The sequence below is a fragment of the Pseudoalteromonas luteoviolacea genome (assembly GCF_001696455.1).
Classification (GTDB): Bacteria; Pseudomonadota; Gammaproteobacteria; order Enterobacterales; family Alteromonadaceae; genus Pseudoalteromonas; species Pseudoalteromonas luteoviolacea_C.
In genome coordinates, this window is sequence record NZ_MAUJ01000001.1 from 403,701 (window position 1) to 634,386 (window position 230,686).

A 230,686-nucleotide genomic window follows, 5' to 3' on the forward strand; every position below is an offset into this window, starting at 1 on the left:
TTCTCAAAGATGGGGCGTCAGCTGTGTACGGCACCGATGCTGTAGCTGGGGTTGTGAACATTATTTTAAAAGATGATTTTGAGGGTGCAGAGTTAAACGCGCAAACGGGTGTATCCGGTGAAGGTGATGCCGAACAACACAACGTAGACTTAACCGTGGGCACTAGCTTTGACCGCGGTAATATGGTGTTTGGTATTCAGTATATGGAAAGGGGATCGGCCAGCCAAGCTGACAGAGACTTCTCTAAGTGTCCAATCACCGAGACAGATGAAGGGAGTGCGTTGACCTGTGGTGGCTCGACTATCACGCCTAATGGTCATTTGTATCTAGAAAATGGTAAAGAGTTACAAGGGGATAAAGACGGCAATTATGCAGAATATAATCCTGCAACAGACCCTTATAATTATGCTGCTGAAAGTTACTTGTACACACCGATGCAGCGGTTGAATATCACTGGTAATCTGAATTATGAGATCAATGGGAGTACCACATTATTTACTGAAGCAATGTATTCAAAGCGCTGGTCTGAACAACAAATGGCCGCTCAGCCAGTGTGGTTTGACTTCACGTATACAGAGGCCATGGGCGATGAATTGTTAAAACATGGTGCAGAATATGGTGACTCAATTCACTATCGCCGTCGAATGACCGACACGGGGACTCGCGATTTTGCGCAGGTCGTCGATACGGTGAGAACAGTGGTTGGCGTTGAAGGCCTGTTATCAAACGATTGGAGTTGGGATGTTGCGGTTAATTTCGGCCGGAATGATTCTATAGATAAACTTTCAAATCTGCATAACATTGGCAGCCTTACAGAAGACATCGAGCTTGGCAATTTCAACCCGCTCGATCAAAATTCTTGGTCGGCTGACAACATGACTGATTATATCTACACGGAGCAAAATACTGGCGGCAGCCAGATGCTTAATCTGAGTGCTTCACTTGCAGGTGAACTATTTGAATTACCTGCGGGCTACCTTGGCTTTGCGACGGGGATCGAAAAGCGCACAGAAAAAGCTTGGTACACACCAGACTCGTTGACTTCACAGGGGCTGGCGAACGACCCGAAAGTAGAGCCGACTAGCGGTTCGTATGATGTGAATGAAGCATTTGTCGAATTTGCGATTCCTGTACTGGCAGATGTCCCTTTCGCACAGAATTTAGACTTAAGTGCAGCAGTACGCGCATTTGACTATTCAAGTTTTGGCAGTGACTCGACGTGGAAGTTGGGTTTTACATGGAAGCTTAATGACGAGCTCATGTTTAGAGGGGTGAAATCAACTGCATTTAGAGCGCCAACGGTTGATGAGCTCTATGGGGGTAAGTCGCCGTCATTTGAACAGATTTCTCATCCACTATTGGATAACCAAGCGGAAGTCATCGTCGGTGGTAACGCAAGCCTGACGCCTGAAGAAGCGGACACGCTGACCTTTGGCTTGGTTTATGAGCCCAGTTTTATAGAAGGGCTTTCTCTGACGGTAGATTACTATGATATTGCGATTACCAACGCAATCAGTGAAGTGAATAACCAGTACATCGTTGATAATTGTGTCGACAGTTCAGGTAACCTAATAAACCAAGGCTCAGCCGTGTGTCAGTCGGCAAATATTCAAATTGCGAATGGTAAAGCGACATTTAACAATCAATTACAGAATATCGGTGATGAAACAACACAGGGCTATGACATAAATATTGCTTATCACTTTGAAGCGATGGGACTGAATTGGCATGCCGGCCTCGATACTTCTATTCTGAATGAGCGCACGATAACAATGGCAGGAGAAACCATTGACTATACCGGGCTAATCACCTCGGGGCTTGGTAGTTATGCGGATATTAAGTCGAGCTTTAATCTGGCGGTGAAGTCAGACGTTTGGAGTGCAAACTATAAAGTTCGATACTTGTCATCCATGGATAGCTTTGCATGCATAGATAATCCAAGTAGCTGCTACGCACCAAGCGTACCTAGTATTGTATATCACGATTTATCAGGCAGTTATTTCGTTAACGATAGTATGAAGTTCACGGCGGGTATCAATAACTTATTTGATAAGCAACCTCCATACTATACAGGTAATAATGACTCTAATACTGATCCATACACATATGACACTTTAGGGCGATATGTATATGCGGGTATGAATATTAAGTTTTAATGCTTAAGCAAAAAAGCAATAAACACACATTTTAATTGTTCACAATCTCTTTAGAGAACCCAAAGGGCGCACATTTTTGTGGCCCTTTTTTACTTTATGTTGTGCTGAAACAAAATTTATCAGAATCATAGCTGATAAGTTAGGCAGTTATGTTAGTCGCTGCTAGCTTTATAAGTGGAAGCGAAGTACAACAAGGTGGATGATTTGTGAAAGCAGCCAAGTTACCCGATGACGAAAGTGAAAGACTAAAGTCACTAAAAGAATATGACATATTAGATACTGATGCCGAGCATTGTTTCGATGAAATAACTCAGTTGGCGTCGCAACTGTGCGGCACGCCCATTGCCTTGGTGAGTTTGATTGATAGTCAAAGGCAGTGGTTTAAATCTAAAGTTGGACTCGATGCATCTGAGACCCCCAGAGAATTCGCCTTTTGTGCTCATGCAATTTTGCAAGATGAGGTTTTTGAGGTCTGTGATGCTTCGGCTGATGTTAGATTTTTTGACAACCCTTTGGTCACTGGCGGACCAAAAATACGCTACTATGCAGGCACGCCTTTACGATCATTTTCTGGTCAAGCTATTGGCACTTTGTGTGTGATAAACCCAAAACCAATGCAATTAGATCAAGCACAACGTAACGCGCTGACAATTTTAGGTAGACAGGTTATTGCGCAGCTGGAGCTGAGGAAAAGAATCAAAGAAATTTCTCAGGCCAATCAAGCTAAAGACGAGTTCTTGTCTAACATCAGTCATGAACTAAGAACACCACTCAATGCAATTTCTGGGTTCAGTGAATTGCTAATGCAATCTTCAGAACAAGAAAATTTGAGCACATCACAAATCAACTATATTAAAAACATCGATTTTGGTTCTCAGCAGTTATTAAGTATCGTAAATTCTGTACTTGAGCTGGAAAAAATTGATGCCGGAAAAATGGATTTGCAACCTGAACCCATAGAAGTATCAGGGCTGATTAAAAATGTGATCGGGATGATGGCTGTAAGTGCAGAAAAAGCGCAAGTAAACCTCGAGCAGTCAATATCCACTGATCTGAACGGGACAGTCTTAAACATCGACAAAACCAAGGTAACGCAAGTTTTAACCAACCTGCTTAACAACGCGATTAAATATACCCAAACAGATCGTAAAGTAAGGCTGAGTGCTAAAACAGCCGATAATCAGCTTGTCATTGAAATTGAAGATCAAGGAAGTGGTATCAGTGACTCAGATCAACGCAAGCTATTCGACAAATACCGCCAAGTCGGGAGTGTACGAAAAGAGGGCACAGGTCTAGGGTTATGTATTTGTAAAGGGTTAGTTGCATTGATGGGGGGCCGTATTCATCTAACCAGTGAGCTTGGTAAAGGCACAACGGTGCGGGTTGTATTGCCAGTAGAAATTGTCACGGAACAACGGATTAAAAACGATGCTGAGGCACATGGAACCTGCCACCGATATGTTTGTGTTGTCGAAGATAACCCTTTGAATCAAGTGTTGATGCAAACAATATTACAACAGGTTCAATGCCGTTTTGAGATCTTCGACTCTGCTGAGAGCATGCTGAGTAGTCCGGATTTAGCAGATTTTGACGTCTTTTTAATGGATATTAATCTCCCAGGCATGTCGGGGTTGGAGGCGCAACAGGAGCTGAAAATAGTGTGTCCATCAAAGCCCGTCTTTGCTGTCACTGCCGATATTTTTCGAGAGCGGGAACTGAGGAAAGCATTTGATGGAGTGATCGCAAAACCCTATCGAAAAGTACAGATCATAAATGTGTTAAACAACAAAACAGAACCATAGAGGAATAAAAGGCAGGCTTGCATCCATGCTTTGTAAATTTCCGTCTATATTGTGATTAGGCTACTTAATGAAAAGGACCTAAAATGACAATTCGTGTTTTAGTAATTGATGACGACAAGACATATCGAGCGCTATTGCAGCAAACTTTCTGTGAATATGATGTGTCAGTTGCTTGTAGTGGTGAAGAAGGGATCAAGGTTGCGACGCAACTTAAACCACATGTTATTCTACTCGATATTATCATGGAAGGTATTGACGGGTATGCAACCTGCTCTGAACTAAGGAAAATTGAGCATTTAAGCCATACCCCCATCGTTTTTATATCAAACTTGTCTTCTTCAGATTGTCGTTTGAAAGCCTTTGAAATTGGTGCCAATGACTATGTTTGTAAAACCACTCATCCTGATCAGCTCAAATCAAAAGTTGTTAACATTCTAGAAGCAGATCACGACTACTTTGAAGCACATGCGGATATTGCTGAGAAAGAGTCGTTATTACTAGATTTGCAAAGACAAAATGCGTGTATGAAATCCATTAGCCTGTTTATGCAAGCAACGCATTTTTGCAGTGACTTTGACGCATTACAAAGGGTATTTATCAACACAATGTCGAATTTAGACATGCGCGCAGTGGTGCACTTTAAAGGGCGTGAACAATTTGGCAGTACATCAGGCGTCGTTGCAAAACTAGAGAGAGAACTATTGTTACATCACGAGGATTTTGAACGCATCCACCAGTTTGCGCATGGTCCTATGGTGTTTAATTGGAGCGGTAGCATCTTATTGGTAAAAAATGTTGGGGAACTCACTGATATTTGTTCGCATGTGATGGACGCACTTGAGCTGGCCATTAGCAACCTGAGCCGACGCGCTGAAATGGTTGCTCAAATTCTTTCAATCGAAAAAACCAATAAAGAAATATTGGCAAATTTGAAAGACGCAAAATCTAAATCAAGCAGTAAATTAAAAACGCAATTATTTGATTCAGGACTTATATCTCAATTTGACCTGCAAGATGAAAATGACCTAGACGAGCTTATTGCCAGTTCTAGTGATAGCTTGGTAGGAATGATTGAAGAGTTTGGTGACAATGCAGAAAAGATCAGCGCCATATTAGGGAGCTTAAAAAAGCCGCCTCAAGAGTTGAGGTTTTTGTTTAAAGAACATGCCTCTAAAGCTGATACAACCTTATTCTAGGTTTGTAAGGCTTGTTTGCCACTCAAAGATAAGCTACTGGTAATCGACTTGCTAGTAGCGGCAAATTTAAATTTTTAATTTATTTAATCTTTTTAAATCATAGGTTTAAAAATAATCCAAATATTTTTACTAAAAATTCCTTGAAAAGAAAGCTGCGCGTCCATAGATATGTTTATGAGGTCGCCGATAGGGGCCTAAATTAAATTAACCATATGTTTTTAAAGCTATTTATCGCTCACTTTTAGAGGTTGAATAGCATGTTATCGCTTAACGAGGATATTATTATGCGTACAGTAGATTTATCACCACTATATCGTTCATTCATTGGCCTAGACCACCTTGCTTCGTTGATGGACTCTGCACAGAGAAGTTCTGAAAAGCAATCTGGCTTTCCTCCTTACAACATTGAAGCCTTGGATGAAGACAAATACCAAATTACCATGGCTGTGGCGGGCTTTTCAGAGCAAGAGTTGTCGTTGCAGTCAGAAAATAATACGCTCATTGTCACCGGTGAGAAAAGCAATAAAGATGCACAACAAGAAAGAAAGTTCATTCATCAAGGCATTGCAGAGCGTAACTTCGAGCGTAAGTTCCAACTTGGTGACCATATTAAAGTGTTAGGTGCAGAGCTAGAAAATGGCTTGCTAGTCATAGACCTAGAAAGAGAAGTGCCTGAAGCAATGAAGCCAAGAAAAATCGAGATTGGCTCAAGCAAATTAATTGAACAGTAATTAAAAATTCTCCTTGTGACTTGTTGTTAAGTTTCCAACCAGCCGCCTTTGGGCGGCTTTTTTGCATTGATATTTAGTCAGTCGACTTTTTTCTGTGCCATGCCGCAAACGCCTCACTGACTCTATCATCACTACGAAAGCTCGATATGGTTCTGGCATTGAAGGCATGCGGGTTTTGATTCACTTGTTTTGCTAAGTCATCCAATATTGCTTCGCCGTAGGTTTCGTATAATTGAATTTCTCTAGTGATTAGAGTAATTTCTCGGCTCGTCATTGCACGACCACCTTGAACAGTTGAGAAGATATACTCACTTCCATCTCGAAGAAGTGTCCAGCAATAGGGCTTTTGCGCTACGACTTCCATTTGTGTTCACCATTTGTATTAGAAACGAATATTTGTGCTTAAATTATCATAAATATTGTTGAAGTGTCATTAATTAGGTTTAATTATAGGTACGAAAGGGACGCTACTTGCGTCCCTTAAGTTATTGGTAATACGCGCTCATTTCGGATTTCGAGGCGCTTAGCAGATTGGCTATTTCACTTCGAGTCTCAGCTGGTTTATTTTGGCTCAGCTTAAATTGGCCAGTGATATGTGTCACTTTGAGTTCAAAGAACAGTAAGCTCTTGCACATCGCAATGAGCTGTTTTTCCGGTACTGCACTCAGTTGCCATGGCTGTGAATCTGTTTCAAAAGCAGTGAGCATATGGTGTAAAGCTTCGATTTGTTTATCAAATTCTTCAATTTCATGCAGCCTAGCTTGAATGTGGACAGTTGCATAATCCCAAGTTGGCAGCTTAATCCCTTTGATCTGTGCAGGTGAAAGGTATGTATCAGGACCATGAAAAACGCCATGTATTTGCTTACCTTTAAACTTTTTTAATGGGTTTGTTGGATTGGCGTGGCCGTATAGGGTGAGAGACTCACGGCATAGACTCAACGGCATATGACAGCTATGGATGTCTATTTTATGGTCCATAACATGGTCTATGACATCGTCCACGGCATCGTCCATATCATGAGCTTGGCAAAACAGTGTTGCCAATGGGTACCTTTCGATAATTTCAAACAGCTCTACGTTGTTTGACTCCACATAATCAGTTGGTGGATAACTCACAGCCAGCCCTCCAAACGCGATTTAATCTCTGGCCACATCTCATCAGTGATGCTAAAACGCGCGGTGTTACGAAAGCTTCCATCTGGTAGCTTTCTATTTTTAAGGTGTACGCCTTCAAAGTGAGCCCCCAGTCTGGCAATGGCACTGCGAGATTTATGATTTTGCTCGTGAGTTTGAAACTCAATTCTCACTAGACCTAATTGGTCGAAAGCATGTTTTAGTAGCAAATATTTTGCATGGGTATTGATATGGCTGCGCTGCCACTCTAGCCCAATAAATGTGTGGCCAATTTCGGCTTGAAGATTGACTTCATCAAGGCGAAAAATGCGGGTATTGCCTGTCACGGATCCTGTGGCGACGTCAATAATGGCAAAAACAAGCTGCTCTTTTGCATCAAATTGCGCCGTTTGTTCAAACCAATCTTTTAAAATCTCTGGTGTTGCACAGTATCTACTTGGGACCCACCGCCATATTGCTTCCGCTTGTCCGACTTTTTGCAACTGTTCTAAATGTTTTTCTGACAGAGGTTCTAAGCGCACTTTATCTGTGGTCAAGACCGTTGTTTCAAACATAAAAACTCCTCTCGCATGAGCAATTAACAAATAGTGTGAGGTAAAACTCACGAGGTATGGTTATTAGCATATCCACTTCTGGTTCGGTTAAAACAACCAGATTTAAAAATGTAGCTATACCAGCTTGTGTCTATAAACAGAGTTTTGTAATTTAGAAGGCGTTTTTTCTTTCATGGCAGGTATTATGTTTTCAGGCAAACCTTTAGACCGTAGCATCCAACAGCCTAAATATATTCAACTAGCTAGCCAAATTCGCGAAGCAATACAAGCTGGCCGATTAAAGCCCGGAGATGCATTACCATCAGCACGTCAATTGGGGTTACTTTTCGAGGTAAATCGACACACAGTGATGACCGCGATGCAAAATCTGGTGGCTGAAGGTTGGCTGCTGTCTATCGTAAGGAAAGGGTACCAAGTAAATACACAGCTCCCAATCGTTGATAGTGTGAAAACATCGCAGAATTCAGCAGTGATTGGTCCGGTTATTCCTCAGTTTGCTTATGCAGTAGAGCACATAGATAATTTGCCACCAACAAAGTTCCGATATAACTTTGCAGGTGGCCTGCCGGATGTAGCGCATTTTCCTTTTGATGAGTTTCGTCGCAGTATGAATCGAGTCTGTAGAGACGTCAGTGCAGCATCATTACACTATCAAAGTGTTGCTGGAGAAGGGGCTTTAAGGACTCAACTAAAACACTATTTACGCACTGCGCGAGGCTTAACATGCGATGATATTTTAGTGTGTAATGGTTCCCAAGAAGCGCTGTTTCTGATTGGACAAGCGTTTATTGAAGCTGGGCAGGGAGTCGCGATGGAAGCTCTGGGATATCCGCCAGCAAGAAAAGCATTCCAAGCAGCTGGTGCACAAATCTATGATCTCACACAAGATCAGCATGGGCTCTGCGCGGATTCCTTAGCCCGATGCTTATCAAAAAATAAAGTGAAATTACTCTATGTGACTCCATTACATCAGTACCCCACAACTGTGACTATGCCAGTATCTCGACGGATGGAAATTTATCGCCTGTGTGTTGAACATGGAGTTTTTATTATTGAAGACGATTACGACCACGAGTTTCATTACAGTTGTCCGCCATTGCAGCCTATGGCAGCCAATGATCCTGCGCAAATTGTCATTTATCTGGCTACATTTTCCAAAATTATGTTTGCTGGTGCTCGTATGGGATATGTCACCGCATCAAATGCTGTGCTCAAACACCTTAGCGCATTGAAGCAGATTGTAAATCATAAAAATGAGGCGTTAATGCAGTTGGCCATCGCTGATTGGATGGCGGCTGGTCATTTTGAAAGGCACTTAAGACGAATGACGAAATTATATCGTCAACGCTGTGACGTGATGGATACGTCTTTACAACATTTTCAAAAGCAAGGGTTGGATATTGATTACCTTAAACCGCAAGGTGGCATGGCCTATTGGGTTGATTTGAAGCGAGACGTCTCGAATCTGCCAAAAAAGCTCTTTCAGGCAGGTATTAACGCCCATCCAGAGCAGAATTTTTGTCACAGCCCACGCGCGCGTTACACGCATATTCGCTTGGGGTTTGCAGGCCAAGCAGAACACGATATTGAAAATGGCTTATATGCTTTATTTGATTTGCTCTAAACATATAGGAGGAAAAAAGGCCCATGCCTAGGCCCATTATCGACGTATTGATTGCATGTTTTAAAAGGGAATTACTTTGAGTCAGGGCGCCATGTGAGTTTGCCATCAAGGTTTGCGATGTCATATTTCAATTTGCTTTCTACCCAGGTGCCATCCTCTTTTTGGCAAAGTGCAATAATATAGCACTCCGTTTCGCCAGGTATGCCCTCAAAATGTATATTACGGCAACTCGATTTATAAGAACCTGGTGGGGTAATAAATGACATGTAATCTGCACTCCAGTTGTTATTATGTAATGAGGCAATAACCTAACTACGATTGATTTGATGGAGTCCACTATAAAATCAAAAAGGGTGTGTGAGTATTACACTTTATTACACCAATAAAGTGTAATGTCTTATCCGTGAGCCGTTATTTATCGGAGCTTTTTATCTCAAGTTTGGGCTCACCATCTACAAAGGTTACAACAAATATTTTGTCAAACTCGTCTTCTTCAATTCTAACATCTCTGTTGGTGAGTAACTTCACTAATACTGGCGTTGTATTACTATGACCCGCGACGACGACAGTGCCCGTTTTCTGCTTTAATTCTCTGGCAAACCCATCTAGGTTACGCGCGTCATAAACAGCAACATGCGTGTCTATTAAATCCGCCAAAGGCGCTAAGGTCGCTTTAGTACGATTATAATTAGTTGAATAGAGTTTAGTTGGCTCCAAAGGCAGCATCATTTGCGCAATACGCCTTGCACGTTTTACTCCGTCTGCGGTTAAAGAAGGATCTACTCCCTTTTGCTTTTCTGCATGGCGCAATAAAACAATGTTTTCAGGCATCGCGAATACCGAGAATGTCAGCAAACTAAGCGCGGTAAATAATAGGGTACGCATAAACTATCTTCCATTGAAATTTTTGTCACTATAGCGTTTTGCGCCCCATCACGCACTTAAAATTATACGCGTGTTCAATCTCCCACCAATGTGTCCGCAGCGGACACATTTTCTGTCCGCGGACATAAAGCACACATATTAAAAATAAAAAATAATTATAAAACAATGACTTAAAATTGGCACGGTATTGGTATCCCTTTCTTATAAGACACCCAATTACAGGAAATACCATGATAAAGGATACCCGCGGACAAGACGTTGTTGTAGATACCCCACAGACTATTTGGCAGCGTAAAACAATATTTGGTTTAGGCATAGGCGTTTTAATTGCCGGGCTTGCGTATGGCGCGATGACGCAGGCAAAAACCCAGCTGTCGGTGGCCAAGCAGGATTTGGATATTGCGCGAGTCGAGCTGGGTGCGCTGACTCGAGAAGTGAGTGCCAATGGTAAAATAGTTGCCGCTCACGCGCCAACGGTTTATAGCCCTGAAGTGGGCGTTGCAACTTTACATGTAAAAGCCGGTGACCAAGTGAAAGTGGGTCAACTCATTGTTGCTCTAAGCAGTCCAGAGCTTAGTAATGAACTCAAACAACAACAATCTGAGCTGAATCGGCTAGAGGGAGAGTGGCAGCGGCAAAAATTGGAGTCTCGCCGTCAAGAGTTGGGGTTAACAAAATCCTTGGACTTAGCGAGCGTCGCACTGCAAGCCGCTGAAAGAGAAAACCGCCGAGCTCAAATCTCTATTAAAGCTAGTCTAATCAGCCAGATAGACCTAGAGCAAGCCGAGGATGAGTATGCCCGTGCAAAATTAAACTATGCCCATGCTCAGCAAGAAGCCGATCTCGGAAGAGATACTTTAAAATTCGAATTGTCCTCAGCTAAAAATCGCTATGAAAGACAAAAGTTAGTGGTTGACGAAATTCAACGCCGTGTAAGCAACCTTGAGATCCGCGCGTCGGTCGAAGGGATTGTCGGCAACTTGTTAGTACAAAATAAAGCCGCGGTCTCCCAAAACGAAGCTTTGATGCGATTAGTCGATTTGTCGGCGTATGAAGTCGAGTTACAAGTTCCAGAAAGCTATGCCAATGAGCTAGGGATAGCGATGCGCGTGGTGATGCGAGTAGGTGCACAGGAGTTATTCGGTGAGCTAAGTGCAATATCTCCGGAAGTAAACAATCGTGAAGTCACAACTCGCGTGAAGTTTAAGAGTCAAGACATCACGGGGATCCGTCAAAATCAACGTGTACTTGCACGCATTCAATTAGAGAACAAAGAGAACGTATTAAAGGTGAAGCGCGGCCCATTTTTAAATGTGGGTGGACACTTCGTTTACTTGCTTCGAGATGACATCGCGCAGCGGGTGTCGATCGAAGTGGGATCTAGCAGTTTAAAAGACATTGAAATAAAAGCTGGGTTACAAGAGGGTGACGAAATCATCGTCTCTGGATATGATGCGTTTACCCAAGCGGATTCAGTGCTCATAAGACAATAAAAAAGGACAGTAATAATGTTAAACATGCAAAATATTGGCAAATTGTACCAAACAGAAATGGTGCAAACCCAGGCACTGAGAGAGTTTAATCTAACCGTTAATGAAGGTGAGTTCATTGCCGTGACCGGGCCTTCAGGCTCTGGTAAAACAACATTTTTGAACATTGCAGGGCTGTTGGAGCCATATTCGTCAGGCCAGTACATGCTAGATGGAATTGATGTTGGCAAACTGAATGATAATCAACGTTCAGATCTTAGAAATCAAAAAATTGGATTTATATTTCAGGGCTTCAACTTAATACCAGATCTCAATTTATTTGAAAATATAGAAGTGCCATTGCGATATCGAGGCATAAAAGCCAAAGAGCGTAAACGACGTGTTGAGCACTGTCTTGAGCAAGTGGGATTAGCTGGACGTGCGAGACATTTACCTCAGCAGTTGTCTGGTGGTCAGCAACAGCGTGTTGCAATTGCCCGTGCCTTGGCAGGAGAACCTAGGTTTTTGCTCGCGGATGAGCCAACCGGTAATCTAGACAGCTTAATGGCGAGACAGGTTATGACATTGCTCGAAGAGCTAAACCAAGCTGGCACCACCATTGTTATGGTTACCCATGACCCTGAGCTAGCAAGACGGACGCCGCGCAATATTCAAATTGTTGATGGCCAAGTTGCGGATTTTACTTTGTATCAAGGGGGGCAATCCCCCCGTGTTAACCCACAAAAACCTGTGGAGGCCTAACATGTTGATGCACTATTTTGATCTGGCGTGGCGCAATATAAAGCTGACGCCTTTAATCAGTCTACTGATGGTTGTTGCAATCGGAATTGGTATTGGGGTCACGATGACGTCGTTGTCTGTCTATCACATGATGAGTGCAGATCCGATCCCGCAAAAAAGTGAGCAATTATATGCGGTGCAATTACAGACCATGGATGACGGGCAAACTTGGAATACATCTGACGATGTGCCTACTCAGCTGACCTATATCGATGCTCAATATTTGATGGAAAATTCCCCCGTGGCCAAGCGGGCAGCCATGATGAAATCAGGCGCAGCTGTTCATTTAGATAAGGCCGACAGCGCGCCATTTATTGAAGATGTACGTATCACAGGTCGAGATTTTTTCTCCTTGTTTGGTTTGTCGTTTTTACACGGAGAAGCTTGGACTCAAGCACAAAGTGATCAGGCCGCGCCAGTTGCAGTTATAAGCGAAGATTTAGCCGAGCGGTTATTCCAACGCTCAGACGTTCTTGGCGAGTCAATTTACTTAGATGAGCGCAGTTATGAAGTTATTGGCGTAACTCAATCCTGGCAGCCGACGATAAAGTTCTATGATGTGAACAACGGCCCTTTTCAACAAGCAGAACACATATTCATTCCGTTTAGTCACATAGAAGCGTATCAACTTCATAGTTGGGGGAACACCAATGCGTGGAAAAATGAAGAAACGCGCTCGTATGCGCAATTTCTTAATTCTGAAATGATTTGGTTGCAGTTTTGGGTAGAGATTAATTCCCAATCGCAACTAAAAAGCTACCAACAATTTTTAATGGACCACATGCTTGAACAGCAAAAGTTAGGTCGCTTTAATCGTAAGGAACTTGATTACAACCTTAAAACGGTTAACGAGTGGCTTGGCTACAATCAAGTCATTGATCCGGACAACAAAATATTGGTCGGTTTGAGCTTTATGTTTCTAGCCGTATGTTTAGCGAACATACTAGGCATGTTATTAGCTAAGTTTTTAAAACGCGCCCCAGATGCGGGAGTACGACGCGCATTAGGGGCAAGTAAAAGACAGATTTTTTATCAACACTTAGTTGAAGTTGCACTACTTGGTTTTTTGGGCAGCTTAGTGGGTATTTTGCTTGCGCAATTGGGCCTCATTGGGATCCGAGAGACCATGTCGATTTATGTAGGCATTGCAAAAATGGATTGGGTGATGCTGCTTATTTCTCCGGTAATTGCAATTTTGGCGTGCTTATTAGCGGGGCTGTTTCCTGCATGGGTGGTATGCAAAACGTCGCCTGCAACCCATTTAAAAGTTCAATAAGGGAGTGCTGAAAATGTCAGAAATTAAACCTATTCTCAATACCTTGATGCGCTCTAAAGCGGGTGCTTTACTGCTGATTTTACAAATTGCCATTACGTTGGCCATTGTGAGTAATGCGATATCTATTGTGTCGGACAGAGTTGATAAGCTGAGTGAAGATACCGGCTATGATGAACAAGGTATCATTGCTTTTACAGTACTGACTTACAACAGAAATATTGACCGAGCGAAGCAATTTAAAGAAGACATGGCCAAACTAAAAGAAATTGATGGGGTCATCGAAGCCATGACGGTTAGTTCGATCCCCCTCTCAAGCAGTGGCGGGTCTTGGATTGTGAGCGACAACCCAGATGAAATGCTAGGAAAGCGCGTGGACAGTGGCTACATCCAAGCAAATTACAAAGTATTGAGTGCATTTGGATTATCTCTTAGTGAAGGCAGAGACTTTGAAGCACAAGATGAAAGCGAAGGCGGGGATGGTCAATTTCCCTCGGTGACTATTGTAAGCCGCGCCGTTGCAAACAAGCTCTTTGGAGAGGGAAAAGGGCTCAATGAGTTTATTTATAGCGGTGATAACATGATGAAGATTGTCGGTATTGTTGAAACCATGAAAAGCCAGTGGCCTGACTCGAAAATGGGTGACAATGTTATGCTTATTCCAAGAGAAAGAAGCAGCATGTATCAGCGTGTCATTGTAAAAACTGAACCCAGCAAACGATCAAAAATCATGAAGTTGATTGAGCCTTTACTCTTAGAAAATGAGCGTCAGAGAGTCATTATTGGTATCAAAGGACTTGATGAAGCAAAAGCACAAACCTACCAACGCGACACGCTCATGATAAGAATGTTGGTGGCACTGATTGTATTTTTGGCGATCATAACTGCGTTGGGTATATTTGGCTTAACTCACTTCAACATCAGTAAACGCACTAAACAAATCGGCACACGCCGTGCTCTGGGCGCAAGAAAATCGGCGATTTTCAGCTACTTCTTAATCGAAAATGCGCTCGTCACTGTGTTCGGTTTAGTGGTCGGTGCGTTAGCAGCACTGTATTTGGGGGGTCAGTTGATGGCTTTATACAATATCCCAGCATTGGATTGGTCAATGGTGTTTTATACCGCGCTCACAATGTTGGCTATGAGTCTACTTTCGGTATATCAACCAGCTAAGCGAGCTGCGAATATTTCCCCAAGCATAGCTACCCGCAGTATTTAATCAGAGGTGCAAGATTATGTTACACTCGAAAGGGTGTAACATAATGAATAATAAACACATGGACAAAATACTTATCGTCGATGACAATCAGGCGGTGCTGCAATCTCTATCACTACTCTTTGAATTACATGACTACGATGTTGTCGTAGCAAGTAGCCCTTTTGAGGCTGAGCAGGTGGTGCGGTATCAACGAATTGATCTCGTTATTCAAGATATGAACTTTACGGCAGACACAACCTCTGGTGAAGAAGGTAAAGTGCTGTTTCGAAAGTTGCGTGAATTGTCACCAAACTTACCAATCATTTTACTAACAGCATGGACAGAGCTTGAAATGGCCATTTCCTTGGTAAAAGCGGGGGCCGCAGATTATCTCGCGAAACCATGGAATGATGACAAACTGCTCGTGTCGGTTGCCAATTTAATCGCCCTTGGGAAAGCCAGTTCAGACAGCCAGCAGTTACAAAGGCAGCAATTTGAGCGCGAAAATTACAGTGCTGATGCCGAACTAGCGGGTCTTATCTATGAGAGTGTGGCCATGCAAAGAGCGGTGGAAATGGCATTGCAAGTTGCTAAGTCGGATGTATCTGTTTTGGTCACGGGGGCAAATGGCAGTGGCAAAGAAAAAATAGCGCAGATCATTCAAGCAAACTCAAGGCTTGCGGACAAGCCCTTCATTAAAGTCAATGCGGGAGCGCTGCCTGATAATCTGATTGAAGCTGAACTATTTGGTGCAGAAGCAGGTGCCTACACAGGCGCAAATAAAAAACGAGTCGGGCGGTTTGAAGCTGCAGATGGCGGCACTTTGTTTTTAGACGAAATTGGTAATCTACCTTTATCGGGACAAATGAAGCTGCTTAGAGTGTTGCAAACGGGTGAGTTTGAACGCCTTGGCTCTGTTGAAACGCAAAAAGTAAATGTCAGAGTGATTTCTGCGACTAATGCAAACCTCTTGAATGATGTCGCAGCTGGGAAGTTCAGAGAAGATTTGTTTTATCGGCTTAATGTTATAGAGATAAACTTACCAAGTTTGGCCCAACGCATGGATGATATTTTGCCGTTAGTCAGACATTTTTTACCTAACCGCGCAATCAGTATAGAAGCTGAAAGGGCATTATGTGCCCACAGTTGGCCAGGCAATGTACGTGAACTCGAAAATGCATGTAAACGGGCTGGCGTATTGAAACCTGAAGGAGAGCTGTTAGCGCAAGACTTTGGTCTGTTAGGCAACATAGCGCCACAACCGAGCAAACAGCACGTGGCAGAGCCCTCCAAACTCGAGTTACAACAGGCGATGCATCAATGCCAAGGTGTTATCGCGAAAGTTGCTCGTCAATTCGGAATGAGTCGCCAAGCGCTTTATCGTCGGCTGCAAAAACATGGAATCGATTACTGATGTCGGGTGCTTTGGGTAAGTTAAAATACAAAATCATCGCGTTGATCTTTATCAGTATTTTTATATCTTGTTTGCCAGTAATTTGGTTTTCAACTTGGCAAAATTGGCTTGCATTGAGTACTTTTGCAAGTTTAAGTTGTTGCCTATTACTGAAGCTATTCTTTCAAAAACTGATGAAGTCGGTCGAGGCGTTAAACGTTGGGCTGTTGAATTTTAAAGACGGTGATTTTTCAAATCAATTGGCTTATCAAAAAGACGACGAGTTTGGCGAGTTGTGCCGACTCTATAATGAGACGGCTCAACAACTTAGAAAAGAAAAGCAATGGCTGTATCAAAGGGAAATGATGCTAGACAAAATGTTGCAAAGTGCACCACAGGCTTTGCTGTTAATTAATGACAGTGGTGTAGTGGTGTTTGCTAACCAAAGTGCTCAAAACTTGGTAGGTAGTATGCAAGCGCTCGAAGGTTTATCTATCTCGAAGCTGCAAGAAACAGCGCCGCAAGAAATAGCGACCGCCATAAATTGTGCGCAAGATGGCTTAATCAGTATTTGCCAAGGCGATGCAGAAGAAGAGATTTGGCATGCGTCTGTGGGTGAAATATTATTGAATAATCAACACCACAACCTTTATATATTCAAGCAACTCACCCGGGAATTAAACCGTCAAGAAGTGGCCGTTTGGAAAAAGGTTATCCGTATTATCAGTCATGAATTGAATAATTCACTTGGGCCGATTTCGTCAATGTCGCATAGCGGAAAAATCATTGCGACTAAATTGGATGACACAAGATTACATCGGGTATTCAGTACAATTGATGAACGCATTACGCACCTTACGGAGTTTGTGCAAGGTTATGGAACCTTTGCCAAGTTGCCGATGCCAAGTTTGGCAACCATAGAGATTCGTCCACTACTTGAATCGATTCAGCTGCAATGGCCAAGCCAAATTAAATGTGAGGTAGAGACAGTGCAAGCTGATAAAGGACAGCTGGAACAGCTGATCATTAACCTATTAAAAAATGCGCATGAGTCAGGCTCTGAAGTTGACGCTATTTCGTTGACCGTGGTGGCCACAAAGGGCATCACAAAACTACTTTTCGAAGATGGTGGCCAAGGCATGTCGGAGACGGTATTAACGAGCGCACTCGTCCCATTCTATTCTACTAAAAATAGTGGAACGGGCTTAGGTTTAGCACTGTGTAGAGAAATTGTAGAGGCACACAACGGGTATATTAATTTGAGCAATCGACCTTCGGGCGGCTTATGTGTTGAAGTTGGGCTACCGAGTTAGTGATTTGTTTTGCGTTGTGTCTAAGGCTTGGGGTTTTAAGATGGTTCGCAGTCACCACGTTGCTCAAGCCAAGTTAAGGTGTTGTGAGTCAGAACTATCGTGCCTGAGACAACCAAACTCGCAGCTGACACGAGGCCAGCGCCAGCCATCAAGGCGGCACAAGCTTTATCTGAACACCCCCCCAAATAGCCCATTTCTTCTTGTGATAAAACGTGCTTTCGTTTTGTGGTTTGGCATTGCTCATCAAAGTAATGCACCTCTTTGGGCACAAAAATACAGCCTGAAAGGACGCACAATATTGAGGCTGTCAGTATAAATATTCGCATGATGATTCCCTATCTTTTTCGCTACATTATCGGCTTAGGGTGCAGATTAAAAGTAAAAATATGTAATTGAGCACAGCTCGCTCCACATCAACATGGAGCGAATGGAACGTGAGCGGGTTTAGCGTGGAGGATCTATATGGCCTGCGGTGCTTGCGTTAATTCTAAACCAGCCTGCGATGGAGTATCTGGATTTTCGTGCAGGCAGTACTTCATGTGGAAACTCATCACTCAAAAACGTGACCAATGTTCCTTGTTTTGGTAGCACGCGGCACAATTCTTTTTCATGATCATTTGGGTCATAAATTACAAGCTCTCCGCCATGCTCTGCTTGCCATTGGTCATTGAGGTAAAATACCGTTGTGAGTACGCGGTTAGCTCTGCCTTTAAACGCATCTAGGTGTTTTTTATAAAATGCGCCTTCTTGGTAGTGTGCAAAGTGGCTTTCGTAACTGAACAGACCCATAAACAAGCGCCGATTTAAAAAATCTTTCAGCTCGTCCATCGCTTGAATATAGCCTAATTCCAATTCATTATTTTGCTCTAACCATAAGATCTTGTCGCGGCGGATCTTGGCGTTTTTTTCATGATCACTCTGTCTACCTATCCCAGCCGTTTGGAACTTGTCTTCCTCTAACGTTGCAATTCGTTTATTGAGGTTTTGTATGATTTGGGGGTCCACGGCATTTTCGATAATGCTGAGACCGGTTGCACGCAAATCATCGGCAATTTGCGCGTAGACGTTTTGAGAATCAAAGTGGGACAAGGTACACCTCCAAGTATTGTGGAGGCTTTTTACCTAATCAATGATGAAAAGGCAAGCGATACTTCTAGACTTGCCTCTGCAACGCTATAAACCTTGATTTTGCACACATGCATTAACAAATGCTTGGATCAGAGGCGAACGTCTTTCGCTCAGCACCGCGCGCTCTGGTTGAAATAACGTGGCAATATAAAAAGGATGCACCGTGAGCTCCACAGCTCTGACTTCTTTAGTTTCATCATCTGCTGAAGCAACTAGCGGCCCTTGCAATAAGGTGTGACGAAACTCGTCGTTTAGGCCATACCTACAACGGTAGCCTTCCTGAATTGCTGTGGTGCCATATATTGCTGCCAATTGTGAGTGAGCAAAGATGTTTACTGTTTCAGTGGTCTCAACCAATGCGCAAGCAAGCTCCGAAATGACAGGCCTTTGGCCCTGCGGGCTTGACTCTGCATGTGTTGCATCGTTCCAGCCGATTACATTTTGAGCGTATTCCAATATGGCGTGTTGAAAGCCACCACAAGTGCCCAAAAATGGTATTAGATTTTCTCGCGCGTATCTAATAGCACTTAACGCGCCATCAGCATTTACATAAGGGGTTTTTGGTACGCACCAAATACCATCAAATACGCTTAAATCGGTATCTTTGACATTTTCAGTTGCTAGCCAAGAAGCCTTAATTTCAAGCCTTAAATCATCAGCAGCGACATCCAAAGAAAGAGGGATACCTTGATGCGCAGGGACCGATGGGTCATAGTCTCCAACTAAGGCAATTGATATACTTTTCATCTCTTTTCCTTAAGTACTGAGTTACAATTAGTATGTTTTCATTATGGGTAAAAACATACTGTTAGTCTATCGAGTTGAGAATGGAATTGTGAAGAATTGTTCCAATTATTGGTTCGATGGGTTAGTTCAGTGCCTTTATAATGTTTTCAGAGGCTGTTTCTACTAGGTCTAAAACTAATTCAAATCCGTCACCATCTCCATAATATGGGTCAGGCACTTCGACGACGTCCATGCCTGCATAAGTTAAAAATAAATGGAGTTTATGCAAAAAGGCTGGTGGACAGTTCGCCTTTAAATCAGCAAGGTTGTTTTTATCCGCGCACAATATTAAATCGAACTCTTCAAAGTCGCTTTTAACAACTTGGCGAGAGGTAATGCCTGAGAAGCTATACCCACGCTTTTGACCTGCTTTAGCACTGCGCTTGTCTGGTGAACTACCTTCGTGGTAATTAATGGTACCAGCTGAGTCTATAATGAGCGTGAGTCCTTGCGCTCGCGCTTTGGCTTTCATTACCGCTTCCATAGTCGGAGAGCGACAAATATTCCCCATACAAACAACCAGTATTTTTTTGACCGATGTATTCGCTGCCATGTTTTGACCTATTGATAATAGTTTATTTTTAGTGTTAAAAATTAACACTCTCTATTATGCAAGAAAAGCGATTAGCGGGCTTTTTTGCAATTTATAAGCTTTTTCATACGTGGATACATGAGAGTAAGCAAACATGTTGCGTGTCGCGCAAAATAGCGCACGCGACGTGTATTTTTTATTTTCTTAAATTTGTCTCAGTTTGCTGAGTCTAGTAGCCAGTTTATTAGAGGATTTATCATTGATTTATTGTTTACATAGTCCAACAAACAGCGTTAGTTCAGAGCAAGACAAAGTTGTCCCGTGGTGGAGCTTCACAAAAACCGCCATTGCCACACTCATTTTGAAGCTTACCGAACAAGGCTATTTTAAACTTGATGCTCAATTGACGGGTAAGCCTTTTACTTATCGGCAATTGTTGCAGCATACATCAGGGCTAACTGATTATGGTATGCAACGAGACTACCATCAGGCGGTACAAAATAGCGAAGATGCTTGGTCTACAGAGGACATGTTAGCGCGTATTCAAGTTGACTCATTGCTGTTTTCACCCGGTCAAGGATGGCGTTATTCAAATGTGGGTTACTTACTCCTAAAACAAGAGATTGAGCGCTGCTTCGAAGTGCCATTTGGTTTAGCGGTTCAAAAACACTTGTTTACGCCGCTTGAGATAACGAGTACACGGGCAATTGAATCAAGGTTTGAGTTTGACCAACTCAAAGTGGCGGATACTAGCTATGACCCAAAGTGGTGTTACCATGGTTTACTTGCAGGAAAGACGCAAGATGCAGTGACATTCTTGCATGCACTTATGAGCGGTCACATTATATCTAAACCCTCACTGAGAGAGATGATGACGCCCTATAACCTCAACTTTGATGTGGGAGACAGGCCATGGCAAAACCCTGCGGTTGGGTTAGGTGTGATGTTAAACAATAGTGAGACAATGAATACCATGGGTCATACTGGTCAGGGTCCACAAAGTTGTTTCGCAGCATACTATTTTAACCAGAAAGAGCCTGTGACTGTGGCTGTTTTTGAGCAAACTGGATTGCAGGCAATCGTGGAACATAAAGCCGTAGAGTTGGCGAAAACCTATACGTGAAGATGAACAATTGGATTCGACAATATATAAAAGTAAGGAATTAGCGCATTTTGTGCTTTTTTGTATATTGAATGGGTACGGTGCTTTTGAGATACCAAAAAAGAGTTATTTACACAGTGGTAAATAACTCTCGCAAATACATGTGGTTATCAAGAGTTCTTGTAGTCCCGTAGGTTGTCTCAGTGTGTAGATGGGCAGTACGTTTTCAAGGCGGTGCCCTACATTAAACACAATTATTAGAACAAAAAGAACAGAGCATTGAAGTGATTAATTCGTTTTTAAAGTGCATTACAGACGTCGGTAAGCAAATACACAACAAGTATTTTGAGCAGTCTTATAATCCCAAAGCATTTACAACAGGCCCTGCCCATGGTGAAAAGTCTTGGTCTGCTATTCGCATGCGCATTGAGGAATTGAAGCAACTAGACCGCTATTACACGGTACTGGGGTCGAGTGGGCATGAGTATAAGTTTGGAGAGCAGATAAGTGCTTATTCGCTCAGACAGTACGAAGAAAAAATGGGTTTTGAATTGCCTGAGCAAGTGTTCACGCTTTATCAAGAACTTGGTAATGGGGGGGCAGGGCCTGATTTCGGTTTTTTCAAACTGCAAACACTTGCACTTTATCACCCCCAGTTACCTTGGCCCGGTAGTGACTGTTTTAAACACCCAACGCGGCCTTTTACAGATATTCAAGCAGGTATGATAGGCGTGCTTGAATTATATTACGCCCACATGGGGTGCGTAATAACGACAGGTACACACGTTGGACAATTAGTTGAGTATTGTGACGAGCAAGAATTTTTGTTTGAGTCTCAAGGGGATCTGATTGATTTTTATCACCGTTGGTTAGATAAGCATTTGAGTTATTTTAATAAGATAAAACGTTTACTAGTAGAAACAAGAGACGTTGCAAAAACGCTTGAGATACTGGAAGGTAAGCTGTCTGTGAACAGCGATGATCGACTGCTAACAATATTAGGCTTATTTGATTTTCCTGAAGGTAAAGAGCTATATCCAAGCGCTTATTTTAGCCATAAAGTTACGCCTGATGGCGATTGTATAACAAGCTTGGAACCACAATACAGACGTTTTTTAAATCGCAAATTGGCGACTTATTTAGAGCAAGATAGTAGCTATGTGTTGTCTTTTATTAAAGAGGAATTGAGTGGTTAATGAATTGTAATTTATTTGTTTATTTTTGGTTTTGTGTGTGCGATATTGAGTTTCTGTTAAAGGTAAAATTAAGGATGAAAGATGAAATATCAGGTAGCGTTTTGCACACTTTTAGTATCGTGGGCAGCCAGTGCACAGGTAAAAGTCACGGTAGATCCTAGCGAATGCAAGCAAGTAAGTTTGTATGGCGAAGTGGCATATGAAGAAGCGGGGGTTACGAATATATCTACAACTCACGAACTGACGCTTAGATGCCCCATTCCAAACCCCAATGGTAAGCAATTTAGTAGCCTAGAGATTTGGAAAAACCCTCATCGCACCGTTTATTGCAGCCTTGTTCGCAGACATTGGGAACACTATGTGAACAAGCCGACGCTTAATGTAAAAAACTTCACGCTTTCAAGCTATCCGGGGTTTTTGTTACAGTCGGTTTCAGCAAGTGGTATTGGTGGTAGCGACAGAGACATTGGTACAGCTTACCATTTTGAATGTCGCATTCCTGCTAAAACAGGCAATAACCAAACCTACCTAGGTGCATATACTTACATTTTTAATTAATGGATAAGGTCGTCTAGGGCGCCCGCTTATTTTAAACATCAATTTGCCAAAAATTTTGAGTGTGTCATTTCTATTTGCACATATTGATCGATTAGCAACTGGCAACGCATGCTTTGATTAAAGCGAACGAGTTCACAGGCGAGACAAGCGACGGATTTGTATGCTTGTAACGCCGCTTTTCTTGTTGCTAAATCTCTATCTGCGCGCACGAGATCTTCTAGTGCGTTAGCGGCTACCTCTAAGTAAAACTCTTCTTCTGAATCGTCAAAAACGGGACAGTGGTCAAATCGATAACTGCTCACTTCGGCAACACGCCTGACTGATACGGTATTTGCATTCGGCGAGCAAAGTAGCTGAATGCTCAAATCAAATGCTTGTTTGTAAGTGTTGCTGGCCTTTTCTTGTAAGCCAAAAAAGTATGCTTTTTCTGCGCGTGCAATCAGTTGATTATATTTAACAACTAATGATTCAGAGTCATCGGAAGAGACTAAAGTGAGTTTTCGAGCGACCATATACTTTCCCTAATTAATTTAGAGTATTTACCTGTGCTGATGATTAAATTTCGCTATTTGCAAATGATAATGAAAATAAATATCATTTGCAAAGGTTGCGCGTAAATGAATGTCTAATGACTTAGATTGTGTGCAAGCCTTATTCATTTAGATCGAGCCATGCAAAACGAAGCTCGACTGGGTGAGAATCATCTAACAGCGAAAAACAGGAGTTATAAGTATGAGCGCGAATGTCGATTTGGCAAATCGCCCGGATTACGATCAGGAAATTCAGGACATAGCCGATTACGTTATTAATTATAAGGTTGAGTCACAAGCGGCATTAGACACCGCAAGAAACTGTTTGATGGACAGTTTAGGGTGCGGCTTTTTGGCGCTCAGGTTTCCGGAGTGTACAAAACATTTAGGCCCACTTGTTAAAGGAACTATCGTGCCCAATGGGGCGCGTGTACCAGGCACGCAATTTGTTTTAGATCCGGTAAAAGCTGCGTGGGATATTGGTTGCATTATACGCTGGCTCGATTTCAATGATACTTGGCTTGCGGCGGAGTGGGGCCACCCGTCAGACAATTTAGGCGGTATTTTGGCTGTCGCTGACTACATATCTGCACAGAATATTGCAGTAGGGCGTTTACCATTGACGATGCAAGATGTATTAGAAGCTATGGTCAAAGCTCATGAAATACAGGGCGTTATGGCTTTGGATAACAGCTTTAATCGAGTTGGATTATGCCATGTTTTATTGGTGAGGCTCGCAACAACGGCTGTAGTAACGCTGATGATGGGCGGCACTCGCGGACAGATTATGGCTGCGATTTCTCAAGCTTGGGTCGATGGATCGGCGCTGAGAACATATCGCCACGCGCCAAATGCGGGGTCGCGTAAATCATGGGCAGCAGGCGATGCAACGTCGCGAGGCGTAAGGTTGGCAGATATTTCACTGCGGGGAGAAATGGGGATCCCAGGTGTATTAAGTGCGCCCCAATGGGGCTTTTATGATGTTTCTTTTAGCCAGACAAATAAAGATTTAGCCTTAAAACCACAAGCCCAGCGCACGTTTAGCTTCCAACGAGAATACGGCAGTTACGTAATGGAAAATATTTTGTTTAAGCTGAGCTTCCCCGCTGAATTTCACGCACAAACAGCTTGTGAAGCTGCGGTGATACTACACCCGCAAATAAAGCACCGATTAGACGATATTAAACGCATTGAAATTACCACACATGAATCAGCTATCCGGATCATCTCCAAGGTAGGTGAATTGGCAAATCCGGCAGACAGAGATCATTGCTTGCAATACATGACGGCTGTCCCGCTATTATTCGGTAAGTTAGTGGCTGAACATTATGAAGATGCATTTCATCATGCCCATCCGGAAATAGACGTTTTGCGTAATAAAATGGTGGTAATTGAAGATAAACGTTACAGCGCGGACTATCTTGACCCTGAAAAACGCGCCATTGCAAATGCGATTCAAGTCTTCTTCAATGACGGTAGTTGCACAGATAAAGTCGAGATTGAATACCCAATAGGTCACAGAAGACGCCGTAAAGAGGGCATACCTGTGCTAGAAGAAAAATTTAAACACAGCCTTTCAACTAGATTTCCAGAACCTCAATGCGAGCATATTTATAAGTTGTGCACAGACGCAGGTGAGCTTGCTTCAACCCCAGTTAATCGTTTTATGGATTTGCTCGTAATCTAGTCGTTTTCCAACGCAGAGGCAGCCCATTAGTGAGCTGCCTTACTTATTCATAATATATTTTATGAATTGCACCATGTAGAATCAGTATCTGTATTTCAGTATTTTGACGATTGCTAGTCAGACGTAAAGCTGAGTATTACCACCTGAATTATAAAGAAAAGGAGCAATCATGGACAACAACGTTAGAGTGGGTGTAGGCGTTATTTTGGTGCGAGACAACAAAATACTATTAGGAGAGCGTATAGGCGCACATGGCGAAAACACTTGGGCAACACCAGGAGGACACTTAGAGCTTGGTGAAAGTGTTGAAGAGTGCGCGATAAGAGAAGTATTAGAAGAAACTGGCTTGCAAATTGTAGAACCCAAAAAGGTCGCCTTTACCAATGATATTTTCGAACAAGAAGGCAAGCACTATATTACTTTGTTCGTTCAAGCCGCCTGTCCAAGAGGGGAGGCAAGCATAATGGAACCGGAAAAATGCAAGTCATGGCAGTGGTTTGCGTTAGATAACCTCCCTAAACCTTTGTTTCTGTCTATGCAAAACCTATTGAAAGAAAACGGTGAATTAAACCTTACCTGATTGAATCTCATCATTTTTATTTTTCAAATAGACAATAACTTTAAATAAATTAGTCTGCTGCACAGTATTTGCACAATCAACTCCTATAGTTAATAAAACTGCAAGAATAGTTCTAAAAACCTGATCGCTGTTTTTGAATGCTTTAGGAGTGAAACAAATGAAATGTGACAATTTTAATCTTAACCAAATTAACCTGACCCAAATTATGGCAATGGCGTTGAGTGCGTCTATTTTGGTGACCACTGGGTGCGGTTCGAGTTCAAGTGATAGTAGCAGCAATCAAGTTAACACTAACGCCCAAGCAGATAACAGCTCCAATACAACAAGCAATAACACGACCAATTCAGATAATGCCTCGTCTACAGACAATTCAGATACCAATACAGATTCTAACAGCGGGGACAACAGTGGCACTGACAGTGGGGACGACAGCGGCACTGATTCTGGAGATGACAGTTCTAATGGCACTGCACAAACAGAGGGGTCTACGGATGGCGTGCTGTGTGATTATACATACAGCGAATTTAATAATTCGGCATCTGTGCAGGCAACCAGTAATGCAGATTGGAGCTGCAGCGGGACAGCACGTCAACTAGTCGCAAATGGCATACCCGATCATGCAACTGGCACATTTCCTAACCAAGCAAACCCTAATACCATCAGTGAAGTGAATGTTTCGATAGCTTACACCTTAACACCCACAAAAACCGATACAGCCAGCACCTTAGGGGGCCCGAGGGGCGCGACGGGTTATGTATTAAACGGGGTTAAGATTGATGCAAATACAGCGGGATCGTGTGATGATTCTGGTAACAGCTGCAGCCTTGTTGGCAATACTGGGAATTGGAGCATTGAGGCGCTTGGACAAACCAGTTTCGATTTTGGCACAGATGATAACAACGCACATGTCCAGCCGGACGGTTCTTACCATTACCATGGCATGCCAGAAGGGTTTATTGCGCTAAGAAGTGATTCTCAAGTTGTAATGACTTTGATTGGTTGGGCAGCGGATGGGTTTCCAATTTATGCCAGATATGGTTACAGCGATGCAGAAAATGCGCAATCTGAATTAAAGGCGATGCAAGGCAGTTACCAATTGGTCGAGAATGTCAGTAGTAATCGCCCCTCTACCTCGGTTTATGCGCTGGGCACATTTGCACAAGATTGGGAATACGTGGCCGGAAGTGGTGATCTGGATGAATGTAACGGGCGCTTTGGAGTGACGCCTGAATTTCCAGAAGGTATTTACCATTATTACGCAACTGATAGCTACCCATACTTTCAACGCTGCGTAAAAGGCCAACTTTAATAATTACCGTGTGGAGTAGGTTGAAATGAGACATTTATTTAGCGCAATTGTTGCCGTGAGTCTGGTCTTTTGTGCCACATCGAACGCTCATTTAATGGTTTCAGAGCACGGCACATTAAACTTTGACGACTCTGGCGTGTATATGGTGGTGTCATTAAGTGCTTCCAGCTTTGGAGAAGCTGATAGAGATAAAAATGGAAAGCTGTCGCTCACTGAGTTTTCAGCCGCGAAAGACAGCATTATTTTGACTATTCAGGACGAAATCTATATGAGTCAAAATGAAGTCAAAAAGCAACTGCAAGGGACTATGATTTCGCCTCAGGTTGCTCACCATGGTAATGGCACCGATATAGATCAAATCGTGGTAATGGGTAAGTTTACAGCCGTAAACCATAAACATAAGCTACTATTTCATAATGGTTTGTATGGTCATGGAGCTGAGCAAAAGCTGACGATGACAGCAAAATATAAGCGCCTTGGCTTAAAGCAAAGGTTTGTCCTGACACCAAAACAGCTCAGTGCCAAAGTATTTTAAGAGAGCAAACTTTTGAGAGGACAAAAGAGTGTTGCAAATCAGTTATAGCAACACTCTCTTAATGTAACTAACATTGGTTTTGGATATTAGTGACATAGCTAGCTGGATAGTGAAGAATCCAGTTTCTCAGGTTTTTGATGACAACATACTCACAAGACTGCTCAATTACGCTAGCTCTTAAGAACTGCTTTGTGTTCTTCTTTTTAATGTGCAGTGTTTGTTGCTGTGGTGTTTGACTGTAAGTCCCTGACAAGTCTTTCTTTAAACTTTCTACAGCGCGAACAAAAAGCGCTTCATAATGATCCGCAATATCCGCTTGTCCATCCATTAGCGCAGTCGCTGTTTCTTCACTCCAAGTTGAACCATGAACCTCGATGATGTTCTGATACATTAAATTACTGAGCTTTTTACGGCTTTTAGTTTTACTTGATTTAGGCTTTTCGATCCAAGCAATGAGTTTTAAAGACAGCTTATTCATGTCCTGATTAGAAAAGAAGATCGGCTTAACATTTACTGTTTTGTCGCCAGCAACAGGAAGCTGTTTCACCACATAATCGCTCATATCTTCCGTTAAAGTTACGTGAGTAACTTGTTTTGAAGCTTCAATAAGCGGTCCAATATAGCGGTTTGCTTCTTCTTGTTGTTCTTTTAACCTTTGTTCTTTTAATGAACTGTTTATCGCTGCGTGAGAAAAAACCTGTACTAACGCGGCGCCAGGTGTGCCGTAATACATGACTTGGGCACTGTCGATAGAACGATCATGAGAATACTCGCCTCGGATCTCGACTGGGGCATTCAAATCTAGATAAAACTTGAATTCGCTTTGTTCGATAACGTCGTCTTTATTAAGTGACTTAGCTACGACATAGTCATCTCTTTTAGGAGATTTGCAGCCCGCTAAGGCTGCAATCGTTACTAAAGAGACTAAAAGTTTCTTTATTCTTATCATAAGAAAATCTTATTGATTGTCTCTTTAACTTGTTCAACAGCTTGATAGTAAGCGTTTGTTACACCAGGGAATTTCTGCTTTGGCTCATCCCACTCACCTTCAACAACTACTTTTTTGTCTAGCTCTAGATATTGAAGATATTGGTTTGTTTCCAAATCTACTGAATACACTAAGCCTCGAACATAACCTTGAGGATCTGTATTTGGAACGTAGTTTGTGTATCCTCTGTATGCGCCGTGAGTTGCAATGTCTAATACAACAAGTACATCAATATTCTTTGACTCTTTTAGAGAGCGGAAATCTTTTTTCGCGTAGCCCAATTCACCTTTGAACTTTTTAAGCTTTTTAAATTCTTGCTCTGTTAGTTCAATAAACTCTACAGAACCAGCCTTCGCTTTATAGCCTTCAAGTAGGATTTGCTTGCTTGACTCAATATCGCTAGTTGGTAGAGATTCAAGGTGTTTAGATAAAGACGAGTTTGCTGCTACGGCAACACCGTAACAAAGCAAACAACCTGCACCGTAGATATTTGTTGTTGGTTCTTCGATTACGTCAACATATATCCCTACGCGCTTTTCTGCATTTAGAAGTTGTTTTTGTAATTGAACAGGAGGCTGTGGAGTTGAACCACAAGCTGCCAAAAACACAGTCAGTGCCGCTGCAAAAATTAATTTTATCGCTTTCATTGTTTCACCTTTTAAAATAAAGGCGAAATTCTAGGCACATCGGCAGTTCAATGCAATCATAGATGTAATATTTTGTAAAGTTTTGTAAAAGTCGAAGAGTAATGCATTTTTTTAAGTGTTTTTACTAATTTTTCCTCAGGTTTTTCATTCATAAAAGTTTAATAATAAATTCATTTTTTGAGTGTTTTTTTATCAAGATGTCGCCGAATAATTGGACTAGACCAACAACAAGGACATCATGTGAAAATGTTTAAAGTAAACAACTCAAGAAAGAAACGGCAGACCATTTATTGTTCTGCATTGCTAGCCTCATTAAGCTTGTCATTTGCCAGTGCGGCCGATGCAAGCAACCACTCTTTACTGATTGCTGTCGATGGTTTGCGCGGCGATGGTATTGAAAATGCGAAAACGCCAAACTTTGATAAGTTAATCCAAGGTACTTGGGCTGAGGGTTATCAAGGTGCGTTTGCATTCTACGCGCAGACAATGAAAGACGCGGCACCAAATAGCGGGCCGAATCATGTCGGGATCATGACCGGAGTCACCTCTACCAAAAGCGGTGTAACCGGTAATTCAGACGTACATACGGGAAGGTATGATCAATACCCTCATTATCAAACTCTGTTAGAGCGACACAACAGTAAACTCAATACTGCTTACTTAGTAACGTGGTCAACCGATATGCAGATTGACAACGACGCGGATATCAAAATTGACTCTAATGATGCAGGTAATGTTGCAAATACACTGGCCATCATTAACGGGACGTATCAAGCCGCAAAATGGCCTCGTGGCACAACGCCTGATTCAATCTTTTTGTTTTTAGACGACGTGGATGCAGCGGGTCACAGCTGCTGCTTTACAGCATCTGACACCGGTTATGTTGATGAAATTGCCGATGTCGACAGACAAATTGGCAGTATTATGGACGCGATAAAGGCGCGCCCCAACTTTGCTAATGAAAATTGGCAAATTGTGGTGACCTCTGATCATGGTGGTCGGGGTTCATCGCATGGTATTCACTCAGCCGACAACTATACCATTCCATTTTTAGTGGCATCTAAGTCCGCGAAGCAGGGTTATTTAACGGGCATTCCAAAAAATTATGATGCAGCACCGACTGTGCTTGCACATCACGGCGTAGCTGTGCCTAGCAATATGGATGGCATCGCCAGAGGTGGGAGCGTGCAGCAAAAGGCACCCGATGCCATTGAAACCGATCTGATTACTTACTTGCCGTTTGAAGGCGACTTTCAAGATAAATCTGGCAATCATCTTCACGCAGAGGTTGGCGGGGGAAATCCAGAAGTGAATTCTGGGGGGAAATTTGGTCGTTTTGTTGCCATAAATGGTGACAAAGAGTTTTTGACCCTAGGCAACCCTGCTGAGCTGGACTTTGCCCATGCAAGAGATTTTACCTTAATGACTTGGTATCGCGTCAGTGGTGATCAACATGGCGACCCGGTCATTGTCGGCAATAAAAACTGGGACAGTGGTAGCAACCGTGGCACATTGCTTTTAGCTAACGAAGGCAATGGTGATGATGTCGGCATCAATATCGCTTCTACATCTGCAGATCGAAAAGACATCGATCCAATTGATTATACGTTTAATGGCTGGTGGCTTTTGGTCGCGACATTTGATCGTGACGGCAGCGCGACATTATATGCTGGTAGCCCTACAGGGGAGTTAAACATCATCTCAGGGAGTATCGCAGATGTTGGAGACATTACTTCTTCACTTGATTGGAATATCGGACAGGATGGAACCGGCCGATACAAATACAATTTGAAAGCCGATTTGGATGATTTTGCTGTATGGGGCCGCGCGTTAACCTTGGATGAAGTTCGCACGCTATATAATGGCGGAACAGGCAAAGAAATCAACAGCATATTAGGTAATGCATCGACGCAATATTTAACAGCTGAGTCAAACATTGTTGCAGGGCAAAATTACCCCGTCATTATTACTACCAGAGTAAATGGCCAAACTTGCGGTCTTGAGTGGGACGCTACTTTACGAAATAGAGAGCGTAACGCTAAATGGGACTGTGCAGGACGTGCCGATCCGTTAACACTTCAAGTCAACAAAGTTGAGTCGTCCAACGGCACTAAACGAGTTTCAGGTTACCTAGTCGCAAAAGATGGAAAGGGGGCATTGGAGTGGGACGCGGATCTTATCTTGAATGAGCGTAACGCCAAATTCGATGAAGGCACCGGTGGGGACTACTTGACGTTTACCTTACTGAATGACGCACATGCTAGCAAAGTGAGCGCCATAGCGTATGGTCAGGAGTGTGGGTTAGAGTGGGACGCCGATTTGATAGGCGGTGAGCGCAATGCGAAATTCGATTGCCGACCACGTACAGATAGCGTCACGATCCAGCTCATTGAGCAGTAATAGGCGTTTCATTGCAAATAGAGAATGATGTAGGCGAGTTCAGGTTGCTGAACTCGTCTGATTAAGATTGAATTTATAGACTTTCGTGCGGGCCGAATACTTCGTACATAATACGCGCTTCGTCTACGCCAAGTTCGATTAATTGAGCCTTGATAAATGCCATAAAGCCACTCGGCCCACAAAGATAGAACTCACCGTCGAACAGCGGCAGCAGCTCTTTTAGTGCTGCAAGGTGCATAAGGCCGCTGTATGCCCCTTCTGCCCCTGATTCTACCCAAGTATGTGTTTGCAATTGAGGAAGCTGTGATTTAAAGCTTTCTACACTGCTCGAAAACGCGCGCTCTTCAATGTTGCGACATGCATGTAAGAACATACATGGTCCTTGAGTCTTCTGCTCAGCTAAGGTTTCTAACATTGCCATCATAGGCGTAATACCAACACCAGCACTGATCAGTACTTTTGGCGCTTGGTTTATTTGAAGCACAAAGTCGCCAGCTGGTGGGTAAGCATCAATTTCATCACCTTCAGTTAATGTGTGCAGGTGACCAGAGACAAGCCCGTCCGTTTTAACCGAAATGCGATAATGATCTGATTTAGCGCTTTGAGAAAGCGAGTACTGTCTGATTTGGCGATATGCTTGGTCCTCAGCTTGACATTCAACAGCGAGATACTGTCCCGCTTGGTATTGGGCAACCGGGCGACAATCAACAGGCTTTAGATAAAAGCTTTTTATTACATCAGACTCCTGCACAATTTTCGAAATCGTAAAGCGTCGCTTGCCTCGCCATCCCCCAGCTCTGGTTTCATTTTGTTGATAAATCCCTTCTTCTTGAGTAATAAATAAGTCTGCCAAAAAGCCATACGCTTCTGCCCATGCCGCGATGATTTCAGGCGTGCATTCATTTGGGAACATCTCTTCCAAAGTTGCGAGTAAATGGGTGCCAACAATCGGGTAATGTTCAGGCAAAATGTTTAAGCTCGCATGCTTGTGGTTAATACGGTTAATGGCTTCTGAAAGTACCGAAGGGTTGTCAATGTGTGTAGCATAAGCTGCCAAAGCGCTAAACAATGCAAACTGTTGCTTGCCTGATTTTTGGTTGCTGACATTGAAGACATGAAGCAACTCAGGGTTGTGACTAAACATGCGTTTGTAAAAGTGGTCGGTCACTTGTGTTCCGGCGTTTGCAAGCAGAGGAATGGTGTCCTTAACCAGTTTTATTGTTTGTGTTGATAGCATATAAATTCTCCAAGTTAACCACGACGCCCATCAAGGCGTTTTTTCATTAAAATAGGGGTGTACACAGCGACAAAGATGACAAATGCGCCAATCCAAAGTAGGGCACTTGCAAGCCAACTGTGATGAGGGTTGATAAAAATCGGTAAAATACTGCGCGTGATAGCAGCAAATACGCATAGCGCAAAAGCAAGGCTCATTAGCGGGTGAGGCTGCAATGGTCTTGCGGTGTGACCGAGGGAGACTCTTGCCATAATCGACAATATCATCAGGCCCATGGCGCCAATCGTAATCAGGTGTAGTGCATCTTTGCTATACCAAGGAAAACCAAGGTACCCACCACCAAAACCTAAAAGGCCCAAAGCCATACATAGGTAAGCCAAATATAAAGACCAAAGCAGTGGACGAGTAAAAATGCGAGTGTTAAACCAACACATGCAGCGCAATACATGCAAAAAGGCTGTAAAGACTAAGATAAAACCCGGATTGAGGGGGCTAGACAAAATATGGTGGGAGAAAAACCCAATGATCCCAATAATGGCTGACCAAAACAGGAGTTTATCTAATCTCGGTGTCTTCATCTGTTCATTCAGGCCAAGCCCTCTTGCGATAAAAAAGGGCATAACGCGCCCTGCAATCACGCTTATCAACAGGGTAAAGCCTAAAATTGCTAAATGAGAAAAAATTTGGGCCAGCGCGAGGTCGTCATTTTCGAGTAGCCAAATAAACAATACATTGAAGCTTGCCATCACACATAAGATGGCCACAAATTGATAGTTTTTACGGCTTTTTGCTTGCACTAATGTTTGTGCGAGATGACAAATCGCGATCAACCAAAATGCCGCTTGTAGCCCTGCTAGAAAAATAAATGCATCGTCTGCAAATAGAAATACAATGCGAGCAGCTAGCCAAACGCATGAGAGCAAAAGCAAGCCAACCCCGTTGAGGGTTGGAATGCCCGTCCAATTTTGTGAAGCCGTAAACAAAAAGCCAATGGCCACTGCGCTGGCAAATCCAAATAGCATTTCATGGGCATGCCAAAGTGTTGGAGAGACCGATAAGTGCCAAGGAATTGTTCCAGAAAGCACTAATGTCCAAACGAGCATGCTGATTACGGCCCAAATACCAGCGAGCAAAAACAGAGGTCTAAAGCCGAGCATAAGGCAGGGCCAAGTAGAAGGCTTTAGTAGCTTAACGTCAGGTAATGGTTGTTCCAATTGGATAAGTGACATTTAGCGCACCTCCATGCCTAAGTTGTATTGGCACAGACAACGCACGACGTAACTTATCTTGAGTAACGTCGCAAACAGCAGGCTGCTGATATGTGCCGTAATTTGTGCGGGCAGTGAGAGTGCTGTTGCAAGTGGATAGCTTGCAAGAATGGCAAAACCAAAACCTATCACGCTAATCACGAGACTATAATTGGCAATGGTGAGAAACTTGCGCAGCATGGGTGAATAATCTAAGCGGTGCACAGATATCATAATTAAACTCACTGTCGATATAAGGTAGCTTATTAATCGCATGAGTCATGCCAACTTTTTAGTTCTTGTAAAACAACTAGTTATATTTTTACACTTGATTTTTTGAGTCAAAAAGACCTATTCTTATATGGGTTTATAATACATATATAGGTCAAAATGACATGGAGCAAAGGCGCTTATCACAATTGCTTGCTTGAATCATGAGTGGCAATGGCATTGCCAAAATCTAACCAAGTAGAATTAGGTACTTACAGTCAGTCTGTCGTGAGTGCGTTGCAAGCATGCATCAGTGCAGATGCCATAGTGGTATTGCAAGCGCAAGGTGATGTTTTAATACCTCAGGCTTTTACGGGGCTTGCACCCGAAGTGATGGGGAGGCGCTTTAAACTGACGGAGCACCCTAGACTTGCCAATATTGCCAAAACACCTGAGCAGCCTGTTGTTTTTTCTTCAGATTGCGCCTTGAGCGATCCCTATGACGGCATGCTACTCGCCGAAGATGGAGAATTACCCGTGCATGCCTGTATGGGATTTTCGTTGTATGAACAAGGGCAACTACTAGGAGCAGTTACCTTCGATAGCCTGACCCCAAATGCTTTTGATGCATATAGCCGCTCCTTATTAACCATGATCCAGTCAACAGTGAGCGCGCATTACAGCGCTGTATTAAATACGCATAAATTGGCAAAGCGGGCGCAGTCGGGGCTTGCGATGTTGCATGAGCTCAGCCATCAAGCGCAAACCATGATCGGTGAATCACCCCCCATGGAGCGATTAAAATCAGATATTAACTTGGTTGCTAATTCCGACTTGAGTGTTCTGATCCAAGGTGAAACGGGTACCGGTAAGGAGCTCGTAGCAAGGCAAGTACATAGTAACTCTAGTCGCTGTAATGCGCCATTTGTGCAAGTAAACTGTGCGTCTTTACCTGAGAATCTCGCGGAGAGTGAGTTTTTCGGCCATCGCAAAGGTGCATTTACCGGTGCTGATAGTCATCGTGAAGGTAAATTTTTGGTGGCCGATCAGGGGACTTTGTTTTTAGATGAAATTGGTGAACTGCCGCTGCATATACAAAGTAAGCTATTGCGGGCTCTGCAAAGTGGAGAAATTCAACCTGTTGGCAGTGATAAGCCGCATCACGTTAATGTACGAATTGTGGCTGCAACCAATCGAGACCTGCAAAAGGAAGTGGAAGAAGGGCGCTTTAGGGCCGACTTATACCATAGGTTGCGCGTGTTTCCATTACAAGTGCCACCGCTTAGAGAGCGGGTGACGGATATCGTGCCATTAGCAGGGTACTTTGTTGAACAGTTGCGTAAAAAGTTAGGTGTATCACAGCTTGTGATTGATCAGTCTTTACTTGAGCTGCTAAAAGCTCACGATTGGCCTGGCAACGTGAGGGAGTTGGAACATGTCCTTAGCCGTGCAGCGCTAAAAGCAAAACATGCAGATTGGCAAAAAGACATTATAAAAATTACACCTCTGCACTGTGAATTAACATATGTTGAGGCTGCGGCCGCTGAGCAAAAAAGTGAAATTACGATGGCGGAAAGTGCCGCCTTGAACTCGTTAAAAGCTGCGACCGAGCAATTTCAAAAGCAACTTATTTTACAAAAACTCAATAATGAAGACTTAAATTGGTCTGCAACTGCCCGCGCACTTGACGTCGACCGCGCGAATTTAGTGCGTTTAGCAAAACGCTTAGGGATCGAAACTATCAAGAAAGTTAAGTAGTCAAGATGGGTAATCAAAAGTGGCAATTTAGAGTGGTAATAGAGACCGAAATTTAACTGTTATTGGCAATGAAAATTGTTCTTAATTCTTTTATAAGTTATTTATTTTAAAAGAATATATAAACTTGTTTGTTATTTTTATTTATTCTTGCGAAGCCCTGTGTTTGAACTACTGTTATATGGCGTCTAACTGAATTTGCCACTTAGGGGGCCCTATGAAGGGTAGCAAGCAAGTAATCGTCACATTGAATAAAATTTTGACACTCGAACTCACATCGATCAATCAGTACTTTTTACATGCACGCATGTATAAAAACTGGGGATTAGAAGAGTTAAACGAAAAAGCCTACAAGAAATCGATTAAAGATATGAAGCAAGCCGATGACTTAATCGAACGCATTTTATTTCTTGAAGGCCTACCTAATTTACAACATCTTGAAAAACTGCGAATTGGTGAACACACCGAAGAAATGCTGAGTTGTGATCTCGCGTTTGAACATGAGCAGTTACCTGCACTTCGAGAAGCAATAGACTTGTGTGAAAAAGAACAAGACTATGTCAGTAGAGAGCTGCTTGAAGACATTTTAGAGTACGAAGAAGAGTATGTGGATTGGTTAGAAACACAAGACTTCTTGATTAAAAACACTGGCATTGAAAACTATCTTCAATCGCAGATGGAGGACTAAATTATGCAAGGTGTACAAAAGGTTATCGATCTACTTAACAAGCAACTTACGCTTGAGCTCAGTTCAATGGACCAATATCTCGCACATTCTAAAATGTATGAAGATTGGGGTATGGACCGACTACATGACAAGCTTTCGCATGAATATGAAGAAGAGCTGGATCATGCAAAGCGTATCACGGAGCGCATTCTCTTTTTAGAAGGCACGCCAGATACAGCGTCGCGTGCCCCCATCAATGTGGGCAGCAACGTCAAAGAAATGCTTGAAAATGACCTAGCCGCTGAAGTTGTGGTAAAAGATCATTTGAAAAAAGTGATTGCGGTGTGTGAAGAAGAGCAAGACTACGTGACAAGAGAAATGCTCGAAACGTTGCTTGATGACACAGAGATGGATCACATCTACTGGCTAGAGCAACACTTAGGCTTAATCGATTTGATTGGCATACAGAATTATATTCAGAGCCAAATGAATGGTGGCTCAGGATCTGGCAGCTAACGGAAGTTAGCGTGTTAAGCAAGGTAAAAGAGCGCATAGTGCGCTCTTTTTTTGTGTACTAATTTTATTGAACTAACAAGTTTAAACGATTGTACTTAATTCAATAAATCTAAAACGTAAGCCGCGCCAGACGAGTTACCATTGTCATCACGGTGAGGCGATGCAACGATTGCTTTCTGATTACTGATGGCGATATTCCAACCAAACCTGTCTTCAGGTAGCGCGTCCTTGGCCATCAATTTTGATGTAAAACGCCATTGCCCAAGATGTTTTTTGAACACATACAAAGCACCAGCATTGTTGCCTTTGGCATCGTGATGCATCGCCGTTACCAAAGCCGTGTCTTCGCTAAGCGCAACACCACGCGCAAACCTGTCATCGGCTTGGCCATCAGGTGCAACTAATTTTTGCACTTGAGTCCATTTCCCGTTTTTTCGCTCAAATATATAGGCAGATCCGGCATCGGTGCCAACACCCTCGATGTCATCACGCCTCGCAGAGATCAAAGCAGTATCACCCGATAACGCCACACGCACGCCAAAAATATCGGTATCTGCACCATCATTGGCCATGAGTTTAGCTTGTTGTTGCCATTGTTTACCATCAAACTCAAAAGCATAAACTGCACCGGCTTCTTTTGCTTTTTCATCATGCAAGTCAGCGCCTATGAGTATTGTATTTCCTTCAATAGCGGCACTGATCCCGAATAAGTCATCCTTAGCACCATCACTTGCTGTGAGCTTAGTTTGAAATTGCCAAGTATTATTCTCACGTACAAAGACATAGGCAGAACCCGAATCTTCATAGGGTGCATCGCTGTGGGGTGCACCTATGACTAAAAATCGCTCTGTTAGTGCAATACTTTGCCCAAAAGCATCGCCCGCTTTGGCATCTTTCGCGGTTAAAATTTGCTTTTGTGACCATACGTTTGCGCTTTTTTCGAAAGCAAACACAGCGCCTGCGTTGTCACCTTTGTCATCTCGTTTGATGACACCTAACATGGCGATATTATTTTTAAGTGCCACATTGCCACCCAGCGTGTCACCAGAAAAAGCGGGCGAAGCGATAAGCTTTGCCTGTTGTTGCCAACCATTTGAACCTAGAGAATATACATAAGCAGCGCCAGCGTCTTGAGTGTTTTTGATATCCGCTTTATGCGCACCTACCAATGCGGTTGTGCCATCAATTGCGACACTAAAGCTAAATTGGTCTTCGGCTTTTCCATCATTGGGTAACAATTTGTGCTGCATGGCGTAACTTTGGCTAGAGCCGATGAATGTGAGACAAGATAAGAAGGTTAAAATTGAACCAAACTTCATAAATATCTTCCTTGTACTAAATATTGGTAAAGCTCAAGTTAATCCATTATTGATCACTTAACAAGAAATAATTGATAAAGTGACTGGTAGAAAAATCAAAAACATAGCTCATTGTCTGAGCAATTTTTAGTTGAAGCATCGCTGATGGTCTGGGGGTTAAATTAGACCATCAGATTTAGGTCATTAAGCAGGATTAGCTTTGTCGTTCGTACTTATGTCAAAAGCGCCCGGTTAATAGTTAACTCTCCTTTAAATTTTTGTCTGTTGAAAGTAGGTGATAGTCCTTAACACGGTTATCAATCACCTATGACCAGAGCGCTTGTTGGGCGAAACCGCATTTGAGCCAATCCCAAAAAGCGACACTAAGCAGACCTAATGGATAGCTTTGTTATGCCTCATTAAGGCGACGAGAGAATCGGCAGTAACCCAAAAGCCAATAAAGCGCAGGTGATTAGTGAAAGTAGTGACCCTGTACGTACCATCACGGTAACCGAAATTTCGCTAATGGCGCTTGCTGAAAATCCAGCGCCAGCGATTGGCAGCGCTTTACTTGCACCTGTTACAGACGCAATCGTTATGCCCAGCCAAATCAATATGAATCCCAATGCACAGCCATAGGCGACAAAAACTTCTAAAGATAAGGGCAGCTCAACCAGCGACCAAATAACACCAAAGATAGCAAGGGCCATTGCGCACTGAACCGCAGTCAAGTGTCCGGAAAGTGCCATCCGCGCGTTTTTTACAATTGGGATCAAAGCGCCTTGTACTAAACCAACAAGGAAAAAGACAACACCAATAACGATGAGTTGCGCACCTATTTGGGTAAGCTCTATCATGACTTGCCCCCAGTGTGCATAGCGCTGAGCTCAGCAACGTTACTTAAATTCCACGCGATATCAAAATACAGCGGGGCGTTTTGTGCTTTTAGGTGTTTAAATTTTTGAAAGGTATTCATTGTTAGCCTCCATCGAAAAAAGCACATGGTAGATAACGGAATACGTAAATTCATTCACCTAGATTCATTTTTTAACTTACTCAGGGTTTGGGGAGCGACGCCAAGGTAAGAGGCAATATGATATGACTTAACTTGTTTAAATATTAGAGGATATTCATCAAGTAAACGCGCATATCTTTGAGCTGCAGTTTCTGACATGAGAGAAAGAACACGTTTGTATGTGGCTGAATAATATGTGTTATGTATCCATTTACTCGCTAAAAGCGCCCATTTTTTATCACGCGATATAAATTTATCAAGCGCGTCCAAAGAGGTGACATAAAAAGTGGAATCTTCAAGTGTTTCAAAGTGCAGCATTGACCCTGATTTTTCGTAGAAGCTGACACTATCGTCCATAAAGTGGTTTAAACCATGTTTACTTTTGCCGCGAAAATAGAGCTGCCAAGTATGTTCTTTGCCATTCAGATCACTAAAGTATGAACGGGCTAAGCCACTTTTGATAAACCATATTTCATTGAACATTTCACCAGCGCGATGTACCGTTGTTCCTTTTTTGATATGTTTAATGTCAAATATTTCGCAAGCTCTTGTCCATTCATCGTCATCGACAGATATATGGTGCTCAATCATTTTTCTAAAATATTTCATAAAACCACAGTTGTTGGTTATTGGTGTAATGCCGAGTTAGGCGTGAGTGACTGTTTTTTAAAACGTGAACCGAAGCGCAACTGAGCCAAACACTGGCAACCCCATATTGATTACTTTTTTAGGTATTTCCTATCTCGAACTTTAACTTTATAAATTTAATTGACTCTAAAAGTAAAACAAATAGCGCGACATAAAAAGACCAAGATGCAAACCAGCGAAAAGCATAGCCACAGTTTCCAAGACCAAAACGATTGATTTCTATGAAAGCAATTGAAGAAGCAAGCCAAGTTAACAATGGAGTATAGAGTCGATTACTTTTATTAAAAGTGCTACCTAAATGTGCTTTTGTATGAAAGGTCATGAGGTTAGGGTGGAGAGGTTAGGGTGAAGAGGTTAGGGTGAAGAGGTTAGGGTGAAGAGGTTAGGGTGAAGAGGTTAGGGTGAAGAGGTCTGCGATTTTTAAAATGGCTTATTTCACCTTGCGCAAAAGTCACGCCCTTCGGCCATGATTTCGCACTTAATTCACCTTGCGCAAAAGTCACGCCCTTCGGCCATGATTTCGCACTTAATTCACCTTGCGCCAAAGTTACGTCCTTCGACCATGATTTTGCACCTTATACTTGACCGCAAAGTGTATTGCGCTATTATAAACCGAACGTTCGTTCTTTTTTGAGGCGGTATGGGTAAAGGTAAACAAACAAAGCAGCAGATTTTAGCGAAGGGCCTTGAGCTCGCGTCTGAAACTGGCTTGAATGATTTAACAATCGGCGTGCTCGCCACGGCCACGGGCATGTCAAAGTCTGGGCTGTTTGGGCATTTCAACTCAAAAGAAACCTTGCAATTAGAGGTGCTTGAGTATGCAGCAGAACGATTTCGCGAGCATGTAGTACTTGCTTGTGACAAAGATATTCGCGGTATCACCAAGTTGAATCAGCTTACCCAAAACTGGCTGAACTGGTATCAACCAGATGCCGTTACTTGCATATTTATGAATGCGTCGATTGAGTTTGATGATCAACCAGGCGCGATTAGAGATCATATTGAGTCAACACTCACTAATTGGCTGAGCTATTTGCAGCATATTGTTTCTCAAGCAATTGCAGATGGTGAACTACAGCCAGACACCAGCCCGCAGCAATTTGTATTTGAGCTCTACTCACTCTACTTAGGGAGTCAGAGTTTACGTTGGCTAAGCCTTGAAGACGACAGCCGCAGTCGCTTTAAATCTGGTTTTAATTCACTTTTAGCAAAGTATGGAGTTAGCAACTAATGAGTAGCAAAATCTATTTTTCAGACAGTAATAGCAAGAAGTCTATGAGCTACCTGCTAACACGCGGTGTTTCGTCTTTAATGGCAAAAGTCGCACCTAACACCAGTATGAAAGCGACGCGAAAGCTGCTTTTGACTCCTCAAGCTAATCGTAAAGCCGTGCCATTACCTGAATCTATGCGAGTGACTCAGGTCGATTCACAATATGGTGCACTGAATGTCGTTGAAGCTGGAGAAGGGCCGACCGTCATTTTTACCCATGGTTGGTCTGGGAGTGTCACTCAGTTTTATCCACTGATGCAAAAAGTGGTGGAACGAGGGTTTTCAGTTGTGGGTTTTGATCATTATGGGCATGGCAAAAGTGCAGGGCGTTTTGCTAACCTTCCTTTGTTTATCAAAGGCCTTAAAACAGTACTCGCAGCTTATGAACACCGTGATGTTAAAGGCATAGTAAGTCACTCTATGGGCACTATTGGTGCGCTAAATGCAACTCAAGGTGCACGTCATGTTCTAATCGCCCCGACGTTTGATTTTTATAATTCATTTCAGCATCGAATTTTATCTACGGGGCTCACCAACAAGCTGTTTGAAAAATTGTTGAATGAAGTAGAAACCGAACATGAAATGGTATTCAAAGATTTACAACCTGAATTGCATATGGAAAAACAAGGGCAGCTGTTGGTTGTTCACGATCAAGATGATAAGTATGCGCCATATAGCCACACTCAAAAGCAGGTAGAATTACACGAACATGCAAGCCTATCCACGACTTTAGGGCAGGGCCATGGCCGGATCATTAACAGTGCGCAAACTTGGCAGGCCGTAGAGCAACTAGTAGGCATTTAATACTTTGATTGAATTGCAATTACCGAGCAATGTTTGGCAAGATAGGCTAAATTTAAGTAAATCTGAATTTAACGATTAGTACTTATGGCTAAATACTGCTTGGTTGTGCTTTGGTTGTGTTTTTCGGCGTACGCGCTCGGTGAGAGTAAAAATTTACCCACGATTCATGTGTATCATGACTCTGATTACAGCACGCACAAAGCGTCTGCAGTCGCGATTAAAATGGGCTTTTTAACGGCACTGAGCGAAGTTGATAAGCAAGTTCAAGGATTCGAAATAAAATTACTGTCGAAGGATCATCGTGGCAATAGTAATCGCAGCTTTTTGCATTTCAAACGGTTTTTAAAAGACCCTTCAGCTTTATTTGTGTTAGGCGGTTTACATTCACCTCCTTACATTAAATATCGAGCGTTTATTAATAAAAATGAGATACCCTTATTGGTGCCTTGGGCAGCTGGCGGCCCGATCACTCGGTATGACCAAGGTGAAAACTGGGTATATCGACTGTCTGTTGATGACACGAAAGCTGGCCCAAAGCTGGTTGAGTTTGCAACAGCCCGATCATGTAAAAAACCGCACCTATTTTTGGAGCGCACCCCATGGGGTAAATCAAATTATAAGTCCATTGGTAAGGCGATGAATAACGAACAGCCTGACGTGATTTGGTTTGATTGGGGTATGAAAGCGAGCAGCGCTAAAATACACATTCGAGAAATGTTGGCAAAAGACAGTGACTGCCTGTTATTTGTCGGTAACTCCATAGAAGGCAAGCAGCTAATCAGCGCAATGGCAGACTACCCAAATGATCAGCGACTGCCCATAATTAGCCACTGGGGGATCACCGGTGGGGACTTCTTCTCAAAAGCAAAAGTAGATCTTGCATCGGGTATCGACTTACATTTTATCCAAAGCTGCTTTTCGTTTCAGCATCGGCCAATGTCTGATTACGCTAAAAAAGTGTGGCAACGAGCTAAAACACTGTTTCCTGATGAGTTTGCGGAGCGAGACTTTTTGTTTGCCCCAACAGGGTTCATTCATGGTTACGACTTAGGCAAAGTGTCTTTGGCTGCGATGGCACAGATTAAATTAACCGGCGATATGGAAAGAGATCGCATCGCTTTTAAAGAGTCTCTCGAAAACTTAACTACACCAGTCTCTGGTTTGATTAAAACGTATAAAAAGCCATTTTCTAAATGGAGCTCAAACGATCCTGATGCACATGAAGCTCTGGGGTTAAAAGATCTTTGTATGGCTTATTTTCAGTCAAATGGAAGCACTAAAGTGCTGGTGGATAATTCATGAGAGGTTGGCTAAAAAAGGTCTTTAGCATGTCGTCAGACAAAGCTTTTTATGCCTTTTTGCTGTGCAGTTTAGTATTGTCGATCGTTATCAGTTTGGCACTGGTTGGTACGCGTGCAAATAGCTCTGTAAAAGAGCTGCAAGTCCAAGCTCGACAAACTGAGGCCAAGCTCGCAGTCAGTAACCTAGGGCAGTTTATTTCAACACGCCTTATTCTTCTTAAAGACTTAGCAAAAATCCCTATGCTCTCCAATGCCGTCATGGGCAGTGACATTTCCAGGGCTTCGTTATCTGACTTTTTAAAAGAGTATAAAGTGCTGGGCTCTCATGCCCCATTGCATCTATACAATATCCTTTCAGAGCAGGTATTTACTAATTCACCATTAGAAAATCAAAACTTTAATAACGAACCTTGGTTGGATCAATTGCTTTTGGGGGAACTTGGGCAAGCGGTAGCGCTGAAATATGACGGCGAGCAGTTTGTGTTTGTGATAGCGGTGCCCATTGAGTACAACGGCTTTACCGAAGGAGTCTTAATCTCAGAGTTTAAAACGGATTTGACGTCTTTAATTGCCATCGACATGGGGCAAACAGAACTCGTCGTTGATTTGTCTGGTCAGTGGGTTAAATACAGTAATGCCGATGAAAACCTGACCTATTTTGAGCTTTACAAAAGCACCTTAGTTGACACAGACATTGCCATCAAGTTTTATATCGATCAGCAAATCATTGAAACCAGCGTTAACACCTTTATATTGGCGATTGCCAAAGCGGTGGTAATAAGCCTGCTGTTATCTTTTTTACTGCTTTTCTTTTTTGGTCGACAGTTACTGCTTAACCCATTTAAACAACTACAGCTTTCGCAAAGAGCCATCGAAAAAAGTGAAGAGCGTTTTAAGTTGGCCATCAAAGGCAGTAACGATGGGATCTGGGATTGGGACATTGAACGCGGTGGTATGTTTTATTCTCCTAGGTTCAGAGAACTGCTGGGCTACAAGGGAGACGATTTAGATGGGTTTCCAGATGTGTTCGAGAGTCTCGAAAAGCACGTCCACCCAGAAGATAAATCCAATACTTTTGGTGCTTTAAATGCGCATTTGGATACGGGAGCTGGGTTTGATGTTGAGTTTAGAATGAGAAATGAAAGTGGCGACTTTCGATTTTATCGCTCTAAGGGCTTGGCTCTTCGAAATAGTGACAACAAAGCAATTCGTATGTCGGGATCGTTAACTGACATCACAGATCAAAAAATGTATCACGAAGCGCTGAAACAAGCGAAAGAGCACAATGATCTGCTGGCCTATGCCATAGAGTCTTGCGATGTGGGTATTGTGATAACCGATGCCCATAAAAAAGATATGCCACTTAGCTTTATTAACTCTGCGTTTAAGCGCATTACAGGTTATGACGACAGTGTACTTGGTCGAAATTGTCGATTCTTGCAAGGTGAGCAGACATCGAGCGCAGCGCTTGAATCGATAAGAGATGCGATACAAAATCAAAAACCGCACCGCGAGAAAATCCTAAATTATCGCAAAAATGGCGAGACGTTTTGGAACAATATGCATATCGGCCCAGTGCTTGATGAACACAAGCGGTTGATAGCCTATGTGGGGATTCTTCAGGACATCACCGAGCAGATCCGCCAACAAAAAGCGTTGGCAGATGCAAAAGTTGAAGCAGAGCAGGCAAGTGAAGCAAAAAGCGCATTTTTAGCGTCTATGAGCCATGAAATCAGGACGCCAATGAATGGGGTGTTAGGGATGCTCAACCTAATGCTAAACAGCCCGCTTGATGATGAACAAAAGCACAGAGCACAGTTGGCTATGAACAGTGCCAACTCATTGCTTAATCTTATTAATGACATTCTAGACTTTTCTAAAGTTGACGCTGGCAAAATGGAGCTGGAACTACTCGATTTTGATTTAAGAGAACTGTTTGGTGATTTCTCTGAGTCTGCGGCGCTTCAAGCTCAGCGTAAAGGCATCGAGTTAGTTCTGGATATCGTAAAAGTCGAAAGTTCCGTAGTAAAAGGCGATCCAAGTCGGTTGCGGCAGGTATTGTCTAATCTAGTCGGTAATGCGATTAAATTTACCGAAGAAGGTGAGATCATTATCCGGGCGGAGCTGACCAAGTACGACGATAAACTCAGGCTTGATTGCTCGGTAATAGACTCAGGTATTGGTATTCCGCTGTCTAAACAACACAAACTATTTGAAACATTTTCTCAGGTTGACTCATCTACAACAAGAAAATACGGCGGTACAGGCCTTGGGTTGTCTATCGTTAAAAAGCTCTGCGAGCTGATGGGGGGAAGCATTGGAGTAAGGAGCGACGAGGGGAGGGGCAGCGAGTTTTACTTCAATATTGCGCTCGATGTAGGTGAACAAAATAACCAGCACTTGCCTAATTTCGATATCAGCAAACTCGAGCTGTTGATTGTCGATGATAACCAAACAAACCGCACAGTGTTGCGTGAGCAACTGCAGTTATGGGGCGCCAAAGTTACAGAGGCTGCCTCGGCCATCGAGGCACTTTCACAGTGTGAAGCGCGCCTCAAACACCCCACTAAAAAACTGTTTGATATTGCTTTGCTCGACATGCAAATGCCAGTGATGGATGGCGCGAAACTTGGCAGCGAGATGCAAAAGGATGCGAGATTAAAGAGCATCAAACTCATCATGATGACATCGATGGGGCACCAAGGTGATGCCGCATTTTTTGCCAAACGCGGGTTTTCGGGTTATTTTCCAAAGCCAGCCACAACCTCTGACTTACACAATGCGTTGTCTGTTGTCGGTGAGGGTGGAGAAGCACTCGCAAATGCTAAGCCGATTGTTACGTCACATTACTTAAAATCATTCAAAGAGTCAGAGACTGCTGACGACATAGTGTGGGATCCACAGCCACGCATTTTGCTCGCGGAAGATAATCATGTAAACCAGATTGTCACCACCAGTATGCTGAAAAAGCTCGGTATCGATTTTGTTGATGTGGTTGCCAATGGCCGTGAAGCACTCACAACACTCAGACATTGCCAGCACTCTTCTCCATATTGTTTAGTTTTAATGGATTGCCAAATGCCAGAAATGGATGGGTATATCGCAACACAGTCCATTAGAAATGGTCAAGCAGGTGAAGAAAACAAGCACATTACCGTGATTGCGTTGACGGCCAATGCCATGAGTGGCGACGAGAAAAAGTGCCGAGATGCGGGGATGGATGACTATCTAACCAAACCGATACAGCCAGCAACGTTGCTTAATTGCTTAAAAGACTATTTAGCACACAAAGTTGTTAAATCAGACGTCACTCAAGAGTAAGTAAAAAATAAATGGCTAATTGACGGCGAATTTGGCATATTAGTACTGTTCAAATATACAGGTTTTTGCCGTGAAAACATTGCCAGAAAAATACTATCTTACTCATTTCTTTGAGCTGTTACGCTATATTGAGCAAACGAGTCTTCATTTACTCAATCACGAACAAAGAGCAAAGTTAGATGCATTTAGGGCACTTGATGAGCAGTCCCAATGTTTATTGGTGCGCGTTATTAACCGCAAACGTTTGTTTGTATGCCATGCCGACTTAGAATACAGTGAAATTACAGACTATAACGCTGCTTTTAAGGCGCTGTATGACGCGGGTTGGCTCACTTTTGCAAAGCATTTTCAGCTGCCCACGTTATTACTTCATGAGCTAAGTAAGCCGCAATTGCAGGCACTTGTCGCTGAACAAGATTTACCTTCTCCCCCTGTAAAGTCCGCAAAAAAAGCCAATTGGCTTGAGTTTGTCACGGCGCATTTTGATAGTTTTGACATATCTCAAAGTGAGTTATTTGGCAGGTATTTCACGTCAGAATTCAACAACGATTTTGAGTACCTGTTGTTTTTGTTTTTTGGTAAGGCCACGGGCGTATTCGCCCAGTTTTCAATGCGTGACCTCGGGGTGATGGATACCCGTGGCGATCGAGCCCAAACCAACGCTCACTTTGACGACCTACAAGAGGCGCAAAGTGCTTTTTACTACAGCCGCTTGTACAGTGATTTGAAAACAATGACCGAGCAGGCTGCAATGGAGACGGCAAATACATTAATAAGCGAGCTTGCTGTTCCGGTAGTCGGTCAGCTCGCTCAGACTAAATTTGACCATCTATGCTATAAACTTGCCAACTTGGTGGCTGATAAAAACATGCGTTTAAGTGAGTCATTGTTGGTGTTAAGTGGGCACCCAAGCGCGCAGGAAAAATATATTCGGTTACTCTACAGCCAAGGTGAGCACGAACGCTGCGTACAACAAATAGAAAAAGTGATCGCATCGCCCAGTGATGAAAAGCTGCTGTTTTTTGCAGAAGACTTTTATCGGCTTAAGTTTACTAAAAAGCGTACTTCAGCTTTGACTGATATGTTGCGTGAAAGCGGCCCTCAATTGTTTTTAGATGAAGCGTATAAAGGCGATGTGGAACAGGGGCTAGTCAATCAGTATGCAAGGCAGGGGGTGAACGCATTTCATTGCGAAAATATGCTTTGGCGTGCGCTATTTTGTTTAAGTTTTTGGCATGAGCTATTTGAAGACAGTCGAAATGCGTTCTCAAATGAATTTGAAAGCACGCCTAAGTGCATCAAAGATAACACGTTTTATCGTGTATTTGAGGCAGAAATTGAACAGCGTTTGAGTACGTTTAATAGCAATGAAGCGTTACTTAATTGGTTAGTTAAACAAGCATCTGAGCGCTTTGGCACACATTGTCGGATGATGCCGTGGCAACCAGATATACTCACTTATTTGTTTGAGTTTGCTAAACACGCCCCAATAAACGCAGTGTGTACCCACCTAAGAGCAATGAGTAAAGATTTTAATAATCTCAAAGATGGTTACCCAGACTTAATGGTGTTTGAAAAGGAGGTTAAGTTTGTCGAGGTGAAAGCACCGGGCGATAGCCTAAGGCGCAACCAGCTGATCACGATTCAAAAGTTGATACACAGCGGTTTTAACGTGGACGTGCAGTCTGTAGAGTGGCGCGTTTCGCCAGAGCAGCCCTATGTGGTTGTCGACATAGAAACCACGGGCGGTAAAAAAGAGCACGACAAAATTACCGAAATTGCGATGATTAAGATACAAAATGGGCAAGTCATCGATCAATGGCAAAGTCTGATAAACCCTCAGCGTCGGGTTCCCAAATACATAACTGAGTTAACCGGTATCGACAACGACATGGTTGCAGACGCGCCCATTTTTAGCGAAGTGATTGACGACATAGATACCTTTACTCGAGATGCCATTTTCGTTGCGCACAATGTAAATTTTGATTTTGGCTTTATAAAAGCCGAGTTTGGGCGTTTAGAGCGTCCATTTCGCCGCGCCAAACTTTGTACTGTGCAACTTGGTAGAAAGTGGCTACCAGGACATGCTTCTTATTCACTGGGTAAGATTTGCCATGATTTATCTATTCCACTGACAGGCCATCACAGAGCGTACAATGACGCTGCGGCCACTGTGGCGCTATTTAATTTAATCAACCAAAAGCGCATAGAGAACAATTGATGAGTTACCAAGCGTATTTAACGGCACTGCTTAAAGGAGAGAGTCGATTTGATAGTTAAGTCTTTTATCATGTTTTTGGCCAAATGCGGCGTGATTGTGTCTTTATGCACACTTGGGGTGCTCATTTTACCCTTGATAGCGCAAGACATCAGTGTGCTTGGTGCAGTACTTGGCGGGCTGATATTTTCTAATCTATTGATGCTAATTGTTTTTTATAAAGACAAAGCCTACGCTAAACAAAATAAAGAGCGGGTTTCAGAAAGAACACTCGTGTTACTTTCAGCACTGGCGCTACATTGTTCAACACATTTGGTGATGCATTTCACTCACCATAAAACCAATAAGGTGTCGTTTCAATTGAAACTACTACTGGCTATCATTATACAGGTGCTGTTGAGTACAGCTTGGTTTGTTCAGGTGTATATTTAAGAGAACAGCTCCGACACAAGTCGGAGCCCAATAGACTTAAAAAATTATGAGGTTAATTGGCTGCTTGCTCAGAGAGCTCGTCAAGCAAAGACCAGCGATGTTCTTTAGTTTGTGTGCCATTGCCCAAGATCCAATAATTATATGACTGCTCAATGGTGCCTTTGCTCTGTTGAATGGCAAGCCAAGTGTTTAAATAGCTGAGAATATCCACATTACGCTTTGCTACAGCAAAACCAACTGGGTACTTAAGCTCGGCGCCTTTTGGTACCACCACACCATATTCTGGGTAAAACATACTCCATGCGAACCCCGCTTCGGCACTTATCACCAAAGCGTCGAAATCACTTTGTTTTTCAAAAAATTGCTGATGGTTGTTGAGCTGACTCACTTTTATCTGTTGATGTTTGCTCGCGACATCGCGCATCAGAGGTTGATATTCAACATGCGCTAAATTCAGCTCAGGCTTAGAAAGCACCAGGTCACGTGTTGCAAACTCTTTGAGTCGGTGATCTTTGGCAACCAGCGCCAATTGCAGCTCTAAAACGGGGTTACTAAAGCGCACCGAGCGCAGATCGCCAACACTCATTTCAAGGCCTGACATAGCGATATCAAAGTAGCCTTTATTTAAATACTCCGCCAATTGATGCTTTTTAAATGGAATAAACTCAACTTTGACTTGTAAATCGGCTGCTAACTTATGCGCTAGACCAATATCAAAACCGACTAGCTCACCTATTTGGTTGAAGTAGCTAAAAGGGACATTGTCGACCAAGTAACCAATTCTTAGCAGGTTTCTCTTTTTGATGATTTCAATATTAGTAAGGGATAGCTCGCCACTTTGATAGGCCTTGGGTACATGATTAAGCACGTCGCTTGGTACCTGATCAGACACCACCATATTGGCAATGACATCATCCGCGCCTTTGGTGCTTTGCGCCAAGTGATTATTCGTGACAAAGCTGATCACCATAAACGCTGGCAGCAATACAGACAATAAAGTCAGATAGTAAACAGAGCGAATACGCTTTAAATGTAGCTGTTGCTTGTTATAGAAAATACACAGCAGTGTAACTGCAAAAATATACACGACGGTTGTTGGTGACACGACTTTTGCGGTGAGCACCGACATTGACAAGTAAAGCTGATAGCTATCTGCGGGTATTTTTAAGCTATCTAGCATATATGGAATGGCAATATGCACATTGGCAAAGTAACTTAACATCGCCGAAAGCGTGACATTTGGAATTTGCTCAAGCGTGATTGGGTTACCTGTAAGCCAAGCTGCAAAAGTGACAAACATTAAGGTGGTCAATTTACCTAAGCTTGGAAAGGTGTACGCAATAGGCACCAGCACCTCGGCAATGTGATCTGACTCTTCATCACTGCGTTTTATTTTTGCCAAGTGTGCTTTAATTCCTTCGGTGATGACGGGCAATACAATAAACACATTACCTGTACTAAAGGCGGTGATCCAAGCATTGCGCATAACTTTGATTAAATCGCGATATTTTACTGGCGTCAGGGCAGCTACCAGCATGGGGAGCAGTGCAAACATTAAATAAAAGCCAAGACAAATCACCAGTACAAGGTAGATTTGCAAGTTACTCAGCTCTTCACTACCAATTGTGCCAGCGGTGCTCGCCGTCATCGAAAAAATACCAATCGGAAAGAACTTAATGACCTTTTTTGACATGACGGTAAGGCCTTGCCCAACGACTTCTAGTACGTCTAGTAGCTGGTTTTTTCGGCCATTAGAAATAAGCGCAAGGCCAAGCGCAATACAAAATATAACCAGTGCAGGTACATTACCTTCTGCCATGGACGCAAACGGATTAGCGGGGATGTATTGTTTTACAAAGTCCACATCTGGGGCTTGAGCCACTAACGCTGGCGAGAAGAATGTGCCCGCATCGTGTGAAGGTAAAGTCAATGTAAAACACCAAATAGCCGCTAAGCCAATGATCCATAAAGCCAGCATAGTAATGGCGGCTTTGGCGAGCACGGTTTTTACTTGGTCAGGGCTAAACTTACCTAAACCCACCACCAGACTGACAACAATGTAAGGGAAAATAGTAATTTGCATTAAACTGACAAACCCTTCGCCAATCGGTTTCAAAAAGGCAACGCGTTCGCCAAAAATGAGCCCAGTTGCAATGCCGAGGATTAAAGCCCACAGCATCCAATTCATATTTTTTAACCAATCGAATACTTTATTCATATATGCCAGTCACAAGTGAAATGTCGCGCGATTATATTGAGGTTAGCTGAAATTAATCTGAATGCATGAAATGTAAAATGATGAGAGAAAAGAATGCTTTGAAAATTTATAGCTTTAACGCGAGTAAGTATTCACATTTGGCCACGAAACAACGTGTGGCCAAAATATTCATTCATGTTCACAGGCGGGCATGAATTTTTGAAAATATTTTAAACTTCGTAATCCTCACCGTTTTTGCTGCGATAGCATTTGCAACGCGATTCCTCTACTAGCGTATGTTGTACGCCGTCAATAAAGCTCATCCAAAGTTTGGTGTGTTTGCTGTTTTGCGTATCGATTGCACTAAATGGTGTTTCGTACTGCACATCATTGATATGGGCTTTGTCATACTTACCGGTCTCGCCCGCTACATTAAAGCTTAACTCAATATGTAAGCCGTCATCTTTTTGCAGCAAGATAGTAGAGGGTGCTTCTTTATGACCGCATAATGCGACGAACTGTTTTGTGTTTTTAAGTCCGCAATGCTGACCGTCGGCAAAAAACACCATTAAATGGTTATAGTACACAACGTACGCACTGACTTGCGTGTGCGAGCCAAACTCGAGTGGGCAGTGCTGATCTAAAAACTGTTTAGCGATGATAAGTTTTTGGCATTCTTCGCTAAGCGGCTGCGATGATTCGTTTGTTTGAAGTTGTGCTTTCATTGATGTATCCCCAGTTACCGAAATTTTAAGTTGAGCTACGTTATGGTTGTCTGAATAACGTGTTCGCTGATTAATGACTACAATTTCAGTGTATGAAAAATTATCAATAAATTTCACAAAAAGAATTTTACAGTGTAAATTTTACAAAATCTGGTCTGACCTCTTGTTGCGAATAGTATGAGGCTGTGGTTTTTAAATTCTTATAAGACGCTTGATAGTTACTGACATATTTGGGGGCACAATGAAAACGAGTTCAGAGTTAATGCGTAAGTCACATTTTCTCGGTACCAAGATACGAAACTTGCGTAAGCGCAATCACCTTACTTTAGAGGACCTCTCTGCGAGGTGTATTCGGGTAGATCCCCAGTCTGCGCCTTCAGTGTCGTATTTATCCATGATTGAACGAGGCAAGCGCACCCCAAGTAGTGGCATGCTAGAAAACTTTGCAGAAGTGTTTCAAAAGCCATTGTCGTGGTTTTTAGATACCGAACCAGAGGCGGACGCAATTACGCCCCAAAAAGGCCGCTCAGGTGGTATTGAAGGTATGGCACTTGAGCCAAACTTTTTGTTCTCAAATGACATTTTGCAAATAGCCATTCCCGAAATGCTGTCTCAAACCGGTATTAGTGGCCGCCAATTTGCCCATCTGTTAATTCGTGCACACCAAGAACACCATCAAAATCATTTTCCGGATCTAGAGCGCGCCGCCGATGAAATAGGTGGCAAAAACCTCTACTTAAATGTCGATGACTTAACTCAACTATTGAAAAAGCAAGGTTTGACTATTCGCTGGTATGACGAAACACCGAGCGAAGTGATGGACGATAGCGGGCATGTGTTTAATCACCTCATTACCTCATACTTTGCCGAGCCAAATGTCGTGCACATTAATAAGCGGTTAAAGCAAAACCCAGCGCGGCTGAAATATGATTTAGCCGTACACATTGGTCACAGTGTGCTGCATGAGTTAAAGGGCCTGCGTTGTGTGCTTAGAACTGGCGGCTTTAATAGCGCGGTGTTGCCAACCACAGACACAACGCCCAATGCACAAGATATATTAACCGCATGGCACGATTTCGAGTCTAGTTTTTTTGCCGGCGCTTTACTTTGCCCCAAAGTCGCTTATCGTCAACTGCTCGACTCATACGGCTATGAAGTCGACATACATCAACACTTGAATATTTCCCCCTCAGTTGCCATGCGCAGAATGACCGTGGTATCACCGTACCCTAATTGGCATTACTTTGACGCCTATTTACCCGGTAAGCTCAAAGCAGTTTATCGCGGTAATGGTATACCGCTCCCGTGGGGCAATATGCGTAGTGTGGAAGATCCATGTCAACATTGGGCTGTATTTAGGAAGTTTTTGGCACAAAGCAACAGCTCAAGCGCGCAATTGTCTATACTCAACGTCAACGGTAAACCGCATTTGTACTGCTGTGAGTCATTAAAAGTTAACGATTTAGTTGAAAACGCACATGTGCTGTGCGCAGGCATAGATTTGAATCCCGCGATAGATGCGCAAGGTAATAGTGCGCAAGACTTAGTGCAAGAATTGCAAGATTTATGCATTAAGCAGGGCGGTGCAAGTGTGGTACCTTGGCATCTTAAAAAGCAGCTGATGAGCGTTGCCAAAATACTGAATATTAATTGGATTGAACGCGGCATTAACAATGATGTTAGGGTAATATGTACACGGGGTACCGCATGCCCTCGGCAACCGAGCTGTTATGACAATTAGCAAAGAGGTGCCTTAATTCGTTTTTATTTCCCCCATTTTATTAGGCCTGAGGTGAGAGAGCATTGAATAAAATTGTTGCAAAAAAGCAAGGTAATCATGTCTTTTATTGTGTTTTTTTAATGATGATTTCAGCGGTTTTTTGCACCTCAGTATTTGCTTGTGATAGGGCTCTTAAAGTGAGCGTGAGTAGCGATTGGCCGCCATACTCTTCAAAACATGGTAACAACTACTTTGGGCTTGAAATACAGCTTATAGAGTTAGTGCTTAAAGATGCGGGGTTTTGTTGGCAGTATGTGGTGCTGCCTTCATCAAGTCGCACATTTAAGCAGCTCCAAGAGGGCAAAGTCGACATTGTTCCGGCTGCAAGTTTTACACAACAGAGAAGAAAATACGCCGAGTTTAGCCTGCCATACCGTCAAGAAGTGATGTTGCTTTTTACTCATACAAAAAACACATTGCCGTTTCTAGAAGACTCTCAGTTAAGAGGCTCGCTGCTCTATGCTAACTTGCGTAGCAACATTGTTGCGGTGAGCCGTGGGAGTGTATATGGGCAATACTTTGCAAATTACCGTAACAACTGCCCGGATTGTGTTATCGAAACAAACTTGGCTCGAGAGCGATTTAACTTGGTCAAGCGAGGGCGAGTCGAATACGCGGTAGAAGACAACCTAACAGGCGCATACCTAATTCAACACGAAAACTTTGCTCAGCATATCAAGCCGACATCCGTCAGTGTGTATGAAAATCCTGTTCACTATATGGTAAGACCGGGGAGCTTAACCGAAAAACAACTCCAGAAGTTTAATCTCGCTATTATCAAAAATAGTGACACCATTAAGCAAATAATTGCTGACTATCACCAGCTTTATCACCTTAAATAGTCAAAATAAGCACCTTACTCGCATCAAATAAATAAAAAAATATAAAGCCTCTTACTTTTATCTGACTTTTTACTAAAACACCCAGCAACCCATTGATTAATTTGCGTATGTAGTGTGTTATAGAAACTGTCACACAGGTGACAAATACCAATAAAATTTAAAGGAATTAAAAAATGAAAACACTTAATAAAGTTTTAAGCCGAGAGTTATGTGAAAAGGTAAGCGGTGCTAGCGGTGTTTATAAGCCGACAGATCCAAGACCGTAATCTACGAAAATAATCAAACACTCCTCAAGTTTGAGGAGTGTTATAGCTGGCATGCTTCATTAATTAATGGAGTATTGTCAAATGCTTATCTATCCTTCCTGTCTGGAAGCTGAGCATCGCCCTATGCTGGGTCATAATCATAAATAGAGTTTAATTATTCAATGTTTATTTGATTATTAGTAGTGTTAGCGTCTTTTGATTTATTTTTTAGGCTCTTCTGGCAGCGGGCCTCCGGGAGTGCTATGCAAGCCGCCAACAATGAACTTTAATAACTCTTTATCAATAACCATCTTAATTTTCCTTAATTATAATGTAGTGAGGATTAAGTTTCGCACAGAGTGATTTGTAAACTCAAGGTGTGAAGATAAGTTTCTATCAGATTACCTATCTTTTTTCTCAGACATGTTCGTGAGTCTTTTTCTCTCAAATTTTCTCCGGCGTTTTAATGCCAAAACATGCTCGTCAATTGGTACAGTACGAGATGCGAGCTTTAAAATAACCAGTGATTCAATTAATTGTAGTATCGTCATGGTAGGGCTATAAATATTATTTCTAAAAGGAAATGAATCAATGATCCAGTATTGATAAAGCTTTGCTTCTGCAAAAGCAATAATGTTTACTACGCTTAATATAAAGTAGGTAAATATTAAAGCTGCTTCTTGTTTGCTAAAGTAGTAGTTATAAAAAACATCATGGCATAGTTTAATGTGACTCTTAAACAACTTGGCTATTAATCGTCTGAAAATTACTGCGCTTAAAAATAGAAGATTGAAGAGAGCGACGTATAAACCATAATTGTTTCTTAAGCTAAAAGCGAAGTCATATAGGGCAATATCTAAGCATTCTAATAATAGTAAAAGGAATACAAGCATTCGGGTATTTATGCTTTTCCAACCTACTAGTAGTGCAATAAGATAGACTGGGATAACAGAAAGGCCTACACCATCATAAAAAAATTGGAATTTTTCGTAGCTGAACATCTACACACCTTAGGTAATTAAAGTAGGTAGGAACTTAATGTGTACTAAAAGGGATGTTCTCTGATGATTTATATGAAGTTGATATCGTATAAATCATCAGTTTTACGTCAAAATTATACGAGTTCTATTTTTATTAGAATACATGAACTCATATTAAGAAGCGAAGTTTTCGACAACAAGTTTCTAAACTAACCCGACTTCTCTTCAGGATTAGGCCCATCAATAATTCCGGGACCTGAACCATAAATTTTTTTCAATAGGCTATAATCTATAACTTTCATTTTTTCTCCTTTAACTTGTTTCACTGATTGTCAAACTATGACCTCTAAACCTAGAAGCAATCGACATTACAAGGAAACACTCAACAAAAAATATCATTATTAAAATTGGGCTAAATAAGTATTTCTTAAAGAAGTAATCACCAATAATTGCCCCTTCAAACAATACAAACTCAACAAATGTAAGAAAAAACACAAAGCCTGTTAAGACATAGAGAAATAGTAACCCGCCTTCCTGTTTTGAAAAGTGGTAATCTTTCAAAACACTTTGAAAAAAAGAGAACCTAGTTTGCAAAGATTGAGCTAGCAATCTCCGTCCTAAAATTGGCACTATAAATAAAAGGCACATACCAATTCCCCAAAGATAAAAATATCTTCCCCAGTTAAATGCCATTTTTAATGTTAAGGTATCGACTGTTTCAACAAAAATTAATATTAAAAATAAATATCTACAGTTTGTGTTTTTCCAACAAATAATTAATGAAATAAAATACAGTGGAAAAGGGATAACCCCAATTATAGAATATAGTGCGCTCAAGTTTTCAGTGCTAAACATCAGATACTTCCTTAATTCCGTTTGTTTTCTGGTTGCTGACTTTCAAGCAGTTGCTTGGTTTTTTCTTCTGGGCTAAAGCCGCAAATAAAGCAAATTAAAAAATAACTGGTGAGTGGTACAGGGGTTTTCCCTGTTTCCCAGTTTGAAATCGTTGCTTGATCTACGACGGGTATTAACTTTTTTCCCAGTTGACTTTGTGTCAGTCCAGCATCCTTACGCATCGAACGTATCGACTTGGCTGCTTCTCCCCATAAGCCATTAAACAATCCTAGTTGTCGAATTCTCAGTTTCATAACTTTCCAACATTACCTTCTGATAACAAAATTTAACAAAAGTTATCACTAAACCTGCATTTTAGGCAAGGAAATAGCGTTAATATTCGGGAATATTAATATAATAATGTTGTTGAGGAGGTGTTTTATCTAATTTCTATATACTATACCTAGTTTTTATTAAATATTTCATTATCTGAATGCGATATTAACAACTAAGATTCAACATTGAAACCTTTAAAAGCGGAATTTTTTCAAATTTATAGTAAAAGAATGTGTCAAGGTAATTTAATACTATAGTATTGGTGCGTTTTTTATAAATAAAAATAACTTTTCACGCGTTGTTACGTGCAGTTATCCGATTGATAGTTAAGTTTATTGCTTTATTTATATGGTTTTAGTTTTATTTAATTATTTAAAATAACGCAACTTTTAATTTTTTTGCTAAATCTGCTAATTTTTACAGGTCTTGAATTTCGGGACTTTCGTCAAGCTGGTTACTTTTAGAACGCACTGTAACCTTTATTACTCATGTGTTTTATTTAATAGTGATATATTGGCGACAAAATATGGCAATCTCAAAAGTCAAAGAGTAAAGACTCAAAAATAAATGCTCGTTTACATGTTTTACTAGTAGATTGCGTATTAAGCACCTTTAAAAAAATACAGCCGCAAGTATGAGTTTACTTGCGGCTGTATTGTGTGGGATTTTTTGTAATTTTTGGAACCGTTGAGGCTAATTACACTCTGTTGTCCAATTTTCACCGTCTGTACTGCACTCTAATACGTAGGTGCCGTCAGATTTGTATGATTGCTTTGTCCATCTACCATCATGGAAGCGAGATGTGATAACTCGGTTTTCACCTGTATCATCAGTTTTACGCTTGTGCCACCAAGCATAAGGAATGGTCACATCATCGTGTAGTTCGTAGCCTGACTGGTCTAGGTAATAGACAATTACCGCTAATTCTAACAAGCTAAATTTGCTTTTCATATTATACCAATCGGTTAGACCTTCTTTCGTATTACTGTCTTTGTCTTGGCCCACTTCTGCTAGGTAATGAACGCCATTTTTATTATAACTGACTGAAAGGCCACGATTAGGCGCGTCATTAAAGTCGACGTCAAAGTCACAGGTTTGGTCTTTCGATTCTCTTTGTACTAACTTCCAGTTATCGATTTCGTATTGAATATCATTAATATTCAGCGTTAACTTTTCGTGGTGCGCACACGCGCCAATATCTTCTGGGTCATTAATGACCACGTCAACAGTTTGTGTGTATGAATGGCCACCGCTGAGTTGAATGCTTTTTGTTTTACGGTCGTAATGTATAAATAAGACGTTTTTCAGCGAGTCATCAACACGTGCAGTCTCATCGACGAGCGTGTCACCTTCATTTGAATAAATATAAATTTTGCGATACCAGACCCTTTCATCGCTTTCGGGCTGATTTGGTGGTGTACCTTTGTAATGAAGTACGCGAATTTCCCGCGCATTTAGATATTTTTTGGCAAGTTCTATGTATTTTTCAACGCTAGCTTGTAAGCCTTTAACAATATCTTCAGCGAGCTTTTGTAGTGCCTCATCGCCGTTTTCAATATAGTCGCTAAATAGCTGCTCTTCAGAAATGTTGTAGTGCTCGATAACTTGTTTGGTCGTCTCTTCTAAAACTATTAATAGCGCTTCTCTTTGTTCATTGCTTTGAATAAGTTGCTCACACGTGGCGTCTTTAAATTCTGGTGTCTCGACTAAAGATTGCCAAAGCACGGTCGTCAGTGGTGTGATGTGTTGTAGTGCTTCGTCGTTGAGTGACTCAAGCGTGGGTGGCAACACCATTTGATAAGGTTTGGTGACTTCACCTAAGTCCTCGTCAATCGCACCGACTGGCACATCTACATACGTGGGTACATATGACGCGCATTTTGCCTGTTGTTCGGTTAGCTCAAGAATATAGCTCCCTTTGTCGGTAGAGACTACAAAGGGTTCGTCGGCATCTTTTGTTTTGTTGTTGTTGAGGTCAAGCCAAACCGTTGCGCCTTGTACATATCCGTCGATAACTCGTCCTCTGCGAGCGTACCTGTTTTCTTCCGTGGTTACTTTTTTATTGCTGTCCAATTCAATGCTTGGAGATTTAGAGCCGCCTTTTGAGCCACAGCCACTGATAACGGCCGAGCAAAATAGGGCGAGGCTAAGCGTTTTTATTGGTGAATTAAACATGGTAATTCCTTATTTATATTGCAGGCTCTCGATGTACTGCTTGTGTTTACTGCTGTTTGTACCTGTTAGTCAAACCCATTTATGCCTATGCGTGTGCAAGAGGAGGCAACGCATCTACTCGGGTATGTCAAAATTATATTGGGTGCGTCAATGAGGGCGGTAACACAAAACAGACATTAATACGCAATTATCTGACATTTTGGTGCCTGAAATGGGACATTTGATAATTATCTAATTGTTGCTATTATGTCAAACAAGCTGTGCGTATTAAAACTAATTATTAAAATATAAGCAAACATAACAACAATTTACCATATGTCTAAAAACTTCTTAGTGACCTTTTTTGTAAGGTGTTTTTTTGTAATTTTTATTTTGCTTGGCTTTTGCCCAAAGGCTGACGCAAATGGGGGTAAGACGCTCAGTGTGGGTGACGGCCTGCCGAGCAATCGCGTGTTTGATATCACGCGAGATCATCGTGGATTTATGTGGTTTGCGACAGAGCAGGGCATTGCTAGATTTGATGGAACACAGGTAAAGCGCTTTTCAAAACATCAAACACCTGAATTAAGCAACGCTTTATGGGTTAGGGATGTGTTGTTTGACTCGCAGCATAGGCTGTGGGCGGCTGGCAAACAGGGTCTAGAAGTGCTTAATCCGCAGGCTGAATCATTTGAACCGGTACGAGCCGGGCAAGGCGCAGATCCACTCAATATTTATAGCCTTTTTGAGTCTAGACAAGGTGAGATCTGGGTCGGAGAGAGAGCGGGGCTGTACAAAGTTGACAATGGTGCACTTAACTTTGTGCCTATTAATATCGAGAACCTTGACCAGCAAGCAGAGCCCTCTCCATTTAACGACCGTGTGTTATCGATCACTCAAGTCGATGCGTCTACCTTATTACTGGCAACAGATCCTGGGGTACTGTTATTTGATATCACCAAGCAGCAAGCCCAGTTTATTAAAAATGAACACGGAGCGCCTTTATTCGCTGATAAGGTGTGGCGCCTTGATGACGGCCAGATTTGGCTGAGTATACAAGGGGTGGGGATTGCCCAGTACCTCCCTGATGACAAGCAAGCCATAGTTAAATATGTAGATGAAAATCAATTTGATACGGTAGGCTACGTGTTTGATTTGAAAGTGCGTGACAACAAGTTGCTTGCGGCATCTTTAAATGCAGGGCTTTTGCAGTTGAGTGAGCAAGTCACCCCAGTTGGAGACTCACCGCCGCTACTTTCTATTTATAGTGACCAGCAATTGCTCGCACTGGGAAGCTACACAGAAGGTGCGATAATTGAACATGCTAACCTGAGCGCGGCACAAAACTTTGATTTTACACACCCAAGCGAAACACATCAGTTTGAAATAAACGATGTGTTGGTCTTAGAGCAACATATTTGGGTTGCTGACCAATTAGCAGGACTTTGCCGGTATCAAATGAATGGTTCGTTTGATGGGTGTTTAAAAGCGTACGACCTGTCAGCACAAGCAATAGCGAAAGGCAAGGGCAGCACACTTTGGGTGAGTATGTATCAAGAGTTAGTGCATCTTGATGCAGAGTCGATGCAAGTTATAGACAAGTTTAGTTTTGCAGAGATGGGTATCCCAGATTCAATCTATGCAATGGTTATTGAAAATGACACCTCTATTTGGTTGTCCCATAGTTTTGATGGTTTAACTCAGCTAAACCCTAAAACAAGACAAATCAAAAGGTACACGCGTTCAAATTCAAAATTACATAACGATCAAGTGCACAGTATAGTGCAGCATCAAAGCATGCTATGGGTGGCAACATCAGCAGGGTTGCAATCGCTAGACTTAACCACGGGCGACTTTGTACAACCAGATGCGCCAGTACTAGACCTTTCAGAAGCCATTTATGATTTGTTTTTGAGCCCATCAGGCATTCTGTATTTGCAGTCAGATGCAGGTATCAAGGCTTATGATACCCAGAAAAAAGATTGGCTGGCACTGGCGAGTCAAATCGCCAATATGACGAACGCCAGTGTTGCTTTTGGCGATGACGGACGGGCATGGTTTGCAAATGGTTTGGGCATTTTTGGCTGGGAACCGAGTAGCTCAAGTGGCAGTATTCATTATTACGACAAAGGTGATGGACTTTACCACCAGGGTTATATTGGCAGCGCAGCTACCAACGCCGATGGCAACCTAGTATTTGCATCTGCCGATGGACTGACTTTATTTGCGCCTAAAAAACTCGCTTACTTTGACGCAAGCCCTAAAGTCAGCGAATTTGAAATTACATTGGCTGATGGCAGTACACAAACCTATTTTAACAAGCTGTCATTGGACGAATTACCGTACCAGCATGCCAGTATTCGTTTTAGTTTGACCAACACCAACTTTGCCAGTGCATCAAAGCAGCAATTTCGTTACAAGCTCGAGGGCGTGTCTGAGGCATGGGTAGAACTTGGCAACAGTCGAGTACTGATGATCCCAAAGCTTGCTCACGGTCAATACAATTTACAGGTGCAAAGCACAGACAGTAACGGTAACTGGTCTACAACGACAGGCCAGTTTGTGTTTTCAATCAAAACGCCTTGGTATGCCACCGTATGGGCCTATATTGCGTATGTGCTTACTTTTATGCTCTGTTTATTTGTGATTTATCATTTGCGGGTTAAAGCGCTTAAAGGCATTCAAAAGCAATTAGAAAAAGAAGTGGCACTGCAAACGAAGGCCATAACCGAGCAAAACAAGCAGCTATTAGAAAAATCATCTGCTTTGGCAAGTGCTGAGGCGCAAAGAACTTTACTTTTGAAAACGCTTTCTCATGAATTAATGACGCCCGTATCCTTAATTCAGGGCCCTTCGGAGCAGTTGATGAAAGTCGAGCACGCACAAGAGCGCAATACAATGGCAAGTATTGTAGTGAGTAATGCAAAGAGGCTAAAAGTGTTGATAGAGCAGTTAATGCAGGTTTCTGAACACAGTGGTGGAGAGGTTCAAACAACCGAACAGTCTTTGCAGCTTTATGATCTCTCAGAAATTTGTAACGAACAGGCCAATGTATTTGCGCCTTTGCTAGCACAGCATGAATTGCGACTAGAAGTTGATGTTGCGTCTCGTGTCATGGTAAAGGCTAAGCAAGATCAGCTTGAGCAATGCGTGAGTAATCTGCTTAGCAACGCGATAAAATATAGCCCCAACGGGCAGCGCATTTTACTCACTTTACGCAAGTCAAGCAGTAAAGAGTCCTCTGTTTGCGTGCTAAGTGTTTGTGATCAGGGTATTGGTATTCCAGCAGGTGAGCAAAGTAAGATTTTTGAGCCAGAATATCGAACAGAGCAGGGAAGTAAACACAACGTCGGGCTTGGCATTGGGTTAAGTGTTGTGAAGTCTACCGTTGATGCTTTGGGTGGCGCTGTCGAGGTATCTTCTGTTGAAGGCCAAGGCAGTACTTTTACACTTAAATTTAACACTGCTGAAAGTGAGTCTACTGGCCAGTCAACGGCTGTAATAGACAATACAGCAAACTTTGAAGAGGCCAGTGCTACAAGCTCTGAGGTTCAAGAACCTCGTAGTATACTGATTGTTGACGACACGCCCGATATGCTGACGTTTTTAAAGAGCGTTTTTGGTACTGCTTATTCTGTAACCGTTGCACGTGATGGTGAAGAGGGGCTAGAGCTGGCAAAATCGCTGATCCCAGATTTGATTATTTCAGATGTGATGATGCCAAAGCTAGATGGGTTTGGAATGTTGTCAGCGATTAAACAGCATTCTCTGACCGGGCATATTCCGGTGATTTTACTCACTGCCAATTTAAACGAGCAAAGGCAAATTGAAGGCTTAACACTGAGGGCCGATGACTACATCACAAAGCCCTTCAATTTACAGGCTCTCGAACTTAAAGTACGCAATCTATTTAAGCATCAGGAGGTTACACTCCAGAAGTGGCGCAGCCGAATTACGCCTCAACCCACTCAGGATGCCTTGAGCCTACCTGCCTTGCCCAAATTCCAATTTAAGGACCAACCTCATATCTATGACTTTTTGGATAAACTCGACAGAGTCGTCGAGCAGTATTATCGCAATACTCAGACATCCGTCAGTGAATTAGCGAAAGAAATGGCGTTGAGTGAACGCCAACTGCACCGCAAGTTAACTGCATTGATCTCCATGGGAGCAAATGAGTATTTAAGGACGTACAGACTGTATAAATCCATTACACCATTACTTCATGGTCAGAGTGTTGCACAAGTTGCCGATGACGTCGGATTTAATTCGGGTTCTTATTTTAGTGCTTGCTTTAAAAAACACTTTGGTATGACAGCAAAAACTTTTGTACAAACGCAGCGAGATAAACACAGTCAGTTAAGTTAGTACTGAGTCGAGGTGATTATTCGGTCGTTTTGACGTGCTCTTATAGCTTAGCCTTTATTAACCGCGATTATGTTATTCATTAATGAGAAAGGCGCGCGCCGCGTAGATAGTTACGCGCGCTTTAATATCTGGTTAACCCATTGCTTACATGTGAAATTTCCATTATTTTGTACGCAACTTTATAAAAAACTTCATTCTGAAATGTATTCGTTGCCTTTCAGAGTTATTAAATGCAGTGAGGGGTTGATGGGTAACCAAAGGTACCAAGGATATATAAAGCACGTTGATAGTGACGATCCAGTAATTAGCGAGATTAACTGGTTTATAGATACCGTGTATATGCCCGCTCACAAGCGAGCAGATAAAAGCAGCAAGGCGACAAGAACCTTGTCTGTTTTGTTTTCTATCTGGGCCTTCACTCTATTGGGGGTGTTTGCTGCGGCCGAACTCATTCCCAATTTGTCAGTATTTACACAGAGCCTTATTTGGGATGGGTACGATTTTAACTGGGTAGCGCTTGCCGTATTACCCTCATTTATGTTGGCAGTATTTGTTAGTTTTAGAAATTACCCCTTCAAACATGGTGATAATAATTTTGTAGGTGATGATGAGTTTACATGGCGTAAGAGGCAGTCGTTTGTGTTGGCCTCATTTAACCTTATTTTTTTGGTGGCCGTGTTATTCGCTTTTACCAAACCGCTGATTTGTTTATTGGGTATAACCTGCGCAGCTGGTTTTTTGTTGACTTACATGAGTAATCGATTGTTTGGCTTTACCTCCAGCTCAATTAGAAATCAAACAATGGTATTTAGCTTAGAGCGGCTCAAACGCGAATATGAAGTTGCGATTCATAGTGAGGAGGAGTTTGAGGTTGACCGTATTCAAGCCGACACATTTAAACGACTGTTCTTAATGGTAGAGGGGATGATCGACCGCAGAGACAGAGAGATTTTAGGCGACCACTACAAGGTACATAACAGCGCCTTTGATTTAGTAAAAGGATTAAAAAAATAAATGGCAATCAAATATATATTAGATCTGACAAAAGAAGAGTACCGCGATGACTTTGTCGGCGCAGACAAATCTCAGCCAGTAAAGTACAGGGAGTTTTGGCAGTTTGAAGCAAGAGAAAAGCTCGTCAATAACCTCGCTTCATTTTTGAACGATGCCAAGCAATATAAGCAGTCACGCAGTGAAAATAAAAATAAAACGTGGTTGTCGCACAACGCGATTTTAGTCACTGGGCAGCGTGGCACAGGTAAAACGGTCTTTTTAAGAAATGTGAAAAGCATGTGGCGCGCAGCAACGCAAGACCGAGACGAGCTCAACGCGAACGAGATTTTCTTTCTCGATGCCATTGATCCGACCATGCTTGTGGACAACGACAATTTCGCAAATGTGATTATCGCGCAAATTTACAGTGAAGTAGAGGCAAAATTTAGTAGCAGCCATTGCTGCGCTAGTAATCAAAAAAGCGAAGCCCAAAAGGGTGACTTTTATAAGCGGTTAAAAATATTGGCCGATGCCCTTGGCAAAAAAGAAGAGTTTGAGGGGTGCACAGGCGTCGATAAAATCTTGCAATACAAGTCAGGGATTAATATCGAAAAGTACTTTCATCAGTTTGTAGAGTCTGCCATTCAAATATTGGGCTGTAACGCTTTAGCACTGCCAATTGATGATGTGGATATGGCGCTTGAGCGGGCTTATGAAGTCGTTGATGAAGTAAGGCGATTACTTGGTTGCCCTTACATTATCCCGATTGTGAGTGGCGACTATAACTTGTACGAAAAAATGACCAATATTCATTTTGATGAAAAGGTCTGCCGTAGTGCAACGAGCAGTGCAGAGCAGGGCGAATATGCGAAAGAGCTAACCAAAGCTTATTTGGCAAAGGTCTTTCCCAATCATATGCGCATATCGCTTTTGCCGATCAGCTATATTTCACCGTCGTTGCAAATTCGCGTAAGTAAACAAGAAAGCCTTGTAGAGTACTACCCATATCGAGAGCACAAACGTAATATCTTTGCACAATTCTACCCGTTGTGCTTAAACGAGGAAGCGCTTTCTAAGTGGCCTGAACCAGAATTTGCGCGGGAGTTTACTCAGTTTATTCGTGCTATTGCACCCCATGAGGTGGAGTATGCGCTAAAAGGTGATCGCGCCACTAGCTATGAGCTTTGGAAAAACTTTATAAATTGGGCTGAACAAAAGCAAAGTGGGGTTGCATACACCAATGCGGACTCTCTGCTGACTTTGCACAATATAGACGAAGACGACTCCTTTAACATCATGGACTTGCCAAGCTTTAACCCCAAGCTTCAAATTCAAAAAGAGCATTTGGTTTGGGAAGAAAAACGATTTTTAGCATCGCAGTTGAAATCGCTCGGAGAGGGGCTGCAATGGCAAGTTGAAAATAAAGCTTTACTTGAGGCTGCATTTGACGACGCGGATAACACGCTTAAGAGCATGCCGCCTTTGGAGTTTTTCCACCATAGTTGTTCTATTTCATTGGCAGAGAAAGCCATTGCAATGACAGAAGGCGCAAAGGAGCTTGCATCTTATACTGAAAAGGTATCGAGCTCTGATAGCGAAAAAATCACCATATCTTACAATTTGAATGCAGTGCTGTTGGATATTTATGCCTATGGTGATATGTATTCGAAACTTGGAAACAACTACCAGTTTGTGTGTTTAAGTCGCGCTTTTGAAATTATTTTATACTCATTTACCAAGCGTGATAGTGAAAATAAAACAACCGAGACGTTATCTAAAATACTCCATCGTCGGCCTTTTTATAGCATATTTAATATGGCACCAACTAAGATGATCACCGGTGACAGTGAAGGCGATGATGAAGAGTCACTCCAACCCGAACATCAAGAAAGTAAATTACACACAGCAAACTTACTTAATGTACAAATCCAAGACTGGAAAGTCGAACACAAAGCGTTTTTTGACAGTTTAAGTGGCGAGCAGTTAATTCCGATATTTTCGTATATTTTTAATAAGGTATTTACTGCTTTCCATGTGTTTAAATTTGAAAATTTTGTTAAGCAGAGCAAGGGGTCAGACGAGCATTTAACAGACTTTATCAAGCGCTTTGAGTATATGATGGTCAACGCCGCATACACTGCAATGATCGAAGGCACTGCGGTGCAAGCAAGCGTTGCGATTACGAGCAACTTAGATACGCTGAGAAGTCATATTCTGTTTAATCGATACGACCGTGTACTGAGTCGAAACCGCAAAATTTTTGCAGAGCAACAAGCGAACAATGACAGCACAACCAATTTGTTTGTTAAAGCACTAGAGACTCACCCGCTCTTTACGATGATTCAAACGCAGTTATCTGGCGAAACCCTCATTGAACCGAGGATCTGTCTAGGAGGTGGCACGCGGAGAAAGCCAAAGCAAGTGGTGTATGGCAATACCAAAGTGTCATCTCGATTAGAAAAGCAAATCCACAAATTCTTTAAAATGCACTCTGAAATACTTGACCCCAGGATTTCGACGGTAAAACGAATTAAAGAAGAGTTAGACACTTATCTTGAACTCGAGGAAAAAGCCAGAGAGCTGTTTGAGAAATATGTTCTGCCTGAAGGGCTGGATTATATCGAAATGGAAGAGATATCGGGAGACAAGGTCAATAACTTTATCATAGCGCTGTTCGAGATATTCACAGAGTAATTTATGCTAATAGTCAACGATAGTATGCTATGTGACATTGCGTTTTTGGCGTCTGATTTGGAGCTTGATACAACACCTGCCGAAAGCCGTGTGACGGCTCAAGGGCAGATTCAGCGGCTGTGTAAAAGTGTTAGGGCATTTCAGCCCTATATATTTCGCAACCTTAGAAATGAAGATATCGAGTACCAAGCGAGCGCGTTTGGCTATGATCAAAACCCCAGTGTTGCTGCGGTGTTGTCTCGCCTTGCCGACACTTACTTGGAATGGCAAGGCAGTCACTTTGAAGTAAAACCACATAAATTGGAGCATTGGCTGGAGCTTCTATCGTTACTCGATGGGAGTTGGGTCATTGCACAGGCCTACAGCGATCTGGCGGCAGACCATGGCGTTAGTACGCAAGATATTCTCAATTGTATTGTGCAGTGGCAATGTCCACATGCGCTTGCAAATGACCGCGCCGACAAGCGTTTTGCCGATAACCATGCTCATTTGGGAGGTCATGGCCATACTGGCCCTTCGCTTTTGAGCTTCTCGCTATATGGACAAACCATCAAAGACAAGCGGTGGCCAACAAGACCCGAATACACCTTGTTTGAAAGCGGCTTGTTAGATAAATCAGAGTTGCCAGCTTGGAGCTATCAGCTATCAAGCCGATTGGTTGAGTTTGCTTTTACTGAAAATGTGCAGTCATTAAATGTGGACCTAAACCATTTGGCTTTTGATAGTGACGATGACAACGCTTTGTACTTTCTCACTACGAATCAAGCAAATACGTTAGCGCAACAAGCGTTATTGCAATCACACTGCAAGCCTGTGCGCTCTGATATTCGTTGGCTATTATACTGCGTTGGTGTGTTGAATATTGGAGAGCAAGGTCGGTCATTAGCAGAGCGTTTCGTTCGGGTTTCAAACGTCCTTCGCAATTACATGATTGTGTGGGGGACTGGGCTTGGTCAGTTTGTAGAGTCATTTGGATTTTCTGGGCGTAAGCAAAGAGGGAACGTACACCAAAATAATGCACGCATCGATGCGCTTGCCACTGATATCGACCCAAGGACATATCGAGAGTTTCGGGTAGCGCCTGGTCTTGTGGTCAACGATGAAGGCGGTGTGTCTACTGGTGCATTGCAAAAGGGCCTGCAGGCAGCTTTAAAGCATGCGCTGTCTGAGAATATTCACTTTGTGATCCACTTTTCGCGATCTATAAAACGTGGCCGTTCAGCAAGAGAAGACAAATTTCAAAAGCAAGTGAGATTGGAACTCAAGCAACAAGTTGCTGCACTCCAGCAGTTCAAAGGCTCTGTTAAATTTTCTGATGCGGAAGTGCACGCATTTGATTTTAAAAAGCGTGGGATAACCTCCAATAGCATCGACTTGAGGAAAGCCGTTCGTGGCTATGACGTAGCGGGTAATGAGAACGAACTGCCTATTGAAACTTTTGCACCGGCACTCAGAGCGATGCGCAGCGCTAAACACCCCAGTATGAGCATGTTCAGTAATCGGTTTGAAAGACCTTTTCTAACGGTTCATTCTGGTGAAGACTACAGCCACTTGTTAAGTGGCCTACGTGCAATTGATGAAGCCGTGTATTTTTGTGACTTTAAAGTGGGTGACAGGCTAGGCCATAGCTTAGCGCTTGGGGTAGATCCGGTTGCTTGGGCCGATAGACAAAAAACGGCATACATAAGCTTGGGTGATCACCTCGATAATTTAGTTTGGTGCTATCAGAAAGCCTTAGAAGTCACTCAACATGCATCAGAGTTCGCGGGGGTTCTACAGCTACTCCAAGACAAGATACACTTTTGGTCGAAGCATTTATACAAAGACACCAAGCATACCTATACCGTGAGAGATTTTTTTGAAGCATGGAAATTAAGGCGCAATTGCCCTGAAACCCATGACCTTGAAGCTTTAAGTGGGTCTTCACTTGAAATAGAGCATTTAAACCCACTGCATCGAGATTGGCTTATCGACTTTGATAGGCGGTCATCATCCGCTGTCTCCGAAGTTGCTTTCAAACTTTGGAAACAATACACCTCAGCCCACATTGTCAAAGGCCATTACTTCGAAAAGCGAGAACAAACGGTCATCGTATTTTGTGAACCTAGGCAAGGAGAAGAGCCTTTTAAAGTCGAAGATGGCATATTTTACGACTCCGTCTCCAAAGCAGAGCTCAACTTGTATGAAGCCATTCAAGACATGCAAATGGAAAAGTATGCGGCACAGGGGGTAATCATTGAAGCGTGCCCAACTTCTAATATTTATATTGGTCGCTTTGAGCACTATCATGAACACCCGGTGTTTAGGTGGGATCCGCCTAATCAATCGCTGTTGGAAAAAGGTCAGCAGTATAACCGATTTGGCCTTAGAAAAGGGTCTATTACCGTCTGTGTCAATACGGACGATGCGGCGCTAATGCCGACAACGATTCAGAATGAACACCGAGTGCTGCAAAAAGCTGCGGTGGAGTACCATGGTGTCGGGGTAAATAAAGCCGAAGACTGGATTGAAAGGATGCGCCGTAAAGGGTTAGAAATCTTCGCCAGCAACCACTTAAATTGGGTCAACGACGAGTAGTTATTGGCCTTTTTTCAACAGAGAGGTTTTGCAAGGTTTTTGCGCATTGTGCTAAGGCGCTCTGTACAGATTAGGTTTGAAAAAGAAAATATATTAATAAAAATTAATATCTTAGCTTTGATTTACCTAATTTAACTACAGTTTTACGCTGTTTTTCTTGTTCAAAATACTCTGACGCTTTAACAATAGATGGCAGAGCAAAGGTGAGAAGGCTGCTCAATATCAGTCAAGAAATTAACAACCGTATCCATATCAAGCTCCGCCAGTAACCCACAGGTTTCTGGCGGGGCTTTCACTGGGTTTATGCTTCACTTTCGCAATAAAACCCATCGTGGTACACCACACGGCAAGTTGGGATGCTGTCGCCAAAACTTTGCACTTGAAAATACTCAGCAGGTACGCCTTCTAAAACCATGCTTGACGCTGCTGTAAAACCAAATCGACTGTAATATGTCGGCTCACCCAACACCACACAGCCAGCAGCTTGACTAGATTGCATATGGGCTAATGCTTGGTTTATTAACTGAGAGCCAATTCCTTGCCCTTGAAATGCAGGTAATACAGAAACGGGGCCAAGCCCAAACCATCTACTTGCTCCACTTGATAATTTAACTGGAGAAATTGCAACATGGCCAACAATGCTCCCATCCAGTTCAGCTACTAAAGACAGCGTTAAAGCGCCAGCCTTGCGTAGCGCATTTACAACAAAATGCTCGCAGTGGTTTGAATGTTCAGCATTTGCAAAGGCTTGTTTGGTAATTGATTCAATCGAAGTGATGTCATCACTGTGCTCTGTTCGAATTAAAATGGGCATAGTTTTGCTCCCGTAAATTTTTGTGCGTTTAGCCAAGAGAAGCGATAGTGCCTCAGGATTGAATGAGACTCTAAACTATGAAGTTGTAGACAGGTCAATAGGGAGCAAGCCTGTTATTTTGAATAACGACATTTTTCAAAGCGTTGGAATGAACAGAGTCCGTGTAATGGGTTGCGGTATGATGAAATGGCGTGGCAGATCGCATAGGACACCACGCCATTTTTTACTAAAATTGGATGCGTTTTAGTACACCATTGTTATATTCGTAAGCAAACGGCGATAGATTGTAAGATAGGTTTGGATACTCTGAATAAGCCAACATCGCGATTTTATAAAGCGATGCTTCATCATCTAGCGGTACGACCAGCACATTACTTCTATTTGGGAATACGATACCCACAGGTCCTTTGAAAGTCGCATTGATTTGTTTCTTGAAGTAATCTGAGAAAATAGCGCTCGCGTCGTAAACTTCATCAGCGACAAACATATGAATATTGCTATTGCCATCTTTTTGCTTAATTTTTTCGAGTTTTGCTCCTAGCTGAGCAAGGTATGAGTCTAAGTTAGATTTAGCGATTTCTTTTAGCTGCGCCACAGGTAGCTTAAATTCTTCGAGTTTGTCTTTGCTCACGTACTGAATACTTGTTGGTGTGTCTAGTGCTAAAAGCAAAACCAACTCATCGTTAATTTGCTCGTAATAAAACGGAAAAGGGATTTCTTTATCACTAGACTGATTGATTTGAGCCATTATGTTATCAATATAAGAAGCTGGTTTGATAACGGGCCTTAATTGGCTAATTTGCAACTTCGACTCATCGGTTAATAAGTCAATGCTTTTGCTCGAATTTATTTGGTCTGCAAATATATCCTTGAGGTTGTCTTGCTCTTTAGAGTATCTCAGGTAAGCATTTGACAGATTTGTCGAAAGGGTAACACCTTCTGAGTATGTGATTTCGACAGACAATTCACCCGTCACCTTAAACTTGGCACCATTGAAGTGTTTTTCAGCTTCTTTCATATAGGCTTTTGTAAAAGCCTGCTCTGACAGTAACGATTGTGAACTCGGTGATGCAATTGCATAAAATGAAGAGGACAACCCTAGTCCTATGGCGAAAGAGAAAAGTAGCGCTTTTTTCATTGTCTAAATCCATATTAATAATTCGTTGCGTATAGTACATTAATTTGTTTTTTGTGTCTTTTACTGCTGTACTTTATTAGAATTTTCATTTTTCTCTAACTTAATGATTTATAGTGCTATTTTGATGCTTTCCTGACATGCGGTTGTGGTGTTATGTATTCAGATTTGGAATAAATAATTTTGACTTTATTGAATGGACATTGAGTGAACAGGCTGTTTTAATCATTGTGGCCCATTTATGGAGCGCTTTGCACAGTTTAAGTTTTAAGTGTGGTACCTAGTGTTAGCAACTCTAGGAACGTAATTTACCCCTAGAGTTGAGTTATCAAAAAACCTAGTGAGCCAATAATATCGACCATCATGATTAGTGGTTAAATTTTAATGGCTCAGCTTTGTAGGTTGTCGACTATTTGGTGATAAGGTAATCGTCGATAACGAGTGCATCTAACCCTGTGGTATAAAATACCGCAATTGCATCTTCAACTGAGTGAATGATTGGTTTGCCCATGATGTTAAAGCTCGTATTTAGCAATACTGGCACATCCGTCAGTGCATTAAACTCGCTGATCAAATCATAGTATCTTTCATTCCATTCACGTTTGACCGATTGTAAGCGACCAGTGCCATTTTCATGAACAACCGCGGGTATACGATCTCGGACTTCTTCACGGAATACTAAGGTACGTTCCATGTAAGGCGAACGCTGATAGTTTTCGAAGTACATTTCACCGTATTCATCGAGAATAGATGGTGCGAATGGTCTAAACTCTTCGCGGAATTTTACGCGTGCGTTGATATTGTCTTTCATATCTTTACGGCGAGGATCGGCAAGGATTGAGCGATTACCCAGTGCACGAGGACCAAATTCTGCGCGACCTTGTACCCAACCAATGATTTTACCTTCGGCAAGCAACGCTGCGGCTTTTTTGTGAATTTCGCCCGGGAACTTTTGAATGTTTTGAATGCCACTAAACTTAACTAGGCTCTCAAGTGCTAAGTCGGACATCTTCGAACCTAAGTAAGGGCTTTGGAAATCAGCTTCTGGTACCTTGTCAGGGTTGTCTTCATAGAATGCTAATTGTGCTGCACCTAATGCATTACCGTCGTCAGCAGGCGCGCTGTAAACGTGTAAGCTTTTGAATCCAGTGCGCTCTGTTAGTAGGCCATTTTCTGCTGAGTTAAGTGCACAACCACCGCCTAGTACCAAGTTATCAGAGAGACCTAAGTCATGTAAGTTACTAAGTAGTTCTTCAATGATCTCACAGAAAACGAGCTGTCCGGTGTGTGCCATGTCAGCTGAATCTAACAGTGGTGCATCAGGTGCTCTGCGGCGCTCATAAAGAGCTTGGATTGCACGTTCAAAACGACCATCTGTAGGTTGCTTGATAGCTAAACCTTCAACTTCAATCATAGAGCGCATAATGTCATACAGTTCAGGGTCTTTTTTACCATACGGTGCAAGCCCCATTACTTTCCACTCTTCGCCAGTCAGCGCACCAAATCCACATGCTAGACATACATAAACGTAGAAAGCGCCCAGACTACCTAGTCCTTCTTGACTTTGGCCTGCGATCTCTTCAAGTTTACCGTCTCGGTAGATATAAAAGTTAGTTGCTGTGCCTTCACCTGTACCATCTACGACAGCACATACAGCCTCATCATATGGTGAGCTGAAACATGCTGTAGCGGCATGTGTCAGGTGGTGATCATATCTGCGAGAAGAGATTTTGCCCGTATATCCGTCAAGAAAATCATATTCATATTTAAGAGTTTGGCCCGTTAGTTCAGGGAAGCGAACTTGGCTATGTGCAACATATTGCACGATATTCTGTACTTCTTTCAATGATTGTGGGAAATTTTCCACACCTTCTGAAACCTTCATCACATCATCATAAACGCGGGTAAAAGTTTCAGCTGAAGAGTCACTCCATGTTTCGGCAAGTACTAGATCTGCATCAGGGTCACAGTATTCTTTTATGAGCTTTGAAATCCGCACACTTTGGTCTGGTTGGCAGTTGATAGCTCGCTTATTTTGCAAATACCTTTCGGTTGCTTCTGCGAACAAAACTTCTCCATGTTCATTTAAGATAGCTAAGGCACTGTCGTGCATTGTGCACGAGAGGCCAATATAGTTTTTCTTCATTATTATCCTTATTATCCTTTATTCAAAATGGTGTTTTGCTTTGAAAAAGTGATTAAAATCTCCATAGCAAATTACGAATTTGAGCACATATTTGATGGTGCCCCTGTGCTTTACTAGAAAATATATATTGCTATAAACAGCTCATTGTTATTGTTGATTTGACTGTTTTTCAAAGCTTATAAATATTTATTTGTGCACCTTAACGCGGCCATTTTTGTAAAATAGCGCAACATGATCGATGCAAAAGTTAAATGCCTTCGGAGTTTTTGTATTCCCCCACAGCAGCTAACACAGAAAATGTACCTAAATGAATCAAAAGATCACAGCTGTAAGAAATGATAGGTTAACTTCAAAAAGTATTTAGGTTATATGTCTAAATAGTGACGTAGGTTTGTGTTTGATGGGACCAATGAAGGTTAAATTATGTCCGTTCAGGGTTTTTAGTGTTGTAGGGTGTACGTTCTTTTAATCGTATGACGATTCATGGCTTCAGTTCATAACTGGATTGTGAGTCCTACGGATGCCAAAGCTCACAATTAGGTGTGCAGTGGGGGCTGCTAAAGATACTTCCAGTAGCAAGTGGCTAGGAATCAAATTACAAAACCCATGTTTTAGGCAGCAAAATTTAGTGACTGTAGCTTTGATGTATTTCTTCTAATATTCGTTGGTATTTGTTTACTAAATCAAGCGGGGTGTCTTTGTTGAAGGCAATGTAAAGCTGAAAGTCATCTGGATTGAACGCGTAGACCTTTTTTAATTTTTTTATGTCTAACCCCAAGTCACTCATTTGTTCCTCTAACATCGATTGCGTTCCAATAACGAGATCAACCCGTTCCAATAAGAGCATTTGGACGTTTTGTTTGAATGCGGTTGTAAAATATAGATTGGGTTCGTCATTAAAACCGATATACCTTAAAAAGTGATGGGTACTGTCTTCTCTGATCACAGCAATTGAAAAGCGCTTAGCATCATCCAGCGCGTTAATTTCTATATGGGAGCTGCTTTTAAGGGCCCATATATGACCCTTTAGTTTACTAATCGGACCAACCCAATGAAATAAATGTTCTCGCTCTATAATTCTAGCCATTGAAAATATCATTGTATTGGGCTCGTTCAGTGCCAGCTTATATGCTCTCGCCCAAGGGTATACCTCAATAGGTACGTTGTGATTGGCTTTGGCAAGTAATTTTTTAACTAGCTCAACAGCACTTCCCTGAATTGGTAAGCCATTTTCAACTATTTGATATGGAGGGAAGTGTTCTGTAACAACTTTTATTTGTTGTGCGAATACAAGGGGAGAGAATCCAAAGAAAACACAAAATAAAGAAAGTGCTTTTGTAGCATGCATGAATTTTTTGCCTGTTTTATCGACCCATTCAATTATAGTCAACAGCCGCTATGGTGGCACAATCCGTTTGATAGCCGACTGAGAAGGAGCAATGTCATGGCAATTGTTTGGGTGCTGCTTCGATAAAAAGAACGCCTTCTGCCTTATTATGTCGTTGTGTGATAGAAGTGAGTATTTGAGGCTAAGTCCAGCTAACGTCAGGGATTTACTTATTGTTTTGTAGACATTTCACAATGAAAACTAACTCGAAATATAAGTGACTTGAGCACATAAATAATTATCAACAAAATCCATAAACTCAATATTAAATAAGATGGATTATAAAGATTTTGAGTGGGTGTTACTCTTCATTTCAGAGTTTACTTCTTACACCCTGTGACAAGTTTGGAGATAATTATGGTTTATGAAAATTATACAACGTTTAAGGCTAAACAGAATCAAGCAGTGCTTACAGTGACCTTTGATTTTGCACCTGTAAACATTCAAGGCATACCTATGTTGGATGATCTTAATCGCTTATCTGAAGCGCTAGAGAAAGACAAAAGTGTAAAAGTGGTTGTATTTCAATCGGCACACCCAGAAATTTTTGTTGCACATGCCGATACAAATTTTTTAAAGGATATGTCTACTCAGGCGGTGGCGAGAGAAGAAGTTGAATTACTTTATTTGCAGCAAGTCTTACAGAGGGTCAGTGCACTGCCACAAGCCACCATTGCAAAAGTAGAGGGGTTTGCGCGTGGTGGGGGCCATGAGTTTATGCTGGCTTGTGATATGCGTTTTGCCGCTCGTGGTAAGGCTAAATTTATGCAAATGGAGGTCGGAATGGGAATTTTACCATGTGGTGGTGGTGCATCCCGAATGGCTCGGCAGGTAGGGTTAGGGAGAGCATTGGAGATCATTTTGAGTGCACGTGATTTTGACGCTGACCAAGCGCAAGCGTATGGCACGATTAACCAAGCATTGGATGCGGATAAAATTGGTCCTTATGTAGAAGAACTGGCTAATCGAATCAGTCAATTTCCTGCGGAATCAATAGAAGCCTGCAAGCGCGCTGTATATGCCTCAATTGACAAGCCAATCGAAGATGCACTTAAAGAAGAAGCTTACTGGTTGTATCAATCAATGAGCAAAACACCAGCACAAAAACGTTTTCAGTATGCTGACGATAATGGCGCGCAAAATAGCATGGAAAATCAGCGCAATTGGGACCAATTAGTGATGGGCATTCAAGACGTAAAATAGTGGCAAATAAAATAAGCGTAATAGCGGATATGGCGAATCTGATAACTTTGAATTAGGTTGTTTTAGCATCACCCATTCAAGGCGCATAATTTGGTTCATAACAAACAAAAAGTGCAGCTATTAGCTGCACTTGGGCCATTTATGACACTGAAAAGCGGCGTGTGTTTTTTAGTGTTTTCGCCATCAATGTGGGTTTGTATGTTTTACTCTGGACTTTCTTACTATGAAAAATAATAGAGAAAAACAAGCTGCAATTAATGTTTGGTGTTGGTTTTCACAGATGTAATTACATCGACGTACAGCTTATGATTAATTAACTGTACATTGATGTAACAAGGCGTGGCAGGGGTTTTAAGAGCGAGTAATCACGCCAGTAGCTTAAATAGTGCGGACTTGTAGAGTGCTTTATTATTTAAAATGTTTTCAAATTTAGCGCGAATAATAAGCCCTTCTATGAATGTCATTATCACCTCGGGTTTGTCTTGTGTTTGACCTGGCTCTTGCTCTTGCCCCATTGCTCGGGACACTAAATTGAGTAACCAACGTTTGTGATCTAAAGCGATTCGGCTGATGCTTTCATCTCGATTTTTAAACTCGGCTAGGGCGTTCATAAACATGCACCCTTCAAAATGCGACGTTGAAAACCACTCAAAGTGCCAATCTAGAATGGCGCTTAATTTTTCTTGTCGTGTTTCGATCTCACTTATGGCGAGTTCAAGCGAGTCTTGAAACCTTAAGTGTCGTCTATTTAGTACTGCCTCAACTAAGCCGTTCTTATCACCGAAATGTCTGTAAATTGTTGTTTTTGATACTTTTGCTTCATCTCTAATCAAATCAACTCCCACTGCGGTGTATCCATTTCGATTAAATAGGTCTTCAGCTACGTCCAAAATGTGTTGTTCTACTTTCATCTAATATCCTAAAAAATTGCTTGCGCGAAAGTGTACAGATCTGTACCTTTCGTGATGTGTACAGATCTGTACATTAATGATAGCACATTAACGATGAACTATAACGCCTCGTGACGCATGAGGTGTAGGAGAAACGCTATGAGGAAATTTTCTGGAGGAGGAGCTTTACCGCCCAAGGTTAAGTTCATTGAGTTACTAAGGGGGTTTACCGGAGGGGTTGTTGGAATTTGGGGGCTTTTCTTTATTTCTAGCTTAACGCAATACCCATTATTAATGGCACCGTTTGGCGCCACCTGTGTAATTTTATTTGCTGCGTCAGCCTCGCCCTTAGCTCAGCCTCGCAATGTCATTGGTGGTCACTTTATTTCTGCGCTAATAGGGCTTGTCGCATTTTTGGTATTTGGAGATGCGCCTTGGGTAATGGCGGTTTCAGTTGGTTTGGCTATTTCTGCGATGCAGTTTTTTAGAGTTGTTCATCCACCAGCAGGTGCAAACCCCATAGTGATTATTCTTGCCGGAAGTTATCACTTTGACTTTCTGATTTTTCCCGTTTTGTTTGGCAGTTTGTTTTTAGTGGGGATTGCTTCACTGATAAACAACATAGGAATTGGGAAGAAGTGGCCTATTTATTGGTATGGATCTTCAAGCAAGCAGCAGTAAGCAAACCACTTATAAGGAAATAATCGAAATGCCAATTTTAACTGTTACTACCAATAAAACATTATTACCAGCGATTAAAGAAAAGCTCGCAATATCTTTGAGTGCGCTGACGCAAACTTATCTCGAAAAGCGTCCAGAGTTGATCAATGTCGTTATCTATGAAAATAACGGAGATTGGTACAGTCATAGCAAGCCAAGCGAAGGCTTTCAATTTTACTTACAGATTGTCATTACAGAGGGGACAAATTCCGAATCGCAAAAAGCGGCATGGCTCAGACACACTTGGCTCTTATTTGAAGAAATTTTTATAAATGTAAATAACCTTCCCAATTACATCAGTATTGAAGAGCAGCCTGCAATTAATTGGGGATACAACGGACAATCACAAGCATCAAGGCTGAACAAACAAGGAGAATAAAATGAAGTTTAATTCACCACCTGAGACAAATGACCGCATCGTAAAGCTCGGTTTTTCATCTGATATTGAAATCTCTGATGAGATTGAATTTAGTCCGTATCAACGTGGGCTAAGAGAGGGGGTCGATATCGCTGTATTATTTGATGAAACCAAAGCAAACCCGACCGGAGCAGACTGCGCATTTTTGCGATACGAAGCTGGTGCGTATGTACCAGGACACGTGCATATGGGGTATGAAACGGTGCTTGTACTACAGGGTGACTATATTGAAAATGGTCAAACTTTTACACCAGGTTCTTTTATTGTCCGTGCGCCAGAGATGTTTTATACATATCTAGAGGATACACAGAATCTAGGGGTAACATAATACTTATTCATAATAAAAATGGTGAGTGGTTAGGTGTTATCTTGAATAAGTCTATGGAATATTCTCATCATATTGATATTGACTATGATAGGTTTGCTGAATTATTTGAAGAATATATAGGGCACCAACTGATTCCAGTAGCTTTTGGGGGAAAACCACTGCCAGTCACAGTAATAGAAAAATTAAATACTGAAGATTCAAGCTCTCAACACATAATTGTCTCACTGAAAGCTGATGATATTTCTTCGTAATTACAACAAGCCGCTATCTAGCGGCTTTTTTGGTCGTGTTCTTTAATGTAATTACCATAACATCAAGCGCGTATGTCTCGCCACAGCCAAACATTTAGCAAGCCTCACAACCAATAAGCTTGATGATGAATTGGTAAGCGCATTGGATGATGCGCTGAATGATTAAAAACAAAAATCCGCTTAGGAGCGGTTTTTATTTAATTTTATTATGAAATTTGTCAATATCTCTAAAAATTTAGGCATACATGCAGTGCTTTAGAATTGAAAAGAGAAGAGATAGTGCTTAATAAGACATTGAATGATAATTATAGCGCATGGATATGCGCTTCCTTCGCCGTTGCCTTAGGTTTATTTGCTTCAATGATAAGCTGTTAACCTTATGAAAAATTTCTTAATTTATTATCTACCTATGGCACTTTGGGTATTCCTAGCTCTTTACGCTGCTAACTCATGGTTTTTTATTAATAAAACAATTGCAATTCCTCTATTACTTGTTTCTTTCTCGATTAGTATATGGCTCACTTTATGGCTAGCTTGGAAAACATATACTGACCCAGAAGCCTATAAATCTTTCAAGCTTAGGCGAGAGGATAAACTGCCAATTCCGGTGTTACTTATTTTGACCATAGTATTTTTAGCTTATTTGATATTTGTTCCATTTGGTATAGGAATTCCAGCAGTTTTCAGTAAGTTTTTAGCCCCAAATGAAGTTCTAATTACAAAGGTAAAAAGTACTCAAAGACGTGGAAATAAGATCTCATTTGAGGGAATATCGGGTTTTTCAGAGGACTATATAAACGATAAATATTTATTCTCCAACTTTAAGACCGGAGATACTGTGTCGCTTAAAATACGAAGAAGTGTCTTGGGTGTTAGGATATATTCAGTTAACAAAGAAAATGGTTAACAAAAGAGTAAGGTGCCGAACGCGCGAGTTTGGCACATAGGCAACTATCAGATTTGATTAAGCCTTGTTAATCAAAACTGATAGGTCAAATTAAAACTTATTCAACTTATTCAACTTATTCAACTTATTCAACTTATTCAACTTATTCGTGATGTGGAGGGGGTTTCAAACCCCTAACTGATTTGCTCTTTATCATGCAACTTATGCGGAAACAGTTGCGTGTAAACTTGCCATAAAATATTTGAATTTCTATGGCCTGTCACTTGGGCGACTTCTTCAATTGACTTTATTTTACGGGACAAAAACATGACAAATCATGCCACATTTACGTCCCCATTCACACACTATTCAAATCCCAGAAAAACAAAAACCCTATCAAAAACAGTGTTTTGATAGGGTTTTGATGTTGCTATTTGGTGGAGCTGGGGGGATTTGAACCCCCGTCCAGAAAGCGTCGACCCTCGGTCCTACATGTTTAGTATCGTCTATTAGTTAACCTTTAGCTCTCGGACGAACACGATAGATAAAGGCGAGGCCGCTTCAATTTAACCCTTCAACCCCGGCCAGGGTTTCCGTAGCGATCTTGTGTGGGGTGACACTCCAGAACCAGAACCACAAGCATTTCTTGGAGGAGTGCTAGCGGGCTATTATGCCGCTAGAGCGTAGTTATCGTCGTTTGCGATTACTTTAAATGCGGCTTTTTTACGAGGCCAACCGCCCCTCGACATGCACCTCAGGCTTCATGAATCCTGTCGAATCCTAATCAGCCCCTGAAATCTTTCATTCAGTACATAATAACTTTACTACATTATTAAGCAAAGTTGTTATTTTCCGGCATTGTAGCCCTAATATATTGGCTTAGCAACAGTTTTTATTTTCATTGCCTTATGAAGCCCGCTGATTGCTGGTTTACTAACCGCTTTGGTGTCAAAGTGTTCTGCTGAGTGCTTGTTAGCTATATTCAAGTGAGTAAGATTTAAGCTCGTAAGTGACGTCATTCTGCGTGTGTTATGCCATTCTTGTGGGTGAAGTGAAAGTAGTGGGGAATCCCACAGGCAGTTTTGGCTTTATAACAGTTACACAAAATCTATAAAGCATGCTGTTTAAATCGGCTTACCCAGTCTACGCTATTAAGCTGTTTGAGCTGATCTTCAGTTAAAAACTCGCGAAGCTGTTTCGTTTTTAATTGGTTAAGGTCCGCTATTTTATTGGTTAAGTCATGTAGTGTTGGGTAAGTCTCTTGATCAGTGATTACATACGCCACTTCAACAAAGTTATCTCTAAGGGTGGAAAACAGACGCCGCTGCTGCGTATTGGTTAATTCATGGCTTTGTACTAATTGGTCTACCATCAGTTGCGCTTTTTTATCTGAATCGTCATAAAGGGTTGCTAAGTATTTCTCTTCCCATTGCGTTCGGCCCGCTAAAAATGCTTGATGTTCTCTATTTTGTTTTTCGTTTATTAAATTAAGAGGTGTTTTGTTTTTTGATAATTTGGTGTTGGGGGTATTAGCTTGCAGCGCTTTAACACGGTTTTCGATGGTCAAAATTCGGCTTTGTATATCTTGTACTTTATTATTGAGATTTGTTTGTGTAGGAGGTCGCATGAGCTCTGCATGTTGCAGCATATTTTCGAGAGAGTCTATCCGTGCTGAAAGAGTTGTTACCTGAATGTGGGTTAAAATATTGGTTACGATCAACGCTAAGATCGAAAATATAAATAAGTAGCGTATTTTATTGTTGAGCATAAAACATCCTTAGTGGGGCATCGATACAGGGTATCGATGCTGGCAGGTTTATTTGCCGTAGCCTTCTTCTTTTTGATAGGTATAACCGCCAGATGCAGTTGCATTGAGCATCTCAACTACGTCGGTAGTATAAAAATGGTTATCAAGTTCACTGTGATATCCTCGGTATATCGTTTTTGCTCGTGACTTGGTCGTGTAGCCTTCAGACTTTTCATATACATAGCCCAGCGATTTAATGTTGAGGGCTTCAACAACATCTGTCGTGTAAAAGTGATTGCCAGCAGGGCCTGCGTCTTTATTATACAAACGGTAGAACGCCTTATCAGCATCAGCGTCACCATATTCAACCAAGGTAACGGTGACACCTTGATATTCATAGCCACCTGATGCTTTGGCATTGAGCATTTCAACAACATCGGTCGTGTAGAAATGGTTACCATGTTTGTAACCTCTATATAAAGGCTTGTCTGCGGCTATCGCATTGAGGCTGGTCACACCTATTAATGCTGCGAGCACAATAGCAAGCGGCTTAATCTCTGTTTTCATATTCATTCCTTGTTTAGTTTGTTTTTTGTACCGGTAAATAAGTTAACATAAAGTTTCATGATGTTAACGTTAAACTTTCGTGTAATACAGAGTGTATGTTTAATCATTAAAGGCGGTTTGATAATGATGCATTTTTAAGATGTCGCATTACGCGCAAAGTTTTCATCCGAGATTAAGCTAAAATTACATATAAATCTGATTTACCATGAATTTTGCGCGCTGCATTCGCCAAGCTAGATTAAGGAGGGGCAAGTGATTGAGAAATCTAAATTCATTGGGTGCTTTAAAGCTGTTGCCATTGGTGATGCGAGTGGCGCTATCTATGAAGGTGGGCCACTAGAGCGTGCGGCATGGTGGCTATTGGGCGTAACATCAGATGGGAAAAAAAGATATACAGACGATACGCAAATGTCGATTGATGTAGCTAAATCTTTCATTGCCAATCAAGGGATAGAGCAAGCGCATCTCGCAAGTGAGTTTGCGCAAAGCTACCATTGGACCAGAGGGTATGGGCCAAGTGCTGCCAAGTTACTAAAAGGCATACAATCAGGGAAAGATTATAAAACACTTAATAAAGCTAAGTTTAAGGACGGCTCCAAGGGCAATGGCGCGGCGATGAGAGCTTCGGTCGTGGCTATGTGCAACTTGATAGGTAAAGGTAACTTAATCGACGATATTATCAAAGTTTCTGAGATCACCCATGCACACCCAGAGGCCATCGAAGGTGCCTTCTTGATTGCGCGCGCGACTCAACTTGCCATGCGTGGCGTTGAAAGAATAGGCGTCGTTCAAACACTGTGTAACGAGAGTAAGGTACCAATATACCAGTCTAAACTGGCGACTTGTTATCGTGCCCTCATTAGTGACAGCGTGCTCACTCAAACTGAATTAAAACTTTTGTTGGGTAATGGAATGCTGAGTGCAGACTCTGCCGTGACTGCGCTTTACTTTGCTTTTAAATATCGGCATGAACCACTTTCAAAGATGATAACACACATATGTGCATTAGGTGGAGATACAGACACCATTTGTGCAATGGCCGGGGGAATTTGGGGGGCATATAACGGTGATAACGGATTAGACGAATATGACCAAAAAATTGAAGGGCTTGAGGAGGTGAGCTCACTCGCATTACAGATCTACGACCTATATTCTGTGAGCAAACAGGGTGCATTTTAAACATGATTATCGTCGTTAGCTACTTTTTGCTTTTTGTAATTTAGTTATGTATATATATACAGTTGTGGGTGGCATGGAGCCGCTTTATTAAACTATCTAATTATAAAAAACAGAAAAACTAGGGGGCAAAAAATGAGAGGGAGCTGTCATTGTGGCAATGTAAAAATAGAGCTTGCGGTCAAAGTTGATTTAGTGACCAGCTGTAATTGTTCTCTATGCCATCGCTATGGCGCTATTTGGGGCTACTTTACACTCGATGAGGTAAAAGTAGAAAACATAACAGGCCGTATTGATAGTTATAAACATGGTGATGAATATCTTGATTTTCACCATTGTGCTCAATGTGGGTGTGTTACCCATTATACGCCGAGAGAAAAAGCGCAATCAGACCGTATGGCTGTAAATTTACGCATGTTTGAAAAAAGCCTGCTCGATGATGTGGCGATTCGCTACTTTGATGGTGCGGACACTTGGGAGTTTAAAACGCAAAGTGCTGATAGGTACTTTATTTAACTTTGAACTAAACGTGATAAATAGCCCCAATCACTTGAGGCTATTGGACTAGCTATGCGTGCGTGGATTTAACACGCGCTCCTGGGGTTAAAAATCGTAATCTATACCGATGTAACCTGAGCGACCAAGGATTGACCAGCCGTTGTATGCTCCACGGCTTGTGGTCCAGTGATCGCCACCGTTGTTGTCGGTCACATTATTGATACCAATATATACAGAGGCATTGTCAGTTAATTGGTAGTCTGCACGTAGGTTATGGATACGTGAGTGAGATGGCGTATCTGAGTCTCGGTAACCGATATCATCATCATCCTCAAATCGACCAGACATTTTAAACTTGAACGTCCAGCTCAGTGTGAGGTCATCTAATTGATATTTAGTTACTAAGCTTGAAGCCCACTTGGGTGTGCCAAGCTCACCTAATTCATTGTTCGTTTCATCTAGGCCTGTTGCAAAGTTGCGAGTTGTCTCTGAGTCTTCTAGTAAGCGAGAAGCTTTAAAATCGAACGAAAGCGCATCCCATGTGTAATAAGCTTCAAGGTCAACACCTCTAACGCGACCAGAGTCAAAGTTTAAGCTCAATGGTTTAACGTATTCTACATCACCATTGTCTTGACGAAATGCCAAGTCGCAGAACATATTGTCGACTGAGTTTTGAGACAAATCTACGCAGTTCTTAAGAATGTCGCTTCCTCTAAACTCTGAGATCTTATCTTTTAACTTAATGTCAAAGTAGTCGATTGAAATCGTTAAATCTTCTACTAGCTTTGACGGTGTTAAAACTAAACCAACAGTGAGTGTATCTGCTTTTTCTTGTTTTAAATCAGGGTTACCTGAACTCCTTGATTGGCCTCGCTGAGTTTTAATATTTGATGTCCAACCCGGCTCGATACCCAATAGCGCACAGTTTGCCTTACGGCGACCATCAGACGGACCACCATCGATTTCGTCTGCATCACAAGGGTCGGTCATGGTTGAGTAACCAATTGATTCACTTCTAAATTGCTCATACAACTGAGGCGCTCTAACTGCTTGAGAGTAAATAGAACGTAGGCGAACTTGGTCATTGATCATCCAGTTTACGGCGAGCTTGCTACTTTCAAATAAGCTATCGTTGGTGGAGTAATCCGCGATGCGATATGCTGCTTCAACATCCAATTGATCTACAAATGGTAAATCACTTAACACTGGGATCAATACTTCAACATATGCTTCTTTAATATTACGGCTTGCATCCAAGATCTGCATCGTAGACGAAAGATTACCTGAGGCCCAAAGTTCATGTGGGTCAAAATAAATGCTCTCATATCTTGCTTCGACACCAGTACTCATTTGCATAGTACCGGCAGGGAGCTCATATAAGTCGCCTGACAAGTTCGCGGTGAATGAGTGATTTACGGTGTCAGTAGTTGAGGTGAAGGAATCAATTACATAATCCATAAACGCTTCTGAAGATCGCTCAAATGGTGAGAAGGTCGGGCAGTTGCCAGCTTCTACACATTCTCCAGCCACTTGCATGTTACTTGTAAAGCGGTCTTGGCGCATTTCAGTATGTCTGTCTAGCGACGCCATTGATTTACCTGTAACAAAGTTCACATCCCAGAACCAGTCATCGGCATAAACACCAGAGAAGGTCAAAGAAGATGAAAAATAATCTCTCGTATTAGTGTGCTTACGTCCACCGCGCTCGTAAAAAGTGTGATGGAAGCCAATCCAGTCTTCATCGTCAAAATTATCGGTAATTGAAGCAGGTGTATCAAAAAGCGCTTTTACCTCTTTAACTTGCATCCAAGCACGCTTAAATGGAGGATCGATCACGTTATTCGATTTTGTGCGTGCGAGTGTTACGTCAAAGCCCACATCAAAGCTGTCGAATTGATAGTTTAATGAAGTGAAGAGGTTAATGCGCTCAAACGGGTCTTCAATGTGACCCCAAGCTGTGCCTTCGTAGCCTTTATCGGCGTCGACCAACCAGCCGTCGTACATATCTCTATAGCGTGCGCGAAGTGCGACCTCCTGTGAGGCCTCATCAAAATCATACCAGTCATAGCCTCCATCTTCATTGTTGTAGACTGAGAAAATAGTTTGAGGTACACCCCAAGGGATAGGTGACACATTGGTCTTCCAGATTTTATCCGGCTGACCTTCACCTTTATTTGGGTTCGTTACGGAGCGCTGGTAGTTATATGACTTTTCACGATTATTTTGTGTGAGAGCTGACTCTGATAAGTAGTCAAATGCAACGGTTATATTGCCATCATCGTTAAAAGAAAAGCCATGAGTAAAGTTAAAACTTCTGGTGCTGTGTCCGCCTTCTTGGGTACCTGAGAAGTGCGCATTGGCTTGTGTGCCTTCGAAGTCTTTTTTCAGGATAAAGTTAACAACACCGGCGATTGCATCAGAGCCATAAATTGCCGACGCACCGCCCGTCATTACTTCAACACGTTCAATTAATGATGCCGGAATCGTACCCACATCGGCAAACATACCTTGATAGTCGGTTGCGACGAGGGCTGGGCGTTTGCCATTAATGAGAACTAGGGTTCTTTCTTCACCCATATTGCGTAAATCAAGAATATTAAGGCCCGAGTTACCGAAAGAGTAGTTGCCGGATGCGGAATCGAAGCCATCTGCAAACTGAGGCATTCCCGTTAGTATGTCGTTAACATTGTTTGCACCCGTAATTTTTATGTCTTCTGCTGAAATTACAACAGTAGGTGATGGTGCCTCAAAACTAGCACGCATTATACGAGATCCCGTTACGGTGATGCGCTCTGGTGCTTCTGCCTGATCTTCGTCATTCGCATGTGCGATAGATGTGATGCTTGCTGAAGCGATTGCTAGAGCTAGTAAGCTCCGATTGAAATTGCGCTTCGTATGTATATTGATGCTCATGGTATTCCCCTCTTTACCACAGAATTATTATTGTATTTCTGTATCACCCAGTGTGTATGCAAAATAGTTTCTGATAGTTCCTAGTAGAATGTTTTTGCATAAAGAGCTGATAAATATGTGCTCTAATCATGATGTGATAATTGTATACAATATACATTAAATTTAATTAGGCAAGAGGTAATATTGCAGCTATGAGAATTTTTTGTTGCTTAAAGTGCAACTAATGATGGAATTTTGAGCGCTTAACTAATGGTGAGTTAAATCATATGGTAGAAAAGTGAGAGTTCAGGAGATACTGTTGTAAATAAATCAATATCTTTAGGTCTGAAGGGTGAGTAATTAAATATTTCATATCAATTGTGTTTATTTTTAGATCTTTAAATTAACAATTCGTGCTGATTCATGGGTTATTGTCCTGATAATTGCATTTAAAAATTTGTCTAAATATTTGCAACAGAATATTAAGAGCCATTTGGGTAAAAGCATTTGTTGTAATTCGAATAAGGCGCGCACCAAAGCACTATGTATTTTCAAAAGATGGGAAATGTGATAAAAATTTACACTGGAATCAGGTATCTAGAAAGATTAGTAAGGAAAACTAATTATGTTGAAGTCGTTAGTTGCCATTTTGTTCATGTGCAGTTTGTCAGCATCTGCCATCGTCATTCGACATGATGTTGACCCTGAGCTTTATTTAGCTGAAAAAACGGATTTTTTGCCATTGGCGACATTTTATTTCGACGGTGCTCATGGGACCTTGATAGATCCCAAGTGGATTGTCACCGCCGCCCATGCAACATTTTGCATACACCCCAATCGTTTTGTGCATATCGGCACTAAGCTACATAAAGTAAAGCGAATCTACATACATGAAGCGTATAAACCAGGCCATAGTCACGATATCGCGCTCATCGAATTGGTAAAGCCCGTAGCAGGTGTTTTACCAGCAAGTCGTTATCTAATGTCTGATGAACAAGATAAAGGCCTGTGGTTTATTGGCATAGGAGGTACAGGGAATGGCAAAACAGGGCAAACCATAGATAGCTACCAGAATAAACAAACGTTGAGGAAGGCACAAAACACAGTGTCTGAAGCATTTGGTCCATTACTAAAGTTTAAATTTGACGAGGGTGCAAGTGCGTTACCGTTAGAAGGGGTATCGGGTGGTGGAGACAGCGGCGGACCTGCTTATTATGAAAGCTCAACTGGGCCGAGCCTCTTTGGGATAAGCTCAAGGTTCGAAGGCTCGGGAATTGGAAAGTATGGCATCACAGAGATATACACTCGAGTTTCTTATTTTAACACTTGGATAGATAATGTGATGCGTCATCAAGACAGTGCGCCTAAGATACTGAAAAGTCTACCAGCATCTCATTTACCTGCTGGTCTAAATCAAAGTAACTTATCAGAGGTATGTACGCAAATTGGTTTATCTCCACAAAAGTAATTAATAAGAAAAGGAACTTGATGAATATATGGATCTTCAGCGCGGGTGTATTGGCTTTTTTAACCACTGTCGTACATATCTTTGCGGGTCAAATTGACACAGTCAGACCATTCTTAAGCTCTAATTTGGCAGACGTGCCCAAAGCGACACTTTTGGCGTGCTGGCATATGGTGTCAATAGTGCTGTTATTCAGCGCGGTCATATTGAGCTTGGTCGGCTGGTATGCAACCGCCCAATACTACGAAACCGTCTTTTTTATCGGTGTGCTATATGTATTATTTGCCAGCGTTTTTGCTTTTGTGGGCGGATACTTTTTCAAATCAAAAGCATTGTTGAAGTTGCCTCAGTGGTGTTTACTGCTTCCTATTGGAGTACTCGCCATTTGTGGAAGCCAATCAGCTCTATTCACGGTATAAGGCAATTTGAAAGATTATAATTTGATTAATTTATATGCTGTTCTTGTTATTTTAGGGACTGCTCTACGTTTTAGGTTTGAGGGTAATTAGGGCGGTTGTATTATTTACCTTAAAAGGGGTCAGATGACGTTCATTTTTGATAGGATAGTATGCGACAATAATATTAGCCTGTTATGTCCCCTTTGAATTCAATTTTTTCATAGAGCACAAAGTCAAGTGTTCAAATTAAGGGACTTTAAAACATTCAAACGTTATTCGCTTGGGTGTTTTGAGCAATAAAATAAGGGAAGATTATGAATCTTATTTCCGCGATGATACTCACTGCGGCATCATCTCAAGTTGGCAACGCGCTAGACATTGAGACCAATGACTTTTTACGGGAAACTATTACTAATGCGGTACCTATTGAAAGGCCGCCTGCCACCTTTCCGCGTAAGGCTGCCGAACGAGGTCAAGAGGGGTGGGTGCAACTCAGTTACGTGGTCAATGAAAAAGGAGAAGTGGAGTCTGCTGTCGTTGAAAAGTCATCTGGGATCACTTCTTTTGAAAAAGCAGCATTAAAAGCGGTTAAAAAGTGGCAGTTTGAGCCAGCCGTGCAAAATGGTAAGCCAATCAAACAATGTAAAAGCCAAGTCCAAATGGACTTTAAACTGCACAATGCGCAAAAAGGCGTATCTCGGCGGTTTTTGAGTCGTTACAAATCTTTGGTCGCCAAAATTGAGAGTAATGACCTTGAAGGGGTACCTGAAAAGATCGAAGAGTTAAGGGAGATGAACTTAGGTAACTTCACTGAAGACAGTTACTTCTGGGCAGTCATTTCTAGATATCACCTTAAGACGGGTAATGAACTTGAAGAACTCAATGCGCTAGAGAATCTAGTCCGACGAGGAAAAAATTACCTACAAGATGATATGTATTCTGCGTCGGTGGCCCGTGCGACACTGCTCAATTTAAAGCATAACAAGCTTAAAAATGCCATGCGAACCTTTGATACACTGACTGAAATAAAGGGCGCAGAAGATATAACGAAAAAGATAGCGCCTTATATCGATCAAGTACATGCATTTATCGACGATGATAGTAAGCAGATATGGGTAAAAGGCGAAATTTCAGAACAGGCTTTGTGGCACCATGAGTTAGTGCGAAGCGCTTTTACGATTACCAACATTGAAGGTGACCTAACGTCTTTAGAAGTCAGGTGTTTAAACCAATTCTCTGTATATGACGTTCAGCCGGGACTACAGTGGAACATTCCTGCGGGATGGCGCGGTTGCCAAGTGTATGTGCACGGTAGTGAAGGGGCTTCATTTAATTTAGTCGAAACTGCGCTGGCAAAGAAAAAAGCCTAATACATCAGATATTGCGGAGTACTCACTCTGTTTGACTGAGTGTGCCGCAAATAGCCTCGCGCATAATCATGCGCGTGTGTTTTCGATTAAATGCCCCAGCAAATATTAAAACAGCAATCTAGGACACTTTTTATAAAGCAAAATTGGTGATACTTCGGCTCATGCGGTATTTCGGAGTCAGATATGTACACTCAACACTCAATTTCACTGTGGTCTATTGTGAAATTAAGCCCTTTTAAAATTGCCATTACTTGGTCAATGGTTGTTTTAGAAAATATTCTTCTTATTTTGTTACCCCTCTTTATTGGTTACGCGATTGACGGCGTACTAGCAAGTAATACAACCCCACTATTTTGGTTTGCTGCCGCGTTGTTTGGTTTAGTCGTGGTCAGTGTTTTACGCCGCTTTTACGATACGCGTGTATATGGTGGTATTCGGGTCAAACTCGCTGAGCGGGTCGCTCACAATTTAAGAGGGGCGGATGTATCTTCTAAAAGCGCAAGACTTACAATGTCTAGGGAGCTGGTGGATTTTCTTGAAAATGACTTGCCAGCACTTATGACGGCAGCTATTCAACTTGTTTCAATCGTGATTATTTTAGCTACTTTCCACACTTACTTTGCGTTGAGTGTGTTGTTAGCAAGCTGCGGCATGTTGATGGTATACGCTTGCTGCCACAATACTTTTAAACGTTTGAATGGCAAATTGAATGACCAGACCGAACAGCAGGTAAAGGTGCTGAGCGGTAAACCTTTCGCAGCTATCAGCGCGCATTTAGAAAAATTGAAAAAACATGAAATCGCGCTGTCAGATACCGAAGCCCTTGTATATGGCTTTATCTTCGCCCTGTTGTTTTTGTCTGTTCTGAGCAATCTCTGGTTGGTGAATGTGTTGCCTAGCCCAAGTACTGGCGAGGTATTTTCGATATTAACTTACTCTCTTGAATTTGTAGATACGGCAATTATGTTGCCAGTGACACTGCAAATTCTATCTCGACTTAGTGAGATCACTCAACGGTTAAACCGTGACGACGAAACACAATTAACTAAGGAAAGCAGTTATGAAGTTTAAAAATATATTGGCAATTGGGGCGGGAATGTTTGCGATTTTCATAGCGCTGGTAATTGTGGATGAGCTGGCAGTTGCAGAGCAAGTGCAGCAGATCAACGAACCTACTGAACAACCTGTATCTGTGGTGGTTGTGCATGCTGAGCAACATGCGCCAACCGTGAGCCTGTTAGGCAATACGCGGGCACGCCATGTAACCCAGTTGAGAGTATCTAGTAATGGTCAGCTCGGTTGGTTAGATGCGGCCATTGAACCTGGGATGCTAGTACCACAGGCGACACCATTGGCACGACTTGATATGACGCACCTTGCATCGGAATTGGCTCAAGCACAAAGTCGAGTTCGTCATGCCGAGCTTACGCTTGAGCAGCAGCGCCATGAACAGTCAGTGGCTGTGCGTATGCTATCTGAGAATAACCAAAGCCGGTATGCTAGAAGAGAGCCCCAAGTTGCGGCAGCCGAAGCCGATTTAGCGCAAGCTAAACTTGCGCTAGAGAGCACCAGCAAGCGAGTACAAGAAGCGCAAATTGTCGCGCCATTTGATGCGGTGATCCTGTCCAGAGCCGTCAGCCCGGGCGATTGGTTAAGCGCTGGAGAAGCGTTATTTGAAATCGCGAGTAGCGCAAGTATGGATGTTGTAATGCCGGTATCTGAGCCTGTTTGGCGCAAAATGCTGCCACAGCTTCAGTCACAGCAGCTTACAATACAAGTGGTTGATAGAGCGGGTACAAGTTGGCCTGCCGAAATTAGGTATATTGCGCCCAATGTAGACCTCAATACTCGTCAACGACAAGTTGTATTAAAAATCGATAACCCATATAGCTCAGTGGTTTCACTCATGCCAAATCAGCCTGTTCAAGTGACAATCCAGCTTGCCGCTGAGCCTCATGCATTTAAAGTCCCTCAAAGTGCGATCACTCGAGATGGCATGATTTGGGTCGTCCTTGAGGACAATACTTTGCAAAAAGAGCCTGTAGAGGTCTTGTCTAAAACGCATAAGTACGCATTTGTCCGTTTTAGCTCAGTCTCAAAAACAAGCCAAAAAGTCGTGTCATACCCATTGTTAACAATGCTGACTGGCAACAAAGTTGCGCCTGTTTCACCTCAAGTGAAATTGGCGAGTAAGGAGGTGAGTCAATGAGCTGGTTAACGAAATGGTTTATTGATAATACGGTCGCAGCTAACCTGTTAATGTTTGCTATTATCGTCAGTGGGGTCTTGGCGCTTGGGCAATTGAGGGTGGAATCATTTCCACAAATTGCACCATCGAGCATCTCAATAACAGTGCCGTACCCCGGTGGGACTGCCGCGCAAATAGACAAAGGGATCACACAGCGTGTTGAAGAGTCAATTAGTGGCATCGCGGGTATTAAGCAAGTCGTTAGTCAATCGACCGCTGGCCTCTCGACGGTCACAATCCGCAAAACATCAGAAGCAGACATCGACACATTACTCAACGATGTACGCAATCGGGTAAATGCCATTGTTGGCTTTCCTGAATTAGCTGAGCGCCCGATGGTGGCCAAAGATGAATTCACCAACTTAGCGGCATTTGTTGTGGTGTCTGCACCAAGAACAGACGGTAACTTACAACTAATCGCTAAGCAGGTAGAAGTTGCACTAAAAAAGCATGCCGATATTTCTCGGGTCGATAACTGGGGAAGTCGTAGTCCTCAATTGATCATTGAGCCAGATCCAGTGAAGCTCGCGCAGTTAGGTATGACGCTGGAAGACTTTTCTTCTGCCATTGAGCAGTTTTCTCAAGAAACAAGAAGTGGTGAGCTTGCTAGTGACAGTGGGCGTTTGCGAGTAAAAGGAGATGGCTATGCTGACAGTGTGACAAAACTTAAACAGGTTCCCATTATTGTTAGGGCATCGGGTACTGTGCGTGTGGGTGACATCGCAAATGTCTATCGTGATTACGAGCAAAGTGGCGCTATTGTGCGCAATAATGGAGAGAATGCCATCGCGCTACTTGTTAGCACAAGTCGCTCAGACAACCTGCTGCATGTGAGTGCTGCAATTAATGAAACACTTGAACAACTTAGAAAACGCCTCCCAGCGGATGTAAAGCTAAGTACCATGGCAGATATGGCACCTTATATTGAAGAACAGCTGTTTAGGCTCGGTGATAATGCTTGGCAAGGGTTGTTGATTGTTATTGTGCTTTTAGGACTGTTTTTGGACCTGAAGTTAGCCTTCTGGGTTTCTGCGGGTATTCCTGTTGCTCTATTTGGCACTTTAGGGGCGCTCCAGTTGACTGACCATAGTATAAACGACATCACATTATTTGGTTTTATTCTGGTGTTGGGCATTCTAGTCGATGATGCGGTTGTTGTCGGTGAGGCTATCCACGATAAACGAGGCCAATATAAAGAGGGTCGCGTAGCAGCATTCAAAGGGGTCCAATCAGTATCTGTCGCAACCATTTTTGGGGCACTCACCACCATTGCTGCGTTTTCTCCGATGCTTTGGATAAATAATGAATTGGCAAAACTACTGGCTGGTTTTTCGGTTGTAGTGATCATTGCTTTATTGTTCTCTCTCATCGAGAGTAAATTCATTTTGCCTGCCCACCTTGCGCCAATAAAGAATGATAGCGCTGCGCAGCGAGGTTTTATTGGCACAGTGCAAGCATTTGCTCAGTCCTTGCTAGATACGTTTAAAACGCGTGTGTATCAGCCCATGCTAGCGTTAGCTATTCGATATAAAGTTGCGAGTTTACTGTTCTTCATTGCTTTCATTACCCTTGCTTATGGTATGTGGTCAACGGGTGCCATTCGCAGTGCGGTATTTCCAGAGATCCCCGGTCGATACGTTACGGCCAAGGTGTCGTTACAAGATGGTGCGCCACTGCCACTTCAAAGCAAAGCCTTGGCACAGTTAGAGCAAGCTGCAAATCGGGTAGGTGACCAGCTACAGACTCAATATCAGCTAACTCATCACCCTGTCGTAAATTTACTGGCATGGTCTGACGGTTATGGTGACATAGAAGTCACTGCTGAGCTAACCAGTGAGTCATTAAGCTTATTACCAAGCTATTTATTAACGGACAGTTGGCGTGAGCAAACAGGCGCGATTGAAGGCGCTTACTCTGTGCAGTTTTCTGCTTCAGATACACCAGCAGGGGGGACTTTCATCTCTATATCAGCGCCGGAAAAAGCGCTTGCTAAGCACGTTGGCGAGCAATTGTCTGAGTATTTAGCTGTTCAAGGCGGTGTGTCGGATATCTATGACGATGCTGATGGAGGTCAGGTACAGATCCAAATTACCCTCAATGAATATGGTCAACAATTGGGTCTGACTCAACACAATATCGCGAAGTTGGCTGGTGAAGCCTTTGGCCATAGAGAACTGCACCGGATACTTGACCAAGGACAAGAAACCAAAGTCCTAGTGCGGTATGCAAAGGATGAGCGTCAAAGTATAGAGCAACTTAAAGCGAGCTTAGTAACATTTGGTGCTGGGCAAAGTGTCAGGCTTGAAGATGTTGCCTCATTTAGCTTTGAGCAAGTGCCAGAAGTTATCCATAGGCGTGATAGAACGGAGGTTGTCAACGTCTACTGGAAGCAAAATAGACATGTACAATCTCCTGAAGAAGTACTCGCAAACTTACAGAGCAACATCGATAAACTGGAGCGCACATACCCCGGTGTAAAAATAAAGGCTGGAGGGGAATTTGAAGAGATCACGGCCGTGTCAAAAGGGTTTAAATCGGCCATGTTAATGACATTAATACTTATCTATATGTTGCTGGCTATTCCGCTAAAATCTTATTGGCAACCGTTTATTATAATGGCGGTGATTCCATTTGGCTTTGCCGGTGCGATATTTGGCCATTACATCATGGATTTGCCAATCAGCCTGCTCTCTATGTTTGGGATGATGGCGATGACCGGCATTGTCATAAACGACTCTTTGGTTTTGATCACGCGGTTTAATCACTTTTATCGTGGTGGAATGGCGTTGAATGAGGCGCTAATCAAAGCTGGAACAAGCCGATTCAGAGCAATATTTTTAACCACGATTACCACCGTATGTGGTCTATTACCACTACTTTTTGAGCAAGCTGAGCAGGCGCAATACCTTAAGCCTGCAGCGGTGGCATTAGTATTTGGAGAGCTTTTTGCCACTGCGGTTACTTTGATTTTAATCCCAATATTGTTGGGCTTATTTTGTCTCAAGCAACCTAAGCAACAGGCTTCACTATTACATGGGGAGACTGCGTAACTACAATTACTTACACGCTGGTATTTGATTTTAGAGACGTAGCGCGCGATAGTTGTGGCATTGGCCACAACTCGCTTGCTTATGTCTGAAAAAAAATCAAAACCCTATGTGTTGGTGCCTGAATATGCGCTATTGGATCCATTGCCTGAGCACCTTCAAGCGCGCTTCATTAAAGCGCTAAAACTGATGCACCAAGACTTGGCCGCTGGGCTTTGCTGGGAGCAGATAGCCACACAAAGTGCCATATCACCTTTTCATTTTCACCGTCAGTTCTCAGAGCTATTTCATGAAACACCGGGGCAATACTTGAGCCGTGTTCGTTTACAGTATGCAGTTCACTACATTTTTGCTGAAGATGATTTCAAAATCATAGACATCGCCCATGAATGCGGTTTTTCATCATCGCAAGCTCTTGGCAAAGCACTGAAAAAAGCCCTTGGCATGACCGCAAAGGAAATACGAGCAATGGGAATAACGGGTACGCCAAGGCAAACAGCTGAGCTGATGACCAAGCTTGCTCACCCGAGTGAATCAGAATCGTTGGAAAACAAACTCGCAAAAGGTTTGCCTTGTGAGCTGGTTTGGTATCCACAAAGGGGCATGAAGCTGTTGCCTAATGCCAGCACAGACTGGGACACAGTTTTTGAAACGTTTGGTGAAAAATCGACCCGTATTATGGGGATGACGCCTGTTAATCAATTAGAAAAAAGCTGGCAAGATATTGAAACCGATATGGGTGATTGGCAGGTGAGTGGATCTGAGTACACCAAAGTGTTAGCAGAGGGCCACTACTTTTGTTGTGATGTCTACCTTGTCTCTGACACAGCGTACGCCGTAGCGCTTGAACAATTATTTACTGTGATTGAGTCTCAAGGTTATCAATTGGATGTCAACGGCTACCTCGTTGAGATCATCCGTGATATCGAAATGACAGAAACGGGCGGGGTCACTTTCTCATTTCAAGTACCTGTTATTGTGTGAGCTAAGGTGTGCTTTTCTTGGCAAAGTACTGCTCTAAAAACTGAATGCATTGTATTACCGTTTCTGGCACAAAATGTCTGGCAGGGTAGAGTGCATATAGGGTCAGCTGCGGCTTATTCGTGTGGGTGAGTACCTCAACAACCTCGCCATTTTCTATTGCGGTGTCGCATACAAAATCAGGTAAAAAACCTATTCCTTTTCCTGCTTTGATGATTTCTAGCATGAATGGAGTACTATTTACTTTCAATGAGCCACTGATAGCGACCCCATTTTCGATAGGCCATACGTGCTTATTTTTAAAATAAGTGTATTCAAAACAATTGTGTGACTGTAAATCTTTCGCTTCAACGATTGGTGTGTGGTGGTTTAGATATTCTGGCGATGCGCATATTCGGTAGCTAAATTGTGTGAGTGGTCGACCAACATAATTTGAGTCTAGTAATGCACTTGATGCTCGAAACCCAAGGTCAAAGCCATGTTCAACCAGATCCGTATCTTCATCACTTAAATGTATATCTAAATGGATCTTTGGAAACGCCGTCATAAATTGATTAAAAACGTCAGTCAATATTGTCAGTCCCAATGCCATGGGCAAATTGATTTTAAGTACACCTTTTGGCATGTGCCGCATTTGTTGAACTTGTAGCTCTGCTTGAGCAAGCCGGGAAACAAAGTCTTGCGCATGCGCTAAATAAGTTTCTCCTGCTTGAGTCAGTTGCAAATTTCGCGTGGTGCGATGCAGTAAACGTACACCTAAACTTTCTTCTAGTTTGGTTATCTCTTTACTTATCATGGATTTTGAGGTGCGCCTAAGTTCTGCAACGCGAGTGAAACTACCTAACTCGGCTACGTTAACAAATACCTCAATGGCTCGCAATTTATCCATATACTTCTCCGTAAAACTGTTTCTTTGTAGGAAACAGTGAGTTCATATTGTGACTATATATTACACATATGACTTTTTCTACACTGGGGTTGTTAAACAGTTCAGAGGCGTAAGCTCCTGAAATTAATAGCACTGATAGCTTGTAGGAGAAAAATATGTATACCCTTTATTTAATACCTAGTGCGTGTTCCTTAGCGATACAGGTGATGCTACGTGAACTCAATCAACCATTTACATTAGTGGATCAACAAAACACGGAGAATTTTATTGCACTGAACCCGGCAAATAAGGTGCCGGCGCTGGTGGAAAATGGCAACGTATATACCGAAGGCGCAGCGATCATGCTGTACTTGTTGCGCACGCACTCAAGTAAAATGTGGCCGTCCTCACTAGACCTGCAACAGCAAATCATTGAGGACTTGATGTTTGCTAATGCGTCAATGCACCCAGCCTATGGCAGGTTATTCTTTGCATCACAAGCGATAGCTGATGAACCGGCCCGCCAATTATTTTTAGAAGAAGCTGCACGACAGATTAACCAGCTATGGCAAGTGGTGAGTTTGCGATTGCAGCAGCGAGAACACAAAGGTCGATTCCTTGGTGGGGGTATTCCAAGCGCTGCCGATATTTTTTTGGCCGTTTATGCACGATGGGGGGCGCATTTTTTTGTCGACATTCAGATCCCTAAAAATGTCCAGCAAATGCTAGATGGCGTTATGGCGAGACCATCATTCAAAGCCGCATTGTTATCTGAACAGTCGTTGGCGTGATATTGGAGGCCGTATGCATAGTACAAATTTGCAAGATATCGACGCGATTAAATCGGTTGTTAACCTGTATTTTGAAGGACTATTTCATGGCGACGCTAACACGCTTGAATCTATCGTTTGTGAACGCTTGGAATTAAAAGCACCAAATTTGCGGCGACCTCTCGCACAGTGGCTAGCGCTTGTAGCTGCTAGGCCCGTGCCAAAAGATCAAGGAGAGTCTTTTGATTATCGGGTCTTGTCAATTGATATTGAAGGCGAGCAGGCGATGGTTAAAGTTGTTTGCCCTTTACTTGGACGAGTTTATATCGACTTTTTAGGGCTGTTGAAAGAACAGGGTAAGTGGTTGATAGTCAGTAAAATGTATTCAGATATTGTGTAGGAGGGGATATGCCTTACATCCACATTAAAGTTACCGATGAAAATGTGACTAACGAGCAAAAGCGCGCACTCATACAGGGGGCCACGAACTTAATGGTCAAGGTACTCAATAAAGATCCCAAGACAACGTTTGTGGTGATTGATGAGGTTCACACCGACAACTGGGGGATTGGGTATAAGCAAGTATCAGAAATTAGGAAACTCAGTGATTAGTAAAGGCTGAATCGTTGAGTTCATAGTTGAAATTTATGAAGTAATGGTGGGCTTTTCAGGATGAATATGTCCTATAAAAGTTCACTACTTCGTATTTCGACACAGTGCTGCCAAGCTAAATTTTTTTGTTGTTATTGCGTTATGGTTATGGGGCAAAAAAATTAAAGAAGGAACTTGCAATGAAACAGAGTACCAATCTCACTTCTGTACCAGAGACCATGCTATGGACACTTCATAATCGTGCGGTAGAGGCAATGAGGCCTGATGGCATAATTCAAGACGAACATGCAGCGCGTATATATCAAAGCATTGATTATCACTTTGAGCGGAGTTTCGGCAAAGCTGAGCCCTCCCACGCCGTTCGTTCATTAGATTTTGACAGAGAAATCAATGCGTTTTTAGAGCAACACCCCAAAGGAACCATTGTCAATTTGGGTGAAGGACTAGAAACGCAGCGCTTCAGAGTTTCGAATAACAAAGCGCTGTGGCTTAGTATCGATTTACCCGAGTCTATCGAAATTCGAGAGCGGTTTATTCTGCCCGATAAACATCATCTTCACTTATCCTATTCTGCTTTTGATAGAGCGTGGTTTGAAAATGTCCCTAAAGACAAACCTTTGTTCATTTCTGCACAGGGATTATTTATGTATTTCAAAGAGCAGGATGTTGTTAAGTTAATTAAGGACATTGCTGCAACATTTGATAATTGGCGTTTGATGTTTGATACCATTCCAATATGGCTGTCAAATAAGTCGACGTCAGCCACTGGCTGGGAGAAAACGCCTCACTACACAACGCCAAAAATGCCGTGGGGAATTAATCGTGACCAGCTAACTTCCTATTTTCAAACACAATTGCCAAGTGGCTTGCAAGTAACTGATTTGGGGTACTCAAATTTTCCAAGAGGCATGACAAAGTGGGTGTTTATGGCATTGAAGTCATTGCCTATTATAAAAAACAATGCGCCAACGATAGTAAAAATTGAGCCGGTCAAATTTTCCAAGTAAGATAGCTTGGCTAAGAAAATTAAAAGGAAGTGCAAGTGAGACAAAGCCTTAGAGAAAAAATTATTAAAATCTGCGAGCAAAAAATCGATAAAAAAGGAGAGGGCGTTGGTTTGTCGTTCTACGCTTTTTTTGCAAATAAAAATGATGACCCTGATGTGCTGATGGAAGCGGCAGCATGGTGGATACAAACCCATCAGCTCGACCATTTTGAAAAAGCACTTAAAGTAAAAGAAATGGTCAAAAGCGGTCTGTGAGTTTACCTCACAGTTGTCTTTATTTAATTGGCCAGCCCTATAACCTAAACAGAGTCATTACATGATACAACCCAACCTTGAAACTCAGCGTTTGGTATTAAGGCCTTTTTGCGACAGTGATGCGTCGCGAATTGCCGAGCTTGCAGGTGACAAAGTGATTGCTGACATGACAGCAAGTGTACCGCATCCGTACGAACCACATATGGCCACTGAGTGGATCAGTACGCATAAAAGCGCATTCGAGGATAAAACGGCTGTGGTCTACGCAATTACCATAAAAGGGGACAACCGTATTATAGGCGCGGTGAGCTTTCCACAACTGGGTAACGGCGAAGGCACAATTGGTTATTGGATAGGTGTGCCTTTTTGGGGCAATGGTTACGCCTTTGAGGCCGCAAAAGGACTCATCGAGTATTGCAAAGCGAATTTAGGGTTACGCATCATTCACGCTGTACACTTTACAGAAAATACGCGCTCTCAATCAGTGATAGAAAAACTCAAAATCCCATTTCTTGAGGAGACTACACATTTGGTCAAAGGTGCCCAGTGTCCGGTTCGGGTTTATAAAGGGAATGTGTGAAAGTTAGCCATTTATGAATGTGCTTAGTCATGACACAACTTTATTTGCGCTTATTTGCAATTAACCCAAGACTAATGACACGAAAAATTAGATAATCTCCCAGTTAAGATAATTTTGCTGCTGGGTTTAATCAAGCTAAGCGTTGATTGGACCAAGTAGCCGCGCACAACTGTGGAAGAGTTCAATGGAAATTAAAGTTAATTTTCTCGATAATCTAAGACTTGAAGCCAAGTTTGATGATTTTAGTGTTATTGCTGACCAACCTATCCGATACAAAGGTGATGGCTCGGCACCTAGCCCCTTTGATTATTTCTTAGCCTCATCTGCACTTTGTGCGGCATACTTCGTTAAGGTCTATTGCGTTTCACGCGACATCTCAACAGATGGGATCCGTATTTCACAAAATAACATCGTTGACCCTGAAGATAGATATAACCAGATTTTTAAGATTCAAGTCGAGCTACCTGAAAGTATTTCAGAAAAAGATCGTAAAGGTATTTTGCGCTCTATCGACCGCTGTACTGTGAAAAAAGTAATTCAAACCGGTCCTGACTTCCAGATTGAAGATGTAGAAAGCTTGGATGACGATGCGCAAGCCATGCTAATGGCGAAGCCTGAACAAGATGCCAACACATTTATCTTGGGTAAAGACTTACCGCTCGAGCAAACCATTGCCAATATGACTGGGATTTTGTCTGATCTTGGCATGAAAATCGAAGTGGCCTCATGGCGTAATATTGTGCCAAATGTTTGGTCACTCCATATTCGTGATGCTGCGTCACAAATGTGCTTTACCAATGGTAAAGGCGCAACTAAAGAAAGTGCGCTTTGCTCAGCGTTAGGTGAGTTTATTGAGCGTTTGAACTGTAACTTCTTTTACAATGATCAGTTCTTTGGGGAAGAAATCGCGAACAGTGATTTTGTTCATTATCCAAATGAAAAGTGGTTCCAACCGGGTCCAAATGATGAACTGCCTGCTGAGATTTTAGACGAGCATACACGCGCAATTTATGATGCTGAAGGTGAATTGAAAGGGTCAAACTTAATTGATACTAACTCAGGCAATGTTGCGCGTGGTATTTGTTCTATCCCTTATACGCGACACTCTGATGGCGAAACGGTGTACTTGCCATCAAACCTGATTGAGAACTTGTTTTTAAGCAATGGGATGAGCGCAGGTAATAACTTAGCGGAAGCCAAGGTTCAGTGTTTATCAGAAATTTTTGAGCGCGCGGTCAAAAAGCAGATTATAGAGCAAGAAATTGTATTGCCTGACGTGCCGGAAGAGGTTTTGGCAAAATACCCTGGGATTGTTGACGGCATTAAAGCTTTGGAGCAACAGGGATTCCCAGTGGTTGTTAAAGACGCGTCACTGGGCGGGCAGTTTCCGGTGATGTGTGTAACGCTTATGAACCCTAAGACGGGCGGTGTATTTGCTTCGTTTGGCGCGCACCCAAGTTTTGAAGTGGCACTAGAGCGCAGCTTGACTGAGTTGCTGCAAGGTCGCAGTTTTGAAGGCTTGAATGATGTACCACGTCCAACCTTTAACAGCATGGCGGTATCTGAGCCAGAGAACTTTGTTGAGCACTTCATTGATTCTACGGGTGTTATTTCTTGGCGTTTCTTCAGTGCTAAGAAAGATTATGACTTTGTAGAGTGGGATTTCTCAGGGACCAATGAAGAAGAATGTGATCAGCTATTTGGTATCTTAAAAGATTTAGGTAAAGAAGCGTACATCGCTGAGTTTACTGACTTGGGTGTGGCATGTCGCATTTTGGTACCGGGTTACTCAGAGGTTTACCCTGCAGAAGATTTGATCTGGGATAACACCAATAAGGCATTGCAGTATCGTGAAGATATTTTAAACCTCCACAGATTAAGCGACGAAGCCCTTGCTGATTTAGTAAATCGATTAGAAGAGAGCCAGCTAGACAACTATACCGACATTATTACGCTGATTGGTATTGAGTTTGATGACAATACAGTTTGGGGACAGTTGACTATCTTAGAGCTTAAATTGCTGATCTATTTAGCGCTGGGAGATTTAGAAGAGACAATGGACCTAGTTGAGTCGTTCCTTCAATACAACGACAACACGGTAGAGCGTGGTATGTTCTATCAAGCTATGCATACAGTACTTGAAATTGCTCTAGATGAAGAGTTAGAAATCGAAGATTACATTTACAATCTAACGAGAATGTTTGGTCAAGATGTGATGGATAACGTAATTGGGTCAATTAATGGTGACGTACGATTCTACGGCTTAACCGAAACAAGTACTAAGCTTGAGGGCCTAGACAGACACCTTAAGTTGATTGAAAGCTACAAGAAGCTTCATAAAGCTCGCGCTGCTATTGCCGCAAAATAGTCGAGTTTAATTGATGCTATGACAAAGCCCGAAGCATGTCCTTCGGGCTTTTTAATTTTGTGTGCCTTTTTTTGCGTTATTCACCGCCACCACCGCCGCCGCCAGAGTCTCCTCCAAAGCTACTGCTGCCACCACTGCTACTGTCATGATGACTATCTCCGGTACCATATAAAAAGATGTGACTGCTAGAGCTCGACTTTGTGTTGGCGCTGACGTTACTTCTCCCTGAAAGGGATAAATATAGCCTTCTTAAAATACTCAAAGTAAATATCAGAATGAGAATAGGGCAAATAATACCTGCAATCACAGAAGGTGATTGTAGATCTGTAAAATACCAAGATGCAATTAATCCTGATGTATTAATAATCCAAAACATAACAACTCCTTAAATGGTTATTTTTGCGGTTTTACAACCGAGTCCATATATTTTTGTTAGTTCATGCATTGTTTCAGGTCTGATTTAGGCTAACAAGATTATTGCATAATGGCAAATTGGGTAAAAATATGGTCATTATCTGGTGTTGGTGAGCGATGAATTTTTACAAGAATAGTGTTTTTTATTTTAATTTAGGTTTTTCATGGTGTTGAAACGCTTTTTGCCTCTTTGAAAATAGAATAATAAATTCTCCAATGCTGATAATGGTCAGTTGCCCCAAAATGAGCATGAGTATCGCTGTGTAATGCAAATGAATTGATTCAAATTTGAAATTGATCGTATAGCAAAGTGTAAGGAGTAAAGGGGTGTAAATACTGCGAATATGGCGAATTAGGTTATTGGCTTTTTCTACCATTACTAAGATAAGTACAAAAAGGTATGGAATGGATAGTACGATAAGCTCGGTTAGTTCTCTGTCCCAGTACTTATAAATAGTTCCCCCCATTGCTGTGACTAAGAGTAGTATGGCAGTGCGGTATGTTTTTTCAATATTCATCTTTTTAATCATATATGTATTTTTTAGGGGGTTTATTTTTAAATGGGTAACTTAAGCGTGTAATTTACTTTAATATATCGCGGTTTTAAAAATGATGTTAGATTTTTTATTTTTATGACTACTTCGATGCAACGTTATGTGAACGGTTAAAAGTGCGTGTTAAATGAAAGTTTTTGCAGGTTTTTATTGTGGTTAGTGACTATGAAGAAATTATTTATTAAAGTGTGAAATCAGAAAATATTACAGGGAGTTTTAAATTGATAAAGCCAAAGCCACTAAAGCCGGGAGACAATATCGCAGTTTTGTCTCCATCAACTGGTTTGCCATCTGTATTTCCCCATATTTACGAGTCTGGTATTCGTAACTTAAACGCACTAGGGTTTAATGTCGTTGAATTCCCTACAGCACGTATGGATATTGATGAAGTATTTAACAACCCGAAATTAAGAGCACAGGACCTAAACCGCGCTTTTTCGGATAGCAATATACATGGCATTATTGCAACTATTGGCGGCAATGATTCTGCGAGGGTACTTAAGTATTTAGATCCCGACATGATTAAAGCAAACCCTAAACTCTTTATGGGATTCTCAGATTTTACGGCGGTTTCAGCGTTTGTAAATCAGCTGGGGTTGGTTACTTTTAACGGTCCTTCCATCATGGCTGGCTTTTCGCAGTTACACAACTTGCCAGCCGTGTATCAGCGTTATTTAAAGTCATTCTTATTTGAGCCTTGGCATAATTTTACTTTTCCCACCTTTGAAAGCTACAGCGATGGGTACCCTGATTGGGCAATAGCCAGTAATGTAGGACTATTGCATGCAAATAAAAGTAATGATGGGCCTAGGCTTTTACAATCAGCGGGTTCGCAGCAAAAAAGTGTTACCGGGCAGTTATTTGGTGGATGCATTGAAGTGCTGGAAATGCTCAAGGGTACACCGTATTGGCCTGCCCCAGATTTTTGGCAGGGGAAAATTCTGTTCTTTGAAACATCAGAAGAAAAACCGTCTATTGACTACGTGAAGTACTGGTTGAGGAACTACGGCGTTATGGGGGTTTTTGAGCAAATATCTGGGTTATTGTTTGGTCGAGCTCGTGATTATAGCAATGAAGAAAAAGCGAAGTTGGATGATGTTATTTTGTCTGTGATAAAGGGCGAATTTGGTTGCAACAACCTGACTGTTGTGAGCAACTTAGATTTTGGACATACAGATCCTCAATTAATTATTCCCCAGGGGGTAACAGCAGAAATTGATAGTCAAACTAAGCAGATACGTTTGTTGGAATCTCCTTTTGATTTAGGGTAACTTGATTCAACATCATTAAGAGTGGTCGTAAGAAAGCGAGCAGGGCAGGGAAATGGAAATAGCAAGTTATTGTCAGCAACATATTTTGGTTATTCCACAAGCCTTGGGGGCATTATCGGATGTAAGTAAAGTTGTCAGTTGTGACGGCTCCTCACTGTATTACAAAGATCTAGAGCAGGACTTGGTAGATGTTGAATTTTACACAAATCAGCTGTGTTTGGTTTTTGTTGAAAAGGGAAGTGAAACACTGACAAGTTGGCAGAATAATCAGGTTGCGCTAACGGCAGGTCAAGGCATTTTGCTCTGTCAGGGGCAAAACTTGCATTCAGATTTTGTGAAATGCACACAAGACTTAAAAGCTTGGCTGGTGTTTTTTGATAAAGCACTGGTTGAACGCTTTTTACTGTCCCTTGAAGTCGGAGTGAATAAGTCTAACGTGTCGACAGAGAGTACTTTGATTGTGGAGCATCAGGTTGTCGCAACGTTTTTTCAGCAATTAAGCGGCTACCTTGAACATGAAATTCGCCTTGAAAACATGCTCGATTGCAAACTGACAGAATTATTACACTTATTGTATGCGGTATGTGGTGAAGAGCTACGCGCTTTACTTCAGATGTCAGAGTTGGCACTACCGGCAAAACGCAATCTATATCGGCTTTTAGAGCAAGACCATGTGTTAAAACTGTCTGTCTCCGATTTGGCAAAGCTTTCAGGCAGAAGTCTATCCGGTTTTCAAAGAGATTTTAAACAGCTTTATACGCAGTCGCCTAAGCAATGGTTGATCAAAAAGCGTATGGAATATGCCAATAGACTCGTTTCTCAAGGGCAAATGTGTATTACGAATGTGGCGCTTGAAGTAGGTTACAATAATGTTTCGCATTTCATTAAGGCATATAAAAGCACATTTGGAGAAACACCTAAGCAACAAGCATTAAAGACCTGACTTAAAAACCGTAATTTTCAGAATTTTGCGGAGTTATTTGTAGGTTATTGCGTAAATTGACTTCCGACTAACAAAGAAGGAGGCAATATGCCCGTAAGAGTACAAATTACTTGTAGTTTGGAACCTAGTAACTACCCACCCCTTAAAGCTTTTTTAGCGCAAAACCTACCTAACGTAAGAGGTTTTGATGGATGTGAAAGAGTCAATATACTGTTTGATGAAACTCAGTCTAAGATGCTGATTGATGAAGATTGGCAAAGTCTTAAAGCGCACCAAAACTATATGGCGTTTATCAATAAAAATGGCGTGCTTGAAAAGTTAACAGCACACTTTAGCGAACCACCTAATATCAATTATTTTTATCTTAGCAGCCTCTAGTATTTATGGCGTATATTGGCTAATAATATGCGCCATGTAACAAATAGCTGGAGCAGATGAGACACTTTCTTCTTAACATAGTGATTAATATGGGCTACATTATGGGTCCATGGAAAAGAAAAAAATATCAAAGTACTTGAGCCTTATTCTTAGGCATCAACCCGAATTAATAAACCTCGAATTAGACAGTCACGGTTGGGCTGACATTAATACGCTCATTCTAAATACAACAAAATATGCGCTGACAGCAGAGTTAATATATGACCTTGTTAGGGGCAATGATAAACAACGTTTTGCAATTAGCGACGATGGAAAAAGGATTAGAGCCAACCAAGGACATTCAATACCAATTGATTTAGGCTTAACTGCGATACAACCACCCAAGGTTTTGTTTCATGGGACAGCCAGTCGGTTTTTACCGTCAATACACGCAAAAGGCTTACTCAAAGGAGAACGCCATCATGTTCATTTAACCGAGTCAGCAGATACTGCCCGCACCGTTGGTAGTCGCTATGGCAGCGCCATAATTCTGACCATAGATTCCGAGCTGATGTATCAACAAGGCGCACAATTTTATAAAACAAAAAATGATGTTTGGTTGGTGGAGTATGTGCCAGCGGACAAAATTGTGAACAATGATACTTGAATTAAGGTGATGCTTTGAAAGGACCTAATCCAAATAATAAGACGCCACTAGAGGGCTTTCCACAAGTTGGTTTTCTAAAAAACTTTATCACTTCAAAAAATATATTAGTTGGTGATTATACCTATTACGACGATCCTCAAGGGCCTGAAAACTTTGAGAGCAATGTGCTTTATCATTTCGATTTTATCGGAGATAAATTAATTATCGGCAAATTTTGCGCGATTGCTACCGATGTTAAATTTATAATGAATGGTGCCAACCATAAACTGTCTGGGTTCTCCACTTATCCCTTTTATATTTTTGGTAATGGTTGGGAGTCGGCAATGCCAGAAGAAGGGGAACTGCCGTTTAAAGGAGACACGGAAATTGGTCACGACGTGTGGATAGGTTATGAGTCGACAATCATGGCAGGTGTCAAAATTGGTAGTGGCGCGATAGTGGCCAGTAAATCGGTTGTGACCCAAGATGTGCCGCCATACAGTGTTGTGGGGGGTAACCCTGCAAAAGTGATAAAAATGCGATTTGAGCAACCGGTTATCGACGAACTGTTGAGTATTGCTTGGTGGAGTTGGTCTGAAGATAAAATAACCGCAAACTTAGATGCAATAGTTGGTTGTGATTTAGCAAAGCTTCGAGAGGCTAATTTATGAGCGCGCCAAATTCCGCACGCACAGCGTCAAAGAGCGATAAGGCTATTTCGGTTTGTTTATGGGTTTCGTTACTCTTTTCAATAGCAACGTTTGGCTTATACGTTTCTGACTCGAGCAACTTTGACCATGTTTTTAGTTTTGTAAAATCGGGTTATATGTTCTTTTTTGTGGCGCTATATAGTTACATCACTTGGCAGTGGATAAAGGCACCTAACTCAATCGTTAAGCCTCTGTTTTGGATAAGCTTATTAGAAATACTCACATTACAGTGGGAGCAATGGAACATTGGCTTGAACCCATTTTCAGTTATTGGAGTCACACTTAGTTTTGAGCATTTCTCCATCTCAGTGAATGTTATCGCTATTACACTGCTTGGTTTTACATGGCGCTACAAACAAAAATTGGTCAACGCAGAATAAAGGAATATCTATGGAAAGGTTAACCACCATTAATCTGCAACCAGTGACAAAGCAAAACTATGAGGCTATTTGTGACCTAGACGTCAGCAAAACGCAGCAGGATTTTGTGGCATGTAATATGTGGTCGCTGGTTGAGTCGCATTACAATGATCATTATCAAACTCGCGGGATTTACTTCAACGATGAGCCTGTTGGATTTTTTATGTGGGTACCCGAGTCAAAGGAGAAGGTTTCAATTTGGCGTTTTATGGTGGACGAAAAGTTTCAAAATAAAGGCATAGGGCGGCAGGCACTACAGCTTGCGATTGATGAAATTAAGCACAGCTATTCTATTGAATTCATTGAGATATGCTACGATCCTAAAAACGTCACTGCGAAGTCATTTTATGCCAGTTTTGGTTTTGTTGAGTACGGCTTTGATGAGGAAGAGGAGGAAGTTTTAGCCAAACTAGTACTTTAGCGATAAGCAACTCCTCAAATAGGGGGATGGCATAAATGTCAGTGTTGGGTGCCATTCCCTTTAATGTGTACAATCACACCGAAATTAAATTAACCAATTGAATTTATTTATATATCTTATCTTTTTGTGGAAAAATTAAGTATTACATACTTTGTTACACTATAACACTTAACCCTATTTTTTGTAGTATGAGCGATTATTTACACACCCATATCATATGTTAGGTTAATGTTTACCGTTGGGATGCAAATAAAATAATATTTGGTGTGAAAATGAAAACTCTCCTCAAAACAGCCATTGCAGTATCAATTGCTTTGGTAACTTCTCATGCACTGGCTAGTGAATCAGAAGAAGAAAAATCAATTTTTAGTAGTCAAACTTTTGAAGCGATGAAGCTTCGTAATATCGGGCCTGCCTATATGTCAGGACGTATTGCAGATATTGAAGTGGACCAAAAGAATCCATCAACATGGTATACCGCAGTTGGCTCGGGCGGTGTTTGGAAAACCGTCAATGCAGGGACAACTTGGACGCCTATTTTTGACAAACAAGCCGTTTATTCAACCGGTGATGTGACAATCGATCCGAGTAACTCAAACATTATTTGGGTCGGTACCGGTGAAAATAATGGCGGCCGTCATATCAGTTTTGGTGATGGTGTCTATAAGTCAGTGGATGGCGGTAAGACATGGAAAAACATGGGATTAAAAGAGTCAGAGCGTATTTCTGATATTGTTGTACACCCGACTGACTCAAATACTGTATGGGTATCGGCACAAGGCCCGCTTTGGAGCAGTGGCGGTGAACGCGGTTTGTATAAAACGACCGATGGTGGCCAGACTTGGAAACAAGTGCTTAAACCAGCAGACGAGTGGACGGGTGTAACCTCGTTGCTAATAGACCCACGAAACCCCAAAAAATTGTATGCTGCAACTTGGTCGCGCCAACGAACAGTCGCAACGTATGTTGGAACGGGCCCAGGAGCCGGGATCCATACCTCAGATGATGGTGGTGAGACCTGGACTGAACTCAAGACGGGGCTACCCGAAGGCAATATGGGTAAAATTGGTATGGCAATTTCGCCAATCAATCCAGATATCATTTACGCCACGATTGAAACAGACAACCGCAAAGGTGGGTTCTATCGCTCTGCAAATCGCGGTGCGAGTTGGACAAGAATGTCTGACGAAGTTGGCGGCGGCACGGGCCCGCACTATTACCAAGAAATTTTTGCAGATCAGCATCAGCTAGACCGTGTTTATATTGCCAGTAATTACAGTAAAGTGTCGAATGACGGCGGTAAAACTTGGACACCTATCAATACAAAGCGCAAGCACGTAGATGACCATGCTTTTGCGTTCCACCCAACAGACCCAGATTTTGTACTGATTGGTTCAGATGGCGGCATCTATATGTCTCACGATCGCATGGCAAACTGGCGCTTTATGGCGAACTTGCCACTGACGCAATTTTATAAAGTGGCACCTGATGACGCAGAACCGTTTTACACGGTTTATGCTGGTGCGCAAGATAATTCGACGCAGGGCGGGCCTTCACGTACTCGCCGTGCTGAGGGGATCAAAAATAAAGATTGGTTCTTAACATTAGGGGGAGACGGTCATCAACCAGCAGTTGAACCGGGTAACCCAAATATTATGTACTCGCAGTGGCAGCAAGGTAACTTGACGCGTCATGATCTGAAAACCAGAGAAGGTGTGTATATCAAGCCACAGCCTCGTCCGGGTGAGCCTGCAGAGCGATTCAATTGGGATGCGCCAATCAATGTCTCAACACATGATCCTAAAAGGCTTTATTTTGCTTCGCAGCGTGTATGGCGCTCTGATGATAGAGGTGATAGTTGGACGCCAATTTCCGACGATTTGACCAAAAATGAAAACCGTATGCATATGCCGGTCATGGGCAGAACTTGGTCAGTGGAAGCCGGCTGGGACATTTATGCAATGTCTGAGTACCATACCATTGCGAATTTCACCGAAAGCCCAGTGAACGATAAAATTCTGTGGGCAGGGACCGATGATGGCCTTATTCAGGTAACAAAAGATGGTGGTAAAAACTGGAATAAAATTGACTTAAATACCATAGAAGGTATTCCTGCTATGGCTTACGTTAATGATATTCGTGCGGATTTATTTGACCCGAATACAGTGTATGTCGCATTGGATAACCATAAATATGGTGACTTCAAGCCTTACTTAATCAAATCAACTGATTTAGGCAAAACTTGGCAATCTCTTGCTGAAGATCTACCTGAAAAGCATTTGGTGTGGCGAATTGTACAGGATCATGTGAACAAGAACTTAATGTTCATTGGTACTGAGTTCGGTATTTTCTTTACAGTTGATGGCGGTAAAAAGTGGGTTGAACTAAACGGTGGCATTCCAACAATCTCTACTCGTGACGTAAAAATTCAGCGTAGAGAAAATGACTTGGTTGCGGGCACCTTTGGGCGTGGGATCTACATTCTTGATGACTATGCGCCGCTTAGACAGTTGACAGAAAAGTCGATGGAGCAAGAAGCGATGTTGTTTGCGCCTAGCCGCCCTGTTAAATGGTTCAGCTTAGATGGCAATCATACCGATACAGACGGAGATGATCGCTATGCAGCCAAGAATCCTGAGCATGGTGCTACGTTAACTTATTTCTTAAAAGATAGCCTTTTAACCGCTAAAGAGCAGCGCCAGAAAGCTGAAAAAGAGATGGTTAAAAAAGAGAATTACCCGCAATATCCAGCGTGGGGCAAAATTGAGAAAGAGAACCAAGAGCCTAAACCTACTGTGTATCTTGAAATAAAAGATGACAAAGGTGAGTTTGTAAACCGTGTTGCTGGTAAAACGACAAAAGGACTTCACCGTGTAACTTGGGATATGACTTACGCGACAGGAAAAGCGGTGACGGGTGTTGAAGAGTCAGGCTGGAACCCATTTGGAACAGGCCTAATGGCGATTCCGGGCACTTACTCGGCAACGCTGTACAAACGTGTTGGAAGCAGAGTGTCACAATTGGCAGAACCTGTAGAATTTGAATTGAAGTCTATTACTGGTAATTCATTGCAAGCAGCATCGGCCAAGAGTGTCCTTGAGTTTGGTAAGAAAATTGCGAATGCACAAAGGCGTGCAAGCGCTGTCAATGCGGTAATTGCTGAACTTAACAAGTCAATGAAAACACTTCGAACGGCAATTGACCGTACACCAGGAGACATTGCGGCATTAGAGGCAAGTTACGCAGAGATCCAAGCTGAGATCAACGCAATAAACTTTGAACTCAATGGACTTAAATCTCGTGACCGAATGGGCACAAAACCTGCCAACATCTCTAGTAGACTGTTTTACGCAATGACAGCCGCTTGGTCGACATATGGTCCAACGCAGCAGCATAAAGATCAATTTGACTATGCAAGCAAGCGTCTTGAAAGCGTAAGTGATCGAGTGAAATCTCTACAACAAGACGAAGTGCCAAAGCTTCAAAAGTCAGTGATTGACGCTGGTGGACCTTGGTCTGTAGGCGCACCGCTAATGACTAATTAACCTGAGCGATAAGCGGTGTTTGGTTTTCAAGCACCGCTTTACCCAAGATTAGTCTAATCTTTATATGTCGCTTAAAAAGGAAGTAGGTGGACCTGATTCAATAAGAGACATCTTTGCTTTGAGCTCAATAGTGACAAAGGTATCGTTTTTGTGACTATCGGCGGCAAGTTCAGTAGTAGGTACAATGAGTTTTAAAAGAAAGAATAGAAACATTCACAAGTGGGCAAGTATCGTTATCGCGTTACCACTATTGGTAATTCTGATTTCCGGAATTTTGTTGTTGGTCAAAAAGGAATTCGATTTTATCCAGCCCCCCTCAGCCAAAGGGCAATCTTCACAGCCAACCATTACCTTTGAGCAAATTTTATCCACGGCACAGTCTATAGAATCTGCCAATATATCGAGTTGGAGTGATATCAATAGGTTAGATGTAAGACCTGCAAAGGGTATTACAAAAATTCGTAGTCACAATAGTATCGAAATTCAAATCGATAACCATACAGGTCAAGTATTGCAAGTTGCCAAACGTAACTACGAATTCATCGAGAGCCTGCATGACGGCACTTTTTTTGAGAAAAACGCAAACCTTTGGTTGATGTTACCGGTCTCATTTATTCTACTTTTTATGATAGTGACGGGGCTTGTTATGTTTTTTCAACCATTTAGAACTAAGCAGAAGAATCGACTCAGGTTGAGACGTAAATAGAGCTTGGGTTTGTCTCAGCCTTGGCTACTGCCTATCGCTTATTGTTTAGCGTATTCATTTTTGGCTATTTATTCTGGCGAATAACTCGTAAAAAGGGCTAACGTGATAGTAGCCCTCAATCTCATCTTCTAGGTATCGCAAAAGTCTTGCTAAAGGGCTCCAGAGCTTGCTAAGAAGATCTCTTTGGTAGTTATAAATGTTTGCTTTGTGTTTGTTTCAAGGAGGTGGATGAGTCGATTAGTTTAGCCAATTGATGAAATTGCGACCTATCTCTTTCGTGAGGGGCAAACTTAGGGCTGCAAGAAGCCAGTATATTCATTGCTGAGATTAATTGTTTTTCTTCTTTGTCGTTCAACATGTGCTTTGTAAGTTGCATGTTTATATAGTCTATTGCAATTTCTTTTTTGGCAATGTCTTCTGGCAGGCCTGTACGGGTGCAGAGTCCATAGGTGCCGTCTAAAAAGTGTTGCCACTGGACTTCTATAAACTCTGCTTGTTCTTTTGTGCCGTTTTTATAATTTGATGATATGCCTTTATTAAATAGCGCTTGTATGGTCTGTTGCATGCGAGTGTGAAAGGAACGAAAGGCGTCTTCGTGTTTTTTGTTGAGCTTCACCTTATTTAACCACTGCTTATACGCTTTAGGGTAAAAATGAATATTGGCGTTTTGCTCGTGCTTGCCAAAGAAAGAGCGGCACCCAATATGGGCATTTAAAATGTAACTGGGTTTAGGCATAACGCCTAGCACTTGTAGCTCAGTTAATCTCTGTTCGGTTATGTCACAACATTTAATTAATTGTGCTTCAGAGTAGAAATGGGCGTATAGGTAATCTAGTAGTTCCATAAGTAAAGACCTTATGAGCTGCAAACGGCAGTTAGGCACCGTTGCAGCCTGTTTTGTAGAAAAGGGGAATTACAGGGTGTAATCTCTGAATACGTCAGCAACACGCAAGCGGTAATCTTTGAACAATTCGGTTTTACCGATATGTTGCGCATTTTGATGCATTATTTCATTGCGCCAGTGCATAACGGACTCCTTGTCTTGCCAAAATGATAGGGAAAGGTATTGCTCTGGGTTATTGACGTTCTGGTAGCGCTCAATGGATATAAATCCGCGTTGTTGGACCAGTATTGCTTTAAGTTCAGCAGCAATATCAAAGTATCTTGGTGCGGCTTTAGGCTTGAGCGTGACTTCAAATATAACTGCGATCACTATGCGTCTCCTGAATCAAACTTTTTCGTGTCAGGTGCGCCTTTTAAAAAGTAGCGTTTTTCATGCAATATAATTTGCGTTTGTTGTGCAAATTGGAAATTTGCGATGGCGTCTTTATCGCTTTTTAGCCTCTGTCTGTAGCTTTCATAATCGGCCAGGCTGTTAAATGCGATTAATCCATACGCACGTTTATTATCACCTTCATGCGGTAAGAAATAACCGATAAGGTTGCCACCACACTGTGGAATAATTTTCCCCCAGTTTTGAGCATATTGCGCAAACTCTGAGTGTTTAAATGGGTTAATCTCATATTCAATAAAACATGTAATAGACATAGGGATTGCCTCCTTTATTATTTTGAGGCAGTCTACCAAGCCAAAAATAACATGCTTCGATGGCCATCGAACTATTGGTAAATATATGGAACCAAATATCTCAGTCGTAGCAGGGTTAATTGCAGATCCTACCCGAGCTAAAATCTTGACCGCCTTAATGGGGGGTAAAGCATTGACTGCCACCGAGCTCGCAATAGAGGCCGATGTGACGCCGCAAACGGCAAGCAGTCACCTATCAAAGCTAGTTGACGGTGCTTTATTGCAAGTTAGGAAGCAAGGTAGGCACCGATACTTTCAATTAAAAGGGTTAGCGGTTGCAGAGTTACTGGAGCAACTTTTGGTGATGACCACAAGTGCGCAATCTAAAGTGCAGACAGGCCCGAACGATACGCGGCTGCAATACGCTCGTGTATGTTATGACCACTTAGCAGGAGAGTTGGGCGTCACGCTTTATGATGCGTTAGTCGCAAAAGGTATGCTAATAGATGGCGGTGAGCAAACGCAGCTCACAGAAAAGGGAAAGTCATATTTCAGAGAGCTGGGTGTGGATGTAGCACGACTGCAATCCAAAAAGCGTCCTGTTTGTAAATCTTGTTTGGATTGGAGTGAGCGTCGCAACCATTTAGCAGGTAGCCTTGGGCAGTGGGTGTTAGATTATATTTTTGAAAAAGGTTGGGCGCAAAGAGATTTAGATGCGCGTTCGGTGAGCTTTTCAAAAGCGGGTCTAAAGGCGTTTAAGCGTGTGTTTTTAGTTGAACTTTAAGGCACTTATGGTTTTGATGTTATACATACGTCTTACATAATTGACTATTTAATGGAGATTATATGAATTACACCCCAATTGATAAGCAATCCGACTTAGATAGTCTAGATGCAGATATTTGCTGGGACGACTCTACCTTAGTAGAGTCTTATGTTAGCCAACAATGGCCTAGCTATTTTCCTAATGCAATTGCTTCAAGTGGTGGGCTAGGGTTTCATTATCACTGCCTTTATGAAGTGTGCAGTGCAGAAAAGTCTCATCTTGAAATCGTATTTATAAACGTCGAAGATCTTAACCATAGAGAATTGGTTGATATGACGCTGTCTGGCCGAGTTTTGTACAACTCGGAGGTGGTTCTAGTCAACGCCTCGGGAACGAGCTTCTTGAAATGTGCAAAGATAATATACCGTTTTATAGATCTGGAGCATCATGAGCAGTTTGGCTATTTTATAGAATCAGGTGTCGTGGGTACAAATGAACTTGCATCAGATGAGGCGTTAAACCTCTATGTTTCTGACTCCAACACGCATTTGCTGTTGAGCACAATAGATCGAGAGGTTGAGGTGTTGATGAGTGATGGGAGTGGGCACTCACAACAGATAAAACTTAATGAAACGCAAATAGAAGAGCTAGCTAAGTTTATCACTCAGACGCGTCTTCGAAATATTACCTCATAGCAACAAACACTCAGTGCTAACTCACTTGCTGCATTGTACGCCATTTGCTTGGGGTAGTCCCCAGTTGCTTTTTAAACTCATTATAAAATGAACTCTTGTTGTTAAACCCACTATCTAACGCGATTTGCGTAATGCTGGCCTTATTTGTTGCGTGTATCAACAGTTGGCAAGCGTGTTGAACACGATGCTCGTTGAGTAGATTATAAAAACTCGTGTGCATATGTTCATTGAGCAGCTCAGACGCTTGATGTTGTGTTATTCCAAGCCTAGTCGCAAGTTGTCCCAGTGTAAGTTGGTTGTCTAAGAAAAGTTGTTCATTTTGTAGTAAATGGTCCAATTTTGCTATGCAATCTTGTGCCACCGAATCGCTGAGCTGTATGGTTCGTTGCTTGGCTTTTAACCCTTTCAAACCACGTTCTTGGGTATCTAATTCTTCAGTGTCAATGTGTTGTGGGTAGGGCAGGGGGCTTTGAATTGAAACCTGTTTAATACGATATGCAGCATAAAAAGAAAATGTCATTAAGTATAAGCAGATACTGACATTAAGGAGCGACCATAAGGGGTAAGTCCAGCTCGATTGGCTTAAAAATGATATTGCAACAGAGCCGTTCAGGGCTATCAAGTAGGTGATTGTAAGTACGAGTAATTTACTGCATTTAAGGGAGTTCTCTGTGGTTCTGGTGGCAGATTGCCAAATGCATGTTACGTAGCTAAACATCAAACCAAAGTAGATGATGTACATCAATTCAGTTTGCGTATGAAAACCCATCACTTTTACAGTTAGAAAGAATACAAATGGGGTGCAATGAAGAAGCACATCCTTCATCTTCGGAGATGTTGAACTGCAATAGAATAAGTAAGTGAATGCGCAGAATAGTAAAATGCAGCAATTTGCGATTTGCGATATGAGTGGCGCGTTTATGTAAAACTTTAATTGCACATAGCTAATAAGCGGAATGAGCATTAGAGCAAGATTTGCGAGACTGAGATAGTGAGCGCTTTCATTAAAGCTTCGCTCATATTTAAACATGAGACCTGCGCAAAATAGAGTCAGCACACAGCAAACTAAATAAAACTCCCTTTGTAGTTCAATCCACATAAATAAAGTTACTCTTAGCTCGTTTTATTCGAATTTACTAATAACAATGTCAATTTAGTTAAATGGACACTGGCTAATTATTTGATTGGTATCGATATTAATTCAAAAAAATCCTCTTTTATCAAGGTGGAATATTTTTACCCAAGTAGTTAGGAGACTGGAGGCACGATAACAACACGGACTAGGAGTCATTATGAAATCTATTCAAGCAGCAATTTTATTAACCAGTTTAAGTTTTGCTAGTGCAAACAGTGCCGCACAGCCGTTAACTGAAAGCGAAGTAAAAATATTAAAACAAAATGTCGTTACGTATATGAGTGCCTGGAATGTTTTGGACGAGAGCGAACGAGTCAGTATGTTAGAAAAGGCAACTAATCCGGGTTTCGTATATCAAGATCCAAGCTCTGCAGGTTATGCGATCAACAACGCCCAACTGGTAAGCAACTGGATAGGTGGTTTTCAAGGGCAAATGCGCGATTATGGGCTCTGGCCTTATGATGCCACTTTGGTGTCAAATATCGAAGTACATGGCAGCGTCGACTCGGCAAACATCAGATTCAACTGGCATATAACTGCGCTTGGTGGCGCAGTATCGGTTGCAGAAGGTGTCGACTATGGCACAGCGTCCAATTTAAAGCTCAATAGCATTACCGGGTTTTTTGGTGCACTTACACCTAAGTGTCAGTCGCCTGATTGGCAACTTGGTGAAACCTATGTGAGCGACAGCTTGGTGACTTATAAAGATGCCATTTATCAAGCTAAATGGTGGACTCAAGCTTCACCAGAGGAAGATACCGAAGTTTGGGTTAAGCTGCACGATTGCACCCATGAAATCTAGTCAAAATTCTAGTTAGCACCAAGGGCGGCATAATTGGCTGCCTTTTTTGTTTTTTCAGAATTATTTGAAAGTTTACTTTTGAACGCTACTATATAGCTTTAGCAATGATAAAATAAAGGAGTATTTAATGGCTAATAAACACTATATTGTCGATCGTTCACTGCACTGGTTTGCCGCATTTTTAATATTGTTTATTTTGATGAATATGGGAGCCCAAATCCACACCATTAATTATCAAATAAAAGGCCAAATTCTTCATCGTCAGGATGCAATCCAAACACATGCTCTCATGGCTATGGGTGTGTTTACATTAATCATTTTACGATTCATTTGGGAAAAGCTGTTTATAGCCAAGCTTAAAAGACAACCCATTCAAGGAGAGTGTCACAAATGGTTTGTACAAACTATTCATGCGTGTTTTTACCTTATTCTGACAGGCTTAGTTTTGACAGGTTTAGGCATGGCAGTAAACGCAGATGTGGTGATCCATTTGTTCGGTGTACAAGTATCCGATGTGGCTGAGAGTGATGGCCGTTTCTATGCCAAAATGTTAGCTATTCATTTGCAACTTATCACCCTACTATGGTGGTTGATAATGTTACATTTTGCTGGTGTTATATATGCTCGTCGCTAGCTTGCCCCGCTATCTTGCCCTTAGGTAGTAACCCGATTAGGTGTGAAGGAATATCACACCTAATGTACGTGTCTTTAACCTAGTACATCTTCCAATGCAGCAAGTAACAATGCGATGTTTTGTGCTTGTGCAGTGGTGCCCATAAGGCCGATTCTCCATGTTTTACCAGCGAGTTGACCAAGCCCCGCACCAATCTCAAGGTTATACTTATTTAGAAGCGTTGCGCGCACGTGGGTATCATCGACGCCTTCTGGAATAATGACGGAGTTTAATTGAGGTAGACGATAATTTTCATCAACTAAAAAATCAATGCCAAGCTCTGTTAGGCCTTTATGTAGTGATTTATGCAGTTGAGAATGTCTTTGCCAGGCTTGTTCTAAACCTTCTTGCTTAAGCATTAATAATGATTCATGCAGGGCATAAAGCGAGTTAATTGGGGCTGTGTGGTGATAGCTGCGCTTGCCTTCACCAGACCAATAATCCATTACAAGCGACTGATCTAAAAACCAGCTTGGTACTTTTTTTGTTCGTTGCTTTAATACGTTAACAGCTTTGTCACTAAAGCTCACAGGAGAAATACCCGGAACGCAAGATAAGCACTTTTGAGAGCCGGAATATATTGCATCGATACCCCAGTCATCGACTCTTAACTCGTTTCCGCCTAATGATGTCACGGCATCTACTATCGTCAATACATCGTATTGCTGTGCCAGTTGACAAAGAGATTTTGCATCGCTGCGCGCCCCCGTGGAGGTTTCTGCATGAACAAATGCGAGGGCTTTTGCATCTGGGTGAGCAGAGAGTGCGTCGGATACTTTCTCTACAGACACAGGGTCGCCCCATTTGTCTTCAACAACAATAGGCTGCGCACCGACACGTTCTACGTTTTCCTTTAATCGGCTGCCAAATACGCCATTAATACATACGATGACTTTGTCATTTGGCTCAATTAGGTTAACGATGCAGGCTTCCATCCCGGCTGAACCAGGAGCTGAGAGCGCAATTGTAAACTCGTTCTTTGTACAAAACGCATATTGCAAGAGCTGTTTTATTTCATCCATGAGTCCTATAAATTGCGGGTCCAAATGCCCGACCGTGGGTCTTGCAAGGGCACCTAATACACGAGGCGATACGTTCGAAGGGCCCGGACCCATGAGGGTACGAGGAGTTGGGTTAAATGATTCGTACATAAAATTCCCGTTTGTAGTAAGTCGTTCTAAGCAAATATGCATACTAAGAGCAGCATCACGTGAGACCACCATTGTGGGCATTATGTCGCTGACTTTCCAGTATTGAAATCAAAAAATGATGAGTAAATAAACAAATTAAAGATGATTAATCGGTGTTTATCTGCACCGCGATATACTTCCGTTTTTTAATTGAAAAGGGCTTTAAGCCAAGCAATAAACTGTGTTTGTTTTTGAGTGTTTGAAGCCGAAGTGCTGACGATATAATACCCAAGCTGTGATGGTTGAGCACAAAAACCAGACTGAATTAGTACCTTATTCGCCAAATGGTGCTTAACGAGTGTCGTAGAGCAAAATGCTAATCCTGAGCCTGCTATGGCCTCATCAATGCAGTATGACTCTTGATCAAAGTGCACCACTTCAAACGCTCGGTGATCCATCTCATTGCTCTGCAGCCATTGCTGCCAAGGCGGCGCTGGTAAGAGAGGGCTCTTCCATTTAGGGATATATACTTTCGTGTTTTCTTGAGTGGCGCATTTTTTGAGGTTTTCTGCTGTTCCATAGACGTTAAATAATTCAAGTGAAAGCTGTGCGCTTTGCGCAACCTTATGAACTTCACCAAAGCGAATAGAGATGGCTTGAGGGTCATGGTTTAGTTGTTCGCCGGTTGCGATCTCTACTTCTAAATCGGGGTAATTACTTGTCAGGGTGCGAAGCTGAGGGATCAAAAACTGTGCTGCAAATGATGAGGTAGTTTGTATTTTTAATTTCTGGGCTTGAGTTTCCAAGGCGCTTATTGCGCTTTCAATTGTGCTGAAACCCGATAAGGTCGCTTTTGCCAGAAATGCACCTGCATCCGTCAGGGATACTTCTCGTGTCTTGCGTGTAAATAAGACGGTATCTAATTGAGATTCAAGATTGCTGATGTGATGAGAGACCGCGGTGGCGCTGATGTTCAGCTCTTGTGCCGCAAGTTTAAAGCTACAGTGACGCGCCGCGACATCAAATACTCTCAGCGCTTGCATAGATACTTTTCCCATCTTAACCCCTTTTCTCGTTGGTGCTGTATTATACATGAGTAAAAGTGATTTATAAGATCAGTCTATTCATTTGTCTGTTCAAGGGGGAAAACGCACAATTGGTCTCGCAATACACTGTTAAGAGAGATTAAAGATGACTCAAATACTTCAAATAGATGCCAGTATTCGCAAACGCGAAAATGACAATCCAAACCATGACTCAATTTCCAAAAGACTGGCGCATAGCTTTGTAAAAACACTCAAAGAAAACACATCCATAGAAAGCTACATTTATAGGGATGTTGGCGCTAACCCGCCACCATTTACAGATCAAGATTGGCTGGGTGCGGTATTTACACCTAAGGAAAAACGTACTGATGCCCAAAATAAAAAACTGGCTATATCAGATAAGCTAATAGATGAATTAAAACGAGCTGACATTGTGGTGATCGCTACCCCTATGTATAACTATGGTATGCCGGCTCAGCTAAAAGCCTGGTTTGATCAGATAGTGAGAGTCAACGAAACTTTTAGCTTTGACCTTGCCCGGGGGGATTTTCCTTTGGCACCGATTTTGTCCGGAAAGACCCTTGTACTTTTAACATCGTGTGGTGAGTTTGGCTTTGAACCGGGTGGTATCAGAGAGAGTATGAACCATTTAGCACCACACATTCGTACCCTGTCTAAGTATTTGGGATGCGAGCAGGTCTATGAGGTTGCTTCAGAATATCAAGAATTTGCTGATCTCAGGCATCAAAACTCTTTAGATGGCGCTTTTGCAAAAACTCGAGAGCTTGCTTTGCACCTTGCCTAACATTTGAAGTAAACAGCAAAAAGTAACTTTGCTGTTTACTTACACGGCACACAAACTCTATCATCTCTTTAATTCAAAATGGCTTCAAAAGGAACAGAGATTTTGGTAGATGTACCCAATCACCCGTCAGTGCGAAAAATATGTGCGGACTATTTTGATAGAATTAACCAACCTGTTCAATACTTAGACAGTTGGCATTTTTGTGACAATGAAAAAGATGCAAACGAGTGTTTATCTCTGGTGTTGGCGGGTATCAAGAAAGCGACAACACCGTCACTTTGGTGGTATCAAGCGAATGAACTTGCCTTACCTCAGGTGGGGGATCTAAACGTGGTTACCGATTGGAATGGCGTCGCAAGCTGTATCATAAAGACCGTCAGCGTTAAAGTTGCCCCATTTAATAACATAGATGCCGCTTATGCACTTTTAGAGGGGGAGGGTGATAGAAGTTTAGAATATTGGCAGCGCGTTCATTGGGACTATTATCACCGCGAACTGGCGGATACTGACTATACACCTGATAAAAAAATGCCCCTAGTGTGTGAAGAGTTTGAAGTGGTGCATAAGCTAGGTGATTTATGATTGATGCCGTAATTTTTGATATGGATGGCACTTTGATTGACTCAGAGCCTATGTGGAAAGAAGCCGAAAAAGAGGTATTCAGCGGGTTAGGTGTTAATGTTACAGAGCAACTCGCACAACAAAGTGCATCAATGACCACCATTGAAGCTTCTGCGTTTTGGTACAGCCACAACCCTTGGCAAGGGCCGAGCATTCAAGATGTAGCGAATAGGGTGGTAGTTCGTGTAGGAGACTTGATTGCAAAGCACGGTGTTGCTCTTGATGGTGTGCATAACACACTTTCATTACTTGACAAAAATCAGATTAAAATTGGTCTCGCAACCAATGCCCCCGAACAGTTAATCCCTATTGTATTAGGCAAATTAGGCATTGCTAAATACTTTTCTGCTTGCTGTTCATCAGACAATGAGCTGGAAGGAAAGCCGCATCCAGCGATTTACTTATCGACCGCCAGAGCGCTAAATGTGTGCCCATCGCAGTGCTTGGCTATAGAAGACTCCGGTACTGGCGTTTTAGCTGCAAAAGCAGCCAATATGCGTACACTCGCTGTGCCGCATATTGATGAGTACGATCATCAAAAATTTGATCTATCGGACTTTAAACTGAAAAGCTTGAGTGAGTTTGGATTGGGCCATTTGGCGTGATATATGCATCATTTAATTGTGATTTAAGAGGGGGTTTTGCGTCAAAACCTGTATTATCCAGTTGAAAATACACCGTGAACTTTGCAATTGTAGCAGGGTATGACTAGCATAAATCATTGTTGGGTAAACAACTTGCAGTATAAAGGGAAGGACATGCGGATTTTAATCGTTGATGACACTTATTTTATGCGCGAACTGATTAGTGAAAGTTTGCAAGAACGTGGCTTCAGAGAATTGACACAGGCATCCAATGGGGAAGAAGCGCTGAGTGCACTATCGGGTGAGCACTATGACCTGATTGTGACTGATTGGAATATGCCCAAAGTTAACGGTGTTGAGTTGATAAAAAAAATGAAACTCGAACCTGCGTATAGCCATATTAAAATCATCATGCTAACAGGCGACACTTCCCCTGAAAAAGTGCAACAAATGAGCCAGCTTGGCGTTAATGCATATATATCAAAGCCCTTTACACCAGAATCCTTGTCTGATTTGGTCGTTAAGCTTGCCTAAACTGACGACCAAAATTAATTCCTTTCATCAGTCCTAAACACTTGAAAAAGTTTACCAACGCGGTGACTATAAGCACACTTTTATTTCATTAACCAGAAACGGAAATTATCATGACGAAAGTTTTACATACAGAGTCAGCACCAGCGGCAATCGGTCCTTACGTACAAGGTGTAGATTTAGGCAATATGGTTTTGACTTCTGGTCAAATCCCAGTAAACCCATCCACCGGTGAAGTGCCTGAAGCAATCGCAGATCAAGCGAGACAGTCTCTTGAAAATGTAAAAGCCGTGGTAGAGTCTTCAGGCTTAACCGTTGGCGACATCGTTAAACTTACCGTGTTTGTAAAAGATCTCAATGATTTTGGTACGGTAAACGAGGTATATGGCCAGTTCTTTGACGAGCATAATGTTGCTAACTACCCTGCGCGCTCTTGTGTTGAGGTTGCACGCTTGCCAAAAGATGTAAATATTGAAATTGAAGCAATTGCTGTACGCAAGTAGTATGATTTTTTAAACGAGGGGCATACGCCCCTTTTCTCAATTTCAGCAGTTACTTTATAAGCAACTCAATGATCAAGGAGCAGTATGATGATTGAAAGAAAGCGCGGGCTATACGAGGGCCGCAATAAATCTTCTGCGTACAAAGACCTCGTTTGGACAGTCGCCACCTCTTTTGACACGCAAGTGGATATGGCACAGCAAACGCAGCATACCTTAAATACAATTCAAGATAATCTGCTTGAACTTGGTTCGGACAAAAGCAAAATCGTTTCGGCGCAGGTGTATATTGCTAATATGTCTGACAAGCCGATTATGGATGATGTATGGAAATCTTGGTTAGGACCAAACCCAGAACATTGGCCGCAACGAGCCTGCTTAGGAGTGAACTTAGAAGGGGATGTATTAATTGAAGTGACAGTCACGGCTGTTAGAGATTAGCAGCCTTGTAAGGAAGTGTGATACATGATCGAATTACTGCAATCTTCCCCTCAAGATGTGGACGCTTTTATTGCCATGGAACAACAAAGTAGCACTTTGGCACACATCATTCCATATGCCAAAGAAGCACATTTAGAAGCCATGTCCAATGCGCATATCATCTATTTATCAATATATGCCGAGCAAAAGTTGGCAGGCTTCATAATTCTGGCAATTGACCAAGAGAACAGTGTGGAGTTCAGGCGTATTGTTATCTCTGACCAAGGCAAAGGGATTGGCCAAAAAGCGATTGCGTTAATGGAGGCATACTGTGTGGAAAACCTTAAACGTCAGCATGTATGGCTGGATGTATTTGAGAAAAACACCCGTGGTATCCATATTTATACAAAGCTTGGCTATAGGCAATTTGACGAAGCAGTACACGAGGGCAGTAAGTTGATACTTATGGAAAAGTCCCTCGCTTAGGACCTTAATACGCGTAGAACTTGACTTAAATGAACTTTGAAGACAAGATGAAATTATGAACAGAATGAGATTCAACTCTACGCATCGAATTATCATCATCATTCCTTAGGAATGGTGGGAATACGCTGTGCGTAGATAATAAACCCGCCCTAGTAGGCGGTTTTTTTATGTCTGCCTTTAGGGACTATTTAATCAAGGAGGTAGCATGAAAAAAGTAATGGTATTCGGTAAACCTGGCGGCGGTAAGTCAACATTGAGCAAGCATCTGGCAAACAAGCTGGCGCTACCGTTACATCAGATAGACTCGATGGCTTTTAAAGCCAATGGGATGGCAGTTGAAAGGAGCCATTTTGATGATGCTCATGAGCGTTTGTTATGCTCTGATAGGTGGATCATTGATGGACTGGGACCGCTTAGCGCGTTTAACCAAAGACTAACGCTGGCCGACACGCTAATTTACATTGATTTACCGTATCGAACAAGCTACTGGTTGGTGACAAAGCGCTTGATTAAAAGCGTTTATCAAAAACCAGAAGGCTGGCCAGAAGGAAGCTCTGTATTAAAAGGAACAATACAATCCTATCAGTTTTTAAGCCGCTCACGGGCTTTTTGGAATGATGCGTTTTTGCAGTCTCTTGAGCAAAAAGGTCGGGGGAAAACGCTTTATCATATAAAGTCCCTTTCAGAGATTTCTGAACTTGTACACACGCGAACCCAATAACCACCTGTGAAAAAGTTGGGCGACAGTACTTTCTTTATCGCCCACTTGGGAATGAATCAATCAAACAGGGGGTCGGTTGTTTATCAATCATCTTGATCAAGGGTAGCTTGCAGCAGGGACTCTGTTTGAATGGCGATGTCTTTCATTTTAATTGCATATTGTTCTAGTGCTTTTTGTTCTGTATTTTCTGCAATAAATTTGGGCACTGGAATTGGGTAGCCAGCTTGATCCATCGCGATAAAACTAATAATACAGTGATTAGTTTCGACCATGTGTTGATTTTGTGGATCCCCACAACGCACTTGAATAAATATTTGCATACTGGTTTTTCCGGTATGTGCAATTTTTGCTGATACCTCAACAATTTGACCGACTAGAATAGGGCGATGAAAGCGTACCCCCGCAACTGATACCGTGACGCAATAAGCGCCACTCCAGCCAGCCGCACAAGCATATCCGGCCTGATCTATCCATTTCATCACCACGCCCCCATGCACTTTTCCGCCAAAGTTTACATCGGTTGGTTCTGCTAAGAATCTAAAAATGACTTCTGATTGATTGGCCATACACGCCTCAATTGTTGCTGAATATGGTCTAAGTATAGAAAAAAAGGGGCATTTCGCCCCTCGCAATTTGAGAAATAGTAATAATTGGTTGGTATTACATGTTGGGGTAATTAGGACCGCCAGCCCCTTCAGGCGTTACCCAAGTGATGTTTTGACTCGGATCTTTAATGTCGCAGGTCTTACAGTGAATACAGTTTTGTGCATTAATGACAAATTGCTTTTCGCCTTCTTCACTTTCATTCACTTCATATACGCCAGCTGGGCAGTAACGCTGTGCAGGCTCGGCAAACTTTTCTAAATTAACATTAATTGGGATAGTCACATCTTTGAGTTGAAGGTGGCAAGGTTGCACTTCCTCATGGTTAGTGTTGGACAAGAACACCGAAGATAACTTGTCGAAACTCAACTTGCCATCAGGTTTGGGGTAGTTAATTTCGGTTGAATCTTTCGCCAGTCTGAGAGACTCATAATCTTTGCTGATATCTTTGATCGTGAAAGGCAGTGAGCCTGAGAAGAAATTTTGATCAATCATGTTGTATGCACCGCCTAAGTAGCGACCTAGTTTGTGCATCGCCGGGCCAAAGTTACGAGATTGATAAAGCTCCTCATGTAACCAACTGGCTTTGAATTTTTCGTCAAAACCTTTTAGTTCAGCCGATGCGTCTTCGCTCGCTAGGGCTTCAATGATGGTGTCAGCGCCAATTATCCCTGACTTCATTGCGGTGTGGTTACCTTTGATTTTCGCAAAGTTCAGTGTACCGGCATCACACCCAATGAGCAGGCCACCAGGAAAATGCATTTTTGGCAGGGCATGTAAGCCACCTTTTGCTATCGCTCTAGCGCCATAAGCTACACGTTCACCGCCCTCAAGTGTCGCTTTGAATACAGGGTGGTGTTTCATTCGCTGGAATTCATCAAATGGGCTTAAATATGGGTTCTTGTAGTTCAAGTCGATAATAAGACCCACGACAACCTGATTATTTTCAGCGTGATACATAAACGAACCGCCATGGGTTTCGCTGTCTAGTGGCCAGCCAGTGCCGTGTACGACCGTACCTTCTTTATGCTTTTCTGGGTCAATTTGCCAAATTTCTTTGAAACCGATGCCATAGTGCTGAGGCGAAGCTTCTTTGTCTAATTCGAATTCGCTAATAAGCTGTTTACCAAGGTGGCCCCTGCAACCTTCAGCAAAAACGGTATATTTTGCTCTGAGTTCCATTCCGGGCATATAAGTGTCTTTAGGCTGGCCTTCTCTGTCTAAGCCCATATCGCCTGTAATGATGCCCTTTACTTCATTTTCTTCAATAATTAGTGAGTGCGCACTGAACCCCGGAAAGATCTCAACCCCCAGTTGCTCAGCTTGTTCGGCCAACCAACGACAGACATTACCCATAGACACAATGTAATTACCTTCATTTTTAAAGGTTTTTGGTACAACCATGTGTGGTAAATTTGTTGCGTTTTGTTCATCTTTGAACAGGTAGATGTCGTCGTGTGTAACTTTGGTGGAGACTGGCGCGCCTTTTTCGGCCCAATCAGGGATTAATTCGTCTAATGCTTTGGTTTCAAATACTGCGCCCGACAAAATATGAGCGCCTACTTCTGAGCCTTTTTCTACTACACAGATCATCAATTCTTGTTCTTTTTGCTGTGCTTGTTGGGCAAGTCGAATAGCACAAGATAGGCCCGCAGGCCCCGCTCCCACTATAACGACATCAAATTCCATGGTTTCACGTTCGACCATTTTTACCTCGTATACATTGACGGTAGATTAACTTAAACTCGAGTTAAGTTTTTTTTACGTTAAGCTAAGGTTATTTTAGGTTGACGTTTACGTCAACAGGAAGTAGGCTGGTTTCATTAAATTGTTTTATTGACGTACGCGTCAGCTACACAAATAACCAGATGATGGAGTAACCATGAAAGTACTTGTACCAATCAAACGCGTGATTGACTACAACGTCAAAGCGAGAGTCAAGGCCGATAACAGCGATGTTGATCTTACGAATGTAAAAATGGCTATGAACCCGTTTTGCGAAATTGCAGTAGAAGAAGCTATTAGATTAAAAGAAGCGGGCAGTGCAACTGAAGTCATTGCAGTGTCAATTGGCGATAAAGCTTGCCAAGAACAGCTTCGTACTGCACTTGCTCTTGGTGCTGACAAGGCAATCCATATCGAGACTGACGCTAAACTCGAATCTCTTCATGTTGCAAAACTTCTTGCAAAGTTGGTTGAACAAGAAAACCCAGAACTGGTTATCCTAGGTAAACAGTCCATTGATGCAGATAACAACCAAACGGGCCAAATGTTAGGTGCACTAACAAAACGTGGTCAAGGTACATTTGCTTCAAAACTAGTGATTGAAGGTGAAAATGCAGTTGTAACCCGTGAAGTGGATGGTGGTCTACAAACTGTTTCATTGCCACTTCCAGCGATTGTTACAACAGACCTGCGTTTAAATGAACCTCGTTATGCAACGTTGCCAAACATCATGAAAGCGAAACGCAAGCCTCTTGATGTGATAGCAGCGGATACGCTTGGTGTTGATCTCGCTCCTCGAGTAGAACTAGTCAAAGTTGAAGAGCCAGCTAAACGTGAAGCTGGCGTGATTGTAGAGAGTGTTGAAGAGCTTGTAACTAAACTTAAGACTGAAGCGAAGGTGATCTCATGAGCGTATTAGTAATTGCAGAACATGAAAATGGTGTATTAAAGCCTGAGACTGCGAAAGTAGTTAGCGCTGCGGTAAAAATTGGTTCACAAGTGGATGTCCTTGTAGCAGGGCATAACGTAGCAGGTGCAGCGGATTCAGTAGCCAGTATAGCTGGCGTAAATGTTGTAAAACTCGCTGATAACGCAAGCTTTGAACATCAATTAGCAGAGAGCACAGCGGATTTAATCGTAGAGATCGCAGGGGGTTATAGTCATATTCTCGCGAGTGCTTCTACGACAGGTAAAAATATTCTACCTCGTGTTGCCGCGCTTTTAGATAAGTCCCAGATCTCAGAGATCGTTGATGTTATCGATGCTGATACGTTCAAGCGTCCAATTTATGCCGGTAACGCAATTGCAACGGTTAAATCACTCGAATCTCAAAAAGTGATTACTGTGCGTGCTAGTGCTTTTGACGCGGCAGCTGAACAAGCCCCTGTTGCGGTTGAATCTCTATCTAATGACAATGCAAACACGCTGAGCAGCTTTGTCGGTGTCGAGCAGACTGAATCAGAGCGTCCAGAGCTTACAGCTGCGCCAGTAATTATTTCTGGTGGACGTGGTATGCAAAACGGTGAAAACTTCGCATTGTTGAACGGCGTAGCAGATAAACTGGGCGCAGCGATCGGTGCATCTCGTGCTGCGGTAGATGCTGGGTTTGTACCAAATGATATGCAAGTAGGCCAGACAGGTAAAATCGTTGCGCCTGACCTATATATTGCGGTCGGCATTAGTGGTGCAATTCAACACCTAGCAGGCATGAAAGATTCAAAAATCATTGTGGCTATTAACAAAGACCCTGAAGCGCCTATTTTCCAGGTGGCAGATTATGGCTTAGTTGCTGATTTATTTGACGTATTACCTGAGCTTGAGCAAGCTCTGTAACCAATTCTGGTTGTTAAAGCCGTGTGCTGTACGCCGCGGCTTTTTTTATTGATTACTTACCAACAACACACATGCCCTCAGTTCAATTAAGACACTGCCATTTATAGCCTGTATGAGGCATCTTTAAGTCAGCTAGATAGCAAATATGAAATTGGATTATGTTGGCAGATCAGTTTGTGTGTTCAGCTTTTAATGCCTATTTCCACTATCAAATACACAGTTACCACGCTAACGAAGATATATAGAAAAGAGCCATTGGCAGTTAATGGTTGATTGACTCTTTGTACGTTTGAGGTTTTAGGATTCAGAGGTGCTTTTTCTATACAAACACGCACTAGACTTTAGTCTCACTTAGATTGTTGCGTTGAATCTAAGTCGGTTTTTATAGAACGCTAAGTTTTACGCTGCTATTTTGTCAATTTTAATTTGTTGTCAGTAAGAGCCTTACCACTATACGTGTTTGATTTTGTTTTCGTAGTTTCACTCGATCTAAGTGGGCTCAAAAAAGCCAAGTCATAATATTGCAATAATCTTTAGATTAACCTGCTGCATAATCAAATTATTTGCTTTTAAAAAACTGAAGAGTTTAATTAGTAGTTGTTTTTTTCTAACAGCCTGTAAACACATTGGCGATAAAATCATCGAGTGCGTTCTTGATTTGGGTAATAAATTATTTGTAATTGGGTAATTATTTCTCATAGGATAAATGTGCAGTATCTAATTTAACTAAAACAAAAGGACGTTACAAAATGAAAAAATTAATAATGGGACTTTCTATTTTTAGCACGTTTTCTGTTATGGCAAGTGAGTTACCAAAGTTGGATACTTTGGTTCATGACCCTGCGTTTGTAGAGTATACAGAAGCACTTAAAAAGGAAGTTATCAGTACGCACGAAAACTATCAGTTGTATTTAGATTCTTTGCAGAGCAAAGGCGAAATTGTTCCAATGGCGCCTGCACCAAAATTAACTTATTTAGAAATCCGTGGCGTTTTATCGGCTTTGTATCCTCAATGGGACTATGTAAATCCATCTTCATTCTCGACCAATGAAGATCACGGTGGTGAATTTTACGCGGTCACTGTTGAATACGGCTACGCAACTCCGTCTTCTCGACGTTTTCAAGTCAATGGTTCAACACTGTCTTTGGCGCTTTCAGACCCTATTAAAAATGCGAGCAATGTGTTAATTGGCTACATAAATTACTGGCATAATACGCAAACCAATTTTACCAGTGGCACTTCAACTTATCAGGCGACTTCAATCAACTTCCCTTACAACAAAGAAGATGACCGATTATATATTCGCTAGGTAAACATTGTCATACGAGTGCTTATCGTTAGGCACTCGTATTTAATCCAAATTGATATACCTCGAGCTTTCTGATCATCGTTTCATAATTTTTAACAACATCATCTGTCGCAACGCCTTGTTGCTTAACCGTTGCCAAATCATCTTTCATTTTCGAAATGACATTAAATTTTTCGCTTTGAGCTTGAGCAAGTGTTGTGCCGCCCAATTGCCCGTCATGCTCTATTAATCCATATCGGCCTGTCATAAAAGCCATCTCCCCCATGCTGAGCACGCCCTGATCATAGAGTGTTTGCGCGGCTTCTGATTGCTCCTTAAGCGTCATGTTTGTGAAATCAAACTGCCTGTCGGGCATAGAAGGCGCTTTGTTAACTTCCGCAATACTTTGCTGTGATTGAGCCTGACTAGCCTTGTTTGCTTGATGACTTGTAGATGTGACTTGGTAATAACTGTTAATTCCCACTGAGTTAATCATTACTAATCCTTAATATGATGTTGAGTCGCTTTTATAACAGCAAATTACATTCCAATTTGATTGTTTATCGACCAACTGAAAGGGGCTAGCTCTGGCTTTTCGGCTCTGTTTTAAGTTAACCTATTTATAATTAGTAACTTAATAGTTACATTTTAGTTTTCTTACTTGGGAGTATCGAAACGTGATAACAGGAAGTTGCCTCTGCTCGGCAATTAAATTCACGCTTTTATGTGAGCCTAAGGCGGTAACGGCGTGTCATTGCCGCATGTGTCAAAAACACCATGGGTCAGCCTTTGCCGTCTTTGGCAGTGTACCGAAAGCACAGATATTGATTGATGAGGGAGAAAGCCTGATTGCTTCCTTTAACTCTTCAAGTGACATTAACAGGCAGTTTTGTCAAAAGTGTGGGTCAAGCTTGTTTTGGCTTGGCAGCAAAGAATATTCTGATTGGATGTCAATTGCCATAAGTAGCTTAGATGACGATTTTGCGATAGATAACGTGAAACATATCCATTTGGAATCTCAAGCTTGCTGGCTCAAGGGTTAACGGATTAAACTTTTCTCAATTCAGAAGGGGTAATGCCAAGCCAACGCTTGAATGTCCTCCTAAAGTTTGGCAAATCATTAAAGTGCAGCAATCTAGCCACTTGAGCGTTGGAATAACCTTGCTCTTGAATGCAAAATACGGCCTTTTGACTTAATAAGCGGTCTTTTACGTATCCAAACTGACTGTTATGGAGTGCTAACTTTCTTTTGAGCGTTGCAGTACTGATGTTTAAGTAGTTTGCTAAGTCGTCTTGTGAGGCTTTCGGGTGAGCGATTAAATAGTTTTCAATGTGTGCCAAAAACCCAGGTTGTGGCAAGACTTGCAGTTGGCAAAGCGGTGCTTTTAATGCTTCGATTGCCCCAGTTTGCAGTGAGTTCATCATTGTTCTCTGTACTACAAAGCCGGCGAAGTGCTGAGAAAAAGAAAGTGGTTGATGACAAAATGCGCGATATTGTTCCGCATATTCAGGCTCGGGAAAAGGCAACTGAAAAGCGATGGATGTGTCTGGTAAGCGCCATTTTAAAAAACCACACACCATACTAAGCCATACCTCTAATAAAAACTTATTCGCAAAAGCGGGTATTTCACTAATTGCGGGGTTCAATACAAAATGAAGGGTCTGGCTTTTCCTAAACATGCGCGCATTGAAATAAGGAAATAAGCAATTTTGTAATTGGTTACATGTAACGAGCAAAGATTTTAAATTGGTACAATGAAAGAGATAAGGTGCGTATTGCGCTGAAATATTGTGCAACATATGCTGTCCAAGCACAAAGCTAACATCTTGCCCAAGGTGATGATGTGTTATGTTTTGCAGTACTTGAATAAGATGTTTAAAACTGGAGCTGTGTCCTTGTTTTTTTAAATCATCGTAAAACAACTTTGTGCCTTTGAGGGCTTTGTCTGGGTGAAGTCCACGCTGTTTTACCAGCTCTATTAATGGCAGCAATAACTGATTTGTGGGCTGCCTTTGCTGGTTTACTTCAATGTAGGGCACTACGCAGCCTGCTTTTTTTGTTTTAGCTGTGAAATCAATTGATCAAACACTTTAGTGCTTGCAGTATCTGACGAGACCTCTACACAAGCCGCGCTGAGCGTCATTGCATTGATTGTTGTAAGGTCATCATCGTATTGATAATTGCGCTTAGCCGCGTCACAAACCCGATCTATGATTATTTGAGCTGTTATATAGGGCGTTGCTGGGAATAGCACGACAAATTTATCTCCCGCATATCTGCATGTTAGGTCACACCCTCGGATATGCAGGGTGATCAATTGCCCTGTATTTCGTAGTAGCTCTTCACCTTTAGCAATACCATACTCAAAACAAAACTGGTTATATGCATTGAGATCAAACATTGCGACACAGAAATGTCTTGTCGTGTCATTTAAAAGGCTGATCTCGTTACTTATTTGCTTTTCCATGTAACGCGCGCTGTATAGCCCAGTAACGTAATCTGTGAATGTATGTTCTCTGAAATGACGCTCTTTTTTCAGTAATGTTAAGTTTAAATAAGTTTGTTCTTGGTACCACCAATACATTGCAAAACTCATGACTATCATTCCAAGCAGAGCGGGAAATGCTTCGAGGCTACTTAAGGTCGGGTGAATATGTTCAAAAGTTAAAAACTCATCTAAACAATCTAAAAGTAGAGAAACATGCATCAGTATGAGCCCATATGACAACGCAGTTGTGACCCTTCCAGCCGGTCGGCTAAGTAGTGTTGCCACGAGCCAAATTAAAGACATCACGGCCAAACCGCCTTCGCCTATAGCATCGAGTGTCTCTATTGTCACCCGAGGTTTCCATTGACCAAAAATGATGGCGACGGACACTGTGATTGCGACCGTACACGTGAGCAGTAGCCAAAGCTCTAAGTGTTTTATACGTTTTAAAGGAGTCATTAGCGAGTTCGAATTGGTTTGTGTTTTTCTATGTTATTTCAATCAATTTTCTTTTACAGGGTCAATTTAGCTCACGACTTTGACAGTTTTTTTAATGTTATTCGTAATATCTGAATAAATTAGGAAGGAACGCGCGCATATGGCCAATAAATGGGGGTAAAAATAGCTCAATTGACTATAAAAACCTAGAAAAAACGTGTTCTTTCAAGGTGTTTGGAAGTTTTCTGAAATAAATAATTCATATTTTATCGATAAGGTTTTGCCGATTTTTTTAGGGTAATCAGCCATCACAATCTGTGCGAGATAAATATGAAACATACACTACCGTTACCTTTTTCAAAGCCCTGTAAAGCCGTAGCATTAGTTTTAGGACTTGCTGCTACTGGCGTGCAAGCAAACACGCTGCAAGGGCAAATTGGTGATACACAGAGCAAAGCACTTTTCGAAGGGGCACAAGTTACGCTTGTTGAGCTTAACAAGCATGTAAACTCGAATCGCGATGGTAGCTTTGTTTTTACAAAAATACCGGCAGGCAACTACACATTAAGAGTGAACTACATAGGCGCTCAATCTAACGAGCAACTGGTGGTTATTCAGGAGAACCAAACCACGCATGTAACGGTGCAACTTAAGCCAATAGACAGCGAAGTAGATAACATAATCGTTGTTGGTCAGCGTGCAGGGCAAGCAGGCGCGTTTAATAGGCAAAAGAATGCCGATGGAATTATGTCCATTGTGAGCGCTGATAGTATCGGGCAATTGCCAGACCAAAATGCAGCAGAAGCACTGCAGCGTCTACCCGGTATGTTTATTCAACGAGATCAGGGGAGGGTCGATTCGTTGGGATCCGTGGCATCGACCCAGGGTTAAACAACGTTGCTATTAATGGTGCAAATGTCCCTTCACCCGAAGCCGGTATTCGAAGCGTCGCAATGGATGTTATCCCAAGTGAAATCATTCAAAGCCTAGAGGTGAGTAAAACAGTTACGCCTGATATGGATGCTAGCGCCATCGGCGGTAGTATAAATGTTAAAAGCTTGAGTGCGTTTGACAGGCAAGGGCAAAGCTATAGCTTTACGGCGCAAGGGTCGCACAATGAGCAAGTAGACAAGACAAGTCCAAAACTGTCCGCAAGCTTTAGTGATATTTTCGATATGTCGGGCCAGACCCAATTGGGGGTTGCGACAGCAGTTTCTTGGTTTGAGAGAGAGTTTGGCTCTCACAACATGGAAACCGATGGTGGTTGGATGGCGCTAGAACAAGAAAGCGCCGAAACAGGCGAAGATGCCTCATTTTTTGGTGCGCAAGAGATTGAACAAAGACATTATCAAGTAACACGCGAAAGGCTAGGTGCAGCGTTAAACTTAGATTTACATCAAGGCAGTCTCAACAAGTATTATCTTCGTACTTTGTACAGCGAATTCTCAGATGATGAATTTCGTCAAAGAAACGAATACAAGTATGACAAGGGCAAGTATTTAAGCGCACAATCTACTGATTCATCAGCCTACTTCACAGACGCTGAAATGGACAGAGATACTAAAGATCGTTATGAAGAGCAAAGTATTTTATCTGTTGTTGCTGGTGGTGAGCACGTAATACAAAGTTGGTTTGTGGAATACAATTTAGGGTACTCTAAGTCGGACGAAAGAGAGCCTAACCGCCTGGATGTAGACTTTGCAGGTGAAGAGCTCACTTTGGGTTATGCGAGTTTAGGTAGTACGCCCGATTTATCGCGCTCTGATGATGCCCATGACCTGACTCATTTTGCGATGGACGAAATGGTTTGGGAAAATAACCTAAGCGAGGACGAAGCGACCAGCTTTAAACTCGATGTAACTAACGACTTCATTTTAAAAGGTCATAACGCCCAGATCAAAATGGGACTGAAGTACAATGACCGAGAAAAGCTCAACCTCGTAAAAACAGTCGTGTACGATGGTGGGTTCGATGATGTTACGGCACATCAATTTGCTTCGGATGAGCCAAGTTATGAGATAGGGCAATTTGGTCCTGGTTTATCGCGCCAAGGTATACGTGAATTTTTCAATGCCAATAGGGCGAGTTTCGATGTAAACGCACTTGAAAGTGATATTGAAAGCAAAGGCAAGAGTTACACTTCTCAAGAAACGGTGACTGCGCTATACGGTATGTTTAGTATAGATGTAGGTAATTTAAATATTATTACCGGGCTGCGCTTTGAAGATACGGACTATGAAACCGCAGGCAGCCGAGTGGAGCTCATTAAGAATGACGTTGAAGACAGTGAGACGGTCGCAATTACACCTTGGCAAGTGAGTAAAAACTACGATCATATTCTGCCAAACTTAACGTTACGCTATGCCCACTCAGATTCCCTAATTACCCGCTTTGCATATACGCAAACGATTGCCAGACCAAGCTTTGGCGATGCGGCTGCTTTTCAGTTACTAGAAAACGAAACATCAGTCGAAGATGATGTCGTTACCGTTGAACGAAAAGGAGAAGTGGGCAACCCAGATCTCAACCCATATGAATCGGAAAATATAGACCTCTCAATTGAATATTACCCAGGAAAAATTGGCATTATCAGCGCAGGTGTTTTCCATAAAAATATCGATAACTTTATCGCCAAAGAGCAAGTGCAAGATAATGGGAATTGGGATGGGTTTAAGGAAGTTATCCAATCCGTCAATGGCGGTGAAGCTGAGCTCAGTGGGGTTGAACTTGCGTATACCAAAAACTTTGACAGCGGCTTAATGTTTTCGGCCAACGGAACCTTCATTGATGCAGATGAGGCATTGCCGAATCAATCTGACACCGTCGCAAACATCATGTTTGGTTATGAAAGCAATAAAGTCAGTGCACGACTGAGTACTAGCTATAAAAGCAAGGCATACCTCATGACTGAGAACGGTGCTCGCGTTTATCAAGATACCCATAACCAAGTTGACTTGAGTATTAAATATTACTTTAACGAACAGATTCAACTCTACTTCAATGCCGTTAATTTAACTGATGAGCCTTTTTACGTTTATCACGGTGAAAAAAGGTTTAATTATCAATATGAAAGCTATGGTCGCTCATTTGAGTTTGGTATGACTTTCACATCTTTCTAATTATAACTACGCAATAAAACAGGGCTGCCGAGGTAACTTGGCAGCAAATCACTATGAAATTAAAAACGACTCATGCACTTTTGACTGCTCTATTAATAGGGAGCACTGGCAGTGTTTATGCGACGGATACTATTTCGTTTCTTGCTTTTGGCGATGGTGGATATCACCCTGATTACCCAAAAGAAAAACATATAAAAAAGCCGAAAAATAAAAAGCAGTTTATCGCAGCCGAGAAAGCAGAGTGGTTAGAAGAAAATAGGCCTATTGAGGAGTTTAATCATGCGCCTATCTACGTTTACCCAGGCACAGAGGTAGCAACCGAAGATACTGGCGCTGCTGCGGTAGGCAAAGCGATGGCGAAACTATGCGAAAGCAAGTCATGTCAATTTGGCATTCAATTAGGAGATAATATTTATCCAGATGGTGCGGATGCAAACGATGGTAAAGATGACCAAAAACGTATGGATGATCTCATCTTAGGGCCTTTAAAGCCTTTATTTCGTAATAATAAAGACCTTGTGGTGTATTCCGCGTTAGGTAATCACGATTGGAAAACTTCTCGAAAAGGTGTGAAATTACAAACCGAGTGGATGGCGAAGCAACCTAATTTTCATATGGACAAGCGCGGCTATTATAGTTACACAATTGGGACTGCCGGAAACGATGTCGAGTTTTTTGTGCTTGATACCAACATGCTGCTATCAGGTCAGCACTATTATGAGATACCACTCAAAAAAGATGGCAGCGAGCAGGGGCTTGCATCCGCATTAGCAAGTGGCCAAGCGGAAGTGGAAGACATTGAGGTGCATGAATCTCCAGTCAATGGTGAAGACCACAAGCAAATGGCATGGTTGGCGGACGGCTTGAAGAATTCAAAAGCGAAATGGAAAATTGTCTATGGGCATCATATCCTTTGGTCGATAGGTGGAACTAAATATGACGAAGGACATGTATTACGCCGCTTAATTCTTCCAGAATTATGTCAGTATGCGGATGCATATATTGCGGGTCATGAGCATGACTTGGAGCTACTAACTGATGATTGTACGCGCATATTACCTAACAATACTAAACCTAAACTACCCTTGATTATCAGTGGTGCGGCGTCAAAGATGCGTGGCACGCATACGCCTTTTGCACAACAGCAGGAAAAGCGCTATGGCGAGTATGATTTGATTTGGGCAAAAAGTTTCATATGGGGTTTTGCGCATATTGAATTAGATAATCGAAGTGACCGTCTCAATGTGAGCTTTTACACAACGCCAAGAGACAAATCTGGTGCCGTTGAACCAGAAGCAAGCTTTTCATTTAAGCACCGAAGTAAATAAAAAGGTTGTAAAACCATCTAGCGAAGGCTTTATAAAGAGGGCCTTCGCGACTTGTTACACTCAAAAATGAACGATTATGGGAAGACAGTTACTACAATAGTTTATTTATCCAGATATTTTTGCAAGTCATCAGGGATAGGTAAAGACTTGAAGGCATTGATATTTGTTCCCCCTGTATTCCCATTAGGCACCCATATTCTTGAAAATATGAGTGCTGCTACAATACGTGTACACTGGCCCATGACTTCGTCAATACTTTTAGTCTTAATCCCAACCTTTAACATCCACCAGTGGCTATTTATGTGAGCAAAGGTGAACTTTTGTCCGAGAATATGCGCCCTTTCTAGGTGATAGAAGCAATCTTTAAATTGTTTATGCCTATATAGAGATTTAGCATTGGCCATCTCTTGTTCATATGCAGTTTTCAGTTTTTTCCTCATAGCTAGCCTCTCATATTTATTGAATTATTGGCTGAAATACTACAAATCGAGGAGCCATTAAAATTGAATAAACTAGCTATGCTTTTCAAATAGGCCTATTTGTATAGGTGGTAAATGCATGCCAGTAGGAATGCAAAAATACCTCTATCGAATCTTTATAAAATCTACCTAGCCCGTAACTCAGCCGTTCCTTGTTGGTTAAAGTTAAAAATCAGCTTAAATAGACAGTATTGCTGCATTTACACGTTTATTGTTGTTATTAATGCACTTTTTAGGGGAGAATATGTAAGCCTTTAAGTTTTATGGAGTTTTCATGGTTGTTCGAGAGGCCTGTCGACATTTCCTTTTACATTGTCAATATGTTCGCAAGTTATCGCCGCATACGTTAAGAGCTTATGAACGAGACTTAGATACCTTTGTGACGCTGGTGGACGAGAAGAGTGTTTTAAATATAGATAAACATCACCTCAAGCTTTATTTGTTTAATTTACATCAAACCGATCTGGGGATTCGAAGTATTAAGAGAAGAGTTGCTTGTTTGAAGTCTATGTTTCGTTGGCTAGAACAAGAAGAAATCATTACCAGTAACCCGATGTTAAAAGTTGATACTACGCTGAAAGTCCCTAATCAATTGCCTCGCAATATTCCCAAAAAAAATCTAAGGAAGATGCTAAAGACGGCAAGAGAAGAGCTTGGCTTGACGAAAGGGCAGGGCTATGAGCTGCAAAGTGTTGGTGCTTTAATTAACTCAGCAAAAGATTTGAACAAATTGACTTGCGTACTATCGCTGGAATTACTATTTGCGACTGGTGTACGTGTAAGTGAATTAGTAAGCATAGAGATGAACCATATCATGCAAAAAGAACGAAAGGTGAAAGTACTTGGAAAAGGGCAAAGAGAACGCTTTGTATTTCTGCCAAGTATAGAAATATTAACACTACTTAATACTTACACCTCCGTGCGAAGCAAATTAGAAATCGAAAGCATATTTTTACTCGTGAATAGCCGAGGAAATCAAGCATCGCCGCACTTTGTTCGTAAACTACTGAGAGAGACAGCTGAAAAAGCAAGTATAGATAGAATAACTCCGCACATGTACAGACACTCCTCGGCATGTCAATTATTAGAGTCGGGTGTTGATATTCGATATGTTCAAAAATTGCTCGGACATCAAAGCATTTTGACGACTCAACTCTATACGCATGTTAACGATAATGAGCTTCAAAAAAAGATAACTAAAGCAAATATAAGGAGTTTTATTGCATAAAAAGTAACGATAACTAGGAATTATGTATCTATTAAAGAAATATCATGGAGAGCGTTTCTCCCAAATAAATAAAGCGATTGAACAGCTCTCTGATCATATAAATGGCAGAATAAACCTAATAGGCTCTTCTACATTACCGTTCAAAGAAGTCTGTGATATACAAAGCCTTCCAGCGACTTCTTGCAGAGTGGAAGGCCACTTGGACAGTCGCTTATTCCCAGACACGCAATCAATAGATACAGCAGAGCAAGTGATTTGTGAAAAGCTCCGCGAGCTTCTTAATCTAAATAATGAATGTGGGATAAGTAGCCATCCTCACTCAGCAACTCAGGCTAATCAAATAGTTTATCATTCGCTATTATCAGAGGGAGATAAGGTACTTTCGTTATCTATTTTAGATGGAGGGCATATTTCGCATCGTTATTCTTTACCAAAGGGAGTAACTGTAATCGATTTTCCTGTTGATAACGGAAAAATCAATTACAAAAAGGTACGTTCACTTATTGCTAGAGAAAAGCCAAAGCTTATTACTGCAGGCAGCACTAGCTACCCCCTTGAAATTAATTTTAAGAAACTAAAAGATGCTTCTGGCGACTTTGATACACTAATTCATGCGGATCTTGCACATACCGCACCGTTTGTTATGGCTGGTATTCACGAAAGCGTGTCTAACTGCGCTGATTTCATTACACTTGATACTAGTAAAAACTTAAGAGGGCCAAAAGGTGGAGTCATTGTTTTTAATAGTAAATATAAAAAAAATATTGAAAAAACTATCTTTCCTAAACTACAAAGCTCACCAAATCAGACCGCTATTTTAGCGAAAGCAATGTGTTTTTCATTATGGGATAAAAATAGTATTTATACCTATGCTAGTAAATTGATTAAAAATGCGAAACTACTCTCTCAAAAATTAAATGAGCTTGGTTTTAACACAATTTGGGACTCGCCCGAGGCGCACATCATTCTGATAGATCTTTCGAACTTTCAATTAACTGGTGTAGATTTTGAAATCGCTTGTACAGACGCTGGTATATTAGTAAATAGAAACCAAGTTCCCGGAGATGAAAATCCTCATTGGGTGGCTTCTGGTGTCAGGATAGGGGTCAGTACAATTACAATTTTAGATTATGATAAAGAAGATATTTCATCCTTGGCGCAAGCTCTATATTCAATAGCAAGTAAAAAAAATACACATAAAGAGATCGTATTTAAGCTAATAAGCAAATACTACAGCGGAATTTCAAAGCTTAATATCTCCAGTGTATAGATGTCATAACGTAAAGGCTGACTTCCTTAAAATCTATTTTTTGATACAAGTAATAGTCTAGTAAATATGCTTTATCTGTATACCCATTTCTAATTGAAGCCATATTACTATTTAAGGCTTCAATTACATATGGCATCTCTATGCCGGTTACTCTCTCTTTCAGCTGAGTGTACTGTTCAAGGGCCTGAAATGGCTTAATTTTATTGCTTATAAATTGGTATATTATTTGATTATTCTTTATTTTTACTCTATCAAGAAGTAGGGAGCTAGGCACCTCATTATAGCTTTCGTATGTGTATTCTACTGCTGCTTTGTAGTTGTTACTTAACGCAGAAGTCACACCTAAGTTAAGAAGAGACTGAAACCTTTCTCTTGATCGACTTACCTTCATCAAACTTTCTGCCTTACTAAACAGGCGAGCAGCGTCTTGCACATTGCCATCCCGCAAGTAAATTAATCCTTCATTATTGAGCATCGTAGATTCTAAGTATGGTGAATATACATCTTTCAAACGTTTCTTTGCTTTGTTGATATTAGACAAGGCTTTGCCTTTCTCAAAAAGTAAAATTGTATTTCTATATATGATTGAATCCGCTTCAGAGAGTACATTACTAAAATTGTGCTCCTCGAAAACTATTCTTGCCTCTTCACTTTTATTTTGAGCCATTAATAAATTGAGTTTATATAGAGTTTTCCAGTCATCTTCTTGTAGTTGCTCAGCGACATTGCTAGCTTCATCATATTGGTACTTCTGAACTAAATACTTGTACTTGTATATAAGGAGGTACTCTTTTCTTTCAGATGATTCTTTGCTTAATGTATTGACGATTTCTAGCCCTTTTGAGAACTCTGAACTTTTTTGCATCGAATCTAGTATGAGTTTAACAATTTCGTCCCCTAAACAGACGATAAGTTTGGATAAAGGTTCGACAATTGCAGAGATGTAGTGGTACTGATTTTGTCTATGTTGACTTTCGATCAATTGAGTTAAAGGCTCAAGGTTAGAAGATATTTCATTAAAATTTTGAAGGCCTACAATACAATGAAGTAAATATGCATGCTCTTCTTCTATTTGATTATTTGTTAAAGAGGCTGCAAATACTTCAATTGCAGATGACCTCACGCTTTCCAGTAAGTCGCTATCTGATAGCGTTTTAATCGCAGATATAACACTCTCATGTCCAGCCCTGAGCCTATCATGACTAGAAGTATTGAGCATCAAGTACTTATTATTGAGTAAGTCTAATAAGCTCTCATCGATATCACTGTAACTAATAGCACCTAGGCTTTTATATATAATACTCTTGGCTAATTCTGTTTTTATTCCACCATCCATTAATGAAACAAGTGTTAAGAACTTTCTATGTATAACAGGTAACTTGTCCAGTGTTGCAATAAATGACTCAATTGCTAGCTCTTGATTTGTTCTTAACGAGTTTTTTACTTTAATCAGGCAGTACTCTATTTCTTTTAGATTACCTTTGGTTTTTATGAATACATCTGAAGATATTTCTCCTAACTTAGTTACGTCACATGAAAGATTTTCTCTGATGAGAGCAAACGTCTCTTTCTCGGTTAAATAATCAAAAACTATGTTTTCTCTATTTTTATTGAAAACCCTGACTGGGTGTACCAATTCAGAAATACGATTATTTGTTCTATCAACAACGATAAAAACTATACTTTCGGGAAAACTAAATATAACCCTTTCAATTAAATTTCTTGTTTCTAAATTTAAAAATTGATAGTTATCTATGGCTACACAAATTGTCGTATCTTTTGATATCCAACTTAAATACTTTTCAAATTCTTCAGCTTCATCTAGTTCTGACTCTTCAATAATTGAATCTACAACTCCTTTTGCTAAAATGGCAGCGCCCAGAACTTTGGCTAGTTTATTCAATAAGTTAACTCGGCTAGAGTTTTTTGAGAGTACTTCAGTTTTAAATTTGTGAAATATGTAGTTAGAGTTTACCTGCACTGGATAAGCGGGTGTGGATTCATACGGAAGTAAAGACAACTCCAAAAATGATGAAAATAACTTTGAGCTTCTATATTCATCATTTGATATATCAATATACAAACTGAGTAAATTTTCTTGCTTTAAATTAACCTCATGCAAAGAAGTCTTTAGAAATTCAGATTTTCCAGTTCCCGAATCGCCACTGATAATTATGGCCCCTCCACGTTTGCTATTTATGCATTGTTCAAAAAAAGAATGGAACTGTTCTTTTTCTTTTTTTCGGCCAACATAATTAAGAGCTGAGCTTTCAGTTGTGGAGGAACTTGGCATTCATAATTCCTAGTTATCGTTACTTTCCTTTAATAGTAATACTCTCTTTTTTTGTATAAAGATTCAACATTGCGACCGTGTTTTAATCAATACCAGTAGCATTTTTCAGAAAATCATCGATTTAAATTAGTAGTATTAGGCGCAGAAGGGCGAGGGACTTAATCATGACGTAAGTGTACAACATTAGGCATTCGTCTAATGCAATACCTTGATGTCCGATTTCGAATACGGCGAGAGTAGAATTCTGAAAGTTGAAACGGTTTAAAAATGCTTTAAAAGGCAATTATGCGCATCTGCAAGGTACGCTGAGTGAAAAAATAGTCAGACATTATGGACTTCCGCATTTTTTGCTTTAAGCATGTTGTGAGGACGCTAGAGAGCCAGCGAGACATTGCAGATATTACTTTTTAGTAGGGGAGTGGGGTATAAAGAAAGTGCAGTACATATATGGGTTACTGCACTTATACCATCGGGTTAAGATGCTGTTTTTTGACGGCTCACTAAGCAATATGAACCATCTTTAGTGCTAGTCATATAACCAATGAACTTATCATCTCTTTTGTGAGAAAAAACATGAGTTTGGTCATTTAACTTACCTTTAAACAGCCATTTTTTGAATACTTCCTCACGTACTACAATACATGGGTTTTTAACAGCAAAGCTTTCTTTGTAAGCAACATCACAGTGACCGCCACTGTGAGACATTGAAAAAATGATGTGGCTTTGTCTATCTTTGTATTCAAGTACACCAGAAACGAGCAAGCTTTCAAAGTCTCCTTTGCTTGTTTGGTTAGAAACAAGTAATCGGTGTTTTTTCTCGCCAATAATATCGCTTGCTAATGCGCTGAGCTCAGATTTACAGTGCGCGACATTATATTTCTCGATAATGGTGTCGATTGAGTTTTGAGCAAAAGCTTGGGTACTCAATACTAGGGAAGTGGCTATAGCCAACTTTAGGGTCATAGCATTAACTCCTTGATTTGAGCTGCAAGCTCATTAGGAGTTGTAGTATGACTCATTGCGGTAATTAAATTACCTTGTTTGTCTATGATGTAAAACCTTGAAGCGTGAGCTACGGAGTATTCCATAAAAGACTCTTCTAGGTTATTGTCATCATAATATACGCCATATTGTGCGCTAACTACTTTAGTCTGCTCAATACTGCCAGTTAAACCAGTGATACGCTCGTGGAAGTAGTCGGTATATTCCTTCATATCTTCGACTGTATCACGCGCAGGGTCTACCGAAACTAGTAAGCCCTGCACCTGATCATGCCCTTGCTTCTCGAGTCGCATAAATGCATTAGTCATTACCGCGAGAGAGTTTGGGCATACCTCTGCACAAGACAAGTAACCGAAGTACATAACGACGATTTTGCCTTTGTAATCAGAGAGCGAAACAGGCCCGGCATAGCTTTGCAGAGTAAAATCACCACCCAATTCATCAAAGGATTTTCTAGTTTCGTTGAAGTCTTTCGTTGTAGTGGCTAAATAAAACCAAACTAAAGCGATAATACCAACTAAAGAAAAAATCCAGTGTAAATAAGCGGACTTAAACTGCTTCATGACTCTACCTTGCTGTTACATATGCGGTTGGATCAATGTGAGCAAAATCTACTGACATCAAGACACTCATAGATGTGATGGCAACAAGCGATAAAATAAATACGCGTTTTGCCCATGTATGGTTGTCCATGCGATGAAAATCAAAAATTGTGCTCAGCAACCAGATCAAACCAATTACCAGCGTAAGAGAAGCAAATAGGGTACCGACGTAATTTAAAGTAAATAACGACAGTGCAAGAACAGTAAAGGCTAAGATAAAGCCAATCATGTGTTTTCTAGCTACTTCAACACCACTAACGATTGGTAATACTGGGATATTTGCATCTTTGTAATCTTTGAATCTGTATATAGCAATCGCATATGAATGCGGAATTTGCCAAATACAAAAGATTGCTAAAATTACAACAGCGCCAATATCAAATTGACCATTTACAGCACAGTACCCCATTACTGGAGGACATGCGCCTGAAATACTGCCTACAAAAGTACCGTAGATAGACTTTCTTTTATAATAAAGCGTGTATAGGCCCACATATACTACAAAGCCTAATACGCCAAAATAAAAGCTCATCATTGATGCATACAGTGCCAGTGAGGCAAAGCCTATACAACCCAAAAGGGTTGCATAGACTAAAGCTTTTGTAACCGAAATCGATTCTAAGAGCGACTTACGGTACTTTGTGCGTGACATTAACTGGTCAATGTCACGGTCAATCACATTATTAAAAACACAACCAGAGGCGATGATACATATTGTACCCACTATCATTGCTGTAAATGTAACCAAATCAATATCACCTTTGGCTGCGAGCACATAGCCCGCAACCGCAGTGATTAAGTTACCAAAGATAATGCCTGGTTTTGTAATTAACAGGTAACTTCTTAACATTTTAATGTCCCATGAGCATGTTGTGATTTAGGTGCTCCATAATCCAGATGGAGCCAATCACAACTATGGCCACTGTCAACACAATAAACGCGGCTGAAGTAGTGTTCCATATTTGCTCAGAAGAAGAGTTCATGTGTAAGAAGAATACAAGCTGTACAAAAAGCTGCGCAATAGCTGTAACTAGGATGATCCCAAGCGTTACCGCTGGAGAAGCCATGTCATACATTACAACCAAAAACGGGATAGCAGTAAGCACTAAAGATAGAAGTAAACCTATCGTGTACTCTTTAACGCTACCGTGAGCTGCACCGCCGCTACCATGTTCGTTAGAATGGCCCATTACATCACTCCTACTAAGTACACAACGCTAAATACACAGATCCAGATGATGTCTAGGAAGTGCCAGAATAAGCTTAAGCAAGATAGTCTTACTAAGTTATCTTCACTAAATCCGTCACGTTTAAAGTGAACGAATAAAACAAGCATCCAGATAATACCACCAAATACGTGTAGACCGTGTGTTGCAACTAGCGCATAGAATGCTGACCAGTAACCACTTGTCTGAGGCGTAGCGCCCAACGTACTGAAGTGCCAGAACTCGTACATTTCTAGGCCCAGGAAGCCCGCACCTAGTAGCAGTGTAATGACCAACCAAGTGATCATGCCTTTCATCTTGCGTTGGTTGGCTTGAAGCATTGCCATACCAAACGTGAAACTACTGAATAGTAGGAACGCAGTACCAACTGCGACTAGATTAAGGTCAAATAACTCTTTTGGTGTTGGGCCGCCAGCGAAGCCGCCACTTAGTACTGCATATGTTGCAAACAGAGTTGCGAACAAAATACAGTCACTCATGATATATATCCAGAATCCGAATATAGTATCACCACCGGTATCATGATGCTCATGATCATCGTGATGATCGTGAGCGTCGTTTGCGATTACGTGATCGTTTGACATAGTTTAAAACTTTCCTCTACTTGCCATTTTTAGCTGCGTGTTCTGCAACAGCTGCCAAGTGCTTTGACTCGATTTCTTCAACTTGGTCTACTGGTACGTAGTAATCTTTGTTGCGATCAAAAGAGTACGCAATCCAAGAAGCTACGATACCGACGAAGCTCGCGATAACCATCCACCAGATGTGCCATACAAAGCCGAAACCTAAAGTAAGTGAGAATGCACTGATCACAAAGCCAGCCCATGTGTTAGAAGGCATGTGGATCTTTGAGTATTTCTCTGGCTTCTCGTAAGCAAGGCCATGCTCTTTCTTGTAATGATGCTCATCACGGTCATGGATCTTAGGTAACTTAGCGAAGTTGTAGAACGGAGGAGGTGACGAAGTCGCCCACTCAAGCGTACGGCCATTCCAAGGATCACCTGTAACGTCCATATTTTGCTTACGGTTCTTGAAGCTAATGAAGCCCATGTAGAACTGTACTGCGATACCAGCTGCAACGATAAATGCACCAATCATTGCGATGATTAGCAATGGAGTCCACTCAGGGTTGTCGTAGTAGTTAAGACGACGTGTCATACCGTTGAAACCAAGGATGTATAGTGGCATGAACGCAACGAAGAAACCGATTGTCCATAGTGCACAAGATAGTTTGTTAAGTTTCTCGTCAAGCATCCAACCAGTTGCTTTTGGCCACCAGTATGTAAGACCTGCGAAGTAACCGAATACTGCACCACCGATAATTACGTTATGGAAGTGAGCAATTAGGAACAAGCTATTGTGTAGTACGAAGTCAGCCGCTGGAACTGCTAGCATTACACCAGTCATACCACCGATTGTGAACGTAAATAGGAAGCTACATGTCCACCACATAGATGCTGTGAACTCAACACGGCCCTTGTACATCGTAAATAGCCAGTTGAATATCTTAACACCCGTCGGGACGGCTATGATCATGGTGGCAATACCAAAGAACGCGTTCACACTTGAGCCTGCGCCCATTGTGAAGAAGTGGTGTAGCCATACAACCATTGCTAGAACCATGATAACCGCTGTTGCCCATACAAGTGATGTATAACCGAACAGACGCTTACGAGAGAACGTAGCTGCAACCTCAGAGAAAATACCAAATGCAGGTAAGATTAGAATGTAAACTTCTGGGTGACCCCATGCCCAAATGAGGTTTACGTACATCATTTGGTTACCACCAAGGTCATTAGTGAAGAAGTTTGTACCTAGGTATCTATCTAGCGTTAGCAGCGTGATAGTTACAGTTAGGATAGGGAACGAAAGAATGATTAGTACGTTTGCACACAGAGAAGTCCATGTGAATACAGGCATTTGCATAAGCTTCATGCCAGGCGCACGCATTCTGATGATAGTAACGAAGAAGTTAACACCCGTTAGTAGTGTACCAATACCTGAGATCTGTAGTGCCCAGAGCCAATAATCGACCCCGACCCAGGGACTGTATTCAATACCTGATAGTGGTGGATATGCCAACCAACCAGTCGCTGCGAATTCACCAAGGAACAGTGAAATGTTAACTAGTAGCGCACCCACTACGAATAACCAGAAGCTCAACGAGTTCAGGAATGGGAAGGCAACGTCACGTGCACCAATTTGTAGAGGTACCACGATGTTCATCAAGCCAACAACCAAAGGCATGGCTACGAAGAAAATCATAATTACACCGTGAGCAGTAAAGATCTGGTCATAGTGTTCAGGAGGGAGGTAACCCGCGCCCACACTGTCAGCCGTTGCTAACGCTTGGTGAGTACGCATCATTATAGCATCCGCAAAACCGCGGACTAGCATCACAATCGCTGCGATGACATACATGATACCAATTTTTTTATGGTCTACAGATGTGAACCATTCTTCCCAAAGGTATCTCCACTTACCCATTTTAGTGATAAGTGCGAATAGGAATAAACCGCCAAGTATTGCACAGATCATTACTGGCAGAATAACAGGGTCATGAACAGGAATAGAATCCCAGGTCAGTTTACCCGTGAGCGGATCCGGATCTGTGATTATGGTAGCTTTACTTGCCATTTTGAACCCCAGTGTATTTCTCTATGGTTTTCTTAAAGTGCAGAGGGTCAACATCCGAGTAGTACACTACCGGATTGTCTTTTGATTTCTCGCTAAGCGCTTTGTAAGTAGGTTCGTCTAGCACATGCTCTGATGCTTTAACTTTGTTAACCCAAGCATCGAAGCCTGCTTGATCTACAGAGTGTGTTTTGAACTTCATACCTGAGAAACCAAAACCGCTGTAGTTTGCAGACATGCCTCTGAAGGTACCTTCTTCAGATGCCATAAGGTTAAGTCTATTCTCCATACCAGCCATCGCGTAAATCTGACTTCCCAATCTTGGAATAAAGAATGAGTTCATCACAGTGTCTGACGTGATTAAAAACTCAACCGGTGTATTCACAGGGATTGAAATTTCGTTGACGGTTGCGATCTGTTGCTCTGGATAGATAAATAGCCATTTCCAATCCATCGCTACAACTTGAATAGTCAAAGTGTCTTTATCTTTACCCAAAGGTTTACGCGGGTCTAAAGTGTGTGACGTGACATATGTGAAGTACGCTAATGCAGCAATGATTAAACAAGGCACAATCCAAACAACAAGCTCGATTTTTGTTGAGTGTTCCCACGACGGCTTGTACTCAGCGTTTTTGTTACTGGTACGATACTTGTACGGGAAGTAAATAGACATAAATAATACAGGGATTATTACAATAAGTAATAAAGCCACAGAGATTATAATCAGGTCTTTCGCCTGTTCACCAATTGGCCCCGCAGGGTCAAAAAGAGCAAGCTCACAACCTGTTAGAAGAAACGCCATCGTAAAAACCATTACGAGTGACAAGGACTTTTTCAGCATATTCAACCTACTTGATATCGCGGGTAATTACCCCATTACCTGCCTGAATAAATTAACGAGATTAATGCAATTGAGAACTGTTTCCATTTACACCCCTCTCGCAGGGGAATGTTATAGGTAAAGTGTCAAAAATTCAAGATTCTATTGACGAGGATCAATACGTTTGAATTTCATTTTTAGATGTTTTTTGAGCGATCTATGTCTAGACTGAAATTAGTGTTGTCAAAAACATAATTACAGAGGGCTGATATGAAGAGACTATTTTATTCTACAGATAGTTTGGACGATGCTGAAAAAATTTCTGATGAAGTTCACGAACTTGGTATCGATGATCACCATTTTTACGTGTTATCACGAGATGAAGACGGCATCAAAACTCACCACTTACATGGATCAACACAAATAGAAAAAACGCAAATTTTGTCTGCAAGAAAAAGAGCAATATTACTAGCTGGGGGAGCTGCACTACTACTTTTTTCGGTCCTGTTTTTTTTCACCGAAGCGGTGGATAAATTTTTGTTACAGGCAATAGGCGCTAGTATCGTTGTTGGATTTATCGTCATGGTGGTCGTCAGGCTAGCAGGCAAATCTTTCGATGAATATTTTCAAATACTGGTTGATGAGCATTTAGATGCCGGCGATGTAATCATAATTATTGATGTTGCTAAGTCTCAAACCCATATTGTTGAGACACAATTAGAAGATCATCCAAAGGCTCAATTTTTAGCTGATAGTTCCAATTTGGCTTCACCTATTCCAGACTAAAATTCAACTATTCCAGACTAAAAATAGTGGTGATATCGTTTCTTTGGAGAAGGTAGTGATATCACCACTCGTAGCATCAACTGTTGGTTGAAATCATGCCGCGGAGACAACGTCCTTGTTTGATTTTTCTTCCTTGACCGGCTTGAGCTTGGGCAGTGGGTTCCTTGATCCTACGGCTTCTTCTATTGAATTAAAGCCGTCTTCTTTCAGTAATTTAACTAAGCCACGATTGATTTCACTAATACTCTGAGGCCCATCAAAGATGAGTGTCGAAATCATATGTAAAATGCTAGCGCCTGACGTGATCTTTTCGTACGCGTCTTTTGCGGTGAATACACCACCAACGCCAATGATAGTCAGTTTACCTCTGGTTCTTCTGTAAACATGCCTTATAACATTTGTTGAAATACGTTGCAGTGGAAGCCCGCTCATAGCACCTTTATGGAAAGGCAGCTCGGACTTAACATATTCTTGGTTAAATTTGGGTTTAGCCAAGTTTGTAAGTACTACGCCATCCATGTTGTGTTCAACACAGGCATCAACAATAATGTTGATTTCTTCAAGCGTCATATCAGCAGCGAGCTTCACGTAAATAGGCCTGCCATCGACTCTGTGTTCATTCACGGCGGTTAAAAGCGCATCCAAGTTACCTTTATCAACGAATGGTTCGCCATCTTGCGTATTTGGGCAGCTGATATTGATTGTGTAGTAGTCACCAATATCCTTAAAAAGCCTCATAGTTTTGGTGTAGTCATCGATAGAGTCTTGTAAATCGAACTCTGGGGTAATGTTCGATTTAGCCGCATTAATGCCAACTTTTAGTTTGCCAAAATTAGCACCTTTTAACCTAGATGAAATTTTTTCAGCTCCTTGGTTGTTGAGCCCGTACCAAACAAGAATTGACTTAGACTTAACCATTCTGAAAAGCCGTTTACCAGGATTTCCCGGGCAGACTTCTCCTGTAAAAGAGCCTAATTCTGCTAACCCAAAGCCAATCGAAGGGTAGATTTTGGTAAGTTCGCCATCTTTGTCAAAGCCAGCAGACAGTCCAAGTGGATTTCTATATTTAATTCCGTCCACCTCAATGTTTAAGCTGCGATGTCCATAATTAAAAAACAACGACGTGATCCATCGAGTAAGGAAGTTAGAGCCCAGGAAAACACCTACGCGTTTAAACATGTAATGTGCATCCTCTGGATCCATTAAGAATATTAACGGACGAGCCGCTCTGTAGAATAGTCGCAAGACAAAGTTACGTATGCCGATGATAAGGCGCATTTTCAACCTCCAAATTTGTCATCGATTGTTGTTGTTAGGTGCTTTGAATAAGCACAGCAAGTAACTCATATTTTTAGCTTATGATCATTAAATGATAATAGCAATAAGAATTGTTATCATTTATAGTGTTCGTTATTCAATCTTGGAGGTGCTGATGAAAAAGCTGATGTTAAAGTTGTTGGGCACACATGTAACTAAGCCTAAAGTGAGTTCTGTCATAAGGCCAATTTGGCAAAGTACAGGTGAAGTGTTTTATTTATTAAATACTTTGCAGCTACGTTATAAGTCTCGATATGGAAGTGTGTCCGTCGATTCCTTTGACATAGATGCTTTCGAAAAAGGTTCAAAGAATCTGCATAAAAAGCTGGTAAGTGAGTTTGGTCGGGAATTTACAATTTCCGTTTGCGCAGTCGGTTGGGAGAAGTTTGGCAATCAAACTCGAGTTAAGGCGATAGACAACGCAGCGGTTTTTAGGTTTAACCAATCTCTAGCGACACAAACTCAAGCGGTTTTTCAGCATCAATTTAATACACTAGATGAAGTAAATAGTAGTGATGTAAACATTTCTCACAGAGCAGATGTTTTTAAATATTATAATATTCAAATAAACGATTTTATAAACCAGTTAAATGAAGCTAACAAACGCATTAACCACAATAGAGTTAAATGTCATGGAATAACCAGTGAGAATTTTCAAAAAGATGTATTCGAGAAGGTTGCTATGGTTTAGCATAACAAAGAGTAGGCTAACGCAAGCGCTACTCTTTATAGCTGGCTTAATTATTGATCGTCGTATGTCGCGACTTCTTGCTCAAGTACAACCAGTTCAACATTTGCCATTTTGAACATATCCCTTGTTTCTTGTGCTGCGTGATAACGTTTTTTAGCAACCACTTTTGCGATACCACAACTAATAATAAGCATGGCACATACCCGGCATGGTTCCATTGTGCAATATAAAGTACTGCCTTCTAATGCCACACCATAGCGTGCAGCTTGGCAAATGGCATTTTGCTCAGCATGTATGGTTCGAACACAGTGTTGTCTGGTCGTGCCATCGACGTCTATCACTTGTTTCATTAAATGACCGACTTCATCACAGTGTGGCAGTCCAGATGGAGAACCAACATAACCTGTTGATATTATTCTCTTATCTTTAACTATTATACAGCCTGACTTACCCCGATTACAGGTAGCTCGTTGTCCAACACTATCCACTAAATCGATGAAGTACTCATCCCAATCTGGTCTCATTTTTCGCGCTCAAAATACTACAAAGTGTGTCTATTATACGCAGTATTGATTACATTACTAACATTGTTGATGATTTATGAAAGCAAATGAGTTTTAGAAAATTAACATTTTCTAAGCGTAATGCCATAACAAGGAAATTTTTAATGTAACTTAATTAATAATCTTGTCGTTTATTATATTATTTCCCATATAAAAATTATGGTTTTATGCGTATTATAGACACGCATAAATACAATTATGGTTTCTTATTTTGGGGGCACAATGGGCGGTAAATATTTAATTTTTGGTTCTATATGTTGTTTTATTGCAGCATTATTACATATTGGATGTATTGTGTATGGCGCAGATTGGTATCGTTTTTTCGGCGCAGGCGAGCATATGGCTCAAATGGCTGAGGCTGGACAACTAGAACCGACAATTGTGACTTCCATTATTATTGGTATTTTAACCCTTTGGGGGTTATACGGCTTGTCAGGCGCTGGCGCAATATTGAGGCTCCCATTCCAAAAAGTTGTGCTTGGTCTAATTGCATGTGTTTTAATCATTAGAGGTATTAGCTTTCCATTACTTATGTCGAGCTTTCCCGAAAACTCCCTTACTTTTTGGTTTGTGAGTTCATCTATTTGTTTAGCGATGGGCATTTGTTTTGCTTTAGGCACTTGGTCATTAGTAAAAAGCGACGCAATGATGCTTAAACGCTGACCCCGCTCGGTGTCAACAGTCAATAGCGTATTTTTACAGACTTTTGTCTGTAAACATGCCGAATGTTTCCATAATTTCTGACTATAGTAATAGCTGGCACCATACTTGATGAGTGAATAAGTACGGTTGTATCCGTTCAGTATTTTCACGCTCTATTTGGCGCAAATAGTGGGTTTAGGTGGACTATTGAATGAGTACATTAAATATAACAAGTATTGAAATGGTGCAAAACGCACCAAAAGGGGGCGAGAATGAATTATTACGAAGTGAACTTCGATGGACTTGTTGGACCAACGCATAATTATGCCGGTCTTTCATACGGAAATGTAGCTTCTAAAGCAAACGCTAGTCGGTATTCAAATCCAAAGCAAGCCGCACTCCAAGGCCTTGACAAAATGAAGGCGTTGTCCCAGTTAGGTATACATCAAGGTGTACTGGCACCCAACGCTAGGCCTGACTTGAAAACGCTGAGATCGTTGGGTTTTTGCGGAAGCGATGAAGAGGTGATATCGAAAGCCGCAAAAGCTGAGCCTCAACTATTGAAAGCCTGTTACTCTGCATCTTCAATGTGGACGGCAAATGCGGCCACTGTTTCTCCAAGTAGTGACACACAAGACCGCAAAGTTCATTTCACTCCCGCTAACTTAAACAACAAACTGCACAGAGCGATTGAAGCTGACACTACTGGCCGTATTTTACAAGCTGTTTTTAATCACGACGCGTATTTTTCTCACCATGCACCCTTACCGCAGCATAGTTTATTTGGAGACGAAGGAGCTGCCAATCATACTCGGCTTACTGATGCCTATGGGCATGCCGGGCTTGCTGTGTTTGTTTACGGTGAAGATGCGAACAGTACGATCAGGCCAAAGAAATTTCCAGCAAGACAAACGTTACAAGCGAGCCAAGCTATTGCTCGCGGACATCAATTGAATTCAGATAGGTGTTTGTTTGTTCAGCAGAACCCAAATGTCATTGATCAGGGCGTATTTCACAACGATGTAATTGCAATTGGAAATGAAAATGTATTTTTGTTCCATGAGCAGGCATTTTATGAACAAGCAAATGCAGTTCATGCTATTCGGCAATCGTACACAGGTAGTAGGCCATTGCATCTGATTGAAGTGTCAGACGCCGATGTCAGTGTGGAAGAAGCTGTAAAAAGCTATATTTTTAATAGTCAGTTAGTGAGCTTACCCAGTGGTGGAATGGCCTTGATCGCGCCTAGTGAGTGCCAGCAAGTAAATAGTGTTGAAACTTATTTAAGTGCACTAAAAAGTGCCAGCAATCCAGTTAACGAGATAGTTTATCTTGATGTGAAGCAAAGTATGCAAAATGGAGGTGGCCCTGCATGTCTGCGATTAAGAGTAACCTTGTCCGAAGATGAGCTGGCGGCATCTAATCAATCTTGCTTACTGACAGATGACCTGTACGGTAAGCTAGGTGCTTGGATAGAAAAGCACTATCGTGACAGATTATGTGAGCAGGATTTAGCAGACCCCAAACTACTCCAAGAAAGTTACGCTGCATTGGATGAACTGACAAAGATTCTATCACTTGGCTCTGTTTATGATTTTCAACTAATCTAAGGAATCAAAAGTGTGCGCTCGACCGAGCGCCCATCCATTTTCTCAGCTTTTTACAAGTTTTTACGTTAATTCGAGACTCATGAGATCATTCAAGGTAGAATTGTTGAAAAGATAAGAATAATTGAGCTTACTGCAACGCACATGGTTTAGCATACGTTAAATGTTTATTCTTACAGCTCTACATTAATTAAAAATATAATATCGATATGCACGATTCATTAATAACGACAATGCAGAACTTGAGCTTTGTTGGTCTGCTGCTGGTCATCATGTTTATAGCAAAGTGGTTATACAATTTCACCACGCCCTATGACACCTTCAATGAAATACTCATTAAAAAAAATGCGGCATTGGCGACATCAGTGGCCGGGTATATTGTCGCGGTGGCAATCATCTTTTGTGCGGTATTGACGGGGCCAAGCGGTGGGTTGGTGAATGATCTGATTGCAGTCGCTGGATGTAGTGTAGCGGGTATGGTGATGCTGTTAGTATCAAGAATCATTAATGACAAATTGATTTTGCACACCTTTTGTAACAGAGATCAGCTTATTGAAAAGCAAAATATTTCTACTGGTGCCGTACAAGCAAGTAGCTATATTGCAAGCGCATTGCTCATTGGTGCCTCGTTACATGGTAACGGGGGCTGGACAACCGCGATCGTATTTTATGGGTTAGGGCAAATTGCGTTGATTCTTTTCGCTCGTATTTACGACCTATTGACTAGTTACAATTTAATGACTGAGCTAGAGTCAGGCAATCGCGCAGTAGCAGCAACGTTTTCGGCAACGCTCATTGCATTAGGTATGGTTCTATTACACGCGCTTGTTGGCGAGTTTGAAAGCTGGGATGCTAGCATTACGCTTTTCATTCAAGATGCGGTGATCGGATTTGTTATTCTACCCTTAGCAAGACTGTTCATAGATAAAGTGATGTTTCCAACCATTTGTATTGATAAGGCGGTCGGCGAAGAGCACAACATGTCGGTGGCGTTAGTTGAAGGTGGCGTAGCGCTATCGGTAGCGAGTGTGATTGTGGTTGTTCTTTAACTATAAAGCATCATTGCAAATGAATGCGCATTTTATCTCTTTGAATGAGTTTATGCCTTGCAAACTGTGGCCAGAGGGAAGTTGATACAAAAACTGGCCACATGCTAAAAACCATGTGTCTAATTTCTCTCTATTATAATGTGCCGTTCACAATTCAATGGCGTATATTTAATCCTTAAATCTTAGTGAGTTAAGAATCAAGATAACATGGAATTAACTCCATCACTGAAATGTACCCGAAATCAAAAGTGAATTATTGAACTTGTTGATTATACTTTGATCATCCTATCTAGGCATGTTGTACGTGTTCTAGTCGATTGGCAATTCTTAGATCCGATTATTCTGTTTTGCTTGAGGTAGATAGTGATTTTCATACGATAACCAATGAGTGGGTGATTAGCTATGTCACTAGTACTTCGATGCGCACGTCTATTTGTGGCTTTGATTGCATGTTGTGCGAGTTTTCTTTGTTTGGCTCAGGGAAATTCCACAACAACAGATGAAGCCTTTAAAAACACCATTTCTGAAATTCATACAGCTTTAGTCGATAAGAATTACCCGTCAGCTTTTACGAAGGCTGAGCAAGGTCTTGAAGAGTTTGCTGGAGACCCTAATTTTGACTTTCTTTATGCTCAAGCAGCATTGGAAGTCGCTAAGTATGACGAAGCCATTTTTGCACTTGAAAGGGTGCTTGTTAATTGGCCAGATCATGTACCAAGTCACTATTTGCTGGGGTTAACCTACGCAAAACAGAAAAACTACGGACAAGCGCAGCAAATTCTAAAGGGGTTGCTTTCGGCACAATTGACCCCCGCAATGAGGGGAAACGTCGAGCAAGCTTTAGAGTCTATCGAAACACGCTCAAGCGACCTAGAAGAATCATATAGTCATGCAATTTCCCTTGCTCTTGGGCATGATTCAAATGTAAACAGTGGTGCGCTTGATGATAGGGTTGTAATCGGTGGAATTCCCTTTTTGCTTGATGAGACCAGTCAAAAAACCGCAGATAACTTCATGCGATTTAGATATAACTTCAAAGCTAAGTGGCAACAAACCCAATATCAGGCTTGGAAGTTAGATGTTGATTACTCAGATCAACGTCATCAAGATACGAATGATTATGATCGCTACCAAGGTACGATCAGAGTGGGTTACGAGCACAAAAAAGACAATGCTGCCTTTTCGGTAGGTGGGCAATTTGGTGTTTTAACTTTAGATGATGATACCTACCAGCAAGATTTTGGTCTGTATGGCAGTGTTCAATATTACTTTTCGGGAAATTGGTTTACTGCGTTAAGCGCTTTTGCATTTTCACAAAATAACGTTCAAGACAGAAACTTAGACAGCCGTATATTCACAATACAGGGTGGAGTCGGGCACTCTTCCGAGTTGTGGTTGGTGCGCGTTGACGCTGGTTATACGTGGCAGCCCGCAAGATATGATGAAGGTGAACACTATGGCCGAGATTATGATTTTATTTCGGGGTCGGTATCCCATCGCACATCTCAAAATAGCTTGCTGTCTTTTAAAGCGCAATATAGAGACATAGAACACCGAGCCATTCATCCTTTCTTTTTAGAAACCAGAAACGAAGAGCTTGTCATTTTAAACCTTAATTGGCGATATCAATGGGACCAAGCGTGGAGCATAGATGTTTCTGCATCCTATTATGACAAACACAGTTCCATTACGTTATACAGCTATGATCGTACTGAGTGGTTCACAGGAGTCCGTTATGAATTCTAACCTTACATTGTTAAATCAAAGACAACTTTGCGCAGGTGCGATGGTACTCAGTTTGTTGTTACCACTTTCGGCATCTGCTGCTCAAGCTGGAAAAACACTTATGTCCCGTGGAGAAGTGGTTGCAACTGATACGGCAACAGAAGCAGCAAGAAATTTGAAAAGGCGCAGTCCTATTTATGATGTAGATATCGTAAATACTGGTGCAGCAGGCCAAGCGCAACTGCGAATGCAGGATGGCGCATTGATCGCTTTAAAGGCACAAACACAATTGAAAATTGATGAGTACCAGATGGGTACGGGCGAGGGAGGCTCTGTTGTGATGGAGCTGATCTCAGGTGGTTTGCGCACCATTACCGGTGAAATAAAAGGCGATAAAGGAAACTATAAATTAAAAACGCCAGTGGGCAGTATTGGTATTCGAGGAACGCATTACGAAGTTGAGTGGAAAGATAACGAGCTTTTTTTGGCTGTTTGGGATGGCACTATTGAGCTTGATATGAGTAACGCAACAGGCGGCGGTGAAGGGCCGGTATTACTCGGTAAAGGCGGCGACTTTTCGTTTGCAAAAGTCAGTCAAAGCGGAGCGGTGACTTCATTGCTCAAGCCCCCATCTCAATTATCTTCTATTTCTTCAACAGTCAGCCAATCAGCACAAAATACGGAAACAGATGAAGAGACGGTTGCAATTTCAAATACTGAAGTTAGTACATCGACACAAACGTCGCTGCCATTTTTAGCTGGCAACGTGTCACAAATTGTACGAGATGTTTCTCAAAACGAGTTTATCAACGAGCAAGAACTCGATAGCTTGGGTGTTAAGCCATTATCGGAGTTGATTGCTGAACGCTCAGGAAGTAGCGCATACACTGTATTAGACAGAATTGATGCAGTTTCTAGCCTTGGTGCAGTGAGCGCTATTGATATGCAGATGACAGTGAATTTTGATAGGGGCACGGTAGAGCAAGGCGCATTAACATTTCAGGACTCAGGTGGTGAGTGGTTTGCCGCATTTAATGGGTTGATTAATCAAGAGGGGATGACGTTAGGAGTCAATTTTGCTTCCCATGGGCAAAATTTGGCAACGGGCACTATCCAAAGTCAGTTTACGAATGGATTGGATCGTTTAACAGGCTCTTTTAATTTACAAGAAGTAGAGAACCCGAGTGTAGTTGCTCAAGGGGCTTTCATTTTGAGTCAGCCTTAGGAGATGGAAAATGCGTATTCATTCAATTTATCAAACGCTTACTGCTGCAATTGTCACTGGGTTCTTACTAACAGCTTGCGGTGGCGGTGGTGAAAGTAAACCGTTACAGCAAACGAGTAGCTCTGGTGACAACGCTCCTCCAACACAGCAGGAGCCTCAACAGCCAAACTTGGTATCGGACACTCCAAAAATAGTCGACTTCTCTTACCAGCCTCGCTTTCGGTTTGCACGGTTAACAGAAAATCAGGTCGTTGATGAAGTTATGATAAACGGAACCGGCGACCTTATTCATCCAGTTGATACGGTTACAGAAAGGGGAAATCTAACCGTATCGGTCGATAACATCGAAGATCCTGATGGAATTGGTCGTGTTCTTGTCGGGTTTAACGACACCGAGCAAGCCATTGTGCTGTGTGATAACAATTGTTCATCACCTTTTAAATTTACTCAAACTGGCATTAATCCCTTCAGTTTTGGTCAACAAAGTGGATCAATCAATATACAAGTGTGGGTTGAAGACTTAGAAGGTAATGCAACGGTTGTGGTAACTAAGCAGGTTAACTGGATACCCAGAAGTGTGATTGTTGAACCGTCTCAAAGGGGCGAAGATGGTACGCTCACTGTAAGCTGGCAAGCACTCGAAGATGCTTTGAGATACAATGTGTATCTTGCTCAGTCTCCCATTAATGACTTTTCTACAGTGACGTCACTACCTGATGGCAGGCGTGTGATAGCGCTGAGTGAAACAAGCCAAAGCTTTACAGGCTTAGATCCACAAAAGCATTATTATTTACGCGTCACTGGGATTGACGGAAGCGGAGAGAGTGCATTTAGTGACTCGATTATGCTTCCGGCAACAGACTTAATTTTTCCGATAGCTAATAATGACTCATTTACAGGAGAGCAGTTTGAAACCATCACAGGAAATGTAATTAACAATGACCAGGACCTCGGTTTCGGGCCATTAGAGGTGGTGGTCCCCGCGCTGGTATCTCCCCAAAATGGGACGCTCGATTTACAGTCCAATGGTAATTTTACCTATGTTCCCAATGAGAGTTTTTTCGGCTCTGATAGTTTCGTTTACCAAGTCATTAATTCTCAAGGCGCTACAGCACAGGCTACAGTAAGCATAACGATTGAGAGAACCAATCAAAACCCAATTGCGATTCCCAATAGCTATGCTTTACAGAAAAATAGCGAATTGACGGTCTCGGGAGGCGGGCTGCTGGTCAACGATATCGATTTCGACGGCGACTCTATCTCCGTTAATCCAACGCCTATCGTAAATGTTGAAAATGGCACATTAACATTAAATGAGGATGGCACTTTTGTGTATGTTCCAGCGGCTGATTTCGTTGGTTCAGATTTCTTCCAATACCGAATAGAAGATGGTAACGGTGGGTTTGCAACTGCGGATGTATCGTTAAGTGTTGAAGAAGAGTTGAGTAATACGCCACCAATAGCGGTGAATGATAATTACGAAACGAGCGAAGATATGCAACTACAAATATCTGCTCCAGGTATTCTTGAAAACGATAGTGATGACCAATTAGACAGTGGCAGTACAAGCATTGTAAGTTTGCAGATAGACATTTCAGAGACGACCAAAAGTGGCACTTTGGAGCTTACCAGCGAAGGCGGTTTTAGATATACGCCAGGAGAAAACTTTTCCGGGCAGGACTTCTTTGTTTATCAAATCACTGATGAGCAAGGCGCAACTGCTGCTGCGTTCGCTGTAATCAATATTATTCCGGTCAATGATCCGCCCTTGGCGATGGACGACTCTGTAGAAGTGACCGCGGGTGCACAGATTGTAATAGATGTGACCAATAATGACTTGGACATTGATGGTGTATTAGAGCTGTCTACGTTGACGGCTGTTATGCAACCTATGCACGGTAGTTTGTCTCTCAATAGTGACAATAAATTTGTCTATCAGAGCGAGTCTGGTTTTGATGGAACAGATTATTTTACCTACACGATAAAAGATAATGAAGGTGCTGTATCCAATGAAGCGTTTGTGTATATCTTTGTTACAACACAAAATATACCACCAGTCGCGGTGAATGACGTCGCTTCAACATCACAAGATGTCTCGGTGAATATTAATGTACTCGCAAATGATAGTGATACAGATGGCAGCCTAAACGGTGCAACATTGGAAATTGTTACTGCACCTGAAAACGGCAGTGCGAGCATTGAGTCTACGGATCACACGATCGTTTATATTCCAGCCTCAGGATTTGTGGGAATTGATACTTTCGAATATCGGGTACAAGATAACAGAGGTGATTTCTCAAATATAGCAACTGTGACCGTCACAGTTTCTGCTGCTAATCAGCCACCAGTTGCAAATAATGACAGTGCAGAGGTCGAAATTGGCAAGTCAGTATTTATCACCGTATTAGAAAATGATTCAGATCCTGATGGGTTAATCGACTTCAGCACGCTTGAGGTCGTAAGTTCTCCCACCAAAGGTACGGTGAGTATAGAGTCTACTGGGGCGTTTACTTATACGCATACGGGGACGGCCGTTGGCACCGATAATTTCTCATACCGAGTGAAGGATAACACGGGCACATTTTCAAATAACGCGCTGGTATCAATTACCATTGTCGAACCGGATACGACGCCAATGGCGAACCCTGATAGCGCGACGCTTGATAAAAATACTTCAGTCATGATTGATGTGTTAGCTAATGATGATGCTAAAGGGTTGACCTTAGTGCCTTCAACAATTGAAATCATTACGCCGGTTGCACATGGTTCTACATTTATTGATACGTCAACGGGGTCAATTAGTTACATTCCCATGAATAACTTTGTCGGTAATGATTCGTTTACCTATCAAGTAAATAACAATAACGCTCAAACCTCTAATGTGGCAACGGTTTCGATTGTTGTAAATGACAAGAATTATGCACCAAGTGTTACAGGGGGATCGGCAAATATTCAAACCAATGTGTCCAATGGGGATTTTGTACTTCAAGTGAGCGCTTCGGATCCCGATGGAGATGACATTAGTCTGAGTCTAATTGGCGATGATGGTGGACTATTTACAATTGCACAGGATGGCAGAATTACAGTTGCCAATGCGTCACTGATAGCATCTAACGGGGCAGTGACATACAATCTTTCTGTGCAAGTGTGCGACAGTATTTCCCCGCCTCTATGTGCAACGGATTCTGTGACGATTAACGTGACAGTCGCGCAAACAATATTTGTTGCGAATAAGTTGACAACCTTTGGGACAGATGGGGAAAAGGTAGTCCGCTTGAGAGCTTCGATGGAATACCATGAAGTCGGGCAATCACTAGTGTTAGCTGATGGTAAAGTATTGGTTGTAGGTGGTGTTGGAACTTGGGTTGAAAGTATCAGCAGAAATATTCATAGAGCAGCCGTCACAAAGAGACTGGCGAACGGATACCCAGATACAAGCTTTGCGAGTGAAGGTGTATTTACGAGCTACTTTGGAATAGAAGTTGCCGACCAACCTCAAAACATCGTTGCTAAAGCGGTTACTGTTGATAGTGAAAACCGCATTTACGTTGCGGGTTACGCTGATTTTGGTGCCACAGAGGCCCAAGAATTACTGCTCTTTAGGCTAACCCCCAGTGGTGCGCACGATACCACTTATGGTGCGGGCTCTGGTTATACAAGGTTACCTTTGACAACTGGCTCGCGTATTACACCGGTTGCCATCATGGTCGATGACGCTCAAACAGTCACTGTTTTGAGTGATGTTAAAGTCGGTAATAATACGACAATTGCACTGACACGAGTAGATGTATCAGGGAGCATCGTAGGCTCATTAGATTTAGCGCCTGGTTCTTCTCAGTATGCAGACGGCGTTGTCGATTTGGGCACTCACTTACTTGTCTATGGTGAAGTGATGTCTGAGGCTGGAAACAAGGACCTTTTATTTGCACGGGTTAACAAGTCCACATTGTTGCTAGACACTAGTTTCCAATCGTCGGGTTTCTTGCAAATAGATATTTACAGTGCTTCGTTTGACAATCAAGTGCATGACGTCATTGAGTTGAGTGATGGGAAAATATTACTCACTGGTGACTCATACTTAACGGGTGGCAGTGACAAGTCCGTATTTGTAATGAGGCTAGATAGTAACGGCAATATGGACACAACATTCAATTCAAGTGGTTATATACTTTATGAATTGAATCAATTACCAGCGTCGGGTATCGAAGGGCAGGACTTCTCTGCATGGAATGCCTATGGGTTTGGTATTTACGCCGATGATAACCATTATTATGTTGGCATTGGGCGTGGGCAATTTAGTACTTCATCCAACGCAGCGCAGATAATGAGGACAGATCATAGCGGAGCGATAGATTCAGCTTGGTTGCCAGACAGTGGCGGGCCAACTGCATATCGTCAGTTTTTGTTGGCACCGGTTAACATGCACCGAACAACTGATGGGTTCTTGATGCATGGATATCAATATCGCTCTGTTGGGAATAACTTCTTTTATTCTTTATGGCTAGGCGAAGTGACATCGGGTGCGCAATTCAATTCAAACTTTGCTTCAAATGGTCAACTTGACCTAGATACAGGAGATGCAAACGAAACCTTTAGTGCTGGACAAAGCGCTATGTCAGCTTCTAATCAGGCATTCATAGCTGGAAGCACGACTAATTGGCAAGATGGCGAAGTACCGTATATTTATAAGTTAGACGATACAGGAAATGGTGTATCTAATTTCGGTAATATAGGGCATTCTCCATTCGGCTTAAGCAACTCTGCGACGACCAGTGCCATGGTAGAAACGAGCGCTGGCAACCTACTGCTTGCAGGAAACCAAACTACAAGCCAAGCTTTCATTGTTAATATGAGTAATGTGGGAGCACAAGATTTTGACTTTATACCAGGCAGCAGTGGCAGTGCTATCAGTATAAATGCGGGTGATTATGGTGGCACCGGCAGCACGATTGTTGTAACAAAACTGTACAGCCTGATTACCGGAGACTTTTTAGCTTTTGCTAAAATTAATGACGGGTGTATTGACCAAAGCCACGCATTTATATACTCAAGTGTCGGTATCATGTCGGGGCACTTCCAATACCCTGTGCCCAGTGGCGTATCGTGTGGCACTACGGCTAGAGGCATCGACTTTATCCATCCAGTGTCGACCTTCTTAGTTGGAATTGGGACTGATGAACAAGAGTTTACAGAGCCTCGTGTAATTTTAGCTAAAGCAACGGTCACGGGTGTTCTAGATCCTACTTTTGGCACGGCCGGTGTGGCAGCGTTGAACATAGGCCTAGTTACGGGCGAAACGTTGACACTCAAAGGGTCATTTATTGATGGCGAAGGGCGGTTTATTATCTTTGGTACCGGTGGGGCGAAGAACTTTGTAGCTAGAGCAAATGCGGATGGTTCATTAGACAGTACCTTTGGAACCAATGGCGTCTTTATCTTTGAACAGCTCGGTTCAACAGCAGTAGCGGTTAAGCAAGGCTGGGTGCAAAGCACGGGTGAGTTGGTAATGTTCTTACAATCAACGTCTGGCCTTGATATCTATGTTGCTCGCGTGAAATTAACTGATGAGGCGGGGACGTTAGACTTGTCATTTAACTCAGTTGGCTATCAGCAGTTTAGTGTCAGTATGACAGGACAGCTAGAGTCTGCTATTAGTTTAAATAATGGCGATAGCTTTGTGCTTGTCTTACAGCAAGATGAACCAAAAGTGATTGTCTTACAAGCAGGAAAGATAGAGGTCTCTGACTAGCCGACAGTGAGGTTTGTACGCGATGAAGTTAAAATTTTACGGCGTGCGGGGTTCAATCCCCACGCCGGGGCCTGACACGGTAAAATATGGAGGAAACACAGTATGTGTTTCCTTACAAAGTAGCACAGGTGCCCATGTTATTTTGGACTCGGGAACGGGGATTAGAATACTTGGAGATGAGTTGCTCAGTGATAAGCGACCAATATGTATTTTGCTTAGTCACAATCATTGGGATCACATACAGGGCTTTCCATTTTTTGTGCCCGCTTATATGGCTAAACGCGATATCACTATTGTTCCTGGTATCACGGAAGAGTTGGCTCCTGATGCAATTTTAAGGCAGATGCAGGGGAGTTATTTTCCTGTGCAGTCTGATGATTTACCATCGAATATTAATTTGCAGATCCAAAAACAAGACACATGGTTTTATCAAGATATAAATATAGAGCGAAAAGCCATGAATCATCCTGGGGGAGGCAGTGCCTATCGACTCTCAGTGGATGGTATTACGATTGTTTATGCTATCGATAATGAGCTTTACCCTCCTAGCGAACCAGTGACAAGTTTCGAAGAATGGGCTGCATTTGTAAATGAAGCCGATTACCTTATCCATGACGGGCAATTTATTCCGAGTGATTACCCGTTAAAGATGGGGTGGGGCCACTCTCAAGTTAAAGATGCTTTAGCCCTTGCCGAGTCCGCAAAGGTAAAAAACTTGGTCATTATTAGCCATGACCCTGCTCGCACTGACGCTGACTTAGATAAGATCAGCGAAAATATTCGTAACAGTAACTATCCTTTTCATACGATTTTAGCCTATGAAGGGCTAGAAATAACATGAAACTAAAAAAGTGGTTTAAGCTTTATCGCCTTCAATGGGTCACTGGCGCGGTAATAACACTTTTATTCATATTACTTCATCTGCTGGCACTGTCTCCAGCTTCACCTTACGGACAAGTTATCAAGCGTTTTGAAGGTCTCGCTTATGATGTGCGACTAAAAGAGTCACTGGTTTGGCAACAGCGATCGTTTCTACCGATTATTATTGTTGATATCGATGAAAAAAGCCTCATTGAAGTTGGCAGGTTTCCCTGGAGTCGACATGTAATGGGTCAGCTTCAAAGTCAATTGGCGAAAGCTGGTGTTGCAGTGGTGGCTTATGATGTGCTGTTCTCTGAACCAGAATTGAATCCTGCTATGCAAGTGGTCAGTCACCTTGGAGATAGAAAAGCAAATATAGTAAATACTTTGGAGGCATTAGCGCCAGATATTGACGCGGATATTGCGTTCTCAAAAACGCTCAATGCAACGGATACCGTGTTAGGCATGTTATTTGAGCATCAGGAAGATATTTTAGTCGGGAATTTACCTGAGCCCATTTTTGCCAGTGAAATTCAGCCCACGGAATTACCTATTCCAGATTTTGCCGGACACGTTGCCAATGTAAAAGTGCTACAACTTAATAGTCCTGGAACGGGGTTTATAAATAGTGCGCCAGATGGCGACGGATTTGTCCGATACTCGATGTTAATGATTAAACACAATAACAATGCGTATCCAGCACTTGCCCTTGAAGCAGCAAGGCTTTACACGTTAGCTGACGAGGTTAAGATTGTCGCAAAACCTTTTGGTGATGGACACAGTGTTCAGGGGATCAAACTTGGTACAACCTTAATTCCGACAGATGATTATGGTCGAGTCGCTATCCCTTTTAGAGGTCCGGCATTTAGTTTCCCTTATGTATCTGCAATTGATGTATTAAAAGGTGAAATAGATGCGAATCTATTTGACCAAGCAATCGTCTTTGTTGGCACGTCCGCTGTTGGTCATGCCGATTTACGTACAACGCCTGTTGGGGTTCAGTATCCAGGAGTTGAAGTTCACGCAAATGTTTTAGAAGGGCTCGTCTTTCCTGAGTTACTGCCGTCAAGGCCTGACTGGATTGATGGCGCGGTTGTACTGTTATTACTCCTGATTGGCATTATTACCTCGATTGTTTTGCCTATTTTGGGTGTATTTGGCATGACTCTAGTTGCACTTTTTATTACTGGCGCTTTTATATTTTTCAGTTTTTACGCGTGGATCGTGTGGCGGCTCGATTTTCCGCAAGTGGCCGTGCTGGGGCTAACGATTACTCAAACTACAGTTTTAGGCAGCCTTGGCTTTGTGAAAGAGCACAAGGAGCGCGTACAAATAAAATCAATCTTTGACCAATATGTTCCACCCGCCCATATCGCTTCTATGCTTGAGCAGCCGGACCAAGCTTCAATGGAAGGGGAAAAGCGTGTAATGACAGTATTGTTTGCAGACATTAGAGAGTTTACAAGTATTTCTGAATCATTGGATGCAGGCAGATTAAAAGCCTATCTCAACCAGTATTTTTCTCCTATCACCCGGATAATTTTTGAATATCAAGGCACAATAGACAAATATGTCGGTGATATGGTTATGGCGTTTTGGAATGCGCCCTTGCTAGTAGATGACCACCCAGAGCTCGCGGTTAAATGTGCGATGCAAATGCAAGTACAAGTTGACGCGCTACAAGCACAAATGAAAGAGCAAGATTTTCCGCCATTTGCTATCGGTATTGGGCTTAATACGGGGGATATGAACGTCGGTGATATGGGTTCAGAGTATCGCAGAGCATATACGGTGCTTGGAGACGCTGTAAACCTCGGTTCTCGTTTAGAGGGTCTCACAAAATTTTACGGTGTTGGTATTTTGATTAGTGAAATGACCTTTGAACATTGTCCAAATATAATTTTTAGACCGATAGATAAAGTTAAGGTCAAGGGTAAGAATGAGGCCGTTACCATTTATGAACCAATTGCATTCAAAAGTGAAGTTTCTGATGAGCAGTTGGAGGAGCTTGAAGCACATAATATAGCTTGGCAGTTGTATTTATCGCAATGTTGGCAGGAAGCTTTGCCAGCTTTTACTAAACTTATAGAGTTGCAACCACAAAGAAAAGTTTATCGCTTACTTTGTGAAAGAGTGCGTGAGATGCAGTTACATCCGCCTGGTGAGAATTGGGATGGAAGCTACACGCACAAATCTAAATAGAAAAGGCATGATGGGTCATGGATTTGTCTATTCCTAAAACTGTCACTGAAGAAGTGCTTATTGAGAGCAATGTCGCTCTTAAACACTTACTCAAGTTGGCAACTGAGTTGTCTGCAGAACATGATACAGACAGATTATTAGAGCATATTCTAGAATCAGCTATTGCGCTGAGCAATGCTGAAGGTGGCACGATTTATTCAGTCTCAGAGAGCAATCAGCTTAGTTTCGCTACGCTTATTAATGAGCCGCTGGGTATGCATATGGGGGGAACTTCGGGAACTGATATTCCATTTCCAGCTATCCCGATATACCTCGAAAATGGTCAACCAAATGAAAGTGCTTTAGTGGCTTTGGCTGCTGCTAAGAAGGAGCTGATTCGAATCGATGATGTGTATGATTGCACAGCATATGACCTGTCAGCTGCTCGTGCTATGGACAAGAAGACTGGTTACCATACTCAGTCTGTGTTGACAGTACCAATGGCAAATCATGAAAGTGATCTCAATGGTGTTTTGCAACTCATAAACCCTCGAAGTAATGGCAAAGTGGTGCCGTTTTCAAAAGGTCTTGTTGAGCTTATTTGCTCAATTACATCATTAGCTGCGGTCGCGATTACCAACCGACAATTAATAGATGATATGGAAACACTGTTTCAGGCGTTTACGCGTTTAATTGCGAAAGCAATCGATGAAAAGTCGCCATATACTGGAGGGCATTGTCGGCGGGTTCCCGAACTTACGATGATGATTGCAGAAGCTGTTCACAACGCAAATGAAGGCCCCATGGCTGGATTTAAAATGGATCAGGCTGACAGGCATGAGTTGTCTTTAGCGGGTTGGTTGCATGATTGTGGCAAGATCGCGATTCCTGAATATGTGATGGACAAAGCGACGAAACTACACTCGGTATACGATAAGATTGAGTTCGTTGTGGCAAAAATAGAAATTGCAAAGCGAGACATTGAGCTAAACTATGTGAGAGAAATTACACGCGCAGAAGTGCTTGATGAGCAGGAAAAAGTAACGCGTTTACAGAGTGAGTTGAGCCTAAAGCTTGCTACGCTGGAGGAGGAGAGTGCGTTTTTGCAAAAGGCCAATATTGGTGGTGAGTTTATGCGAGACGAAGACCAACAAAGAGTGCAAGCCTTAGCTGACAATTACCAAGTTGAAATTGCAGCCAAACAACAGCCCTTGTTGAGTGACGAAGAGGTTTATAACTTGAGCATCGCCAGAGGAACACTCACGCCAGAAGAAAGGCTTGTTATCAACAAGCATATGGATATCACACTTGAAATGCTTGAAGCTTTGCCTTTTCCAAAGCACTTACGCAGAGTACCAGAGTTTGCAGGTGGACATCACGAGAAAATGGATGGCACCGGTTATCCAAAAGGGTTAACAAGAGACCAAATGTCGGTGCCAGCTAGAATCATGGCAATTGCGGATATCTTCGAAGCCTTGACCGCAGCTGACAGGCCATATAAGGATGCAAAGCCTCTGAGCGAGTGTTTGTTTATAATGGGCAAAATGAAGCTCGGAGACCACATTGACCCGGATTTATTTGACGTATTTGTCAGTTCAGGTGTGTATTTAGAGTATGCAAAGCAGTACTTAAAGCCTGAGCAAATAGATCAAGTGGATGTGACAAAGATACCAGGCTTTGAGGCAATCTAAACCCGCTCAATCAATTAACGCGCCATGGTGGGTTGAGTCGGTTTTCGCCTGCCCAATAAAGCTTTATTTGATTACCTGAAGGGTCATGTAACACAGCTTCTTTCCACAAATAACGTTCCAATGTGGGCATTTGGGTAAAGCAAACCCCTTTATCAGTCAACTCCGCAACCCATGCCTCTAGATCCTCGTGTTCAAAATAGATTGTAGCACCATTATTAAATGCGTCTGTCTCGAGAGATAAGGAAAATGAACTACTACCTTCTGGGCATTCGAATCGGGCGTAGTGGGGGGTATCGACAATAAGCGTGAATCCAAGTAACTGATAAAACTCAACGGCTTCATTCATATTTGTTACAGGTAGGGTAACTTGGTTTAAATTCATTTTTTGGTTCCTTGCTGTGATGCTTGACTTATTATGTAGCTAGCTTTTATCTTAATTTATTATTAAGAGAACCCGGTTGAGATTCAAGGGCGTTGTTTGCTACGTGTTCTATTAGCTCGGGGAAGAACTCTAAAAACAGCTGTTCCAATTCTGTGTAGTTGTCTTCAATTTCTTTTCCTATCCCACTGAACTGGTTTTTAAAGCGTATTCGCTTTGAAATGTTATCAAGTGCTTGTGCTGTTCCTTGTAATGATTGATAGTGAGCAAACCAATCGTGATTTATTATATTGTTCATGACATATTGCATTCTTACGGGCATTACAGGTAGGTTCTGTTGGAGAAGTTGATAGCTGCGATGTTTGAATACATCAAACTCTGTTTGGGTATATAAATGCCAGTGTTCAATAAGAAAATGGTCATACAGAACATCAAGTGCAACGCCTGAAAAGCGCTTTCTTTCATTACTAAACAAGGATTTCGAAAATCGCACAGCTCTGTGCTGATCAGTAAATTTGTCAACGAGGATATGGTTTGCTAGTCCGTTTTTAACGCTGTGATTAATTAGGCTCATATCAAGCCCTTTTTGAAAATCGCCAAGTAAATTACCGAAGTAAGAATCAGCATTGCTTTGTGCCAAAAACAAGTGGGCTAAGTAGTTCAAATTAATACCTTTTCGTTAAACGAGATGACCACATACATAAAATACGAGCGCCTGTTTAAATTTATATGGGTGAAATACTTAATAATCAATCGCAAGCACGCCTTAACCTGAGGGTTTGATAATAATGGGATAGGCTTCAAAAGTGCTTTTATGTCAATTAAATGAAGTACCAAACAACACGATTTTTTAATCGCGCAGCGCTCAAAGTTTAATTTGTTCTGCTAATCTTAAAGAACGATTAATTGCAAAGAAGATCATTAATGTTAAATCTACTGCACTCTGAAGATGAGGTACAGTGATGATTGCATATGGATTCTTGCCTTTCTCAGCATATGTCATTTCAGATTTTATATTTTTTCACCGTAACCGCTCCATAAGCTTCGATGTTTTGGTGCGGCAAGTCAGGTTTACTGGGGTTGAAGCACTTGGACTTGTTGTACTTATAGCGATGTTGATAGGTGCATTAATCATTGTTCAAGGGTATCCGCTTTTGGCCGCTATTGGTCAAGGCAATTGGATATATGACATTCTCATTTCGACGATCGTTCGTGATCTAGGGCCATTCATCGTGTGCTTTATCGTATTGGCTCGCTCTGGCACAGCGATAACCACAGAGCTTGGCAACATGGTAGTCAGTAAAGAAATCGATGCCTTGATATCGATGGGCGTATCTCCCATCTCATACTTGGTCGCGCCTCGTGTATTAGGGATGGTTATTTCTTTGATTCTATTGATGAGCTACTTTGTGGCGGGGGGAATTTTTGGCGGATACTTGGTGAGCAATGCGTTTCAATCGATTCCAGTTAGCACTTTCTTTGCCCGCTTGATAGGAGAACTACACTGGCTTGATATCGTGATCATGTTGGTGAAAGTAGCATTATCTGGGCTGTTTATTAGTCTTATTTCAAGTTATCACGGGCTGACAGTAAATCGTGCGATTACAGAAGTGCCACAGCGAAATATCAAAGCAGTCGGGCGGGGATTAGTCTCACTTTGCTTAATTCATGTAGGGCTTACCCTATTGTACATAGTTTTGGTGGGCAACTAGTTATGGATATTGAGTTTAAAGATATTTCTCATGCGATAAAAAACAGACAAGTGTTTTGTGAGTTAAATGCGAAAGTATCTAGTGGCCAGTGCTTGGTAATATCAGGCCGTTCAGGGTGTGGCAAAACACTTTTTTTTAGCATTGCGAGTGACATTATTCGACCTGATGAGGGAGAGATGTTGATAGATGGCGTGCCCGTCAAAAACATGAATGCTCAGAAATATTCTGAGTTTAGACGTAATCTAGGGGTTGTGTTTCAATTATCAGGATTGATTTCAAACCTCACATTAGAAGAAAATCTAATGTTGCCGCTCAACCGCCATCACAAAGACATATGCAAGTTAGAAAAACAAGATAGGGTAAAAACCATTGCTCGTGAGTTTGCATTGGAGCACTACCTTGGACAGCGGACAGAGCAGCTATCATCTGGACAAGCATCGTTAGCAGGACTCGCTAGAGCGTTATTGCTTAAACCTAAGGCCGTTGTTTGGGACGCGCCGATGACGGAGATCGATGATCAATGGAGCCAATATGTTTTGGACTTATTACTGTGTTTAAAGCAGCAAGGGACGACATTAATACTCTGCTCGAACCGAAAAGAAGTGATCGACAAACTGGCTGATAAACAATTAGAACTAAACAGTAAAGTATGTTTTTCGGAGCACTAGTCAATGCAGCATAGCCCCAAAAAAACCAATAATATTGTGCTGGCTTTTGGCATTGCAGGTATCATCTTACTCGTTGGGTTCACTGCAATGATCTTGGTAAATAATCATACTTTTTCTGACAAAACTTATTATAAAACAGTGCTTAATGATGCTAGCGGTTTGAGTTCATTACCTGCTGTATATTTTAAAGGGTTGAAAATAGGACGCATTGATGGCTTTAGATTAAATCACCAGACAAACCATATAGAGGTGGACCTGTGGGTGTTTAGTGAATATCAATCAAAAGTCGTTGAATATGCGGTACTGGCAGGAGAGCAGCACCCTATTTTTGATGATGTAACAACATTCGAACTCATTTTACCTGACCTAGAAGCTGTAGAAAATTATCAGGCACTGGCACCAGATAGTTTAATACCCCATATAAACAGTGTTTTGGGGAAAAAATACAGTGAACAGGGTTACATTAAGCAAAAAGGGGACGATATAGAATCGATTCTCTCTAGTATTAACCAACTTTTACAGAACTTTCAAAAAGAGGACAATCCAGAAGCGGGTGCAATATTTAAAGTTTTAGATAGGGTTGCTAAGATAAGTGACAACTTGATGACCGTGAGTGAAAAAGTCAAAGAAAGCGATCTATTGCCGGATGCTGAACGAACGCTTCTCCAAAGCCAGCAGGTGCTTGAACAAATGCCAAAAGTGATTGGTCAACTCAATCAGACACTTCTAACAACAGAGCGGCTTATGAACCAAGCAGAGTCGACGCTTGATAACTACCATGAGCCAGCTGCAATAATCGGTGAAGTCACCGATAGGCAGCTTCCCATAGTGCTTAATAACCTCAATGAAAGTTTAACCGTAATGCAGTTAATGCTTAAAGAGGTTCACAGTGAGAGAGAGCAGTTTGCAATTGCAATACATAGCATGCAGCAGGTGTTGGATAAAATGGATAAAACACTACAGGCCTTAAATAACCATCCAATACTCAAAGATGGTATAGAAAAGCCACCACAAAGCACAGGGATAGAAATGCATGACTAATCACTTTTTAGGTTTGTGTGTTATTTGTTTTGCTTTGTCACAGGCTGCTTGTTCAAGTGCGCCAGAGAAAAACTATAGTATAACTAGGTACAAAGACTTAGCTATGACTTGGATGGCGAGAGGAGATAGAAAGCGACAGGAGCAGCGATTGGATCAAGCTGTTACAAATTATAAAACGGCATATAAATACGCAAACCTACGAAACGACGTGAAGTTAATGGGGTTATCGTTACTGAAGTTGGCTGCAGTTTATTTGGATAAAAAAGAATTTACTGTGGTAGAAGAGTATATTCAACGGGTACAAACTATGCAGCGTTTCGAGAGCGTTGATCTGACTTTGTCTATTAAAGCCATTCAAGCCAAAAAAGCGCATTTAGTTGGAGATAATCTGACAGCGACTGCTTATGCAAATGAATTGGTTAATAGATATCCTGAAGATATAGAAAAATCGATTTATTATCGATGGCTTGCTGTAAAATACGCTGCAATACCCGTTGATTTAGTCGCTTTAGATAAAGATGTTCAGTCACTACAAGCCCTCAAACGCAGTGCAAAGCTAGAAAATATAGAAATATTCTCTTTCATCATTTATCAAAACGCGCTGTGGCGCGTAAATAACCAAGATGCGCATGCTGTTGACGCAACTAAAAGCGCCATTGTGCATTTCTCTGAGCTAGAGCTTACCAATCGAATTCGAGATTGCTATAAGCTCCTAGCAAAATACTATACGTCAATGGGTGATGACCAAAGTGCACAGTATTTTGAGCAGCGTATTGAATCTCTGACTATTCTTCCTTGAGGAGCCAGAGGCGCTCTAGTCAGAGTTAATTAGATGATGGCCAAATATATTAAGGTGTATTTTTTAACATATCTTTGTAAGTCTCGTAGGTGGAGTCAGTATTCGATATTGGGTAACTTAGCATTCGACAAGTGATTTATTTTAATAAATGGTGCTTTATCAAAGCGCAGATATTTAATGGCTAGTCAAAATTTGTATAATGGGGGATGTTTTTTAATCTCACAGTAAGTACAGTGTCTTCCATTCAATTAGCAAGGTATGTAATCAGTTTTGCTTGGCTTTATCATGGCATATTCCCTAAACTTGTTCACGTAGCACCACTTGAATCGCTGATTATGTCTAGCATTGGCTTTTCCAACGAAGTTTCTCTCCTGATCACCAGAGTTGCGGGTATTGGTGAAGTTATATTTGGTGTTTTCTTTTTTATCTATTATCAAACCTATTTAGCGAATGTTTTAAATATAGTCGGGCTTACTGTTTTATTGGCTTCTGTTACCGTACTACAACCACAAATATTGATAGAAGCGTTTAACCCTGTTACGACTAATATCCCATTAGTTGCATTGAGTTTGGTTTTAATTAATCACGTACGGGAAATAAAAGTGAAATAGCGGCTATTTCACTCGTAGCCTAGATTACTAATTGCTATTTTTCTGTGCAAGCAAACAACGGAGTAAGCTATTGATTTTTTGCATTTATAGGGCTCAAAAATACCCGTAGAGGGATTGAGCAGATGAAATGTACTCTTCCTTTTTAAACGCGCTGTTTATCTTTGGCTTTTTTGAATAAGCGCTGGCAGAGACTCGTCTAGTGCTTGAATTGTCGCTCGGTTTTTCGAACACAAATTATTCATAACTAACACTTTTTATACAAAGGAGTATTTACCAATGAAGCATAGAATTAGTGTGGGTGCGTTCGTTGTTGAGAATGAAAAACTATTGATGGTAAATCATAAAAGAGAGGGGCGTTATGATTTTTGGGTAGCACCGGGGGGTGGAGTTAAGGGAACAGAGTCTCTAGAAGAAGCAGTTGTACGTGAAGTGAAAGAGGAAACCGGGTTAAACGTTTCCGTTAATAAACTTATGTATGTTGAAGAAATGTACAACCCTGAGGAGCGCTCTATTAAGTTTTGGTATCACTGTGAACTGATTAATGGGGAATTGGATTGCTCTGCTAATGAAGCTGTTGCTGAATATATTGTGGGTACTAATTTCTTGAATAAAGTATTTCTGGATTCTCATAAGGTTTTTCCACCTATGTTAAAAAGCGGGTTTTGGGATAAATTAGAACAGGGCTGGACACAGCCAGATTTTATAAAGCTTCGTGAGCTAGAGTTTTATTGAGCTAAAAGGATTAAGCGCAATTAATAAGTCGATTACTCTTCTGAGTCGTACATTTGAGTTTTCTATAAGTTAAATAATAGAAGGTGGAAAAGGGTTATGGTAGCATTGCATTTTACATTATGTACGGAAGAGATAAGTGAATAAATATATATTTGGCGCAGTCTTGTTAATTTCAGGTTCTGTGAGTGCGGCACCATTATATTGTTCTGGAAAAGTTGCCGGTGTATATATCCAGTCAAATGGCGATGTGAATATAAATGGCTCTTGGAGAAATACTTGGACTACTATCTGCAATACAAAAAACAGTGATACTGTTATGTGCCCACTTTGGGCGTCATATGCTGCAGCAGCAGTTCAAGAAAACCTAAAAGTTACATTGCACTATAATGTATCAGATGGCAGTACGTGTTCAACTTTACCGACTTATGCTACCGCTCCACAGCCAAGCTATTTCTTGATTCATAACCCAGCTATGTAGTCTAAAATGCACTTAGTCGATATATCATTTTGCAATGAACATCGAAAATGATATATCGACATTCGCAGTTAAAGGAGCAAATCGGCCACTATACTTCTTCATTGCTATAAAGTTCGCTCCTATTTCTGCCATTCTTTTTGGCATCATAAAGAGCGCGATCCGCGAGTGCTTGCGTCGATTCAATATGTTTGCTTGAAACTGTATCACTGAATGCGATGCCTGCACTTAAAGTGATAGGGTTAGTGATAAAATTAGGTGATAGGCCCAGAACATTATTTGAAAAAGTGCTCCTAATTTTTTCGGACAGTTGTAGGGTGTGAGTGGGCGTAATGTCGAATAGTAAAATACAAAACTCTTCACCGCCCCAACGTACAACGAGATCAGAGCTACGCACTTGTGCCTTTAGTGTAGCCCCAAGTTCTGCCAAAATGGCGTCACCCATTGAATGTCCATATGTGTCATTGACATGTTTAAAGTGATCGACGTCGAGCATGATAACGGCGAGTGAGTCGCACTTTCTTTTAGATAGAGGCATAATACTCTCTAATCGCTTACTTAATCCATGACGATTGAGTATGTCAGTTAATTCATCATGGTGCGCTGAATACTCTAGTTTGCGTACAAATCTCCCCGCGCTGAGCAACATTAATAGTGGAGTACCTGCCACGATGCCGATGAGCGCAACCAGCCATGTATATCCGCCAACCCAGCTGAAGTTTTCCCCAATATTGGGTAGCGAACCAAAGGCGCCGTATAGTGTGTATAGCGCACTGAGTGCGATTTCAAGTATAACCACGAGTACTGTGATTTGAGTCGCAAGGTATTCATTTTTATCATGTTTGGCATGCTGCCAAAGCACCCAACCATAGTGACCTCGCACAAAAATAAGCCAAATACCGATGACTGCCAAGCGCCATTCTCGATCGGGTATAACAAGTGTAAAGATAAGTGCGAGCGCAAAAACCGGCACGACGAGCAGGGCAACTCGTTGCAAAGAAGGTTTGATGTAGACAAAATGCCAAGCGCCAATGAGCCATAGAGAGTGTCCTAGTATCAAGCAGGTATTGAATGTCGTTACTAAGATTGTTCGAGGGAAATTTTGCATAGTAAGTTGCGACAGGTAGGCAATAGATAATACACCAAGCGCCGCAGCCCAGTACCGAGCACCCTCTACTTTTTGACTCATTCTAGCCATAGACATCAAGACTATTGAGCCCGTTAGAGACGCAATAAACAAAGAAAGCATCAAAGTTAAATCATGAACTTGCACTTGTCGTTTACCCTATATGAATCGCTATAATGGGGCCGAAATTTCTGTTTTTATAAAGCAATCATATGGTTCCTTATAGGCACGCCTAATCTACAGCTTAGCAAACGTCAGTTTTTTTGCTGTGTGGATAGGAAGCTCTATTTAGCTTTACGACTTTAGCGATTCGTGTAATAAATCGTACAAGCCAGATTATTTGTGTATTCACTATTTTGAGGAAGATGATATGACTGATAGCAATATGATGTTATTTGTATATGGCACATTAGCACCAGATAGATCTAACGCTCATATTCTTGAAAAAATAGGAGGCGTTTTCGAAAAAGCCTTTGTCAGAGGTAATTTATACCAAGCGGGCTGGGGGGCTGATGAGGGTTACCCCGGAATAAAGCTTGATAGTAACGGCCCAACTGTTGAAGGATATGTGTTTAAGTCACAAGCGCTGAATGATAACTGGCAGGTGCTTGATGATTTTGAAGGGACAGGGTATGAAAGAGTGATATGCGAGGTTGTCACTGAAAAGGGGGAAAAGTATCAAGCTTATATTTATGCACTTTCTGAGTCATTTAAGCTTGACTGAGTTGAACATTGTAAATTAGCGCAAGGAGTGAAAATTATGAGCAACCCTATAGACCAGTTTCTTAAGTGGTGGGAACGTGCGTGTGTTGATTCTCCATTGAGACAAAGAAGTGCCGTTTGTGTATCAACCATCGATCGCGATGGATTTCCTGCAGCGAGGTTTGTCGATTTAAAGTCTGTTTCAAATGAAGGTATAGTTTTTTGCACTTATCTAGATTCAGCAAAAGGGAAGGAAATTAATCATTGTAATAAAGTTGCACTCACTGCTTGGTGGGATCATTTAGGCTATCAGGTCAGAGTAACAGGTCGGGCTTATCCACTATCAGAAGAAGTCGCAGATAGATATTGGAAGACACGGACGAGAGATGCACAAATAACGACACATGTGTGCGAGCAAAGTCAGCCATTAAAAGACCCCCAAGATTTATATGCAAAAGTGGAAGAATATACACAATTAGATACGAGTGAACCCAATGTAAAGCCGACCAATTGGGGTGGATATGCCATTGAGGCACATCGAATCGAATTTCTTACTTTCAAGGAAGATAGGCTACACCTACGTGAGCTGTTTACATTAAATAGTGGTGTTTGGAGCAAATCCTATTTACAGCCTTAACATTTAAACACACTGTAAGTACAACGAGTTTGTGTTTAGTATCTATAATTTAATGAGTCCGTTATTCAAATAAGAAAGTTATGAAAAAGCGACTCATCGCGTTTACCATGTTGTTTGGAAGCCATTTTCCAGCTTCTAGTGAGCCTATTAGAGTAGTGGTAAATGACTGGTCAAGCCAAAGAATACTGGCGCATATTGCAAGCCAAATTTTTATTCGACTGGGTTATGAAGTCGAACTAATCAATATCACCGTGGATGTTCAGTGGTACTTGCTTAAAACCAACCGTGTTGACTTACAGTTAGAGGTTTGGGAAGGCACGATGGAAGACAAATATTCGCAGCTGCATAAATCAGGAGAGATCGTCGATTTAGGGAATTATTCAGTGACAACAAGAGAGGATTGGTGGTACCCGCTCTACGTAAAAAGTTTCTGTCCAGGCCTACCAGACTGGAAAGCGCTAAAGCAATGCTATGGTGTATTTGCGAGTCCAAGCTCAAAAGGAAAGGGTGTATATATAGCTGGACCATGGGAAAAGCCAGATAGAGCTCGGATCAAAGCACTGGAACTCAACTTTATTGTTGAGCAACTTGATGACGACAATGCATTGTGGATACGTCTAAAAAGGGCTGTGGACAAAAGGCGTCCTATCTTAATTTTTAATTGGACGCCAAATTGGGTCGGGGCGGTATATCCGGGTGAGTTTGTTGAATTCCCTGAACATTCATTGGCATGTGAAGCTGATCCTACTTGGGGCGTAAATTCAAGATTGGTGTATGACTGCGGTAACCCAAAGTCAGGCTGGCTAAAAAAAGTAGCCAGCCGCCGTTTCACGAGGCTCTTCCCATGTTTGGCGCAAGGTATTTCTAGTTTTGATTTAACCAATGAAGAGATAGAGCAGTTGTCTGCGCAGGTTAATCGCGAGCGCCTTAGTCCTAAACAGGTTGCTCAACGCTGGATAAAGGATCACCGTACTCGTTGGGCACAATTATTCTCAAAATGTAAAGTGACTTTACCAAACTCAAGCCGTTAGGATGTCGATTGGCGCAAAATTAGCTTTGGCGGCAGTAAAGTATCGGTAATCTCCTCGCCTTTTATTAACGCCAATAGGTTTTGCACGAGCATTTGACCTGCTAGTGTTGTATTTTGCTGCACCGTTGTAAGTGAAGGGGAGATGTAATTTGCTGCCGCAATATTGTCAAAGCCAATAACATTTACATCTTCTGGTACTCTTAAGCCTGCTTCTTTAAGCGCTTTTATCGCCCCGATCGCGATAAGATCGCTTGCTGCGAACAGCGCATTGAATGACACGTTGTTCGCAAGCAGTGAATGTGTCGCATGATAACCAGACTCCTCGGTAGAAATTGCATTTGCAACGCTACGTTCAGTCAATGTGATGTTGTGTTGATCTAATGTGTCTTTAAACCCTTTGAAACGTGTGAGAAATTCTGGGCTATGCTCAGAGGCATCTCCTATAAATACGCAATTGTTTCTGTTGGATGAAATAAAGTGTTTGGCGGCAAGCTGGCCACCACCATAGTTATCACAGCTGACGGTTAAGTCAGGTCTGCCTTCTACTTTTGCGCCCCAGCAGACAAATTTTGTATTTTGAGCGAGCAGGTTTTGCAGCCTAGATTGGTAATCCATATAATCGCCGTAGCCAAGCAAAATGATACCATCTGCGCGATGGCTGTCTTCATACTCTGCACGCCAATCTTGGCTGATCGACTGAAATGAAACCAAGAGGTCATAGCCTTCTTTTGCACATGCTCGCGTTATACTACCAAGCATATTCAAAAAGAAGGGGTTGATTTGGGATTCATCACCGGTTGGGTCTTCAAATAGCAAAATGGCCAAAGTTGCACTTTGTTGGGTGCGCAGATTACTGGCGTTCTTGTCGACTTTATAATTTAGTTTCTTGGCAATTTCCCACACTTTTTTGCGCGTTTCTTCATTGACCAAGGGACTATTTCTAAGCGCTCTTGAAACCGTCGATTGAGAAACGCCAGCATAATGTGCGATGTCAAAAGACGTTGCTTTACCTTTTGTTTTCATTTTCTGTGTAGTTTTTATGATGTCTCGGATATTGTCTGTGATTCTATTTTTTTTGCAACCAATTTCATAAAAGGTGCAAATTTTTATTGATGATATTTGACACCGGTGTCATAATGTCACTGTTTTATCATTTTGTTGTCAAAACATATTTGGCTGCCCTTTTTTAGGGCAGCATTTTTTCAGCCTGCGTGCAAAGTTTCGGCTGAGTATTAATTGGGATAACAAGCAGGGGCAACCCTGAAAGGTGGTTGGAACACCACTACAACAGAGAAAAAACAACATGAGCCAGACAACACTTAAAAGTTCAAATGGTCATGACCGTGCGTTCGAACCAATAATCGTTGCTGATATTGGTGGTACAAATGCGCGATTTGCTGTCGTGACAGAATTTGATTTAGACACAAACCAGTTCGCTATAGACCATCAATTCACTTTCCCTAGTGCGGAATTTCAGTCCTTTGAATCTGCCCTTGCTGCATTTCTTGCAACTTTAACTATTAAAAAACCTTCCAGAGCATGCTTTGCTGTTGCAGGACCAATAAAAGGTCAGCAAGTTTATTTGACCAATTTGGGTTGGAATTTCAATACACAAGATATTAAAAGCCAGTTCGATTTTAAAGAACTTGCAGTGATCAATGATTTCGCTGCATTTGCTTTCGCTGCTCCGCACTTAAGTAAAGAAGACAATATCCAAATTAAGACAGGTCAAGCAGATCCTAATGCCAATATAGCAGTATTAGGCCCTGGGACAGGTTTCGGTGCAGCATGTCATGTCAAAGATATTCATGGCAGCGCGGTAATGAGCTGTGAAGCTGGGCACATAAGTCTGGCTGCAGTAACGGAATTAGATAGACAACTCTTGCAAGTACTTAAAGAAAGTACACAGCATGTTTCTGTAGAAACGGTGTTCTCTGGCCCAGGCCTTGCGAGATTATATAAAGCAATGGCACAAGTGAAAGGGGTGCCTGCTGAAGATTTAAATGCAGCACAAATCAGCGCAAAAGCGCATGAGTGTGATGTATGTGATGCAACACTGAATCAGTTTTGTGACTGGATAGGCAGTGTTGCTGGAGATATCGCGTTAACCTTTGGGGCGTTAGGTGGCGTATTTATTGGCGGAGGGATCTTGCCTCGCATGACTGAACGACTTATTTCTAGTCGATTTGTTGAAAGGTTTACGGAAAAGGGGATAATGTCTCAGTACGCTGGACAAATTCCAGTGACGTTGGTCGTGCAGGACAATATTCCTCTGATTGGTGCTGCGGCGTGTTTACATGACCGAGACCAGTTTTCGTAAATTGGAATAAATATGAAGAAAGTTACCATAAACAGTGTTGCAGAGTACGCAGGCGTTTCTAAAAAGACGGTTTCTCGCGTACTGAATAATGAACCCAATGTTAGCCCCGCAACGCGTGAAAAGGTGCTCAAAGTATTCAAAGAGTTGGATTACAAGCCTAATCCAATTGCGAGAGGGCTTGCTCGTAACAAAAGCTTTATCATTGGTTGTCTTTATGATAATCCAAGTAAAAGTTATATAACACGAGTACAAAGTGGCGCTTTAGAGGCGTGTCATAAGTTTAATTACAATTTATTGATCCACCCGTGTGAGCTCAGAGGTACCGAGCTCATTGAAAATGTTGGTCAACTTCTTACAACGTCGAGATTAGATGGGCTTGTGTTGACGCCGCCATTTTCTGATTCTCAAGAACTCATTGACTACTTGAAGAAACAAGATATTCCATACGCACGGGTTGCTTCTGCTATCCAAGATGACTCTTCTATATCTGTCAGGAGTAATGACGAGCAGGGGGCATTCGAGCTAACCGAGCATTTGATTTCGCTCGGGCACAAAGACATTGCGTTCATTAAAGGGCACCCTGATCACAGTGCGACTGAAAAACGTTTTAGCGGCTATCGAAATGCACTCATGAAACATGGCATTGATTTCAAAGCTCATTTAGTGGCTGAAGGTAACTTTAGTTATCACTCTGGGGCAGACAGTGCAAAAGAGATCCTAGACTTGGATCCTATGCCAACGGCAGTGTTCGCGTCTAATGACTACATGGCTGCGGCGGTGTTAAAACTTGCGACACAAAGGCAGCTTAAAGTACCGCAAGATATTTCCATTGCTGGATTTGATAATGCACCTATTGCACGACATATATGGCCAGGCTTGACAACAATTGCGCAACCTGTTGAAGAAATGACACGACAGGCAGTAGAGCAACTGATAATGCAAATATCTGATCCATCTACAGAAGTTTATCAAAAAGTATTAGAAGCAAAACTGATCACGCGCGAGTCGACCGCAGCGCGTTAATCACTTAATTTTTACATTTACTTGCCCAAAGCCCAATCCTAGCGATTGGGCTTTTTTTGTCCATAATTTAGATATACGCGTTATTTAATCTAATTTTCATATTCAACTGTTGACACCGGTGTCAGGAATGTGAGTTAATACAGTGACACCGGTGTCAGGTTGAGGTGAGAGACAACCTGATAGCGTACCTTTGAACGGGTAAATCAAAGCAGCTCAGTACATATAGGTGTGCTGAGCCTTTTTCCTCTAAACATGCAGAGAGGCAGATTATGTTGCATCCTCGAATTCAAGAAGTTACTGAAAGAGTTGTGAAGCGCAGCCAACAGACTCGAAGTGCCTACCTAAAGCGTATTCAAGAAGCTAAAAAACAAACGCGCGTTAGAGCTGGGTTAGGTTGTGGTAACTTAGCACACGTAATGGCTGCGTGTTCAAGCAGTGACAAAGCAAGGTTAAAGGCGGATGACCAACCAAACCTTGCGATCATAAACTCGTACAATGATATGCTCTCTGCTCATGTTCCATATATCGAATATCCAGATTTAATTAAAAAGATAGCGACACAGTACGATGCGACAGCTCAAGTTGCAGGCGGCGTTCCGGCAATGTGTGACGGTGTTACACAGGGGCGTGATGGTATGGAGCTGTCTTTGTTTTCTCGTGATGTTATCGCGATGTCGACCGCAGTTGCACTGTCACACGATGTATTTGATGGTGTCTTTTGCTTAGGCGTGTGCGACAAAATAGTGCCCGGATTACTAATTGGCTCATTGTCATTTGGTCATTTGCCAATCTTCTTCTTACCAGCTGGTCCAATGGAGTCTGGTATTCCTAACAAAGAAAAGGCACGAGTTCGACAAAGTTTTGCACAGGGTTTAGTGAGCAGAGAAGAGCTTTTAGAAGCTGAAAGTGCATCCTACCATAGTGCGGGTACATGTACCTTTTACGGCACGGCGAATTCAAATCAAATGTTGATGGAAATTATGGGGCTACACCTTCCAGGTAGTTCATTCATCAACCCGTACACTGAGCTACGAGACGGACTAACAGCAAGTGCCGTTAAGACGATGCTTGAGCAACTTATTAACACTAAGACCGCGAACCCAATCGGTGAAGTTGTCAGTGAAAAAACGGTAATTAACGGCTTAGTTGGCTTATTAGCAACGGGTGGTTCAACAAACCATGCGATTCATTTGGTTGCTATGGCAAAGGCCGCCGGCGTCCAAATTACTTGGAAAGACATGGCTGAGTTATCAGAAGTCGTTCCGTTATTAACACGCATCTATCCAAATGGTTCGGCAGATGTAAACCACTTCCAGGCCGCTGGTGGCATGGGCTTCTTGATGCGTGAGTTGCGTGATGCAGGCTTCTTACATAACGATGTTAAGACCATTGTTGGCGAGGGGTTAGACGATTATACAATGGAGCCGGTATTGGATGTTGATACGAATGTGATCATGACCAATAGTGAAGGTCCAAGCAAAGTCAAATGGGTTCCTTGCCCGGAAAGCTCTTTAGACGAAGAGGTTTTAAGACCGGTTTCAAATCCATTTAGCAAACAAGGTGGCTTACAGTTATTAACCGGTAACTTGGGTAAAGCGGTCATTAAAGTTTCGGCCGTTGATGAAAAGCATCAAGTGGTATCTGCTCCAGCTAAAGTGTTTAGTTCTCAGGCTTCACTTCAAGACGCGTTTGCAAACGGTGAGTTAAACCAAGATTTCATCGCAGTCATTAAAGAGCAAGGTCCAAAAGCGAAGGGCATGCCTGAACTACATAAGCTAACGCCAGTTATGGCAACTTTGCAAGACCAAGGCTATAAGGTAGCGATTGTCACAGACGGTCGTATGTCTGGTGCATCAGGTAAGGTACCTGCTGCGATTCACCTAGCGCCTGAGGCGGTTGAAGGTGGAGTCATTGCCAAGATTCGCGAAGGTGACTTAGTGACATTAGACGCGCCAAACGGAGACCTAGTTTTGCACGTTTCTGACGAGGAGCTAGCGAAGCGCGAGTTAGAACTAACACAGCCTGAATTTACATTTGGCACAGGCCGTGAGCTATTTACAGGTTTTAGAAACATGGTAAGCAGTGCGGATATGGGCGCAAGCGCCTTTGGTATCGACGATTAATATCATTGGGAATGGGGTCATTATGAAAATACAGGAAATTTTATCGGCAGCACCAGTGGTACCTGTCATTGTTATCGAAGAGCTTGAAGATGCAATTCCACTTGCTAGGGCTCTGTACAACGGCGGACTTCGTGCACTTGAAGTGACACTTAGAACGCCAGTAGCAGCAGAAGCAGTAAAACAAATTAAAGAAGCATTGCCTGAAGCGTACGTTGGCACAGGCACTGTGGTAGACAAAGCTTCATTCGAAGCATCTGTGAATGCTGGCGCTGACTTTATGGTAAGCCCAGGTGTTAGTTCTGAACTATTAGAACTAGCCAAAAGCACAGATATTCCATTTTTACCGGGCGCAGCGACGCCTAGTGAAGCGATGGAGCTAGCGTCTCACGGGTTCAGGTTTTTGAAGTTTTTCCCAGCGGAAGCAGCAGGCGGAGCGCCAATGTTAAAGTCTATTGGTGGACCTCTTCCGCAAGTGACATTCTGTCCGACTGGTGGGATCTCACTAGAAAGTGCGCCTAAGTATTTGGCGCTAAAAAATGTAATTTGCGTTGGCGGTACTTGGATGCTGGATAAAGCGCTAATTGCAAACAAAGATTGGCAAGCCATCGAAGCGCTTGCGAAACAAGCAAGTGAAGTTAAATAATTAGGGGAATGTAATCATGATTAACATCGCAATTAATGGCTATGGCCGCATCGGTCGCAACGTATTACGCGCACTTTACGAATCAGGTCAAAATGAACAAATTAAAATTGTTGCAATTAACGACTTAGCACCTGCTGAAACGAATGCACATTTAACGCAATTCGATTCTGTTCACGGTCGCTTTAATGAAAAGCTAACTTTGGCTGGTAATACACTGGTTATTGGCAACGATGAGATTACATTAACGCAAGAGCGTGACCCTGCAAACCTTCCTTGGAAAGCACTAAACGTCGATATCGTACTTGAATGTACAGGTATTTTCACATCACGTGATGCAGCAGCTAAACACATTGAAGCAGGTGCTAAGAAAGTAATCGTATCAGCACCAGGCACAGATTTAGATGCGACGGTAGTTCACGGTGTTAACAGTGAAGTACTATCTGCAGATAGCAACATCATTTCGAATGCTTCTTGTACGACTAACTGTCTAGCACCAGTTGCTAAAGCGCTGAATGATGTAGTGGGTATCGAGCAGGGAAGTATGACGACTATTCACGCGTTCACTAACGACCAAAACTTATGTGATGTTTATCACAAAGATTTATACCGTGCGCGTAGTGCAACTCAGTCAATGATCCCGACAAAAACTGGGGCTGCGAAAGCAGTTGGACTGGTTCTACCTGAATTAGCGGGCAAGCTTGATGGTATGGCTGTTCGTGTTCCTACCGTGAATGTTTCTCTTGTAGACTTAACATTTGTCGCTAAGCGAGAAACAACCGCTGAAGAAGTGAATGAAATCGTCAAAGCGGCAGCAGAAGGTGCGATGGCCGGTGTTTTAGAGTATAACACCCTTCCTTTGGTTTCTATCGACTTTAACCACAACCCAGCATCTTCTGTATTCGATGCAACGCAAACGAAAGTTGAAGGTAAGCTTGTAAAAGTAATGGCTTGGTATGACAATGAATGGGGCTTTTCAAACCGAATGCTCGATCAGGTTAAAGCATTAGGTGCATTCCTTTAATAAACGTGTTTTATAAAAACCCCGCTAAAGCGGGGTTTTTTTATTGCGTGTTTCTCGCAACTTCATAAATTTCAATGACACAAACTCAAACTGAGTTTAACTTTAGCCTGTTTATTGCACAGTGGAATTATCCTTTTATTGATTTCGGTACAAACGAGCTGAAAACCTATTATCAATTGGTATAAGTCACTTGAGAATCACGGCACAATGTGAAAAAATTCCAAACAATTAAAATACAGTAAACTCTGAATCGAGGAACATAATATGCGCATTATCCTTTTAGGCGCGCCTGGTGCTGGTAAAGGCACTCAAGCTCAATTTCTAATGGAAAAATTTGGTATCCCACAAATCTCTACTGGCGACATGTTACGCGCTGCGATCAGTGAAGGCACTCCACTAGGTTTAGAAGCCAAGAAAGTAATGGATGCAGGACAACTGGTTTCTGACGAAATTATCATTGGCTTGGTAAAAGAGCGTATTGCAAAGCCTGATTGTGAAAAAGGTTTCCTATTAGATGGCTTCCCTCGCACTATTCCTCAAGCAGACGCAATGAAAGAGAATGCAATTAACATCGACCATGTAATTGAGTTTGATGTTGCAGATGAAATCATCGTTGAGCGTATGGGTGGCCGTCGTGTACACCCGGGTTCTGGTCGTGTTTACCACGTTGTTTACAACCCACCTAAGGTTGAAGGTAAAGATGATGAGACAGGCGAAGATCTAATTATTCGTGCAGATGACACTGAAGAGACAGTACGTAAGCGTCTTGGTATTTATCACGACCAAACAAGACCTTTAGTTGACTATTACCAGAAAGAAGCACAAGAAGGTAACACTCAGTATCATAGACTTGACGGTACACAAGCAGTTGAAAGTGTAAGTCAACAACTGAGTGAGCTGCTTGGCTAATTGCTGTCAAAGCTTTCAAACAATAAGCCCAGCTACTATGCTGGGTTTTTTTGCACGGTATAAATAAAAAATGCGCCTTAACAAGGCGCTAATAAATAAGGGGTAATTCAAATGCCAAACTAATTTGGACACGGTTATTTAACACTATTTTTGTGATAGATTTATGACAGTGTTGCAGCGTCTGCTTTGGAAGATTTGTGTTTTAAAATTAAATCTTCAGCTGCGCACGGTTTACTAAACCAGTATCCTTGAAACTCTCTGATACCAAGAGCGCAAAGCATGGCATAATCATCATGCGTCTCTACGCCTTCCGCAAGTAGTGATATTTGCATATTGTCGCAAATGGTAATCAACCCTAGTAGCAATGCATGTTGTTTTTTAACATCATTGATATCCGTGAGCAAACTTCTATCTAGTTTTAAGCGTTTAATTGGGCACTCTAAAACGCGAGCAATGTTTGAGTAACCAGTACCAAAGTCATCAATACTTAAAATAAACCCAAGCGCTTCTAGTCGAACCATTGTCTGGTTATGATCATCCGCAAAGCTATACTCTGTTAACTCGAGCTCAATTGAATCTGGAGAAACTCCATATGACTGAGTAATTTTTTGGATGTCGTTAACAAATTCGGGGTCTGCGATGTCCCTTGAGCTGATATTGATCGCAATGGGTACATCGATGTAAGCGTTTTGTGTTAAAAACTCGCAAACCATTGTGAGCATATTTCGAGTAACACTACTGACCAGTCCAAACTCTTCTGCTATCGGTATAAACTGTGATGGTGGTACCCAACCTAACAGGTTACTATGCCATCTAGCTAACGACTCGTAGCCAATGATGTTCTTATTTATATCGTGTTTGCTCTGTAGGTATAGTTTGAGCTCACCGAGCTCTATGGATTTCTCTAACAGCAATGCCATTTCATGACGTGCCAGCGTTTGTCTGCGAGTTAGTTGGTCAAACACTGTCACCATTTGCTCAGGAGCTCTTAATTCACATGCTTGTAGCGCATTTTTCAGAAGCCTTTCTGCCACATACCCGTGCTCAGGGTAAGTCGCTATGCCAATAGCGTATTTTGAATGAAACTGATGTTGGCCGAGTTTTAGCCAAAAATCTAAGTTCTTATGCCAGCGATTTGCAGTTTCGCTTAAGGATCTTTGAGTTTCAACCAAAATAGCTATTCGGCCTGCGCCGATATAGGCAATTTGGTCAAGTAAATCAGGTTCTTGCTCGACGAGTTGATTGATTCGCGCGTAAAGTGTGCGATGTTGCTCTCCATCAATCATGTAATCAAGAACATGTTTATTCAGGTTATCTGCAATAAGCAGAGCAAACGGAGTCCCCCTGTCTATATGTACTTGCAACTGTTCTAGGAGCCAGGTTTTGTTGGGCAAGTTAGTTGCTTTGTCGAAGTATTTTGCTTGTTGATGGGCGACATCCAATGCAAGTAAGTCATGTTGCATTTGTTGTTGATCTGACACATCTTCTAAGTACCAAGCTTTAATGCTCTCTGAATGTTGTTCTTGAGCAGCGACGCCAATACATCGCTCATTCACCGCAAAGGTTTTTTCAACGTCCATTAGCAAGTCGCTATCGGATACCAGATAGGTTATGTCATCATGTGTGATCCGGCTCAAATTTAATGGCAGTGGAGCCGTTTGAATCCCAAGTAACCTTTTTGCCTTATCGTTTGCTTCTACGATATTAAATTGAGGGTCGACAAGAATAATAGCGTTGTAAGACTTCTGGAAAAAACGTTGATATATCTGTTTTTGTGAACTTAGCAAAGTATTGTTTTCGAGCATATGCTGATTGAGGCGGTTTGCAGCTAAGCTTGTTCTCCAAACGGCCAAAGGTATGCAACAGTTCAAAAAGAAAAAGAGCAATAATTGAATATGCAGCGGTGCATCAACAAGCATCCGTTGGCTTTTTGGGATGATGGAAATGTCCACATTGTTGACTATCATCAGAAAAGGTAAAACATTGATAGCTGCATAGAGCGTCGCCGTTCTTTTCCCAATTAATATCAGCGCAATGATTGGTGTGATATACATAAATATAGAGCCTAAGTGAGCAAGCTCTATGTTTGGAATAAAGAGGTTGATAAACAAGCTGGCTAAAACAATGCTCAGCAATAACAAATGGGCAGTAAGGAAAAATGCGCGTTTACTTAAATATAGTAAACCACCAAGGCTAGTTGTATACCCCGCAGTTAGTGCAATCACATAATTCAAATCATAGTCGATAGCAGCGGGTAAACTGTTGAGGAAAATGCCAAAGCATAATATTAAACCCGTTGCTAAGATAATTCTTAGCGCACTTAACCGCCAAGCTGGAACCTTAACGGTGGGCCTTTGTTCTTCTTCAAGCAAGAAAAATCGACTAAAAGTACTCAAAGCTAAATATTTCGTATTATTATTTTGAACAATACTAAGGTCTATACGTACACAATTCAATGACAAATAGTCAAAATAAGGACTTAAATCAAACTGATTACGTTGTCATAAGGGATTACGAATAAAGTAAAAGCACACTTTATAACCAGTTTGGACGTGAGAAGTTGCAATAACGTGAATTTAATTGATTAATTGCGCGAATAGTAGCCAAATGTTTCTAGCGATACTGATAAAATACATAAAAGGCGTTAATATACCGCCATCTTACCCATAATTATAAGGCTTGAGTGTAAAATGAGCAGAGGGTTCATGTTGGTTTGTGATGGTAGCAATGGTGCTGGTAAAACCACAGTAATTAAGGGCATTGAAGCCCATTTGCTATCAAACGGGTACGAAGTAGTTTTAACGCGCGAACCGGGTGGAACTGAAATTGGCGAGAAAATTAGAGAAGTGATCTTAGACCCTTCTACGCCTCAGATGTCAGATATAACCGAGTTAATGCTATTCGGTGCCGCTCGAGCACAGCATGTAGCAGAGAAAATTATACCAGCATTGGAAGCTGGGAAAGTTGTCATTTCAGACAGGTTTGATGCGGCTACATTTAGTTTTCAACACTATGCGAGGGGTATCGATTTAGCAACGATAAAGACCATCAATGAGTTGGCATTAGGTGGCTTTAAGCCAGACCTAAATATCATTCTGGATTTGGATCCTCAAGTCGGTCTAGAGCGAGTACAACAACGCGGTGAAGGAATGGATCGTTTAGAAGTCGAAAAATTAGATTTCCTGAGTCGTGCAAGAGAAGGGTATTTGGCGCAAGCGGCGGCGGAGCCAGATATCTTTACTGTAATTGATGCAAGCTTCTCCAAAGAAGAAGTATTAAAACGCTGTATTGATGCTGTCAACAATTTACTTGAAAAAGTATGATTTATCACCATTTAGATAAGGCCGTTTAACATTATGTACCCTTGGTTACAGGTCTTTCAAAACCAATTAAAAGAGAGCTTTTCTCAGGCGCGCTTTCATCACGCTCAGTTGTTGTATGGGCTAGAAGGGATTGGGAAGAGCGCATTGGCGACAAATCTGGCCAATGCATTACTGTGCGTAAATACGCAGGATGAGATGAGACAATGCGGCACATGTAAGAGCTGCAATCTATTCAATGCTCAGAGTCATCCCGATCTATTCATCTTGTCTGCAGAGCAAAACAGCATCGGGGTTGACGAGGTTCGGGCGCTTAATGAATTTATTTTTCATTCAGCACAACAGGGCGGAAACAAAGTGGTGGTCATTGAGCAGATTGAAAAGATGACAGAATCTGCAACTAATGCGCTGCTTAAGACGCTAGAGGAGCCAGCCCTTAAGCGCTATATTTTAATGACTTGCGATGATCTTTCTAAAATTAAAGCGACAATTTTAAGCCGTTGTAATAAAGTACAAGTAAATATTAGTGATAATCATCAAATCCAATCATGGGTAGGACAGCAGGGCATTAATACTGCGTTGTATCCATGGCTTGAAAACTTTTATGACCAACCTCTGTTATTACAACGATGGTTAACGCATGGTAGTTTGGACGAAGTAGATAACATGTGGAAAGTCGCGCATGATATTGTTAGGATTTCGGATATCGCTGCACTTGATAATAGCCTAAGTAAAGATCCAAGCCTTTTAAATGTTTTTTGTCGTTTTTTGATGAGTGCTTCTAAGCAGCAGGTGATGAACGGTCAACTAAACTTTATACAGTACCAACACTGTGTAGCAAGTATCGAGAAGTTTTTGTCTGACCACCATGATGTGTTGGGACTAAACAGGACTTTAAGCCTTTCAAATTTAGTGTTTGGGCTTCAGAGTGCAATGAAACAGGATTAATTACAGTGCAAGAACTTTTAGTTGATATTGAAGATCAAGACGAGCTATATCGAAGTTATATGCCGTTTCTGAAAAATGGTGGCCTATTCATCAAAACAAATACACGTTTTGATATGGGGGTTGCCGTTTCTCTTCGGGTTATGTTGCCTGATGCGTTAGAAGAGGAAGAGGTTAAAGGTAAGGTCGTCTGGATAACACCACAAGGCGCTCAGAATTCTAACCCTCCCGGAATTGGCGTGAGCTTCGACCCTGAATTTGAATTATTAAACGATAAAATCGCGAAACTTTTGGGCACAGCGCTCAACCATGACAAACCAACCTATACAATGTAAGAAGTAGTAATGATTGTAGATTCACACTGCCATTTAGACCGTTTAGATTTCGCTAAGCTCAAAAGCGAGTTGCCAGAAATTTTACAAAATGCCCGCGATAAGCAAGTAGAGCACTTTCTATGTGTTAGTGTCACGCTTGAGCAGTTTCCCAGTATGCTTGAAGCGATAGAGGGATTTCACGATGTATCTGCATCTTGTGGTGTTCATCCATTAAACCAAGAAGATGCGCTCGATAAAGCTAAACTAATTGAACTGGGACAACACGAGCGAGTTGTGGCAATTGGTGAAACGGGTCTCGACTATTACTATTCTAAAGACACACATAAAGTACAACAAGATAGTTTTGCTGGGCATATTGATGTGGCCAACGAACTCAATAAGCCACTTATTATTCATACCAGAGATGCTCGAAAAGACACGCTCGATATTATGAAGGCGCATAATGCAGAAAAGTGTGGCGGTGTCTTACATTGCTTCACTGAAAATTGGGAAATGGCGAAAAAAGCCATTGATATGGGTTTTTATATTTCTATTTCTGGGATTGTTACATTTAAAAATGCGGTTGAGCTACAAGAAGTCGTTAAAAAGCTTCCATTAGATCGCTTGTTAATCGAAACGGACTCTCCTTATCTTGCGCCAGTCCCTCACAGGGGAAAAACAAATCAGCCGGCATATGTACAAGATGTTGCATATTTTATCGCAGATCTTAAAGGGCTGTCATACAAAGAACTTGCGCACGCGACAACAAACAACTTTTACAAGCTATTTAGTTTAGCAAACAGAACCAATGGCATTACCTCAGGTTAATCTCCCAACAATACTAAGCGGGCCGATGGTCCGCAGAGCAGAGCCCGAACATATTTGTCTGCAATTTGTAGTAACCAAACTTACTACACTGACGGCTTCAGTTGCAGCCTTAAGTGTGGAAAGCAAACAGACTACCATTCGCTTAGGTGAGCGATTATATTTGGTTTTTCTGAATGTGACTCCGTCACAAGGTGAGTTTCCATCTGATGAGATTTTGCCTTATAAAGTGTCAATTGATGGTTTAGAGTTGGAGACTAACCATTTGAGTTATGGGGCAACTCCCTCATTAGTAGTGCCTAAAAATTTATCTAGCGTATTACATGGCTCATGCAGAAATCCTCACCATCCTAGCAAAGATAGCTTGGCCGTTGCAGATGAACACCTTTATCAACTTACCAAAGCAAATAAGCAACGGGCTAGTTTACTGTTGATGTCTGGGGACCAAGTTTATGCCGATGACGTAGCTGGGCCAATGCTCAATGCGATATACCAGCTGATCCCATTACTTGGTATCTATAAAGAGCAACCACTAGATTTACCGTTGCCGGATAGTTTGGAGTCGCAGCTTTACGTAAGAGATAAATTTTTACCAAAAGAGTCATGGGAAAAGCGAAGTAAATTTACCTTAGGGTATTGGACTAGAAAAGATGAGCCGCACTTTTCTAGCGTCAAAGCTGGTAACCACTTAATCAGCTTTGAGGAGTTTATTGCTTTTTACATTTTAAATTTCAGCTCAGCTGCTTGGTCTTTGGTAAAACCATTCGAATTTGATAAGGGGTATTTAAGTAAGCCGCACGCATTGCAATTTGAAACTGAAGAGCGAGCGTTGCGGGACTTTATAGCAACTTTGCCCAGTGTTGAAAGGTTAATGGCGAATATTTCGACCTTAATGATGTTTGATGATCATGATATCACTGATGATTGGAACCTTACGCCCAAATGGGAACAGAATATAGCAAACTCCAAAGAGAGTAAGCGCATAGTGACCAATGGCCTAATTGCCTATTGGTTATTTCAAGGGCTCGGTAATGATGCGTTGACGCAGTCAGCTGCGCTTCTTAGCGAGTTCAATCACTCATTTCAAGGTTGTGAGTGGGACTTTTCGAGATTTGATAAAGCGATTAACCGTTTTGGTCAATGGCACTATTGCTTAGATACCTACCCGAAAGTTGTTGTTTTGGACACTAGAACTCACCGTTGGCGAAGCGAACAGGACTTCAACGAACCCAGTGGCTTGATGGACTGGGAGAGTTTAATGGAGCTTCAAGATGTACTTATCAATCATGAAAGTGTATTGCTGGTGAGTCCCGCTCCTGTATTTGGTGTAAAAGCGATAGAGACGATTCAAGCGATTTTTAACAGTTGTGGAGAACCCTTAGTTGTCGATGTTGAGAACTGGATGGCCCATGAAGGTGCAGCCAAAAAACTCATAGCCATCTTTAAGCGCGAAGATACGCCTAAAGAGACCATAATACTCTCTGGGGACGTACATTACTCATTCTGCTTCTCTGTCCAAGCTCGTTTTGGCCGCCATCACAATCGAATATGGCAATTAACCGCATCAGGTATTAAGAATGAGTTTCCCAAAGGCCTTTTGAATATTTTAGAGAAACTTGATACTTGGCTATTTGCAACTTGGAGTCCCTTTAACTTATTTACCAAGCGGTGGCAGTTAGCTGTATCAAAACATAAGTCTGATTATGGGAAGGGACGATATCTGGTTTCAGATTCAGCGATTAGTTTAGTTGAATTGGAAAAGGGAAAACTGAAACGCTATGCACTGCTCCATGGTACGGGTGAAGTGAGTGACTTCGATCTAAATTAAAATACATAGCTTTACAGCGCCAAACGTAGCTTTTGCTATAGTTATTGGTAAGTTTCGATACTAAGTGGCATTTTATGCTGTTTAAGTTGCACTTATCGGTAATAACAAAATTGCTTGCAAAAGATGTGGCATGCAAGTTGGTATTGATAGCTATTTTGCTAGCAGGGTTTGTTAGCCCTTCTATTGCAGGGCCTCTCTTTACCGATACTTCCCAAGTGATGCGCAGGTTTGATTATGAATCAGGCCTTAGTCAAATCACGATTATGGCATTAGCTGAAGATCAGCTAGGGTATATCTGGATTGGCACGCAAGCGGGGTTAAACCGCTTTGACGGCCATGAGTTCAAACAATTTACCAGCAAACAACAAGACCCGAATGAGCTTGCTGGGGCATTTATAACGGGTCTTTGCCATAGCGGTGAAACCGTCTGGATTGGCACGAGCACAGGGTTGAGTGCCTATCATACCGTCACCGGCCGGTTCCAGAGCTTTCTCAAAGAGCACTACAATGTCATTTCTTCGGACCGTGTTAAAACACTCAGTTGCACTGGGAGCCATATTGCTGTTTCAACAGAAAACAATAAGTTTTACTTGATTGATAAAGTCACGCTGGAGCCTAGCTCCTTAGAACTACAAGGGCGGTTTATCAGCCACGTTGTCACAAATAAAGAGCTTATTTACTACCTTTCTGAAGAAGGCCTGATGGCGTTTAATACGCAATCAGGGCAAGGCTTTCAACTTTTAAGTGGTGATTACAAACATATGCGCCTAAATGGCGAGAGGGTGTTTTTACTGTCTAAAAGTAACGAACTAGTTAGTTACGATACCCTATATGAACGCATCTTATGGCGCAGTAAAGTGAGTGAGCGAAAAGGGTTAGAACTTAACAACATTCATATTTCTTCAGATAGCTTGTTTTTAGGTACTAACTATGGCGTGTACTTGTTTGATCTCAAAGGGAACTTGAAGAAGCATTGGTTCAAACACGAAGGGCAGGGGCTGGGGCTTCAAGACAACAGCATAATGTCTGTGCTCAAAGATAGTAATAGTGACCTTTGGTTTGGTACAGAAACCGGAGGTTTGCACTTTATAAGCCGTTTGAGTGAAAATTTTGGACATGTGAGTGAGTACAACTTCCCTGACAATCCCATGAAAGAGCCTGATATTCGTAACTTTGCACTGGATAGGCAAGACCGACTTTGGCTGGCTACTTCTTCAGGCTTGTACTTCTTCGATGGTCAAGGGTTTAAAGCTGCGTACCTTGAATACAAACGGCTTTCTCCACTTTCGAACGCATTTATAACCAAGCTTCATATTGAAAATAACTTTCTGTGGTTGGCCACCAGAGGGCTTGGTGTATTTCGATTGGACTTTACAAGTGGAGAGCTACTGAATTTGGCTCCAGACGTAGGCAAAGGTCCTGAGCTAAGCTTCAATGACATCGTATCTTACAGAGGCAAAATTTTGGTCAGCTCTCGGACTATGGGGCTGTTGTATTTTAATGAGACCTCAAAGCAGCTCGAATCATTTATCAAATTAGACAATGCCCCGAACCACGTGTCATCTATTTTACCTTTTGGTGATGGGCTTGTTTTCGGCAGTATTGGGGATGGGTTGTTCAAGTACGAAGAAGGCGTATTGGAGCAGTTAACAATTGCTGAGTCGCTTGTATCTGATATTGTATTTATGCTCCAAGAGGACAGCTATGGTCGTATTTGGGCTGGCAGTGAGTCAGGCGTGTCCATTGTGAATAGCAACTTTACAGTCACAAAAGTGATAAAAAAATCAGAAGGACTGACAAATGGTGCTGTTTGGGCGCTTATTTATGATGAACAAGACCACGTATGGCTTGGCACGAGTGGTGGGTTATCGAGAATTAATATTCATGATTTTAAAATTGATAACTTTCTCCCTGTGGATGGTGTGCAGGGCAATGAGTTTAACTATAACGCCAGTTGGTTGTCTCCCGATGGGCGGGTGTTTATTGGTGGGTCTAAAGGATTTAACCAATTTTACCCAAAACAAATTAGAATCGCGCCAACCAGCAGGCCATTGTTGGTGTCTAGCATCGAGTTATTGGGAAATGAATTGCATCCATCTACGGATGATGAACTTAAACTTGCACCAGAGCTAACAACACGAATTGACCTCAATCACAATCAAGACATTTTGTCTCTGCATTATTCGAGTCTGGATTATGGATCTGAAGGGTTACGTTTTTACTACCGTATTATAGGGCTGAGTGAAAAATGGCTGAAGCTAGCGGATGGTGTCAGACAAATTAATCTGCTAAAGCTCAATCCGGGCAAATACCAAGTTCAAACCTATACCATAAATCGGTTCAACCAAGTCTCGCCAACCCATTTGTTTGATATAAAAATACAAGCGCCTTGGTGGTGGGATAATTATACCAAAGCGGCGTATATTTTGACGCTGACCTTGGCTTTTTACCTATGGATAAGACAAAGACAGAAACGCTTCCAGCAAGTTGTCACTGACAATCAAACTATGAACGAATTGCAAGAGCGATTGGAGTTGTCGCTGTGGGCGAGTCAAGACGAATTATGGGATTGGCATATAGAGACTGGGAAAATCTATCGGCATAGTGTTAAGCCTCGAATTGATTATGGTGACTGTAAGTCTTGGATGGCGGTCAGCGATGCGGTGCACTTTATCCATCCCAAAGACTGTGTTACGTGGGAAGAAAAGCTTGAAGCCTGCTTAGAAGGTGACGAGGATACCTATGAAATCGCAATACGTGTTAAAACAGTGGATGGTGATTGGACATGGGTACTTGAAAGAGGCAAGGTCGTCAGCCGTGACAGTCACGGCAAGGTGATGCGTGTAGCTGGTGCTTTAAAAGATATAGCCGAATTAAAAGCCCACCAAAATGCATTGCAGTCTCTCAATGAAGAGCTTGAGATAAAAGTGGCGGTACGTACAGACGAGTTGTATCGGAAAAATCAAAAGCTTGAACAAGCAATGATTGAATTAAAACGAACACAGCAAGAATTGATTGAAAGTGAGAAAATGGCGTCGCTGGGCAATGTTGTTGCGGGCATTGCGCATGAAATAAATACTCCGCTGGGGATTTCTATAACCGCAATTTCATACAACGAAGAAAGCCTAAAACAGATTTCTGTTAAATTGGAGAATCAAACCTTAAAACAGTCTGAGCTTGAGCAATCGATAAAAGAGCAGCGGGAAGGGTACCAGCTAATGAATCGTAATCTAGACAGAGCGCGAGAGCTTATTAGCAATTTTAAACAGGTTGCGGTTGATCACTCCAGTGAGGTGCAAAGAGATATAAACGTCAAAGAATACGTAGAGGATGTGTTTAGTTCTTTGGCACCTTTGGCGAAGGGGAAAAGCGTTGCGTTAAAGATTGATGGTGATGAGCGCATTGATGTAAATACATACCCAGGGGCTATCTATCAAATATTAACGAATCTTTATAATAACTCGATGATCCATGGTTTTGAGCATCAAGACGAGGGTTGTGTTCAAGTTAGTTTGCAACTACTTGAGGGTTTTTGGTCTTTGACGTATAAGGATAATGGAATTGGTATGAGTGATAGCAGCCTTAGCACGCTATTTGATCCGTTTGTGACAACCAAAAGAAGTCAAGGTGGGTGTGGGCTTGGTATGCATATTGTTTACAACTTAGTGACTCAATTGCTTAAAGGCGAAATATCTGCTTGGTCAAAGCCCCAAAAAGGGTTAGAGGTGAAGATTAAGGTTCCCTATGTAAAAGCTACAAGTCCGATAGATGTAAAAGAAGCTTAGAAGACATACGCTCCTAATTTGGGTTCGCGCATCTTTGAAATGTAAAAAAGCCACCAGTAAGGTGGCTTTTTGTATATACCGGTGAGCGTTACATTACTCTCATACCCGGCTCTGAACCTTCATCAGGGTTCAGGATGTAGATTTCTTTTCCGCCTGGGCCTGCTGCCAGTACCATGCCTTCCGACATACCAAAACGCATCTTACGTGGTTTAAGGTTTGCCACCATAACTGTTAGCTTGCCTTCAATATCTTCAGGTGCGTAGGCTGATTTAATGCCTGCAAATACTTGGCGAGTTTCACCGCCTAAATCTAGCGTGAGTTTAAGTAGCTTTTCAGCTCCTTCAACGTGTTCTGCTTTAGCGATTTTTGCTACACGTAAGTCTACTTTAGCAAAATCATTAAATTCGATTTCGTCTGCGATAGGCTCTTTAGCCAATGGGCTGTTGGGATCTAATGCCGGCTTTGCTGCTTCTAAGCTTTCTTTTGAAGCATCTACCATGGCGTTTACCTTATCTAAGTCTACACGTTGCATTAATGCTTTGAACTTATTGATCTCATGACCTTTCAATGGTTCGCTTACTGTTTCCCATTGTAATTCTGTCGCCAAGAATTGCTCAACATTGGCACTCATACCCGGTAGTACAGGCTTCAAGTAAGTTAAGATAACTTTGAACATATTTAGGCCAAGTGAACATACTTGGTGTGCACGCTCTTGTGTCGCTTCATCTTTAATGAGCACCCAAGGAGCCTCAGCATCAATAAACTGGTTCGCTTTATCTGCAAGTGTCATAATTTCGCGAATTGCTCTGCTGTATTCGCGATTTTCATAGTGTGTTGCGATAGTTTCTGACACAGCACTGAACTCAGCTAAAAGCGCTTCGTCCATAATTTCATCACTCAGTTTGCCTGCAAACTTTTTAGTGATGAAGCCTGCACAGCGACTAGCAATATTAACCACTTTACCAACTAGATCCGAGTTTACACGTTGAGCAAAGTCTTCTAGATTAAGGTCAAGGTCAGTAATACCACTATTGAGCTTTGCAGCGTAATAATAGCGCAAGTACTCAGGATCTAAATGTTCCAAGTAGGTTCTCGCCTTGATAAAGGTACCTTTTGACTTGGACATCTTAGCGCCATTTACAGTCACAAAGCCGTGCGCAAATACGTTTGTTGGCTTTCTAAACTCAGCGCCTTCTAGCATCGCTGGCCAGAATAGACTGTGGAAGTAAATAATATCTTTACCAATGAAATGATATAGCTCTGCGTCAGAATCTTTACCCCAGAAGCTGTCAAAATCAATGCCGCTTTTATCGCATAAATTCTTAAAGCTAGCCATGTAACCAATAGGGGCATCGAGCCAGACATAGAAGTACTTGCCAGGGGCGCCTGGGATCTCAAAACCAAAGTAAGGTGCATCTCGGCTGATGTCCCATTGTTGTAGGCCTTCGGCAAACCACTCTTCTAATTTGTTCGCCATTTCAGCTTGAAGACTTCCAGAGTGTAGCCACTCTTTTAGCATACCTTCAAAAGCTGGCAAGTCGAAGAAGAAGTGCTCAGAGTCTTTCAACACAGGTGTTGCGCCAGACATTGCAGATTTTGGATCTTTGAGTTCAGTTGGGCTATAAGTTGCACCACATGCATCGCAGCTATCACCGTTTTGATCTTCAGCGTTACAAGTAGGGCAAGTACCAGTAACAAAGCGATCAGGTAAGAAGATGCTTTTTTCAGGATCGAAAAGCTGTGAAATAGTACGCTTCTTAATGTGCCCTTTATCATTTAGGCGGGTATAAATCAGCTCGCTAAGTGCTTTGTTTTCTTCGCTATGAGTACTGTGGTAGTTGTCAAACACAATATTAAAGTCAGCAAAGTCGCGCTGCCTTTCTATACTGACATTTTTTACCATTTCTTCAGGTGTAATGCCTTGCTTTTGAGCATTAAGCATTATCGGTGTACCGTGGGCGTCGTCTGCACACACATAGTATGCTTCATGGCCACGCATTTTTTGGAAACGCGACCAAACATCTGTTTGAATATATTCTAATAAGTGCCCTAAATGAGTTGGGCCATTTGCATACGGTAATGCACTTGTAATGAGAATTTTTCTCTTTGTCATAGTTTTCCCAAGGTTTTTTAGCCGCATTGACTAATGCCAGTTGAAGCGCTGTTCTAATTTTAACGGTTGAATTTAGTACAGTTTTAATCTTTAACTGGAATATGCCCTCTTAACGCGATTTTGACTGGTCTTAATGAACTGAATGTTACATAATTCCAGCGTTATTTTCACCACCTGATGGCGTTTTATTTGTATGTTTGGTATCAAGAGTTTGTTCAGTAAAGAAGATCCTGCCGAAAAGAAAATCATTGAGCTTTTAAATAACTATAGAAGTGCAATTTTTCCGATGGGGATTCACCCTGAGTGGATAGAGCAAATTAAAAAAGAAAATAACGAGTGGCAAGTTCATATTAATTTGCCCTTTGCGGCTAAATCACAGCAATCGGTGGTAAAAGCCTACCTAAATGACCACTTAAATTATGAGATTAATATATCTCTAAATACCCAGCTTGCGCCTCATTATAAGTTTAAAAAAATTAAACACATCGTATTGATAGCTTCAGGCAAAGGCGGGGTAGGTAAGTCAACCACTGCTGTAAACCTTGCTTTAGCACTTAATACTGAAGGAGCAAAGGTAGGCCTACTAGATGCCGATATCTACGGACCTTCAATACCTTCATTGTTAGGCTTGGTCGGTGAACAACCAACGGCAAAAGATGACAAAACGCTCAACCCAATGGACAAATATGGCTTAAAAACTATGTCGATTGGTTATCTAGTGCCAGCAGAAAATGCCACAGTATGGCGCGGTCCAATGGCTTCACAAGCCTTGAGTCAGTTACTCAATGAAACCGATTGGGGCGAGTTAGACTATTTAATCGTTGATATGCCGCCAGGGACGGGAGATATTCAATTGACGATGACACAGAAGCTCCCTGCCAGTGGCGCGGTCATAGTAACGACACCCCAAGACTTGGCGTTGGCAGACGCGCAAAAAGGGATTGCCATGTTTTCACAAGTAAACCTACCTATAATCGGGCTGGTTGAAAATATGAGCTTTTTTAATTGCGAGCATTGTGGTGGAAAAAACCATCTATTCGGCAAGGATGGCGGTAATCAATTAGCTGCCCGCCACGGAGTCCCTTTGCTGGCTGAAATCCCGCTTGATATTCAAATACGCGAAGAGTCTGAACAGGGTAGCAACCTGATAGATAAAGGACTTCCTATTGGAGCGCATTACTCCTATAGCGCGCAATTGATCAGTAGTATGCTGTACCTCCAATCACATGATAACAACGGTGTAGAAATCGTGATTACTGATGATTAATCATTTTTTACTATTCTAAAATGCATTATTTTTCCTAATAGCTGGTAATTATCATCACAGCTTCCATAATTGAGCTTAGTAGTGACGGTTGATGTAGTAAGTACCTATTTTTGCGTTAATTCATTAGGCACTCGGGACGCATGTATTAGTAGTATCTGCAGCATTAACCAATACAGTGAGATCCTATTTTAATCACTTACTCAAGGAGGTGGGTATGTGGTTTATAACAGTGAAGCTATTTATCATTTTTTTGTTGGTGGGTTGCTTTAGCGTCGAAGCCGTTCAGGGAAGCTACACAATTGAGCGCTTTGCAGATGCTTCCAATCAACTTTCGATTGATGCTGTTATTGATCGTAAAGGCCACTTTAGTTCTATCGATACAAAAACGAAATTTAATAAAGGAGAAACCGTTTGGGTAAAAATAAGCAATGGTGCTGAAGATAAGCAATTAGTCGCTATAACGAGCCCAATTGAGGGGCATGTTAAGATGTACAGAGTCGTTGCAGGCTCGGTCGTTGATTACATGATTGCGTCTCCGAATATAGGCTATACCTCTATAGAGCAAAGTATCCTCCCACATCAGTTGCTAAGAGATGGTGGTCGACAGGCAGAAGTGTATATTCAAGTGCATGCGAAATATAATGGCATGCTGTCATTGTCTGTGATGTCTGAGAATGAGTATCGTGAAGTCTTGAGCCAAAGGTTATTTATTCTCGGTGCGAGTAGCGGTGTACATTACTTTATCGCATTTTTTGTATTGCTTATGGCACTGGGCCAATCACGTAAAGGCCTCGGCTCGTTGGCTGCTTATTTCGTCTGTATTAGCGTACAAAGCGGGGTCTATAACGGTGCAAATAGTTTATTGTTTCCAAACGATTTAGTTGGTTATTTCGCCACTTTTCATAGTCAAATATTTCTGCTTTCCCTAATCTTTGCCATTCTATTTTTATACCATTTTATGGTTGAAAAGCGAGCTGATGGACAGCATACCAAGCTAGTGAGTGCATCTATTTGGTTTATTGCCGCTTTAGCTGTACTAATCGCACCTCTCAACGCACAAAACTCACTTGTTTTTCATGTATTGGCAAGCTTGATTTGCTGTGTTTTATACGCAATTGTCTTAAAAAGTCAGTATGCAGAGCATAAAGATGAAGTGCTGGTTCTAATATTGACTTGGTTGCCTATTTTTACCTTGAAGGCTTCGATTTTTGTGAACCAATTTGGCATCTACATTCCCGTCGATGAATCTCTTTTGAGCCATCTATTGATTACCCTCCATGTTGTGATGCTAGCGTGCTATTTGTACTGGCATGATAAAAATAAAAAAAGACGACTCATGTTTTACGCCACACACGACAAAGATACGGGCGCGCCTAACCGTTACATGTTGCAGCAAAGCTTGGAAGCGTTAGATAAAGGCACAAAGCCACACACGTTGTTATTGTTTAGGCCTCTGGTGCTGCAAACGATACGCTTGAATATGGGATGGAATTACGCAAATGCACACTTGAAAAAGTTACTTGCTAAAGTGGGGGCTCAGTTAGATACCTATGGAAATGTGGTTATTGCAGAAGATTTGAAGAGCCATTCTTCAATATACAGACTAGATGATTCATTGTTCGCGGTGGTCTTAATTGGCAAGTTTGAGCTCAGTCAAGTAGAACAGTTTGTATGTATTTTATCAGCTAGCTTTGAAGAGGGAATTGATTTCGGTGGGGATTTACTTGTCGATCAGTTGGAAATTGGCGTGGCGAGCAATCCGATCCATGCATCTAGTGCAGATTCGCTCATTCAATGTGCAATGCAAGCAATGGCTGCCAAGCCCGTCGGCACGAATAAATGGCAGCTATTTGATTTTGGTAATTCAATCGTATCTCAGCGGCGTATTAAAATCGCGTCAGCGTTAAAAGTCGCCATAGAGCGGGGACAATTGAGTTTATATTTACAGCCTCAGCTACATTTAAAGTCTGGCAGGGTGTATGGTGCAGAGGCGCTGTTACGATGGCATCACCCCGAGATGGGAGTTATTCCGCCCAGCGAGTTTATACCAATCGCTGAGTCGTCAGGTATTATTTATGAACTGACAGAGTGGGTCATTGAGTCTGGATTAAAGCAGCAATCTGAGTTGGTTAAGCTCTTGCCATCTCATACCCTGTCTTTGAATATATCCGGCCGAGATGTGGGAAGAAAAGAGCTTACCGTTCAGTTGATTGAGCTCATTAACCACTATGAGTTGACCCCTTCGCAAATTGTTCTTGAAGTCACGGAATCCGCGACTGTTGAGAACGAAACTATGTTGTTTGATAGTTTAACGGACTATCGGAGTGTTGGTATTAAAGTAGCAATAGATGACTTTGGCACTGGTTATTCGTCTTTAGCTTATCTTAGCCAACTTGGATTTGATAAACTCAAAGTTGATAAGCGGTTTGTCATGGATTTGGAGAGCTCAAAAACAAACCAAACCATATGCAAAGCGACCTGTGATATGGCACATAGCTTAGGCTCAATTGTGGTTGCAGAGGGTGTTGAAAGTGAAGGTAGTTACCGGCAGCTACAAAGTTTCGACTGCGATATAGGCCAAGGATACTTTATTTCCCGACCATTACCATTTGAAGATTATAAAGTGTGGCTGCAAAGGATGACTGACGTTGAAGATGTGATTCACTACCTAACATCTTAGCCTGTAATGAGAAGCATAATTTCTGGTCTTAGCTAACTTTTGTTGTGTTCGCGGAGGTTTTCTAGGCAGTTTGATAAAGCTTCTGCGAGCGGCATTAGGCCGATCGGTTTAGATAATACGTCATTCATGCCAGCTCGTTCGCAAGCGGCCTTGTCTTCTTCCGATGTGTTGCCGGTTAGGGCGACGATGTGGGCGTGGCTGGGGAGAAGTTTTTTCTGCAAAAGGTTTTTGGTCGTTGTTAATCCGTCCATCACTGGCATTATGCTATCCATAAAGACCAAATCATATGATTTGGCAGAGCACTTTTCGAGCGCAATCTCGCCATTGCTTGCATAGTCTGAAATAACGTTAAACTTCTGCAAGAACGCCTCCATTACCTTTTGATTAATTTCATTGTCTTCAACGACTAAAACGTTTAATTTGGACGCATCAAAAGCGGTATTCTGATAAGTATCTTCTTGCACTTCCATAGAGGTAGTTTGAAATGGAATTGAAACTTTAAATTGACTCCCTTTTCCCAAACTACTTTCAACGTCAATACGGCCACGCATGACTTCGATGAGTTCTTTTACTATAGACATGCCAAGCCCTGTACCACCATAATGACTGCCTACTTCTTTTTCACCTTGTTTGAAGGGGTGAAAAAGCGTGTTGAGGCTACTAGGAGACATACCAATCCCTGTGTCAGACACTAAGATATTAAGCATTATCCCTGAGTTTGTTTCGACGGACTCAACGCTTAATTTGATAGTGCCTTGTGACGTGAACTTTAGTGAATTACTCAGCAGATTAGTGATTATTTGATTCAACCTGACCGAGTCACACAGCACCATACAATTTGGCTTAAGCTTAATGTGCGTCTCAAATTTGACTTTGGGGCTTTTAACTAGTTGCTTGTACAGCTCAACGATATCTGAAATGACAATGTGCATATCGGTAGGTTGAGGTGATAAGGATAAGCCTTCTTGAGAAATTTTCGAAAAGTCGAGTACTTCATTAACAAGGCCTAGTAAAATGTCGGCGCTGCGCAGTGCTAGCTGCAAGTTTTCAGTTCTGGTGTCTGAATTAGTTTCGTCCAGAGAGTTTATTAGAAGCCCAGAGATTCCATTTAGCGGCGTTCTCATTTCGTGACTAATTTTGGACAAAAAATGACTTCTTTCATCTAGCAACATCTCAGCTTCGCGACGCTGTTCTTTTAGCGTTTCACGCAGTTCAACAGACTGCGTTATATCTTGCAAGGAGCCAAACAAACAAATGCATTTACTATCGTTAATTTGAGCTTCTCCATGACAAGATACCCAGATTTGTCTACCAGTTAGTGTCGCAACCTGCAGCTCTATTTCCCATGGTTTACCTGTTAACTGAGCATCAGATATTGCATTCAAAAATTGCTGCTTATTTGTATCGCAAGCGAAGAGAGACAGCCACATGTCTAACGTCGGCTGTTTACTTTTTGGTAAATCATGAATGCGCTTTGTTTGGTCACTCCAAAATACATTGTGACTCTCTAAATCTATCCGCCAGCTCCCGATAGAGGCAACTTTTTCCATTTTCTCTAGTGTTTTATAGTTGTCATGTAGCACTCGCTCAGCTTTACGTCTTGCAAATTCAGAACCCAGCCATTGTGCGAACAGTTCGACATAGTCAATATGTTCTAAAGTAAAAGGCTGACTAATTTCTGGAGAAGAAAAGTTAACGGTGCCCAGCGTTTCGCTTCCTATTCTAATCGGCGCTCCAATATATGATTCTAATTTAAAGTTTGAGTAGCATGGATGGGTAGAAATCGTGCTGTCACCTGCATGGTGAAAAGAAAGTGCTTTATTCGCTTTGAGCGTATGGGTGCAGTATGTTTTACCTAATTCGAAGCGACATTTAGGCGCTAACTCAGGGTTTTCAGATTCGACATACAAAATGACATAATTTGAGCCAACAACCTCACTGACAATCGCGATCTCTAACGAAAATACCTCTAGCCCAAACTTAAGCAAAGACTGTATTTTCTGATCTGTTGACAGTGTCTGATCCGACACGATTGAGTGAAATTGCCTTAAAAAGCTCACAGTGTGGTCCTTCTTCTTGTGCCAGTACAAAGTTACTAAATAACTTGCTTCGGTATGATGAGCGCAAGCGCATAAGTACGCGCTATGTATATATATTATATGAAAAGATTTACGTTGTAATGAGGTAATTTATTATGACAATTATTATAGTTGAATATGTTTAAACTTGGTGAGTGTCCTGAAGATGCAAAATGTCACCGAGAGTTTTAAAATAATCAAAGACTTTTACTGCAAGCGTATCACGCTCATCTGACAACAAAAAGCCACCAGCCATTTCCAATTTTGATTTCTTCACATCAGAAACGAGGAATTCGTTTTCAATTTCGCTCTGATAAGCCACTATACACTCAAAAGCACGGGCGGTTAACTCTTCTGGAAGGCTGTAATACATCTTGCCAAGCTGCTTATCTAAATTAGTAGCGCGCCTAAAAAATGTACTTGGATGATTCGTGTCTTCACTCAACAGTACTGCTTTGTATATTGTGTCTAACTTTTGATTGAGAGGGTGTGCGACATTGGGTGTATCTCTTAACCACACAGACGATGCAAAATCCGAAGGGGTGCAAGATTTGAACAAATGTTTGCAAATATAATGGTCAAATGCATGCCACCACTCATGTGCAAGCGCGCCACCGCCTGCATTTTTAGCCAAAGCGAGTGTTCTACGACCAGGCTCATAATGTGCCTGCACCCCTTTTTGGCCTCCACTACCAAAAGCTAAATTTAACGTCTGTCTTAGGCCAATTGCGTGAGGTGGCAAAGATAAAACTTGGGCAAGATCCGCCAACGCATCATATATTAAATTGGCTGCGGTGTGTCGCTCCTGCTTCGTTACCCAGTTACCAATTATGATGGTCTTAAAGCCGAAAGTTGTTTTTATTTCATCAAAACAGACCTGATCTCCAAATCTGTAATCAGGACCTATTCGTCTGAACTGTCGAGTAAGCCTAGTTGTCATTGTCGAAATATCGTTCTCTTACATGTGGCGGCATAAATTTAGTTTGCTCGCTAATCATACCTTGAAGTAATTTATACAGTGGTTGTGGGTCCATCGATTCATATACCTTTAAAAAATATGCACATGCTTCTAAGGTCGACAAGCTATATTTCTGCTCCGCTTTTCTAATCGTGTATTGATTTTCGGGGATTTTGCTAAAAGAGATTTGTGGTAGTTCGTCGAGCCATGGGTTTAACATAGCTAGCTTGTGCGCTTTTTTCCAAGTGCCATCGAGTACAAACAAGTAATCTATAAGCGTTTGTTCAGAGTTAATTTTTTCAACGTCCTGTGACCGTTCGCCCGGATATAAAAGCGCACAATGATTTCGCTTGGCAATAGATTGTGCCTCTTGAAAATGTTCAGGCTTCTCACCGACGAAAACGTGTATGTTTTCAAGTTGTAGGTTGAGCAGTCTAACTGTGTTTTTTGCCGTTGAGACTTCTGTTGGGTGCTGTAAAACGACAATATGCGTTTTATTGTCGATTACTTCAGATATGTGGGCACATACACAAGTTTTTACAGAAAAGTGGCAAATTTTGCAGGTACTTCTTTTCATAGAGGGCCAGTGCGAGTTAAAGTGCTTGGTATATTAACATAAATTTGTGGTTAACTTTGCCCTTGTGACTACTCTTAGCTAGCATATAGTAAAGAAAGGGTGTGTAAGGGTTCCACTACGGTAAAGGATTTTTATGAGCGCGATAATTGACGAAACCTGCTTGGAGAACATGCAGTCTCTATTGGGAGATCAGTTTAATGATACATTAGAGTTCTGTTTGACGGAATTTGAGCGACTAGAGAACGAAGTTAAGATGACAATTAATTCGGACTTAGAAGCCGCAACAAGGAATGCACATAGCTTGAAATCGAATGCAGCACAGTTTGGTGCAATGAGCTTATCTGACGTTGCAAGAGAAATCGAAATGGCATTGCTAGCAAATGAAGTTGAAAGGGCAAAGGCTGAGATTGATAATTTAAGTGAGCAGGTGGTTGCTTCAAAGTCAAAGTTACAACACTGGCTGACATCAAGCGTTTAACTCTTTAACCTGTGTCTTATATGCTTTAGACCAAATTCAAGGCCAAGGTCCTCAAGGGGTTTGGCCATTGTCTCATTCATATTAAAAATCACTATATTTCCTCTAATTAAGGCTTCTTTGACGCTTTTAAATTCTTTTTGTTATGGGTATGCTAGCCAAGGAATGGGGGAGATAAGCAATGAATAAAATAAATAAAAGTAATAAATTAACGGGAGTATGTTACGACATACGAGGGCCTGTATTGAGTCAAGCCCAAAAAATGGAAGATGAGGGTGTAAAAGTACTTAAACTTAATATTGGCAATCCTGCTGCATTTGGCTTTGATATGCCAGAAGATATGCATCGAGATATAATTCGAAATCTTCGTCAAGGGCAGGGGTACTGTGACTCCAAAGGACTATATTCTGCACGGGTCGCGGTATATCAATATTATCAACAGAAAGATTTCCCCAATTTAAATGTAGATAACATTTTCATAGGCAATGGCGTCAGTGAATTAATCCAAATGGTGACTCAAGCTTTGCTCAATGATGGGGATGAAGTTTTAATTCCAGCACCTGATTACCCACTATGGACTGCGTCAGTCAGGTTATCGGGAGGGGTACCAGTACATTACATGTGTGATGAATGTGCTGATTGGTTTCCTGATTTGGCAGATATTCGTGAAAAAGTAACGAGTAAAACTAAGGCGCTGGTTCTTATCAATCCAAATAACCCGACAGGTTCAGTATACAGCAAAGAATTGCTGGAAGGCTTAATCGATATAGCACGAGAGCACAACTTACTGATATTAAGCGATGAAATTTATGAAAAAATACTCTTCGATGATGCGGAGCACTTTTCAATAGGCTCATTGTGTGACGATTTACCCGTGATCACTTTTAATGGGTTGGCAAAAACTTATCGAGCTGCTGGACTGCGTATGGGGTGGATGGTTGCAAGTGGTAAGGTTTCGGCAATGCGTGATTTACTCGAAGGACTGAATATGTTGGCTTCAATGCGATTGTGCGCCAACGTACCAGCACAGTTTGCAATTCAACAAGCTTTAGGAGGTGTGCAATCTATTGATGACTTGCTGCTTCCGGGAGGGCGTTTGTACGAGCAAAGAAACATTGCATGGCAAGGGTTGAATGATATTCAAGGAATTTCTTGTGTGAAGCCTAAAGGTGCGCTGTATGCTTTTGCCAAATTCGACACAAAGCACTTCAATGTTAAGAATGATGAATTAATGATGCTGGATTTATTACGAGAAGAGAAAATTCTACTCGTACATGGCCGTGCGTTTAATTGGCCTTCACCAGATCATTTCCGACTTGTATTTTTACCGCATAAAGATGATTTAGAGCCTGCACTTCAGTCGATGAAACGGTTTTTTGATAATTACAGACAATAAAATGCTGTGAATATGCCCCGAGACAAGGGGCATATTTGATTAGGTAAGAGGTGTGTCAGCGATATTGATTATAAAGCGCTGATATAGCTCCTCTATGTTGCTCACAATGACTTCTTTTCCCAGTACATCATGTTGTGAAATAACTTCACAAATCACAGCGACATCAACACGCTGAGCCATTTCTTGTGCATAGTTTATGTGGCTAATATGCCAAGGCTCGCATGCTACACCACCTCTAAATTGATCATAGGGTCGATAAAAACCAAACTCGCACATCGCATTGCCAAGCCATGTCGAAAATTCGTGAAATGGCCCATTGTGCTCGTACTCCCAAGGCTCGAGTTGCAAAGAGCTTCCTGCCGCCAAGCAGTTTGTCGCGTATACATCTAGGTCAGTACCGAAATGGTGTCGGCTAGCCCCCGGTAATGCTGAGTAAAGCATGATAGCTTCAACAATGGCCTTGTCGCATAGTCCGGCAGTTTCAATAACCTGACTATCATGATCCAAAATAGGTTTTAGACCACTGTATTTGGCGTTCCATATTGCTTTTTGGCGATGGAAATCTCGATGAGCTGAGGCGATTGCAAAGTCAAAGCCTGCCGACTTTGCTGCTTGACGCAAGCCGTTAAGATCTGACTCTATGCCTTGATGCACAAGCCTGCCATTGAATGTGGTTAGATGTGAATCTGATAGCCCTAGAGCCTGAAGTTGCAGATCGGTCATTAGTCTTTGGCCAATAGTTTCTCTAGAATACGCTCATAAATTAAAGCTAAATCATCAAGAGACTTGGCGCAAACTTGCTCATCAACTTGGTGGATCGTTTTATTGATCGGTCCAAGCTCTATGACTTTACAGCCGGTTTGAGCGATAAACCGACCATCCGATGTACCACCTGAAGTCTCGGGTGTAGCATTCACACCAGTAATTTCTTTAATCGACTCAAGCGTTACGTTCAATAGCGCTCCAGGTTCAGTCAAAAATGGTAAGCCATTGACTGTCCAGTTTAAACTAAAGTCTAAGTTATGGGCGTTTAAAATGTCTATCACACCTTGTTGAAGCTCTTCAACACTAGACTCTGTACTAAATCTAAAATTGAACTGTATATCCACAGAGCCCGGGATCACATTTCCAACACCGGTTCCGCCATGAATATTAGAGATTTGAAAGCTGGTAGCGGGAAAGTAAGCATTTCCATTGTCCCATTGTCTTGAGCTCAGCTCTGCAAGTGCAGGGGCCACTTCGTGAATAGGGTTTCTTGCAAGATGAGGGTACGCTACGTGGCCTTGAATGCCTTTAACCTTCAAATGCCCCGTTAATGAACCTCTGCGGCCATTTTTAACCACATCGCCCAGCGTATCTCTTGAAGATGGTTCACCGACTAAGCACATATCGATTTTTTCGTTTCGTGCTTCAAGCAGGTCAACAACTTTAGTGGTCCCGTTAATAAAAGGACCTTCTTCATCAGACGTAATTAAAAAACTAATTGAACCTGCATGACCTGGGTGTTTGTTGACAAATCGCTCGGTTGCAACAACCATCGCTGCAAGCGACCCTTTCATATCGGCTGCACCTCTCCCATGCAAGATGCCGTCTTCAACTAGCCCCGCAAATGGTGGGTGACGCCAATCTTTTTCATTGCCAACTGGCACGACATCTGTGTGCCCTGCAAAACAAAAGTGAGGTCCTTCAGTCCCTTTTCTAGCCCAAGTATTTAGGGTATCAATAAAGAAATGTTCCTCAATATTGAAGCCAAGCTTTTCCAATCGCGCATTAATTAAATGTTGGCAACCTGCGTCTTCGGGTGTAACAGAAGGGCGTTGAATAAGTGCCGATGCCAGCTCGACCACTTCACTTAAAGGGGTCGATTGACTCATTTAAATATCTCTTGATACTGATCTGCTTTAAAGCCGATATGCAGGTTTGAATCTACATCTAATATTGGGCGCTTGATCATAGCAGGAGAATCAAGCATATGTTGTTTGGCGGTGGTTTCATTCAGATTTTGTTTTTGCTCATCACTTAAAGCGCGATAAGTTGTCCCGCGCTTGTTTAGAACGGTTTCCCAGCCAAGCTTTTCAATGAATGCATCCAGCATTTGCGCAGTTAAACCATCTTTACGGTAGTCGTGAAATGTATATTCAATATCGTTTTGCTGAAGAAATTTCTTTGCTTTTTTGATCGTATCACAGTTTGGAATACCGTATAAAACTATACTCATAATTTACATGCTCTTGCTAATGTTATTAGCGGATCTTTGCCCGCATTGACTTGATTGAGAGGATAATAACACGGCCCCAATTTGTCCGCATTGAGAATTATCAACGAGCCAAGGATTGGTTTGTCTTGAGGCACATCGTAGTAACAAAGCACATCGCCAGCAGAAACCGACTTTTTGCCGACACTGTGCTGCAATAGGTTTTCCATTTTTTTATATTCAGACGGAATTTGCAGATGAACAAGAAGTTGCAGCCCGGACTCTGCCCGAATAACATATTCACAGCCTTGTTGTGTTGTCCTAATGACCTTGCCTTTACACGGAGCTAGCATAAGTGCTTGATTGGTTTTTACCATGACACCAATGCCCAATACTCCAGTTGAAAATAACTGCACTGGATGGTGATTTAAAGGCAATACCTTGCCCGAAAAAGGGCTGGCAATATGTAGTAATGGATTCGCAATTTGCGTTATCGGCGCGTACTTGATTGGTGTTGAAAATATCATTAAACGAAAAGGTAACCGTCTTTCTTGAGTGCTTGAATAGCGTTAGTCAATTGCTGCTCTTTTACCAGTATGTAGTCAGTATCGTAGGTTGAAATTGAAAATATAGAAACGTTTGCTGCCGCTAAAACCCCAGAGATATTTGACATAATCCCTGTTAGGGAAAAGCCAAGGGGCCCGATAATTTCGATAGCGCGCCAATAGGGCTCAGCTGCAAAACTTTGTACTGAAACATGCGATGGGCATACAATTGATAATTCTTCGGCTGTTTTTGCGATAAAGAAGATGTCTGAGTTTAGCACACAAGCAGGAATACCCGCGTCGCTATCTAAACTATGGATAGTAAAGTCTTGTTGTAGTATTTGTAGCGTTTGTTTTGACATACTTGCGCTCTAACAGCATCGACTTATTCATAGTATAGGCAAGCATGATGAAAAGAAACCCTTTTGTGAAGAGAGAAGATAATTCTTCTCTCTTCAGCAAGTTACAATAGGCGTCTAAGGGCGTTGAGCCGCTTGAATCGCCGTAAGTGCAATTGTATAAACGATATCATCAACCAAAGCACCACGGCTAAGATCGTTAACTGGTTTACGCATGCCTTGAAGCATTGGCCCGATACTGATGAGTTCAGCACTTCGCTGAACTGCTTTGTAAGTCGTATTACCTGTATTTAAATCAGGGAAAACAAAGACCGTTGCTTTACCAGCTACCTTACTGTTTGGCGCTTTTTTCCGTGCGACATTTTCCATGATAGCGGCGTCGTACTGTAAAGGGCCATCGATATCTAAGTCTGGACGTTTTTGTTGAGCCAACTTAGTTGCTTCCCTCACTTTATCGACGTCCGCGCCTTGCCCTGATGTACCGGTGCTATAGCTGATCATGGCAACCTTAGGTTCAATGCCAAATGCTGCGGCTGAGTCAGCTGATTGAATGGCGATGTCAGCAAGTTGCTCAGCTGATGGATCTGGGTTGATTGCACAGTCTCCATAGACAAGCACTTGATCGGGTAGCAGCATAAAGAACACTGAGCTAACCAAAGATGAATCAGGTGCAGTTTTAATCAGCTGAAGAGGCGGTCGAATGGTGTTGGCTGTCGTATTCACTGCGCCAGAAACCAGCCCGTCGACCTCGCTTTCGGCTAACATCATCGTGCCCAGCACGACGTTGTCTTGAAGTTGTTCGGCAGCAACAACTTCTGTCAGTCCTTTATTTTTACGTAGCTCTACCATTGGCGCGATGTATCTATCAATCGCTTGGCTCGGGTCCAGTATTGTTACATTCTCATTTAAAACAACACCTTGCTGCGCTGCAATTCGTTGGATCTCTTCGTGCTCTCCTAAAAGCACGGTTTTGGCTATACCGCGTTCACCACAAATGGCTGCTGCCTTGATTGTCCTAGGTTCATTACCCTCAGGTAAAACAATGGTTTTATCAGCGCGTCTAGCCAAGTCAGTAAGCATATATCTGAAAGCAGGTGGAGATAGCTTTCTGGTGCGAGCAACTCCTTGAGATAGGCTGTCTAGCCAGTCAGGGTCAATATGATCTGCATTGTGTTGCTTTACTTTATCGATACGTTGCTCATCATCTGCCGGTACTTCCATATTGAAGTTATGCAGCAGTAATGAGGTTCTCCATGTATCGGCTTCAGTCGCGAGAATAGGTAAACCTGTATTCATGGCTTGTTCGCATAATTCCATGATGCGAGGTTCAGGCTTAAACCCACCAGTGAGTAGAATAGCGCCTAGCTTGGTACCATTCATTGCAGATAAGCAAGCTGCAACTAAAATGTCCGAGCGATCTCCGGGCGTGACGAGTAACGCGCCAGGCGTAAAATGGTTTAGGATATTTGATACCGTTCGAGCACAAAATGTCACTCGGCGTAAGCGACGGTGTGCCATGTCACCTTCATTAATGACTTCAGCTTGCATATACTCGCTGAGATCTCTAACTCGCGGTGCAACTAGATCAAAATCCCAAGGTATCGTGCCTAACAGCATAAAAGGGTGTTTACGGAAAATAGGCAACGACGCCAAACGGTTCATTTCATTTTCTAACTGCTCAGGCTCATGCTGATCAACAAGATCGGCTCTGGCTCGGCCATCTTCATCTAAAGGCGCATTAACCTTATTGAAAATGCAACCAAGTACTCTAGCGTGGTCTATTCCGCCATAGTTGCCGGAGGCAATCTCCAATCTATCTTCTAATTGGTCATTGCTGTCGTTACCTGGCGTTAAAACAAACACAATGTCAGCACCCAAAGTCTGAGCGATTTCTCTGTTAACCCGACCAGCGTAAGGCTGTTTTCTCGTGGGTACCATTCCCTCTATGATTGCGACTTCATCATCTTGAACCGAACCTTCAAAGCGTTCCACAATTTCTTCAAGGAGATCGTCGCCTTTGCCATCCCCAATCATTTGCTCGGCATAATGCAACTCAAATGGTGTTGGTGGCTCGATAGACGAACCTTGCTTGATGATCAGTGAAGACTTCTCAGGACCGACATCTGCATTTCTTGGCTGTGCAATAGGCTTAAAGAAGTTAACTTTAACGCCTTTTTGTTCCAGCGCACGAACAAGCCCGACAGAAACAGAAGTTAAACCAACTCCAGTTGAAATCGGAATAAGCATAATTCTACGGCTCATAACTATTGCTCCTGTGCAAGCTTGGCAGCGTCTTGAGCAATAACGAGCTCTTCGTTGGTAGGAATAACCAGTGCTTTTGGATATGACCCTTGTTCTGTAATAACGCCTTCGTTGCCAAAGCGAGCCGCTAAGTTCTGTTCGTTGCTAAGCTTGAAGCCCAAGAAACTAAGCTGCGTGAGTACTTTTTCACGAATAACATCTGAGTTTTCGCCAATACCACCTGTGAATACAATGGCATCTATCCCGCTTAAAGGTACAGCGAAGCTGGCGATTTGTTTAGCTAATCTAAAGCAGAAAATATCTAAAGCAAGTTGAGCTTGAGCGTGTCCGTCAGCGGCGCTTTCTTCTATCGTTCGACAGTCATTCGACAGCTCACTAATTCCCAACAGCCCACTTTCTTTGTTCAATAAATCATCTATTTGAGAAGCGGTATAGCCCAACTGGTTAACTAGAAAAGCAAATAAGCCCGGGTCGATATCACCACTTCTAGTGCCCATTACCAGACCTTCGAGTGGCGTTAAGCCCATGCTAGTGTCAACAGATTTACCATCTTTTACAGCACAAACTGAGCAACCGTTACCAAGGTGAGCGGTGACTATTTTTGAGTTTTTATCCGTCAGGCCTAAACGATCGATTGCTTGCGCCGATACGTAATAGTGGCTGGTACCATGAAACCCGTAACGACGAACTCTGTTTTTGCGGTACAGCTCGTATGGAAGGGCATACAAGAAGGCATGAGGTTCCATAGTCTGGTGGAAAGCTGTATCAAAAACAGCAACTTGGGGCAACGTAGCAAAAGCATCACTTGCAGCTTCAATACCCAACAAGTTAGCAGGGTTGTGCAAAGGAGCGAGTGTAGCAGTTTGTTTTATCGCTTCTAAAACAGAGTCAGTTATAAGTGCAGAGTGCGTGAAATGCTCGCCGCCATGAACAACACGGTGTCCCACAGCGACAAGTTGTTGATCTAGTTTGAGTGTTTTTACCAACTCAACAAGTTTTTTGATAGCGACTTCGTGTGCGTCGCCATTGGCTAAGGCAACTACATGCTTTTCACCGTTAAATTTATATTTTATTTGGGGTGAGGGTTCACCTAGGCGCTCGGCTAACCCAGATAAATGCTCTTGTGCAGAGTTAGAGTCAATGATTGCGAATTTGAGGCTAGAGCTGCCACAATTGAGGACCAAAACATGCGACGATGACATAATGACTTTCCGTTTTGACAATAAGAGTAGTTGCGTATTAAGCTAAATGAAGTAGTTAAATCGGCATTATGCTTAATACTAAGGTATAATTGACTTGTATGACTGCAATTTTACCTTATTTTTTAGATAAAAGTTAGCACCTAGGAGTTATGATGCAGAAAAGTCTTATTTCACAAGTGCAACTGGGTCGTCAATACGCCAAAGAGTGGCCAATGCGTAAAGAGTTAGCGCCTTTGTTTCCTGAATTTAGGGTTATTAAAGCAACTGAATTGGCACTTCAAACAATGCCTGTTCTTGCGCTATTCACCGTGTTTTTACAGACCAGTCAACTAGGGATGGACTATTTACCTCAATCTATTGCGATTGCGCTGTTTTTTTTAACTTTGCCTGTTCAAGGGTTATTATGGTTGGGTAAACGCTGTGAGACTTCATTAAATCCAGCTTTATCAAGTTGGTACAGAGATTTATACCAAAAAATGGTGGCTAATGGTTATGAAGGCTCCATTTGCGCAAGAAAGCCGACATATCGGGAGCTTGCTAAGTTACTCAGTGATATGTTTGAAAAAATGGACAAAGCGTTTACTAAAGAAAACCTTTGATGGTTATCTGGTAAATACGGTGCGCCGTACTTTCAATCGGCGCGCCAAATGTCGCGCCCAAAATAGCGTTATTTGACTGAAACTCGAATTCTCAAAAGTCCTATCAGTAACAAGTTTATCCAAAAAAATGAACCTCCAGAGCTCCCCTCATCTTGTTTCGGAGGCGTTGTTTTATCCGGCTCTTGTGCAGCTAAAACATTAATCGTAATGTTCTGCTCCGAAATGGGGCGATCTTTGAAATAAGCGGTCAGTGCAATTTGCGTGTCGCCGCTATCTTGAAATACCACCTCAGAACTTTTTCCCATTACTACTTTGTTATTAGGAAAAGTCCATTTGTAATCTAGATTAAGATCGTAAGTTGAATTTAAGTTCACCGATATATGCGTACTTTTTCCTTGCTCTATTTGTTCAGGAAGATTGAGTGTGAGTGACTTTATCGCAGGCGTTACAGCGTCAACTTCATACTGTTTACTATAACTTAAACTTTTATCTGCAAAGGCTTTTAGCGTAACGGTATAAAAATCAGGGGTTGCGTATTGGTGATTTGGGTTGTCTTCTGTACTGGTATTTCCATCACCAAAATCCCACTGATAAGTTAGATTTTCAGCAAGTGTGTATGGAGTGCATACGATTGTACCCAATAATACTAATCTAGTACAAAAGTTCCGTTTCATGGTCATTTTATATTCCTTAATTCCTTCTCTGATGTGCATGTTATCCGTAATTTTTGAGCTAGTCGACAACTTTTACACACAATTTTTACAAGGGTGTTTCACAGCAATTAAACAAAAATTAAGTTTATATTATTTTAATTGTGTAAATCAAAAGTGAAAAAAAGTGGATAAAAAGGTTGATCTGAGGTCGAAAGTAATGTTTATAATTTGTTAGGCAATTTACTCAAAAAATAACATATTAAATTTTTAATTCTCATAAATGATGTCTGGGATGATTCAAGGAGTGAGCGGTGAAAGTTAAATCATATGTGGTATCTGTTGTAGTAGTATCGTCTGTAATCACAGCATGGATTGGCTATGAAAATTATTATTCAGCCAGTAATAACAATTTAAAAAATGAGATTTCTAGGCTAAATGATGAACCATCTTTAGAAACGTCAAATGCAAAAACTGAAACGAACAGTGAACCAGAGGTGTCAGCAAAAGCTGGGCAACTTTTGCAAGCTGAGGTGTCAGATTTAGCTTCTGTGGATAGTGAAGCTTCTGTATTTGACTTTCCACTACGCCCGCTAGAAGAGTTGCATGATCTCAGAGAGCTAGAGAGAGAATATGACTTTATTCGAGAGCAGCTCGAAAAAAACCAAGCAGTTGAAATGATCAATCAAAGTAACTTGAGTGAGCAAGATATAGCGTCGCTTAAGCGTACTTATACCCACCTTAACAAAGTAATTAAGCGTATTGGTGAACTAGATCTCAAAAGGATTGAAGCCGAGTTTGATGAAAAGTATGGCGAAAATGCCTACGAAGAAGACTTGAACTATGTTCGCAGTACCGTCGCTGAAACATTAGAAAAAAGAAGAGAATCAAGGAAGGAATGGCAACGAGAAATCGATGCGATGACAAATGCAGTAAAAAATGAACATGAAGTTCAGTAAATCACTACATTGGGTCCAAGGACTCGCTTAATACTAATATAAGGATGAATACAGTGAAAAAATCTATTTTAGCACTGGCGGTTCTATCAATTCCAGCAACTTCAATGGCACTACCTAGCCTGCGTGAAGATTGCTCGTTTGGTAGTACAGTGAACACAGGTGGTGCAGATGTAATGTTTAGCCAAAATTGTAAAACGGCTTATGTTGCTCCACCTGATTTGGGGACGGCATCGCTTGGCGGATATGTGGAAACACAGGGTATTTCGTTTTGTAGTAACCTTGATTACGCTAAATCAGAGTTTGACTCTTCTCAGACTCGCTCTAAAGTTTGGCGTGAAAAAGCATTTCAACTTCAGCTAGATGGAGAACCTCTAGTTGATGCGAAAATTCAATCAAACGTTGAGCTTACAGCACTAAAAGCTCAGATTGATTACTGGCAATACGGCGTATTTAAGCAGTCATACGAAATGGCTTTACTTGAATACACAAACCGTTTCAGTGCGTACAGTGGCTGTTTAAGAGGCGGCGCTATGTCAGCGCAAGAATGTCTTGATGCACGTTATGCGACTGAAGATGCATATTACGAAGCAAAACGTATCTATGATGACTATCGTTCAGCCAATAATATCTCTTTGTACAAAATTGATCGTTTAGTTGCTGAGATTGATGGTCTTGAAGAGCAGATTTTTGAGATCGACGAGCGCGTTATGCGCTATGAAACTTATGCTGATAATATTGAGCAGCGCGCCAAAGAAAACTACATTGAATTAGCGACTATGTATGGTGCGAATACCAAAATCATCTATCAGCTTGATTATGATGCGCATGTTGAAAGCATTCGTCGCTTAAACACGAATATTCCACAGCTTACATCTTGGAGACCAATGCCATTGGTTGCGGCTGAGTTTGTTCTTAACATGAGCCCAGCATATGCGAGTACTGGTGATTCTGCATTGAACAACATCACGCCAATTCATAGCGTGACACTTCCTAGACAGCTTATAAGCTATAAGCCAAAAGGGTTTGATAACTTGTACGAAAACTACAACGGTGAAGAGAAATCTACCGAAGAAGGCGCGTACATGAATAACATCAATCCGAACGACGTTGATGCACTAGTATACGGTAGTTTCGGTTCTTCAAGCGCAAGTATTGCGACAAACCTTCACGGTGCTTGTAAGCTTAAGAATGATGGCGTAACGGAAAGTGAGCTTGCGGCTAAAATGGATACATATATTCAGCCTTCACTCCGTTTACAATGGTTGATCGAAGTACCATTTGGTTATGAAGCTAAATACAAAGCGCATAGCATCATCAGCCGTATGACTTCTAACAAGTCAAGTGGTTTCCTATTCTGGAAGAAACGTAAGAGCAGCTTCCATGAGTGGACTAAAAACACGCAAGACTTCGAAGTTAACTTCATCAACCCTCCTTTCAGCGAGTACTGGGATGAGGACATGAAAGCGACTGTTAAAGAAGCAATCATGCGCAGAATTGCATTCGGTGTAATGGACAGTGTTTATCCTCGTATCACTGCTGCACCTCTAAATGATGCAGAACACCAAGCGTGGTCAGACGCTGCAAAACAAGTTGGTTGTAGCTTCGGTCCTTGGGGTTGTGCGATTGGTTGGGTAGTCGGTACTCTGGACAATCGTCGTAACTACAGCAGATTTTATAGTGATAAGAGCCGCTTTTACACTGAGCGTTCTAACGAAATCACTTATATCCCGAAAGACAAGTACCTAACTTTCAAGGCTAACTAAGTCAATTCCCACCAAAATAGTAGAAGCTGCCGCGCAGCTTCTACTTATATTTCAGGTTTTAATAAGGAAAGTTCTATGTGTATGAAGCATTTATGGCTTCCGCTTGTGCTTGCTTTGGGTTTTCAAGTCCAAGCATTAGAAGTCCATGGGCCTAAATATATCCAGCCTGGTGAAGCAGTCATGTTCAACGTGGTTGACAGTGAAAAGTACCAGCAGATTGAATGGCAACAATCGTTTTTCAACGGCGAAATATATACGACAGGGGATAAGCAACAAACACTACAACTTGCTTTAAGTCCTGCGAGTGCAGATTCGTATATTTTTATACGTGCTTTTGGTGTTGACGGATGGAACTATGATATTGCTGATCTAGAAATTGAGGTCAAGCAGAATAAACCTCAACCAGTAGACGTAACGATACAAGGGCCAGCAAAACTAAGTAAGGGCCAATCAGCCGACTATACAATAATGGGATTACCAGCTGGCACACGTGTAGACTGGGTAATCGCAGATGAATTTGGCAATGACCGGGGCCTAAAGGTAACACCAAATGGCGATACGGTAACTTTAAAGGTTAATAAGCGCTACTCAGGGTCGGATGCATTATTGGTTAATGCGGTATACGTACAAAATGGGTGGCAGTACGTGCAAACGAAAAACGTCTCTCTCGGAGTTACTTTACCTCAACCGGAGCTATCGCTAGAGTTTGATACCGCTTATACGGCACTCATCAGTGGAGGGATTAAAGCTAAAGTCAGCAACCTTCCTGTTGATGCACAAATTAATTACAACTGGCGAGTCGTCACGCCGCCAATTGCGAGTTCAATTACATTACAAAATGAAACAACAAATAATGTAGCGCTATTGGCACAAAACCTAGAAGTTGCGTCAAAGGCAACACTTGCGGTCAAAGTAGAAATAACAACAAACGACCAACAAGCAGTATTAGAAAAAGAGTTTGATATCACTATTAAGCCTAATCTACCCCCGCAATTGTCACATCAGCTATCGACAGCAACATTATGGGATACAGAAAAAACCAAATTGATTGTTAATGTGTCTGAACCTGAACAAGAAATGTTTGATTTCAGGTTAGATAACTTGACTCCAGCGCTGGTGCAAGTCCAGAAAACAGCTGAAGGGGAGTTCGAGCTTACCGCGAGTTCTGACACAAACGATATGGCGAGCTTGAAACTAATCGCCGCCGACATACATGGCAATTCAAATGAGCAAGTCATAGAAATAAATATCAAACAATTGCCCGTAATTACTTTTGAACATGCAACGAAGCGTTATGCGAAAAGCAAAGTGCCACTGATAGCGAGCGTCAATGTACCGATGTCATTTATACGCAATATAACTTGGTACCAACGCCTTGGCAGTAATGTCACATTAGAAGATAGCACGACATTAGCGCCCAACTTTGTTGCTCAGGGGTCGCCTCAAGCGTATCAGTTTGAACTGGAATTGGATCTGGGTAACGGAGTATCGATTTCGCATGACACCCAACTGAATACCTTCCAACCTAAAGTTTTAAATGATACGGGAGACAAGAGGCTAATTGATGATGGCGACAATTGGTATAGCCAATCTTCTAACAGCGTACTGCAAGGTCTTGATGCGCAACACGGCAGAGATGCTGTATCGAACTTAATAAAGTTAGGCAGCGGACCTGATGGATTTGATTTCATATTTTTAAATGAACAAGGTCATTTTGTTGAGAACTTTGCGGCCGACGCGCATTGCCTACATGACAATGTCTCAGGACTGACATGGCTACTAAAATCTGCTGACGTGTTCCCGTTAGATCAAAAGCTACCTTTGGAAGATGCGAACTGCATGGGCTCTAATTGTTCAATTAATGCAGTTATTCAAGACTTAAATGCCAGAGGCCTCTGCGGTAAACAAGATTGGCAGTTGCCTAGCATTAACCAAGCTTTATCAGTGTTAAGCATTAACCAGACAAACTCGACACTTGCTTGGTTGAGTAACGATGAATTAGCAAACACACAAAGTGTACTGAACTTAAGAACATCAGCCACAAAAGATCAGAAATACTACACGCTTTTAATTTACGGCGAAGAACTCAATGGTACTTGGAAAAGTGTGGAAGAAAATGCGCAATTTTTACTGGTAGCGGAGCAATAAACATGGATAAGTTGATTTTCATTTTAGGTGTAATAGTGAGTGGACAGGCAATTGCAAATGCCAGCTGTACCAATGATGCACCAATAAGATTTGATAAAGCAGACAATCAAGTCTTGCTTGATAATAAGCATCGATTGATGTGGATGGACTGTGTCATAGACCCAACAACAAAAGCCTGTCTTAGCGACAGTCAAAGCGGGTTTTCATTGACGGGTAAGCAGGCATTAGAAGTAGCGACAAGCGTCACAATTGCAGGGCACAGTGATTGGCGGTTACCCAATGTCAAAGAGTTAGCCAGTTTATTTGCGCATGACTGCGAAGCTGACAATGCCAAGCTCGTTATGCAGCTGCCAGATCGACTTAACTATGTTTGGACTTCAACAACCGCATCGAGTGGGAGTTCAGCTGGTTTATTGGCACTTAGCACCGCGAGTACACAGCTCGTACCGTGGGCGATCAGTCGCAGTGGCCCAGCTATGCTGTTAGTTCGAAATATTGACCAAACGGTGGAGTAAATAATTATGTCGATAGTTATGTTAACACTCGCCACAGTGGCAATAGATCCGGGTCTTCCGAGGAGTTTGGAGCAACTGCCATTTGAAATAAGTCAAACGCCTTATGTGTATACCCGCAATGTTAGGTTAGTTAACAATTATGTCAGCGCGATCACCGTTCAGGGTGTGATTGAAGGTACGGATGGCGATGATACCCTCGTTGGAACTAATGGCACTGACGAAATCATTGGATATGCAGGCAATGATAAATTAGATGGTGGTCAAGGTAACGACATTCTGATCGCAGGTGAGGGAGATGATGAACTCATCGGTGGCAGTGGCGAAGATACCATGGTCGGTGAGAGCGGCGCGGATACTTTGTTTGGTGGTCAAGACAATGACAATTTACGTGGCGGTCAAGGTGATGATGTTGTTCATGGCGATGAAGGCGATGACAAACTATACGGAGACAGCGCAAACGACCAATTATTTGGTGGACAAGGAAAGGATCTACTATCAGGAGGAGAGGGAATTGACACTCTGAAAGGGGGATCTGGCAATGATGAACTCAAAGGAGGAGACGGAGATGACACGCTCTTTGGGGAAAGTGGAGATGACATTTTAAGAGGTGATGAAAGTCCGGGTTTTATAGGAAATGACTACTTGGATGGTGGCATTGGTGCCGACTTACTCTACGGTGGTGCAGGTGAAGACGAGTTACTAGGAAGCGATGGAAAGGACAAGTTGTGGGGAGGGGATGGTAAGGACCTTCTTTACGGCGGTAACCATGATGATGAGCTATTTGGCGATCATGGGGACGACAAGCTGTATGGCGAGTCTGGCAATGACACGTTAGAAGGTGGTGAGGGTGCCGATAGTCTTTATGGTGGTGCAAACGATGATCATCTTTTTGGAGACGACGGTAATGACACGCTTGATGGCGGCAGTGGCGTTGATTACGTCTACGGTAATTTTGGCGACGACAAGCTATATGGCGGTGATGGAAACGATGTCATTTCTGGCGGTGACGGTGATGACCACCTGTATGGTCAAAACGGCGACGACCTAATCGATGGAGATTGGGGAAATGACACTTTTTATAACTCACCAGGCATAGACTTAATGGATGGTCGCTATGGTGATGACACATTTATGCTGGATGATGCTGGGTTTAATCGACATCAAATATATGGCGGCCCAGGTACAGACACAATCCAAGTAAGTGGTGGGTTAAATCTTATCGCGCTGACGACACAGATTGAAGGTGTCGAAGTCTTAGCGGGCAATGACCAAAACAATCAACTTATCCCCGTCTATGGCATTTCTCGTATTGAAGGCAGAAAAGGGGATGATCACCTCTACGATTCGCACGGTAACGAGACGCTGTTGGGCGGCGAGGGGAACGATACGCTCAAAAGTACAGAAGGGCAAGATAAGCTTTTTGGCGAAGAAGGCGATGACGTCCTGATTGCGCATTCGGGCGCTGGAGAGTACTACGGTGGCAATGGCAATGACACGATCAAACTCAAATTACCAGTGGATTTGGTAGATGGTGGTTCAGGCAATGATGCAATTCACTTTGAAAACGATGCATCAATACTGATGCGTATTTCAGAGCTTCGAAATGTGCAATCAGTCGTAGGGAACTCAAAGCCAAACGTCCTAGAAATTCAAACCGTTACGCCAGGAAGCACAGTAAATGTAGACCTTGCTGAAGGCGTCGACCGCTTTGTTGCAGGCGTCATAGCCGATGACCGTTCTGGAGATACTTTTCAAGTTCATTATGGGACTACTTTTGACAACGGTGTCACATTGCAAACGAGTAACGCCACTTACCATTTAAAAAATGTTGAATTTATTTTGTATGAGCGAATTAGGCAGGGATATTTTGCCCAGTTCTTACTTAACTTAACAACAAAACAAGTCACGGTTATATCAGAACAACCGCTTTAAAATATTCTACAAGGAGAATAGTGTGAAACACCTAACTTGTGCTGCGAGCTTGGCGATTGCCGCTCTGCCTGCACTAGCTACTCAATACCAAGCTGTGCCTGCATTTACAGGTAACGCGACCATGGGCATCAATTGTGTTCATGCGCCGGGTACTGATTTGGTAACCAATAAAGCTGATAAATGCAGCCAATTTGTGCCGCCAACTAATCCAAGAATTGATGCACAATTTCCTACACCGCCTACGACCAATAATATTGTCTATCGTAACGCTCAGTCGAAATCATTTGCCGCGTTCGAGGGATACCCAATGGTGGTGGAAGTCGACCAAGGTAAATGTTATTTACGCAATGAGTTGGTAAATACCATCATCGCGGAGCGAAATGTTGCGCCTGAAGAATTTACGACTTACTCATATGATTGTCCAAATGGCAATGAAGAGAGCTATGACGACAGTAATATGCTTTACAAGTACATTGTCAGCGGCGCTTTTCAGCCACAAAACGATGCCCACTTATACGCCGGCATAACAATGCAGATGGCCGTGGATTATTTGTCTGAGTTGTATCCAGAACAAACATCCTTATGTCCTGCTTGGGATGCTCAGTACTGTATTAACCAAATGCAGCTTCGAGTTAATTATTCTGTCGATGGTCAAACTTATAGCAGTAGTTGGGATGGAACTTATGTGAATTTGGCTGCGGGTGGTAATGCTTTTGGTCAGTTTGCACATGGTAGCTCATTCGATATCGTATCCCATGAAATTGGCCACGCACTGTTAACGTGGAATAGTGATTTACAATACAGTGGTGGTGAACAATCAGCTGTACATGAAGCGTTTTCAGATATGACGACACTTGCAGCGCGCGATTATTTTTTCAAACATTTACAGCCCACGGCAGATGCTTTCCAAGACACGCCGTTTGGACAGTCATGGCAAAATGACCAAGCGAAAAAATGGTGGTTTGCAGCCGATCGTAACTTTAATGGTACGCCTTCTCGATACATCAACTTTCCTAGATTTGATCTAATCAGTGTTGATGATTACCGAGATATCGAGGAAGCATCGGGTCCGCATCAGAAGTCAGGTGTACTTAGTAAATTTTTCTATCTTCTGAGCAATCAGAATGGTTGGGATATTGAAAAAGCATACAAATTAGTACTTAGCGCAGCAAAGCAGTGTTTCAATTCAAATAGCGACATCGATCATGCTGGTTACTGTTTAGTGAGACAAGCGAATGATCCTGTTTTAGTTAGCACATTACTACAGCAAGTTGGTGTGACACCAAGCAACTCAGGGGTTAATAACTTGCAGTTTGATGTCACGAGACTATTAGACGAAGCAAAATACGAGATTACAGATCGTAGCTTTAGCAACAGTCAGGTTGATACTCTAAAAGTGCTAGTTAACGGTGTTGCCCAAGTAGACTGGACCAAGAATACCGGTCAAGGAAGCTACTCATCAGTGAAAAGCAGTCACGTGATGTTAGACAGCGGTGAAAGTGTCATTGAGCTAAAGGTAAGATTGACAAACGGGCAAGAAAAGAATGCCTATCGCATTGTCTACGGTGCTGACACGCCAAGGTGTGTCCCTGAGACAGCTGGCCTTGCACTTTCCAGTTTAACGGTGAACGGTCAAAGTGTGATTGCAAACTCGGGCTATACATTTGCTTCATTGCAGCAGCCAGTTTATTCGTTAAACCAGTTTATGGCTCAATTTGATGCACAATTAAATAATCGTCATGTAAATGTGTATGCTGACTTCAATCGCAATCGCGTTTTTGAAGAGAAGACCGATCTACTTAGTAACGAGCTGCTGTTATCACAGAGTAATGTAACCACTGAGGTTAATTTTGACTTCAGCAACTTCCAGCATATAGCTGCGGGTCCAATGTTGCTTCGTATCCGAATTGACGATGCAAAACAAAGTGGCTGTGCGAAAACTGCGACAGGGCAAGTTGTGGATCTGCTTGTAGACTTTGTGCAAGGTAGTGATATCAAGACGGTAGAGTTTACACATCAGCAAGTGAATGACTCAATGACGTTGACGGCATCGAGCACCGGTGTAGAAAACCCAACGTATAACTGGTACTTCAATGGCCAACAAGTTGCCCAAGATACGGCTGCAATCACGCGCCAGATGACGGAAACAACCACGGTACGTGTAGATCTGCTATCAAATGGTCAAGTGGTTCAAACTACCGAGCAAGATGTAACACCTGTAGCATCACCACGATTAAGCTTCAGCTGTACCGTCCAGCAGACTCAATGCCAATTCTCTGTACAACATGATGTTCTGACGGCTTCGCCGCGTTACTTGTGGAGTTTCGGAGACAGCTCCAATACTCAAACGACGCGTTATACAAATGAAACATTCGCGTTTGATTATCGAGAATACGGTCAATTTGATGTCACCTTAGATTTGTATTTGGATAGCGTAAATGCACGATTTACGGCGACTAACCGTGTTTATGTGGAATCATTACCTGATGGCGTTTCTTTCGATGTAAACGTGTCTCAAGATGACCCTCTAAAAGTCACGCTTACACCTCAGTTGGGCACGCTAAATATCTCGGATTTACGTTGGAATGTTGAGCGTGTTTGGCATCAGCCGCAGGATATGTCTGGTCCTTGGGATTATACATTCGCCCAATTTGGCACACATGATATTTATATGGCTTTAACCTTACCCAATGGCGCGATCCATACCATTAAACAGACCATTGTACTTGAAGACGTGACGCCACCTGAGGTGGTAACCATTAACAGCCTTGATGTAACGATGAAATACGGCTGGTGGAATAGTTGCTGGACAACGAAAACGATACGAGGAATACGTGATAATCACACTATAAATCACGCATATGACTACAGCAGAGGATGTGTTAATAAGATTGAGGTCGATGCGACAAGTAGCGCAAATTCGTCCATCAGAATGGAGTTCTGGATAGACGAAAATAAAAATGGTGTATATGAAGCACATGAAAGAAATAAATATGGCTCAAAATTGAGTTTATCAAGTAAGTCAGTAAACGTTTGTGTTGTTGCATACACGGACGAACAAGGTAGTTCAGCAGTACCATGCGTTCCGCAAGAAGGTGCGGACAGCATGCAATTTAAAATAGTGAAGTAATATATAAATTAAGGAGAATAAAATGAAACTTAGCTTTTTAGCGCTTACTGTTAGTTCGGCATTGGCATTTGGATCTGTCGCTGCGTTCGAACAACCAATAACTAAAAAAGTAAGCACGCCTATCGTTCAAGGTCTTAATGTACAAGATGGTGTTCAGTATGTAGACCCAGATAGTAAAGAAGCAATTGCTGAGATGGAGAAAATTTTCAAAGAAGCTGGTTGGAATGATAAAAACAGTCCACAGCTTTTCAAAGAGCTTCATACTCCTCAAGCAAAAATTGATGTGCAAGATGCGCGTTTTGTAAGAAGTTATAATAGTAGTGATACAACGGAAGCTGAACTAGAGTCTTACTTTAGCCACCTAGGTTTCAACATTGTTGGTGAAGGTGCTTCTAAACTGTTCAAAATTCGTTTGTTAAATGCTGAACCAAAAGCAACGAACCTGACGGTACTATCTATCAAATTAGTTAATGAGAAAGGTGAGCAAATCACAACTCAACAAACTGCACGTTTCTTTGGTGATGGTGGAGCGAACTTGAACCGTAAAGTATTAGGTGGTGAAGCGACAGTTGAAAGCGCATACGAGCATGTTAAGCGCGCAAAAGAGGTTTATGGTAAAGGTACTGCTTACGTTATGTTTGCAGATGGTACTAAGGTTCTGAAAAAGATTGATGTTAAGTATGACAAACATGCAATCTTAGGCATGTTAGCAAAAGAGCTTGGTTTGCCAGTTAACAATCGCCCTGCGAATGCACCAATGGTTATGGCTAAAGCTGATTTCGCTGAAGCAGCCGCTGGTGTTGGTATTGCGCAAGTTGACGCATTCCAACATGTTGTCGATCATCCAAAAGATTTCCGTAAAGCAGACGCAAACAAAAAGAATGTTGCGGGTCAAGACGGCGTTATCATGGTTTGTTTGAACCGTGACTACGGAGATTGTGACTACCCAATGGTCCAAGCGGGTGGTGATTACAATAATATTCCACACGTAACAATTCCATTTAAAGGTAGCATCACATTACCAACATACATTTCTCGTGTTTTATTTGAAGAGGATGATGTGCTAGCGGCACAAAATGTGCCACCTACAGATGTGATGATCCAATCAAAAGAAGCTTTCCACGATAAGTTATCGCTGCACAATGCAAACATGAAAGCGAAATTTGAGCAGTATTTCACAATTGACTATCGTTTTGACCAAGCGACTTGGTCGCCAGTAACAACGTTGAGCTGGGATATTCCTCGTGAAGCAGCATTATTCGCACGTCCAGGTATTTTCCAACGCCGCGCCGATGCATACTGGATCATGAACATTGCTCTTGAAGTAAACTGGATGGGTAACTTACAAGACGCAATGACTTACTTCGGTGCGACGCAGGAAGAGTATGATTATATTACTGGTTATACTTCTTACATCATCGCATCAGAAGAAGCGCCTGAATTACCAAAAGATATGGCTCGTTATGACCAAGCGCCACTTCAGTTCTCTTTCAGTTGTTTAGCAAAAGGCACGCAGATCTTGATGCCAAATAAACAGTCGAAAGCAGTTGAAACATTCAATGTTGGTGATCTTGTACTTGGTGCAAGTGAGTTTGAACCAGACAATACTGAAGTACTTAAAGTTGTTGATGTATCTGTGGGTGTAGAGCACTTACCTATGGTTAAACTAACTACTGAGCATGGCCAAACACTTACCCTAACTGAATCTCACCCTCTAGTGCGTGAAGGTGGTAAGGCTGTATGGGCATTGAACGTCGCTGAAGGTGATGTAATTCAAACTGCAAAAGGTCCTGCTAAAATCACTAAGTTCGAGAAGGTTGAT

204 protein-coding genes, 1 other RNA gene and 2 pseudogenes (2 of these 207 only partly in view) are annotated in these 230,686 nt (G+C 41.9%); 130 read left to right on the forward strand and 77 right to left on the reverse strand.

Annotation, left to right across the window (positions count from 1 at the left end; all coding sequences use genetic code 11):
* The 4 genes from A7985_RS01700 to A7985_RS01715 form a co-directional block, all read left to right on the forward strand.
* Nucleotides 1–2,156: the 3' portion of a TonB-dependent receptor gene (locus A7985_RS01700; RefSeq protein WP_065788710.1), read on the forward strand. It extends 421 nt beyond the left edge of the window; 2,156 of the gene's 2,577 nt are visible here — the last part of the coding sequence; its start codon lies off the left edge, out of view; it ends in the stop codon at nt 2,154–2,156.
* Nucleotides 2,157–2,362: 206 nt separating this feature from the next.
* A complete protein-coding gene (locus A7985_RS01705; RefSeq protein WP_065788711.1) occupies nt 2,363–3,958 on the forward strand; it encodes a hybrid sensor histidine kinase/response regulator in 1,596 nt (531 codons plus the stop codon).
* Between the two features lie 83 nt (nt 3,959–4,041).
* The gene (locus A7985_RS01710) at nt 4,042–5,154 is read left to right on the forward strand and encodes a response regulator (RefSeq protein WP_065788712.1); all 1,113 of its coding nucleotides are present in this window, start codon (nt 4,042–4,044) and stop codon (nt 5,152–5,154) included.
* A gap of 284 nt (nt 5,155–5,438) precedes the next feature.
* Nucleotides 5,439–5,885, forward strand: a complete 447-nt coding sequence (locus A7985_RS01715) for an Hsp20 family protein (protein WP_065789996.1) — start codon at nt 5,439–5,441, stop codon at nt 5,883–5,885.
* Between the two features lie 73 nt (nt 5,886–5,958).
* Here the strand turns inward: A7985_RS01715 and A7985_RS01720 are convergent, their stop codons facing one another.
* The 3 genes from A7985_RS01720 to A7985_RS01730 all read right to left on the reverse strand — a co-directional run bounded on the left by A7985_RS01720 (nt 5,959) and on the right by A7985_RS01730 (nt 7,575).
* On the reverse strand, nt 5,959–6,249 hold the full coding sequence (locus A7985_RS01720) for a hypothetical protein (RefSeq protein ID WP_065788713.1): 291 nt from the start codon (nt 6,247–6,249) through the stop codon (nt 5,959–5,961).
* 121 nt (nt 6,250–6,370) lie between these two features.
* Complete coding sequence (locus A7985_RS01725; protein ID WP_065788714.1) at nt 6,371–7,003, reverse strand: FMN-binding negative transcriptional regulator; 633 nt, start codon at nt 7,001–7,003, stop codon at nt 6,371–6,373.
* On the reverse strand, nt 7,000–7,575 hold the full coding sequence (locus tag A7985_RS01730; protein WP_065788715.1) for a GNAT family N-acetyltransferase: 576 nt from the start codon (nt 7,573–7,575) through the stop codon (nt 7,000–7,002). The genes A7985_RS01725 and A7985_RS01730 overlap by 4 nt, the downstream gene beginning before the upstream one ends.
* 172 nt (nt 7,576–7,747) lie before the next feature.
* On the opposite strand from A7985_RS01730, the gene pdxR reads away from it, so the two are divergent.
* Nucleotides 7,748–9,199 carry a MocR-like pyridoxine biosynthesis transcription factor PdxR gene (gene pdxR, locus A7985_RS01735; protein WP_256096635.1) on the forward strand — a complete coding sequence of 484 codons (1,452 nt, stop codon included), beginning with the start codon at nt 7,748–7,750 and terminating at the stop codon, nt 9,197–9,199.
* 71 nt (nt 9,200–9,270) lie between these two features.
* On the opposite strand, the gene A7985_RS01740 is transcribed toward pdxR, so the two are convergent.
* Both A7985_RS01740 and A7985_RS01745 read right to left on the reverse strand, forming a co-directional pair.
* Nucleotides 9,271–9,465 (reverse strand): CVNH domain-containing protein, encoded by a 195-nt coding sequence (locus A7985_RS01740; RefSeq protein WP_065788716.1) that lies wholly within the window; start codon nt 9,463–9,465, stop codon nt 9,271–9,273.
* A gap of 145 nt (nt 9,466–9,610) precedes the next feature.
* Nucleotides 9,611–10,084 (reverse strand): SixA phosphatase family protein, encoded by a 474-nt coding sequence (locus A7985_RS01745; protein ID WP_065788717.1) that lies wholly within the window; start codon nt 10,082–10,084, stop codon nt 9,611–9,613.
* 230 nt (nt 10,085–10,314) lie between these two features.
* Between A7985_RS01745 and A7985_RS01750 the strand changes: the two genes are divergently transcribed.
* From A7985_RS01750 to A7985_RS01775, 6 genes are read left to right on the forward strand one after another with little or no spacing between them, the layout of a single operon-like run.
* The gene (locus A7985_RS01750) at nt 10,315–11,577 is read left to right on the forward strand and encodes an efflux RND transporter periplasmic adaptor subunit (RefSeq protein ID WP_065788718.1); all 1,263 of its coding nucleotides are present in this window, start codon (nt 10,315–10,317) and stop codon (nt 11,575–11,577) included.
* A 15-nt stretch (nt 11,578–11,592) separates the two neighbouring features.
* Entirely contained in the window at nt 11,593–12,315 is a 723-nt protein-coding gene (locus tag A7985_RS01755) for an ABC transporter ATP-binding protein (protein ID WP_065788719.1), read from the forward strand.
* A 1-nt stretch (nt 12,316) separates the two neighbouring features.
* On the forward strand, nt 12,317–13,630 hold the full coding sequence (locus A7985_RS01760; RefSeq protein WP_065788720.1) for an ABC transporter permease: 1,314 nt from the start codon (nt 12,317–12,319) through the stop codon (nt 13,628–13,630).
* 13 nt (nt 13,631–13,643) lie between these two features.
* The gene (locus A7985_RS01765; RefSeq protein ID WP_065788721.1) at nt 13,644–14,846 is read left to right on the forward strand and encodes an ABC transporter permease; all 1,203 of its coding nucleotides are present in this window, start codon (nt 13,644–13,646) and stop codon (nt 14,844–14,846) included.
* A gap of 58 nt (nt 14,847–14,904) precedes the next feature.
* Nucleotides 14,905–16,239, forward strand: coding sequence for a sigma-54-dependent transcriptional regulator (locus A7985_RS01770; RefSeq protein WP_065789998.1), 1,335 nt, complete (start codon nt 14,905–14,907; stop codon nt 16,237–16,239).
* Nucleotides 16,239–17,531 (forward strand): sensor histidine kinase, encoded by a 1,293-nt coding sequence (locus tag A7985_RS01775; RefSeq protein ID WP_065788722.1) that lies wholly within the window; start codon nt 16,239–16,241, stop codon nt 17,529–17,531. Before A7985_RS01770 ends, A7985_RS01775 begins: the two co-directional genes overlap by 1 nt.
* Before the next feature lie 35 nt (nt 17,532–17,566).
* Here the strand turns inward: A7985_RS01775 and A7985_RS01780 are convergent, their stop codons facing one another.
* The 4 genes from A7985_RS01780 to A7985_RS01795 all read right to left on the reverse strand — a co-directional run bounded on the left by A7985_RS01780 (nt 17,567) and on the right by A7985_RS01795 (nt 19,998).
* Complete coding sequence (locus A7985_RS01780) at nt 17,567–17,857, reverse strand: hypothetical protein (RefSeq protein WP_065788723.1); 291 nt, start codon at nt 17,855–17,857, stop codon at nt 17,567–17,569.
* A gap of 118 nt (nt 17,858–17,975) precedes the next feature.
* Entirely contained in the window at nt 17,976–18,620 is a 645-nt protein-coding gene (locus A7985_RS01785) for a 2OG-Fe(II) oxygenase (protein ID WP_065788724.1), read from the reverse strand.
* Nucleotides 18,621–18,704: 84 nt separating this feature from the next.
* Nucleotides 18,705–19,406: a CTP synthase C-terminal region-related (seleno)protein gene (locus A7985_RS01790; RefSeq protein ID WP_065788725.1), complete on the reverse strand. Its 702-nt coding sequence runs from the start codon at nt 19,404–19,406 to the stop codon at nt 18,705–18,707.
* A gap of 121 nt (nt 19,407–19,527) precedes the next feature.
* Complete coding sequence (locus A7985_RS01795; RefSeq protein ID WP_081310470.1) at nt 19,528–19,998, reverse strand: low molecular weight protein-tyrosine-phosphatase; 471 nt, start codon at nt 19,996–19,998, stop codon at nt 19,528–19,530.
* Between the two features lie 238 nt (nt 19,999–20,236).
* Between A7985_RS01795 and A7985_RS01800 the strand changes: the two genes are divergently transcribed.
* From A7985_RS01800 to A7985_RS01810, 3 genes are all read left to right on the forward strand, one after another.
* On the forward strand, nt 20,237–21,100 hold the full coding sequence (locus A7985_RS01800; protein WP_065788726.1) for a serine hydrolase domain-containing protein: 864 nt from the start codon (nt 20,237–20,239) through the stop codon (nt 21,098–21,100).
* A gap of 263 nt (nt 21,101–21,363) precedes the next feature.
* The gene (locus A7985_RS01805) at nt 21,364–22,275 is read left to right on the forward strand and encodes a hypothetical protein (protein ID WP_065788727.1); all 912 of its coding nucleotides are present in this window, start codon (nt 21,364–21,366) and stop codon (nt 22,273–22,275) included.
* An 81-nt stretch (nt 22,276–22,356) separates the two neighbouring features.
* Nucleotides 22,357–22,833, forward strand: coding sequence for a hypothetical protein (locus tag A7985_RS01810; protein WP_065788728.1), 477 nt, complete (start codon nt 22,357–22,359; stop codon nt 22,831–22,833).
* Nucleotides 22,834–22,871: 38 nt separating this feature from the next.
* On the opposite strand, the gene A7985_RS01815 is transcribed toward A7985_RS01810, so the two are convergent.
* Nucleotides 22,872–23,345 carry a hypothetical protein gene (locus A7985_RS01815; protein ID WP_065788729.1) on the reverse strand — a complete coding sequence of 158 codons (474 nt, stop codon included), beginning with the start codon at nt 23,343–23,345 and terminating at the stop codon, nt 22,872–22,874.
* 220 nt (nt 23,346–23,565) lie between these two features.
* On the opposite strand from A7985_RS01815, the gene A7985_RS01820 reads away from it, so the two are divergent.
* From A7985_RS01820 to A7985_RS01835, 4 genes are all read left to right on the forward strand, one after another.
* Nucleotides 23,566–25,050, forward strand: a complete 1,485-nt coding sequence (locus tag A7985_RS01820) for a bifunctional 2-methylcitrate dehydratase/aconitate hydratase (RefSeq protein WP_065788730.1) — start codon at nt 23,566–23,568, stop codon at nt 25,048–25,050.
* Between the two features lie 169 nt (nt 25,051–25,219).
* Nucleotides 25,220–25,630: a nucleotide triphosphate diphosphatase NUDT15 gene (locus A7985_RS01825; RefSeq protein WP_065788731.1), complete on the forward strand. Its 411-nt coding sequence runs from the start codon at nt 25,220–25,222 to the stop codon at nt 25,628–25,630.
* 157 nt (nt 25,631–25,787) lie between these two features.
* Nucleotides 25,788–26,939 carry a YHYH protein gene (locus tag A7985_RS01830; protein ID WP_065788732.1) on the forward strand — a complete coding sequence of 384 codons (1,152 nt, stop codon included), beginning with the start codon at nt 25,788–25,790 and terminating at the stop codon, nt 26,937–26,939.
* 25 nt (nt 26,940–26,964) lie between these two features.
* Nucleotides 26,965–27,474, forward strand: a complete 510-nt coding sequence (locus A7985_RS01835) for a hypothetical protein (RefSeq protein ID WP_065788733.1) — start codon at nt 26,965–26,967, stop codon at nt 27,472–27,474.
* A 67-nt stretch (nt 27,475–27,541) separates the two neighbouring features.
* On the opposite strand, the gene A7985_RS01840 is transcribed toward A7985_RS01835, so the two are convergent.
* Together A7985_RS01840 and A7985_RS01845 are read right to left on the reverse strand one after the other, a co-directional pair.
* Nucleotides 27,542–28,423 (reverse strand): hypothetical protein, encoded by an 882-nt coding sequence (locus A7985_RS01840; protein ID WP_065788734.1) that lies wholly within the window; start codon nt 28,421–28,423, stop codon nt 27,542–27,544.
* Nucleotides 28,420–29,109, reverse strand: coding sequence for a hypothetical protein (locus tag A7985_RS01845; RefSeq protein WP_065788735.1), 690 nt, complete (start codon nt 29,107–29,109; stop codon nt 28,420–28,422). Before A7985_RS01845 ends, A7985_RS01840 begins: the two co-directional genes overlap by 4 nt.
* Before the next feature lie 246 nt (nt 29,110–29,355).
* Between A7985_RS01845 and A7985_RS01850 the strand changes: the two genes are divergently transcribed.
* Nucleotides 29,356–31,509: an alkaline phosphatase family protein gene (locus A7985_RS01850; RefSeq protein ID WP_065788736.1), complete on the forward strand. Its 2,154-nt coding sequence runs from the start codon at nt 29,356–29,358 to the stop codon at nt 31,507–31,509.
* Between the two features lie 73 nt (nt 31,510–31,582).
* On the opposite strand, the gene hmpA is transcribed toward A7985_RS01850, so the two are convergent.
* From hmpA to A7985_RS01865, 3 genes are read right to left on the reverse strand one after another with little or no spacing between them, the layout of a single operon-like run.
* Complete coding sequence (hmpA, locus tag A7985_RS01855; protein ID WP_065788737.1) at nt 31,583–32,746, reverse strand: NO-inducible flavohemoprotein; 1,164 nt, start codon at nt 32,744–32,746, stop codon at nt 31,583–31,585.
* 14 nt (nt 32,747–32,760) lie between these two features.
* Entirely contained in the window at nt 32,761–33,975 is a 1,215-nt protein-coding gene (locus tag A7985_RS01860) for an NnrS family protein (protein WP_065788738.1), read from the reverse strand.
* On the reverse strand, nt 33,976–34,269 hold the full coding sequence (locus tag A7985_RS01865; RefSeq protein ID WP_256096636.1) for a hypothetical protein: 294 nt from the start codon (nt 34,267–34,269) through the stop codon (nt 33,976–33,978).
* Between the two features lie 168 nt (nt 34,270–34,437).
* On the opposite strand from A7985_RS01865, the gene norR reads away from it, so the two are divergent.
* From norR to bfr (A7985_RS01880), 3 genes are all read left to right on the forward strand, one after another.
* Entirely contained in the window at nt 34,438–35,961 is a 1,524-nt protein-coding gene (norR, locus tag A7985_RS01870; protein WP_256096637.1) for a nitric oxide reductase transcriptional regulator NorR, read from the forward strand.
* Nucleotides 35,962–36,175: 214 nt separating this feature from the next.
* Nucleotides 36,176–36,646, forward strand: coding sequence for a bacterioferritin (gene bfr, locus A7985_RS01875; protein ID WP_023402135.1), 471 nt, complete (start codon nt 36,176–36,178; stop codon nt 36,644–36,646).
* 3 nt (nt 36,647–36,649) lie between these two features.
* Nucleotides 36,650–37,141 carry a bacterioferritin gene (bfr, locus tag A7985_RS01880; protein WP_065788739.1) on the forward strand — a complete coding sequence of 164 codons (492 nt, stop codon included), beginning with the start codon at nt 36,650–36,652 and terminating at the stop codon, nt 37,139–37,141.
* A 95-nt stretch (nt 37,142–37,236) separates the two neighbouring features.
* On the opposite strand, the gene A7985_RS01885 is transcribed toward bfr (A7985_RS01880), so the two are convergent.
* The 4 genes from A7985_RS01885 to A7985_RS01895 all read right to left on the reverse strand — a co-directional run bounded on the left by A7985_RS01885 (nt 37,237) and on the right by A7985_RS01895 (nt 40,063).
* Nucleotides 37,237–38,460 carry an FG-GAP repeat protein gene (locus A7985_RS01885; protein ID WP_065788740.1) on the reverse strand — a complete coding sequence of 408 codons (1,224 nt, stop codon included), beginning with the start codon at nt 38,458–38,460 and terminating at the stop codon, nt 37,237–37,239.
* Nucleotides 38,461–38,858: 398 nt separating this feature from the next.
* Complete coding sequence (locus tag A7985_RS01890; RefSeq protein ID WP_065788741.1) at nt 38,859–39,296, reverse strand: hydrogenase; 438 nt, start codon at nt 39,294–39,296, stop codon at nt 38,859–38,861.
* On the reverse strand, nt 39,293–39,415 hold the full coding sequence (locus A7985_RS26795; protein WP_256096638.1) for a hypothetical protein: 123 nt from the start codon (nt 39,413–39,415) through the stop codon (nt 39,293–39,295). The genes A7985_RS01890 and A7985_RS26795 overlap by 4 nt, the downstream gene beginning before the upstream one ends.
* A gap of 54 nt (nt 39,416–39,469) precedes the next feature.
* On the reverse strand, nt 39,470–40,063 hold the full coding sequence (locus A7985_RS01895; protein ID WP_065788742.1) for a Crp/Fnr family transcriptional regulator: 594 nt from the start codon (nt 40,061–40,063) through the stop codon (nt 39,470–39,472).
* A 679-nt stretch (nt 40,064–40,742) separates the two neighbouring features.
* Here A7985_RS01895 and A7985_RS01900 point away from each other — a divergent pair.
* The 6 genes from A7985_RS01900 (at nt 40,743) to A7985_RS01925 (ending at nt 49,450) form a co-directional block, all read left to right on the forward strand.
* Nucleotides 40,743–41,333, forward strand: coding sequence for a TetR/AcrR family transcriptional regulator (locus tag A7985_RS01900; protein WP_063372499.1), 591 nt, complete (start codon nt 40,743–40,745; stop codon nt 41,331–41,333).
* Complete coding sequence (locus A7985_RS01905) at nt 41,333–42,178, forward strand: alpha/beta fold hydrolase (RefSeq protein ID WP_065788743.1); 846 nt, start codon at nt 41,333–41,335, stop codon at nt 42,176–42,178. The genes A7985_RS01900 and A7985_RS01905 overlap by 1 nt, the downstream gene beginning before the upstream one ends.
* A gap of 84 nt (nt 42,179–42,262) precedes the next feature.
* Nucleotides 42,263–43,480 (forward strand): ABC transporter substrate-binding protein, encoded by a 1,218-nt coding sequence (locus A7985_RS01910; protein ID WP_065788744.1) that lies wholly within the window; start codon nt 42,263–42,265, stop codon nt 43,478–43,480.
* Complete coding sequence (locus A7985_RS01915; RefSeq protein ID WP_065788745.1) at nt 43,477–46,800, forward strand: hybrid sensor histidine kinase/response regulator; 3,324 nt, start codon at nt 43,477–43,479, stop codon at nt 46,798–46,800. Before A7985_RS01910 ends, A7985_RS01915 begins: the two co-directional genes overlap by 4 nt.
* Before the next feature lie 70 nt (nt 46,801–46,870).
* Nucleotides 46,871–49,021, forward strand: coding sequence for an exonuclease domain-containing protein (locus tag A7985_RS01920; RefSeq protein WP_065788746.1), 2,151 nt, complete (start codon nt 46,871–46,873; stop codon nt 49,019–49,021).
* A gap of 48 nt (nt 49,022–49,069) precedes the next feature.
* Nucleotides 49,070–49,450, forward strand: coding sequence for a DUF1294 domain-containing protein (locus tag A7985_RS01925; protein ID WP_141685248.1), 381 nt, complete (start codon nt 49,070–49,072; stop codon nt 49,448–49,450).
* 52 nt (nt 49,451–49,502) lie between these two features.
* Here A7985_RS01925 and A7985_RS01930 read toward each other — a convergent pair whose 3' ends face one another.
* Both A7985_RS01930 and A7985_RS01935 read right to left on the reverse strand, forming a co-directional pair.
* Nucleotides 49,503–51,668 (reverse strand): cation:dicarboxylate symporter family transporter, encoded by a 2,166-nt coding sequence (locus A7985_RS01930; protein WP_065788748.1) that lies wholly within the window; start codon nt 51,666–51,668, stop codon nt 49,503–49,505.
* A gap of 209 nt (nt 51,669–51,877) precedes the next feature.
* Nucleotides 51,878–52,372, reverse strand: coding sequence for a malate synthase (locus A7985_RS01935; protein WP_063372505.1), 495 nt, complete (start codon nt 52,370–52,372; stop codon nt 51,878–51,880).
* 241 nt (nt 52,373–52,613) lie between these two features.
* Between A7985_RS01935 and A7985_RS01940 the strand changes: the two genes are divergently transcribed.
* A complete protein-coding gene (locus tag A7985_RS01940; RefSeq protein WP_063372506.1) occupies nt 52,614–54,113 on the forward strand; it encodes a DUF3612 domain-containing protein in 1,500 nt (499 codons plus the stop codon).
* Nucleotides 54,114–54,289: 176 nt separating this feature from the next.
* Nucleotides 54,290–54,994, forward strand: a complete 705-nt coding sequence (locus tag A7985_RS01945) for a substrate-binding periplasmic protein (protein ID WP_176716670.1) — start codon at nt 54,290–54,292, stop codon at nt 54,992–54,994.
* A gap of 646 nt (nt 54,995–55,640) precedes the next feature.
* Here A7985_RS01945 and A7985_RS01950 read toward each other — a convergent pair.
* The 4 genes from A7985_RS01950 to A7985_RS01965 all read right to left on the reverse strand — a co-directional run bounded on the left by A7985_RS01950 (nt 55,641) and on the right by A7985_RS01965 (nt 59,564).
* Nucleotides 55,641–56,240 carry a hypothetical protein gene (locus A7985_RS01950; protein ID WP_065788750.1) on the reverse strand — a complete coding sequence of 200 codons (600 nt, stop codon included), beginning with the start codon at nt 56,238–56,240 and terminating at the stop codon, nt 55,641–55,643.
* A 291-nt stretch (nt 56,241–56,531) separates the two neighbouring features.
* Nucleotides 56,532–57,074 (reverse strand): hypothetical protein, encoded by a 543-nt coding sequence (locus tag A7985_RS01955; protein ID WP_065788751.1) that lies wholly within the window; start codon nt 57,072–57,074, stop codon nt 56,532–56,534.
* Nucleotides 57,075–57,085: 11 nt separating this feature from the next.
* Nucleotides 57,086–57,367, reverse strand: coding sequence for a helix-turn-helix domain-containing protein (locus A7985_RS01960; protein ID WP_063372511.1), 282 nt, complete (start codon nt 57,365–57,367; stop codon nt 57,086–57,088).
* A 715-nt stretch (nt 57,368–58,082) separates the two neighbouring features.
* Complete coding sequence (locus A7985_RS01965; protein WP_065788752.1) at nt 58,083–59,564, reverse strand: hypothetical protein; 1,482 nt, start codon at nt 59,562–59,564, stop codon at nt 58,083–58,085.
* A 423-nt stretch (nt 59,565–59,987) separates the two neighbouring features.
* On the opposite strand from A7985_RS01965, the gene A7985_RS26730 reads away from it, so the two are divergent.
* From A7985_RS26730 to rdrB, 4 genes are all read left to right on the forward strand, one after another.
* Nucleotides 59,988–63,911 (forward strand): hybrid sensor histidine kinase/response regulator transcription factor, encoded by a 3,924-nt coding sequence (locus tag A7985_RS26730; RefSeq protein WP_218061273.1) that lies wholly within the window; start codon nt 59,988–59,990, stop codon nt 63,909–63,911.
* Nucleotides 63,912–64,157: 246 nt separating this feature from the next.
* Nucleotides 64,158–64,925 (forward strand): hypothetical protein, encoded by a 768-nt coding sequence (locus tag A7985_RS01975; RefSeq protein ID WP_141685249.1) that lies wholly within the window; start codon nt 64,158–64,160, stop codon nt 64,923–64,925.
* Nucleotides 64,926–67,598, forward strand: coding sequence for an antiviral RADAR system adenosine triphosphatase RdrA (rdrA, locus tag A7985_RS01980; protein WP_065788755.1), 2,673 nt, complete (start codon nt 64,926–64,928; stop codon nt 67,596–67,598). It begins immediately after the preceding gene.
* A 3-nt stretch (nt 67,599–67,601) separates the two neighbouring features.
* Nucleotides 67,602–70,175, forward strand: a complete 2,574-nt coding sequence (gene rdrB / locus A7985_RS01985; protein WP_065788756.1) for an antiviral RADAR system adenosine deaminase RdrB — start codon at nt 67,602–67,604, stop codon at nt 70,173–70,175.
* Between the two features lie 301 nt (nt 70,176–70,476).
* Here the strand turns inward: rdrB and A7985_RS01990 are convergent, their stop codons facing one another.
* From A7985_RS01990 to A7985_RS02005, 4 genes are all read right to left on the reverse strand, one after another.
* Nucleotides 70,477–70,989, reverse strand: coding sequence for a GNAT family N-acetyltransferase (locus A7985_RS01990; RefSeq protein ID WP_065788757.1), 513 nt, complete (start codon nt 70,987–70,989; stop codon nt 70,477–70,479).
* 226 nt (nt 70,990–71,215) lie between these two features.
* The gene (locus tag A7985_RS01995; RefSeq protein WP_065788758.1) at nt 71,216–72,127 is read right to left on the reverse strand and encodes a DUF1444 family protein; all 912 of its coding nucleotides are present in this window, start codon (nt 72,125–72,127) and stop codon (nt 71,216–71,218) included.
* A gap of 406 nt (nt 72,128–72,533) precedes the next feature.
* Nucleotides 72,534–74,270, reverse strand: coding sequence for a carbamoyltransferase family protein (locus A7985_RS02000; RefSeq protein ID WP_065788759.1), 1,737 nt, complete (start codon nt 74,268–74,270; stop codon nt 72,534–72,536).
* Nucleotides 74,271–74,895: 625 nt separating this feature from the next.
* Nucleotides 74,896–75,618 (reverse strand): substrate-binding periplasmic protein, encoded by a 723-nt coding sequence (locus A7985_RS02005; protein ID WP_065788760.1) that lies wholly within the window; start codon nt 75,616–75,618, stop codon nt 74,896–74,898.
* A gap of 396 nt (nt 75,619–76,014) precedes the next feature.
* Here A7985_RS02005 and A7985_RS02010 point away from each other — a divergent pair, with 396 nt between their 5' ends.
* Nucleotides 76,015–76,860: an enoyl-CoA hydratase/isomerase family protein gene (locus tag A7985_RS02010; protein WP_065788761.1), complete on the forward strand. Its 846-nt coding sequence runs from the start codon at nt 76,015–76,017 to the stop codon at nt 76,858–76,860.
* A 365-nt stretch (nt 76,861–77,225) separates the two neighbouring features.
* Here A7985_RS02010 and A7985_RS02015 read toward each other — a convergent pair whose 3' ends face one another.
* Nucleotides 77,226–77,771: a TetR/AcrR family transcriptional regulator gene (locus A7985_RS02015; RefSeq protein WP_065788762.1), complete on the reverse strand. Its 546-nt coding sequence runs from the start codon at nt 77,769–77,771 to the stop codon at nt 77,226–77,228.
* A gap of 138 nt (nt 77,772–77,909) precedes the next feature.
* Here A7985_RS02015 and A7985_RS02020 point away from each other — a divergent pair, with 138 nt between their 5' ends.
* From A7985_RS02020 to A7985_RS02040, 5 genes are all read left to right on the forward strand, one after another.
* Entirely contained in the window at nt 77,910–78,431 is a 522-nt protein-coding gene (locus tag A7985_RS02020) for an HPP family protein (protein ID WP_063372522.1), read from the forward strand.
* Between the two features lie 28 nt (nt 78,432–78,459).
* Nucleotides 78,460–78,849 (forward strand): tautomerase family protein, encoded by a 390-nt coding sequence (locus tag A7985_RS02025; RefSeq protein ID WP_141685250.1) that lies wholly within the window; start codon nt 78,460–78,462, stop codon nt 78,847–78,849.
* 1 nt (nt 78,850) lies between these two features.
* Nucleotides 78,851–79,216, forward strand: coding sequence for a cupin domain-containing protein (locus A7985_RS02030; protein WP_065788764.1), 366 nt, complete (start codon nt 78,851–78,853; stop codon nt 79,214–79,216).
* A gap of 41 nt (nt 79,217–79,257) precedes the next feature.
* Nucleotides 79,258–79,467: a hypothetical protein gene (locus tag A7985_RS02035; RefSeq protein ID WP_141685251.1), complete on the forward strand. Its 210-nt coding sequence runs from the start codon at nt 79,258–79,260 to the stop codon at nt 79,465–79,467.
* A 379-nt stretch (nt 79,468–79,846) separates the two neighbouring features.
* The gene (locus A7985_RS02040; RefSeq protein WP_065788766.1) at nt 79,847–80,374 is read left to right on the forward strand and encodes a hypothetical protein; all 528 of its coding nucleotides are present in this window, start codon (nt 79,847–79,849) and stop codon (nt 80,372–80,374) included.
* A gap of 173 nt (nt 80,375–80,547) precedes the next feature.
* Here the strand turns inward: A7985_RS02040 and A7985_RS27120 are convergent.
* The 4 genes and pseudogenes from A7985_RS27120 to A7985_RS02055 form a co-directional block, all read right to left on the reverse strand.
* A pseudogene (locus A7985_RS27120) lies at nt 80,548–80,676 on the reverse strand (site-specific integrase); the annotation flags it as partial.
* 112 nt (nt 80,677–80,788) lie between these two features.
* Nucleotides 80,789–81,145, reverse strand: a transfer-messenger RNA (tmRNA) gene (gene ssrA, locus A7985_RS02045).
* A 316-nt stretch (nt 81,146–81,461) separates the two neighbouring features.
* Complete coding sequence (locus A7985_RS02050; RefSeq protein ID WP_065788767.1) at nt 81,462–82,121, reverse strand: hypothetical protein; 660 nt, start codon at nt 82,119–82,121, stop codon at nt 81,462–81,464.
* 48 nt (nt 82,122–82,169) lie between these two features.
* On the reverse strand, nt 82,170–82,667 hold the full coding sequence (locus tag A7985_RS02055) for a hypothetical protein (RefSeq protein ID WP_065788768.1): 498 nt from the start codon (nt 82,665–82,667) through the stop codon (nt 82,170–82,172).
* A gap of 252 nt (nt 82,668–82,919) precedes the next feature.
* On the opposite strand from A7985_RS02055, the gene A7985_RS02060 reads away from it, so the two are divergent.
* A complete protein-coding gene (locus A7985_RS02060) occupies nt 82,920–83,846 on the forward strand; it encodes an ADP-ribosylglycohydrolase family protein (RefSeq protein WP_065788769.1) in 927 nt (308 codons plus the stop codon).
* Between the two features lie 132 nt (nt 83,847–83,978).
* Nucleotides 83,979–84,359 (forward strand): GFA family protein, encoded by a 381-nt coding sequence (locus A7985_RS02065; protein ID WP_065788770.1) that lies wholly within the window; start codon nt 83,979–83,981, stop codon nt 84,357–84,359.
* Nucleotides 84,360–84,446: 87 nt separating this feature from the next.
* Here the strand turns inward: A7985_RS02065 and A7985_RS02070 are convergent, their stop codons facing one another.
* Complete coding sequence (locus A7985_RS02070; protein WP_065788771.1) at nt 84,447–87,254, reverse strand: TonB-dependent receptor plug domain-containing protein; 2,808 nt, start codon at nt 87,252–87,254, stop codon at nt 84,447–84,449.
* A 604-nt stretch (nt 87,255–87,858) separates the two neighbouring features.
* Here A7985_RS02070 and A7985_RS02075 point away from each other — a divergent pair.
* The 7 genes from A7985_RS02075 (at nt 87,859) to A7985_RS02105 (ending at nt 96,745) form a co-directional block, all read left to right on the forward strand.
* Nucleotides 87,859–88,701, forward strand: coding sequence for a trypsin-like serine protease (locus A7985_RS02075; protein WP_065788772.1), 843 nt, complete (start codon nt 87,859–87,861; stop codon nt 88,699–88,701).
* A 20-nt stretch (nt 88,702–88,721) separates the two neighbouring features.
* Nucleotides 88,722–89,117, forward strand: coding sequence for a hypothetical protein (locus tag A7985_RS02080; RefSeq protein WP_065788773.1), 396 nt, complete (start codon nt 88,722–88,724; stop codon nt 89,115–89,117).
* A gap of 293 nt (nt 89,118–89,410) precedes the next feature.
* Nucleotides 89,411–90,466, forward strand: coding sequence for an energy transducer TonB (locus A7985_RS02085; protein WP_065788774.1), 1,056 nt, complete (start codon nt 89,411–89,413; stop codon nt 90,464–90,466).
* 183 nt (nt 90,467–90,649) lie between these two features.
* The gene (locus tag A7985_RS02090) at nt 90,650–91,537 is read left to right on the forward strand and encodes an ABC transporter six-transmembrane domain-containing protein (protein WP_065788775.1); all 888 of its coding nucleotides are present in this window, start codon (nt 90,650–90,652) and stop codon (nt 91,535–91,537) included.
* Nucleotides 91,527–92,675 carry an efflux RND transporter periplasmic adaptor subunit gene (locus A7985_RS02095; RefSeq protein WP_065788776.1) on the forward strand — a complete coding sequence of 383 codons (1,149 nt, stop codon included), beginning with the start codon at nt 91,527–91,529 and terminating at the stop codon, nt 92,673–92,675. Before A7985_RS02090 ends, A7985_RS02095 begins: the two co-directional genes overlap by 11 nt.
* A complete protein-coding gene (locus A7985_RS02100; RefSeq protein WP_065788777.1) occupies nt 92,672–95,764 on the forward strand; it encodes an efflux RND transporter permease subunit in 3,093 nt (1,030 codons plus the stop codon). The genes A7985_RS02095 and A7985_RS02100 overlap by 4 nt, the downstream gene beginning before the upstream one ends.
* An 81-nt stretch (nt 95,765–95,845) precedes the next feature.
* Nucleotides 95,846–96,745 carry a helix-turn-helix transcriptional regulator gene (locus A7985_RS02105; protein ID WP_065790001.1) on the forward strand — a complete coding sequence of 300 codons (900 nt, stop codon included), beginning with the start codon at nt 95,846–95,848 and terminating at the stop codon, nt 96,743–96,745.
* A 1-nt stretch (nt 96,746) separates the two neighbouring features.
* Here the strand turns inward: A7985_RS02105 and A7985_RS02110 are convergent, their stop codons facing one another.
* On the reverse strand, nt 96,747–97,631 hold the full coding sequence (locus A7985_RS02110) for a LysR family transcriptional regulator (RefSeq protein ID WP_065788778.1): 885 nt from the start codon (nt 97,629–97,631) through the stop codon (nt 96,747–96,749).
* A 155-nt stretch (nt 97,632–97,786) separates the two neighbouring features.
* Here A7985_RS02110 and A7985_RS02115 point away from each other — a divergent pair, with 155 nt between their 5' ends.
* The 7 genes from A7985_RS02115 to A7985_RS02145 all read left to right on the forward strand — a co-directional run bounded on the left by A7985_RS02115 (nt 97,787) and on the right by A7985_RS02145 (nt 103,201).
* Nucleotides 97,787–98,401 (forward strand): glutathione S-transferase family protein, encoded by a 615-nt coding sequence (locus tag A7985_RS02115; protein ID WP_065788779.1) that lies wholly within the window; start codon nt 97,787–97,789, stop codon nt 98,399–98,401.
* A 13-nt stretch (nt 98,402–98,414) separates the two neighbouring features.
* Nucleotides 98,415–98,780 (forward strand): nuclear transport factor 2 family protein, encoded by a 366-nt coding sequence (locus tag A7985_RS02120; protein WP_065788780.1) that lies wholly within the window; start codon nt 98,415–98,417, stop codon nt 98,778–98,780.
* 8 nt (nt 98,781–98,788) lie between these two features.
* The gene (locus tag A7985_RS02125) at nt 98,789–98,992 is read left to right on the forward strand and encodes a tautomerase family protein (protein WP_065788781.1); all 204 of its coding nucleotides are present in this window, start codon (nt 98,789–98,791) and stop codon (nt 98,990–98,992) included.
* A gap of 179 nt (nt 98,993–99,171) precedes the next feature.
* Entirely contained in the window at nt 99,172–99,999 is an 828-nt protein-coding gene (locus A7985_RS02130; protein ID WP_065788782.1) for a class I SAM-dependent methyltransferase, read from the forward strand.
* 35 nt (nt 100,000–100,034) lie between these two features.
* Entirely contained in the window at nt 100,035–100,253 is a 219-nt protein-coding gene (locus A7985_RS02135) for a DUF6500 family protein (protein WP_065788783.1), read from the forward strand.
* Nucleotides 100,254–100,314: 61 nt separating this feature from the next.
* Nucleotides 100,315–100,833, forward strand: a complete 519-nt coding sequence (locus A7985_RS02140; RefSeq protein WP_218061274.1) for a GNAT family N-acetyltransferase — start codon at nt 100,315–100,317, stop codon at nt 100,831–100,833.
* 184 nt (nt 100,834–101,017) lie between these two features.
* Nucleotides 101,018–103,201, forward strand: coding sequence for an OsmC domain/YcaO domain-containing protein (locus tag A7985_RS02145; protein WP_065788784.1), 2,184 nt, complete (start codon nt 101,018–101,020; stop codon nt 103,199–103,201).
* Nucleotides 103,202–103,277: 76 nt separating this feature from the next.
* Here A7985_RS02145 and A7985_RS02150 read toward each other — a convergent pair whose 3' ends face one another.
* Complete coding sequence (locus tag A7985_RS02150) at nt 103,278–103,577, reverse strand: hypothetical protein (protein WP_065788785.1); 300 nt, start codon at nt 103,575–103,577, stop codon at nt 103,278–103,280.
* Nucleotides 103,578–103,758: 181 nt separating this feature from the next.
* The gene (locus A7985_RS02155; RefSeq protein ID WP_065788786.1) at nt 103,759–104,133 is read right to left on the reverse strand and encodes a hypothetical protein; all 375 of its coding nucleotides are present in this window, start codon (nt 104,131–104,133) and stop codon (nt 103,759–103,761) included.
* Between the two features lie 257 nt (nt 104,134–104,390).
* On the opposite strand from A7985_RS02155, the gene A7985_RS02160 reads away from it, so the two are divergent.
* The 9 genes from A7985_RS02160 to A7985_RS02200 all read left to right on the forward strand — a co-directional run bounded on the left by A7985_RS02160 (nt 104,391) and on the right by A7985_RS02200 (nt 113,187).
* Nucleotides 104,391–105,440 (forward strand): S66 family peptidase, encoded by a 1,050-nt coding sequence (locus A7985_RS02160; protein ID WP_081310473.1) that lies wholly within the window; start codon nt 104,391–104,393, stop codon nt 105,438–105,440.
* A 52-nt stretch (nt 105,441–105,492) separates the two neighbouring features.
* Entirely contained in the window at nt 105,493–106,383 is an 891-nt protein-coding gene (locus A7985_RS02165) for a helix-turn-helix domain-containing protein (RefSeq protein ID WP_065788787.1), read from the forward strand.
* Between the two features lie 87 nt (nt 106,384–106,470).
* Complete coding sequence (locus A7985_RS02170) at nt 106,471–106,761, forward strand: hypothetical protein (protein ID WP_065788788.1); 291 nt, start codon at nt 106,471–106,473, stop codon at nt 106,759–106,761.
* Nucleotides 106,762–106,870: 109 nt separating this feature from the next.
* Nucleotides 106,871–107,407 carry an RNA 2'-phosphotransferase gene (locus A7985_RS02175; RefSeq protein ID WP_065788789.1) on the forward strand — a complete coding sequence of 179 codons (537 nt, stop codon included), beginning with the start codon at nt 106,871–106,873 and terminating at the stop codon, nt 107,405–107,407.
* A 14-nt stretch (nt 107,408–107,421) separates the two neighbouring features.
* On the forward strand, nt 107,422–108,057 hold the full coding sequence (locus A7985_RS02180; protein WP_065788790.1) for a Vat family streptogramin A O-acetyltransferase: 636 nt from the start codon (nt 107,422–107,424) through the stop codon (nt 108,055–108,057).
* Entirely contained in the window at nt 108,054–108,476 is a 423-nt protein-coding gene (locus tag A7985_RS02185) for a hypothetical protein (protein ID WP_065788791.1), read from the forward strand. The genes A7985_RS02180 and A7985_RS02185 overlap by 4 nt, the downstream gene beginning before the upstream one ends.
* A gap of 10 nt (nt 108,477–108,486) precedes the next feature.
* Nucleotides 108,487–108,936: a GNAT family N-acetyltransferase gene (locus A7985_RS02190; RefSeq protein WP_065788792.1), complete on the forward strand. Its 450-nt coding sequence runs from the start codon at nt 108,487–108,489 to the stop codon at nt 108,934–108,936.
* Nucleotides 108,937–109,208: 272 nt separating this feature from the next.
* Entirely contained in the window at nt 109,209–112,481 is a 3,273-nt protein-coding gene (locus A7985_RS02195; protein ID WP_065788793.1) for a VPS10 domain-containing protein, read from the forward strand.
* Nucleotides 112,482–112,665: 184 nt separating this feature from the next.
* Entirely contained in the window at nt 112,666–113,187 is a 522-nt protein-coding gene (locus tag A7985_RS02200; protein WP_065788794.1) for a PepSY-associated TM helix domain-containing protein, read from the forward strand.
* A gap of 190 nt (nt 113,188–113,377) precedes the next feature.
* Here A7985_RS02200 and A7985_RS02205 read toward each other — a convergent pair whose 3' ends face one another.
* From A7985_RS02205 to A7985_RS02215, 3 genes are all read right to left on the reverse strand, one after another.
* Nucleotides 113,378–114,031, reverse strand: a complete 654-nt coding sequence (locus A7985_RS02205) for a DUF6058 family natural product biosynthesis protein (RefSeq protein ID WP_065788795.1) — start codon at nt 114,029–114,031, stop codon at nt 113,378–113,380.
* A 69-nt stretch (nt 114,032–114,100) separates the two neighbouring features.
* Nucleotides 114,101–114,400, reverse strand: a complete 300-nt coding sequence (locus A7985_RS02210; RefSeq protein ID WP_065788796.1) for an antibiotic biosynthesis monooxygenase family protein — start codon at nt 114,398–114,400, stop codon at nt 114,101–114,103.
* Nucleotides 114,400–114,735 (reverse strand): NIPSNAP family protein, encoded by a 336-nt coding sequence (locus A7985_RS02215; RefSeq protein ID WP_065788797.1) that lies wholly within the window; start codon nt 114,733–114,735, stop codon nt 114,400–114,402. The genes A7985_RS02210 and A7985_RS02215 overlap by 1 nt, the downstream gene beginning before the upstream one ends.
* Before the next feature lie 85 nt (nt 114,736–114,820).
* Here A7985_RS02215 and A7985_RS02220 point away from each other — a divergent pair, with 85 nt between their 5' ends.
* Together A7985_RS02220 and A7985_RS02225 are read left to right on the forward strand one after the other, a co-directional pair.
* Entirely contained in the window at nt 114,821–115,498 is a 678-nt protein-coding gene (locus A7985_RS02220; RefSeq protein WP_065788798.1) for an ArsR/SmtB family transcription factor, read from the forward strand.
* Between the two features lie 62 nt (nt 115,499–115,560).
* The gene (locus A7985_RS02225; RefSeq protein ID WP_065788799.1) at nt 115,561–116,175 is read left to right on the forward strand and encodes a hypothetical protein; all 615 of its coding nucleotides are present in this window, start codon (nt 115,561–115,563) and stop codon (nt 116,173–116,175) included.
* 16 nt (nt 116,176–116,191) lie between these two features.
* Here A7985_RS02225 and A7985_RS02230 read toward each other — a convergent pair whose 3' ends face one another.
* Nucleotides 116,192–116,944, reverse strand: a complete 753-nt coding sequence (locus tag A7985_RS02230) for a helix-turn-helix domain-containing protein (RefSeq protein ID WP_065788800.1) — start codon at nt 116,942–116,944, stop codon at nt 116,192–116,194.
* Between the two features lie 523 nt (nt 116,945–117,467).
* Between A7985_RS02230 and A7985_RS02235 the strand changes: the two genes are divergently transcribed.
* A complete protein-coding gene (locus tag A7985_RS02235) occupies nt 117,468–118,112 on the forward strand; it encodes a hypothetical protein (RefSeq protein WP_065788801.1) in 645 nt (214 codons plus the stop codon).
* A gap of 127 nt (nt 118,113–118,239) precedes the next feature.
* Entirely contained in the window at nt 118,240–118,746 is a 507-nt protein-coding gene (locus tag A7985_RS02240; protein ID WP_065788802.1) for a cytochrome b/b6 domain-containing protein, read from the forward strand.
* Nucleotides 118,747–118,820: 74 nt separating this feature from the next.
* Here the strand turns inward: A7985_RS02240 and A7985_RS02245 are convergent, their stop codons facing one another.
* The gene (locus tag A7985_RS02245; RefSeq protein ID WP_081310393.1) at nt 118,821–119,936 is read right to left on the reverse strand and encodes a pyridoxal-phosphate-dependent aminotransferase family protein; all 1,116 of its coding nucleotides are present in this window, start codon (nt 119,934–119,936) and stop codon (nt 118,821–118,823) included.
* A 185-nt stretch (nt 119,937–120,121) separates the two neighbouring features.
* Nucleotides 120,122–120,973, reverse strand: coding sequence for a LysR family transcriptional regulator (locus A7985_RS02250; RefSeq protein WP_065788803.1), 852 nt, complete (start codon nt 120,971–120,973; stop codon nt 120,122–120,124).
* Between the two features lie 133 nt (nt 120,974–121,106).
* Between A7985_RS02250 and A7985_RS02255 the strand changes: the two genes are divergently transcribed.
* The 8 genes from A7985_RS02255 to A7985_RS02290 all read left to right on the forward strand — a co-directional run bounded on the left by A7985_RS02255 (nt 121,107) and on the right by A7985_RS02290 (nt 125,629).
* Nucleotides 121,107–121,766: an FMN-dependent NADH-azoreductase gene (locus A7985_RS02255; RefSeq protein ID WP_065788804.1), complete on the forward strand. Its 660-nt coding sequence runs from the start codon at nt 121,107–121,109 to the stop codon at nt 121,764–121,766.
* 102 nt (nt 121,767–121,868) lie between these two features.
* Nucleotides 121,869–122,348: an ASCH domain-containing protein gene (locus tag A7985_RS02260; RefSeq protein WP_218061275.1), complete on the forward strand. Its 480-nt coding sequence runs from the start codon at nt 121,869–121,871 to the stop codon at nt 122,346–122,348.
* Nucleotides 122,345–122,992 carry a hexitol phosphatase HxpB gene (gene hxpB, locus A7985_RS02265; protein ID WP_065788806.1) on the forward strand — a complete coding sequence of 216 codons (648 nt, stop codon included), beginning with the start codon at nt 122,345–122,347 and terminating at the stop codon, nt 122,990–122,992. The genes A7985_RS02260 and hxpB overlap by 4 nt, the downstream gene beginning before the upstream one ends.
* 153 nt (nt 122,993–123,145) lie before the next feature.
* Entirely contained in the window at nt 123,146–123,505 is a 360-nt protein-coding gene (locus tag A7985_RS02270) for a response regulator (protein WP_065788807.1), read from the forward strand.
* A gap of 110 nt (nt 123,506–123,615) precedes the next feature.
* Nucleotides 123,616–124,005 (forward strand): RidA family protein, encoded by a 390-nt coding sequence (locus tag A7985_RS02275; RefSeq protein WP_065788808.1) that lies wholly within the window; start codon nt 123,616–123,618, stop codon nt 124,003–124,005.
* Nucleotides 124,006–124,089: 84 nt separating this feature from the next.
* A complete protein-coding gene (locus A7985_RS02280) occupies nt 124,090–124,443 on the forward strand; it encodes a RidA family protein (RefSeq protein ID WP_247684660.1) in 354 nt (117 codons plus the stop codon).
* Between the two features lie 24 nt (nt 124,444–124,467).
* Nucleotides 124,468–124,908 (forward strand): GNAT family N-acetyltransferase, encoded by a 441-nt coding sequence (locus tag A7985_RS02285; RefSeq protein WP_065788810.1) that lies wholly within the window; start codon nt 124,468–124,470, stop codon nt 124,906–124,908.
* Nucleotides 124,909–125,113: 205 nt separating this feature from the next.
* On the forward strand, nt 125,114–125,629 hold the full coding sequence (locus A7985_RS02290) for an adenylate kinase (protein WP_065788811.1): 516 nt from the start codon (nt 125,114–125,116) through the stop codon (nt 125,627–125,629).
* A gap of 83 nt (nt 125,630–125,712) precedes the next feature.
* Here the strand turns inward: A7985_RS02290 and A7985_RS02295 are convergent, their stop codons facing one another.
* Together A7985_RS02295 and A7985_RS02300 are read right to left on the reverse strand one after the other, a co-directional pair.
* Nucleotides 125,713–126,195 carry an acyl-CoA thioesterase gene (locus tag A7985_RS02295; protein ID WP_065788812.1) on the reverse strand — a complete coding sequence of 161 codons (483 nt, stop codon included), beginning with the start codon at nt 126,193–126,195 and terminating at the stop codon, nt 125,713–125,715.
* Between the two features lie 94 nt (nt 126,196–126,289).
* On the reverse strand, nt 126,290–127,939 hold the full coding sequence (locus A7985_RS02300; protein WP_065788813.1) for an electron transfer flavoprotein-ubiquinone oxidoreductase: 1,650 nt from the start codon (nt 127,937–127,939) through the stop codon (nt 126,290–126,292).
* Nucleotides 127,940–128,114: 175 nt separating this feature from the next.
* Here A7985_RS02300 and A7985_RS02305 point away from each other — a divergent pair, with 175 nt between their 5' ends.
* From A7985_RS02305 to A7985_RS02315, 3 genes are all read left to right on the forward strand, one after another.
* Nucleotides 128,115–128,867, forward strand: coding sequence for an electron transfer flavoprotein subunit beta/FixA family protein (locus tag A7985_RS02305; RefSeq protein ID WP_065788814.1), 753 nt, complete (start codon nt 128,115–128,117; stop codon nt 128,865–128,867).
* Nucleotides 128,864–129,790 (forward strand): electron transfer flavoprotein subunit alpha/FixB family protein, encoded by a 927-nt coding sequence (locus A7985_RS02310; RefSeq protein WP_065788815.1) that lies wholly within the window; start codon nt 128,864–128,866, stop codon nt 129,788–129,790. The genes A7985_RS02305 and A7985_RS02310 overlap by 4 nt, the downstream gene beginning before the upstream one ends.
* A gap of 749 nt (nt 129,791–130,539) precedes the next feature.
* Nucleotides 130,540–131,100 carry a DUF4879 domain-containing protein gene (locus A7985_RS02315; protein WP_065788816.1) on the forward strand — a complete coding sequence of 187 codons (561 nt, stop codon included), beginning with the start codon at nt 130,540–130,542 and terminating at the stop codon, nt 131,098–131,100.
* Nucleotides 131,101–131,128: 28 nt separating this feature from the next.
* Here A7985_RS02315 and A7985_RS02320 read toward each other — a convergent pair whose 3' ends face one another.
* Complete coding sequence (locus tag A7985_RS02320) at nt 131,129–131,575, reverse strand: hypothetical protein (RefSeq protein WP_065788817.1); 447 nt, start codon at nt 131,573–131,575, stop codon at nt 131,129–131,131.
* A gap of 181 nt (nt 131,576–131,756) precedes the next feature.
* On the opposite strand from A7985_RS02320, the gene A7985_RS02325 reads away from it, so the two are divergent.
* Nucleotides 131,757–132,122: a GFA family protein gene (locus A7985_RS02325; RefSeq protein ID WP_065788818.1), complete on the forward strand. Its 366-nt coding sequence runs from the start codon at nt 131,757–131,759 to the stop codon at nt 132,120–132,122.
* Between the two features lie 4 nt (nt 132,123–132,126).
* Here the strand turns inward: A7985_RS02325 and A7985_RS02330 are convergent, their stop codons facing one another.
* Together A7985_RS02330 and A7985_RS02335 are read right to left on the reverse strand one after the other, a co-directional pair.
* Nucleotides 132,127–133,119, reverse strand: a complete 993-nt coding sequence (locus A7985_RS02330) for a helix-turn-helix transcriptional regulator (protein WP_065788819.1) — start codon at nt 133,117–133,119, stop codon at nt 132,127–132,129.
* Nucleotides 133,119–134,027: a GGDEF domain-containing protein gene (locus A7985_RS02335; RefSeq protein ID WP_065788820.1), complete on the reverse strand. Its 909-nt coding sequence runs from the start codon at nt 134,025–134,027 to the stop codon at nt 133,119–133,121. The genes A7985_RS02330 and A7985_RS02335 overlap by 1 nt, the downstream gene beginning before the upstream one ends.
* 309 nt (nt 134,028–134,336) lie before the next feature.
* On the opposite strand from A7985_RS02335, the pseudogene A7985_RS02340 reads away from it, so the two are divergent.
* Both A7985_RS02340 and A7985_RS02345 read left to right on the forward strand, forming a co-directional pair.
* A pseudogene (locus A7985_RS02340) lies at nt 134,337–137,125 on the forward strand (TonB-dependent receptor).
* 53 nt (nt 137,126–137,178) lie between these two features.
* On the forward strand, nt 137,179–138,453 hold the full coding sequence (locus A7985_RS02345) for a metallophosphoesterase (RefSeq protein WP_065788821.1): 1,275 nt from the start codon (nt 137,179–137,181) through the stop codon (nt 138,451–138,453).
* 101 nt (nt 138,454–138,554) lie between these two features.
* Here A7985_RS02345 and A7985_RS02350 read toward each other — a convergent pair whose 3' ends face one another.
* Nucleotides 138,555–138,893 (reverse strand): DUF3703 domain-containing protein, encoded by a 339-nt coding sequence (locus A7985_RS02350; protein WP_065788822.1) that lies wholly within the window; start codon nt 138,891–138,893, stop codon nt 138,555–138,557.
* 313 nt (nt 138,894–139,206) lie between these two features.
* Between A7985_RS02350 and A7985_RS02355 the strand changes: the two genes are divergently transcribed.
* Both A7985_RS02355 and A7985_RS02360 read left to right on the forward strand, forming a co-directional pair.
* Nucleotides 139,207–140,160, forward strand: coding sequence for a tyrosine-type recombinase/integrase (locus tag A7985_RS02355; RefSeq protein ID WP_065788823.1), 954 nt, complete (start codon nt 139,207–139,209; stop codon nt 140,158–140,160).
* A gap of 22 nt (nt 140,161–140,182) precedes the next feature.
* Nucleotides 140,183–141,430: a beta-eliminating lyase-related protein gene (locus A7985_RS02360; RefSeq protein WP_065788824.1), complete on the forward strand. Its 1,248-nt coding sequence runs from the start codon at nt 140,183–140,185 to the stop codon at nt 141,428–141,430.
* Here A7985_RS02360 and A7985_RS02365 read toward each other — a convergent pair.
* The 8 genes from A7985_RS02365 to cyoA all read right to left on the reverse strand — a co-directional run bounded on the left by A7985_RS02365 (nt 141,411) and on the right by cyoA (nt 150,028).
* Nucleotides 141,411–143,723 carry a tetratricopeptide repeat protein gene (locus tag A7985_RS02365; RefSeq protein WP_065788825.1) on the reverse strand — a complete coding sequence of 771 codons (2,313 nt, stop codon included), beginning with the start codon at nt 143,721–143,723 and terminating at the stop codon, nt 141,411–141,413. The genes A7985_RS02360 and A7985_RS02365 overlap by 20 nt on opposite strands.
* 474 nt (nt 143,724–144,197) lie before the next feature.
* Nucleotides 144,198–144,686 carry a hypothetical protein gene (locus tag A7985_RS02370; protein WP_065788826.1) on the reverse strand — a complete coding sequence of 163 codons (489 nt, stop codon included), beginning with the start codon at nt 144,684–144,686 and terminating at the stop codon, nt 144,198–144,200.
* Entirely contained in the window at nt 144,683–145,288 is a 606-nt protein-coding gene (locus A7985_RS02375; protein WP_065788827.1) for an SCO family protein, read from the reverse strand. The genes A7985_RS02370 and A7985_RS02375 overlap by 4 nt, the downstream gene beginning before the upstream one ends.
* 4 nt (nt 145,289–145,292) lie before the next feature.
* Nucleotides 145,293–146,177 (reverse strand): heme o synthase, encoded by an 885-nt coding sequence (gene cyoE, locus A7985_RS02380; RefSeq protein ID WP_065788828.1) that lies wholly within the window; start codon nt 146,175–146,177, stop codon nt 145,293–145,295.
* Nucleotide 146,178: 1 nt separating this feature from the next.
* Nucleotides 146,179–146,517 carry a cytochrome o ubiquinol oxidase subunit IV gene (gene cyoD, locus A7985_RS02385; RefSeq protein ID WP_065788829.1) on the reverse strand — a complete coding sequence of 113 codons (339 nt, stop codon included), beginning with the start codon at nt 146,515–146,517 and terminating at the stop codon, nt 146,179–146,181.
* Nucleotides 146,517–147,137: a cytochrome o ubiquinol oxidase subunit III gene (gene cyoC / locus A7985_RS02390; protein ID WP_063357668.1), complete on the reverse strand. Its 621-nt coding sequence runs from the start codon at nt 147,135–147,137 to the stop codon at nt 146,517–146,519. Before cyoC ends, cyoD begins: the two co-directional genes overlap by 1 nt.
* Before the next feature lie 16 nt (nt 147,138–147,153).
* Nucleotides 147,154–149,190, reverse strand: a complete 2,037-nt coding sequence (gene cyoB, locus A7985_RS02395) for a cytochrome o ubiquinol oxidase subunit I (RefSeq protein ID WP_065788830.1) — start codon at nt 149,188–149,190, stop codon at nt 147,154–147,156.
* Nucleotides 149,180–150,028 (reverse strand): ubiquinol oxidase subunit II, encoded by an 849-nt coding sequence (cyoA, locus tag A7985_RS02400; RefSeq protein ID WP_065788831.1) that lies wholly within the window; start codon nt 150,026–150,028, stop codon nt 149,180–149,182. The genes cyoB and cyoA overlap by 11 nt, the downstream gene beginning before the upstream one ends.
* Nucleotides 150,029–150,277: 249 nt before the next feature.
* Here cyoA and A7985_RS02405 point away from each other — a divergent pair, with 249 nt between their 5' ends.
* Entirely contained in the window at nt 150,278–150,793 is a 516-nt protein-coding gene (locus A7985_RS02405) for a hypothetical protein (RefSeq protein WP_065788832.1), read from the forward strand.
* Between the two features lie 93 nt (nt 150,794–150,886).
* Here the strand turns inward: A7985_RS02405 and A7985_RS02410 are convergent, their stop codons facing one another.
* Nucleotides 150,887–152,071: a quinone-dependent dihydroorotate dehydrogenase gene (locus A7985_RS02410; protein ID WP_065788833.1), complete on the reverse strand. Its 1,185-nt coding sequence runs from the start codon at nt 152,069–152,071 to the stop codon at nt 150,887–150,889.
* 154 nt (nt 152,072–152,225) lie between these two features.
* Between A7985_RS02410 and A7985_RS02415 the strand changes: the two genes are divergently transcribed.
* A complete protein-coding gene (locus A7985_RS02415) occupies nt 152,226–152,801 on the forward strand; it encodes a hypothetical protein (protein WP_065788834.1) in 576 nt (191 codons plus the stop codon).
* 50 nt (nt 152,802–152,851) lie between these two features.
* Here A7985_RS02415 and A7985_RS02420 read toward each other — a convergent pair whose 3' ends face one another.
* A complete protein-coding gene (locus tag A7985_RS02420; RefSeq protein WP_065788835.1) occupies nt 152,852–153,325 on the reverse strand; it encodes a deoxycytidylate deaminase in 474 nt (157 codons plus the stop codon).
* Between the two features lie 261 nt (nt 153,326–153,586).
* Between A7985_RS02420 and A7985_RS02425 the strand changes: the two genes are divergently transcribed.
* From A7985_RS02425 to A7985_RS02465, 9 genes are all read left to right on the forward strand, one after another.
* Nucleotides 153,587–154,027 (forward strand): hypothetical protein, encoded by a 441-nt coding sequence (locus tag A7985_RS02425; RefSeq protein WP_176716671.1) that lies wholly within the window; start codon nt 153,587–153,589, stop codon nt 154,025–154,027.
* 251 nt (nt 154,028–154,278) lie between these two features.
* The gene (astB, locus tag A7985_RS02430; protein WP_065788837.1) at nt 154,279–155,616 is read left to right on the forward strand and encodes an N-succinylarginine dihydrolase; all 1,338 of its coding nucleotides are present in this window, start codon (nt 154,279–154,281) and stop codon (nt 155,614–155,616) included.
* A 206-nt stretch (nt 155,617–155,822) separates the two neighbouring features.
* Nucleotides 155,823–156,662 carry a DUF350 domain-containing protein gene (locus A7985_RS02435; protein ID WP_065788838.1) on the forward strand — a complete coding sequence of 280 codons (840 nt, stop codon included), beginning with the start codon at nt 155,823–155,825 and terminating at the stop codon, nt 156,660–156,662.
* Nucleotides 156,663–157,064: 402 nt separating this feature from the next.
* The gene (locus A7985_RS02440) at nt 157,065–158,408 is read left to right on the forward strand and encodes a tetratricopeptide repeat protein (protein ID WP_065788839.1); all 1,344 of its coding nucleotides are present in this window, start codon (nt 157,065–157,067) and stop codon (nt 158,406–158,408) included.
* Entirely contained in the window at nt 158,398–159,612 is a 1,215-nt protein-coding gene (locus tag A7985_RS02445; protein ID WP_176716672.1) for a FecR family protein, read from the forward strand. Before A7985_RS02440 ends, A7985_RS02445 begins: the two co-directional genes overlap by 11 nt.
* Before the next feature lie 10 nt (nt 159,613–159,622).
* A complete protein-coding gene (locus tag A7985_RS02450) occupies nt 159,623–165,361 on the forward strand; it encodes an Ig-like domain-containing protein (RefSeq protein ID WP_065788840.1) in 5,739 nt (1,912 codons plus the stop codon).
* A gap of 22 nt (nt 165,362–165,383) precedes the next feature.
* Entirely contained in the window at nt 165,384–166,202 is an 819-nt protein-coding gene (locus A7985_RS02455) for an MBL fold metallo-hydrolase (protein ID WP_065788841.1), read from the forward strand.
* A complete protein-coding gene (locus A7985_RS02460; protein ID WP_081310398.1) occupies nt 166,199–168,424 on the forward strand; it encodes a CHASE2 domain-containing protein in 2,226 nt (741 codons plus the stop codon). Before A7985_RS02455 ends, A7985_RS02460 begins: the two co-directional genes overlap by 4 nt.
* Before the next feature lie 17 nt (nt 168,425–168,441).
* Nucleotides 168,442–170,094: an HD domain-containing phosphohydrolase gene (locus tag A7985_RS02465; RefSeq protein ID WP_065788842.1), complete on the forward strand. Its 1,653-nt coding sequence runs from the start codon at nt 168,442–168,444 to the stop codon at nt 170,092–170,094.
* A 10-nt stretch (nt 170,095–170,104) separates the two neighbouring features.
* Here A7985_RS02465 and A7985_RS02470 read toward each other — a convergent pair whose 3' ends face one another.
* Nucleotides 170,105–170,476, reverse strand: coding sequence for a VOC family protein (locus A7985_RS02470; protein ID WP_065788843.1), 372 nt, complete (start codon nt 170,474–170,476; stop codon nt 170,105–170,107).
* A 46-nt stretch (nt 170,477–170,522) separates the two neighbouring features.
* On the reverse strand, nt 170,523–171,137 hold the full coding sequence (locus A7985_RS02475) for an acyl carrier protein phosphodiesterase (RefSeq protein ID WP_065788844.1): 615 nt from the start codon (nt 171,135–171,137) through the stop codon (nt 170,523–170,525).
* 298 nt (nt 171,138–171,435) lie between these two features.
* Here A7985_RS02475 and A7985_RS02480 point away from each other — a divergent pair, with 298 nt between their 5' ends.
* From A7985_RS02480 to A7985_RS02510, 7 genes are all read left to right on the forward strand, one after another.
* Nucleotides 171,436–172,185 (forward strand): ABC transporter permease, encoded by a 750-nt coding sequence (locus tag A7985_RS02480; RefSeq protein WP_065788845.1) that lies wholly within the window; start codon nt 171,436–171,438, stop codon nt 172,183–172,185.
* A gap of 2 nt (nt 172,186–172,187) precedes the next feature.
* Nucleotides 172,188–172,853, forward strand: coding sequence for an ATP-binding cassette domain-containing protein (locus A7985_RS02485; protein WP_065788846.1), 666 nt, complete (start codon nt 172,188–172,190; stop codon nt 172,851–172,853).
* A 3-nt stretch (nt 172,854–172,856) separates the two neighbouring features.
* Nucleotides 172,857–173,894: an MlaD family protein gene (locus tag A7985_RS02490; protein WP_065788847.1), complete on the forward strand. Its 1,038-nt coding sequence runs from the start codon at nt 172,857–172,859 to the stop codon at nt 173,892–173,894.
* Nucleotides 173,887–174,693: a hypothetical protein gene (locus A7985_RS02495; RefSeq protein WP_065788848.1), complete on the forward strand. Its 807-nt coding sequence runs from the start codon at nt 173,887–173,889 to the stop codon at nt 174,691–174,693. The genes A7985_RS02490 and A7985_RS02495 overlap by 8 nt, the downstream gene beginning before the upstream one ends.
* Before the next feature lie 206 nt (nt 174,694–174,899).
* Complete coding sequence (locus A7985_RS02500; RefSeq protein WP_065788849.1) at nt 174,900–175,304, forward strand: DoxX-like family protein; 405 nt, start codon at nt 174,900–174,902, stop codon at nt 175,302–175,304.
* 276 nt (nt 175,305–175,580) lie between these two features.
* Nucleotides 175,581–176,036: an NUDIX domain-containing protein gene (locus tag A7985_RS02505; RefSeq protein WP_065788850.1), complete on the forward strand. Its 456-nt coding sequence runs from the start codon at nt 175,581–175,583 to the stop codon at nt 176,034–176,036.
* A 136-nt stretch (nt 176,037–176,172) separates the two neighbouring features.
* On the forward strand, nt 176,173–176,514 hold the full coding sequence (locus A7985_RS02510) for a hypothetical protein (RefSeq protein WP_065788851.1): 342 nt from the start codon (nt 176,173–176,175) through the stop codon (nt 176,512–176,514).
* A gap of 88 nt (nt 176,515–176,602) precedes the next feature.
* On the opposite strand, the gene A7985_RS02515 is transcribed toward A7985_RS02510, so the two are convergent.
* Nucleotides 176,603–177,784 (reverse strand): GGDEF domain-containing protein, encoded by a 1,182-nt coding sequence (locus A7985_RS02515; RefSeq protein WP_065788852.1) that lies wholly within the window; start codon nt 177,782–177,784, stop codon nt 176,603–176,605.
* 223 nt (nt 177,785–178,007) lie between these two features.
* On the opposite strand from A7985_RS02515, the gene A7985_RS02520 reads away from it, so the two are divergent.
* The 3 genes from A7985_RS02520 (at nt 178,008) to A7985_RS02530 (ending at nt 180,007) form a co-directional block, all read left to right on the forward strand.
* Nucleotides 178,008–178,361: a gamma-glutamylcyclotransferase family protein gene (locus tag A7985_RS02520; protein ID WP_256096639.1), complete on the forward strand. Its 354-nt coding sequence runs from the start codon at nt 178,008–178,010 to the stop codon at nt 178,359–178,361.
* A gap of 36 nt (nt 178,362–178,397) precedes the next feature.
* Entirely contained in the window at nt 178,398–178,976 is a 579-nt protein-coding gene (locus A7985_RS02525; protein ID WP_065788853.1) for a pyridoxine/pyridoxamine 5'-phosphate oxidase, read from the forward strand.
* An 80-nt stretch (nt 178,977–179,056) separates the two neighbouring features.
* On the forward strand, nt 179,057–180,007 hold the full coding sequence (locus A7985_RS02530; protein ID WP_065788854.1) for an ABC transporter substrate-binding protein: 951 nt from the start codon (nt 179,057–179,059) through the stop codon (nt 180,005–180,007).
* On the opposite strand, the gene A7985_RS02535 is transcribed toward A7985_RS02530, so the two are convergent.
* Nucleotides 180,004–181,029 carry a LacI family DNA-binding transcriptional regulator gene (locus A7985_RS02535; RefSeq protein ID WP_065788855.1) on the reverse strand — a complete coding sequence of 342 codons (1,026 nt, stop codon included), beginning with the start codon at nt 181,027–181,029 and terminating at the stop codon, nt 180,004–180,006. The two genes, A7985_RS02530 and A7985_RS02535, sit on opposite strands and share 4 nt — an antisense overlap.
* 280 nt (nt 181,030–181,309) lie before the next feature.
* Between A7985_RS02535 and glk the strand changes: the two genes are divergently transcribed.
* From glk to adk, 6 genes are all read left to right on the forward strand, one after another.
* A complete protein-coding gene (gene glk, locus A7985_RS02540; RefSeq protein ID WP_065788856.1) occupies nt 181,310–182,326 on the forward strand; it encodes a glucokinase in 1,017 nt (338 codons plus the stop codon).
* Nucleotides 182,327–182,338: 12 nt separating this feature from the next.
* Nucleotides 182,339–183,349, forward strand: a complete 1,011-nt coding sequence (locus tag A7985_RS02545; RefSeq protein ID WP_065788857.1) for a LacI family DNA-binding transcriptional regulator — start codon at nt 182,339–182,341, stop codon at nt 183,347–183,349.
* A 269-nt stretch (nt 183,350–183,618) separates the two neighbouring features.
* Entirely contained in the window at nt 183,619–185,472 is a 1,854-nt protein-coding gene (gene edd / locus A7985_RS02550; RefSeq protein WP_065788858.1) for a phosphogluconate dehydratase, read from the forward strand.
* 22 nt (nt 185,473–185,494) lie between these two features.
* A complete protein-coding gene (locus A7985_RS02555) occupies nt 185,495–186,115 on the forward strand; it encodes a bifunctional 4-hydroxy-2-oxoglutarate aldolase/2-dehydro-3-deoxy-phosphogluconate aldolase (protein WP_065788859.1) in 621 nt (206 codons plus the stop codon).
* A 16-nt stretch (nt 186,116–186,131) separates the two neighbouring features.
* On the forward strand, nt 186,132–187,136 hold the full coding sequence (gene gap, locus A7985_RS02560; protein WP_065788860.1) for a type I glyceraldehyde-3-phosphate dehydrogenase: 1,005 nt from the start codon (nt 186,132–186,134) through the stop codon (nt 187,134–187,136).
* 264 nt (nt 187,137–187,400) lie between these two features.
* On the forward strand, nt 187,401–188,045 hold the full coding sequence (gene adk / locus A7985_RS02565) for an adenylate kinase (RefSeq protein ID WP_065788861.1): 645 nt from the start codon (nt 187,401–187,403) through the stop codon (nt 188,043–188,045).
* 161 nt (nt 188,046–188,206) lie between these two features.
* On the opposite strand, the gene A7985_RS02570 is transcribed toward adk, so the two are convergent.
* Nucleotides 188,207–190,441 (reverse strand): EAL domain-containing protein, encoded by a 2,235-nt coding sequence (locus A7985_RS02570; protein ID WP_141685252.1) that lies wholly within the window; start codon nt 190,439–190,441, stop codon nt 188,207–188,209.
* Nucleotides 190,442–190,735: 294 nt separating this feature from the next.
* Here A7985_RS02570 and tmk point away from each other — a divergent pair, with 294 nt between their 5' ends.
* The 6 genes from tmk (at nt 190,736) to A7985_RS02600 (ending at nt 199,062) form a co-directional block, all read left to right on the forward strand.
* Nucleotides 190,736–191,368, forward strand: coding sequence for a dTMP kinase (gene tmk, locus A7985_RS02575; RefSeq protein ID WP_065788863.1), 633 nt, complete (start codon nt 190,736–190,738; stop codon nt 191,366–191,368).
* Nucleotides 191,369–191,401: 33 nt separating this feature from the next.
* A complete protein-coding gene (gene holB, locus A7985_RS02580; RefSeq protein WP_065788864.1) occupies nt 191,402–192,313 on the forward strand; it encodes a DNA polymerase III subunit delta' in 912 nt (303 codons plus the stop codon).
* A 5-nt stretch (nt 192,314–192,318) separates the two neighbouring features.
* A complete protein-coding gene (locus A7985_RS02585; RefSeq protein WP_065788865.1) occupies nt 192,319–192,645 on the forward strand; it encodes a PilZ domain-containing protein in 327 nt (108 codons plus the stop codon).
* A 9-nt stretch (nt 192,646–192,654) separates the two neighbouring features.
* A complete protein-coding gene (locus A7985_RS02590; protein WP_065788866.1) occupies nt 192,655–193,452 on the forward strand; it encodes a TatD family hydrolase in 798 nt (265 codons plus the stop codon).
* Entirely contained in the window at nt 193,433–195,277 is a 1,845-nt protein-coding gene (locus A7985_RS02595) for a metallophosphatase (protein ID WP_065788867.1), read from the forward strand. The genes A7985_RS02590 and A7985_RS02595 overlap by 20 nt, the downstream gene beginning before the upstream one ends.
* 74 nt (nt 195,278–195,351) lie before the next feature.
* On the forward strand, nt 195,352–199,062 hold the full coding sequence (locus A7985_RS02600) for a two-component regulator propeller domain-containing protein (protein WP_081310399.1): 3,711 nt from the start codon (nt 195,352–195,354) through the stop codon (nt 199,060–199,062).
* Between the two features lie 88 nt (nt 199,063–199,150).
* Here the strand turns inward: A7985_RS02600 and metG are convergent, their stop codons facing one another.
* Nucleotides 199,151–201,175 carry a methionine--tRNA ligase gene (gene metG / locus A7985_RS02605; RefSeq protein WP_065788868.1) on the reverse strand — a complete coding sequence of 675 codons (2,025 nt, stop codon included), beginning with the start codon at nt 201,173–201,175 and terminating at the stop codon, nt 199,151–199,153.
* 193 nt (nt 201,176–201,368) lie between these two features.
* Between metG and apbC the strand changes: the two genes are divergently transcribed.
* Both apbC and A7985_RS02615 read left to right on the forward strand, forming a co-directional pair.
* Nucleotides 201,369–202,442, forward strand: a complete 1,074-nt coding sequence (gene apbC / locus A7985_RS02610) for an iron-sulfur cluster carrier protein ApbC (protein WP_065788869.1) — start codon at nt 201,369–201,371, stop codon at nt 202,440–202,442.
* A gap of 214 nt (nt 202,443–202,656) precedes the next feature.
* A complete protein-coding gene (locus A7985_RS02615; RefSeq protein WP_065788870.1) occupies nt 202,657–205,122 on the forward strand; it encodes an EAL domain-containing protein in 2,466 nt (821 codons plus the stop codon).
* Nucleotides 205,123–205,154: 32 nt separating this feature from the next.
* On the opposite strand, the gene A7985_RS02620 is transcribed toward A7985_RS02615, so the two are convergent.
* The 3 genes from A7985_RS02620 to A7985_RS02630 all read right to left on the reverse strand — a co-directional run bounded on the left by A7985_RS02620 (nt 205,155) and on the right by A7985_RS02630 (nt 208,735).
* The gene (locus A7985_RS02620) at nt 205,155–207,182 is read right to left on the reverse strand and encodes a hybrid sensor histidine kinase/response regulator (protein WP_065788871.1); all 2,028 of its coding nucleotides are present in this window, start codon (nt 207,180–207,182) and stop codon (nt 205,155–205,157) included.
* A 160-nt stretch (nt 207,183–207,342) separates the two neighbouring features.
* Entirely contained in the window at nt 207,343–208,140 is a 798-nt protein-coding gene (locus tag A7985_RS02625) for a CLCA_X family protein (protein WP_065788872.1), read from the reverse strand.
* Entirely contained in the window at nt 208,130–208,735 is a 606-nt protein-coding gene (locus A7985_RS02630; protein ID WP_065788873.1) for a tRNA-uridine aminocarboxypropyltransferase, read from the reverse strand. Before A7985_RS02630 ends, A7985_RS02625 begins: the two co-directional genes overlap by 11 nt.
* Nucleotides 208,736–208,868: 133 nt before the next feature.
* Here A7985_RS02630 and A7985_RS02635 point away from each other — a divergent pair, with 133 nt between their 5' ends.
* Both A7985_RS02635 and A7985_RS02640 read left to right on the forward strand, forming a co-directional pair.
* Nucleotides 208,869–209,213: an Hpt domain-containing protein gene (locus A7985_RS02635; RefSeq protein ID WP_065788874.1), complete on the forward strand. Its 345-nt coding sequence runs from the start codon at nt 208,869–208,871 to the stop codon at nt 209,211–209,213.
* 178 nt (nt 209,214–209,391) lie between these two features.
* Complete coding sequence (locus A7985_RS02640) at nt 209,392–210,606, forward strand: pyridoxal phosphate-dependent aminotransferase (protein WP_065788875.1); 1,215 nt, start codon at nt 209,392–209,394, stop codon at nt 210,604–210,606.
* Nucleotides 210,607–210,645: 39 nt separating this feature from the next.
* Here the strand turns inward: A7985_RS02640 and A7985_RS02645 are convergent, their stop codons facing one another.
* The 7 genes from A7985_RS02645 to A7985_RS02675 form a co-directional block, all read right to left on the reverse strand.
* Nucleotides 210,646–211,329 (reverse strand): M15 family metallopeptidase, encoded by a 684-nt coding sequence (locus A7985_RS02645; protein ID WP_065788876.1) that lies wholly within the window; start codon nt 211,327–211,329, stop codon nt 210,646–210,648.
* The gene (gene dapE, locus A7985_RS02650) at nt 211,329–212,480 is read right to left on the reverse strand and encodes a succinyl-diaminopimelate desuccinylase (RefSeq protein WP_065788877.1); all 1,152 of its coding nucleotides are present in this window, start codon (nt 212,478–212,480) and stop codon (nt 211,329–211,331) included. The genes A7985_RS02645 and dapE overlap by 1 nt, the downstream gene beginning before the upstream one ends.
* Nucleotides 212,477–212,824, reverse strand: coding sequence for an ArsC family reductase (locus A7985_RS02655; protein ID WP_065788878.1), 348 nt, complete (start codon nt 212,822–212,824; stop codon nt 212,477–212,479). Before A7985_RS02655 ends, dapE begins: the two co-directional genes overlap by 4 nt.
* The gene (locus A7985_RS02660; protein ID WP_065788879.1) at nt 212,821–213,327 is read right to left on the reverse strand and encodes a PTS glucose transporter subunit IIA; all 507 of its coding nucleotides are present in this window, start codon (nt 213,325–213,327) and stop codon (nt 212,821–212,823) included. Before A7985_RS02660 ends, A7985_RS02655 begins: the two co-directional genes overlap by 4 nt.
* Entirely contained in the window at nt 213,327–213,707 is a 381-nt protein-coding gene (locus tag A7985_RS02665) for an ACT domain-containing protein (RefSeq protein WP_065788880.1), read from the reverse strand. The genes A7985_RS02660 and A7985_RS02665 overlap by 1 nt, the downstream gene beginning before the upstream one ends.
* A 114-nt stretch (nt 213,708–213,821) precedes the next feature.
* Nucleotides 213,822–215,966: a phosphate acetyltransferase gene (gene pta, locus A7985_RS02670; protein WP_065788881.1), complete on the reverse strand. Its 2,145-nt coding sequence runs from the start codon at nt 215,964–215,966 to the stop codon at nt 213,822–213,824.
* Between the two features lie 2 nt (nt 215,967–215,968).
* Entirely contained in the window at nt 215,969–217,168 is a 1,200-nt protein-coding gene (locus A7985_RS02675) for an acetate kinase (RefSeq protein WP_065788882.1), read from the reverse strand.
* Between the two features lie 152 nt (nt 217,169–217,320).
* Between A7985_RS02675 and yfbV the strand changes: the two genes are divergently transcribed.
* A complete protein-coding gene (gene yfbV, locus A7985_RS02680) occupies nt 217,321–217,767 on the forward strand; it encodes a terminus macrodomain insulation protein YfbV (protein ID WP_065788883.1) in 447 nt (148 codons plus the stop codon).
* A gap of 68 nt (nt 217,768–217,835) precedes the next feature.
* On the opposite strand, the gene A7985_RS02685 is transcribed toward yfbV, so the two are convergent.
* Nucleotides 217,836–218,447 (reverse strand): PKD domain-containing protein, encoded by a 612-nt coding sequence (locus A7985_RS02685; RefSeq protein WP_065788884.1) that lies wholly within the window; start codon nt 218,445–218,447, stop codon nt 217,836–217,838.
* Nucleotides 218,448–218,731: 284 nt separating this feature from the next.
* Between A7985_RS02685 and A7985_RS02690 the strand changes: the two genes are divergently transcribed.
* From A7985_RS02690 to A7985_RS02720, 7 genes are all read left to right on the forward strand, one after another.
* Nucleotides 218,732–219,376 carry a hypothetical protein gene (locus A7985_RS02690; protein WP_065788885.1) on the forward strand — a complete coding sequence of 215 codons (645 nt, stop codon included), beginning with the start codon at nt 218,732–218,734 and terminating at the stop codon, nt 219,374–219,376.
* A 53-nt stretch (nt 219,377–219,429) separates the two neighbouring features.
* A complete protein-coding gene (locus tag A7985_RS02695; protein WP_065788886.1) occupies nt 219,430–221,139 on the forward strand; it encodes a hypothetical protein in 1,710 nt (569 codons plus the stop codon).
* A gap of 81 nt (nt 221,140–221,220) precedes the next feature.
* Nucleotides 221,221–223,287 carry a DUF1566 domain-containing protein gene (locus tag A7985_RS02700; protein ID WP_176716673.1) on the forward strand — a complete coding sequence of 689 codons (2,067 nt, stop codon included), beginning with the start codon at nt 221,221–221,223 and terminating at the stop codon, nt 223,285–223,287.
* Nucleotides 223,288–223,289: 2 nt separating this feature from the next.
* A complete protein-coding gene (locus tag A7985_RS02705) occupies nt 223,290–223,802 on the forward strand; it encodes an Lcl C-terminal domain-containing protein (protein WP_065788888.1) in 513 nt (170 codons plus the stop codon).
* A 6-nt stretch (nt 223,803–223,808) separates the two neighbouring features.
* On the forward strand, nt 223,809–225,734 hold the full coding sequence (locus A7985_RS02710) for a calcium-binding protein (RefSeq protein WP_065788889.1): 1,926 nt from the start codon (nt 223,809–223,811) through the stop codon (nt 225,732–225,734).
* Nucleotides 225,735–225,756: 22 nt separating this feature from the next.
* Nucleotides 225,757–228,864 carry a M4 family metallopeptidase gene (locus A7985_RS02715; RefSeq protein ID WP_065788890.1) on the forward strand — a complete coding sequence of 1,036 codons (3,108 nt, stop codon included), beginning with the start codon at nt 225,757–225,759 and terminating at the stop codon, nt 228,862–228,864.
* 22 nt (nt 228,865–228,886) lie between these two features.
* Nucleotides 228,887–230,686 carry the 5' portion of a Hint domain-containing protein gene (locus A7985_RS02720; RefSeq protein WP_065788891.1) on the forward strand. It continues 219 nt past the right edge of the window, so the window shows 1,800 of its 2,019 coding nt (coding positions 1–1,800); the start codon lies at nt 228,887–228,889; its stop codon lies off the right edge, out of view.

Excerpts from the sequence above, each read along its gene's own strand:
- A7985_RS01710 (WP_065788712.1), top strand. The coding sequence starts at position 4,042 with ATGACAATTCGTGTTTTAGTAATTGATGACGACAAGACATATCGAGCG.
- A7985_RS01715 (WP_065789996.1), top strand. The coding sequence starts at position 5,439 with ATGCGTACAGTAGATTTATCACCACTATATCGTTCATTCATTGGCCTA.
- A7985_RS01720 (WP_065788713.1), bottom strand. The coding sequence starts at position 6,249 with ATGGAAGTCGTAGCGCAAAAGCCCTATTGCTGGACACTTCTTCGAGAT.
- A7985_RS01730 (WP_065788715.1), bottom strand. The coding sequence starts at position 7,575 with ATGTTTGAAACAACGGTCTTGACCACAGATAAAGTGCGCTTAGAACCT.
- pdxR (WP_256096635.1), top strand. The coding sequence starts at position 7,748 with ATGGCAGGTATTATGTTTTCAGGCAAACCTTTAGACCGTAGCATCCAA.
- A7985_RS01740 (WP_065788716.1), bottom strand. The coding sequence starts at position 9,465 with ATGTCATTTATTACCCCACCAGGTTCTTATAAATCGAGTTGCCGTAAT.
- A7985_RS01745 (WP_065788717.1), bottom strand. The coding sequence starts at position 10,084 with ATGCGTACCCTATTATTTACCGCGCTTAGTTTGCTGACATTCTCGGTA.
- A7985_RS01750 (WP_065788718.1), top strand. The coding sequence starts at position 10,315 with ATGATAAAGGATACCCGCGGACAAGACGTTGTTGTAGATACCCCACAG.
- A7985_RS01755 (WP_065788719.1), top strand. The coding sequence starts at position 11,593 with ATGTTAAACATGCAAAATATTGGCAAATTGTACCAAACAGAAATGGTG.
- A7985_RS01760 (WP_065788720.1), top strand. The coding sequence starts at position 12,317 with ATGTTGATGCACTATTTTGATCTGGCGTGGCGCAATATAAAGCTGACG.
- A7985_RS01765 (WP_065788721.1), top strand. The coding sequence starts at position 13,644 with ATGTCAGAAATTAAACCTATTCTCAATACCTTGATGCGCTCTAAAGCG.
- A7985_RS01770 (WP_065789998.1), top strand. The coding sequence starts at position 14,905 with ATGGACAAAATACTTATCGTCGATGACAATCAGGCGGTGCTGCAATCT.
- A7985_RS01775 (WP_065788722.1), top strand. The coding sequence starts at position 16,239 with ATGTCGGGTGCTTTGGGTAAGTTAAAATACAAAATCATCGCGTTGATC.
- A7985_RS01780 (WP_065788723.1), bottom strand. The coding sequence starts at position 17,857 with ATGCGAATATTTATACTGACAGCCTCAATATTGTGCGTCCTTTCAGGC.
- A7985_RS01790 (WP_065788725.1), bottom strand. The coding sequence starts at position 19,406 with ATGAAAAGTATATCAATTGCCTTAGTTGGAGACTATGACCCATCGGTC.
- A7985_RS01795 (WP_081310470.1), bottom strand. The coding sequence starts at position 19,998 with ATGGCAGCGAATACATCGGTCAAAAAAATACTGGTTGTTTGTATGGGG.
- A7985_RS01810 (WP_065788728.1), top strand. The coding sequence starts at position 22,357 with ATGAAATATCAGGTAGCGTTTTGCACACTTTTAGTATCGTGGGCAGCC.
- A7985_RS01815 (WP_065788729.1), bottom strand. The coding sequence starts at position 23,345 with ATGGTCGCTCGAAAACTCACTTTAGTCTCTTCCGATGACTCTGAATCA.
- A7985_RS01820 (WP_065788730.1), top strand. The coding sequence starts at position 23,566 with ATGAGCGCGAATGTCGATTTGGCAAATCGCCCGGATTACGATCAGGAA.
- A7985_RS01825 (WP_065788731.1), top strand. The coding sequence starts at position 25,220 with ATGGACAACAACGTTAGAGTGGGTGTAGGCGTTATTTTGGTGCGAGAC.
- A7985_RS01830 (WP_065788732.1), top strand. The coding sequence starts at position 25,788 with ATGAAATGTGACAATTTTAATCTTAACCAAATTAACCTGACCCAAATT.
- A7985_RS01835 (WP_065788733.1), top strand. The coding sequence starts at position 26,965 with ATGAGACATTTATTTAGCGCAATTGTTGCCGTGAGTCTGGTCTTTTGT.
- A7985_RS01840 (WP_065788734.1), bottom strand. The coding sequence starts at position 28,423 with ATGATAAGAATAAAGAAACTTTTAGTCTCTTTAGTAACGATTGCAGCC.
- A7985_RS01845 (WP_065788735.1), bottom strand. The coding sequence starts at position 29,109 with ATGAAAGCGATAAAATTAATTTTTGCAGCGGCACTGACTGTGTTTTTG.
- A7985_RS01850 (WP_065788736.1), top strand. The coding sequence starts at position 29,356 with ATGTTTAAAGTAAACAACTCAAGAAAGAAACGGCAGACCATTTATTGT.
- hmpA (WP_065788737.1), bottom strand. The coding sequence starts at position 32,746 with ATGCTATCAACACAAACAATAAAACTGGTTAAGGACACCATTCCTCTG.
- A7985_RS01860 (WP_065788738.1), bottom strand. The coding sequence starts at position 33,975 with ATGTCACTTATCCAATTGGAACAACCATTACCTGACGTTAAGCTACTA.
- A7985_RS01865 (WP_256096636.1), bottom strand. The coding sequence starts at position 34,269 with ATGCGATTAATAAGCTACCTTATATCGACAGTGAGTTTAATTATGATA.
- norR (WP_256096637.1), top strand. The coding sequence starts at position 34,438 with ATGGCATTGCCAAAATCTAACCAAGTAGAATTAGGTACTTACAGTCAG.
- bfr (WP_023402135.1), top strand. The coding sequence starts at position 36,176 with ATGAAGGGTAGCAAGCAAGTAATCGTCACATTGAATAAAATTTTGACA.
- bfr (WP_065788739.1), top strand. The coding sequence starts at position 36,650 with ATGCAAGGTGTACAAAAGGTTATCGATCTACTTAACAAGCAACTTACG.
- A7985_RS01885 (WP_065788740.1), bottom strand. The coding sequence starts at position 38,460 with ATGAAGTTTGGTTCAATTTTAACCTTCTTATCTTGTCTCACATTCATC.
- A7985_RS01890 (WP_065788741.1), bottom strand. The coding sequence starts at position 39,296 with ATGATAGAGCTTACCCAAATAGGTGCGCAACTCATCGTTATTGGTGTT.
- A7985_RS26795 (WP_256096638.1), bottom strand. The coding sequence starts at position 39,415 with ATGAATACCTTTCAAAAATTTAAACACCTAAAAGCACAAAACGCCCCG.
- A7985_RS01895 (WP_065788742.1), bottom strand. The coding sequence starts at position 40,063 with ATGAAATATTTTAGAAAAATGATTGAGCACCATATATCTGTCGATGAC.
- A7985_RS01900 (WP_063372499.1), top strand. The coding sequence starts at position 40,743 with ATGGGTAAAGGTAAACAAACAAAGCAGCAGATTTTAGCGAAGGGCCTT.
- A7985_RS01905 (WP_065788743.1), top strand. The coding sequence starts at position 41,333 with ATGAGTAGCAAAATCTATTTTTCAGACAGTAATAGCAAGAAGTCTATG.
- A7985_RS01910 (WP_065788744.1), top strand. The coding sequence starts at position 42,263 with ATGGCTAAATACTGCTTGGTTGTGCTTTGGTTGTGTTTTTCGGCGTAC.
- A7985_RS01915 (WP_065788745.1), top strand. The coding sequence starts at position 43,477 with ATGAGAGGTTGGCTAAAAAAGGTCTTTAGCATGTCGTCAGACAAAGCT.
- A7985_RS01930 (WP_065788748.1), bottom strand. The coding sequence starts at position 51,668 with ATGAATAAAGTATTCGATTGGTTAAAAAATATGAATTGGATGCTGTGG.
- A7985_RS01935 (WP_063372505.1), bottom strand. The coding sequence starts at position 52,372 with ATGAAAGCACAACTTCAAACAAACGAATCATCGCAGCCGCTTAGCGAA.
- A7985_RS01940 (WP_063372506.1), top strand. The coding sequence starts at position 52,614 with ATGAAAACGAGTTCAGAGTTAATGCGTAAGTCACATTTTCTCGGTACC.
- A7985_RS01950 (WP_065788750.1), bottom strand. The coding sequence starts at position 56,240 with ATGTTCAGCTACGAAAAATTCCAATTTTTTTATGATGGTGTAGGCCTT.
- A7985_RS01955 (WP_065788751.1), bottom strand. The coding sequence starts at position 57,074 with ATGTTTAGCACTGAAAACTTGAGCGCACTATATTCTATAATTGGGGTT.
- A7985_RS01960 (WP_063372511.1), bottom strand. The coding sequence starts at position 57,367 with ATGAAACTGAGAATTCGACAACTAGGATTGTTTAATGGCTTATGGGGA.
- A7985_RS01965 (WP_065788752.1), bottom strand. The coding sequence starts at position 59,564 with ATGTTTAATTCACCAATAAAAACGCTTAGCCTCGCCCTATTTTGCTCG.
- A7985_RS01975 (WP_141685249.1), top strand. The coding sequence starts at position 64,158 with ATGGGTAACCAAAGGTACCAAGGATATATAAAGCACGTTGATAGTGAC.
- rdrA (WP_065788755.1), top strand. The coding sequence starts at position 64,926 with ATGGCAATCAAATATATATTAGATCTGACAAAAGAAGAGTACCGCGAT.
- rdrB (WP_065788756.1), top strand. The coding sequence starts at position 67,602 with ATGCTAATAGTCAACGATAGTATGCTATGTGACATTGCGTTTTTGGCG.
- A7985_RS01990 (WP_065788757.1), bottom strand. The coding sequence starts at position 70,989 with ATGCCCATTTTAATTCGAACAGAGCACAGTGATGACATCACTTCGATT.
- A7985_RS01995 (WP_065788758.1), bottom strand. The coding sequence starts at position 72,127 with ATGAAAAAAGCGCTACTTTTCTCTTTCGCCATAGGACTAGGGTTGTCC.
- A7985_RS02000 (WP_065788759.1), bottom strand. The coding sequence starts at position 74,270 with ATGAAGAAAAACTATATTGGCCTCTCGTGCACAATGCACGACAGTGCC.
- A7985_RS02005 (WP_065788760.1), bottom strand. The coding sequence starts at position 75,618 with ATGCATGCTACAAAAGCACTTTCTTTATTTTGTGTTTTCTTTGGATTC.
- A7985_RS02010 (WP_065788761.1), top strand. The coding sequence starts at position 76,015 with ATGGTTTATGAAAATTATACAACGTTTAAGGCTAAACAGAATCAAGCA.
- A7985_RS02015 (WP_065788762.1), bottom strand. The coding sequence starts at position 77,771 with ATGAAAGTAGAACAACACATTTTGGACGTAGCTGAAGACCTATTTAAT.
- A7985_RS02020 (WP_063372522.1), top strand. The coding sequence starts at position 77,910 with ATGAGGAAATTTTCTGGAGGAGGAGCTTTACCGCCCAAGGTTAAGTTC.
- A7985_RS02025 (WP_141685250.1), top strand. The coding sequence starts at position 78,460 with ATGCCAATTTTAACTGTTACTACCAATAAAACATTATTACCAGCGATT.
- A7985_RS02030 (WP_065788764.1), top strand. The coding sequence starts at position 78,851 with ATGAAGTTTAATTCACCACCTGAGACAAATGACCGCATCGTAAAGCTC.
- A7985_RS02040 (WP_065788766.1), top strand. The coding sequence starts at position 79,847 with ATGAAAAATTTCTTAATTTATTATCTACCTATGGCACTTTGGGTATTC.
- A7985_RS02050 (WP_065788767.1), bottom strand. The coding sequence starts at position 82,121 with ATGCTCAACAATAAAATACGCTACTTATTTATATTTTCGATCTTAGCG.
- A7985_RS02055 (WP_065788768.1), bottom strand. The coding sequence starts at position 82,667 with ATGAAAACAGAGATTAAGCCGCTTGCTATTGTGCTCGCAGCATTAATA.
- A7985_RS02065 (WP_065788770.1), top strand. The coding sequence starts at position 83,979 with ATGAGAGGGAGCTGTCATTGTGGCAATGTAAAAATAGAGCTTGCGGTC.
- A7985_RS02070 (WP_065788771.1), bottom strand. The coding sequence starts at position 87,254 with ATGAGCATCAATATACATACGAAGCGCAATTTCAATCGGAGCTTACTA.
- A7985_RS02075 (WP_065788772.1), top strand. The coding sequence starts at position 87,859 with ATGTTGAAGTCGTTAGTTGCCATTTTGTTCATGTGCAGTTTGTCAGCA.
- A7985_RS02080 (WP_065788773.1), top strand. The coding sequence starts at position 88,722 with ATGAATATATGGATCTTCAGCGCGGGTGTATTGGCTTTTTTAACCACT.
- A7985_RS02085 (WP_065788774.1), top strand. The coding sequence starts at position 89,411 with ATGAATCTTATTTCCGCGATGATACTCACTGCGGCATCATCTCAAGTT.
- A7985_RS02090 (WP_065788775.1), top strand. The coding sequence starts at position 90,650 with ATGTACACTCAACACTCAATTTCACTGTGGTCTATTGTGAAATTAAGC.
- A7985_RS02095 (WP_065788776.1), top strand. The coding sequence starts at position 91,527 with ATGAAGTTTAAAAATATATTGGCAATTGGGGCGGGAATGTTTGCGATT.
- A7985_RS02100 (WP_065788777.1), top strand. The coding sequence starts at position 92,672 with ATGAGCTGGTTAACGAAATGGTTTATTGATAATACGGTCGCAGCTAAC.
- A7985_RS02105 (WP_065790001.1), top strand. The coding sequence starts at position 95,846 with ATGTCTGAAAAAAAATCAAAACCCTATGTGTTGGTGCCTGAATATGCG.
- A7985_RS02110 (WP_065788778.1), bottom strand. The coding sequence starts at position 97,631 with ATGGATAAATTGCGAGCCATTGAGGTATTTGTTAACGTAGCCGAGTTA.
- A7985_RS02115 (WP_065788779.1), top strand. The coding sequence starts at position 97,787 with ATGTATACCCTTTATTTAATACCTAGTGCGTGTTCCTTAGCGATACAG.
- A7985_RS02120 (WP_065788780.1), top strand. The coding sequence starts at position 98,415 with ATGCATAGTACAAATTTGCAAGATATCGACGCGATTAAATCGGTTGTT.
- A7985_RS02125 (WP_065788781.1), top strand. The coding sequence starts at position 98,789 with ATGCCTTACATCCACATTAAAGTTACCGATGAAAATGTGACTAACGAG.
- A7985_RS02130 (WP_065788782.1), top strand. The coding sequence starts at position 99,172 with ATGAAACAGAGTACCAATCTCACTTCTGTACCAGAGACCATGCTATGG.
- A7985_RS02140 (WP_218061274.1), top strand. The coding sequence starts at position 100,315 with ATGATACAACCCAACCTTGAAACTCAGCGTTTGGTATTAAGGCCTTTT.
- A7985_RS02145 (WP_065788784.1), top strand. The coding sequence starts at position 101,018 with ATGGAAATTAAAGTTAATTTTCTCGATAATCTAAGACTTGAAGCCAAG.
- A7985_RS02150 (WP_065788785.1), bottom strand. The coding sequence starts at position 103,577 with ATGTTTTGGATTATTAATACATCAGGATTAATTGCATCTTGGTATTTT.
- A7985_RS02155 (WP_065788786.1), bottom strand. The coding sequence starts at position 104,133 with ATGAATATTGAAAAAACATACCGCACTGCCATACTACTCTTAGTCACA.
- A7985_RS02165 (WP_065788787.1), top strand. The coding sequence starts at position 105,493 with ATGGAAATAGCAAGTTATTGTCAGCAACATATTTTGGTTATTCCACAA.
- A7985_RS02170 (WP_065788788.1), top strand. The coding sequence starts at position 106,471 with ATGCCCGTAAGAGTACAAATTACTTGTAGTTTGGAACCTAGTAACTAC.
- A7985_RS02175 (WP_065788789.1), top strand. The coding sequence starts at position 106,871 with ATGGAAAAGAAAAAAATATCAAAGTACTTGAGCCTTATTCTTAGGCAT.
- A7985_RS02185 (WP_065788791.1), top strand. The coding sequence starts at position 108,054 with ATGAGCGCGCCAAATTCCGCACGCACAGCGTCAAAGAGCGATAAGGCT.
- A7985_RS02190 (WP_065788792.1), top strand. The coding sequence starts at position 108,487 with ATGGAAAGGTTAACCACCATTAATCTGCAACCAGTGACAAAGCAAAAC.
- A7985_RS02195 (WP_065788793.1), top strand. The coding sequence starts at position 109,209 with ATGAAAACTCTCCTCAAAACAGCCATTGCAGTATCAATTGCTTTGGTA.
- A7985_RS02200 (WP_065788794.1), top strand. The coding sequence starts at position 112,666 with ATGAGTTTTAAAAGAAAGAATAGAAACATTCACAAGTGGGCAAGTATC.
- A7985_RS02205 (WP_065788795.1), bottom strand. The coding sequence starts at position 114,031 with ATGGAACTACTAGATTACCTATACGCCCATTTCTACTCTGAAGCACAA.
- A7985_RS02215 (WP_065788797.1), bottom strand. The coding sequence starts at position 114,735 with ATGTCTATTACATGTTTTATTGAATATGAGATTAACCCATTTAAACAC.
- A7985_RS02220 (WP_065788798.1), top strand. The coding sequence starts at position 114,821 with ATGGAACCAAATATCTCAGTCGTAGCAGGGTTAATTGCAGATCCTACC.
- A7985_RS02225 (WP_065788799.1), top strand. The coding sequence starts at position 115,561 with ATGAATTACACCCCAATTGATAAGCAATCCGACTTAGATAGTCTAGAT.
- A7985_RS02230 (WP_065788800.1), bottom strand. The coding sequence starts at position 116,944 with ATGGGTTTTCATACGCAAACTGAATTGATGTACATCATCTACTTTGGT.
- A7985_RS02235 (WP_065788801.1), top strand. The coding sequence starts at position 117,468 with ATGAAATCTATTCAAGCAGCAATTTTATTAACCAGTTTAAGTTTTGCT.
- A7985_RS02240 (WP_065788802.1), top strand. The coding sequence starts at position 118,240 with ATGGCTAATAAACACTATATTGTCGATCGTTCACTGCACTGGTTTGCC.
- A7985_RS02245 (WP_081310393.1), bottom strand. The coding sequence starts at position 119,936 with ATGTACGAATCATTTAACCCAACTCCTCGTACCCTCATGGGTCCGGGC.
- A7985_RS02250 (WP_065788803.1), bottom strand. The coding sequence starts at position 120,973 with ATGGGAAAAGTATCTATGCAAGCGCTGAGAGTATTTGATGTCGCGGCG.
- A7985_RS02255 (WP_065788804.1), top strand. The coding sequence starts at position 121,107 with ATGACTCAAATACTTCAAATAGATGCCAGTATTCGCAAACGCGAAAAT.
- hxpB (WP_065788806.1), top strand. The coding sequence starts at position 122,345 with ATGATTGATGCCGTAATTTTTGATATGGATGGCACTTTGATTGACTCA.
- A7985_RS02270 (WP_065788807.1), top strand. The coding sequence starts at position 123,146 with ATGCGGATTTTAATCGTTGATGACACTTATTTTATGCGCGAACTGATT.
- A7985_RS02275 (WP_065788808.1), top strand. The coding sequence starts at position 123,616 with ATGACGAAAGTTTTACATACAGAGTCAGCACCAGCGGCAATCGGTCCT.
- A7985_RS02280 (WP_247684660.1), top strand. The coding sequence starts at position 124,090 with ATGATGATTGAAAGAAAGCGCGGGCTATACGAGGGCCGCAATAAATCT.
- A7985_RS02285 (WP_065788810.1), top strand. The coding sequence starts at position 124,468 with ATGATCGAATTACTGCAATCTTCCCCTCAAGATGTGGACGCTTTTATT.
- A7985_RS02290 (WP_065788811.1), top strand. The coding sequence starts at position 125,114 with ATGAAAAAAGTAATGGTATTCGGTAAACCTGGCGGCGGTAAGTCAACA.
- A7985_RS02295 (WP_065788812.1), bottom strand. The coding sequence starts at position 126,195 with ATGGCCAATCAATCAGAAGTCATTTTTAGATTCTTAGCAGAACCAACC.
- A7985_RS02300 (WP_065788813.1), bottom strand. The coding sequence starts at position 127,939 with ATGGTCGAACGTGAAACCATGGAATTTGATGTCGTTATAGTGGGAGCG.
- A7985_RS02305 (WP_065788814.1), top strand. The coding sequence starts at position 128,115 with ATGAAAGTACTTGTACCAATCAAACGCGTGATTGACTACAACGTCAAA.
- A7985_RS02310 (WP_065788815.1), top strand. The coding sequence starts at position 128,864 with ATGAGCGTATTAGTAATTGCAGAACATGAAAATGGTGTATTAAAGCCT.
- A7985_RS02315 (WP_065788816.1), top strand. The coding sequence starts at position 130,540 with ATGAAAAAATTAATAATGGGACTTTCTATTTTTAGCACGTTTTCTGTT.
- A7985_RS02320 (WP_065788817.1), bottom strand. The coding sequence starts at position 131,575 with ATGATTAACTCAGTGGGAATTAACAGTTATTACCAAGTCACATCTACA.
- A7985_RS02335 (WP_065788820.1), bottom strand. The coding sequence starts at position 134,027 with ATGACTCCTTTAAAACGTATAAAACACTTAGAGCTTTGGCTACTGCTC.
- A7985_RS02345 (WP_065788821.1), top strand. The coding sequence starts at position 137,179 with ATGAAATTAAAAACGACTCATGCACTTTTGACTGCTCTATTAATAGGG.
- A7985_RS02350 (WP_065788822.1), bottom strand. The coding sequence starts at position 138,893 with ATGAGGAAAAAACTGAAAACTGCATATGAACAAGAGATGGCCAATGCT.
- A7985_RS02355 (WP_065788823.1), top strand. The coding sequence starts at position 139,207 with ATGGTTGTTCGAGAGGCCTGTCGACATTTCCTTTTACATTGTCAATAT.
- A7985_RS02360 (WP_065788824.1), top strand. The coding sequence starts at position 140,183 with ATGTATCTATTAAAGAAATATCATGGAGAGCGTTTCTCCCAAATAAAT.
- A7985_RS02365 (WP_065788825.1), bottom strand. The coding sequence starts at position 143,723 with ATGCCAAGTTCCTCCACAACTGAAAGCTCAGCTCTTAATTATGTTGGC.
- A7985_RS02370 (WP_065788826.1), bottom strand. The coding sequence starts at position 144,686 with ATGACCCTAAAGTTGGCTATAGCCACTTCCCTAGTATTGAGTACCCAA.
- A7985_RS02375 (WP_065788827.1), bottom strand. The coding sequence starts at position 145,288 with ATGAAGCAGTTTAAGTCCGCTTATTTACACTGGATTTTTTCTTTAGTT.
- cyoE (WP_065788828.1), bottom strand. The coding sequence starts at position 146,177 with ATGTTAAGAAGTTACCTGTTAATTACAAAACCAGGCATTATCTTTGGT.
- cyoD (WP_065788829.1), bottom strand. The coding sequence starts at position 146,517 with ATGGGCCATTCTAACGAACATGGTAGCGGCGGTGCAGCTCACGGTAGC.
- cyoC (WP_063357668.1), bottom strand. The coding sequence starts at position 147,137 with ATGTCAAACGATCACGTAATCGCAAACGACGCTCACGATCATCACGAT.
- cyoB (WP_065788830.1), bottom strand. The coding sequence starts at position 149,190 with ATGGCAAGTAAAGCTACCATAATCACAGATCCGGATCCGCTCACGGGT.
- cyoA (WP_065788831.1), bottom strand. The coding sequence starts at position 150,028 with ATGCTGAAAAAGTCCTTGTCACTCGTAATGGTTTTTACGATGGCGTTT.
- A7985_RS02405 (WP_065788832.1), top strand. The coding sequence starts at position 150,278 with ATGAAGAGACTATTTTATTCTACAGATAGTTTGGACGATGCTGAAAAA.
- A7985_RS02410 (WP_065788833.1), bottom strand. The coding sequence starts at position 152,071 with ATGCGCCTTATCATCGGCATACGTAACTTTGTCTTGCGACTATTCTAC.
- A7985_RS02415 (WP_065788834.1), top strand. The coding sequence starts at position 152,226 with ATGAAAAAGCTGATGTTAAAGTTGTTGGGCACACATGTAACTAAGCCT.
- A7985_RS02420 (WP_065788835.1), bottom strand. The coding sequence starts at position 153,325 with ATGAGACCAGATTGGGATGAGTACTTCATCGATTTAGTGGATAGTGTT.
- A7985_RS02425 (WP_176716671.1), top strand. The coding sequence starts at position 153,587 with ATGGGCGGTAAATATTTAATTTTTGGTTCTATATGTTGTTTTATTGCA.
- astB (WP_065788837.1), top strand. The coding sequence starts at position 154,279 with ATGAATTATTACGAAGTGAACTTCGATGGACTTGTTGGACCAACGCAT.
- A7985_RS02435 (WP_065788838.1), top strand. The coding sequence starts at position 155,823 with ATGCACGATTCATTAATAACGACAATGCAGAACTTGAGCTTTGTTGGT.
- A7985_RS02440 (WP_065788839.1), top strand. The coding sequence starts at position 157,065 with ATGTCACTAGTACTTCGATGCGCACGTCTATTTGTGGCTTTGATTGCA.
- A7985_RS02445 (WP_176716672.1), top strand. The coding sequence starts at position 158,398 with ATGAATTCTAACCTTACATTGTTAAATCAAAGACAACTTTGCGCAGGT.
- A7985_RS02450 (WP_065788840.1), top strand. The coding sequence starts at position 159,623 with ATGCGTATTCATTCAATTTATCAAACGCTTACTGCTGCAATTGTCACT.
- A7985_RS02455 (WP_065788841.1), top strand. The coding sequence starts at position 165,384 with ATGAAGTTAAAATTTTACGGCGTGCGGGGTTCAATCCCCACGCCGGGG.
- A7985_RS02460 (WP_081310398.1), top strand. The coding sequence starts at position 166,199 with ATGAAACTAAAAAAGTGGTTTAAGCTTTATCGCCTTCAATGGGTCACT.
- A7985_RS02465 (WP_065788842.1), top strand. The coding sequence starts at position 168,442 with ATGGATTTGTCTATTCCTAAAACTGTCACTGAAGAAGTGCTTATTGAG.
- A7985_RS02470 (WP_065788843.1), bottom strand. The coding sequence starts at position 170,476 with ATGAATTTAAACCAAGTTACCCTACCTGTAACAAATATGAATGAAGCC.
- A7985_RS02480 (WP_065788845.1), top strand. The coding sequence starts at position 171,436 with ATGATTGCATATGGATTCTTGCCTTTCTCAGCATATGTCATTTCAGAT.
- A7985_RS02485 (WP_065788846.1), top strand. The coding sequence starts at position 172,188 with ATGGATATTGAGTTTAAAGATATTTCTCATGCGATAAAAAACAGACAA.
- A7985_RS02490 (WP_065788847.1), top strand. The coding sequence starts at position 172,857 with ATGCAGCATAGCCCCAAAAAAACCAATAATATTGTGCTGGCTTTTGGC.
- A7985_RS02495 (WP_065788848.1), top strand. The coding sequence starts at position 173,887 with ATGACTAATCACTTTTTAGGTTTGTGTGTTATTTGTTTTGCTTTGTCA.
- A7985_RS02500 (WP_065788849.1), top strand. The coding sequence starts at position 174,900 with ATGTTTTTTAATCTCACAGTAAGTACAGTGTCTTCCATTCAATTAGCA.
- A7985_RS02505 (WP_065788850.1), top strand. The coding sequence starts at position 175,581 with ATGAAGCATAGAATTAGTGTGGGTGCGTTCGTTGTTGAGAATGAAAAA.
- A7985_RS02520 (WP_256096639.1), top strand. The coding sequence starts at position 178,008 with ATGACTGATAGCAATATGATGTTATTTGTATATGGCACATTAGCACCA.
- A7985_RS02525 (WP_065788853.1), top strand. The coding sequence starts at position 178,398 with ATGAGCAACCCTATAGACCAGTTTCTTAAGTGGTGGGAACGTGCGTGT.
- A7985_RS02530 (WP_065788854.1), top strand. The coding sequence starts at position 179,057 with ATGAAAAAGCGACTCATCGCGTTTACCATGTTGTTTGGAAGCCATTTT.
- A7985_RS02535 (WP_065788855.1), bottom strand. The coding sequence starts at position 181,029 with ATGAAAACAAAAGGTAAAGCAACGTCTTTTGACATCGCACATTATGCT.
- glk (WP_065788856.1), top strand. The coding sequence starts at position 181,310 with ATGAGCCAGACAACACTTAAAAGTTCAAATGGTCATGACCGTGCGTTC.
- A7985_RS02545 (WP_065788857.1), top strand. The coding sequence starts at position 182,339 with ATGAAGAAAGTTACCATAAACAGTGTTGCAGAGTACGCAGGCGTTTCT.
- edd (WP_065788858.1), top strand. The coding sequence starts at position 183,619 with ATGTTGCATCCTCGAATTCAAGAAGTTACTGAAAGAGTTGTGAAGCGC.
- A7985_RS02555 (WP_065788859.1), top strand. The coding sequence starts at position 185,495 with ATGAAAATACAGGAAATTTTATCGGCAGCACCAGTGGTACCTGTCATT.
- gap (WP_065788860.1), top strand. The coding sequence starts at position 186,132 with ATGATTAACATCGCAATTAATGGCTATGGCCGCATCGGTCGCAACGTA.
- adk (WP_065788861.1), top strand. The coding sequence starts at position 187,401 with ATGCGCATTATCCTTTTAGGCGCGCCTGGTGCTGGTAAAGGCACTCAA.
- tmk (WP_065788863.1), top strand. The coding sequence starts at position 190,736 with ATGAGCAGAGGGTTCATGTTGGTTTGTGATGGTAGCAATGGTGCTGGT.
- holB (WP_065788864.1), top strand. The coding sequence starts at position 191,402 with ATGTACCCTTGGTTACAGGTCTTTCAAAACCAATTAAAAGAGAGCTTT.
- A7985_RS02590 (WP_065788866.1), top strand. The coding sequence starts at position 192,655 with ATGATTGTAGATTCACACTGCCATTTAGACCGTTTAGATTTCGCTAAG.
- A7985_RS02595 (WP_065788867.1), top strand. The coding sequence starts at position 193,433 with ATGGCATTACCTCAGGTTAATCTCCCAACAATACTAAGCGGGCCGATG.
- A7985_RS02600 (WP_081310399.1), top strand. The coding sequence starts at position 195,352 with ATGCTGTTTAAGTTGCACTTATCGGTAATAACAAAATTGCTTGCAAAA.
- metG (WP_065788868.1), bottom strand. The coding sequence starts at position 201,175 with ATGACAAAGAGAAAAATTCTCATTACAAGTGCATTACCGTATGCAAAT.
- apbC (WP_065788869.1), top strand. The coding sequence starts at position 201,369 with ATGTTTGGTATCAAGAGTTTGTTCAGTAAAGAAGATCCTGCCGAAAAG.
- A7985_RS02615 (WP_065788870.1), top strand. The coding sequence starts at position 202,657 with ATGTGGTTTATAACAGTGAAGCTATTTATCATTTTTTTGTTGGTGGGT.
- A7985_RS02625 (WP_065788872.1), bottom strand. The coding sequence starts at position 208,140 with ATGACAACTAGGCTTACTCGACAGTTCAGACGAATAGGTCCTGATTAC.
- A7985_RS02630 (WP_065788873.1), bottom strand. The coding sequence starts at position 208,735 with ATGAAAAGAAGTACCTGCAAAATTTGCCACTTTTCTGTAAAAACTTGT.
- A7985_RS02635 (WP_065788874.1), top strand. The coding sequence starts at position 208,869 with ATGAGCGCGATAATTGACGAAACCTGCTTGGAGAACATGCAGTCTCTA.
- A7985_RS02640 (WP_065788875.1), top strand. The coding sequence starts at position 209,392 with ATGAATAAAATAAATAAAAGTAATAAATTAACGGGAGTATGTTACGAC.
- A7985_RS02645 (WP_065788876.1), bottom strand. The coding sequence starts at position 211,329 with ATGACCGATCTGCAACTTCAGGCTCTAGGGCTATCAGATTCACATCTA.
- dapE (WP_065788877.1), bottom strand. The coding sequence starts at position 212,480 with ATGAGTCAATCGACCCCTTTAAGTGAAGTGGTCGAGCTGGCATCGGCA.
- A7985_RS02655 (WP_065788878.1), bottom strand. The coding sequence starts at position 212,824 with ATGAGTATAGTTTTATACGGTATTCCAAACTGTGATACGATCAAAAAA.
- A7985_RS02660 (WP_065788879.1), bottom strand. The coding sequence starts at position 213,327 with ATGATATTTTCAACACCAATCAAGTACGCGCCGATAACGCAAATTGCG.
- A7985_RS02665 (WP_065788880.1), bottom strand. The coding sequence starts at position 213,707 with ATGTCAAAACAAACGCTACAAATACTACAACAAGACTTTACTATCCAT.
- pta (WP_065788881.1), bottom strand. The coding sequence starts at position 215,966 with ATGAGCCGTAGAATTATGCTTATTCCGATTTCAACTGGAGTTGGTTTA.
- A7985_RS02675 (WP_065788882.1), bottom strand. The coding sequence starts at position 217,168 with ATGTCATCGTCGCATGTTTTGGTCCTCAATTGTGGCAGCTCTAGCCTC.
- yfbV (WP_065788883.1), top strand. The coding sequence starts at position 217,321 with ATGCAGAAAAGTCTTATTTCACAAGTGCAACTGGGTCGTCAATACGCC.
- A7985_RS02685 (WP_065788884.1), bottom strand. The coding sequence starts at position 218,447 with ATGACCATGAAACGGAACTTTTGTACTAGATTAGTATTATTGGGTACA.
- A7985_RS02700 (WP_176716673.1), top strand. The coding sequence starts at position 221,221 with ATGAAGCATTTATGGCTTCCGCTTGTGCTTGCTTTGGGTTTTCAAGTC.
- A7985_RS02705 (WP_065788888.1), top strand. The coding sequence starts at position 223,290 with ATGGATAAGTTGATTTTCATTTTAGGTGTAATAGTGAGTGGACAGGCA.
- A7985_RS02710 (WP_065788889.1), top strand. The coding sequence starts at position 223,809 with ATGTCGATAGTTATGTTAACACTCGCCACAGTGGCAATAGATCCGGGT.